We start from the raw sequence: 230686 nt of genomic DNA on the forward strand, positions 1-230686 counted from the left end.
GCGCGCTTGCAAAATCAAATACTTGAAGACAGGCTGGGAAGTGCTAAAGTGGGCAGGTTTTTAGAAGATACCAAATTAAGAAGGCATTTGACCTATATTTTTGCAGCTATTATTTTTCTTTGGTTAGCAGCTGTAGTATCTATTTTATATTTTAACGGCAGTGTATTGCACTTAAATCTTTCAGAAAACGTATTAATTACATTATTGACGACTTCATCTGTAAATGTAATAGGCATGATGCTTATTATTCTGAAAAATTTATTTCCGGTACATAAAGACGAGGAATAGTAATTTTAAAGCTCTTCTTCTTTTTTATTTTCACTGGTTTCTTCAGAATCTTTCTTGTGGTTTTCCTTAAAAGTTTCATACCATCCTTCAATCGAAGGATAAACAAAAGCAGCTACTTTTTTAATCGGATTATAGAAAATAGATTCGTCCAGAGTTTCTTTTTTGGCAAAAGTATTATCAAAGTTTATTTTCTCAAAAAGGGCAATAATAATACTTAAAATTAAGATCGTTTTCAGAATTCTAAAAAATCCTCCGCCCAGTTTATTAAGCCATCCCAACTGAGCAAAATCAGCAATTCCCGTTAAAAGTTTAGCCAATAAATAAACGCCGATAACGACCAATATAAAAGTCAGGAAAAAAGCAGTAACCTGAATCGTATTTGGATTCCAGGAAACATGTTTCATGATGACTTCTTTCATAAAAGAAGAGAATTTAATCGCTAGATAAATTCCCAACAGCAAAGAAATAAAAGAAGCAATTTCTACAAAAAGGCCGTTTTTTATCCCTTTGTATAAGCTGTAAAGTAAAAGCGCCCCCAAAATCATATCTAAAAAACTCATATTCTGCCTTGTTTTATTGAGTCGCAAATATAAAAGAAATATCTGCTTTTTAAGGTGCAGAGATTCATAGATGCAAAGGTTCAGAGGCTTTTTTTTAAATAATCCTTTTTATAAAGTTAAATCTATGTTTCTATGTGTTTAATTTTTTAAGGTCTTTGGATTTGAAGTCCGTATCTTTGCAAAATCAAATTTTAGAATTCAGATTGCAGATTTTAGATTTAAAGTATCCAAAAATCAGCAATCAACAATCTAAAATCAACAATCTAAAATAACATTAATGTCCAGAGATACACAATTAAAAGAGCGTTGGGAAAAGCTCGTCGATATACTTTCAAATCAATTTTCGCAAGGCGAAGACTTAGATCTGGATGCCATAATTTACCTAATTGGAGTTCAGGAACTCGGGAAACTGCATCGCGAATTCAAAAAAGACGAAAAATTAAACTTAATGCACATTGCCATTTGCCGATTATTGGAACCTTACGGATTCTATGAATTCGAATATTTTGATGAAGATGGCTGGCCGCATTACAAAGTAAAAGAAGAATTGCCGTCACTAAAAGCAGGTGAACAATCGGTTTTGATGAAAGAAGCCATTGTAAATTATTTTTTAGAAAGAAAACTTATAGAGTAGTTTTAGTCTCAGTCTCAGTTTTTAGTTAAGTATATTCTGAAAACTGCGACTGCGACTGTACACTTTAAACTAAAAACACTAAATTTGTATTCTCAATTATTGAAGGAAAATGATAGACAAGATAAAACAACATATAGAGGAAGCGAAAGCCTTTAATGATAAAAATAAAGCATCTTTAGAGCAATTCCGTGTAAAATATCTAGGTAGTAAAGGTTTGGTAAAAGAACTTTTTACAGAGTTCAAAAATATTCCGAACGACCAGAAAAAAGACTTTGGACAAGTAATGAATACTTTAAAAGCTGTTGCTGAAGAAAAAGTAAGAGCGATTCAGGAAGAACTTGAAAGTAAAGAAGAAGTAAAAGGAGTTTTTGGTGATTTATCAAGATCTTCAGAACCTGTAATTATTGGTTCTCGTCATCCTATTTCTATCGTAAAAAATCAGATTATAGATATTTTTGCCAACATCGGATTCAATGTTTCTGAAGGACCCGAAATCGAAGACGACTGGCATAACTTTACCGCATTGAATTTACCAGAATATCATCCGGCTAGAGATATGCAGGATACATTTTTCATTCAGACAAATCCTGACGTGTTGTTGCGTACGCATACATCATCTGTTCAGGTGCGTTATATGGAAAATCACAAACCGCCAATTCGTACTATTTCTCCGGGACGTGTATTTCGTAACGAAGCTATTTCGTCTCGTTCGCACTGTATTTTCCATCAGGTTGAAGGATTGTATATCGACAAAAACGTTTCGTTTGCAGATTTGAAACAAACATTACTTTATTTTACAAAAGAAATGTTCGGAAAATCGAAGATTCGTTTACGTCCGTCATACTTTCCGTTTACAGAACCAAGTGCCGAAATTGATATTTATTGGGGACTAAAAACAGAAACTGATTACCGTATTACAAAAGGAACAGGTTGGTTAGAAATTGGAGGTTGCGGAATGGTTGATCCGAATGTTCTTAAAAATTGCGATATCAATCCTGATGAATACAATGGTTTTGCTTTCGGAATGGGAGTAGAACGTATTGCGATGTTATTATACCAAATTGGTGATATCCGTATGTTTTACGAAAACGACGTTCGCTTCTTAGAGCAATTCAAAGCAAATATATAATTTAAGTCTAAAAGTCATAAAGTCGAAAGTCGAAAGTCTCATAGTAATGACTTTATGACTTTCGACTTTATGACTTTCGATTTTTAAACTTTTGACACATATGAAAGCAGATATAAAAATCCCCGAAGTAGAAAACGTATTTCTTGCCGCTGTTCAGGAATGGAGCGACGATTTTATGGAAAAAGTATGGTACGCTTATCTTGTAAACGATAGCGACTTTAATTTAGACAGCGTTATGGTCGTTTCAAAAGCATTTGGAACTATAGATGGCGAAATGAAAAAAACATCTGTTTTACGCCACGCTTTTGTTGAAGTTCCGGCCGTTTCGGTAGTAAAAATCGAAATGATCGAAAAAAGCCTTTTGGTTTTAAACAACGAATTCATGGTAACGTTTTTCATCGGAAATACTTTGTACGACAAGAAATTCATCTTCAAATCAAACTTAATCAACGAAAAAAATACGGAAGAAGTGCCGATTTTATTTGTTGAAGGAGTGATGGTGAAGTAAGAGTTAAGAAGCAAGAGAATAGAAGCAAGAAAATAGACTTTCTTTCTCATGCATGAACATAAAAAAGAGTCAAGACGAAATTTAATTAGTCTTGACTCTTTTTTATTCTCAAAGTATAGAAATCTATTTTCTTGCTTCTATTCTCTTGCCTCTAAAAAACTTAATCCAAAGACTCCGTTAATTTCTTAAATACAGACTTAGCATCTTTTCCTTCATATAAAATACTATAAACGGCATCGATAATAGGCGTTTTGGCTCCGTAACCCTGATTTAGTTTGTAGGCACTTTTTGTTGCGTAATAACCTTCGGCAACCATGCTCATTTCCATCATGGCGCTTTTTACCGTGTAACCTTTTCCAATCATGTTTCCGAACATTCTGTTTCTTGAGAATACGGAATATCCTGTAACTAATAAATCGCCCAAATAAGCGGAATCATTAATGTTACGTTTCATTTTATGCACTTTTCTGATGAATTTTTTCATCTCACGAATTCCGTTACTCATCATAACCGACTGGAAGTTATCACCATAACCTAAACCATGCGCGATTCCGGCAGCAATAGCATAAATGTTTTTAAGCATCGCTGCATATTCAGTACCAATAATATCATCTGAAATTTTTGCTTTGATATAATTTCCTGAAAGCGATTTTGCTACGTTTTTCGCTTTATCCGGATCACCACAAGCGATTGTTAAATACGAAAGTCTTTCTAAAGCCACTTCTTCAGCGTGACAAGGACCTGTAATAACACCAATATTGTAATATGGAATATCGTATTGAATATGGAAATGTTCTCCAACAATTAAACTTGTTTCAGGAACAATTCCTTTAATAGCCGAAAAGATAATTTTATCTGCTAGGGAAACCGTCAGATTTTTTAATTCAGCATCTAAAAAAGCAGATGGAATAGCAAAAATCACATAATCTGCAAATTCAACGGCTTCGTTTATATTGTTGGTTAATCTAAGTTTATTGGTGTCAAATTCGACTGAACTTAAATAATTTGGATTGTGTTTGTATTTTTGAATGTGCTCTATCGCAGCATCATTACGCATGTACCAAGCTATTTCTGAAAGATTCACGCATAACATCTTTGCAATTGCCGTCGCCCAGCTTCCTCCTCCAATTACTGCAAACTTTAATTTTTCGCTCATTATTTTAATAATTTAAAGCAAAAGTACTTAATAATGTAGTAATAATACAAAATCTGATTTAAGAAATTTAAAAATCACCTCTATAAACAATGGTTTTCAGGTAGTTCTAAAAAATAATCAAATTATTTTCTGCTTTATACAATAATAATACGATTGCTACGTTGTAACTACTTATAAATTAGAATTTTAATGAGTTTATCAAAAATTGAGTTAGTTAGTTTTGTTTTAGTATTTTAAAAAGGCGTTCCTAAACTTGTTAAGAACGCCTTTTTTTGTTTGCAGTTTACAGTCGCAGTTTTACAACTTGAACTGTGATTGAATACTACACTTCTAAAATTCTATCCCATTTAAATATAACCGCGGTTTCAACCGTGGGAAACGAATCAGGATAATTTATTTCAATACTATTTAGTAACTCATTTCAACGATAGATTTTACCTTATCTAAAGTTACCAATTGATTTTCTCCTAAACCTTTCCAGCCTCTTTCATCAAAACGATTTACGATAAAATCTGCAGTATTGCTATAGTTTTCTGTGTATTGCGAAAGTTTAGTATCCATTCCCATTGTATGGAAAAATTCAACAGTTTTATTGATTGCTTCTTTAGCAACTTCATCTTCTGAACCAGTTAGGTTAAAAATCCTTCTTCCGTATTGTGCCAGTTTTCCTTTTTTAGTTTCAAACATAACAGTATATAAACTTGGGCCAATAATCGCTAAAGTTCTCGCATGGTCAATTTCATACAAAGCTGTTAATTCGTGACCAATCATGTGGGTTGCCCAATCAGAAGGAACTCCTTTTTGAATCAGTCCGTTTAATGCCATTGTACAGCTCCACATAAAGTTCGAAGCCAAAGCATAATCTGCCGGATTTTCTACCACTTTTGGACCAACTTCAATTAACGTTTGTAAAATACCTTCAGCAATTCTGTCTTGTAAATAACCTTCATGCGGATACGTTAAATATTGTTCCATTACGTGTGTAAAAGCATCAACAACACCATTTTGCAATTGTCTTTTTGGCAAAGATGTAATTACGGTCGGATCACAAATAGAGAATTTCGGAAACAAAGCGCTTCCGCCAAAAGCCAGTTTTTCCTGAGTCGATTTAATTGTAACTACAGAACCTGAATTCATTTCACTTCCTGTCGCAGGCAAAGTCAAAACAGTTCCAAAAGGCACCGCGTTTTCTTTAATCAGAATTCGTTTTTGTAAAATATCAATCGGATTTCCGTCAAAATTTACTGCAGCCGAAATAAATTTCACACCATCAATAACAGATCCGCCACCAACAGCCAGAATAAAATCTATTTTCTCTGCTTTAATAACTTCAACAGCTTTCATTAAAGTTTCAAAATGCGGATTTGGCTCAATTCCACCAAATTCAACAATATCAAAACCTTTTAAGTTATTGATAACTTGTTCATGAACTCCATTTTTAAAAATACTTCCACCACCATAAGCCAATAATATTTTGGCGCCTTTAGGCACTAAAGTAGAAAGTTTTTCAATTTGTCCTTTTCCGAAAATTAAATTCGTCGGATTGTATAATTCAAAGTTTAGCATTTTTTTTGAGTTTCTAAGATGCTATCCCGAAGCTTCGGGACTAAGGGACTAAGTTTTTTTTCTTTGAACTTATCCAGTAAACTTAGCATCATTATTTATTTAAATTTTTATTAATTAAAGAAAATAAGAGATTGAGTTTTTAAGCTGCTAAGTAAAAACCTTAGAACCTTAGCAACTCAGTACCTTTATTTTAATTTTTCTAGTAATTTACCAGCCACCAATTTAGATGAAGCAGGATTTTGTCCAGTAATTAAAAGTCCGTCTTCAACAGCATAAGGTTGCCAGTTTTCCCCTTTTGAGAATTTAGCACCATTTTGAGTTAAAGCATCTTCTAGTAAAAAAGGAACCACTTTAGTTAAACCTACGGCTTCTTCTTCTGTATTGGTAAAACCAGTTACTTTTTTATCTTTCACTAAAAATTCTCCATTCACTTTTACGTTTTTCAAAACAGCCGGAGCGTGACAAACGAAAGCTACCGGTTTTTTATGCGTGTAAAAAGATTCAATTAAAGCAATCGAATTTTTATCTTCAACTAAATCCCAAAGTGGTCCGTGGCCTCCAGGATAAAAAACAGCATCGTAATCTTTTTGGTTAACAGTCGAAAGTTTATGAGTGTGTTTTAATTTTTCCTGTAATGTTTTATCAGCGTCAAAACGTTTAGTGTCTTCGGTTGCAGATGCAGGATCAGAACTTTTAGGATCAATTGGCGGCTGACCTCCAAGCGGAGATGCAATCGTAATTTCAACTCCCTGATCTAATAATTCATAATAAGGCGCAGCCAATTCTTCTGACCAGAATCCTGTTTTTTCTCCGGTATTGCCCAGTTTATCATTACTGGTCACAACAAATAATACTTTTTTCATACCTTTTTTTGATTTTTGAGCTGTAGCAGAAATGCTAAAAGCTGCGAATGCTATAATCGATAGTAATGCTATTTTTTTCATAGGGTTTAAAATTTTTAACAAAATTAATGTTTAAGTGATATTTGTAAAAATAAAATAAACTATGTTTGTTATAAATATATTTATGTCATGGTAAATCTCGAGTGGTACAGAACATTTAAAGCGGTTTATAAAAACGGAAATTTTTCTGTGGCCGCAAAAGAATTATTTATGAGTCAGCCTGCTGTAAGTCAGCAGATTTCTATGTTAGAAGCTCATGTTGGAAATAAATTATTTAATCGGAAATCAAAAGGAGTAGAGCCAACTGAATACGCTAAGTTACTGAATAATTTAATTATTGATGCGCTTGATCGTCTCGAAAATGTTGAGAATACTTTTAGGGCTAAAGCAGAAGATGCAAACCGGTTAATTTCTGTTGGAATTTCGCAACATCTTTTTGACTGCGTTGGCCATCTTTTAATCTCGAAATTTGATTTAATCGATTTTACTTTTGCCGAAAATGATGCTCTTTTTGAATTGGTCAATTCTAAAAAACTTGATTTTGCAATTACCACAAAAAGGTTTGATACTTTTGATACTAGTTATGAAGTAGTTGGAAAAATTAAGCTCATAATGGTTGCACCAACAAGTTTAGACATAACAGAATTTCGCCAGAGATTAAAAGCAGACAATTATACAGAAATAGAACAATGGCTTAATCTTCAAAAGTGGTATAGTCATGATGCGCGAATTCCGCACATAAAATTATTCTGGCTGCATGCTTTTAATAAAAAAAGACCATCTATGGTGCCTAATTATATAATTCCTTCAGAAGCAGAAATGCTAAGACTTTTAGCTAAAAATGAAGGAATGGCAGTAACCTGGAATTGTAATGCCAGACATTATATTAAAGAAAACAAATTGCAGTTAGTATGGAACAGTTTTCATGTTCCGGAAGAATTTGTGTATTTATTAGTTCCCAAAAACAATAATCTGAATTCTTTTTTTGATATTATTTCTAAAGAATTAAAGTTGTTTTTTGGAAATAGACTGTAACCATTAATTCTAAATTTACTTTCCAATAAATATATTTAGTCAACCAAATCCCTTAAACCTAAAAATGAAAACAATCGCAAAAATTTTATTACTATTAACCGTGTTTTTTATTATCAATTCCTGCACTGAAGAACAAATAATAGATTCTGTAACAGATTGTTGGGGGCAATCATCTAAGCTTGAGATACAATATTCTTTAGATCCACTCAATTCTAAAAGAGTTAACTATGTATTAAAATATGATGGAAGTGGAAGTTTAAGCTCTATAAAATGGACATTCGGTGATGGAAAAACAGAGACCGTAAATGGCTTAAAAGTAACACATACTTATGAGAACGTTGGAAGCTATGAAGTTAAAGCTGACATAACAGTTACAAAAGATCAGGAGAAATGTCCTGTAACTGAAAGTAAAACGGTACAAATAAATTAATATATTGATTATCAATGTTTAATAAGAAATTAGTGTTTTAAAATTATATGAAAATTCTTCTTTTTTTTGTTTGAGTTAATCTTTTAAAAGAATATTTTTGGTAAACAAACCACTAAATATTTTTAATTATGAAAAAGATAATTACAATTTTAATGCTTGCAACGGTGTTTTTTTCTACAAATTCCTGCAGTAAACACGACGATGAAGTTGTATTTGATTGTACAACACAATCCATTTTTCTAAAAACACATAATTCTACAGATACTAATAATCCTAAATTGATGAATTATTCAGTTGAATATGAAGGAAGCGGAACTTTAAGTGCTGTAAAATGGACATTTGGAGACGGAACTACAGGAACTGGTATGGTGGTTACGCATACTTATGCAGTTGCTGGTACTTATGAAGCCAAGGCAGAAGCTACTGTAAAAATAGATGGTTCAGAATGTACAACAACCCTGAAAAGAACTGTAACGGTGAATTAGAAAAGCGAAAAGAAAAGAAATAATAATGAAAGCCAATTTTATAATTTATGCCTGGGCAATAAATCATAAAATTGGCTTTCATTCGTTATATTTGTTCGATATGAATTTTAATTATGGAAAATTTTCAAAATATTAGAATCGCTGTTGATGCCATTGTTTTTGGATATAAAAACAATAGTTTATATGTGCTTTTAATAGAGCAAAAATTTGGTTCTGCTGATAAATATTGGGCTCTTCCCGGCGGTTTGGTAAAAGAGGACGAATCATTAAAAGATGCAGTAATTCGCGAGTTGCATGAAGAAACCAATGTCCAGTTGAATTTTATGGAACAATTGTACACCTTTGGCGATGATATTTTTAGAGATTCCAGAAACCGCGTTATTTCAGTAGCTTATTTTGCTTTGGTTGATGCTTCAGATCTGAAGATAAAAGCAGATACAGATGCAGATAAAGTACAATGGTACAAAATAGATGAAATACCACCTTTAGCATTCGATCATAACTTAATTATCGAAAAAGCGATTTCAAGATTAAAAGCAAAACTCACTTACGAACCAATTGGTTTTGATTTACTTCCCGAAGAATTCTTGTTTTCGGATCTTGAAAATCTTTATTGCACCATTTTAGAAAAAGAAATTGACCGACGAAATTTCAGAAAAAAAATACTCAGCTACGGATTTTTAGAACAAACCGAACATTTTTCGCCAATAAAAAGTGGTCGTCCCGCAAAATTATTTAAGTTTAATAGTTTAAAATATAATGACTTGATTGAAAAGGGCTTTCACTTTGAAATAAAATTTGCTTAACCTACTTATCATGATTAAACCATTTCCATTCCATTCTGATTTAAGAGATTATTTTAAAAAGCAAGACAAAACCTGGTCTTGGTTTTCTGAAGAAAAAGTAAAAGCAGAACAGCAAGAAGCCTTTAAAACCGATTTATTAAAGAATTCTTATCGAATAGATCCGGAAACGGAGCCGAAAGTTTATGAAATTTTAAATGTTGCAAAAGATAAACTGGGAATCATTGTCCCAATCACGATTTATCAATCGCAAAGTATGGATGGCAACAATGCCGGAGTTGTTTTTTTTGAAAACGAAGCCCATATTATTTTATCGGGAACGATTTTAAAATTATTAAACGAAGACGAATTACTGGTTTTATTCGGACATGAATTATCGCATATTTTGCTGTTTAATCTTGAAAATGGCGATTTCGAAATCACAAACAGAATCATCAATACGATTGCGAGCGACGGCAGCAGCGAATTGTTTTATTATGAAACTGCAAGATTATATCAGCTTTATACGGAATTATATTGTGATTTAGGCGCTTTAAAAGTTAGCGGAAGCCTGGAAACTACGATTCAGACTTTGGTCAAATTAAATACAGGTTTAGAAAAAGTTTCAGCAGAAAGTTATCTTAAACAAGCCAACGAAATTCTGGCAAGAATAGAAAAAGGTTCTGACGGAGAAACGCATCCGGAGAATTTTATTCGTGCAAAAGCATTGGAGATTTTTGAAAAAGATAATGCTAATTATTATTCAAAAACAGAAAAAATAATTTCCGGAAAAAGCGATTTGCATCAATTAAACTTATTTACTAAAAAATTGGTTTTTGATATTACGAAAGAATTAATCTCGATTATTCTGAAACCAAAATGGACACAATCTGAATATTGTACGACACTTTATAAACAATATTTCTCTAATTCAGATAAAAAAATCGATGCTTTTATTGATGATACTTTCAAACTGAAAATCGAAAACAGCAAGAAAAACCTAAAAGAATATTACACGTATGTAATGCTCGATTTTGCCTTGTGCGATCCGGATTTGAAAGAAGCATTTATTGGACATATTTTAGATATTTCGGAACAATTAGGTTTGGAAGATGAAATGAAAACAATTCTGAAAAAAGAATTGAATCTAACAGAGAAAACATATAAAGCATTTGCTCAAAATTGCACTTCTACCTTAAATACTATTTTAGAATCAGACTTAGAAAACACTTATTAAGATGATTAAACCTATCAAGGAATCCGCTTTTTATCAATTTATTACCGAAAATTTTCAGAAAGGACCTTTTGCCAACGATGACATTGTTGCGATAATAATGCCTTTGTTAAAAACAGTTTCGGCTATTCATAATCAGGGAAAAGTAGCATCGCTTCAGGATATTTCGACTATTTATATCGAAAACCAGCATTTTCATATTACCGATGATGCATTCGAAGTAAAAGACAATACAAAAGTAATTTCGGCATTTTTTAAAAGCAGAAGTAAAGCGTTTGAAATTTCGGGCGAACATTTTAATACAACCGAAATTGGAGAAGGCGTAAACCGGGAATATGGTGACAAAAGTGTTTCTGAAACAGATGCTGAAAATTCGAAAAAACCAGTTTATGTAAAAGATTACAGCTCTTATGAATTTGAGTTTGATCATCATGATCCGTTGACAGATATTTTTGTTTTGGGAATGATTTTGGCGAGTATCGCTTTGCAATTTGATTTTACGGATATTGAAGACGTGAAACGTTTTGTAGAATATCGCAAGAAAATGTACTTTTTAAACAGCAAAATAAATCCTGCAATTGCCAATATTATTTTGGGAATGACAGAATTGAATCGTGAAAATCGTTGGAAAGATTTAAATGAAATTGTAGAAAAACTGCAAAATTACAGAGATTATAATCCGGAAACAGAATATGATTTATCGAGTTTAATTGATGCAAAAGTTCAGAATAAAAATCAATTTATACACGAAAAACTTCGAAACAGATTATTTGATAATAGTAAACGCAACAGGCTTTTATATTTTCAACCCAACTTAAAATTCCTGAATCTTACGGTTTCTTCCGTTCCACAGGTTTTGAATTACGAGAATATCGATCCAAATTCTCTTTTTTACTGGAATGCTGAGATCTCCAAAAAAATAAGCAATACAAGCACCATTTCTTTAAATAAATATTTAGAATTTGGAGACAATACTTATATCGTTCCAACGCTTGATAAAATTCGTTTAGAAGCCAATAAAGACATTAATGAATATGGTTTTAGTCAGTTAAAATTAGTTTTATGCAATCTTAATTGGTTCAATACGAAAGAAAATAGTTCAGAGAAAATAGTTTCGCCTTTGCTTTTGGCATCCGTTACCTTAACGAAGAAAAAAGGCGTAAAAGATGATTATACTTTGGAATTTCTGGATTCAGAAGTCGAAATAAATCCTGTTTTGGCAAACATGCTAAAAGATTTATATGACATTCGATTGCCGGAAACCATTCAGCTTTCTGAAACCAAAATCGAATCTATTTATGAATTATTGCGCGTACAAGTCGAAAAAAACAGTTCAGGAATTGTTTTGGATTATATCGATAAACCCAAAATAAAACTGATTCATTCGCAGGCCAAACAAATCCTGACACAATTTAATAAACGTTCTAAAAAAAGAGAAGCAATTCAGGATAAACGAAGCCTGAATTATTCGTATCAACAAGAAAATTTTCAGCCTTACGGTTTAGAATTGTTCAGGAATTATGTTTTTACGCAAGCTTCGTCTTTAGAATATTTGATCAACAGCGATATCAAGCAAAATACACAGTTTTTTAATGAAAATAAAACCATCGAAAGAGAATTTTATCAGCTTGATGAAGGCGACGTAAATCCTTTCCGTTGGGAATTTGATACTTGTAACTTAATCTTAGGCAATTTTAATTATAAAAAAATGTCTTTGGTTCGCGATTACAATCAGGTTATAGAAAACGATGTTGAAAGTAATGTTTTTAAAAGCCTCTTCAATTCATTGGCACAAAAAGACTTTAAAAATGAATTAGAATCCGGTAATAGTTTTACCAAAACGTTTAATGTTGTGGCGAGCGATCCTACTCAAAACAATGCCGTAAAATATTCAGAATCGGGCGAAAGTTATATTATACAAGGTCCGCCGGGAACCGGAAAATCGCAAACTATTGCCAATTTGATCGCAAACTATGTAGCAAACGATAAAAAAGTTTTGTTCGTTTGCGAGAAACGTGCGGCGCTGGATGTTGTTTTTTACCGACTTAAAAATCAAGGTTTAGACGATTTATGCTGTTTGATTCATGATTCGCAAGCCGATAAAAAAGAATTTATTTTTGACCTGAAACAAACTTTTAAAGACTTTACAGCATCCAAAAATAATTTTCAGTCAATCGCAAAAAGCAGAAATAATCTCGTAGAGAAAATTGATGCAGAAATTAATAAAGTAGCGGTTTTTCATGATTTTATGAATGCCAAAATCGACTCAGAAACCGATCTTACCATCAAATCTCTTTTTGATGTTTTGGTTTCTAACTCACATAAAGCTTTATTAGACAGTTTAAATATTCTAGACGATAAAGCAGGTTTGCAGGATTGGAATACACATCACGAATTATTCGAAAAATTATTTGAAATAAATCAGGAAACCAATCAATCTGAGTTTTTCTCCGTGCATCCGTTCCGTTTTTTAAAAATGGATGCCTTTCGAAAATACCAGCATATTTCAGATTTAAAAAAGGATTTGGAAAACAGTCAGGAAATACTGGAAAACATTTCAGAACGATTAGATTTTGTTTCCATTCCAACAGAAATCGATACCTTTTTTGAGATTCAGAAATTCCTGCGAAAAGCAATGTCAACTTTTATTTATTTTGATACCAATCAATCAGAATTATTAGAGCCAAACAGCAGTCTTTTCAGAGCGCTTGAAAAAGATGTTCAAACATTGTTGAAATTGAGAAGCGATATCGAAAAATCAGCCAAACAATATCCGTATTGGTCTAGTACAATGTCTGAAACTGATGCCAGAACCGCTTTGGAAATTATCAGAAAAAATGAAAGCAGCTTTTTTAATTTCATAAACTCTGATTATAAAAAGACAAAAGCAGAAATTCTTGCCGTTTACGATATCAATAAACATACTGTAAAACCAAGTTTAATTGTTGTTTTAGAGAATTATGTGGCTCAATTTGAACAAGAAGAAAAATTCAATACTTTAAAAAGTGATTTCGAAAGCAAGTATAATCTAGGAGATATATTCGAATTAAAATACCATACAGAAACGCTTAAAAAAGAACTTGATCCGACGATTTTAGAATTTGCAGAAAACCTAAATGCATCAGAACGCAAAGAAGTTGCAGAGGTCAAAAATTTATTCTTAAAAGTAAATTCTTCTTTAGTTGACAGCATCGAGAATTATGAAAACATAAGTCTTACGGAGATCGAAAATCGAATTACGGCGATTAATACAAAGAAAATGTACTTTGATTTGTACGCTTCGTTCTTTGATGAAATTCAGGATCTGAATCCATCTGTAATTCAATTATTAAAATCGAAGAAAATCCCGCTCGAACATCTTAAAATTACTTTGGCAGAAAGATCTTTAGAGAAATATTATGCGATCAATTATACGCATAAAAAATTCAATATGGATTTGCTGCATACATCCATAGAAAAAGTAAAAAGAATGGTTGCCGATTTATTAGAACTAAACGGGAAATACATTATTGCAAAACAAGTCAGTAATCTGAAAGAATTGATTTTAACTTCAGAAATGTCCGTTTCCGGAATGACATCGGAACAAAAAGAAAGTAAAAGATCGATTACAGAAGGAAGAAAAATTCTGGAAAACGAATTCAGCAAAAGCATTCGATTTAAATCGATTCGTGAATTAGCTTCTTCAGATTCAGGACAAATTATCCGTGAAATAAAACCCGTTTGGTTAATGAGTCCGTTGAGTGTTTCAGATACTTTACCGGTTGATGAAAACTATTTTGACGTTGTAATTTTTGACGAAGCGAGTCAGATTACACTCGAAGAAGGATTGGTGCCGATTTACAGAGCGAAACAAACCATTATTGTGGGCGACGAAATGCAAATGCCGCCAAGTAATTTCTTTGGAAGTTCGTCCGGAAACCAAGACGATTTATGGACAGATGCAACAGAAGAAGATGATGATTATTTCTCTTTAGATGCCGATAGTTTCCTAACGCAGGGCGCGCGCAAATTTCCGTCAATAATGTTGGGCTGGCACTATCGAAGCAAACACGAAGCTTTGATTGGTTTCTCAAACGCTTCATTTTATGACAGTAAATTATTGACGATTCCGGATTTAAAAGATCACAGCAAAGTGGGTGAAGCCATAATTGTTGAAAATGTAAAAGAAGCGAAGAAGAATTTAGATCATTTATTCTCGAAACCAATCTCGTATCATTATATTCAGAAAGGCGTTTATAATGCGCGATCCAATACAAAAGAAGCAGAATATATAGCCAATATGGTTCGCGAACTTTTAGTGCAAAATAAAGAACAAAGTATCGGAATCGTTGCTTTTTCGATGGAACAGCAAAACGAAATCGAAACGGCAATAGAAGCACTTTGTATTGATGATAAAGTTTTTGAAAACCTGATTGAAGAAGAATACAAACGTATTGAAAACAATCAGTTTGTTGGGCTTTTTGTAAAGAATTTGGAAAACGTGCAAGGAGACGAACGCGACATTATCATTATGAGTACGTGTTATGGATATAATCCGCAGGGAAAAATGTTGATGAATTTTGGCCCGATTAACAAACGCGGCGGCGAAAAACGACTGAACGTAATTTTCTCCAGAGCTAAAAGAAGTATGTGCGTCGTAAGTTCGATAAAATATACAGACATTAAAAACGAATATAACGAAGGCGCGAATTACTTTAGAAAATACCTTCAATATGCGGAGTTGATTAGTTTGGGACAATTAGAAGCGGCTAATAATGTTCTGAATTCGATAAACAGTAAAAACAAAATTGAAACTTCAAACATAATCGCAGATCAGGTTCAGGCAGAAGTTGAGAAAATGGGTTATTTTGTCACCAAAAATATCGGACAAAGTAAGTTTAAATGCCATTTAGGAATCAAAAAGTCGGCAGAAGACGAAGAGTTTGTTTTGGGAATTATGATCGATGACGATTTACATTATGCCAATAACGATATTCTGGAACAATATCTTTTAAGACCGGAAATTCTAAAAGCCAACGGATGGACAGTTTGTCAAATCTATTCGAAAGACTGGATTGAAAACAAACCAAGAGTCTTAAAAATGATTGCCGCAGCATTAAAGAACGAATCGTTTTTTGATGAAGTAGAAATGGAAGAAAGTCACATTGAAATTGAAAATGAAACTCAAAATAATACTATTGAAGGAGAATCTAACAGCAATATTGTTTTCGAAAGATACCTAAACACATCAAACGGAAGTAATAAATTCTGGGAAATTAGTTCAGAAGGAAAAAATATTACCGTTCAATACGGCAGAGTAGGAACCAAAGGTCAAAGAATGGTGAAAGCCTTTGATAGTGAGGATCAGGCAACAAAAGAAAAGCGAAAACTAATTGCCCAAAAGGTCGCTAAAGACTATTTTAAAGAATAGTGGGTAATTGTTTTAACACATAGATAAATAGCTTAGTTTGCGTTTAAAAGGCGTTTCATTTGCATTAACAAACATAACTATGTGTAGAAACGAGTTTCTTTTTTGCTCTTTTTTGGACAACAAAATTCTATGTTTCTATGTGTTTAATAATTTAATTCAGCGTGTTTAAAAAATAAAAATACAAGTTTGCGTAAATTTTACACAAAATAAATTGTTTAATAAAAATATTAATCTATATTTGCGTATAATTAACGCAAACTAAAAAACTATGATACTTAACCTAGACCCAAAATTCACTCCTGTAACGAATCAGGAAGAAATCAAATTTCAAAGTTTTACATTTTCTGGTGGCGAACCTCACATTAAAATCAATCCTGATTTTGATCATAATCAGAAAGTAACCATCACACACCGATTAAATTCATTCAACGATTTAGGTTTATTGTGTATTACAGTAGATGCTTTGCGCAGAATGGACGTTAAAATAATCGATTTGTTTATTCCATATTTTCCGGCTGCAAGACAAGATCGTGTCATGATAAAAGGAGAATCTTTATCTGTAAAAGTGTATGCAGATATTATAAACGGACTTCAATTGAATAAAGTTTTTGTTTTTGATGCACATTCTGAAGTAACTCCGGCATTGGTAAACAATTGCGAAGTGATTCCGAATCATACTTTTATCGCAGCAGTTTTAAAAGTAATTGGCGAAAACGTAAAATTAATTTCTCCTGACGGCGGCGCTTTGAAAAAAATCTACAAAGTTTCTGAATTTTTAGGCGGAGTTCCTGTTGTAGAATGCAGTAAAAGCCGTGATGTAAAAACCGGAAAATTATCTGGTTTCAAGGTTTATGAAGATGATCTAAACGGAATTGATTGTTTAATTGTAGATGATATTTGCGACGGCGGCGGAACTTTTGTTGGCTTAGCCGAAGAATTAAAAAAGAAAAACGCAGGAAAATTATACTTAGCCGTAAGCCACGGAATCTTCAATAAAGGTTTTGAAGTTTTAGATTGTTTTGACAAAATATTTACAACCAATTCAGTAAAAGACTTCGAAGGCGAAAGCGTAGAAGTAATCGGACTTGATAAGTTAGTTTAAAAAGTTTCAAGTTGCTGTAGAGAACGTGAAACCTGAAACAAAGAAAACCTGAAACAAAAAAAATGCTATTAACCATTTCGAGTTTACGTTGCAAGGTTAAGTTCTGTGAATAACTTGAAACCTGAAACAAAGAAAACTTGAAACTAAACCACAAAAAAATGAGCGATTTAAAACCAAGATTTATTGAATCTTTAAAAAGAAACAATGATCAGATTAGAGAAGACAGAGCCAAAACAATTGGTGAAGATTCTGAACTAATTTACAGACGAAGAGTTGAAGATATTGAACTAAAAATTAAAAGATTAGAAAGAGAACAAGAAGGACTTATAGATATTAGTCCGCTGGATAAAAACAGTTTGACTTTTGCTGACTTTCAACCGGAAGCATTTGTACAAAAAGATATGGAATTATCATTAACAATCAGAAATTTAAATATTCAGTTTGAAGTGACAAAAAAGAGATTCGAATATTTATTTGGTAAAACATTTTAGTTATGGGAGGTACAAGATATGATTTAGGCGCTCGTTCAAGCAGAGCAGCGGCAGCAGGTTACGGATTTAAATCTGCAAGCGAAATTTTTGTTCAAAATCAAATAGGATTAGCACATGAATCGATGAATCCAAATGGCATTACTTTTAGAGAAGCCAGAGATTCTGAAGTTCATCCAAATACAGTTCCAATTATTTTAGGATTGGATGTTACAGGAAGTATGGGACACGTTCCGCATGAATTGATCAAAGAAGGACTTCCAAAATTAATGGGCGGAATTATTCAGGGCGGCGTTCCGGATCCGGCACTTTTGTTTTTAGGAATTGGAGATCATGAATGCGACAGATTTCCACTTCAGGTTGGACAATTTGAATCTGGCGATGAAGAACTCGATATGTGGTTAACAAGAACTTATATTGAAGGCGGAGGTGGAGGAAATGCCGGAGAAAGTTATCTTTTAGCCTGGTATTTTGCAGCCTTTCATACCAAAACCGATGCGTTCGAAAAAAGAGGTCAAAAAGGATTGTTGTTTACCGTTGGCGATGAACCAGGTTTAAAAACACTTCCGGCATCTGCAATTAAAGAAATTATGGGGGCTGGACAACAGACTTACACGCATACTGAATTATTGAAGGAAGCCCAAAAACGTTACGATGTTTATCACATTAGTTTGTTGCATTCAGACCAGGCCGTAAGAGCCGATGTAGAGTGGAAAGAATTGCTGGGACACAATTGTTTGTCTATTCAGGATCATAAAGAAATTCCAAATCTAATTAAAAAGATCATTTGCGATAAACATAAAAGTTCAGGATCAGGATTAGGAACAATTCCGCTTGACGGATTGGATAATATTGAAATGCTATAAATGTTTAACACATAGATTCATAGATTTTTGTTAGTTATTAAAAGAAAATAAAAAAGAAACTAGTTTCTCACACATAGAAACTATGTTTGTTTAAACTAGTGAAACGCCTTTTTAAGTTTCCAAAAATCTATGAATCTATGTGTTTAAATAATATTTAAAATAATGAAAACAGCACAAATAGTTATAGGTTTAGGATTTGGAGATGAAGGAAAAGGAATTACAACAGATTTTCTGGCGAAACAAAATCCTGAATCTATAGTTATTCGGTTTTCAGGAGGACAACAAGCGGCGCATACCGTAATGATTGATGATAAAAAACACGTTCATTCGAGTTTTGCGAGCGGAGCGCTTCGCGGTTTGCCTTCTTATTATAGTGAACATTGCACGATTCATCCTGTTTTTCTATTCAATGAACAAGAAGAATTAAAGGAAAAAGGTGGAAATATTGAACTTCATATTCATCCTTTAGCAAAAGTTACAACACCTTTTGATGTTTGGCAAAACAGAAATAACGTTAGAAATTTAGATCACGGAACTTGTGGAAAAGGAGTTGGAGCCACCATGAAGCGTAATGAAGGTCCCTACAAATTATTCGCAATAGATTTGATTGCACCGAGACAAATGCTTTTAGAAAAGTTAGAAAAGATAGCCTATTATTATGGTTTTCTAAATGAAAGTGAAATCGATGAAGAAGTAAACCATTACCTCGAAGTTATTGATAAAATGCAGTGGAATATCAATGATTATAGTTTTTTAGAAAAGTATCCTAATCTTATTTTTGAAGGAAGCCAGGGTGTTTTACTCGATATGGATCACGGCGTTTTTCCGAATGTAACGTATGCGAATACAACCTCAAAGAATGCATTTGAAATCTGTAAAAAATTAGAAATTACAGCTATCGAAATGTATTATGTGACCAGAAGTTATTCAACCCGACACGGAAGCGGCTGGATGAGTAATGAAAGAGAATTAAAATTAAAAAATAACGAAGAAGAAACCTGTGTTTACAATGATTTTCAAAGAGAATTTCGAACAGGCGATTTAGATTATAATCTTTTAAATTACAGCTTAAAATTAGATGCCGCTTATAGTCTGAATGCGAAAAGAAATCTGGTTGTAACTTGTATGGATCAGATTGAAATTGATTACGAATTTGAAAAACTAACAACTGAGTTTACAGAAATCTACGGATCATTTTCACCCGATTCTAAAGATTTTAAACAAATAACTTCTTTGTTTCAATAAAGGAAAAAAATGAGATACAATATAGAAAATATAGCTCCGGAAAGTAAGTTTTTATTTTTCTGGGGACATCAGCCAAGCAAAGACGGAACGATAACCAAAACTTGTTTTAGCCAATGGTGGTTAAGCTCTTTTCAAGTCGATAAAGTCATTTATAAAACGGCAGAACACTGGATGATGGCCAAAAAAGCCGAATTGTTTAATGACAATGAAGTTTTAGCAAAAATCATTAAAGCCAATTCTCCAGCCGAAGTGAAAAAGTTAGGTCGTGAGGTCAAAAATTACGATGATAAACTTTGGTTATCGAATCGATACGAAATCGTGAAACAAGGGAATTATCATAAATTCAATCAGAATAAAGACTTAAAAACGTTTTTATTAAATACCAAAGATAGAGTTATAGTTGAAGCAAGTCCAGTTGACCCAATTTGGGGAATTGGTATGGCGAGTGATCATAAAGATGTTTTGAATCCGGAGAAATGGAGGGGGTTGAATCTTTTGGGTTTTGCTTTGATGGAAGTTAGGGATGAATTGAAATAAATTTGAGTTATGGAAACAACAAGATTATATCGTCCGGTAGGATTGAAAGAAATGGAGTTAATTGCGGAGACGGATTATAAATTATTTCCTCCGAGATTAGAGTGGCAACCTATTTTTTATCCGGTAACGAACCAAGCATACGCTGAGCAGATTGCTTTTGAATGGAATACTGTTGATGAATTTTCAGGATTTATTGGAATCGTTACTGCTTTTGAAGTTAAAACTGCTTTTCTTGAAAAATACGAAGTTCAAAATGTTGGAGACAAAAACCACAATGAACTTTGGATTCCATCTGAAGATTTAGCTGCTTTTAATGCTAATATAGTTGAAGGAATAGAAGTAGTAAATGTACATTTTACAGATCGTTCTTTTGTAACTGAAAATAGCGAACTGAGAGACAAATTAAATAGTTTTAAAAAGTGATTGTAGAACTTCTCAAAGCCGACATAACAGAAATTCAAGTTGATGCAATTGTCAATGCTGCCAATACTTCTTTGTTAGGAGGCGGTGGAGTTGATGGTGCTATTCATAGAAAAGGAGGAAAAGCTATTTTAGACGAATGTATCCAAATTCGAAACAGACAAGGAGGATGTAACGTTGGAGAAGCTGTAATTACAACGGCTGGTAATTTGCCTGCGAAATATGTGATTCATACCGTTGGTCCGGTTTGGAATGGCGATAAAAATGAAAAATCTAAATTGCTGTCAGCTTGTTATCAAAATAGTTTAAAATTAGCTGTTCAGAATAAGATCAAAACGATTGCTTTTCCTGGTATTAGCACAGGAATTTATAGATTTCCAAAAGATAAAGCGGCAGAAATTGCAGTAAATATTGTGAAGCATTTTGATGAAATTTCAGAAATAGATAAAGTAATATTTGTTTGTTTTGATGATGAGAGTTATGAGGTTTATAATGATTTATTGGAACGTAAATAAATTAAAAACAAAATCAGATTATAAAGATTAAATCTGATCTAATTAAAATAAAACAACACAATGAAGCTATTGTGTACAAAATAAAATGAAAATAGAATTAAAAAAATATGATGAGCAAATAAAAGAATGGCCAAAATCAGGCTATCATATTATGGCTCAATATGACGATGAAGAAATAATTGTTTACCAATCATATCGAAAAGATATTGGTGAATTTGCTGCAAAAAATCAGTTTTTTGGAGGAGAATTTAGCCTTACCAGAATGACTTGGATAAAACCAAATTTCCTTTGGATGATGTATAGAAACGGATGGGGAACGAAAGAAGGACAAGAAGTTGTGCTGGCTATTCATCTTAAAATCTCAGCATTCAACGAATATTTGCAAAATGCAGTTTATTCATCTTATGATGTGTCACTCGGAATGAGCCAGGAAGAATGGCAAACCCAAGTAAAAACATCATCAGTGAGATTGCAATGGGATCCAGATCATGATCCTTACGGAAATAAATTAGAAAGAAGAGCGATTCAGATTGGTTTAAGAGATGATTTTATAAACTCTTTTGCGAAAGAAGATATAGTGCTAATTGAAGATATTTCAGATTTTGTAAAAGAGCAATATTTTTTTGTTCAGAATAAAGAATTAGAAAATCTGATAGTTCCTGCCGAAAAACCATTCCTTTTTAAGGATAAAGAACTGAATAAGAAACTTAAAATCTCTGGAAATCATGAATGAAAAAGCAGCAAAAAGCGTAAGCAAGTTCCTGAGCTTGGTTCTCAGACATTCGCCAGAAACTATCGAATTAAAATTAGACGAAAATGGTTGGGCAGATGTTGATGAATTAATTTTAAAATGTAATAACAGAGGAAGTCAAAATCAAATGACTGCAGAACTTCTGGATTACGTGGTAGAAAATAATGATAAAAAACGTTTTACTTTTAACGAGGATAGAACTAAAATCAGAGCAAGTCAGGGACATTCGATTTCGGTTGAATTAGATTTGAAGGAAGCTGAACCTTCGGAGTTTTTATATCACGGAACAGTTGAAAAGTTTTTAGAAAGCATTAAAAAAGAAGGACTCCAAAAAATGAGTCGTCAGCATGTGCATCTTTCTAAAGATAAAGAAACTGCAATAAAAGTAGGTGGAAGAAGGGGAGTCCCTCAAATTCTAACCATCAAAAGCAGAGAAATGTTTAAAGATGGATTTAAGTTTTATTTGTCAGAGAATAATGTTTGGCTGACAGATGAGGTTCCGGCGAAATATATCGAATTTAAATGATGAAAAGAACTTTAGTTATTGGAGATATTCATGGCGGTTTAAAAGCATTGATTCAATTGTTGAAACGAACAGAAATTTCTGAAAATGACAGACTTGTTTTCTTGGGAGATTATGTTGATGGCTGGAGCGAATCCCGACAAGTTATTGATTTTCTTATTGAATTATCTCAAAAACAAGAATGCATTTTTATAAGAGGAAATCATGACGTTTGGTGCCAAGAATGGTTGAAGAACGATGTTATAAATGATATTTGGTTTTTGCATGGAGGAAAATCTACGATAGAAAGTTATTCTAACATTGATCCGGTAGAAAAAGAGAAGCACCTTGATTTTTTTGCGAATATGAAAGATTATTTTGTAGATGAGCATAATAATTTGTTTATTCACGCTGGTTTTTCATCGATGCATGGTCCGGAAAAAGAACATTATGCTAGCAATTTTTCTTGGGACAGAACCCTTTGGGAAATGGCTTTAACAATGGATAAAAGAATTAAAAAAAATTCACTTTCGTATCCGAAGAGATTATTGCTATATAATGAAATTTACATTGGTCATACACCAACACTTCATTATAATATCGATATTCCAATGCAAGGTTGTAATGTCTGGAATATAGATACTGGTGCAGGTTTTTACGGAAAATTAACTTGTATTAATGTTGAAACAAAAACATTTTGGCAAAGTGATGTTGTACAGACATTTTATCCAACTGAAAAAGGAAGAAATAAATAATTTATAAATTAATGAATAAAAGCCTATGAACCCATTACTATTAACCGACGGTTACAAAGTTGACCACAGACGACAATACCCGGACAAAACTACTTTAGTATATTCTAACTGGACACCAAGAAAATCAAGAATTGAAGGTCTTGATGAGGTTGTGTTTTTCGGATTGCAATATTTCATTAAAAAATATATAATTCATGATTTTGATGCTGATTTTTTCAAACAGCCAAAAGAAGAAGTAGTAAAAAAATATGCTCGCCGAATCAATAATTATTTAGGAGAAAATCAAGTTGGAACAAAACATATCGAAGATTTACACGATTTAGGATATATTCCGATGGTTTTTAAAGCTTTGCCGGAAGGAGCAAGTGTTCCTTTGAGAGTTCCAATGTTTACCATGTATAATACGATTCCAGAATTTTTCTGGTTGACAAATTATTTTGAAACATTACTTTCTGCTGTAGTTTGGTTGCCTTGTAACTCTGCTACAATTGCAAAAGAATATAGAAAAGTATTAGACAAATATGCTGATGAAACTTCATCTGTACCAGAATTTGTAGATTGGCAGGCGCATGATTTCTCTATGAGAGGAATGGGCGGAATCGAAGCGGCGATAACTTCTGCTGCAGGACATTTATTAAGTTTTACAGGTTCTGATACGATTCCGGTAATTGATTTCTTCGAAGATTATTACAACGCAAATTCTGACAAGGAATTAATCGCAGGTTCAGTTGCTGCAACGGAGCATTCTGTAATGTGTATGGGAACGACTGAAGGCGAATATGAAACTTTCAAAAGATTAATTACAGAAGTATATCCAAAAGGAATTGTTTCTATCGTTTCTGATACTTGGGATTTGTGGAAAGTTCTAACGGACTATTTGCCTCGTTTAAAAGAAGAAATTGTAGGCAGAGAAGGCAAAGTAGTAATTCGTCCTGATAGTGGTGATCCGGTTGACATTATCTGCGGAAATCCAAACGGAAAAACAGAACAGGAAAAGAAAGGTGTTATTGAGCTGCTTTGGGATGTTTTTGGAGGATCAGTTAATGCAAAAGGATATAAAGAGCTTGTGCCTCAAATTGGAGCCATTTACGGCGATAGTATTACGGTAGCAAGAGCAACTCAAATTTGCGAAAGACTAAAAGAAAAAGGATTTGCTTCTACAAATGTTGTTTTAGGAATTGGTTCGTTTACATATCAATACAATACCAGAGATACTTTTGGTTTTGCCATGAAAGCAACTTACGGTGAAGTTGATGGTGAAGGAAGAGCTATTTTTAAAGATCCAATTACAGATGACGGAACTAAAAAATCTGCGAAAGGATTAATGAAAATTGATTTAGTTGATGGTGTATATCATTTAACCGATAATGTTTCATGGGAAGAAGAAAAACAAGGTGAATTGAAAGAAGTTTTCAGAGACGGAAAACTTGTCGTAGATCAATCATTAAATGATATCAGATCCCGAGTTAAAAGTCAAATAAGCATTACGCTATAAAACTTAAAAGCCTGAATTTTAAATTCAGGCTTTTTTTATACTAGCTTGTCATTTCGAGGAACGAGAAATCACATAAAGTGAAGACACACAGTGCGTCGCTCTCTGGATGTGATTTCTCGTTCCTCGAATGACAAAATTGCGTTTTATTTCTTGTAAAAATTATTGTGATCAATATATTCCCAAACTTTTGAAGGCAATAAAGGCTGGATATTTTTGCCTTCTTTAATGCTATTTCGAATAAAAGTAGAAGAAATCTCTACAATTGGCGCATCAATAATATGAACTCTTGGATGTGATTTTAATTCGATGTTTTCCTCTTCTTCAGAAATGCGAGGATACACATAAACATCATAATGATCTAAAATTACTTCGTAGTTTTTCCATTTATGAAGCGTTTTCAAATTGTCTTCTCCCATAATTAAAGAGAAATCATGCGTTGGATATTTCTCGTGCAAATGAACCAAAGTATTTACGGTATAATTAGGCTGAGGTAATTTGAACTCAATATCCGAAGGTTTAATTTTTGGATAATCCTCAGTAGCCAAAAAAACCATTTCCAAACGTTGATGGTCGTCCAGTAAAGTAGCTTTCTTTTTTAACGGATTGTGAGGCGTAACCACCATCCAAACTTGATCTAAGTCAGCAAACTCTGCCATGTGATTGGCAATGATTAAATGCCCGACATGAATGGGATTATACGTTCCGAAATAAAGACCTATTTTCATTTATTTTGATTAAAAGATTAAAAAATTAAAGGATTTAAAGATGGAAATAATAATTTTTCAATATTTAAATCCTTCAATTTTTCAATTTCTACTTGTTTACAAAATCCTTCACCAATTGATAAGCTTCTTCTTTAGCTGTATCTAAATCGTAATTTTTAATAATTGTATCAAATTGAGGAGCAGTTGCTAATTCAACCGAAGCTTTTGCAATTCGCATATTGATTTTATCGTCAGTTTCGGTAGAACGTTCTTTTAAGCGACGTTTTAATTCATCAACACTTGGAGGTTTTACGAAAACGGCTAAAGTTTGATCGGGAAATTTATGTTTAATACGTAATCCGCCCGCAACATCAATATCAAAAATCACATTTTTTCCTAAAGCCCAAATACGTTCAATTTCGGCTTTTAAAGTACCGTAAAAATTATCACGATAGACTTCTTCCCATTCCAGGAAATCTTCGGCTTTAATGTGTTTTTTGAATTCTTCTAACGAAATAAAATAATAATCTTTTCCGTGTTCTTCTTCTCCACGTGGGTCGCGAGAAGCCGCTGAGATCGAAAATTCTAAATTTAAATCTTCTTTCCCAAGTAAATGTCTTACTATAGTTGTTTTTCCTGATCCCGAAGGTGCCGAGAAAACAATTAATTTTCCTTTGTTCATTAATGTATGCTTTAGGCTTTAAGCAATATGCTTTAAACTTTTTATTTATGCTTTAAGCTTCTGTTTCGTTTTGTTTTTTTGCTTATAGCCTATAGCTTAAAGCTTACTGCTTTTTAAAGCACATTCAAAACCTGTTCTTTAATCTTCTCTAATTCATCTTTCATCATCACAACCAGCTTTTGCATTTGTGCATGATTCGATTTTGATCCCATTGTATTGATCTCACGACCCATTTCCTGAGTAATAAAACCAAGTTTTCTACCATTAGCTTCGGTCCCTTTTATAGTTTCTAAGAAATAATCTAAGTGATTTGTTAAACGAACTTTTTCCTCGGTAATATCCAGTTTTTCTAAGTAATAGATCAATTCCTGTTCGAAACGATTTTCATCAACATTTACCTGCAATTCTGCAATAGCAGTCTGCAAACGATCTTTGATCGCCTGAACGCGTTCCGGATCAAGAGCCAGAGCATCGTTCATATATTGACGGATATTTCCAATTCTAAGATTGAACTCTTTTTCAAGAGATTCTCCTTCGTCTCTTCTAAAATTTAAGATATTTTGAAGCGCTTCTTCAATGATAACCTGAATTTGCTCCCAGTCGTTTTCATCAATTTCTTCACGTTCTGTTTTTAATGTATCCGGCATACGAATCGCCATTTTCATTAATTCAGTTTCATCTGCAGCAGGATATACTTCTCTCAATTGAGCAATATAATTTTTTACAACAGGAACATTTACTTTAGTCGAAGTTTGTTCAGCAGTACTTTCAATGTAAATTGCAAAATCAATTTTTCCTCTTTCAAGTTTTGTAGAAATTTGAGTTCTTAAACCTAATTCCATTTCGCGGTAAAGCGACGGCATTCTTACGTTTAAATCTAAACCTTTACTATTTAAGGATTTTACTTCGACGGTAATTTTTTTTGTAGGCAATTGCAAAGAAGCTTTGCCAAACCCTGTCATAGATTGTATCATATAATTGAGTATAAAGGCGCAAAGATAATTAAAAGTTTGCAGTGTTGGGTTGTAAATCAGTAATCTGTTAAAAGCAACATGACTTAAAGGTTTTTTGCCACGAATTGCACAAATTTACACAAATTTCAAGGGCGTAAATTTTAAGATTATTTAAATAAAAATTCGTGCAGATTCGTGCAATTCGTGGCAAACTTTTTTCTTTACTTTTAAGATAAAGCTTTCATTACCTGCAAAATATTTTGTTGGCTGTTGCCGATATAAATTTGATTGTCAATAATAAAGACAGGACGACTTATAAAAGTATAATGTTCTAAGATATATTTTTTAAAATCAGCTTCAGTTAAAGACTTGTTTTTCAAATCCATCGATTTGTATAATTGTGCTTTTTTACTGAACAACGCTTCGTAACTTCCTGAAAGTTTATACATTTCTTCCAATTCGGCCTCAGTAATTGGGTTTTGCTTAATATCATGAAAAACCAAATTATTGTCTTTTGGTAAACCTTTGATTATTTTTCGACAAGTATCGCAAGAAGCTAAGTAATATATTTTGTTCATGATTTTTGTTTTAATTGACTACAAAGAAAATTCATTTGAAAGCAAAAATGTCTAATTTTATAAAAAAAATAGCAATATGAGTTCAGTTTTTAAAGTACAAAAAACCATTAGAGAAATTTTCCTGAAGATTTTGGATAATCATTCATTAGAGCAATTGAATAAAATTCCTGAAGGATTCAAAAATAATGTGATCTGGAATGTGGCACATTGCATATCCTCACAACAAGTTTTAGTATATAAATTATCGGGTTTGCCAACATTAGTTTCTGATGAATTTATTGATAAATACAAAAAAGGCACTAAACCTGAAGCAGATGTTTCACAAGCAGAATTAGATGAGATTAAAAGATTGCTTTTTGCAACCTTAGAGCAAACTGAAAAAGATTATGCGGAGAATGTTTTCAATCATTACACCTTCTATAAAACAAGTATGGGATTTGATCTCGAAAATGTTCAGGATGCATTAGACTTCGTTAGTTATCACGAAGGAATTCATACCGGAATCATAATGAGTCTGCAAAAGTTCATTTAATAAAAAAGTCCCGCTATTAACGGGACTTTTTTTATTCTATTATTCTTTCTATTGTCACTTTCATAGCGCCTGCACCTTTGCTTTTGGTTATTTCCATAAAAGCTCTTTTTGAAAGGTCTAATTCGCGTGTTTTTACAAATGGACCACGATCTGTAATTTTTACAATTACAAATTTTCCGTTTGCTTCATTAGTTACCTTTATTCGGGTACCAAACGGAAGCTTTTTATGTGCGGCGGTATATTTGTTGTTGTCGAACCTGCTTCCGTTTGCTGTTTTTCTTCCTGTAAATTTATCAGCATAATAGGATGCGTGTGCATTTTTTTTGTAAGCTTTTAGTTTTAATCCATTATCAGTAAATATAGAATCAGAATTCATAGGTGGTACTGATAATTTACCAATTTTTACAGTGTCCTGAATAATTTTTGGAGTTTCTACTGCTTGTTTGTTCTGACTCATGATTGGAGTAAAACAACCTAAAAATGTAATTGCAAATAGAGAGAGGGTAATGTTTTTTTTAATTCTCATGGGTTATTGTTTTCAGACTTGGGGAGTGTGTTCAAATAATATGCCGAGATAAAAAAAGCCCTGTTGCAGGGCTTTAGTTGCTGGTTCTTAAAACCAGAGATTCCATGGGATCCTACTTAAAATAAGTAATAATCCTAAACCGTAAAAAATAGCAAATGTTCTAAATTTTGCTTCGCTGTTAATTAGTTTTTTATGTTTAGACCATCCAATTGTGATTAGGATGATTGCTATAATATTAATTAATGGGTGTTCTAATGAAGTTAATCTAAGTTCTGCATTAGACATTTGTCCGAAAGCTGCTTTTCCTAACGGAGATACAAAATAAAGGATTAAGCCAATCAGTAATTGAGTATGTGTTCCGATCAAAGCAAAAAGGGCAATTTTGCGATCCTTAGCTGTAAAATCTTTTTTTGATGTTAAACCAACAATCGAATTTACGACTGCAATTAGTAAAAGTACTAAAGCTAAATAAGCCCAGCCAGAATGAAATTTTTGTAGAAAATAATACATAAACTGTTTTTTTGTGTAAAACAAATATAGCAAAAAAGGGTATAAAAAAACGGCATCGAACTTAAAAGTCAATGCCGTTTATATTATTTATTTTGGTTCTTATTTATTATTAAATAATAAATTAGTTTCCAAATATGTATCTAAGTGTAAACTGCGCTTGCCAAACATCTGATGTTGAAGAGTTTTTTTGGAAAGTATCTTTAATCAAATATCTGTTTCCATTAGGATCAGTTTGTGTAGCAAGGGTATAAACAGGAACGTTACCAGCTGTTGTAGATGAGTAAGCTAAAACACTAGGATTTGTTGCTCTTTGTGAAATTCCCCAATCTTTATTGATCATGTTTGTAAAGTTTAAGATATCAGCTCTAAATTGGAAACTGTTCTTTTTACCACCTATTTTGATATATATATCTTGAGTAATAGATAAATCTAATCTGTGTAGCATTGGTAAAGTAGACTCATTTCTTTGAGCATATTGGCCTCTTCTTGTACGTAGGTAACTATCTTGATTGATATAAGCATCAAATGCAGCTCTTTGCTCATCTTGCGAGTAAATTTTTGTAGTTGCAACTCCAGCAACAGTACTAACTACAGTAAGAGGAGCGAAAGTAAGTTCATTTGCACTGTTTGGTACATAAAGTAAATCATTACCACTAATTCTGTCTCCATTCATATCACCACTATAAGTGTAAGTAAATGGACTAGCTTGCTCTCCAATATAACCTAAGTTAATAGAAGTTGCACCTCCAAGACCTTTACCGTATTCAATTCTGTAACCAATAACTCCAACTAAACGATTTGGTGTATTGTTGTTTGAGTTAGAAACATCTAAATCATTATTTCCATTTACAGATCTTGCACCTGTCCATGAACCTGAAGCAACTGATCCAGGAGACATTAAGTCTGTAGCATTAGAATGAGTGTATGCGAATGATCCCCAAAGTCCTTTTTGGTAAGGATATTCTAATTTAAATGTTGTAGAGTAAAAATATCCTTCATCAGAGTTCGCTAAAACGATACCATTTGCAACATTATCATTTACACGTGTTCCGGCATCATTACGAGAATATCTTGGTCTGTTGTCAGCACCACTAAATGTTCCAACCGGAGCATCAAAGTTAGCATTGTAATAGTTGATTGCATTGATATTCTTTTGAAGTATTCCTTCAACTGTACCTGTAAATCCAAAAAGAAGTTTTTGGTCAACAGCCATTGTAGTTTTCCAAACCTGAGGAGATTTGAAATTTTTCTTATTAAATGACAAGTCATAAGTTGATGGAGCTGTAGGTGTAGTTGGAGTAAAATATTGTGCTGGATTTGCTGTAAAACCATATCCTTTTGTATATACATCAGTACCACTAACATCTACGACACCAGTAAGAACACCGTTGTTTCCAATTTGGTTTGATAAATATACACCTGGAGATCTACCAGTAAATACTCCTGAACCTCCTCGAACAATTGTTGAAGCATCACCATTTAAGTCAAGGTTGAAACCAACTCTAGGTTCGAATAAGATTGCTGCATCCGGCATTGTACCAGTGTTAAATTTTTCGCCATTAGCAAAAGTCATAGCAGTAACTGTTGGGTTTTCTAATGCTGTATCGGCATACCATATTCTTGAAGCTCTTAAACCAACAGTTAATTTAAATTTGTCGCTCAATTTCATTTCATCCTGAGCATATAAATCTAATTTGTTAGATTTTAGTATTTGCATCGGTTCAGCACCTCCAGGTAAAGCAGAATATTTAAATTGAACTTTATTAGGCATAGTACTAATTGTAGTTGATGGAGCACCACCATTTGCTACAGACTCATTTGCAGCAGCATAAAAATCAGCTAAAGAGTTAAAAACGTAAACTCCGTTTGATCCTGAAAAGAATAAGTTACTAGATTTGAAATATTCAAAATTCGCACCAAATACTAAAGAGTGTTTTCCAATAGTTTTAGTCAAATTATCTGTAAAGTGTAGTGTTGAGTAAGAAAGCTTGTTTCCTTGAGTAAAAGGATCTAAACCAACTGAAATATAGGTAGCAGCACCTTGCTTAATATCAATTGTTGGGAATAAACCACCACCAATTAAACCTCTGTCTTCAATTTGTTTGTCATAACCTCCAATGAAGTTATTGTACCAAGAATTACTTAATTTACTATTCAATTCTAATACAATAGATCTTGTATTATCTAAAATTGTATATCCACTATTTTGGAAAGACATTGCTAATCCACTATTTGTTCTGTTACCAAAACCTAATGAGTTTGAATTAGAAGTTAACTGATCTGAAGATGAATTATGGAATACATAACGAGCAGTAAGTTTATGATTGTCATTGATATTCCAGTCAATTCTTGTTAAGAATTTTTTTGATTCTTTTGAAGAGTCATAATTTTCCCATGGACCTGTAGTGTAACCAAATTTGTCTTTCATGAAGTTAGAAAGAGTCTGCATTTCAGTATACGTTGGAAGAGAAACCTGACCACTTGGTTGTGGAGAACCTGTAGATGTAAAGTTTGTAGCAGGGCTTGTATTATCAATAGTTTCAAAATTCCCGAAAAAGAATAATTTATCTTTGATAATTGGCGCTCCAATACGAGCTCCCCATATTTTTTCTTCGAATTTACCTGGTGTAATTGTTACATCTCCAGCATGAGTACCAATAAAGTCTTTTTTATTACTTCTTGTAGAAGTATAAACAGATCCTTCGATTTCGTTTGTTCCACTTCTTGTTACCGCATTAATTCCTGATCCTAAGAATCCAGATTGACGGATATCATAAGGAGCAATATTTACTTGTAACTGCTCAATTGCATCTAATGAAATTGCAGTAGAACCAGTTCTACCTCCTGCTTGTGAATCTGATCCAAGACCAAATCCATTGTTGAATACAGAACCGTCAATTGTAAAGTTGTTTAATCTTGAATCCTGACCACCAAATGTTCCGTTTGCACCAGCATTTGCATTATATTTAGTAACAGAGTTAATTGAACGAGCTCCTAATACCGGAACAGCAGCTATTTCTCTATTTGAAAACTGTTGTGAAGCACCAGTTCTTCCTTTATTAAAATTTCCTTTTGATTTTGTTGAAACTACAACTTCCTGAAGAGCATTTGGTTCTTCATCAATTGTAATATTTACAGTTAGGTTATTACCTAAACCAACGTTAATATCTGTAATTTCTGTTGTTTTATAACCAATGTAAGTTACTTTAACTGTATATGGACCTCCTGGTCTAAGACCTTGTGCGGCATACCCACCATCAAAATCAGATGTAGAGAAGTATTTTGTTCCTGTTGGTTTGTGAACAATTTCTACTGTTGCACCAGGAAGCACTTCCCCTTTGTTTGATCTAACAGTTCCTGACATGGCCGAACTCGTGACCTGAGCATGACCTAAGGCTGATAGAAAAATAATTAAAATAAAAATAATTTTTTTCATTTTTGTTGTTTATTTAGTTTACTTGTTTTTGGCAAAATTATAACAATTAAATCGGATAATGTTATCAAAATGTTAAGAAAAAACAGTTTTGCTTAATCCGTTGCGCATTAAAATGATTTATTCTTTTTCTATTATGAGAAATAACTTTTTTTTGAATTTAAGGCTCTGTTTTTTGTTAAAATCATAATAATTACAATCATTATGTAGCTTTAAACTTTCAAAAATGATTTTTTTTTGGGTTAAAATGGCCTATTTATATGAAAAAACGCCTTAATTTTGGTTAAATTAAGGCGTCTCAGTTTATTATGTATTTATTAAGTTACTTATTCCTTAAAAAATGATTCAATAAAAACGAAGTTGAACTATCGTGATTCTTAACAGTTTTAGTATTTATTTCTTCTAAAATAGAATTGGCTAATTGTTTTCCTAATTCAACTCCCCATTGATCATAACTGAAAATATTCCAGATAATTCCCTGAACAAAGATTTTATGTTCGTATAAAGCAATTAGTGAACCTAAAGATTTAGGTGTTAATTTCTGAATCAGAATGGTGTTCGTCGGTTTGTTTCCGGTGAAAACCTTAAAAGGTAATAAATAAGAAGCTTTTTCTGCTGCAAGGCCTTGTTTGTCAAATTCAGCCTGAACTTGTGATGCCGTTTTTCCGTTCATTAAAGCTTCGGTTTGTGCAAAAAAGTTCGACATTAATTTGTCGTGATGATCTTCGTTACCATATAATGGTTTTACGAATCCGATAAAATCGGTTGGGATTAATTTTGTTCCCTGGTGAATCAATTGAAAAAAGGCATGTTGAGAATTTGTTCCCGGTTCTCCCCAAATAATAGTTCCTGTTTGGTAGTTTACAGGTTTTCCGTCACGGCCAACACTTTTTCCGTTACTTTCCATAGTTGCTTGTTGCAAATAAGGAGCCAATTTTTGTAAATATTGTGTGTACGGAATCAAAGCTTCGCTCTCAGCTCCAAAGAAATTATTATACCAAATGCTTAATAAGGCTAAAGTTACAGGAATGTTTTTATCAAAATCGGCCGTTTTAAAATGCTCATCCATTTCGTTTGCTCCGCTCAATAATTCATTGTAATTATCAAAGCCAATTGCTAAACTAATGCTTAAACCAACAGCACTCCATAAAGAAAATCTTCCTCCAACCCAATCCCACATCGGGAAAACATTGTCTGGATTAATTCCGAATTCAGTTACTTTTTGAATATTAGTAGAAACAGCAACAAAATGTTTTGCAATATCTTGCTGAGTTGCGGATTTTAAAAACCATTCTTTTATAGTTTCAGAATTCGTTAAAGTTTCCTGAGTTGTAAACGTTTTAGAAACGATTAAGAACAACGTTGTTTCAGGATTCAATTTTTTAATAACCTCGTTTACGTGATCGCCGTCAACATTCGAAACAAAATGAACATTTAAGTGATTTTTGTAAAACTGTAAAGCTTCAACAGCCATAACTGGTCCAAGATCAGATCCTCCAATTCCAATATTTACAATATCAGTAAACGCTTTTCCGGTAAAACCTTTTCTTGCTCCCGAAACAACTTCGTTTGTAAAGTTTTTAATTTTATTTTTTACTTCATAAACTTCCGGAATTACATTTTCTCCGTCAACGTTTATTACTGCAGATTGCGGTGCGCGCAAAGCAGTATGCAAAACAGCACGATTTTCTGTTTGATTAATAATTTCTCCACCAAAATAATCAGCGATTGCATTTTTTAATCCAATAGAATTTGCCAATTCCAGCAAAAGCGAAATAGTTTCCTGACTGATATTGTTTTTAGAATAATCTACCAGAAAATCATTCCATTGTAAATTGAATTTTTCAACACGGGCATTATCTTGTTGAAACAATTCTTGTATCGTAGTGTTTTGAATTGCGTTATAGTGATTTTGCAGATTTTTCCACGCCTCAGTCCCAGTTGGGTTTGTTGTGTTTAAAGCCATTTTTAGTTTTATTGAAAGTTTGTTTATTGAAACACAAAAATACTGAAATAACTTTTAATAGCTCAAAGGTTCATAATTATATAACAATTAGTTGCGAAAACGTTTTATGAATTTTCATCACAATTTTTTCCAGACAACTTCTGCCGTAACCGATTTTCCTCCTTGTGTAGTATTGGTTACAACATATTTTAGTTCATTATTCATATAAGTATAAAATCTATTTTGTTCTGTGTTTTCCCAATTTGGAAAAGAAGCGGTTTCTATTTTAAAAGTAATTGTCTTGCTGGTTTCATCAATTTTAAATTTTCCAAAATGCGAATTAGAACCTTGTACAATTGCAGCATTTTCTTCAGGAGTACATTTATTTTTATCACCCGAAACTATTTTAGCTCTTTCATTTTTATAAATCTGAATCGCATAATTTCCTTTTTCATCAAAAAACAAACTACCTTTTGGGTTTGTTCCGTAAGGAAATGTTTTTGTTCCGTCAGAGTCTGTGTTTTCAACAGAAACCAAGGTCCATAATCCTTTTATTTTAGTTGATATTAGTTTATCTGATTTTTGTGCAACAGCAAAAGTTGTAATAAGCAATGCTATCAAAAGTGTTTTTAGATTTTTCATTTTAAGAAGTTTAATAGTTTACTTTAATAGTTTCTCCATTGATAGAAGTTTCGACACTTTTTAAATAAGCGTTAACCAAATCATTTACCGGAATGTCTGCAACTTTTCCCGGACTAATTGCGTTTATCCGAATTCCTCTTTCTAATTCAAGTGAAGCTGCCAGAACAAAACTGTGAATTCCGCCATTTACAATTGCTTTGCTAATATTGTTTTTCACCGGTTTATCAGCCATTTTTCCTGATGTTAAAGTAAATGAACCATTATCATTTAAATATTTGTGACCAATTAAAACCAGATTAACTTGTCCTAATAATTTGTTTTTAATACCAATATTTAATTTTTCTTCGTCAAGCGAAAGTAAATCTCCCGTGTAACAATCGCCCGCAACACATATACACGCATCGATGTTTTTAATTTCTTTAAATAATTTTTCGATAGAATTGATGTCCGATAAATCGATTCGGAAATCGCCACTGTTTCTTCCAGCCGAAATAATTTCATGATTTTTAGCGAATTCAGGTTTTAGTATTTTACCAATTTCGCCGTTTCCTCCAATTAATAGTATTTTCATTTTGTATTTTTTTAATTTGTTATTGATACAAAATTAGAGTCTTAACCCTCGTTGAAAATTGTACTAATTGGTACTAAAATTGTATTTTAGCAGGATGACAGGCAAAAACTTATATCTTCCTTTTGAAGTTGATTTTAAAGAGTTGGAACAGTTTCCGAAAACAATTCGAAAGAACAATTTTTTTGAATTAATATATGTTGTTGACGGAACCGGAATTCAGATTATTAACGACAATACATTTCAATATCAAAAAGGAAATTTGTTTCTTATTACGCCGCAAGACGTTTATTCGTTTGAAATTTTAACGCCAACGAAATTCTTCTTTCTTCGTTTTAATGAATATTATATCAAAACAAATTCTCAAAACGGACAAATGGAAACGGTTCTTCGAATGGAATATATTCTGCAAAATGCAAGTCATCGTCCGGGATGTATATTGAAAAACCATATCGATAAACCTTTAATAGCGTCGCTTATTGAAAGTATAATAAACGAACAAACGAATCAGCAAATTTATCATCAGAAGGTTACGGAACAAATCGTAAATACAATAATTACGGTTGTTGCCCGAAATATAGCTTTAAAATTACCCAAGAATATTAAGGAAACTACAGGAGAAATGGTGCTGGAAATATTGCATTATATCCAGGAAAACATTTATGATCCGAAACAATTAAAGGCTGAAATAATAAGTGAACATTTCAATATTTCACTTCATTATTTGGGGAAGTATTTTAAAAAACAAACCGGCGAAACGTTACAAGAATATATCTCGAATTATAAATTAAGATTAATCGAAGCCAGACTTTTAAATAGTGATATGCGTATTAATGAAATTGCAGATGAACTTCATTTTTCAGATGAAAGTCATCTCAATAAAGTTTTTAGAAAGCATAGAGGAATGAATCCTTCTGAGTTTAGGAAAAAGCGCAGTAACTAATTTTTTAGAATTGTTTATTCCCAAATTTTCCACCAGGGTTTTTTCGCTTCGGTTGTTTTTCCTAATTGATTAACTTCTATTCTTTTCAGAGATTCCAGTTTTATTTTAGAATCGTCAAAAAACATTTCGCCATTTTCACTCATTCCAATTGGCGCTTTTGTTCTTTCTTTCCAATCTTCCGTTTGCAGTTCGGGAATTAAAGCCAAGTCGATTTTTTCGTGAAAGCGTTTTTGTGCTTTTTTTATTATTTCTTCTTCAATATTAGAAGTTGAATTTTTAAAAAGCGGAATTGAATTCTCTGGAATATGAAGCAGAAAAACCTGTGTTTTGTTTTCGTTGTTTTGAATGTCTAAAACTTTGAAAAAAATATCTGAAGATAAAAGATAATGTCCGGTCTTTACCGAATCAGGATTGAAAAGCGATAAATCTCTCCCGTCTGAACTTGCAATTAAATATCTCAAATTGCCCGAAAGTCCACCACCGATATAAGACATATCCGTAAAACCTCTTTCTTTAATTATTTGACCAACTTTATAATTTAAAATCAGGTTTTGAGGCAACGTCGTATCTCTGTAAAATAATTTTAAATCAGAAAAAGTGTCATTAAAAATAGTTTCAATTCTTGAATTTTCCATATTTGTTTCGTTTGATAAAAATTAGATTATCTATAAAAACTTTTTGAAAATGAATTACAAATTACCAATACTATCCAATTCTCTTTTCAAAGGTTCCATTTGTTTTAAGAAACGGGTTTTATCATTTCCGGTTAAAGATTCTCCCGTTGGAAGATTTAATCGAAGCGCATCAACCTGAACGCCATTTTTCCAGAAACGATAACAAACGTGTGGTCCCGAAGCAAGTCCGGTACTTCCGACTAAACCAATTTTTTGCCCTTGAGTTACACGTTGTCCGCGTTTTACCAAAATTCTCGACATGTGTAAATATTGAGTAGAGTAGGTTCCGTTGTGTTTTACTTTTACAAAATTTCCGTTTCCTGCCGTATATCCCGTAGCTTCAACAACTCCAGAAGCCGTTGTAGAAATTGGAGTTCCTGTTGGAGCAGCATAATCAGTTCCTTTATGTGCTTTCCAGGTATGTTGTACAGGATGAAATCTGTTCATTGTAAAGCGTGAAGTGATTCTGCTAAATTTAATTGGCGTTTTTAAGAAGAAGTTTTTAAGCGTTTTTCCTTCGTCGTCATAATATTCTACTTTTCCTGAAAGTGTATCTTTTTCAAAAGGGAAAGCATATATGATTTTTCCTTTATATTCAAAAAATGCCGCCTGAAGATCTTCAACGCCGTCATAAACTTTTCCGTTTATAAAACGCTCCGTAAAAATTAACCCATAGCGATCTCCTTTTTTTAATTTAAAAAAGTCAATAGACCAGGAAAATACTTTGGTAATTCTGCTGGCAAGTGCTGTTTCAACATCTTCATCTCCTAAAGTTTCAGATAATGAAGTTTTTAAAACGCCACCGATTATTTTTCGTTTAAAAGTTACAGGTTTAATTTTTTTATAAGCTTTTGCGATACTGTCTCTAAAATCGACAATATAATACGTCAAAGCATCAGGCTGATAAATAAAAACTTCTAAATTGTTGGTTTTATTTTTAGAGCGAAGAATTGTATAAGGTTTATTGTAGCGAATGGTTCTAACATCAAAAGAATCTTTTACCTGTTCAACAATATCATATACTTTTTTGTCGCCAATATTTTGGTCTTGAATAATAGATCCAAAAGAATCACCTTTTTTAATAGTATCCTGAACAACATTATAGTCCCCGTAATTAAAACCGAATTCTACTTTTTTGATTTTTGGTTTGTTAATTTTAGTTTCTACTTTTTCAGCGGTTTTATTACATGAAAATATAGAAAATAATACTATTATAAGTACGAATGCTTTTTTCAAACTTTTAAAATTTTTTGAGAAATTAAACAGTAGCTTCATTTCCCCAATTGGACAATTCTTCTTCGGTCCACAATTTAGGAAAAAAGATGCGTCTTTGGTATTTTGGATGCATATATTTTTGCCAGTCGCTTCCGCCTGTGGCTTCACCATTACCTTTTCCGCTTTCTAAAATGTATTTTCTTGCCGTATTTAAATGCTGCATTACCCAAGTGATATTTACCGTTTTATCATAATGGCGCATTGCATTAATTAGTTCAGTATTTTGCTGATCTTCAATTGGTAATTGAGTAAATTTTTTCCAAATGTTCTTTGTTTTAAAAGTTGACATCTGGCGTAAAAACTGATCTTTATATTTGTTTTCGAATTCCTGAAGTAAGTAGGATTTCTGTCCGGTTTGATAATCTTTTCCTGCCGCTTGCCAATACAAATGTTCAAAACTAGTTTCTAAATCTGTGTTTTCATCAAAAGTGTCTTTGTATCTGCGATCTGTTAAATTGATAACATCCGTAGAAGCAAATTCAATTAATCGGTATTGGGCACTCTGAAAACCACTTGCGGGAGTCAGCGTATTTCTGAATTTCATGTATTGATCGATCTCCATTCCGTTTTCCATAATGCTGAACGAATTCGTAAGCATATCAAAATAACGGGTTATTCTCGATAATCTTTCGCTGAAAAAATCAACCTGAATATTCTGAGTTTCGGCAATCTGATCAATTTCCCACAAAATCATTTTAAAAATCAATTCATTTACCTGATGATACATGATAAAAACCATTTCGTCAGGAAGTGTAGTGCGCTGAATTTGCAGATTTAAAAGCGCATCGGTTTGGATATAATCCCAATACGTAATTGGTTTTGACCAAAGTAAACCTTCAAGTTGTACATCTGTTTTCTGATTTATAGCTTGAAATTTAAGGTCGATTTCTTTTAAAAGTGATTCAGAATGATCTGTGGTATTCATTATTTTTTTACTTTAAATGGACTTTTTAATCCTTTATATTCGTCAAGGTCCGCTTTTAGAGATCCTACTGCAAGATCTGCTTTTATTCGAACCGGAACTTTATTGTCGTCGTCTGTTATCCAGATTGTTAAACTTTCTTTTTCTTTAAAAACCCTTCCTGTTTGTACCAGTGGTTTAAATACCATTGTAGAAACGGTTCCAAATTTAGTTGTAATATCCTGAAGACCTATATATTTTAACTTAAATTTTGTGATTTCTTCGTCAAAAAACATGTCAATTGTAATCGATTCTCCAGATTTTAATTTGTCAATATTTGGATGATTTCTTAAATAATAAAATGAAGAAACAATATCCTGTACATTATCTGTAAGAACAATTGTTTTTTCTGTTTTTCGTTTATAATCTTTAACTAAAACTCTATTTTCATCCGGGTTAAAAATTCCTTCCTGATCTTTCGTATAGCCGCCTTCGTCAATTTTTCGAATATAACGATAAGGATTTCCGTTTTGTTTGTCAAAGTAGCTTTCGTAAATGTCTTCTACTTTGAAGAAAAATTTAGACATACCTGTTGTATAACCTTTGCCAATAGCATGAAATACTTTTTTATTATTTATTGTGGCATCTTTAACTTCGAGTGTGGCGTAACCCGCGTTGACTATACCGTAATGAATTCTGAATTTAAAATATTCTCCCACTCCGTAAGCGTCTTCTTTTTGAGTATCGAAGGCAAGTGTGGTCAGAATTAATATGATGAGGACTAATTTTTTCATAGTACATTTTTTACATTTCATTATAAAGATAATTAAATGCAAATTCTATTCCAAATGTACCAAAACAAAAAAACTCCGTCAAGAAATGACGGAGTTTTTATGCTATTAACTAACCAAAAAACTATAAATTATGAAATTTATATCAATTAGAAGGAAACCACCCCTTCCGATTTGCGAGTGCAAAGATAGATAGAAAGTTCAAAAAACAAATAGCAAAAGGCAAGTTTAACATAACATTTGCATAAAAACCATCGTTTTATCGAGAATTCTTCGATTTAATGCAAAAATAATGCGTTTTTACAATGTTCCTCTCAATTCTTGCTCTCTTTCAATTGACTCAAAAAGGGCTTTAAAGTTACCTGCACCAAATCCTTTTGCACCCATTCTTTGTATAATTTCAAAAAATAAGGTAGGTCTGTCCTGAACTGGTTTAGTAAATATTTGTAATAAATAACCATCTTCATCGGCATCGACCATAATGGCTAATTTTTCAATTTCATTAATATCTTCTTTCATCATATCCATGTGAACTCCTAATCTTTCCGGAATTGCCTGATAATAGGTATGAGGAGGAGCAGATAAAAATTCAACACCACGTGCTTTTAATTCTGATACGGTTTTGATAATATCATCTGTAGCAATTGCAATATGCTGAATTCCGGGTCCGCCATAAAAGTCTAAGTATTCTTCGATTTGAGATTTTTTCTTTCCTTCAGCCGGTTCGTTTATAGGAAATTTAATTCTTCCGTTTCCGTTAGACATTACTTTACTCATCAAAGCTGAATATTCTGTATTGATTTGTTTGTCATCAAAAGATAAGAAATTTACAAATCCCATAACATCTTCGTAGAACTTAACCCACGTATTCATTTCGTTCCAGCCTACATTTCCAACCATGTGATCAATATATTTTAATCCCGTTGGAGCAGGGTTGTAATCTGATTTCCATTCTTTATAACCCGGTAAGAAAACACCATTATAGTTTTTTCTTTCTACAAAAATATGAACGGTTTCTCCATACGTATAAATTCCTGAACGAACTACTTCTCCAAATTCATCTGATTCTACAGTTGGTTCCATAAAAGAACGGGCGCCGCGTTTCATTGTTTCTTCATACGCGCTTCTTGCGTCTTCAACCCAAAGTGCTGCAACTTTTACTCCATCACCGTGTTTTTTTAAGTGATCGTTTATTGGAGAATCTCCATTTAATGGCGTAGTTAAAACAATTCTGATTTTGTCTTGTTTTAAAACATAAGATGCTTTGTCTTTTACTCCGGTTTCTAATCCTGCGTAGGCTAATGACTGATATCCAAAAGCAGTTTTATAATAATGTGCTGATTGTTTTGCGTTTCCTACGTAGAATTCTACATAATCTGTTCCTAATAATGGAAGGAAATCTTGTGCTCCTTCGAAGATTTTTTCTAATCCGTATTCTACTGATTTGATTTCTTTGCTCATGATATTTTAATTGAAATGTGTGTAAACTAGAAAATTAGAAAATGTGTTTAAAATGAAATTCATCCGGTTGCACATTAAATAATTATCTCATTTTCTCATTTTGTTGTTGCTATAGTTTTGTTTAAAATATTTATTATTTCAGCCAATTCGTTTAGTAAGTCGTTGCATTTTGGATAATCCTTGCGGGTATTACAAAAGGACAACCAATGTTGTGTCTCTGTTGCTTCTTTAATTGCAGTTTCTAATTTGCTAATAAAAACAGCTTCAGTTTCGGCATTCTCAGATTCTTTGGTATTTGCTCCAATTGCAGTTCCACATTTTAATAATTGATTTCCAATTACAAATTTGTTTTGTTCTTGCAGTTCACCGGTATAATTAATAATGTTTACTGCGAAATCGAAAGTTTTACTTAACAGATCACTATCTGTGTGTTTGGCTTGTAAATTCATTGTCGGCTAATTAGATAATTATAGAATGTTTCAAGATAGTCCTTTTGCGTTTAAAGATAAAAAAATCTAAAAACTACAAAAAAATTGGCGTATAAATTATTAAAATGGCGTATATAAAATTGATTCATTCTGCATTAACTAATTATTCACACCAGGACTTATAATACTGGCCATCATCGAGTCCCATTGCTTCTTCTGTAACCATTAGTGGTCTGAAAGTATCGACCATAACGGCCAATTCGTGGGTTTCTTTGTGGCCTATACTGCGCTCCATTGCACCCGGCGCAGGGCCATGTGGAATTCCTTTTGGGTGTAATGTAATATGACCTTGTTCTATATTGTTTCGGCTCATAAAATCGCCATCAACATAATATAAAACTTCGTCAGAATCTATATTGCTATGGTTGTAAGGTGCTGGAATTGCTTTTGGATGATAATCGTAAAGTCTTGGACAAAACGAACAAACTACAAAAGTTGCCGTTTCAAAAGTTTGGTGAACTGGTGGCGGTTGGTGAACGCGGCCTGTAATAGGTTCAAAATTATGAATAGAAAATCCGTAAGGGAAATTATATCCGTCCCAACCCACAACATCAAAAGGGTGCGTTGCATAAACCACTTCGTGAAGCATGCCTTCTTTTTTAATCTTAATTAAAAAATCACCTTTTTCGTCGTGCGTTTCCAATTCATTTGGCAAAATAAAATCACGCTCACAAAAAGGAGAATGTTCTAAATGTTGACCAGATTGATTTTTGTAGCGTTTTGGGGTATAAAATGGAGCAAAAGATTCTACATAAAAAAGTCGGTTTTCTTCTGTCTCAAATTCTATTTGATAAATTATGCCACGCGGAATAATTAAATAATCACCATATTCAAAAGGAATATTTCCTAACATGGTTCTTAATTTTCCTTTTCCTTTATGGATGAAAAGCATTTCATCAGCATCGGCATTTTTGTAAAAATAATTTCGAAGCGATTCTTTTGGAGCTGCTAATCCTATTATACAATCTTTATTGACCAACATTGCTTTGCGGCTGTCCAGAAAGTCGTTTTCCGGTTTTAATTCGAAACCTTTAAAAAGTAATGATTTTATGTTTTTTCCGATTGCAATTTTTGGTTCAACGGAATATGATTTTAAAATTTCTTTAACCTGCGTTGGTCTGTGAACATGATAAGACAATGAAGAATGTCCGTGAAAACCTTCAGTTCCAAACAATTGTTCATAGTAAAAACCTCCATCAGGTTTTTCGAATTGGGTGTGTCTTTTTTGAGGAAAATCTCCAAGTTTATGATATAATGGCATGTCTTTTCAATTAGATAATTTGTAAATTAGATAATTCGAAAAATTTGAATTGAACACACAAACAATCAGCTCAGTTTTATAGCTGAATAATGAGTTTCAATTCGTCGGTTTTATTCAGGATTTCTCTTGATGAGGAATTGAAGATACTCTAATAAACCTGTCCATTTTGTTTTCATTACAACAAATATCGTAATTTTTATTTATTTAAATTACAAATTATATCATTTATAAACGTAAAAAATAGGCAGAAGGTTTTTATAATGCCAATATACTGTAATAAACATTCAAATTTATGAGATAAATTCTGAATATAAATTTTGTTAAAACAAGAATCCGATGCTAAACCAGGTAAAACTTTTTGACATTTCAGGAGACCATGAATGTTTAACTTCGATTGGGCCAATAATAGTTTCTAAACCATAACCTACGGCATAACCAGAATATTTAGGCATTGAAATCCAGTCTACAGTTGTAAAAATATCATCACCTAAATTGGCGTAATTGGCTGAAATATTGACGTGATTTTTTTTAAATATTTCATAGTCAAGTGTTAAAGCCGTTTTGATGTAGCTGTTTCCTGAAATACTTAGAAAATCATATCCATAAAAATAATTGAAATTGTTGATTTTGCTATAACCGTAACCACCAAATATATAATCGAAAAACGGAACGCTATCGCTGCCAATATTAAATCCTGCATCGGCCTCAATTTTCATAGTTGCCTTTTTGAATAAAGTATTGGCAAATGCAATTTCAGCTTTTGCTGTCGAAAAAGGTTTAAATTGATGTGTATAATCAGATGAAGCTAAATAGGTTTGTACATCTGAAGAAAAATATAAACCGGAATGCGGGAACGTTTTCTTATCAAAAGAGTCATATTTTAAATAACCAAATACACTAAAATAATTGCTTTTTTCAATGATGTTGTCAGTGTTTGAAAGCGTTGGTGAATTTATTTTTAAGTATTTATATTCAAATCCACCGCCCATTAAAAATTTTTGAACAAAAATGGTTTGAAAATAAGCCTGATTTGTCAAGTCTAAAAAGTCAACATTAATCAAATTTCCGGTAGGATTCTCTGTAAGCAAACTGCTAAAGCTGTTCGTTACATTTCGATTAAACTGATTCAGTCTCGAGCGAAATCCAAAACTAATATTAAAACCATTTTCCACATAATAATTCAGATCATATCTAAAATTATCACCAAGAATAATATCCAAAGAAGTAACATCATTCTTTAAGAATGTTTTTTTATGCGTAAGGTTTAATAAAATAGCACTTTTATAAAGCCCATCATAATGCAAGCCTAGTTTTAAATAAGTTTGTGTAGGATTTTCTGTTAAAACCAAATCTAAATTATCCTGATCTCCATCTGGCTGTAAACAATATGAAATAGCGCTAAAATTTTGAGTGGCATCAAGATTATTCATTCCCGCTTTAAGATCTTTGTACGTTATTGTACTTCCGGGTTTAAAACGAAGTTTTCCACGAATATATTCCCTGGTGTAATTGTCTAACGGATCGCTGTTTATTTTGTTAATATGAAGTGTATCACTGTTGATTTTTAATTTTGGTTTTTTGTAAAACGTAGTCTCGTTTGTCAGCGATTTTATTTTTTCATAAACAGCAAAACCAGCTTCTTCACCTTTTCGGATTATTTCTTCACCTTTATCAAATGAAATAACGCCATAGTCACGAATGTCCGGTTTTATATAAACATCAGTGTTTTTAATTTTGTTTTTCATTTTATCAATCGACTGAAGATTGGTAATCTGAACTAATATTCTCGTTGCGTTTTTCAGGTTTTTTCGTTTCATCAAATCATCCTGAACATCGACTCCAATAATAATATCGGCGCCAAGATCACGAACTTCTTTTATAGGATAATTATTGACAACGCCACCATCTACCAATAATTTTCCATCAATTTCTACAGGAGTAAATAAGGATGGAAAAGCTGCACTGGCCATCATTGCCTGAACAAGGTTTCCTTTGTTTAATAAGACTTCTTCGCCAGTTTCGATATTGGTACCAATACATAAAAACGGAGTTGGTAATTTATTAAAGTCACGAACATGTCGCACATTTCGGGTAAGACTGCTTAATAAATTATAATTATACATTCCTTTAGAAAGTGCTTCGGGAATACCAACTCTGAAATTACTAAATGGCAAAACGATAGCATATAATTCATCATTTTTTTTACCGTAAAAGTTTTTAGACGAACGTGGTATATAATCATTTATAAGATCATCAAAATTGGTTTGTTTAAAAATAGAATCAATTTGTGAGGCATTATAACCAGAAGCATAAAGTCCGCCAATGATAGAACCCATACTGGTTCCGCCAATATAATCGATTTTAATTCCGGCTTCTTCCAAAACTTTAAGAACGCCAATATGTGCAAATCCTTTTGCACCGCCACCACTTAAAACCAAACCAATTTTTGGTCTTTTTACACTATCTTGTTTTTGTTCTTGTTCTTGAGAAAAAGTATGTTGCGAACTAAAAATCAAAAGCGCAAAAAGCAATATCTGCACGCCCGATATAGAATTAGAAAACTGAGATAAAAAATAAAAAGGCTTTTCCTGCAAAAAAAGAGATGTTGTAGAAACTCTTTTTTTGAAATTCAGAAATAAACGATTATATCGATTATTCGAAACGGACGGCTGAATTAGGCGCATAAAAATTTGCTAGTTGGTTTTGTAAAAGTCGACAATTTTTTTGGCTTTTGATACTCCCACAACATCAGATATTTCTTTTTCTGTAGCCAATTTTAATCTTTTAACACTTTTAAAATGTTGTATTAATGCAAGCATTGTTTTTTCGCCAATGCCAGGTATGCTTTCTACGGATGAATTAAGTGCTGCTTTGCTGCGTTTATCCCTATGGAAAGTAATACCAAATCGATGCGCTTCATTTCGTAATTGCTGAATTACTTTTAGCGTTTCAGATTTTTTATCCAGATATAACGGAATAGAATCTCCGGGATAAAATAACTCTTCAAGACGTTTTGCAATCCCGATAATGGCAATTTTACCACGTAATTCTAAAGCGTCAATACTTTTTAAGGCCGCAGATAATTGCCCTTTTCCACCATCAATAATAATTAATTGCGGCAATGGCTCATTTTCATCCAGTAATCTTTTGTAACGACGGTAGACAATTTCGGTCATCGAAGCAAAATCGTCGGGACCTTCAACCGTTTTTATATTAAAATGACGATAATCTCTTTTGCTTGGTTTTCCATCTTTAAAAACTACGCAGGCCGCAACAGGATTTGTTCCCTGAATATTCGAGTTATCAAAACATTCTATATGACGTGGCTCAACCGGCAAACGTAAATCTTTTTGCATTTGAGCCATGATTCGGTTTACATGTCTGTCCGGATCAACAATTTGTAATTGTTTAAGCTGTTCAATTCTGTAAAACTTCGCATTTCGAATCGATAAATCCAGGATTTGCTTTTTGTCGCCCAATTGCGGAACTGTAACTTTAATGTTTTCGCCTAAATCAACTTCAAACGGAACAATAATTTCTTTTGATAATAAATGGAAACGTTCGCGAAGTTCAATAATCGCTAATTCTAATAATTCCTCGTCAGTTTCGTCAAGTTTTTTCTTGATTTCTAAAGTATGCGAACGAATAATCGATCCGTGTGATATTTGCAAAAAGTTGACATAAGCTGCACTTTCATCAGAAACAATCGAAAAGACATCGATGTTCGTGATTTTCGGATTTACAATAGTTGATCTCGATTGATAATTTTCGAGTATTTCTATTTTTTCTTTGATTTTTTGAGCTTCTTCAAATTGCAAATTCTGCGCATATTGATTCATCAAACGCTTAAAATCTTTCATGCTTTCTTTAAAATTTCCTTTCAGAATTTCGCGGATAGCATCAACTTGTCTCTGATAATCTTCAAGAGATTCAAAACCTTCGCAAGGACCTTTGCAATTGCCAATATGATATTCCAGACAAACTTTAAATTTTCCTGATCTAATGTTTGATTCGCTTAAATCGTAATTGCAGGTTCTTAAAGGATATAATTCTTTGATTAAATCGAGAATGGTATAAACCATTTTGAAATTGGTATACGGACCAAAATATTCAGATCCGTCTTTGATCATTCTTCTGGTTAGGAATATTCTCGAAAAAGGTTCTTTTTTAATGCAAATCCACGGATAACTTTTGTCATCACGAAGCAACACATTATAACGCGGTTGCAAGGTTTTGATTAAGTTGTTTTCCAGTAAAAGGGCATCTGTTTCAGTTGGAACAACAATATGTTTTATGGTTACGATTTTTCTAACCAGCACATTTGTTTTTCGTGTATCGTGAATTTTATTGAAGTAGGAAGAGACTCTTTTTTTTAAATTTTTCGCCTTTCCAACGTACAATATTTTGTCGTCTTTATCGTAATATTGATACACGCCGGGATTGTCCGGCAAGGTTTGAATTTGGAGTTCTAAAGACGGTTTTTGCATTCTGTTTTGTTTCTGAAAATCTAGATAAAAAGTATCTCCAAAAACTATTCCGATTTTGAATTGAAGCTTTACACTGATTTAGCTTCAAATTTACGAAATCAAAAGAATAATTTCTATATTTAGATTTTATAATTCTATATGAAAAATAACAAACCCATGATTATTTTTGGCGAATCGATTTTGCCAGGAGAAAATAGAACAATAAACGTTGAAATTGCCCGATTACACACTACAACAAAACTTAATATTCCGGTTATTGTGCGTCGTTCTAAGCTTGATGGACCTGTTGTTTTATTTTCGGCAGGAATTCACGGAGATGAAATAAACGGAATTGAGATTGTACGTCAGATCATTAGCAAAAAAATAAATCGTCCGGTTCGCGGAACCATTATTTGTATCCCGATTATCAATATTTATGGCTTTGTAAATAAATCCCGGGAGTTTCCTGATGGCCGCGATTTAAATCGGGTTTTTCCGGGAAGTAAAAAAGGTTCTTTGGCAAGTCGTTTTGCTTTTCATATTGTTGCCGAAATTTTACCGATTTTAGATTACGCAGTCGATTTTCACGCTGGTGGAGCAAGCCGTTTTAATGCGCCACAAATTCGGATTACTCAAAATAATCCCGAATTGAAACTTTTAGCAGATGTTTTTAATGCGCCATTTACATTATATTCTAAAAACATTAACGGTTCTTTCAGGAATACATCTGAAAAAGCAAATGTAAAAATGTTACTTTTTGAAGGTGGAAAATCATTAGATATAAATAATGAAATTGCCAACGAAGCTGTAATGGGAGTGAAGCGTTTGCTGCATTATTTAAATATGCTTGACCCAAAACAAATCGTTGAAGAAGCAGAAGATCCATCAATTTATATCAAAAACTCCGTTTGGCTGCGCGCTAAATGTTCCGGTTTATTACACGATTATAATATGATTAGCCGTTTTGTAACCAAAGGAACTATTTTGGCTATTATTACAGACCCGTTTGGTAAGTTCGAGCAAAAAGTAAAAGCGCCTCACGACGGATTTGTCATCAACGCCAATCATTCTCCAATTGTTTACGAAGGCGATGCCATTTATCATATGTCTAAAAATAATCCCGAAGATGAATAAGAAAGAATTACGATTGCATTATAAAAATCTTCGCAAAGAACTTTCATTAGATGCTGTCGAAGAAAAGAGTTTGGCCATAGCCAATAATGTAATCGAATTGCCTGTTTGGGATAAAACGTATTATCATGTTTTTCTTCCGATAGAAGAACAAAAAGAAGTGAATACAGAATATGTTTTGCATTTGCTTTCGGGAAAAGATAAAGAAATTGTAATCTCAAAAAGTGATTTTGAAACCCGAAAAATGTCACACTTTTTATTGACAGATAATACAAAAATCAAAAAAAACGAATACAATATTCCGGAACCAGTAAACGGTTTGCCAGTTCCGTCAGAAACTATAGATGTCGTTTTTATTCCACTTTTAGCATTTGATGATTTTGGAAATCGAGTAGGATACGGAAAAGGTTTTTATGATAAATTTTTATCAGAATGTAAACCTGAAACTATCAAAATTGGACTTTCTTTTTTTGAATCAGAAAATAAAATCGATGATATCTTCGAATTGGATATAAAATTAGATTATTGTGTTACACCCAATAAAATCTACACGTTTTGATTTTTTACCATATAAGTGATATAAGAAAAATTAAGTTCTTAACCAATACAAGCTTATAATATCTTATATCACTTATATGGTGAAATCTATGCGGCAAAAAAATAAAAATTTCTTGGCATCAAATTTGGATTGACGAAAATCGCAGATAATATCAACTAGTACATCCGGAATGCTAGCCGTTATTTGAAAAACATTTCACTAATCCTTAAATTTATTTTAAATGAAAAATAAACATTTTTATTTGATGGCATTCCTGGTTCTTATTTTAGTTGGTTGTAAAAAAATGGATTACGCTGCCGAATCAGAAGATATGACGGTTGTTGCCACCACCGATGAAATTCCCGAAGAAAACATTTCAGAACCTAATACTGAAAGCTACGCCGGACTTGAAGAAAATCCTTTTGAGTCTCCAAAAAAATCACCACTTTCTACTTTTTCTATAGATGTTGATAATGCATCTTATACCAATATCAGACGTTTTATAAACGAAGGTCAAAAAGTACCTAAAGATGCCGTTCGTGTAGAGGAAATGATGAACTTCTTTAAATATAATTATCCGCAACCAGAAGGACAACATCCATTTTCTATCAATACAGAATTAAGCGATAGTCCGTGGAATAAAAATTCTCAATTACTAAAAATTGGTTTACAGGGAAAAAATATTCCAATGACTAATTTGCCAAATTCAAATCTTGTTTTCTTAATTGATGTTTCAGGATCGATGGATGAAGCCAACAAATTGCCATTACTTAAAGAATCCATGAAAATTTTGGTAAAAGAACTTCGTCCTCAAGATAAAGTTTCGATTGTGGTTTACGCAGGTTCGGCCGGAGTTGTATTAGAGCCAACTTCGGGAGATCAAAAAGACGAGATTTTAGACGCATTTGATAATTTAAGCGCGGGTGGAAGCACAGCTGGTGGCGAAGGAATTGAATTGGCTTATAAATTAGCAGAACAAAATTTTATAAAAGAAGGAAATAATAGAGTTATTATCGCAACCGATGGTGATTTTAATGTTGGTGCTTCAACAGATGCCGATATGGAAAAACTGATTGAAGAAAAAAGAAAATCGGGTGTGTTTTTAACTGTTCTTGGTTATGGAATGGGAAATGGTAATTACGCTTATATCGATAATATTCAGGAAGCCAATCGCTTTTTAGGAAAGGAATTTAAAGGTTCTATGTTTGCGATTGCTAAAGATGTAAAAATTCAAATTGAGTTTAATCCCAAACATGTTCAGGCTTACCGATTAATTGGGTATGAGAACCGCAGGCTTAAAGATGAAGATTTTAAAAATGATGCGGTTGATGCCGGAGAACTAGGAAGCGGACATACTGTTACGGCTTTGTACGAAATTATTCCGACTGGTGTTGAAAGTGATTATGTTTCTTCAGATTTAAAATACACGAAAGTAAAAACAGATGAAACAAATTATAGCGATGAATTGGCAACTATTAAATTTAGATACAAAAAACCGGATGGAGATAGAAGCATTGAAATGGTTAATGTAATTGCTAATAACAAAATAGCTTTAGAGCAAAGTTCTTCTGATTTTAAATTTACAAGTGCTGTTGCCTGGTTTGGATTAAAATTAAGAGATTCGAAGTTTATATCGAATAGTTCCGGTTCTGATATAAAAAGGCTTGCAAAATCAGGATTATCAAATGATGATGAAGGTTACAGAGCTGAATTTATTAGATTGGTTGATGCTGTGAATTAGAGAAAACACAAAATTGAAAATCCCAAACTCCAATTATATCTTGGAATTTGGGATTTTTTTATTTGATATTTTTAAAACTTTATTTTACTTCTTTAATTGTTGCTCCATCAATCCAACCTTCAGTTCCGTCAGTTAATTCGATTTTTTTCCAGTTTGCTAAAGTTTCAGTAACATAAACTTTTGCGCCTTCATGCAGTAAGAAAATTGCTGAACCTGCTTTTTGAGGTTCGCTTCGAACTTCGCTTATTTCTGAAAAAACAATTGCCGGACGATCATTATCGTAATGATCTTTCTCTGATATTCCGGCTGCAATACTTAAAGACAATGCAACCAAAAGAACAAACATTCCGATGAAATAAATTCTTTTTGAAAGTGTAAGCTGAGAAAAATAATAACCAATAAAACTCAGTAAAAAGACAAAAGCGATTGCAACAGAAATTTTTGCCCAGGTATTATAATTAAAAATACCGGTAAAACTCTGAATTAGTTTTGCAAAACCAACTTTAGGAACTTCTTTAATTTCATCAATCGTTAGTTTTTTGGCAAATTTTAAGTTGTTTAAAGTCTCTGTATCATGTGGTTTTAAAACCAAAGCTTTCTCATAATTATAGATAGAAGGTGCGACTTTATTAAGCTTATAATAACAATTAGCTAAATTAAAATACAACTCAGCCGATTGTTGTTTGTCTTCTTTAATAACACTTTCGTATTCTTCAATGGCTTGCTGGTATTGCGCCTTTTGATACAAAGCATTCCCTTTTTCAAAGCCGCTTTGGGCAAAGAAAACCTGAGAGATTAATAAAAAAAGATATAATATATTTTTCATTTTATTTTCTTTAAACGATTTGCTTTTCTAATTCTGAAATAATCAAAACAGCTTTATCATAATCTTGCTGAATCGAAGCACTCGATGCCGGAGCATAACGCGCAAATTCGCAGTTTTCTGTCAAACTAATAAAACTTTGCACAGATTCAGGATTTGCATTTCTCGAAAGCAATAATTCTCTAATATTATCTTTGCTCATTTCTGAAGTTTCAATATGTAATTTGGCTTTCAGGAAATTATGCATTGCTTTTTCTAGCGCAATATAAAATGGCTCTTTGTTGTTAAGCTGTTTCTTGGCTTCAGATAAATATTTCTTCGCCAGTTTGTTGTTCATTTTAATTCGGTTACCCGTGACATCGCTGTCAATTGCTTCTTTTTTCTTCTTAGCCAAAATAATAATTGGCAGAATTATGAAAGGTAAAAACAGCAAACCGTAATACAAATTCGAACCATAAAAATCGTTTTTAGCGATTGAAGCCAAAGTCGTTTTTGATTTTATATATTTAAATTGTTCTGTTTTTGCAATTACATTTTTAGATGCATTTGCTGTGGTATTAGCTTCCGCCTGCATTGGTCCGTCTAGAACATCAACCATAATTTCAGGAGAAGTTATCGTTTTATAACTGCCTGAAGTTAAATCAAAATAAGAAAACTGCATTGGTTTAATAGCATATTTTCCTTTGTATTGCGGGATAATAGTGTACTTATCTGTAATTTTTCCGGACATTCCTCCAGATAGTGAAGTTGTTACTTTTTCATCATGAACAGGATCGTACATCTCTAAAGCATTTGGCACAACCGGTTTAGGCAAAGTAAACAATTTCATGTTTCCTGAACCTGTTGCACTTACTATTAAATCGAGACTTTCGCCATTTTTTAAAGTAGTTTTTGATGGTGTAACCGTAAAATTAAATTTACCTACGGCACCGCTAAAACCTTCTGGTTTGTTACTTTCAGGAAGTGGTCTTACATTAATAGTTTTAGCCCCGGCCGAAACAATTTTGTTGTCATCTGCAACAATCATCTGGCCAAACATATCACGGCGATTTGTTGGCAATTGTACGCCAATATCTAACGAAAGAGGTTCAATAGTTAATCGTCCTGATTTTTGAGGATATAAGATCGTCTTTTTCAGCACAACATAATAACATCTTTGTCCTTGGTAAGTTCCTTGTTCGATAGCCAATTGTTTGATGTCGATGTTCTGGTTCCAGAAATCATTATATTTTGGTTTCGCCAATTCCTTAAAACCGGTAACACCAATATTGTAGAAATATAATTTGTAAACAACCGTAATCGGTTCGTTTAGATATGGATTTGTTTTAGAAATCTCTGCAACAAGATTGATCATTTCGCTTCCGGAACCTTGTTGTGGTCTCTCATTCGGATCTCTTTCTTCGGCCACTGCATTTGTAACTGTAATTTTTATTGGAGCTGTTTTATAAACCTGACCATTAAATTCTATGGTAGCTTGTTTAATTGTTACGGTTCCTTTTTGTGCAGGTTGTAAAATATAAGAATATATTTTTTGAAAAGAGCTTCTTCCGTTTATCCACGACTGACTTACTTGTTGACTTGGTCCGGCAACAACTCTAAAGCCTTCAAAATTGGGCTGATCAAAATTATCTCCATCAACATTCATGATAAAGTCAATACGAAGTCTTTCGTTTAGTCCGAGCGTGTTTTTGCTTACTTTGGCTTCAAATTGAACCTGAGCCATAAGTCCTTGAAAAGTGAATAGTAATAAAATTAAATATCTTTTCATTTAATTGTTTATCAGTTTTTGTTTAACTGTTGATTTGTTAATTTGTTTAATCGTTTTTTTTACAGTTTTATTGCTTATTCATTTTATTGTCATCAAATTAACAATTGATCGAATAAACGATTAACTCAAAATCCTACCAGTCTTTTTCTGTTTTTCTAGGATTTCCTTTTACTTTTTGAGCGTTAACTTTATCTTGGATTTTCTTTTCTTCGTTGTTTACGGCATCTAATAAATTCTGAACACGATCTTTTGAAATTCCGCCGGGCTGTGGTTTTGGTTCTCCTTTATTATCAGATTTGTCATCTTTTTTAGGATCATTTTTACCGTCTTTCTTATCCTTGTCTTTATCGCCTTTGTCGTCTTTTTTATCTTTATCCTTGTCCTTATCTTTATTTTTGTCCTTATCCTTGTCTTTATCTTTGTTTTTATCCTTGTCTTTGTCCTTATCCTTATTCTTGTCTTTGTTTTTATCGTTTTTCGGAGGATTCTCTTTTAGTTTTTGTTTCGCATAAGCATAATTGTAACGCGTTTCATCATCTGTAGGATCATTACGTAAAGCTTGTTTGTAAGCTTCAACCGCTTGCGTATAATCTTTCTCTTTCATAAAAACATTTCCTAAATTATGATATGCTTTATGTTTGTCCGGTTTCGATTTTGCGTTTTTTATCGCTTTTGCATAAGCCAGCTTCGCTTCAGAAACTTGATTTTGTCTGTAAATCGTATTTCCTAAGTTATAAGAAGCAACTCCGCGTTTTGCAAATTTAGATTCCGAAATTCTATAATTAGCCTCGGCATCAACAAATTTATTCTGCTTATATTCTTCATTACCTTCAGGCAATGTTTTGTCTTTCTCCTGAGCCGAAACCGCCAGAGAAACCGTTAGTAAAATATAAAGAAGTAAATTTTTCATTCTAATTTTTTTATTTTTTTGTTCCGAATCTTTATAGGAAACAATTATTTCTTTTCGTTAAATAAATTCAACTCCTTAATCCAGTTTGTTTTTCTTTCTAATAAGAAAATGTCAATAAACAACAATAAGAAAGCAAAGCCAATAAACCATTGAAACTGTGATTGAAAATCGGCCATTTGCGTAGCTTCAAATTCTGTTTTCTGAATGTTGTTTAATGCGTTTTTTATGTATTCTAAAACCTCTTTCGTGTTTCCACCATATACATAACCGCCTTTAGTCGCTTTTGCAATCGTTTTTAACCCTTCCTGATTTAGTTTCGTAATAACAGTTTGTCCGTTTTGATCTTTTTGATAGCTTTTTACAACTCCATTTTCTTTTAATGGAATAGTACCGCCTTTTTCAGTTCCGATACCAATCGTGATGATTTTCATTCCAATTTTATTGGCTTCTTCTGCCGCAACAGAAGCTCCTTCAGAATGATCTTCTCCATCAGAAATCAAAATCAATAATTTGCTTGTTTTACTTTTTTCATCAAAATAAGTCGATGATAATCTAATCGCTTCATCCAGAGAAGTTCCTTGCGATGAAACCATATCCGGACTCATACTTTGCAGGAACATTTTGGCAACGCTATAATCTGTAGTAATTGGCAAAACCGGGAAAGCACTTCCGGCGTACGCTACAATTCCAATTCTGTCACTTCCTAAATTATTAATGATTTGCGAAACCAATTGTTTACTTTTTTCTAAACGACTTGGTGCCACATCTTCGGCAAGCATACTTTTAGAAACGTCGACAGCAAAAACAATATCAATACCTTCGCGTTTTACCGTTTCCATTTTAGTTCCAATCTTCGGGTTTACTAATCCGATAATCAGAAAAGTAAGCGCTAAAAGAATGATGATTAATTTTAATACAGGCTTAAAAACAGAACGTTCAGGGCTCAGTTTTTTCACCATTTCCAAATCACCAAATTCGCGCTGTTTTTTTCTTTTCCAATACATATTAAAAAGAAAAATACACACCACAATTGGGAGTAAGAATAAAAGGTATAAATATTTTTTTTCGTCTAATTCCATTTTTAATTTTAGTTTTCAGATTTCAGAGACAGTTTTCAGTTGCTTACTGATTACTGAGACTGAGACTGAAATTTATATAAAGCTTCTATAAACTGTATTTCGTAAACCAACTTCTAACAATAATAAAAAGGCTGCCAGTAAAACAAGTCCTCTATATTTTTCGTCGTAATCGTAGAATTTTAATTCCTGGATTTCAGTAGTTTCTAATTTATTAATCGAGTTATATATTTCGGCTAATTTGTCATTGCTTGTAGCTCTAAAATACGTTCCATTAGTTTTACGTGCAATACTTTTCATTAATTGCTCATCAATTTCAACTTTTTGCATTTTAAATAAAAACCCGCCATTTGGTGCATAAGCGTATGGAGATTCTGCCATTCCGTTAGTTCCAAGGCCAATCGTGTATACTTTTATCCCATATTGTTTTGCAATATCAGCCGCTGTTTCAGGTTCAATAAAACCGGCATTATTCACACCATCCGTCATCAAAATAATTACTCGGCTTTTTGCTTTACTATCTTTAAGACGGTTAACGGCAGTTGCCAATCCCATTCCAATTCCTGTTCCGTCTTGCAAAGCAGTATCGTATTTGATTTCTTTAATAGCTTCCAGAATAATCGCTTTATCACTTGTAACCGGAGTTTTTGTATAAGCTTCTGATGCATAAAGTACCAAACCAACTCTGTCGTTTGGTCTTTCGTCAACAAAATCTGCTGCAACTCTTTTTAAAGCTTCCATACGGTTTGGCTTTAAATCTTTTGCCAGCATACTTCCTGAAACGTCAATTGCGATTACAATATCAATTCCTTTAGTAGTTTTAGTCTGATTGCTGATATCAACTGTTCTTGGTCTTGCCAAAGCAACAATTAATGCACTCAAAGCAATAATCCTGAAAACATACAAGCAAGGTTTTAGTCTTGTCAATAACGATTCGCTATTTTTAAAACCCTGAGTTGAACTCATTTTTAAAGTAGCCGATTGTTGGTTACGTTTCCAGAAAAACCAGGCAATTGCTACTGGAATTAACAGAAACAGCCAAAAGAATTCCGGATTTAAAAAAGTTATCTTTCCCATTAGTTAGCAGCTTTTCTAAGTTCAACAGAATTTAAAATTCGTTCAGAAATTTCATTGGCATACGTATCACCTTCTTCGTGTAAAATCATAATTTGTTGTAATCCCTGATCTTGTTTAAAAAGCAAAATTTCATAATAAGCTTTTGCACTTGTTTTAGTCTCAGGATTTAAAATAGTCATTGTTCCGTAACCTTTTAATCCCTGAACACCTTGATTCGTTTGAAAATCCTCTTGTTTTACAATAATATTCTGACCGCCTTGAGATTCAATTATTTTTAAATTTCCTTCTAAAGTTTTTGCCAGATCAAGATCAACAGGATTTTTAAATTTACTGGTCGAAACCGTAATATAAAAATTGTCAATCATACTTCCGTATGCAAAAAGCTGCATTTCCTTAATCAAAGCCATAGCCTCTTTCGGAAGTACTTTTTGAGTATCCATTCGTTTTAAAACTTTTGGAGTTTCTATTAGAACTCCTGGATTTCCGTATTCACTTTTTACCCATTCTCCCTCTAATAATTCTTTAGTCGGATGTCCAATTACATTGTCTTTTACGTATTTGAAACCTTTTGTCACAATGAAAAAAGTAGTTGTTGCAGCAAGTAAAAAAACAACAGTTCCTACTGCAATCGCAATACGTTTGTTGCGTTTTTTCTGTAATTGAACCTTGATTTGCTTTTGTCTTTGCGCTTCATTCAATAACTGATCTTCTTCTTCCTCAGGAACTTCTGTCGGAATTGCGTTATCAAGCGTTAAAATTACTCTCTGAATTTTATTTCTGTCTTCTGTAATTTCAAAATCCAACGGTTTAGATTTAGCGAATTTCACTAAATCTGCCTGACGTAAAACACGCTCTAAATTCTCAACCGTTTCAGGCGTAAGCGTCATTTTTTTCTTAGTAGAAGCAGTTCTGATTGCCTGAATTAATTCAGAAGTTGTACTTTCCATTGCTGGAATATGAATCGCTTCTTCGATGTAATTACGGGCAATATCAGTTAGTTCACTGTAGTATTCTTTAATTTCACCTTTCTGAACAAGTTCTTTTTGCTCTAAGTTGTTTAGTAAGCTTGTAGCTTTCTCAATAGGCGTTTTATAAACTTCTTCTTCGATTTTTTTCTGCTGGCGTTTTTTAACAAACCAATACACAAAAACACCAATTCCGATGATGACAATTACAATCAAAACATAAATCCACCAATCGCCAATACCGTTGTCTACAGCTGTAATGTCTTTAATGTCATACATTTTTTGCTGTAATGTATCGACTTTTATGTTTGCAACTTCTACTCGGATAGAATCGCTTAAAAAAGGTTTTTTATCAATCAAAATCTTAATACTCGGAATCGTGAATTTTCCTGTATCAAATTGAGTTAAACCATATTTTTTGATCAATTCGTAAGTATCATTTTTCTTAACCGTATCAATTGGATACGATTGAATTACTTCTAAAGGACCAATGTTTTTTAGTTTAGGAAAAACAACTTTCGATTTTGAACTCACAACCGTTTTAAGCGTTAACTTAAACTCGGCTCCAATTTTATTTTTTGTAGTATCAATGCTTGTCTCCACCTGTTTTTGCTGAGCAAAAATAGCTGAGGAAAGTAAAAATAAAAATATGTAAAACTTTAATTTCATTTGATTTTTTGATTTCAGATTTTAGTCTAAAACGAAGCTTAAAAATGGCACGCGGATGACGCGGATTTAAGCAGATTTTTATTTGTAATTCTTAAATGCAGAAAAATTATTTATCAATTTCAAAAAATCTAAAATCTAAAATCTGCACTCTAAAATTATATTTACCTTGATTTGAAATAACCTAACAACTTGGTTACATAATTTTCGTCGACTCTTGTATTAACAACGCCTGCACCGGATTTACTGAAAATATCCTTGAAATAGTTAACTCTTTCCTGATAATGTTTTTCGTAATTCATTCTCACGGTTTTTGAGCCGGTATCTACCAATTGCGTTTTACCGGTTTCGGCGTCAAGCATACTTACCATTCCTAAATTCGGGATTTTTTCTTCGCGAATATCATACACACGAACGCCTGTTATATCATGTTTTTTAGAAGCAATTTTTAATGTTTGCTCATAATTTTCAGACATGAAATCAGAAATCACAAAAACAATAGCTTTCTTTTTCTGTGTTCCTGAAAGAAATTTTAAAGCAGCTCCAACATCTGTTTTGTGGCTTTTTGGTTCAAATTCGATTAATTCACGAATGATTCTCAAAACATGTGAACGGCCTTTTTTAGGTGGAATATACAATTCGACATTATCAGAAAATAATATTAAACCAATTTTGTCATTATTTTGTGTAGCCGAAAAAGCCATCGTTGCCGCAATTTCGGTTACGATGTCTTTTTTGAATTGACTCTTCGAACCAAAACCTTCAGAACCCGAAATATCCACCATTAACATCATGGTTAATTCGCGTTCTTCTTCAAAAACTTTTACGTGGGCTTCATTATAACGTGCGGTTACATTCCAATCGATGTTACGAATATCATCGCCATATTGGTATTGACGCACCTCGCTAAAAGTCATCCCACGCCCTTTAAATGAAGAATGGTATTCACCGGAAAAGATATGATTACTCAGTCTTTTGGTTTTGATTTCTATTTTCCGTACTTTTTTTAAAAGCTCTTTTGTATCCATTTTATTTGTTTAAAGTTTAAAAGTTTCAAGTTTCAAGTTTGCTTTACAACAACCTGAAACTTGAAACATTAAACAAATTTTTAAGGTACTTCAATCTCGTTTACGATTTTGTTGATAATGTCTACAGAAGTAATGTTTTCGGCTTCAGCCTCATACGTTATTCCAACTCTGTGACGTAAAACATCATGTACAACAGCACGAACATCTTCTGGAATTACATAACCACGACGTTTGATAAAAGCGTAACATTTTGCAGCATTGGCTAAATTGATACTTCCACGTGGAGACGCTCCAAAACTAATAAGAGGTTTTAAGTCGGCTAATTTGTACTTCTCTGGATAACGAGTAGCAAAGATGATATCTAAGATGTATTTTTCGATTTTTTCATCCATATAAACTTCACGAACCGCTTCTTGCGCACGCAAAATTTGTTCTACAGAAACTACCGGATTTACTTTTTCGTAAGTTCCTTTTAAGTTTTGACGAATTACAAAACGCTCTTCATCAATTTTTGGATAATCAATTACAGTTTTCAACATAAAACGGTCAACTTGCGCTTCAGGAAGTTGGTATGTTCCTTCTTGCTCAACAGGGTTTTGAGTTGCAAGTACTAAAAACGGACGATCTAGTTTGAAAGTAGTGTCGCCAATAGTAACTTGTTTTTCCTGCATAGCCTCTAATAGTGCTGACTGAACCTTTGCCGGAGCACGGTTAATCTCATCTGCAAGTACGAAGTTGGCAAAAATTGGTCCTTTTTTAATTGAGAATTCATTTGCTTTGATGTTGTAAATCATTGTTCCAACAACATCGGCAGGTAATAAGTCAGGAGTAAACTGAATACGGCTGAAAGAACCTTGTACAGCTTGTGAAAGCGTATTTATCGCCAAAGTCTTAGCCAATCCGGGAACACCTTCTAACAAAATATGCCCTTGTCCTAAAAGCCCGATTAATAAACGCTCGACCATGTGTTTCTGGCCCACAATAACTTTGTTCATTTCCATTGTAAGAAGGTCTATAAAAGCACTTTCTCTTTCAATTTTTTCATTTATCGCTCTAATGTCTAAAGTCGTTGTATTTTCTTCCATATAAATATTTTTAAAACCTTTTTGAACCGTTGATTTCTATGCCTAACTTTTGAGAGTGCAAATTGAATATTTTTTGAGAAGTAAGATGTTAAAGAATGGTTAAAACTTCGACCAAAGACCTAATTTTAAGGACGAATTGTGAATCTATTTTTATATTTTTAAGAACTTTGGTGATTATGTTTTAGAAAAGCATATTTATTACCAGAAATAACGCAATAAAACTATGAGTAAAACAACATTATCGCCTATAATTTCGGGCACTATGAATTGGGGAGTTTGGGATAAAAACCTTACAACTAAGGAAATGGAAAACATGATACAAATTTGTATCGAGAATAAAATTACCACTTTTGACCACGCTGATATTTACGGAGGTTATACCACAGAAGCTGATTTTGGAAAAGCATTTCATAATAGTAAAATTTCCCGCGAAAAATTACAATTAATTACTAAATGCGGAATTCAGATGATTGCTGAAAGCCGTAACAACAAAATTAAACACTACGAATATTCAAAAGATTATATTATTTGGTCTGTTGAAGAATCGCTGAAAAAATTGAAAACAGATTTTGTTGATGTTTTTTTATTACACAGACCAAGTCCGTTAATGCAGGCTGATGAAATTGCTGAAGCGGTTGAAAAATTAAAAGCCGAAGGAAAAATTATCGATTTCGGACTTTCGAATTTTACAAGTTCTCAAACAGAATTGATTCGCCAGAAAACAGAAGTAAGTTACAATCAGGTACAATTTTCGGCAACTCATTTTGAAGCGATGGTTGATGGAAGTTTAGATTATATGCAAACGCACGGAATTCGTCCGTTATCATGGAATCCGCTTGGAACTGTTTTTAGAGAAGATACTAAGAAAACACGTCGTTTGAAAAAATTGTTCTCGACTTTACTTGAAAAATATCATTTGGGTGCAGATACACTTTTATTGGCATGGATTTTAAAACATCCGGCAGCAGTTATTCCAATTGCAGGAACGGTGAACGTTGCCAGAATTCAGTCTTTAGCGAAAGCGGTTGAATTAGAAATGGATAAAGAAGACTGGTTCGCAATCTGGACAGAAAGTATGGGCGACGATGTGCCTTAAAAGTTTGCAGTCTCAGTTTAAGTATTCAATAATAGTATGAAAAAATATTTGCCACAGATTAAAATGATTTTCACTAATTAAAAATCTGCTTTATCTGCAAAATCTGCGTGAAAAAATTACTCTCGCAGATTTTGCAGATAAAGCAGAAAAAAACATTTTATCTTTTAATCTGTGGTAAAAAAAATAAAAAATATAGAATGAAAAAAACAGTTTTAATTACTGGAGCTACAAGCGGAATTGGAAAAGCAACTGCACAAATATTGGCCAAAAATAACTTTAAAATTATCCTTTGCGGAAGACGTAAAGACCGTTTAGCGGAACTTGAAAAAGAGCTTTCGGTTTTTACCGAAGTATATTCTTTGTCTTTTGATGTTCGCGATAAAAATGCTGTTTTGTCAACTATTAATGCATTGCCAACAGAATTTTCAGAAATTGACGTTTTAATTAATAATGCCGGAAATGCGCATGGTTTAGATCCAATTCAAACGGGAGATTTAGACGATTGGGATGCTATGATTGACATCAATGTAAAAGGTCTTTTGTATGTTTCAAAAGCAGTAATTCCGAAAATGACAGAAAGAAAATCAGGTCATATTATTAATATCGGGTCAACGGCTGCCAAAGAAGTATATCCAAACGGAAATGTGTATTGCGGAACAAAACATGCCGTTGATGCCATTACAGCAGGAATGCGAATAGATTTAAATCCGTTCGGAATTCGAGTTGGAGCAATTCATCCTGGAATGGTCGAAACAGAATTCAGCGAAGTGCGTTTTAAAGGCGATGCCGAAAGAGCATCAAATGTATATAAAGGATTTGATCCGTTGCAGGCAGAAGATATTGCAGATATTATTCATTTTGTGGTTTCAAGACCGTATCACGTAAACATTGCTGATTTGGTTGTAATGAGTACAGCGCAAGCATCATCGACAATTGTTAAAAGAGATTAGTTTATTGTGCTTTCCTGCAAGGTTTTTTTTAACCTTGTAGGTATTATTATTATTTAAAATTAAAATCCTGCAAGGTTGAAAAAAAACTTGCAGGATATTCATAAAGTCTAAAAATCTAAGCCAGTCTAATAATCTAAAAAGAATGATCAACAAACGTCTTTTAATAAAAAACCTCCTCGCTCATAATGACGAGAGCAGTTTTTATGATAAAAAAAGACAATTGAATTTACATACGCGGGAAGGAAAAGGAAAGTTTCTGAAACACATTTGTGCGTTATCGAATTCAAATCCAACCAATAATTCTTATATCGTTGTTGGAGTAGAAGATCAGGATAATGAAATAGTTGGCGATGATTTCTTTGATGATAGCCGAATTCAGAATCTCGTAAATGCCTTTTTAGAGAATCCACCTAAAATTCAGTACGAAAATGTACCATTTCCAAATCTTCCAAAAGATAGAGTAATAGGATTGGTTACGATTAAACCCAAAAATAAAACATCTTATTTTAAAAAAGGAATTCATACTATTCTTGCAAACAGTGTTTTTGTGAGACGAGGCAGTAATTCTGTTCCTGTTGAAGGTGAAATTGAAAAAAATTATCAAAATGTAGAAACTGTAATCGGAATCGAAAATAGCTCCCGAAACAGTATTCAGTATACACTCGACGGCGTAATCGATTTTATGAATTTCAGGCACAAAGACATGTCGCCTAAATATTATGTTTTTAAAGAATTATTTGTGATTTGTTGGGCCGGAGTTCCAAAAAAATCACGCGAGACTACTTTTTTATCTCGTGTAGATATTGAGTTAATCAACGAACAAATTAAGCTTTTTTACTCTGCGCAGGATGTTGTTACGATTGTTTTTGATGAAGATAGTTTTACAATTACAGAGTATGTTCCGTTAGGCTTAAACGACAAAACAAGTTATTATCCTTTAGAAGAGCAAACTATTCATTTTTTTGATAACGGTTATTACAAAATCGATCGTAAAATGCTTTTTCAGCCTCCGGAATTCAATAAACGAATGTTGTATCACATTTATAATTCGAATATTGCACTACTTCAAAAATTGCAAAAAGGAATTGCTTTGGCTGGACGTGAAATGATTGATTTAGAAAATCTTCCGTCAACTTTTATGATTTGCCACCTTAATGGTTTTGATGATGCCAAACAAAAATTAATTGACTCGAAATTGCTCTTAAAACCTTTTCCGCAAGTGTATTTGTCTTTTAAAGAAGCTTTACGAATTCTGCGTAAAATGAAATATGATTTTCAGTAAAGGTTCAAAGGCTTATAGTCGCAAAGGTTCAAAGATTTTCTGTAGAGGCGTAAAACGGTTCGTTTAGCTCAAAAGAACTGATTTTTTTGAATAAATAAATTCTTTACTGATACAATAAATATTTAAGCACTTTATCATACGGAAAAAGTAATTCTTTTGGGCCGTCAGCATAAGAAGCAGCTTCGTATGAGTTGTAATATAAAAGCAATCCTTCTTCGGTATAAAAAATGTTTTGTGGCAACTGAAATTTGTCATTTTCGAACATTAAACCTGTTGCGTTAATATTTGATTTTTCCGGGATTTTGTATTTGGCGCGGAATTCTTTTTCGGCGAAAGCCTTAAATTCTTTCTCGCTTTTAAATAATTGATCGTTAAAAATGGTTTTTCCGGTTTTTGGATTGAATAATAAAGATCGAAAGCCCTGATAACCGTGAGCACCACCGGTAAAAGTATAATGATCGATTTTTATATTTATAATCTGATCAGACTCAAATTCCAGGTTTCCCTTAATTTTGCCCTCCCAACCGTAAGTTTCTGTTGGAAATTTTTTATGCATTTCTTCATACGAAGCAATAAAAGAATTGGTTAATGTTTCATAATCTTTTACTTTTAATGGATTTTCACCAAAATAAACGATCTCTTTTATTACTGAAAATATTTTTTTGTTGATACTATCTGCAACTACAGGAATATTTTTTGCTACAGGAATATCAATCGTAATTTGTGGGCAATCTGTTTTGCAGGGAATGTTTGATTTTTTGTTAAACGTTTCATTTCCAAATGAAAGCTCTTTGTTACAACTAGTGAATATTACAAACAAAAAGACTAAAAAAGCATACTGTTTCATATCTAAAAGTGTTAATTATATACAAAGGTAAGAAGTTGTATCAGGATTAAAATAAATTAAACGGTAAATTTGTACTCTTAATTAGAGTTTTAAAAACGTAACTATATGAAATTCAATACTAAAGTGATACACGGTGGTCAACACCATGACCCAAGTACGGGAGCGGTAATGCCTCCGGTTTATCAAACTTCAACTTATGTTCAGACAAGTCCGGGGCAGCCTTTGGGAGATTATGAATATAGCAGAGCTTCAAACCCTACACGTACGGCATTAGAAAATGCTTTGGCTAGTATTGAAAACGGTACTCGTGGATTGGCTTTTTCATCAGGATTGGCAGCAACAGATTGTATTTTAAGATCGTTTAAAGCCGGTGATGAAGTTATTGCTATGGATGATTTATACGGCGGTACTTACAGAATGTTCTCCAGAGTTTATAAAGATTCAGGAATTAAATTTCATTTTGTTGATATGACTGATATCGCAAAATTGAAAGCATTAATCAACGAAAATACAAAACTGATTTGGGTTGAAACACCAACAAATCCGTTAATGAAATTAGCTGATATTGAAGAAATTTCAAAAATTACCAAAGCACATAAAATCTGGCTTGCAGTAGATAATACTTTTGCAACGCCTTATTTACAAAAACCTTTAGATTTAGGAGCTGATATTGTTATGCACTCTGCTACAAAATATTTAGGAGGACATTCTGATGTTATTGCAGGAGCTTTAATTGTAAAAGATGAGGCTTTGGGAGAACAATTGCATTTTCAACAATTTGCAACTGGAGCAACTCTTGGACCAATGGATAGTTTTTTAGTTTTAAGAGGAATCAAAACACTTTCGTTAAGAGTACAAAGACATTGCGAAAATGGAGAAAAAGTGGTTGAATACTTAACGAAACATCCAAAAATAAAAACAGTTTATTATCCTGGCTTAGCAAGTCATCCGTTTCATGAAATTGCTAAAAAGCAAATGAAAGCTTTTGGCGGAATGGTTTCTTTTACTTTTGTATCCGGTAAAAAAGAAGATTCGATTGCATTTTTAGAAAAACTAAAAGTTTTTACTTTGGCAGAATCATTAGGCGGAGTAGAATCATTAGCAAATCACCCGGCTTTAATGACGCACGCTTCTATTCCTGCAGACAAAAGAGCAGAAGTTGGTATTACTGATGATTTAGTTCGATTAAGCGTTGGTATTGAAGATGCAGAAGATTTAATTGCTGATATAGAACAGGCATTAGCTTAAAAATTAAATTACCAAGCAAAAAAAAATCCCAAATTCCAATTTTTATTATGGAATTTGGGATTTTTTATATTTAAATTCTTTTAGAATTCTAAGTAATAAATGTATCCAACATTAAACCAGAATTGCCAATCGTTTGATTTATTTTCTTTGTAAAGATCTTTATTAGGATTTAAACCATCAACCCAATCAGATGTAAAGGCCTGAAAACGTCCTTCAACCATCAAATCACTCATTGTTGTTAATTTGTAATGTGCTCCTAATCCTGCAAGTACAGATAAAACTACACCATTTTCAGTAGAAAACCCAAACTGACGTCCGTCAGAAGGAGTTAAATATTTTGGATATGTTGTAGAAGGAAGTCCTAAAGTACCTAATGAAGAAGTAGCTTTGGTTGAATAATAACTTCCTGCAAGACCTAAACTTACATAAGGGCTTAAAGCTCCAATAGTATTTTCGAAATCATGTATTTTCATGAACGAAAATTCTAATTGAGATCCAAGGTTTATAACAGTAGAGCTACCTTTCATGCCTCTAAGTTGTAAAACATTCAATGTTGGAGGTGTTTTATCAACCCATTCTCCAAAATGTTGAAGATTGACTTTACTGAATGATAATTCTGTTCTAACTTTAAAATGTTCTGTAAAAAAACTTTCTCTGTTATTATTTGCAGAAAAATTTAAAAAGTGAACAATTCCTACACCAAAACCTGTGTTTCCAAGATTAGTGTCCATATTATGTCTTTCACCATAATCAGATTGAAAAGCAGTCGGACCGAAAATTATTCCTACTTCGTGCGCCAAATCGCTTTGTGCTACAGAGGTTGCGGAAATTCCTAAAGAGGCGAATAATGTGAGTATTATAGGTTTAAGCATAGTTTGGGGCTTAGAAAATCATGGCAAATATATAAAAAACATGTACGATTCAAAATATTAAATTAACGTATTAGAAAATAAGTAGCAAAATACTTAATTTGTTAACTTTAATTATGATGTTTTGATCTAAAGTAGAACGTGTAAAATGGTATATTTCGTATTGTTTGAAAAAAATATAATTCATCAATATAGAATGAAAAAAAATAACATTCGATTAGCATTTTGTTATATCTTTGTGTGTTAAAATATACGATCATATTTCAAAGCGAAAACGTTTTCTTAAACGTATTTTCTTATTTGAAAGAGCAAAAATTAAGATAATTTACTAGAATAATTTATTTAAAAATGGAACAAAAAATAAATGAGTTTATGGCTCTTGTAGAGTCGAAAAATCCAAACGAGCCAGAATTTCTTCAAGCCGTTAGAGAATTTGCAGAAACGGTAATTCCATTTATTGCAGAAAGAAAAAAATATGACGGAAAAAACCTACTTCTTAGGATTGCTGAGCCGGAACGTTCAATAATATTTAGAGTTCCATGGGTAGATGATAAAGGAGAAATAATCGTAAACAGAGGATTTAGAATTCAAATGAATTCAGCAATTGGTCCATACAAAGGCGGAATAAGATTCCATCACACTGTAAATTTATCTGTTTTAAAATTTCTTGCATTCGAACAAGTTTTTAAGAATAGTTTGACAACACTTCCTATGGGAGGTGGAAAAGGAGGTTCTGATTTTGATCCTGAAGGAAAATCTGATGGAGAAATCATGCGTTTCTGTCAATCGTTTATGACGGAATTATGCCGCCATATTGGTCCTGATTTAGATGTTCCTGCCGGAGATATTGGTGTTGGTGCAAGAGAAATCGGTTATTTATTTGGTCAATATAAAAGAATCAGAAATGAATTTACAGGTGTTTTAACCGGTAAAGGACTTGCATACGGAGGTTCACTTATCAGACCAGAAGCAACAGGATACGGAGTTGTTTATTTTACGGATCAAATGTTGCAGACTATCGGACATGACATTAAAGGTAAAAGAGTTGCAATTTCAGGATTTGGAAATGTTGCCTGGGGTGTTGCTTTAAAAATAAATGAACTAGGAGGAAAAGTAGTTACTATTTCTGGTCCTGATGGTTATATTTATGATGAAGAAGGAATCTCTGGAGAAAAAATTGAACACATGGTAGAAATGAGAGCGACTGGAGATAACAGAGCTGAAGTTTATACTAAAAAATATCCAAACGCGATTTTCCATAAAGGAAAAAGCCCATGGGAAGTAAAAGTTGATATTGCTATTCCGTGCGCTACTCAAAACGAATTGACAGGTGAAGATGCTAAAAAATTGATTGATAATGGCGTTTTATGTGTAACAGAAGCTGCTAATATGCCTTCGACATTAGATGCAATTAAATTATTTTTAGATAATAAAGTTTTATTCGCGCCAGGAAAAGCTGCAAATGCTGGTGGTGTTGCTGCATCCGGACTTGAAATGACACAAAACTCAATTCGTCTAAACTGGACAAGTGAAGAAGTAGATTTGAGATTGAAAGATATCATGGTTGGAATTCACAACCAATGTAAAAAATATGGTGCAGGAGAAGATGGGTATGTAAACTACGTAAAAGGAGCTAACATTGCCGGATTTGTTAAAGTTGCCGATGCTATGCTTGCACAAGGTGTAGTATAATTTTTTACCACGACTTAAAAATGCCTTCATTTATCGCAAGATAAATCGAAGGCATTTTTTTTATTTATAAAAGAACAAAATTCAAATACTTTCGTTTGTAGTATATTTGTCTATCTGAATTACATTATAAGATGAAGAAAAGGTTTCTGTATATTTTGCTTTTGCTTTTCGTGCAATTAGGTTTTACGCAAAGTAAATTGTCCTGGCAAGGATATTTTTCGTTTAACGAAATAAAAGATGTTGCAGAAGCTTCAACAACTGTTTTTGCAGCTTCAGAAAATGCGTTGTTCTCAAAAAACACGGCAACAAATAGTCTTAAAACAACCACAACGGTTGATGGACTTTCGGGCCAGACAATATCTGCTTTATATCATAGCGAAAGTTTCAAAAAAACAATAGTTGGTTACGAAAACGGGATGATTATTGTTGTTAATGAAACAGATGGAAGCATTGTTAAAAAAGTAGACATTATTAATAAACAGTTGCCCGCAAATATCAAAAAAGTCAATCATTTTATGGAACATAACGGACTGGTTTATGTTTCCTGCGATTTTGGAATTGTACAATTCAATTTAACTACTTCTCAATTTGGTGATACTTATTTTATTGGTGATAACGGAGCCGAAATCAGTGTAAAACAAACTGCTTATTTTAACGGGTTTATTTATGCAGCAACTTCAAGCGGCATTAGAAGAGCCAATAGTACAAGTCCAAATTTAATTGACTTTAGCCAGTGGGCAATCGTAAATTCCGGCAATTGGTCAAGTATTGAAACTTTAGACACTGAACTTATTGCTATAAATTCTGTTGGATATATTCATCGGTTTAACTCAAACACATTTGTTGGTTTTTTACAGCTTCCGCAAGCTTCAACAGATATGAGAGCAAAAAATCACAGACTTTATGTTACTACACCAAATTCAGTTTTTGTCTATAGTAATCAAATGGTTTTAAACAGGCAAATTACAAATTCAGAGGTTTTTGATAATAACGTAACTTTAACTTGCGCTACGGTTGTTGGCAATTTAATTTATATCGGAACAAAAGAAAAGGGATTATTTTCAGGATCTCTTTCAAGCGGATCTTTTTTTGAAAGCAGTACACCAAAAGGGCCGGCGAGAAATAATGTTTTTTCAATAGATGCTAGTGCCAATTCACTTTGGGCGGTTTATGGAGATTATGATACAAGTTATAATCCATATCCTTTAGATGATTATAGTATTGGTAAATATAACGCTTCGGGTTGGCTGGATATTCCTTATCAAGATGTTTTCGATGCAAAATCGATAACAAGAATCTTGGTTAATCCAAGTAATGAAAATCAGGTTTACGCAAGTTCATTTTTTTCAGGATTATTAAAAGTAGAAAATGATGTTCCTGTTATTTTATATAACGATAAAAACAGCAGTTTAGAAACTTTAAAAGCAGATAATTACAATCTTATCGATATCCGTATCAATGCAACTGCTTTTGATAAAACAGGAAATCTCTGGATTACGAATAGTCGTGTAAAAAACGGTTTGAAAGTTTTAAAAACAAACGAACAATGGGGAAGTTATTCAATGGCTTCAATTCTTACGAATGCAGAAAGTACTAGTTACGGAAGTCTTGTTGTTGATAAGAACAATACCAAATGGATGGCAACCAACAGAGATGGTGTTATTGCTTATAATGAAACGACGAATACATTTAAAAAAATGAACTTTGGCGCCGATGTTGGAAATCTCCCTACTTATGACGCAAGAGCTTTGGCAATCGATACTAAAAATCAGCTTTGGATTGGAACAACAAAAGGATTGAGAGTTTTGTCGAATGTAAATAGTTTTCAAACAGAAAGTCAGCTAAAAGCAAATTCAATTATAATTATAGATGATAATTTAGCGCAGGAATTATTGTATGAGCAGTTTATTACTTCGATTGTAGTAGATGGAGCGAATAATAAATGGATTGGTACCGTAGATTCGGGCGTTTTTATGGTGTCGCCGAACGGTCAGGAAACAATATATCATTTTACAATAAATAACTCGCCTTTGCCAAGTAATGTTATAAACGACATTAAGATTAATAGTGCGACAGGAGAAGTTTTTTTTGCTACAAATAAAGGATTAATTTCTTTCAAGGGACTTGCAACTGGCGCCAATGAAGACTTAAATAGTGTTTATGTTTATCCAAATCCCGTACGTCCTGAATTTTTAGGAACAGTAAAAATTGCCGGATTATTAGATAAAGCCAATATAAAAATTACCGATATAGAAGGTAATCTTGTTTATGAAACAACTTCGGCAGGAGGGACAATAGAGTGGGATACAACAGCTTTTGGCAGATATAAAGTTTCTTCAGGTGTTTATATGATATTTATTTCGGCACAAGACGGAGGAGAAACTAAAGTCAAAAAAGTGATGATTATTAGATAGTTTGAAAGTCGAAAGTCCAGTAATCCCAAAGTCTAATATCTAAGAATTTAAAAATCCAATTTTGTTAGTCAAAACTAAAGCAATTGTTATTTCTACATTGAAATTTCAGGAAAAAAGCCTGATCGTAAAATGTTTTACGCTTTCAAACGGACTGAAATCTTATTTCGTACGCGATGCTTTTTCGAGTAAAAAAAACAGCCAGAAAATTGCTTATTTTCAGCCATTTTCTATTTTAGAAATCGAAGCAGTTCATAAAAACAAAGGCACTTTAGAAAACTTCAAAGAAATAAAAACAGCAGTTCCTTTTCAGACTATTCATACTGATATTGTCAAAAGTACGATTGTAATGTTTTTGTCTGAAATGCTGCATTATTCAATTCAGGAAGAAGAAAAAAACGAATCATTGTTCATGTTTTTAGAAACGGCGCTGACTTGGTTTGATCATCATGATGAGATTTCTAATTTTCATTTGATTTTACTTTTGGAAGCAACAAAGTATTTAGGATTTTATCCGGATGTTTCTGAAATTGATTTGCCTTATTTTGAAATGAATGATGGAGTTTTTACACTTTTTCACGGATTAACGGCTTTGACCGAACATGAAACTAATTTGTTTAAAAAACTCATTGATTTAAAATTTGATAACGATCAAAAAGTTTTTCATGTAATTGAAAGACAAATACTACTTAAAATATTGATCGATTACTATAGTTATCATTTAGACGGATTCAAAAAACCAAAATCTTTAGAAGTTTTAAAAGAAGTTTTCTCTTAAATCAAACAAAAGGTTACTATTTCTTGAATATTACATTATAAATTTCGCCATATCGGTCTTTTTTCTATCATCTTTTATCTATTTTACTCAAAATTCCTTACTTTCGCACCTCGATTAAGAAAAGGATAAAATGAGCACAAAATTTACTGAATACAAAGGACTTGACTTGCCAACTGTAGCGTCAGAAGTTCTTGATTTTTGGAAGAAAGAAAATATATTTGAAAAGAGTGTAACTACTCGCGAAGGTGCAGAGCCTTACGTATTTTTTGAAGGCCCGCCTTCAGCAAACGGATTACCGGGAATTCACCACGTGATGGCGCGTGCGATTAAAGATATTTTTTGCAGATATAAAACTCAAAAAGGTTTTCAGGTAAAAAGAAAAGCCGGCTGGGATACACACGGATTACCTGTAGAATTAGGTACCGAGAAAGAACTTGGAATTACAAAAGAAGATATTGGCAAAACCATTTCTATCGAAGAATATAACGAAGCGTGTAAAAAAACCGTAATGCGTTATACCGATGTATGGAATGATTTGACCGAAAAAATGGGTTATTGGGTAGATATGGAAGATCCGTATGTAACTTATAAACCAAAATACATGGAATCTGTTTGGTGGCTTTTGAAACAAATCTACGATAAAGGTTTGTTGTACAAAGGATACACGATTCAGCCATATTCTCCAAAAGCAGGAACAGGATTGTCTTCTCACGAAGTAAATCAGCCTGGAGCTTATCGTGATGTTACAGATACTACGATTGTAGCGCAATTTAAAACTTTGCCAGAAACGCTTCCGGGCTTTTTACAAGGTTTTGGAGATATTCATATTTTGGCTTGGACGACAACTCCCTGGACATTGCCATCGAATACAGCTTTGACTGTTGGACCAAAAATCGATTACGTTTTAGTAAAAACGTTCAATCAATATACTTTTGAGCCTGTTAATGTTGTTTTGGCTAAAAATTTAGTTGGAAAACAATTCGGAAAAGGATTTTTTGCAAGTGAAGATGACGCTGATTTTGACAAAGTTAAAAATGGCGACAAACAACTTCCATACAAAATTTTAGCAGAAGCAAAAGGTGTTGATTTAGTTGAAATCAGATACGAACAATTATTACCGTACGTATTACCTTATCAAAATGCAGAAAACGCATTTAGAGTAATTGCAGGCGATTTCGTAACAACAGAAGACGGAACAGGAATTGTACATACAGCACCAACTTTTGGTGCAGATGATGCTAAAGTAGCAAAAGAAGCAAAGCCGGAAGTACCGCCAATGTTGGTTTTAGACGAAAGCGGAACAGCAGTTCCTTTGGTAGATTTGCAAGGAAAATTCACTTCACATTTAGGAGAACTTGCAGGGAAATATGTAAAAAACGAATATTACGATGCAGGACAAGCTCCGGAGAAATCTGTAGATGTTGAAATCGCTATTCGATTAAAAGAAGAAAATAAAGCCTTTAAGGTTGAAAAATACGTACATAGTTATCCACACAGTTGGAGAACTGATGAGCCGTTATTATATTATCCACTAGATTCTTGGTTCATTAAAGTAACCGATGTAAAAGATAGAATGTTCGACCTGAACGAAACTATCAATTGGAAGCCTAAGTCTACTGGTGAAGGACGTTTTGGAAATTGGTTGAAAAATGCCAACGACTGGAACTTATCTCGTTCTAGATATTGGGGAATTCCGTTGCCAATTTGGAGAACTGAAGACAAAAAAGAAGAAGTTCTTATTGGTTCTGTTGAAGAATTATACAATGCGATTGAGAAATCTATCGAAGCCGGTTTTCAAAAAGAAAACCCATTTAAAGGTTTCGAAATCGGAAATATGGATGAATCAAATTATGATATAATTGATTTGCACAAAAATGTTGTCGATCAAATAACCTTAGTTTCGGCTTCTGGCCAACCAATGAAACGCGAAAGCGATTTAATTGATGTTTGGTTCGATTCTGGAGCAATGCCTTATGCACAATGGCATTATCCTTTCGAAAACAAAGATAAAATCGACGAGAACAAAGATTTTCCTGCAGATTTTATTGCAGAAGGTGTCGATCAGACTCGTGGATGGTTTTATACGCTGCACGCTATCGGAACTTTGGTTTTTGATAAAGTAGCTTATAAAAACGTAGTTTCGAACGGTTTGGTTCTGGATAAAAATGGAATAAAAATGTCTAAGAGTAAAGGAAATACTATAGACCCTTTTAAAACCATTGAAGAATATGGTCCTGATGCCACACGTTGGTACATGATTATGAATGCAAATCCATGGGACAATTTAAAATTTGATCTTGAAGGAATTGCTGAGGTGCGCCGTAAATTCTTTGGAACTTTATACAACACTTATTCATTCTTTTCGTTATATGCGAATATAGATGGTTTTAAATACGCTGAAGCGGAAATTCCGTTAAGTGAAAGACCGGAAATTGACCAATGGATTATGTCTGAATTGCATACATTAATAAAATTTGTTGATGAATGTTATGAAGATTATGAGCCTACGAAAGCAGCAAGAGCAATTTCTGACTTCGTTCAGGAAAACCTGAGCAACTGGTACGTTCGTTTATGCCGTCGTCGCTTCTGGAAAGGAGAATACGCACATGATAAAATTGCAGCTTACCAAACGCTTTATACTTGTTTGTTAACAATCAGTAAATTAAGCGCTCCAATCGCTCCTTTTTTCATGGATAAATTGTATCGCGATTTGACAATTTCGACAGAATCTGAGCAATATAGCAGTGTTCACTTGGCTGAGTTTCCAAAATTTGTCGAAAACTTTGTTAATAAAACGTTAGAAAGCAAAATGCAGAAGGCTCAAACGATCTCATCTTTGGTTTTATCACTTCGTAAAAAGGAAATGATCAAAGTGCGTCAACCACTGCAAAAGGTAATGATTCCGGTACTTGACGAAAATCAAAGAGCTGAAATCGAAGCTATTTCCGAGCTTGTAAAAGCAGAGGTAAACGTTAAAGAAATTACACTTTTAGATGATGCTTCAGGTATATTAGTAAAACAAATTAAGCCTAATTTTAAAACATTAGGACCGCGTTTTGGTAAGGATATGGGTCTGATTTCCAAAGAAATACAGAGTTTTTCTGCAGATCAGATTAATCAATTAGATAAGCAGGGAACGTTAGATATTGTTATTGCTGGAAATAACGTAACTTTATCATTAGAAGATGTCGAAATAACATCTCAGGATATAGAAGGATGGCTGGTTGCAAATTCAAACGGAATAACAGTTGCGCTTGATATTACGATCACAGAAGAATTAAAAAATGAAGGTATTGCAAGAGAGTTGGTAAACAGAATTCAAAATATCCGTAAAGATTCTGGATTTGAAGTGACTGACAAAATTAAAGTACAAATAAAAAGAAATGGTCTTTTAGAAGAAGCCATTCTTAAAAATGAAGACTATATTAAGTCTGAGACGTTAACAGATAGTTTGGTTTTTACAGACGCTTTAGAAAGCGGCATAGAAATTGAGTTTGATGATATTAAAACAATGATATTAATTTCAAAATAAGTATAAATACCATGATAGATGAAATTACAAGGTACTCTGATGCTGATTTAGCAGAGTTCAAAGAAATAATTCAAAATAAAATACAAAAAGCACAAGCCGATCTGGATTTAATAAAAAGTGCTTACATGAACGATTTGAATAACGGGACAGATGATACATCTCCAACGTTTAAAGCTTTTGAAGAAGGTAGCGAAACAATGTCTAAAGAAGCAAACTCACAGTTGGCTATCAGACAGGAAAAGTTTATACGCGATCTTAAAAATGCATTATTCCGTGTAGAAAATAAAACGTACGGTATTTGTAAAGTAACAGGTAAATTGATCAGTAAAGAAAGACTGAAAATTGTTCCTCATGCTACAATGAGTATCGAAGCTAAAAATCTGCAACGATAATATAAAATAAAAAACGCTCCTTATTCAGGGGCGTTTTTTTGTATTTGATAAAAGATTCCTTTTGTCAAAAAAATCTTTATGTGGTCAAATTTCAAGTAAAATATAATAACTTAGAACTGTCTTGATTAAGGCCAGTTCTAGATTATTACAAATTAATTAAGCTAGATTTTTCTCTAAGTCTAATTTATGCTTTCTTAAAATAGCTCTTGTCATCCCTAAGTTTGCTTTACTGGCATCTGCGGCAAGATAAATCATAAACTTTTTGTTAGGAGAAATATCGATGATGTGAATTTGATTCGATAACGTAATCAAAATATCTTCGATGTCCTGATTTAAATTTAAAGCTTTTACGGCGCTTAATTTGGCTTTTACAACCTCAAGATTGTAAGCGGCTGCGAGTTCAGGGTCAAAGGAAGGATCTACAGTTAAATTTCCAAAGCTTAATCCTGATTCAATTTCGGTTACGGCAACAGCAATAAAGCCATTTACATTTGTTTTCATTTCATTTAAAAACACGTTTAAAAAGTCATTACTCATAGTTTTAGGTGGGTTTGTTGTTAATAGATTTATGTTATTTCAATAGGGAATTTTTGCTTAATTCTGCCGAAAGTTCATCAGTTGTTCGCATTAACAATCCAAGGTTGGTTCCGTCCTTGGTAAATGCAATTACAAAATTTGAGCTGTTAATTTTATTTCCAATAACAACGCCTTCGGTTGTTTTTAAAAATAATTGTTTGAGAGAGCCTTTTTCTAAATCGGATACAAATTTTTCGCTCATAGACAAAATTGCAGCACTCATTGCAGCAATACTATCTCCGTACTCAATATGAAGGGAAGTGATTAGCTTTCCTTTTCCGTTTAAAATAAGAGCTGACGTAGATTTAGTAGTAACCAAATAATCGTTTAAGGTGGATGTGATTTCATTCATTAGGGTAAAGTTTGAGGAGTTGTTAAAAATTACTCATATCAACATTATATTTAAAGGAAATACGTCTATTTGAATTAAACAAGTGTTAATTTTATTAACAAATATAAATTAAATTATGTATCATTGTAATACGAAACAGTTAAATAATTTTATTTTTTACTATAAAAAACCTACATTATGGCTAAAGTACTGAAATTCAAAGATGTAAACTCGGATATTGAAAGTAGAATGAAGGAATTCGAGAAAATGAGACTCAAATTAAAAGCTCAAATTGATAAAGATGCTTCTAAAAAAGCCAGTACAGGAAAAGAAGGCAAAGGATTGCTTAAATCAATTTCCGGCTTTTTTGCAGACACTCCAAAAACTGCTACTCAAACAACTACTAAAAAATAGAGTATATATTCTGTTTAACGATGTGACTTTGGTAATAAGTTTTGTTACAAAAGAATTAACGTTCCATAAGGAGCGTTTTTTTTGATTAAATTGTTACTTTTGCGCATCAAAAATTATTAAAATGTCATTACGAAAAGCGTATTTCCTTATATTTTTAGTTTTACTTGTTGATCAGATTTCAAAAATCTATGTAAAAACCAATTTTATCTTAGGTGAAGAAGTTCATATTTTTAACTGGTTCAAAATACATTTTATTGAAAATGAAGGAATGGCGTGGGGCACAAAAATTCCTGGTGAATACGGTAAATTAATTTTAACCGTTTTTAGGATTTTTGCTGTATTCGGAATTGGATATTGGTTGGCTGATGCAATAAAAAAACGTCATTCTACTTATTTGATTGTTGCGATAGCTTTAATTTTTGCCGGAGCTGCAGGAAATATTTTAGATTCTGTTTTCTACGGAGTTATTTTTGATGACAGCACACATAATCTTGCAACACTTTTTTCTCCGCATCCATACGGAACCTGGTTTCATGGTTTGGTTGTAGATATGTTTTATTTTCCTATTTGGGAAGGTAATTTACCAACTTGGATACCTTTCTTTGGAGGTAAACATTTTATGTTTTTTAATGCTATTTTTAATGTTGCCGATATGGCGATTTCTACAGGAGTTGGAATCTTGCTTGTTTTTAATAAAAGAGCATTTCCAAAACATTAAGCTTGTTTTTAAAATCTAAAATTTTAATACAAAATTCCAATAGCTGTATGTGATATCGCATCAGCTATTGGAATTTTGCATTATTGGGATTTAATGTGCTATTTTTACCATACAAAAAACCAAACTTATGCAAAGTCCGTCGTTCTCTATTTATGATGCATCTGCAGGTTCAGGAAAGACCTATACTTTGGTCAAAGAATATTTAAAAATTATTCTTTCATCTCCTAAAAACGACGCTTATCGTAATATTTTGGCGATAACTTTTACCAATAAAGCCGTTCATGAAATGAAAAGCCGTATTGTTGGGAGTTTGTCTGAATTTGCCAAAGAAGAACCTTCGGCGAAAGCCAGAGATTTAATGGAGGATTTGTCCCGGTCAACAGGACTTTCGGTAATTAAAATCAAAACAAAGTCTCAGAGTATTATTAAGCATCTTATTCATAATTATGCTGCTTTTGATATTTCGACAATCGATAAATTTACACATAAAGTTATTCGTGCCTTTGCACATGATTTAAATCTTCCGATGACTTTTGAAGTTACTTTAGATACCGAAAATTTATTGATCGAAGCAGTTGATGCCATTATTGCACAAGCAGGACAAGATGAAACTCTGACCAAATTACTGATCGATTTTACGATGGAAAAAACCGACGATGATAAAAGTTGGGATGTTTCGCGTGAAATTCTCGAAACAGGAAGATTGGTTTTAAATGAAAATAACCGAAATGAGATTTCGCATTTTCAAGATACTTCGATCGAAGAATTCGTGGCAATCAAAAAGAAAATGGCTGTTCTCTGTTCTGATTTAGAAAAAGAAAATGCAGCGTTTGCAACTGAACTACTTTCTTTGATTGATAATAACGGAATTGATTTAAAATCATTTTCAAGAGGAACATTTCCAAATCATTTAGAAAGTATTCGTGACGGAAAATATAATCCAAGAAATAAAACATTTCATGAGTTTGATGACATAGCCATCAACAAAACAGCAAAAGACAGGGCTTTAATCGAAAATCTTATTCCTGAATTTCTTCAGACATTAGAAAAAATCTATAAGAATTTCGAAAAAAGAGATTTTTACAAAGCTTTCTTGAAAAATATAACGCCACTTTCATTATTAAATACGGTAAGTAATGAATTGGCAAAGATTCAATCAGAACAAAATATTTTGTCGATTTCAGAATTCAATGCGATTATTCATCGTGAAATTCAGAATCAACCTGCGCCTTTTATTTACGAACGTTTAGGAGAAAGATATCGTCATTTTTTTATTGATGAATTTCAGGATACTTCAGAGATGCAATGGCAAAATTTAATTCCATTAATAGATAATGCGCTTTCCGGGCAGGACGATTTAGGAAATAAAGGAACGTTGATGATTGTTGGAGATCCAAAACAATCTATTTATCGCTGGCGCGGAGGAAAAGCAGAACAATTTATTGAACTAAGTAAAGATATAAATCCGTTTAATAATCCTGATAAATCAATTGAACATTTAAATACCAATTACAGAAGTTATAGCGAAGTAATTGATTTTAATAATGCTTTTTTTAAACTGATTTCAACGGAGTTTTCTAATGAAGATTATAAAGATTTATATGAAAATCATAGTTTTCAGAACACGAACTCTAAAAAAGGCGGATATGTCAATATTTCTTTTTTGCCTATAATCGAAAAAAATGATTTTGCCGATGAAGAAGAAGTTGTAGAAAAATCAGATTTATATGTTTTAGCAACTTTAAATACAATTCAAAAAGTAGTTCGTGAAGGTTTTGAATATAAAGACATCGTGATTTTGACTCGTAAAAGAGATCAGGGAATTGCTATTGCAAATTATTTAACAGAGCAAAACATTCCGCTTTTGTCTTCAGAAACTTTGATGATTCAAAACGCAACAGAAGTTCGCTTGATTATTCATTTGCTTAAATATCTCAACAATAGTATTGATCTTGAAGCAAAAGCTAATTTTCTGCATTTTTTAGCAAACACAATAGAAATTGAAATGCCAATTCATGATTTTATTGCGCAGGGAATGGCTCAACGAATTGAAAATGATTTCGAGAAATGGCTGCTAACTTTTGATGTGTCACTTTCATTTGAAAATATTCGAAAAAAATCATTGTATGAAGCGGTAGAAATTATCATTTCAAAATTTGTACTTCCATCAGAAGGAAATGCTTATGTGCAGTATTTTCTGGATATTGTTTTAGAACGCGACATTAAAAATCAGGCAGGAATAGCTGACTTTTTAGGTTATTGGGATAAAAATGCGCACAAATTCAGTATTCCGTCTCCCGAAGGAAATAATGCAGTTCGAATTATGACCATTCACAAATCGAAAGGTTTGGAATTTCCAGTTGTAATTATGCCTTTTGCAGAAGAAGATTATAGTAGAAAACCAAAAGATAAATTGTGGCTCGATACGGAAGATGCAGATTTGGGAGTTCCAAAAGCACTGATTGATAATAGCAGCGCAGTTGAAGGTTTTGGAGAAAGTGCGTCGGTGGTTTTTAATTTAAAAAAACAAGAAGAATTACTCGATAATATAAATGTTTTATATGTTGCATTAACCCGCGCCGAAGAACAATTGTATATTATTTCTCAAGCTATAAAAGAGAGAAAAGACGGTGAATTCCCAAGTAATATGGCTTCTTTTTTTATTAAATTTTTAATGAATAAAGGAGTTTATGATCCGGAAAAATTAGAATATGAGTTTGGGAATAAAGTAAAACTTTCGCCGTCTGGTGAAACTTTAGATTTGGTAAAAACAATTCCGATAGTTTCCGAAGTTTTAAATCCGAAAAATATTAAAATTGCTCAAAAAGAATCTTTGATGTGGGGAACACATCAACAAGAAGCGATTTCGTACGGAAATATAATTCATGAAATTTTGGCATTTGTAAAAGATAAATCAGATGTTGATTTGGCCATTACCAAAGCTATAGAAAATGGTTTAATTACTTTTGATCAGGTTGAAAAAGTCAAGAAAACACTTCATGAAATTGTAAATCATACAGAATTAAGTATCTGTTTTGATGGCACAAATAATATTCTGAATGAACAAACGATAGTTCAAAAAGAAGGTAAGATTCTGAAACCGGACCGAATTGTTTTGACAAAGAACAAGAAAGCTTACTTGCTCGATTATAAAACTGGTGCTATAAATTCGAAATACACACAACAAATTCAAGAATATCAAGATGCGATTGAAGATTTAGGATACAAAGTGTTAAAAAGGGCTTTGGTGTATATTGGAACCGAAATCGATGTGGTAAATTTGTGATAAAATTAATCAGATGTTAAAGGGTTATAAGTGGCTAACTTGTTAATTTTTAACATATTAAATAGATAAAAAATGTACGGTAAAATTAAAGAGTATTTGCAAAGTGAGCTGCAAACGATTGAAGAAAACGGGATTTTCAAAAAGGAACGTATTATAACTTCGGCTCAGGATGCTGAAATAACTATTTCAACAGGAGAAAAGGTTTTAAATTTTTGTGCCAATAACTATCTAGGGCTTTCGTCTCATCCTGAAGTTGTTCAGGCTGCAAAAGATGCAATGGATACGCATGGTTTCGGTATGTCATCTGTACGTTTTATTTGTGGAACACAAGATATTCATAAAACATTAGAAAAAAAGATTGCTGATTTTTACGGTACAGAAGATACTATTTTATACGCTGCAGCTTTTGATGCTAATGGTGGAGTTTTTGAACCTTTGTTAGGAGAAAATGATGCAATTATTTCTGACAGCTTAAATCACGCTTCTATTATAGATGGAGTTCGTTTGTGCAAAGCAGCACGTTATCGCTATGAAAATAGCAATATGGAAGATCTGGAGCAACAATTAATTAAGGCAAATGAAGCTGGTGCACGTTTTAAACTAATTGTTACTGACGGTGTTTTCTCAATGGATGGAGTTGTAGCGCCTTTAGATAAAATTTGCGATTTGGCTGATAAATATGATGCCATGGTAATGGTTGATGAATGTCACGCTGCAGGATTTATTGGAGCAACCGGAAAAGGTACGCTTGAAGCAAAAGGAGTTATGGGAAGAGTTGATATTATAACCGGAACCCTTGGAAAAGCTTTAGGTGGTGCAATGGGAGGTTATACAACGGCCAAAAAAGAAATTATTGAATTGTTGCGTCAGCGTTCACGTCCTTATTTGTTTTCGAATTCACTTGCGCCGGCTATTGTGGGTGCATCTATTAAAGTTTTTGAATTACTGAAAAAAGATACTTCTTTACGTGATAAATTAGAATGGAATACTAATTATTTTAAAGAAGGAATGAAAAAAGCCGGTTTTGATATAATCGATGGAGATTCAGCAATTGTGCCCGTTATGTTATATGATGCAAAACTTTCTCAACAAATGGCAAACGAGTTATTAAAGCAAGGAATTTATGTAATCGGATTTTTCTTTCCTGTTGTTCCAAAAGAGAAAGCAAGAATTAGAGTTCAATTATCAGCAGCCCATACACAAGAGCATTTAGATAAAGCTATAAGTGCTTTCGTATCAGTTGGTAAAATGTTAAAAGTTATATAATTCCCATTTAATGGAATTTTTGTAGGTTTTTTTTAACATTTCATTTTGTATTTAAAAATTTTGGTGTTACTTTTGTCTGTAATTAACTAAATTGTAATTAAAAAAATTAAGTATGAAACATCTTAACAAACTTTTAGTTGCTGTGATGATGGTGATGGGTTTAAGTTCTCACGCGCAAGACAGCAACAATCCATGGGCGATCTCTTTTGGGGTTAATGCCGTTGATACTAGAACAAGTTCTGGGTCAGGAAGTGGATTCTTTGATCAACATTTTTCTCAGCCATTCGCTGTAAAAGACAACTGGAATATTCTTCCTTCTTTATCTTACATTGGTGTGTCTAGATATGTAGGAAGTGGTTTCTCTATTGGTTTACAAGGATCTGTAAACAAAATTGATAAATTGGTAACTTTTGATCCAAGCAATCCTGCTCATGATTCAAGAGGTAATGTTGTTACTAATCCTGGTGATTTGATGTATTATGGAATTGATGCTACTATTAAATATAGCTTCAAAGAAATTATCAAATCTAAAGTAATCGATCCTTCGTTATCTGTTGGTGGTGGTTATACTTTCTTCGGAGATAACAGTTTTGGAACTGTTAACCCAGGAGCTGGTGTAACTTTCTGGTTTACTGATGCTATTGGTCTTGAATTAGCTACAAAGTACAAATGGGCTGTTGCTGCTAATGATGATAAGGCTCTTGACAGATCAGTTTTCCAACACACTGCAGGTCTTATCTTCAAATTTGGAGGTAAAGATACAGACGGAGACGGAATCTACGATAAAGATGATGCTTGTCCAGATGTTGCTGGTTTAAAACAATTCAATGGTTGTCCTGATACTGACGGAGACGGAATTGTTGATGCTTCTGATGCTTGTCCAGATGTATTTGGTTTAGCTGCATTAAACGGATGTCCTGATACAGACGGAGACGGAATTGCTGATAAAGATGATGCTTGTCCAGATGTTGCTGGTTTAGCTGCTTTAAAAGGTTGTCCAGATGCTGACGGAGACGGAATCGCTGATAAAGATGACAAATGTCCTACAGTTGCTGGTCCAAGAGAAAACGGTGGTTGTCCTTTCTTAGACGCTGATAAAGATGGTGTTTTAGATAAAGATGATGATTGTCCTACAGTTGCTGGTCCTGCTAGTAACAGAGGTTGTCCTGAAGTTACTTCTGAGGCTTTAGAAGACCTTAAAGTTCAAGCTAGAGCAATCTACTTTAACTCAGGTAAAGCTACTTTCAAAACAGGAGACAAAGAAACTCCAGCTAGATTAGAAGCAATTAAAGAAATCCTTAAAAATTATCCAAACGCGAAATTCTCTATTGAAGGACACACAGATAATACAGGTTCTGCAAAAATCAACGACAAACTTTCTCAAGATAGAGCTGACGCTGTGAAAAATGCATTAATCGAAAAAGGTGTTAACGCAGAAAATCTAGAGTCTAAAGGATTTGGATCTTCTCAACCAGTTGCAAGTAACAAAACTGCTGCAGGTAAAGCACAAAACAGAAGAACTGAAATCAAACATATTGGTTCTAAATACCAAGGTAAACTATAATTTACTTTGTAAATAATACTGAAAAGCCATTCTTAATTGAATGGCTTTTTTTATTTTTATCAAATGGTAAATACTTCTTTTCTCGAAAAAATTGCAGCTGTTATAATTCAGGATTATTTAGATAAACTGACTGAAACAACTATTATACTACCTAACAAAAGAGCTAAGGTTTTTTTGATAGAAGCTTTGAAAAAAGAGACAAAACAAACTATTCTTTCTCCTGAAATTATTAGTATTGAAGATTTTGTACAAGACGTTGCTTCAATTAGATCGATCGACTCTATAGAGCTTCTTTTTGAATTTTATGAAGTTTATCTTTCTGTTACCGAAAAACAAAATCAACAATCGTTTGAGTTGTTTGCAAATTGGGCAAAAACCCTTTTGCAGGATTTTAATGAAATAGATCGCTACTTATTAGATCCGTCTCATGTTTTATCTTATTTGAAAGATATTGAAGATATTAAGAAATGGGGGATAGAAGTAGAAAATAAAACCAGGCTTTTAGAGAATTATATTGAGTTTTGGAAACTTCTTCCATTATATTATGACTCTTTATATAATCATTTGCTAAATAAAGAAATAGGTTATCAAGGTTTAATTTACCGCGAAGCAGTTAATAATCTGAATCATTTTTCGAATACAATTTCAAATCGCACTTATGTTTTTGCTGGTTTTAATGCTTTAAATGCAGCCGAAGAAAAAATAGTGCAACATCTTTTAGCTCTTGATCAGGCTAAAATTTATTGGGATGTTGACCAGACTTTTTTGAATGATCCTTATCATGATGCGGGACTTTTTGTTCGTCGTTTTAAAGAAAGTTGGAAACACTATAAATCAAATCATTTTGAGTGGATTGTAGATGACTTTTCTCAATCTAAAAACATTCAGATAATAGGAACTCCAAAAACTATTGGTCAGGCCAAATTAGCCGGAAATATTATAGAGAATATAATAAATGAAAATCCGGAAACATCACTGGATAAAGTTGCAATTGTTCTGGGTGAAGAAAATCTATTAATGCCGGTTTTATATTCATTGCCTTCCTCAGTTGGTGCTTTGAATATTACTATGGGATATTCGAGCAAAAATAATCCATCGCAAATATTGATTGCAAAATTGTTTAAAATGCATACAAATGCACTTTCAAGAAAAGGCGAAAGCTATGTTTTTTATTATAAGGACGTTCTTGATATTTTGACGCATCCGTTAGTAGAGCCTTATGCAAAAGCAAATAATTTAGTAAAGATTATCAAAGAGAATAATTACACTTTTATTACGCATAACAGACTTATTGAATTGGGTTCTAATCCATCTAAACTATTTCAGCTGTTATTTCAAAAATGGGAAAATGGTGCAATCAACGTTTTAGAAAATATTTCTGCGCTTTTACTTTTAATAAAAGAAAATTTCAATAATGATAATGAAGAAGAAAAAATAGCAAAAGCATTTGTGTATGCCATTTTTAAAGTCATTAATAAATTGATCAATTATTATTCGCAGCATCAACATATTGACAATATTGACACACTTTATGCCATTTACAAACAAGTTATTGATGTAGCTGAAGTTTCTTTTGAAGGAGAGCCTTTGCGTGGATTGCAAATAATGGGTGTTCTTGAAAGTCGTGTTTTAGATTTTGATACCGTTATTGTAACTTCTATGAATGAAGGTAAATTTCCTGCCGGAAAATCTCAAAACTCATTCATTCCTTATGATGTGAAACGAGAATTGGGTTTGCCTACATTTAAAGAAAAAGATGCTATTTATACCTATCACTTTTATCATTTACTGCAAAGAGCTAAAAATATTTATCTAATTTACAATACTGAAAATGATGGTTTAGATGCCGGCGAACGCAGTCGTTTTATTACACAATTAGAAGTAGAAAAGCAGTCAAAACACAATCTTACTTTTGACATTTATAATCCTTCATTGCCAACTACGGCATATCAGCATATGATTGTTCCAAAATCAGAAGCTGTAATGGAAAGGTTAAAAGAAATTGCAGTGGCCGGTTTTTCTCCATCTGCATTGACGAGTTATATTCGAAATCCGATTGAATTTTATTTTCAAAAAATCCTTCGTATTCGTGAAGTCGAAGAAGTTGAAGAAAACATTGCGCTAAATACGCTTGGAACTATAATTCATGAAACTTTAAAAACATTATACGAACCTTTTATAGGTAAATTTATTTCGGAAACTGACATTTCTAACTGTTTTAAAATATTGGATGATGAAGTTTTAAAACAATTTAAATTAGTTTATAAAGAAGGCGAAATTAAAAAAGGGCGAAATCTTTTGGCTTTTGAAGTGGCTAAACGAAATGTTTCTAATTTCCTGAAAATGGAATCAGAATCAATTCGAGATGGAGATGCTATTCAGATTATTGCTTTAGAACAAACTTTTGAGCGCCAGTTTGCCCATCCAAGCTTACCATTTCCGGTTTTAATTAAAGGAAATGTTGACAGAATTGAACTTCGTAACGGGAAAATAAGAATCATTGATTATAAGACAGGAAAAGTTGAAAAGACAAACGTTGTGTTGAAATCATGGAACGGATTAACACAAGAGCTTAAAAACGATAAAATCATTCAGGTTTTAGCTTATGCATTCATGTTTGAGAATGAAGCTAAAGGCGTTCCTATTGAAGTTGGAATTATTTCGTTTAAAAATCTAAAATCAGGATTTTTGCCTTTTGGTTTTAAGGAAGATAAGGAGATGAACATTACAGTGACTTCAGAAATTCTAAAAAATTATTTAGAAGAGATTGCTTTATTATTAAATGAAATTTTTGACGCTACTATTCCATTCGAAGAAAAAATAAATTAGAATTTCTGCGGTTCTCAGACGTTTTCTTTTTTTAGGGAAAATGAAAGTATAAACAGTTTTGGTTATTTTTTTGAAATTTAAGAGGATGTAAAAAAATAAATAAAGTAAAATTTAACGGCTAAAATTCGTTATCTGAAATGAAATTTGGAGTTGTTAAATAAATTTAAAATTATTTTTATTAAAGAAATTCTGATTTCGGTAATTGCTTGTTATGACTGACCTAATTCATTCTTATGAAAATAAAACATGAATTCAGAAATACTATTTATCTCGAAGTACAATTTTAAAATGTAATCCGTTGTTTTAACGAAATTACCTTTAATAAAAATTGTTAGTGATTGTTTTACAAAAGAAAAAAGCAGAAATTTTCATTGAAAATTTCTGCTTTTTTGTAAGTAGCTTTTAACTAAATATTTTTTTAAAAAATCCTTTCTTTTCAGTTTCTTGAGTGTTAGGATTATTTAGACGACCATTTTCAAAACGAAACCTTCTGAATTTCATTAGTTTTACGTTTAAGTCAAATCTTAATTCTTCTACATTTTTCATTTGATAAAATTTTTGCAAAGTTATGAAAAACTTCTATTAAACATACTTTGTTGTAAATCTTAATTTTATAAATGAATTTTAAGGAACAAAACTATAGAATTATCAATAAATCTCTTTTTTCTGTTAATTTTCTTTGAGAATCTTATTTTAAAGATTGCTAAAAATTAAAAGATAAACAAAAGTAACTCAATAAGTTATTAGAGTTCATTTTTTAACAACTGTTTATCGGGCAAATCTGTTTATTGAAAATATCTTTGATAATTGATAAACAATAAATTACAACATGGTTAATATAAATGCACTAGTAGAAGAGACAGGAGCAGAGTCTGGATTGATTTTTAATATTGACGGAATCTTGCTTGAATCTGTTAATTTAGAATATGATGGAAATGTTGCAGCAATGATTGGTATGATATTGAAAATGAGCCTGGAAATGTCTGAAGATCTTAATAATGGAGAACTAAAGCAAATCATGATTAAAAATAATGATGGTATTGTAGTGGCAAATAAAGATGAGGATGATAATTGTGTTGCACTACTTTCTAAAGATATAAGTAAAATGGGACTTTTGCTTCGCAAAATGGATACCGTTTTCAATAATTAAATAACAGATCAAATACATATTTTAGATGTTTCTGAAGATGGTAAATATTTTATTTACTTAGCAGTAGACGCTACAAAAGCAAATCTTGGATTAACAAGAGCAACATTGTCAAAGTTCAAAAAGGATATTATTTCATTATAATTTTTGCCCCCAACAATGAAAAAAAAGGCTGTTTCAATATATTTGAACAGCCTTTTTTGATTTTAATTTGTTTCGACTTATTGAAAAAATTCAGCCAGTATAATTTTCAATTCTTCTTTGTTTTCAATGTGGCTCATATGGCCGTCATCAAATAAAACAAGTTCGGCGGTTGTGTCTTCGATTTGAGAAATACTTTCTTCGTAATTTAAAACTGGATCTTTTTTTCCTAAAATTAATAAAACCGGGAACAGATTTTTATGAAGAAGATCTTCTCGATCTTTCCTGATTTTCATTCCTTCCAGCGAAGCAACAATTCCTTGCAAAGGTGTTTTTAAAGCCTGAACTTTAATTTTTTCAATTTCGTCTACTAATCGTGTTCTGTTGTTTTCACTAAATAAATTTGCAATTGCCAGGCTTACAAAACCAACATAATTTTGTTTAACCGCTTTAATCGCGCGCGTTCGGTTTATTTTTTTTTCTGGAGTATCTTCTTTAGAAGTAGAATTTAATAAAACCAATTTGCGAATAGTTTTAGGATACAATTCGGCGAAAGCCAAACCAACATAACCTCCCATAGAATGTCCGACAACAATCGCTTTTTCAATTTGTAGATGTTCTAAAACTTCATGAACCGCATTGGCATTTTCTTCCATAGAATGAACATATCCCAAACATTCTGATTCTCCATGTCCTAATAAATCAATTGAAATTACGCGATATTTATCTGAAAACAATGTAGTATATTCGTTCCACATTTTTTTGTTTTCCAGAAAACCGTGAAGTAATACAATTGCGTTTCCTTCGCCGGAATCAGTATAGGATATTTTAGTGTTTTTATATAGAATGTTTTTCATCTGAAAATAATTTTTACAAAAATAAGCTTTTGATAATAATCAACAGTAATAAGCTTTTTGTCTTTTTGTATTAGATAGTAACAGTAAGATTTTTTAAAGCCTTAATTTGATTTTAACAAATGAAGATGGTTTGTGTTGTATAAAGTCTAAATTTTATTAGCTTTACGATATTTTTTTAATAATTAACCTGTTAATATTTATGAGGTCAACTTTACTCTATGTTTTCTTTTTACTAAATTTTCAGTTCGCTTTTTGTCAATGGGTGAAATTAGATACTGGTTTGACAGATGATTTGACTGGTGTTGTTTTTTTAGGAAATAACGGGCTGGCATCTAGCTCAAACGGTCTTTATTATACTACTGATGGCGACGCCGGAAATAATTGGCGAAAATTTGAAATAACCGATAATGCTAAGAATGCTGAGATTTATCAAAATACAAGTTTTAATCATTGTTACTCATTAAGATATAGCACATTTGATCCTAATTTCGCTTTTGCTTGCGGGTATGATAAAATTACTCATAAAGCAATAATTATTAAGATAGCTTTTCCGTCAATGGCATATGAAATTATGTACGTAGGAGAAACTAATAGTTCACTAAATAATATTACGTATTATCAAGGTGTTTATTATGCTGTTGGCGATAATGGGCTAATCGTTAAATTTAACTCATCAAATATTATAGATGTAAAAAATATTTCAACAGATAATTTTTCGTCTATTTCTATTTATAGTGACAGATGCAAAATTTCTGCCGCTGACAAAATATTATATAGCGAGAATTTCAATAGTGAATTCAATTTTGTAAATGTTTTAACTCCGGGGTCAAATAATAAGAGCGTTTATTTTTCAACAAATGGGTTTACGCATGCTGTGGGAAATGGCTATACTTATACTAAAAATGCAAAGGATGCGATGATAACCAATACCAATTATGACTTTGGATCATTAAATGGTAATGCGATTACAGAATCAGATTCAAATTTATTTATAGCAACTGATCATGGAATATTTAAAGGATCAATCGAAATAAATGTATTAGAATGGCAGCCAAGTTCGCTAAAATATAATATCACAAATTTTTTTAAAAATGGTAATGTGATATATGCTTTTGGAAAAGGTGGTGTTATACTAAAAACTACAAATTTTGGAGGGACAACGAATCCATTTATAAAATTAAATGCACAAGGAGGATGTCTTAGTACCGAAATATACATGTATGGAACATTAGGGTCAATAACTCAATGTAAATGGTTTGTTGATGATGTGCTGCTTACAACTGAAATTAGAGGTAATTTAAGACGCACTTTTACAAAAACAGGTGACTACAAAATAAAGCTTGTAGGTATAAATTCAGCAGGAGTTGAAACAAGCGACACTAAAACAATTAAAATAGTGGCTTACCCGGAAGGAGGCAAAAAAGTAACCATAAGTGATTATCTTTTGTGTAAAAATGAAAAAATAGAAGTAGAGATTGCAGATTCTCAACAAGATATTACTTATATTTTTAGAAAAAACGGTGATGGAGTTTCTTATGGCAGCGCATTAGGTAACGGCGGTACGTTGAAATTTACGACAGATTTTATTGATCTAACGGGCGATTATTACATCGAGGCTAAAAATATGTTAGGACCATGTTCTGCTGAGTTTACTCAGAAATATAAAATTGTTGTTGAAGAAACAAAGGCTGATTTTCATAAAGATTTAATAAATGCGAAACAAAACGAAACCGTTACTTTTTACCAAAAAGCAAATGAAGCAGTAAAATACAAATGGGCTTTTTCTCCAAATGCATCATTAACTACTGCGGAAGGGGCACAACAAACGCTAAGTTTTGCAAATTTAGGAGAAACAAAGGTTAATATGGATGTATGGTCGATTAATGATTGTTATGACGCGACAGAAAAAGAAGGGCCTTATATTTATAAAGATTCTGAAAACACAAGCAATTGCTGGACATTAGTTAATGATGGAGTAGATTCTCAATGGAATGGTTTTGAATATGAAGGTAATTATGGATTAACCCAAACAGACGATGGATTTTTGGTTTCTGGAGGTTTTAACGATCAGATATTTGATTCGAAAATTGGATTGAAATCTAATTTTAAAAATAAAAAAGGAAGTTTTCTAACAAAATACGATAGAAAAGGAGCTTTAAAATGGATTGTAAGCACAGAACATGACCCTACAGTTCAAGAAAGGGATATAATTTTTTCTTCTGTAGTTGATCATGATGGAAATATATATATATGCGGGACACACGAAGGGACTTTTATAGACAATAAGGGCGATAGAATCAGGGTAAGCCCATTACTTTACGGAAGTAGAAATAACGGCTACATCATGAAGATGGATAAGCAGGGAAAAATGATTTGGAGATTAAATAGTGACGAATATGACCCTTTAGCAAAAAAACTTTATATTGATAAAGACAATAATTTAGTAACAACGATAAGTTTAAATTATCAGTATTCAGACAAACACCAGTTGTATTTAAATGGTATTAAAACAACTGTGATTACTCAAACAATGGCAACTTCGCAGGCAGATAATTTAACATTGCTAAAAATATCACCTTTAGGAGCCGTTATTTGGTATGCAGGAATTACTCTTTATCATGTAAATAACGCAGGAATTGTGAATCTTGGCTTTGATAGTACTAATAATATTTATCTTGGAGGAAATTATGAATTCGATATGAATTTCTATTCTGCGGGCAATACGACTAAACCAGAGGTACTAAAAGGTTTTGAAGGATATGGTTCTAAAATGTTTTTAGTTAAATACAATAAAGACGGTATTTTGCAATGGAAAACAAGAAGTAGTACAGTAAACGGGAAAGATAACAATGTATCATTTGGTGCAATGGTTACCGATGTGAACGGTAATAACTATATCACCGGAAATAATAAGTGTGATAATGCCAATGCTGTCCATTCTTTTGAAAATGCCAATGGAACAATTACTCAAAAAAATATTGGTACCTTTTTCTTGGCGAAAGTTAATTCTGCTGGTACATGCGAATGGATAACAGGAAATAAATACGGTCATACCGGAGGACGTAAAATTATTATGGATAACGATAAATTGCATATTATTGGTGGAGGTTCCGGAACCAGCACTTTTATTACTAGTGACTTAAAAAATTATGACTTAACAATTAGTGAATATGATTTCTTTTTGGCTACTTATGATGTATCAGGTAACTTAAAAAAGATAACTGCTAACGGAGATAATCGCAATCATGCTACAGTACCTTTAATAAACATATATGATTTTTTTAAAGCAGAAGATGATTCATTTTATTTGTGCGCCAATATGAGAGTAAATAATTACACCAGTTTTGGCAGCAATATAAGTACAAATGATGTTGATGGAATCGTTTCTCACTTTGATGAAAACTGCGGAATTGTAAAATATGAAAGTACTTTATCAACAGATGATTTTGCCAAAACATCAAATGCAGCTATTTACCCTAATCCAACATCAGGTAAGATTGCTGTAGATTTGCAAAATTACAGTGGCGATGTAACAGTGCAGTTATATGATAGTAATGGCAAAAAACTAAAAGAAGAAAAAGCCTCTAATTTGACAAAGTTAGATTTAACAATTAATGGCAGTCAGGGATTGTATTTTGTAAAAGTTAAAACAGGCGAAAGCACACAAACATTTAAAGTATTAAAAAAGTAAGAGATTAAATAGTTTAAACAAAAACGGCTTTCAGAAGTGAAAGCCGTTTTGTTTTTTATGATTTTAAAAATGAATTTACTTCATGAAAATATTTTTCCTTAGCATCAAGCCATCCGTAATGCCTGCAGTTTTCAAGCAAAATAAGTTTTGAATTTGGAATTGTTTTATTCGCTAATTCTCCAATTTGATTGCTGATAACATCCTCTTTTCCCTGAATAATGAGAACAGGATTTTTGAATGTTTTTAATTTGACTGCACAATCAAAATTAATTTTTTGCATATCATCCCAAAGCAAACCGTTTATAACCGAATTTCCTTGTGTTAATCTTTCAGCAATTATCGGAACATATTTTCTATCGTATACATAAGCCGGCGCCATCGCTCTTCCGCGTCCTAAACGAGCTGCGTGCGAAGTGTCGCCTTTTTCAATTTTATCATTCCAATAATTCATCGAATCTTTTTCTACCTTGCTTAAATTTCTTTCAATAAGATTTTCTGTTTTAAGCAAAGTCAAATCAATTCCGCCAGAAGACGATAATACTATTTTATTAATACTGTTTGGATACACCGTTGCATAATACGAAGCCAGCATTCCACCAAAAGAATGGCCAAGAACGTTCCATTTCTTAATTTTAAGATGCTTTCTTAACGATTCGATATCATCAGCCATCAATTTCATAGAAATCGTCTTAGAATTCAAAGCTGCTAATTTTGATTTTCCAGTTCCTCTCTGGTCGTAAATAATAGTTTCCTGACTTTCGGCCAAAATTTTAGCCATATCTTCAAAACCATTACTATTCATTCCGGGACCGCCGTTTATAATTAAAAGCGGTTCGCCTTTTCCGAATGTTTTATAATATGTTTTGCTAGAATCGTTGTTTGTTGCATAACCTTCGGTTTGAGCAAAAGTGTTTGCGATAAATAACAAAGAGATAAACAGAAAAATATTTTTCATCTCAAAACTATAAGTTCATTAAACTTTCGATCTCGTCAACTTCAACCGGAATATTGCGCATTAAGTTAAAAGGATCTCCTTTTTCCTGAATCACAACATTATCTTCCAAACGAATTCCGAAACCTTCTGCCGGAATATAAATTCCAGGTTCAACCGTAAAAACCATATTCGCTTTCATAGGTTCGTGAAGTAGTCCGTAATCATGCGTGTCAAGTCCCATGTGGTGAGAAGTTCCGTGCATGAAATATTTTTTATAAGCTGGCCAGTCCGGGTTTTCGTTCTGAACATCGGCTTTGTCAATTAAACCTAAACCAAGCAATTCAGAAGTCATAACTCTACCAACTTCAATATGATATTGTTTCCAAAGTGTTCCCGGAATCAACATGTTTGTTGCTTCGTTTTTAACTCTCAAAACAGCATTGTAAACCGCTTTTTGACGATCAGAAAAACGTCCCGAAACTGGTATCGTTCTCGTCATGTCGCTGGAATAGTTGGCATATTCTGCCGCAACATCCAACAAAATTAAATCTCCGGCTCTACATTGTTGATTATTCTCGATATAATGCAAAACATTCGCATTATTTCCAGAAGCAATAATCGGTGTATAAGCAAAACCTCTAGAACGGTTACGAATAAATTCGTGTGCCAATTCAGCCTCGATTTCATATTCAGTAACATTTGGTTTCACGAACGAAAGTAATCTGCGGAAACCTTTTTCTGTAATATCACAAGCTTTCTGGATCAAATCGATTTCTTCGCTTTCTTTTACAGAACGAATACGTTGCAAAATCGGGTTGCTTTTCGCCACATTGTGTGCAGGATAACGTTCTTTCCACCATTTTACAAAACGCGCTTCGCGAGTTTCAGTTTCAACAGTTGCGCGGTAATGCTCATTAGTATTAATGTACATCGTATCTGCATACGTCATCATTTCGTTCAAAACTTTATGAAAATCCTGTAGCCAATAAACCGTTCTAATTCCAGAAACCTGAAAAGCACGTTCTTTACTTAATTTTTCGCCTTCCCAAACCGCAATATGATCGTTGGTTTCTTTCAGGAAAAGAATTTCTTTTTGATTTTCGTAAGGCGCATCCGGAAACAAAAGCAAAATACTTTCTTCCTGATCTACACCGCTTAGATAAAAAATATCTCTGTGTTGCGCAAACGGCAAAGTACTGTCGGCACTAATTGGGTAAATGTCATTTGAGTTGAAAACGGCAACACTATTTGGTTTCATTTCTGCCGTAAATTTTCTGCGATTTTTTACAAAAAGAGCGCTGCTTATTTGATGATATTTCATAATAACTTTGTTTTTGAACTTCGAATTTCAAAATTACTATTTTTTGCAGCAATGGCGTACGATTGATTTATTAAAGTTTTCATATTTGTTTTGAGTTTTGCCACGAAGGCGCTAAGGCGCAAAGTTTTTTTGAAATTTTTTAATTTGAAATTTAAAAAAAATGAGGTTTACCGTAAGGAACTTGTTTTAGAAATAACAATATTTGCGGCTGATAAATTAACTCAAAACTATGAAAGCAAAAATCAATCGATTTGCAATTTTTTTCTTCATTTCTGTTCTGATGATATCATGTGCATCAGAAGAAAATTTAAGTTCCGAGAATGCAATCCAATTCTTTAGTATAACAAAAGCAAGTGTTATAAAGGAATTTTCAATTAAAGACAACTCAATAACTGGTATTGTAGAAAGTACATTTGAGTTAAACGATATAAACTTAAAAGTTTTAATTCCTGAAGGAGCAACAATAAGTCCAGATCCAGCAACTATTAAATCTATTAATGGCCCTTTAGTATTTGTCGTTACGGCACAAAACGGAGAAACAAAAAGTTATACGGTAGATATAAAAAGAGAACCAAGTATAGATAATTTTATTTTAGAATTAAACATTAATACTCCAAATCTATTGCTAAAAGGAGATATTGATAGCCAAACAGGAATTATAACTAAAAGATTACCAGAAAGTAACGATCTTAAAAACTTAAATGTAGAATTAAAACTTTCAAAATACGCTACAATAACACCAGATCCTAAAACTATAAAAGATTATTCTTCGCCAGTAAGTTTTACAGTTAAGTCTGAATCTGGTGCAGAAAAGGTTTATGAAGTGAAATTACAACATATGGATGCTTACATATCGAGATCATGTTCTGAAGCAAATTCGTGGAAATGGTTTGGTGGAGATGACAGACCTAATGCTCCGGATATTTTGCCATATGATAGAAATGTAGGAACCGGACAAATAGTTATAGTCGATAAAAATTTAGTTCCTTCTTCTTTTAGTATTCATCTTAGTGATGGTTTTTCGTATTATACAACTAAGCAGCATTATAATCTGCCAGTAACACTAAAACTAATTATAAAAGATGAAAAACGTAATACTTTGGCGCAAACAACAACCGAGGTTTCAGGACAGTTTTATGGAGGTTTTATTCCGTTTGATCTGCAAAAATTAAATCTTTATCTAGAAGCTGGCAAAGTATATAGTTTCTATTGGTATTTGGTTGATGGTGAAAAATTGGGTATTGAGGCAGGTAGTTCTGCTAACAGATTCGATGGATCTGGATTTTGTTTTAACTCTGGTTATTCGGGACAATCCAGGATTAGTATTAATACTACTCTGGAAGATCTGGAAAACTCACATGTCTGGTTTGAACACGAATGGCACTTTAATATCGAATTAGAAGGTAAAGAATAATATAAAAACCCGAAGCTTAAATTATGCTTCGGGTTTTTTTGTATTTGAAAATTGTCGTTTACAAAGTTTTTGGGCGTGTCCCTCCGGGTCGGGCTTTCGGCTATATCTTTTATTCCGCTCCGCTTCATAAAAGGATACCGCCTCTATCCCTCACGCAGATCTCGGGTTTTATAAAGAATTTGTACTTTAGTATTCTGAAAACACAAATAATAAAACTTTAATTTTATTTAAAAATATAAACTATGTCAATGACTCAACTTGTTTTTTTGAAAAAAGCAGACATACCAACAAAATCAAAAATTGAAGAAAAAATTAATGAATTAGGATATGAATTTAAAATCCTAAATGATTTTGAAATATTGTATGGTCAAGAAGGAATTAATTGTGTGATAAATGGATCCGAAACTTTTTTTGAGTTATATTTTGAAAAACCATCAGAAATAATTGATGATTTAGAATGGATTAAATCTGATATAACAGATGAAGATATTGTTTTTTCATTTGTATGGGGAAATGACTTTGCTGCAGGAGCATCTGTCGGACTTATTTCTGTGGTGCTTATTGATGAGTGTAACGCTCATGTTTATTATTTAGATGATGAAATGAAATATTCAAGAGAAATGCTTCTTTCTGAAACTCCTCAATTTTTAAATGAATTAGAAAAAGAGGAAAAAAACAAAAGACAAAGATTAGAGAAATCTCATTTAGAAATAAAACAAACTGAGAAAAAGAAGGGTTTCATAGAGAAAATTAAACAACTTTTTAGTTAGAAAACACAGATTTGCAATACACACACAGTAATGATCAAATCCAAAAAAAAACCGAAGCCAATCAAGCTTCGGTTTTTCTTTAAATATCTATTTTGATTATTTCTCTTTCAACAACTTTTCTAAATAAACAGCTTTATCTTTTTCAACTTGAATCAATCTTTCATAAAGTTGTTCATTCTTTTCAATAGCTTCAATAAGTTTATCTAACGGATTAAAAGTGCAATTATAATTTTTTATAGAAGAAGAGTCGTCATTATAAGTATTTCCAATAATATTAAAAACAGCTTCTTCAGAAAAGTTTCTAATTACTTCAGCGGGAACGCCTAAAGCTTCGGCAATTGCTTTTAATTTTTCGTCATCAACACTTTCGCTTCCTTCAATAATAGAAATAGATTGTTGAGTTGTACCAATCGCAATAGCAAGCGCTTCCTGCTTCATGTCTTTCAGTTCTCTAATTCGGCTAATGTTTCGACCGATATGTTTTGGTTTTGCTGTGCTCATAGTTCAAAGATATTTAAAATTCTTTTATCTTTTTTGGTTTGTGTAGAAAACAAGTTTGTTCTTGTGCGATACAATTTGTATTTTGTTCCCTATTTATAAACTGCAATTTTTCTTATAATTGTTGATTTTGAATGCGAAATTGTGTAATCTTGGTATAATAGTAAAGATTTGACTTTTCGAGAACTTTAGAAAACTAATAAGTAGTTAATCAAAAATGAAATTAAGTACAGAAATTAAATACTTAACCATTAAACAAAGTACCATTTTTTTGTTGATTTCACTTTCACTTTTTTGGAGTTGGATGTTTATTACATTCAAAATTGACAGAGGAAATGATCGCGGACTGATGACTAGTTTTGGTGCAATAATAATTTTGACTTTTATATTGGTTCAATTCTTTGCAAAAGTGAAATCAGGACAGTTTTTGGCAACATTCTTTTTTCTCTGTTTTGGGATTTTAATAGTTTTCATACTAACAATTACAATCGGACTCATTATTTCAGCAATTACGAAATGGGATTGGGCAGGTTTTATAGTTCCACTAATAACAACTGGTTTTTTATTGTTTTTTATTCTTAGAAGATTATTTTCTTTTCCAGATAATTTTGTGGCATTTTGGGTATTATTTTCATTGCCAATCCTGACGGCTGTAACATTGAAAATATTGCCTTTTTATGATGACAGCGCTAGTTATGACTTAGGACTTGGGTTTCCAATTGCGATTTATCTAAGTTTTGTTTTTATCGCAATTGCAATACTTTGCAGAGAAAGTCAAAAAGTAATAATAGAAGAATAAAAAAATAAAATGCACAATTCAGTTTTTAAATTAATAACAATAAAAGAAGTCAAATCACAATATCCATTTCTATTGGATCATGAAGGATTTGATTATTTTGAAGAATGGAATGACGATGATTTCTTTTTTGTCGCAAACCAAGATGTGTATTTTGATGGTAATTTTCATTTAGATATTTATGAGGATAAAATAAAAAAGTGGTTTATTAATATCTTTAATTTACCCTTTAAAACTATTGAGGAATTAAGGATCGAAGGAATTCTGATAAATGGAAATATCTTTACAAATGGTTCTATAATAAATGCCGAAGGAGATTACGGGCCATATGTTTTTATTAGTGGAAATGTAACTTGTAAAAGTTTATTATTAGGAGGTTCTTATGTCGAAATAAATGGCAATGTCAATGCAAAAGAAGTGGTGATGACTTCGTACAATCACGGAAATTTTAAATGTTCAGGCGTTATCGATTCTCCGGTTTTTATAGTCGAAGATCATTATACAACTTTTGCAGAGCGAAAAAACGATTTGTTTTATTATAATGACAAAGCAAATGATTTTGACTCAAAAAATGATTCCGAATATGATGATGAAAGTGAAGAAGAAATTATCTCAAATGAATTACGAAAACATCTGAATAATCCATTAATTGAAACTTTCGAAGAATTAAAACGTGAGTTAGAAAAAGGAGAATTGGTTTTAAAACTAAGCAATCCCGCTCCTAAAACTTTTGAATATTGGCAAAATAGAGTTGCATCAAATTATAGAGATTTGAAATTAGTTCCGCATCAATTTAAAACCAAAGAATTATGCGATTTGGCTTTAAATAATACATTTCATGCATTACCATTTGTCAATCAGGAATTTATTACCCAGGAACTTTGCGAAAGATTAGTCGATAAAGATGGATTTTCGATTCAGAAAATTCCAGATGAGTTTATAACAGAAGAACTTTGCCTAAAAGCGGCCAAAAGCGGAACATTAATTTCGCTTATTCCAAAGACACTTTATTCTGAAAAATTGATTTTAACTGCATTTAAAAATGGAAAACACGAACCGAATATAACTGATGTTCCTTCAGAATTTATTACCGAGAATTTGCTCGAAGAATATGTGAAAATAAGTAAAGGATTATGGCTGGATAAAGTTTGTAAAGAAAATGGAATTGATAAACTGACCATTTTAAAACGAGTAATTGATTCTGGAATAGAAAGTTTAGATTCAGTTTTTGGAAATCATTTTAGTAAAGAAGTCGCTGATTATTCGGCTTCTGTTTATGATAATGAGAGCCAGAGAGAAAAATGGAATAATTATATTGAGAAATACAAGGTTAAATTCGAACGTCTTGGGTTGAGTGATATTAGCTAATTATAAATAGGAGAAAATTCTAGATGGAATCAAAAATCAAAATCAGAAAAATCCAAATACAAGATTTAGATTTTGTCTACAAAGCAATCTGCGAACTCGAAAATGAAGTTTTAGATTTTGAAATTTTCGAAACAATATTCAATGAAAATATTTCAAACCCCAAAAACCTTTATCTAATTGCCGAAAACGAAAATGAAGCTTTAGGCTTTATTAGTTTTCACACCCAAAATCTTTTGCATCATTGCGGATTAGTTGGCGAAATTCAGGAGTTTTTTATTCATCAAAAGTATCGAGGTCAAGGCGTTGGTAAACAATTGATCCAAAAAATAATGAATTATGCTGATCAAAATAACTTGAAAAGTATCGAAGTTACCACAAATAAAAAACGAGTAGAAAACGTATTGATTTACGAAAATCTTGGTTTTGGTTTAACGCATAATAAGTTTACGATTTATAAGTAAGTTTTCCAGCGATGTAAAATCGAACATAAAAAAAACTGCTATTGATAAGATAGCAGTTTTAATAAATTAATGGTTATGTTATTATCATGGCAGATATTCCATACAGATACTACCTGTTGCTGTTTTGTATAAATACCAACCACAGATGTTTCTTCCGTAATACGAAACTTCGTCACCGCCACATATTGGATATGGTACGCAGTTTATAGCTCCGGCATTAATTGATTTCAATTCTTCTTTTGATAATTTTTGTAAGTTTGATAAATTTTGTAAATTTTTCATAGGTAATTTGTTTTTTGGATTTTCCTACTCTATAAGTTTTTCGGATACGACTTTGATAAAAATACAAATTATTTTAAATAAATACTTACAAAAAAATCCGATTTTCTGATTTATTTTTTAAATAGCCTGTAATATTCTTATTTATTTAATATAAATACGGTGTTTTTTCCTCTTTTTTATGTTTTTGTTGATATTGAAGATAAGTGGAAAACTAGTAGATCTTACTTGAAACAAGTTGAATTAAAGTCTAATATTGTATATTAATAATTGCTTTAAGAAAAAATGAAACAACTAAACATATCCATAAAACACAATCTGATAGTAGGTTTGCTTATCGCATTATGGATTTTTGTTTTTGCTTTTATCATAAGGCCTTTTGATGACGGAACTTTAAATTTTAAATCCTGGCTTTTAATAAGTTTAGGTTTTAGTGTTTTGGCATTTTCCTGTTATTCAGTTTTAGCTTTTGTTCAAAAATGGGTTTACATAAAAACTTCAAATTGGAATGTGGAGTTGGAAATAGTTAGTTTGCTATCTTTTTATTTGATTTATTTAATTGGGATTTACTTCTATTATAAAAGTCCGATTCTAAAAGGTGGATATAATTTTACAGAATTCTTTTTGATTATATTTAGCCGCGTTGCTTTGATTTTGGCTCCGGTAATTATTCTCGCAAGAAGATATTTGATCAAATTAATTCCTTCGAATGATGATATTCTAACACTTAGAGGAGAAAACAAATTAGATATTTTAAAAATCAACAAAGCCGATTTGGTTTGTATTTCGAATGCTCAGAATTACGTTGAGATTTTTTATATCGAAAACGGTAAACTTACTTCAAAACTGCTTCGGATTTCGCTCAGAAAAGTTCAGGAAGATTTTGGTTTTTTAATGCAAATTCATCGATCGCATTTAATAAATCCAATGCATTTTAAATCCTGGAGAAATCAAAATACCGTTGTCTTGACTCAAATAGAACTTCCGGTTTCTAAAAACTACAAAGAAACTTTATTAACGTTGTGATTTTCGTACCTAAAACTATATGTTTTGTACCTAAGTCAATAAACTTGGGCTTTACGTAAGTTTTTGATTTTAGTTTTGTTTCATCAATTATAAAATTAATTATGAAAACAAAACACCTTTGCTTTATCGGATTATTATTTTTTGTCATCAGTTATTTATTCTTTTCTCACGTTTTACCAAACTATCAAAATCCGATTGATTTTGGGCATTGGTTCAACTTAATTGGAGCCTGTTTTTTGTTATCGTTTAATGATGTATTTTTCAAAAACAGATTAAATTCTATAGCTTCAGTTGTTACAACTTTAGGAGTCATTGCGCATATTGGGCTTTGTACAATCGATTTAATAATGTCGAGTTTTGGTAATAATGAGTTTGCCAAAGAAGAATTGAGTAAACACATTAGCAATACGCCAGCGATTTTGTATCCATTTATTATTATCGGACCTTCTTTGCTTTTTATAGGTTTGGCAATTCACGCGCTGAACTTCTTCAAAAAAAATACTCTAAGTTCATTAATGGTTGTTGTTGGTTCATTGGCTATTGGTTTTTCCTTTTTTGTGTTAAAAAACGGAATTTGCATGTTGCTAAGCTGTGTGGTTTTTGCTTTAGGATTAGGATTGCTTCTTTGTAAAAACGAAAGAAGAAAAGTAACAGATAAACAAAATGAATTCTGAAATTGTAGGTTTTGTTTTAATTCGTATTTTCGCTTGGTTGAAAATTTTAATAACCTGTTTAACGTCGATTGAATAAATATCTAAAATATCTAATTTCGCTCTTTCTGGCTTTTGTCGTGATTGCGAGTGATGGTACTTTAGTTTCTCAATCAAAATCGGCAGATTATTACCAATCTTCGTTTGTGATTTTAAGACGGGAATTAGATTTTTCGAGTTCTCGATTATACAAGTTTGCTCAATCAATTTCCCGAACAAAAACACTCTTTTCGATTGTTCTAAATTATCTTTCTCATAAGGATACTTTTAGTTTTCAAATTCGGGTAATTCAAAATTTGCAAATACTTCTTTTTCAGAAATTAAATTCATTTATAAAACAATCTGTTTTTGTAAATGAAATGACTCATTCCGGTAATTTCAAAACAAGTTTATACATAGCTTAATTTTTCTAAGCTTTTATGCGCTTCAACGCATACGATGATAAAATAATGTCTAATCATTTATCATTTTCAAAATGTATAAACAGAATAATAAAAAACGTTTAGAGCAATCTAAGCGACCATTTCATTGGATAAAAAGAAAAATGCTTGTTATAATTACTGCCTTTATGTTAGGAATGGCAAACGGAATGCACACCGAAGACACCCGAATTAAAGGAAATCAGAATTATACAGAACAACATAAAAAGGATTGATTACTTTTTATGCCCAGACCTTTGTTAAAGCTTTAAACTTTGACAAAGGTTTTTGGCACAATCTTGTCATATATTGGACGAATAAAGAAAACCGGAGCAGAAATGTTTCGGTTTTTTTAAAGTTAAATACGTTAAATTTTTGAATTAAATTTTTGAATTTAATCGTAAATGTTAATTTATTTTTAATAGTTTTGGGCAAATACTGCGAAACTATCAGCCCAAAATATGGACAACAAAACCAAGTTTTTTAAAAACACATTAGTACTTCAGTTTATTCTCGTTCTTTTATTAGGGATTTTAATCTCATCAAATTTCAGAGAACAAAAAACACTTAGAATTAGACAACTTCATCCTTATGAATTTAATTATGGTTATGCTATTCCGTTATTTATTTTTGGTATTGGTTTAGTACTTGCGCTTTTTAGTTTGTTTTCAAAACAGGAAGATACTCCGCAAGATGAAGCAGAGATTTTGAAAATAAAGCGCAAGCAGAATTTTTGGAAATTTGCATTTTATTGCAATGTTTTTTTTGTAATTGTTATTGCCATTTTTTCTGCAATAATTTTTCGAGAAAATCCCATTGTTATAGATCAGCCAATACTCTTTTATGGTTCAATAGTTTTAAGAGCTTTACTTGTTGTTTTGATAAGTTTGATAGCAGCTTCGTTCTTTTTCGCAGCCGGAATCAATTGGAAAACAAACAAAACTCTTACTGCAGTTATTTTAATTTTTAGCTTTTTTATTATAGGTGTTTCAATTTTTGGCGACGTTCTTTTTTTGGGAAAATTTCATGATGCATCTGAAAGTTATAAAATGGCTAAAAGCGAAAAAAAAATACCAGCAAAGGCGGAAGAACAACTTGGTGATTATGATGAATCTAATAATTATAATGAGAGTGAAGAAGGAAGTGGCGATGAACAAAACGAAGAACTTCAGATAATGGATGAGTCAATAATTATTGATTCATGGAAGTCAATGAGGGAGGATTTTTTTGTAAAGAAAAATGGCACGTCAGATGACTTTGTAGGACTTAGGATTTATGTATATGGTATTTTTGACGGACAGTTATTTGATAATGATTATCGTGTACTTAGTTTTATTTCGGATTTAAGAGATCATCCCGCGCAGATTCAAGATGGACTTGAAAGCTATAAGTTGATTCTCTATAGCACGATTTCAACAGAAGTATATCGTAGTAATCATTTCGATCAAGTAGTAGATGCATTGTTATTAGCTTATGATGATGTCGGTAAAGATGGTGAAAAACTAGATAGCATTTTCGAGATTATGCAAAATGAGATAGATGAAGATGAAAAGAATATTGGAAAATTTCTTCCGGGAATTAAAAATTATTGTTCTTCTGACGCACTAAAAAAGCTTAGTAAAAATAAAGTTTTTTTTAAGCACAATTCAGATATCGTGTGGGTTTATAGTTTTTGGGCAAGAAGAAATAAGGAAGGAAATATAGATAAGGTTTATAAGGTTTTAAGAGAAATACAAGAACATTATATTTAAAATTCACAATGATAAAATCTTATAAAATAATTTTAATAGTTCAGTTTTTTGTATTAGCTGTATTAGGTTTTGTGTTTTACACTGTAGAGTATGGTGTTGACTTTGCGCTTATTCCAAAATTGATTTTGTTGGTAATAGGTTCTTCTTTTTTGCTGGTTTTAGGAATTTCGATTCTTATTCAGCGTTTTATAGTTTCTGTTGTTCAGTCTGATTCAGAGACTGAAAATTTAGAAAACAGTACCGAAGATAAATTCTGGCGTATTTCTTTTTTTGTGAACCTGGCTTTTGGTGCGATAGTATTTCTGTGTTCTGTTATTTGTGTAGCGATGGATTTTGGAATTGGGACAAAAGGGTATTCTGGTTTCGGAATACGATTTTCTGTTTTTTTGGGAATTCTGTTTATTGCAAGCTTGGTTGCAGCTCTTTTTTTTAGAATAAAAGATTCTGTTAATGAAGTAAGTCGACTTTTGGGAGGTTTAATGATGCTTCTTTCAGCTCTTGTTTTTGGAGGTTCTTTATTTTTTGGATTGAATCAACTAATTTCTCCGCAGTATTCCTCACGTGAAATAATTGAAGCTATTCCTTTTGTTCCGGAAGTAGATGAAACCGAAGTGTCTCAGGATACTGCTTATGCAGTTATAGACAGTACTGTTGTTGATAGCACAACTACATTTGGGCAGGAAGAGATTACAGATGAACAATTTCCAGATGAAGAGGATGATTATTACGGTTTTAAAAAAATGAACCGAGCTGTTGTAAAATCAACAGGATATTTTAAAGAATATTTTGATGAAAGTTACACCGATACAAGAGTGCAAAAATTAATCCGTTATTTTCTGGCAGATTTCTTAAATTTAAAAAAAGGTGAATATTATATCGATACGAAAAACAAAAGCGAACCCGGATTTCATCCTGGTGAATATTTGCAAATAAATGATGTGGGTAGGGCATTAAGAGGTAATCCTGACGCTCTCACAAAATCATTTAAGAGTTACAGCCCTATTATTTACTCTTTGTTGTCTAAGAAAATTTACTTTGAGACGAATTTAAATCAGCTTGTAGATGTGCTGATTGCAAGCAGAGATGATATTTCTGATACTGGTGATGCCTCCAAAACATTAGATAAAATTTATAATATCATGATTTCCGGGACAAAGAAAGATATTGCATACCACTACTATAGTCAGATTGTTCCTTATGTTTCCGAAAGTAACTCGGACTTAATAAAGGAAAAAGCCTATGCAATAGGAGGAAATGATGACCACGCTGCAACGATATTGATTTATAGTTTTTTGGCCAGAAGATATCATGAAGGGAATGATCGTGTAGTGTATGATATTTTGATGGAAATTAAAAAACACTACGGTGAAAATAAATAAAAATTAAACAAAAAAACCGAAGCGATAAGCTTCGGTTTTTTTATACAATCGAATATTGGAATTTGAATTTTAAAAATGGAAATTTAATTAGTCGATCCATTTATAATATCTCGCCCCAATCAAATTAGGGATCTCTTTTTCAATTCGATCCAAAATCCATTCGTTTTTAGGAGTTCTTATGCTTTGTTTTTGTTCTTTTTTATGAAGGCTTTCATAAGTTTCAAAACCAATTTCGGTGCTTTCTTCTAAGTTTTCAAAAAGTTTGGTTTTGGCTAAAGCCGATTTCCATTCCGGTTGAATTGTTCCTTCAAAGACTTTCGATTTCGATCCGCTTCCATAAGCCAGGAAACCAAATTTAGTTCCGGAAACTTCTTGTTTTGTATCATAATAATGAGCCAAAGTCGATAATAATCCCATGAAAATAGAACCTGTATAAAGGTTTCCAATTAAAGACGAAGCCAATTCTGCAGGTTGTAATTTCTCGGTTACAAACTTTCGGTATTCATCAGATTTTCCAACTTCTTTAATTTTGTTTTGATAATCTGCCGGTTCAATATTTTCAGAAATGATTTTATCAGCGTGGTCTAAAGCATAAATCTCAGACAGCATTCTTCGGCCTTGAAAAGAATAGGGAAGATGCATGATAATACTATTCCATGTTTTGTATAAAGTCTCGGTTGTATTTTTTAATTTCTTAAATGAAAAGTAAGCATTTCGCGTACGATCCATATAACATTGATTTGAATATTGACCATCAAAAACGGGCTGATCTTTATGAATTTCGATTTCGGCTTCTAAATTGTCAAACCAGGGATCGTTGTTTTCGTTTTGTGTAATCGCTTCTTTAGAAATGCTTCTGTAAGGTTTAAAGAAATCGAAAACTCCTTTTGTACTTGTCGCCCAATTCTCATCAAAAGCAATAATTCTTGGGTTTGAAGTTACAAGCATTGCAAGAGCTCCGGCACCTTGCGTGTATTCTCCTGTTGAATTTAAATCGTATTTAGCAAAATCTGTCGTAACAACAATCGCTTTTTTAGTTGGATTCAATTTTACAAAATCAATGCAATTTTGCAAAGCGTCGACACCGCCAATACAGGCAAAAGTAAAATCGACAACATCGCATTCTGCCAAAGAATCTTCTCCGAATTTTTGCTCCATTAAACTGATTAAGAAAGAACTGATAGGTTTTGAGCTGTCAATTCCACTTTCGGTTCCAACATAAATCCGGTTAATTTCGTTTAAGTTAATTTCGTTTTCAAGAATTAGTTTTGTTAAGGCGTTTGCTCCAAAAACAACCGCATCCTGATGCACGTCCGGCAAAGTCATTTTAATTAATCCGAGACCTTTTTCTAATTTTTCGGGTTCAATATTTCTGGCAACAGCCAAAGTTTTTATAGGTAAATGTATGTTGGCTACGTCAAAAGATATAGCGTCTATTCCTGTTTTCATTCTGCTTTTTTTTGAAGCCGATAAAGGTAAAATTATGCTTCTGAAATTGCGCCGTTTTGCCCGATTAAAATTTGGTTTCTGCCTACTTTTGAGGAAAATAAATCAAAAACGCAAAAAAAATAACAATTTGGTAATTATATAAAAGTCAGGTTTTCGTTAAAATGGCTTCAGAATAAAACCTATTTTATTGTTTTTAAATAATTTGCTGAAATGTCTGCCAAAGCTCTTTAAAATCATTATAAATAACAACGAAATGGTTGTAGTTCTTTTCTATTTGAGTTATTTTTGTGTAATTTTTTAAAACAAACTACTTAAACTCTTATGGCACAATCTGCACTATTGAATGCGTCCATCTTAAAGAAAGTTGCAATGGCGCTTTCAGGACTGTTCTTAATCTCGTTTTTAGCGCTGCATGTTTCCTTAAATTTAGTTTCTATTTTTAGTGAAAACGTTTTTAACGAAGTTTCTCATTTTATGGGTTACAATCCGCTAATTCAATACGTAATGCAACCTGTTTTAGCATTTGGTGTAATTTTCCATTTTGTATTTGGATTTGTTCTGACAATACAAAACAGAAATGCACGACCAATTTCGTATGCAAAATACAACGGAGCATCAAACGCTTCATGGACTTCAAGAAATATGATTATTTCCGGAGCTGTTGTTTTGGCTTTCTTTGTATTGCACTTTTATGATTTTTGGGTTCCTGAAATTGCTTATAAATATGTAGAAGGGAACACGCCTGATGCTGCAAGATATTATGGAGAGTTAGTTCATAAGTTTCATGATCCAATTCGTACAGGATTATATTGTGTAGCGTTTGTATTATTAGGATTTCACCTTTGGCACGGATTCGGGTCTTCTCTTCAATCAATGGGAATGCACAATAAATATTCTCGTTTCTTAAGTAAAGTTGGTTACGGTTTTGCGGTTGTTGTACCTGCATTATTTGTTATCATCGCACTATTTCATCATTTCAATAATTAATATCAATTATAATGGCATTAGATTCAAAAATTCCAAATGGTCCAATATCGGACAAATGGACAAATTATAAAGATCATATTAATTTAGTAAACCCTGCTAACAAACGTAATTTAGATATTATCATTGTTGGTACAGGTTTAGCTGGAGGTTCTGCAGCAGCTACTTTAGCCGAGTTAGGATATAACGTAAAAGCATTTTGCTTTCAGGATTCACCAAGACGTGCGCACTCTATTGCAGCACAAGGTGGTATCAATGCAGCAAAAAACTATAAAGGTGATGGTGACTCAGTTTACAGATTGTTCTACGATACTGTAAAAGGTGGTGACTACCGTGCGCGTGAAGCAAACGTTCACCGTTTAGCTGAAGTTTCGGCAAATATTATTGACCAGTGTGTGGCTCAAGGGGTTCCATTGGCTCGTGAATATGGCGGACTTTTAGATAACCGTTCTTTTGGAGGAACTTTGGTTTCTCGTACTTTTTATGCACAAGGACAAACAGGACAACAATTATTGTTAGGAGCATATTCTGCAATGAACCGTCAGATTGGTCGTGGTAAAGTAAAAATGTACAACCGTCACGAAATGTTAGACATTGTAATCGTTGACGGAAAAGCGAGAGGTATTATCGCTCGTAACTTAATTACAGGAGAAATAGAAAGACATTCTGCTCACGCAGTAGTAGTTGGTTCTGGAGGATACGGAAACGTATTTTTCTTGTCGACAAACGCTATGGGAAGTAACGCAACAGCAGCTTGGAAAATTCATAAAAAAGGAGCATTTTTTGCAAATCCTTGTTACACACAAATTCACCCAACATGTATTCCGGTTTCAGGAGATCACCAGTCAAAACTGACTTTGATGTCTGAATCGTTACGTAATGACGGTCGTATTTGGGTTCCTGCAAAATTAGAAGATGCTCAGGCAATTCGCGAAGGAAAGAAAAAAGCAACAGATTTATCTGAAGCAGAAAGAGATTATTTCTTAGAAAGAAGATATCCTGCTTTTGGTAACTTAGTGCCTCGTGATGTTGCATCTCGTGCTGCAAAAGAAAGATGTGATGCTGGTTTTGGAGTTAACAAAACGGGTGAAGCAGTTTATTTAGACTTTGCTGCAGCAATTAAACGTTATGGAACTGAAGACGCTTTCGTAAAAGGTTTAGATGCTAACGATGCTGCTTTAGTAACTAAATTAGGAGCTGCGATCGTGAAAAGTAAATACGGAAACTTATTCCAGATGTATTACAAGATCGTTGATGAGGATCCTTATACAACACCAATGATGATTTACCCTGCGGTTCACTACACAATGGGTGGAACTTGGGTTGATTATAACTTAATGACTACAATTCCGGGATGTTTCTCAATTGGAGAATCTAACTTCTCTGATCACGGAGCAAACAGACTTGGAGCTTCTGCTTTGATGCAAGGTTTAGCTGATGGATATTTCGTATTGCCTTATACTATCGGAGATTATTTAGCTCCGGATATTAAAATGGGAGAAATTTCTACAGACTTACCAGAATTCGTAGCGGCAGAAAAAGAAGTAAAAGATCAAATCGACAGATTTATCAATAATAAAGGAACTCATTCTGTAGATTATTTCCATAAGAAATTAGGAAAAATCATGTGGGATAAAGTTGGTATGGCTCGTAACGCTCAAGGTTTAACTGAAGCTATCGAAGAAATTGCTGCTTTACGTGAAGAGTTTTATAAAGATGTAAAAGTGCCAGGAAGCGCTAACGAATTTAATCAGGAATTAGAGAAAGCGACACGTGTTGCCGATTTCTTAGAATTAGGAGAATTGTTCGCAAAAGATGCTTTACACCGTAACGAATCTTGTGGTGGTCACTTCCGTGAGGAATACCAAACAGAAGAAGGAGAAGCACTTCGTGACGATGAGAATTTTGCATACGTTGCAGCTTGGGAATACAAAGGAAAACCAAGTGACGCCGTATTGCACAAAGAACCTCTGGTTTATGAAAACATTAAATTAGTACAGCGTAGTTACAAATAGCAATTAGTCAAAAGACAAAAGACTTAAAGTCAATGGCAAAATGTTACGTGACTTTCGACTTTCGACTTTATGACCTTCAAACTAAAACAGTATGAAACTTACATTAAAAATATGGCGTCAAAAAAACGCCCAAGATAAAGGGGGAATCGTTGATTACCCAATCGATGGAATTGAACCAGATATGTCTTTCCTTGAAATGCTTGATGTTCTTAACGAACAATTAATCAATAAAGGAGAAGAGCCAGTTGCATTTGACCACGATTGTCGTGAAGGAATCTGCGGAATGTGTTCATTATTCATCAATGGAGAAGCACACGGACCGGACAGAGGAGTTACAACTTGTCAATTACACATGCGTATGTTTAAAGATGGTGATACGATTTTTATCGAGCCATTTAGAGCAAAAGCTTTCCCGGTAATTAAAGATTTAGTTGTAGACAGAAGTTCTTTCGACAGAATTCAGCATGCAGGAGGATTTATCTCGGTAAATACTTCAGGAAATACAATCGATGCAAATACAATTCCGATTAACAAACACGATGCAGATAAATCATTTGATGCTGCAGCTTGTATTGGTTGTGGAGCTTGTGTTGCAACTTGTAAAAACTCATCGGCAATGTTATTCGTTGGAGCAAAAGTATCTCAATATGCATTATTGCCACAAGGTAAAGTAGAAGCTGTTGATCGTGTTTTAAACATGGTACACCAAATGGATTTAGAAGGTTTTGGTAACTGTACCAATACTGGAGCTTGTGAAGTAGAATGCCCTAAAGGAATTTCTCTTGAAAATATCGCACGTTTAAACCGTGAGTATTTATCAGCAAGCTTAAAAGGATAATCTAAAAAGATTAATTATATTAAAAAACGCATTCATTTATTTGAATGCGTTTTTTGTTTTTAAAAGATGCGTTTTTATGTTTCACAATAATATTACATTAAATGCTTAAATTTGTTTAAGTAAAAAGTATTCGAATGAATGATCAGGAATTAATAAATTATACAAAAGAGGAAAGGAAAAATCACATCTTAAAAGAGATTAACCTGCATACTCGTGTAAGTTTTGAAACGCTTTCGGCTAAACTGGGTGTTTCAGAAGATACGATACGACGTGATATTAATGAACTTGAATCAGAATCTTTATTGATTAAAGTGAAAGGTGGTGCGATGACCAAGGCGTATCATTATTCATCTTCAAACCAAACATATGAAGTAGAATCAAAACAAGTCATTGCCGAGAAAACTATTAGTCTTTTGCATGATGGTATGGTTTTAATACTTGATGGAGGAACTACTATTAGAGAGTTTATTCGATTAATTCCAAATGATTTAAATCTTACCATTTTTACAATTACAGTGGTTACGGCTGTTCAGCTTTTAGATAAGCCTAATGTCAAAGTTATTATGATTGGCGGCAGTATATCATCTTACAGTCAAATGTGTGTGAGTGGAGAAGTGTATCATCAATTAGCGAATATAAAAGCAGATTTATTGATTTTAGGAACAAATGCTTTAGATATCGATGGCGGTTATTCAGATTCTGATTGGGAAACCGTACAAGTTAAAAAAGCGATGATTCAGGCTTCAAAAAAAACAGCCATCATAACAATTACAGAAAAGCTTAATACGGTGCTAAAAATGAAAATTGCGAGCTTATCTGAGGTTGATTATGTTGTTACCGAAGTTGATCCGAAGAATGAAAAATTAAAAGCTTATAAAATGGCTTTTCCAGATTTGATTATTATTTAATATCAAGCTCAAAATTCGTATAAAATGAAAATAGCACTTATACAATCAGATCTTTATTGGGAAGATATTGCCAAAAACAGAAATAATTTTGAATCGAAAATAAATCAAATCGATTCAGAAGTTAATTTGATTGTGCTTCCTGAAATGTTTTCGACCGGATTTACAATGAATGCTGTAGAAGTTGCTGAAACGATGGAAGGCGAAACAATTCTTTGGATAAAAACGCTGGCAAAACAGAAAAATGCTGCCATTACCGGAAGTCTCATTATCAAAGAAAATAATCAATATTATAATCGAATGTTGTTCATTTTTCCGTCAGGAGAAATTCAATATTATGACAAACGCCATTTGTTTACACTTGCCGGAGAAGATCAAACCTATACAAGCGGAACTGAAAAAGTAATCGTTGATTATTTAGGTTGGAAGATTTGTCTGCAAATTTGCTATGATTTAAGATTTCCTGTTTTTGCCAGAAACATCGAAAATTACGATTTGCTTATATATGTTGCCAATTGGCCAAAAGTTCGTACGAATGCGTGGGATATTTTGCTAAAAGCACGCGCCGTAGAAAACCTGAGTTATGTTGTTGGCGTAAACAGGTTAGGGCTTGATGCTAACGATTATGAGCATATAGGACATTCGCAGGCAGTCGATTATTTAGGACATTATATTTTGGAACCACAAGAAACTCAAAATATTTTTGTGGTTGAATTAGACAAAAATATAATGTTGGAAACACGTAAAAAGCTTGACTTTTTGAGTGATAAAGATGCTTTCGAAATTAAAATCTAGAAAGCCTTTCTCTTCTTCTCTTCTTCTTTTTTCTTCTTTTTCGTTTCCTTTACTTCCAGTTCTGGATTATAAGGAATACTTAAATCAATAGTTTCATCTACATCCCAATTCGTTCGAACATCGATTTCTTTTTGATAATAAAACACTTCTTCAGCATACGTTTTACTTAAGAAATTTCCGGAGTCAAATACTTTGTTTTTATTATCATCATACGTGATTCTTAACGTAAATGATTCGGGTTGCAATAAATCGAATTGAAGTTTAGTCTTGCCTTCAGAATAGTCGCTGGCAAGTACCACATCTCCTTTTTTATTGGTAATTTCCGCTATTATCGGAAAACGCTTTACATTCTTCAAATTCAATATTAAATTCCCGTAATCTTCAAATTCCCTGGTGGTTAATTTAAAAGATAACGTATCGTTAGACTTTTCGTAGAAATCAGTCAAAGCGCCTGGAAGAAAGGTAAAATTGTATTTCTGCAAAGGTTCTTTCTTAAAATCGACATATAATTTCTGCTCAAATTCATCGTATTCTGTAGTAAAATCTACTGCAGTAGAATCTTTGTTTACCAATTTGATTTTTGATTTGTCAAATTTCACCAAAGGCGTTGCAGTTTCTAAAGTAAACCTGTCTCTAAAATGAATAATACCGTTTTGTACCGCTGTTATGTTTAAAGTATCTTTTTTCAGGTCTTTAATTCTAAAAGTAAACTTTTTATCGTAACCTTCTTTGCTAATATCAAGAGATAAAGAATCTGCTTTTAGAGGTTTGTACCAAACTTGTAAAGAATCTTTTTTAGGAAATTGAGTAACAATAGTTTCCAGTATTTCAGTATTGTTTCTAAGAAAAATTTTTGGTTTAGAAAGTTTAAAATTCTGTTTTCCTTCATAAGGAAGCAATAATCTGTTTCCTGAAGCCTGAATAGGTTTAAAAGCCTTTAAAGGCAATACTTCCTTAAATAATTCTAATTCAAAAAGAGTATCATTTGGCACCGTGATAAAATGCTTAAGAAAACCAATTTTGTCGTCTTTTGGGTTAAATTTATTGTTGCCGCCTTTATCTTTCATTGCCACTAAAAGATATTTTCCGGCTTTTAAATTTTCTAATTTAAAAGTTCTCAAACTATCCAGAGTATTCGTTACATATCTTGGAAAATCTTTATAAACAACAGAATCTTTGTATTTATCATTTACTTCATACAACATTACCGAAACAAAATTGTCAACCGTTTTTTCATAAGAATCCTTAATGATTCCGCCAATAGAAAGCGAATCGATATAAGGTCCTGTAGAAAAAATATATTTAAATTGATTCATCGCATTACCTTCATTATTATCGGTAATACTTTGTCCAAAATTAAAACTGTAAGTAGTATTAGGTTGTAAAGTATCTTTAATCTTTATAGTTAAAACTTTACTCACATTCGTTGGTGTGATGATTGGCTCATGTTTCATTGGAGGTGAAATAATAAGCTGTTTGTTCAGGTTTTTAAGCTTAACATATTCATCAAAAGTTAAAATAATTTGATCTCCTTTAAAGTTAGTGCTGTAATTTTTAGGCGAACTCGATTCTAAAACAGGAGCAAGTGTATCTTTTAATCCGCCGGTAATGCTGCCTCTTTTGGCGCAACTCATCATTAAAAATACTAAAAGGAATGAAATATATTTTAAGTTGTTTTTCAACATAACAGTTTTTGAATTTGATTGCACAAAATAACGATTATATTTGCTTTAATCGAAATTTTTTATCTATTTATTAGGAATTACACCTTTTGCTTTTTGCTGTTTTTTCGAAGATAGATTCATAAACGCTGTATTATTTCTTACATTTGAATTCTTATTTAATTTAATAGGTTTTGAAAAAGAATATCTTAATGGCTTTTGTGTTTTTATTGCTTGTTTCCTGTAGCAAGACAAAAGAGCCAATTATATCTTTTTATTACTGGAAAACCATCTTTAAATTATCTCCTGCCGAAAAAGAAGTTTTGAAAGATAATAATGTCACTAAGCTTTACATTCGTTATTTTGATATTGGTTTGCATCCCAAAGCGCAAGAACCAATTCCTGTAAGTCCCATACATTTTCAGGAAAACATGAATGGTTTTGAAATTGTTCCGGTAATCTTCATCAAAAATAAAGTCATGTTGCAGAATAATCTTGATATTGATGACTTGGCTCAAAAAACGATTTTTTTAGTAGAAGAAATCAATACCAAAAATAAAATTGTTTCCACTGAAATTCAAATTGATTGCGATTGGACATTGGCGAGCAAGGGCAATTATTTAAAGTTTATCGAAAGATTTAAAAAACTATCACATAAAAAACTATCGGCAACGATTAGATTACATCAGGTTAAGTATTTTAAAAAGACCAAAATTCCAAATGTAGATTCCGGCGTTTTAATGTATTATAATATGGGATCTATTGCTCCGGATTCCTTAAATTCTATTTACAGTCAAAAAATTGCCCACAATTATCTCGAAAGTTTAAAGAAATATCCGCTGCATCTTGATTTTGCTTTGCCTATATATTCCTGGGGAGTTCATATCAGAAATAAGAAAGTGATAGGTTTGCGTTCAAAACTAAATGTGAATGAACTTAAAATAGATAAAAACTTTGAAAGAATTAGTCCAGTCTTTTTTAAAGCGAGACAATCTAATTACAAAAATGGAGTTTTTTATGAAGAAAATGATTTACTCAAAATAGAAGCAATTTCTTCAGAAGATTTAAATGAAATGGCAGAAGATTTAGATGAAAATTTAGCTCAGAAACCAAACGAAATTATTTTTTACGATTTAGACGAATTCAATATAAAAAACTATGAAAAGAATATTTTTAAACAAGTTGTTTCTTATTTCTAGCGCTTCCCTTCTTTTTGTTTACGGAATAATTTATGCTTGTGCTGGCGGAGACGACTGGGATTTTTTTAGTTATAATTCTAATTTTACGCCAGAAACATTTACAGATGAATCATATTCGCCGCTTTTTTTGTCCGGAGATATTTTTTACGGAATTGGATTTGATACGCAGCATAATTCCAGGTTTAATGATAAAATCAAATCAGATTGGAATACGTATTTGAAAACAAAAGTAGATACCGCGACGGTTAGTTATTTTTTAATTGGAGATCTAACTCCACGATATTCCAGCGAAAGTAAAATCTCAAAAAGTAAAACAGAGATTACACAGCTTCATGTTTATTTTAAAACTAAAAAAGAAAATCAGACTTCTTTAAAATGGAGTAAAAAATTGAATTTGAAAGATGATAAAGTAAAGAGTTTTATCGAATTTCTGTATTTGGCGCAAAAAGTAGAAACAGTTTCTATTGGAGAAGATTATTGGAGTTATGATCCTGTTGTGGCGAAAACTTTAAAAGATTTCAAAATGATTCAATCTATTGAAAATGTTTATAATACAATGCCGGATGCATTTTTGAAAAACAGATATTGGTTTCTTACTCTCAAAGCCTATTTTTATAGCAGCAGTAAACAAAAAGCAATTGATTTTTTTAATAAAACAGAACAATCAGTTCCTAAAAATGTATTGTATTACAGAGGACTTGCTTATGTAGCGGGAGTAAAATACAAACAGAAAAAATATGCAGAATCAAATTGCTTGTATGCACAAGTATTTGATAAATGTCCGGAAATGAGAATTGTAACCGCATATAGTTTTCATCCGCAAAATGACGCCGATTGGAACAAATCGCTATTTTTAGCTAAAAATAATACCGAAAAAGCAGCACTTTGGGCCATTCACGGATTTTATAAAGATGAAAAACAAGCCATTGAAAAGATCTACGGTTTAGATCCAAAAAGTGAACATTTAAATTACTTGTTAACCCGATTGGTAAATAGTCAGGAACAAAGCATAAATAATTCATTTGAAGAAAGCGGAAAAGATAACCAACCGGCAAAAAAGCAAACTGTTGCTGAAAACAAGGAATTCAATAAAAGTAAAATCGATCAAAAAGCATTCGACTTAGTTTCTAAAATTGCTTTGGCAGGAAATACCAATAAACCTTATTTGTGGGATATTTCAATTGGATATCTTCAAACGTTAAAAGGCGATTTTGCAGCTGCAGAAAGTAATTACGATAAAGCCGAAAAAACGATGCCTAAAACAGAGTTGGCAAAATATCAATTAAGATTGCTTCGATTTGTAAACAACATGAGTAAGATTGATAAGCTTACAGATAAAAACGAGAAAACAATTTTAACCGATTTGAACTGGTTGTATCAGGAACTTCCAAAAACATATAAAGGGCAGGAGTTTCGTTATCAAAACGCGGCTCAATGGAGTAAAAATTATTTGGCAACGCTTTACAGAGCAAAATCAAATCCGGTAATGGCAGAGTTATTTGGTGATACGCCAAACAATTATTGGGGTTCAGGAAATTCGTTTTATGATAATGAGAAGAATTTGTTGGATATGAAAGCATTTTTAGCAAAATCTGATAAAACCGAAATCGAAAAAATCGCATTTGGAATTTATGGTTTAAAGCTAAAAGACATTAGTGATTTTCAGGCAATTCAATCTACTTTCAAAAATAAAATTCCCGAAGCAATTGTCTATATGAAAGAAACAGATTCGGTACAATATTATCAGTTTTTAGGAAATCCGTTTAACGGAAATATAAAAGATTGCCATGATTGTGATCACGCAGCCTATCAAAAAAAGAAATATTCTCAAATCGATTTTCTAACGACAATAAAAGAAATGCAGGATAAACTGGCTCAAAAAGAAGATGTTTATACCAATAGTTTATTGCTTGGAAATGCATTTTATAATATTACACATTTTGGTAACGCAAGAACTTTTTATGAAGTCAATATTGTGGGTTACGGATCAAGCCCGTATTCATTTAGAGATTCAATAAAAAAAATGATTACCAATTGTGATGTTTCTAAAATGTATTATCAAAAAGCTTTTGAAGCCGCTACAACAAAAGAACAAAAAGCAAAATGCATTTATTTGCTGGCAAAATGTGAACGTAATGCATATTATAATACGAAATACAATAGCGTAAATAGTTGGTGGGAAATTCAGGATGATAAAGTTAATTTTATTGCCTGGAACGGATTTAAAACTTTAAAAAAGGACTATTCAGACACTAAATATTATCAGGATGTTATTGCAGAATGTGGTTATTTTAATACTTATGTGAGTCAGTAATTGTTTTAATAAAAAATAGAAATGGTAAATAAAATTGAACATATCGGAATTGCTGTAAAAAATATTGATGATGCAAATGTTTTGTTTGAGAAATTATTGGGAGTTTCGTCTTATAAATCTGAAACAGTAGAAAGCGAAGGAGTTGTAACATCATTTTTTCAGACAGGCGTAAATAAAATAGAGCTTTTAATGGCAACCAATCCGGAAAGTCCAATTGCGAAATTTTTGGAGAAAAAAGGAGAAGGAATTCATCATATTGCTTTTGATGTTGAAGATATCGTTGCAGAAATAGAACGCCTAAAAAAGGAAGGTTTTGTATTGATTAATGAAGTTCCTAAGAAAGGAGCCGATAATAAACTGGTCGCTTTTTTACATCCAAAAAATACAAATGGCGTTTTAGTAGAACTTTGTCAGGAAATTAAATAAAAAAATACTGATTTGACTTTTTAAATAAGGCATTGAAAATCAATTAAGTTTTTAAAATCAGTTGATGCAATTTGAAATTAAATACAAATCATCTCCCAAAATATTTGGAGTGAATGAAAAATAGTAGTAATATTGCATCCTCAAACCGGTCCTATAGCTCAGCTGGTTAGAGCACCTGACTCATAATCAGGTGGTCCCTGGTTCGAGCCCAGGTGGGACCACAAAAAGCTTCATAAAATTTATGAAGCTTTTTTTTTGCTCAAAAGATTGGATTTATGATAAAATCTTATACATTTGTCAAATAATAGAGCGTAAGATGTTGTTTTTGCGCGAATTATCATATAAGCAGATAGATTAATAGTATAGCTCCCTGGCTTTCAGTAAGTTGAGATTTATGAAGATAGCAAAAACTTTTTTTTTAGTATTATTTATAACATTGATTAATGTTTCAAGTGTTTTAGCAGGGCCAAATCCTCCAGCACCAACCGCAAGAGCAGCTGCAGGGCCGCCTCCGCCACCGGATAGTCCAATTGATCAAAATTTGATAATTTTATTAGTAGTTGCAGTATTCTTCGGAATGTATACTATATATAAATATAACTTAATAAAAAAAGCTTCAATATAATTGAAGCTTTTTTTATGACCTATTCTGAGACTTTATTTGTTAATCGAGTAAAGTCTTGAGATATATTTTCCTACTACATCAAATTCTAAATTTATTTTAGTGCCTACTTTAAAGTTTTTGAAATTAGTATTTTCAAAAGTATAAGGTATTATTGAAACACTAAATTCATTTGTTTTAGAATTTACAACCGTAAGACTTACTCCGTTTACAGTAATAGAACCTTTTTCGATAGTAATATTGTTGAGATTTTTGTCGTATTCAAAAGTATAATTCCAACTTCCGTTAGCCTCTTCAATTTTAATACAAGTTCCGGTTTGATCTACATGACCTTGAACAATATGTCCGTCAAGACGATCTCCAAGTTTCATTCCTCTTTCAAGATTTACAATGTCGTTTACCTGCCAGTCTCCAATATTGGTTTTTAAAATTGTTTCCTCAATTGCAGTTACCGTATAAAAAGTATCCTTTATAGCAACAACCGTTAAGCAAATTCCGTTATGCGAAACGCTTTGGTCAATTTTTAATTCGTTTGTAATTGATGAATCAACAGTTAAGTGAAGATTATTTTGGTCTTTTTTTATTTCGTGAATCCTACCTAGGGTTTCTATAATTCCTGTGAACATTGTTGTTTTATTTTACTAAATTTGCACATCAAAATTAGTAATAAATAATCTGAGCTCATGAATAAAAAAGCAGAAAATATAATTGTTGGAATTTCAATTGGAGATTTAAACGGTATTGGAAGCGAAGTTATACTAAAAACATTCGAAGATTCTCGTATGTTAGAACTGTGTACGCCAGTTATTTTTGCCAATGCTAAAATACTTTCTTTCGTTAAAAAAAGTTTCACATCGGCAGTTCAGTTTCACGGAGTTGATAAATTAGATCAGATAGTGCCGGGAAAATTAAATGTATTTAACCTTTGGAAAGAAGGAGTAGATATTAATTTAGGAACAAACGATGAAAAAATAGGAGAGTATGCTATAAAATCATTTGTGGCAGCAACCAAAGCTTTAAAAGAAGATTTGATTGATGTTCTGGTTACGGCTCCAATAAATAAATACAATATTCAGTCTGAAGATTTTAAATTTCCGGGACATACAGATTATTTAGATCAGGAATTAGAAGGAAATGCTTTAATGATGATGGTTCAGGATAATCTTAGAGTTGGTTTGTTGACGGATCATGTTCCTTTAAATGAAGTTTCATCTCATCTGACAGAAGAATTGATTACAAGAAAGATAGAAACAATAAGAAAATCTTTAATTCAGGACTTTAGTATAGTAAAACCAAAGATTGCCGTTTTAGGATTAAATCCACATAGTGGCGATGGTGGCGTTATTGGTAAAGAAGAAGATTTGATTTTGAAACCGGCCTTAAAGAAAATATTTGAAAGCGGAACAATGGTTTTTGGCCCTTTTTCTGCCGATGGTTTTTTTGGAAGCGGTCAATATGAAAAATATGATGCTATTGTAGCAACCTATCACGATCAGGGATTGATTCCGTTTAAAACCTTGTCTTTTGGAAAAGGAGTAAATTATACAGCGGGATTAAATAAGGTTCGAACTTCTCCGGATCACGGTACAGCTTACGATATTGCAGGAAAAGATATGGCAGATTTTAATTCGTTTAAAGAAGCCGTTTATCTTGCAATAGATGTTTTTCGCTCCCGTAATCAGTATGAGGAGATTAGCCAAAAACCTCTTAAAATAAAAGAAAAACAGTTATAAACAAAAAAAGGTGAATAAGATTATTAGTTTTATAATAATTTTATATCTTTGCACCCCAATTCGGATATCTTGTTTGAGATGTGAGAGGGGCAAATTGATGTTGAAATGAGCAAAACAAAAGAATTTTTAATTCCATTTATTGGATTAAAGCTAGGAAAACACCATTTTGAGTATCAAATAAGTAACGCGTTCTTTGAGAACTTTGATTACGACGAATTTCAAAGTTCGGATATCAAAGTGAGTTTAGTTTTAGATAAGAAAAGCAACATGTTAGAGTTGGAATTCAAACACAAAGGAACTGTAAACGTACCTTGTGATCTAACAGGCGAAGATTTTGATCTTCCTATAAAAGGAAAAATGAAATTGATTGTTCGCTTTGGAGATGAATTCAATAATGACAACGAAGAGCTGTTGATCTTACCACACGGAGAGCATGAAATAGATGTTGCACAATACATTTATGAAATGATTGCACTTTCGGTACCGCTAAAACGAGTTCATCCAGGCGTAAAAGACGGAAGTTTACAAACTGAAGCCTTAACAAAACTGAATGAATTAACAGTAAAAGAACAAAAAGAAGAGAGTAAACAAGAAGAAGATATTGACCCGCGTTGGGACAAATTAAAGAAACTATTAACGGATAAATAATATAGTAAAATGGCACATCCTAAGAGAAAAATCTCGAAAACAAGAAGAGATAAGAGAAGAACACATTATAAAGCTACTGTAGCTCAAATCGCTACATGTCCTATTACTGGAGAAGCACATTTATACCACAGAGCTTACTGGCATGAAGGTAAAATGTATTACAGAGGGCAAGTTGTTATCGATAAATCTGTAGCGGTTGCTTAATACGTTTTTGTAAATGATACTGGAACTCTCACATAGTGAGAGTTTTTTTTGTTGGTTATAATTTTCTTTTTTTAAGAAATTATCTACAAATTCATTTCGTTTTTTTTTGTAATTTTCAAGTCTTTTAAAAATTTTTCAAATGTGCCACATTTGAAAAGAAATAATAAAATATAATGAATACAATCACAGCCGCAATTACCGCTGTTGGAGCCTACGTTCCTGATTTTGTACTTTCAAATAAAGTACTGGAAACAATGGTCGACACTAATGATGAATGGATTACTACCCGTACCGGAATAAAAGAAAGAAGAATTCTTAAAGATGCTGATAAAGGAACATCGTTTCTTGCTATAAAAGCAGCACAGGATTTAATTGCCAAAGCAAATATCGATCCTTTAGAGATTGATATGGTGATAATGGCAACAGCTACAGCAGATATGCCAGTAGCCGCAACAGGAGTTTATGTTGCAACAGAAATTGGAGCTACAAATGCATTTGCATACGATTTGCAAGCAGCCTGTTCAAGTTTCTTATACGGAATGTCAACTGCTGCAGCTTACATTCAATCAGGAAGATATAAAAAAGTATTATTAATTGGTGCCGATAAAATGTCATCAATTGTAGATTATACAGATAGAGCAACTTGTATTATTTTTGGAGATGGAGCGGGTGCCGTTTTATTCGAACCAAATTATGAAGGTTTAGGTTTACAGGATGAATACTTACGAAGCGATGGTCAAGGACGCGATTATCTTAAAATTCCTGCCGGCGGTTCTCTAATACGTACTTCAGAAGAAACCGTTAAAAACAGACAACACAATATTATTCAAGACGGAAAAACCGTTTTTAAATATGCTGTAACCAATATGGCTGATGCAAGCGAATTGATCGTAAAAAGAAACAATTTGACTAATGAAGATGTAGATTGGTTAGTTCCTCACCAGGCAAACAAACGTATTATTGATGCAACTGCAAGCAGAATGAATCTTGAAGATTCTAAAGTATTAATGAATATTGAAAGATATGGTAATACAACTTCAGCTACATTGCCATTAGTATTAAGCGATTTTGAACACTTATTCAAAAAAGGAGATAATATTATTTTTGCCGCTTTTGGTGGTGGATTCACTTGGGGATCTATTTACCTAAAATGGGCTTACGATAAAAAATAAATTAAAACTAAAAACGAATCATTATGGATTTAAAAGAAATTCAAAACCTAATCAAATTTGTAGCAAATTCGGGAGTTGCAGAAGTAAAGTTGGAAATGGATGATGTAAAAATCACTATCAGAACAACTTTAGAAGGAAACGTTACTGAAACTACTTATGTACAACAATTACCAGCTCAGGCACAATTACCACAAGCAATTGCTCCTCAACAAACAGCTCCAGTAGTTGTAAACGTAAATACTGAAGCGCCAGCTGCTGCTGAAGATTCGAAATACATTACTATTAAGTCACCAATTATTGGTACTTTCTACAGAAAACCATCTCCGGATAAGCCAGTTTTCACTGAAGTTGGAAACACGATTGCTAAAGGTGATGTTCTTTGTGTAATTGAAGCAATGAAATTATTCAACGAAATCGAATCAGAAGTGTCAGGTAAAATTGTAAAAATTCTTGTTGACGATATGTCTCCTGTAGAATTTGACCAACCTTTATTTTTAGTTGATCCATCATAAATAAATTTAGATTTTAGATTTTAGATTTTAGAATGGTTCGCAATAAAATTTTGTTACCCATCTAAAATTATCTAATTATCAAATTGTCTAATTATCTAATTAAAGTAAGATGTTTAAAAAAATATTAATTGCGAATAGAGGAGAAATTGCACTTCGTGTAATTCGTACATGTAAGGAAATGGGAATTAAAACTGTAGCAGTTTACTCTACAGCTGATGCAGAGAGTTTACATGTTAAGTTTGCTGACGAAGCGGTTTGTATTGGTCCTCCTCCAAGTAACTTATCGTATTTGAAAATGTCAAATATAATAGCTGCTGCAGAAATTACTAACGCAGACGCAATACATCCAGGTTATGGATTTCTTTCTGAGAACGCTAAGTTCTCTAAAATTTGTCAGGAACACGGAATCAAATTTATTGGTGCTGCTCCTGAAATGATTGACAAAATGGGAGATAAAGCTTCTGCAAAAGCTACAATGAAAGCAGCAGGAGTTCCATGTGTACCAGGTTCAGACGGATTATTAGAATCTTTTGAACAAACACAACAATTAGCAAAAGAATTTGGTTACCCGGTTATGCTTAAAGCAACTGCCGGTGGTGGTGGAAAAGGAATGCGTGCCGTTTGGAAAGAAGACGAATTATTGAAAGCTTGGGAAAGTGCACGTCAGGAAGCTGCTGCTGCATTTGGAAATGATGGAATGTACATGGAGAAACTTATCGAAGAGCCACGTCATATCGAAATTCAGGTTGTTGGAGATTCATACGGAAAAGCATGTCACCTTTCTGAAAGAGACTGTTCAGTACAACGTCGTCACCAAAAACTTACTGAAGAAACACCTTCACCATTCATGACAGACGAATTGCGTGCTGCAATGGGAGAAGCTGCTGTAAAAGCTGCTGAATTCATTAAATACGAAGGAGCTGGAACTGTAGAGTTTTTAGTAGATAAACACAGAAACTTCTACTTCATGGAAATGAATACTCGTATTCAGGTAGAGCACCCAATTACAGAACAAGTTATCGATTATGATTTGATTCGTGAGCAAATTATGGTAGCGGCTGGAATTCCAATTTCAGGAAAAAACTATTTACCGCAATTACACGCTATCGAATGTCGTATTAATGCTGAAGATCCTTATAATGATTTTCGTCCTTCACCAGGAAAAATTACTACGCTTCATATGCCGGGAGGTCACGGAGTACGTTTAGATACTCACGTTTATTCTGGTTATACAATTCCACCAAATTACGATTCAATGATTGCTAAGTTAATTACAACTGCACAATCTCGTGAAGAAGCAATCAGCAAAATGCGCAGAGCTTTGGATGAATTTGTTATCGAAGGTGTGAAAACTACAATACCTTTCCACAGACAATTAATGGATGATCCGAGATATATTGCAGGAGATTATACAACTGCATTTATGGATACTTTTAAAATGAATCCAATAGAATAATTTAAAGGCTGTCAATTTCGACAGCCTTTTTTGTTTTTAATACTCTTTTCAACCCGACAGGTTTCTAAACCCGTCGGGTTTTCTTATTTAAAATAATGAAGTAAACACTATTTGTGTATACTTTTTACACAACATTTAAACAAATTACACACTTTTTGCAAATGCTGAATTTTGGCACATTCGTCTAAAAGCCTTTAAAATTAGGTGTTTAAGTAAAATGGAAGGTTGCGTTTTGATTGCGGCATAATAATTTCATTATCTAAAGCGTAAACAACTATTAACAATTTTAAATATATACACTATGAAAAATTTATTCTTATCAGCCGCAATCGTTTTGGGAGGTTTAACATCATTTGCTTCAACTGCTCCAATTTCAAATACAATCGTAAAATCAATTTCTATTAATGAAGATTATACTGAAATTAAAGTAGAAGAAGTTCCGGCTCCAATTAATGAAGCTTTGAAAAAAGCATATCCTGAAGCTGTAATTAACAAAGCTTACAAAAACGAAAAATCAGAGTATAAAATAGAGATTACTGTTGGTGACAAAGTAGGTTCTCTTTATGCTAATGCAGACGGATCTTGGATTAAAAAATAATCCTGTAGGTTCCTGTGAAAATTCAAATAAAGAATACAAAAATTAAATTAACTATACTAAAATACAACTATCATGAAAAATTTATTTTTATCAGCCGCAATCGTTTTGGGAGGTTTAACATCATTTGCTTCAACTTTTCCAACTACAAATACAATCGTAAAAACAATCTCAGTTCAAGATGAATATACTGAGATCAAAGTAGTAGAAGTTCCGGTTGCAGTTACAGACGCGCTTAAAAAAGCATATCCGGATGCCGTACTTACAAAAGCATATAAAAATGCAAAAAACGAATATAAATTAGAAGTTACCGTAGGAGACAAAGTAGGTTCTCTTTATGCTAACGCAGACGGATCCTGGATTAAAAAATAATCCAAATTAGATTCTCTTGCACTCATTCCAATTAATTAATACTATTAAAATATACACACTATGAAAAATTTATTTTTATCAGCCGCAATCGTTTTGGGAGGTTTAACATCATTTGCTTCAACTTCTCCAATCACAAATACAATCGTAAAAACAATTTCAATTCAAGATGAATATACTGAAATTAAATTAGAGGAAGTTCCGGCTCCAATTACAGCTGCGCTTAAAAAAGCGTATCCTGATGCAGTACTTTCAAAAGCATATAAAAATGCAAATTCACAATATAAGTTAGATGTTACCGTTGGAGATAAAGTAGGTTCTCTTTATGCTAATGCTGACGGATCGTGGATAAAAAAATAATTAGACACTAATCTTAAAAAACTATAGCTATGAAAAAGTTAATCTTATCAGTGGCAATTGTTCTGGGAACATTGTCAATGCAAGCAGGAAATACAATTGTTTCAAACGCAACGACTCAATCTGTAAAAACTCAGGACGAATATAAAGAAATCGACGCTGTTCCGGCAGCAATTAAAACAGCTTTAGATAATGCTTATCCAGGAGTAAAATTGGAAAAAGCTTATGTAAATGCTAAAAAAGAATATAAAATTGATATCAGTGTTAGAGATGTGAAATCTACTGTTTATACTGATGCTCAAGGAAATATCCTTAAAAAGTAATTATATAAATAACCACAAAAAACAATCACTATGAAAAAGTTACTATTATCTACTGCAATCGTTTTAGGAAGTTTAACTGTAAATGCGGCGACGACTCCGTTAACAACAAATTCAATAAATCAATCAGTAACTATTCAGGATGAATATACTGAAGTTAGTGCTGATGCTGTGCCAGCCGCAGTAAAATCTACGGTTGAAAAATCTTTTCCGGGAACTAAACTTGAAAAAGCGTATGTGAACGAAAAGAAGCAATATAAACTTGAAATCTCTAAAGGAGATAAAAAGTATACTGTATTCACAGATGCTGAAGGAAACATCATTAAAAAATAATTAAGATGAAAAAGATAATCTTATCAGCAGCGGTCATTTTTGGAAGTTTGTCAATTTATGCAACTACAATTTTACCTTCAGAAGAAGTAAAAACAGAAGTTGCTGCTCAAAGCGAATACACTGAAATAAGTGTTGAGACTGTTCCGGCTGCTGTAAAAACGGCTTTAGAAACAGCTTATCCAGGAGCAAAATTGGTTAAAGCTTTCGTAAACGACAAGAAAGAATACAAATTAGAAATAGCTGTCAAGGACCAAAAAGCTACTGTGTACTCAGATGTCAATGGTAATTGGTTGAAAATATAATTAGGTGAATTAGATTTATGTTTTTGGTGAAAAAGAGATTGTTCTACAACAATCTCTTTTTTTTTGCATAATTTTATGAAAATACAAGTTTAATAGTATTATTTTAGCAAAAAGTCCCAAAAAGCAAATGCCAAAGATATTAATAATAGAAGATGACATATCATTTTGCAAACTACTAGAGCGATTTCTGGTAAAAAAAGCATATGATGTAACTATTGCATTCTCAGCTGAAGAAGCAAGATTAGCAATCAAAAAAGAATCGTTTGATTTGATTTTGACAGATCTTCGTTTGCCTGATTCTGACGGTATCGGACTTATGACTGAATTCAAGAATTCAAACCCTGAAGTTCCAGTTGTGCTTATGACAGGATATTCAGATGTAAATACAGCAGTAAAAGCAATTAAAAACGGCGCTGCTGATTATATTTCAAAACCTTTTAATCCTGATGAGGTTTTATTAGTTATTACAAATGCATTGCAAACCGAGCAAGCTGAAATTCCAAAAGAAAAAAAAGCAGTAAAGAAACCCGCTGCTTCATCTGAAAATGAATTCGTAAGAGGAATTTCTGTAGCTTCAAAAAAATTACTGGATCATATTCAATTAGTAAGTCCAACGGATATGTCGGTTTTAATTATTGGAGAAAGCGGAACCGGAAAAGAAATCATTGCAAAAAGCATTCACCAGCAAAGTAATAGAAAAAACAATAATTTTATAGCAGTCGATTGTGGCGCAATTCCGAAGGAATTAGCCGCAAGTGAATTCTTCGGACATTTGAAAGGATCTTTCACAGGAGCTATTAGCGATAAAATGGGCTATTTTGAGGCCGCTAACGGAGGAACTCTTTTTTTAGATGAAATAGGGAATCTTTCATACGAAAATCAAATACAGTTGCTGAGAGCGCTTCAGGAGCGAAAAATTAAACCTGTTGGAAGTAACAAAGAAATTAACGTCGATATCAGAATCATAACGGCTACAAATGAAGATTTGCGTGAAGCCGTTAAAAATGGTGATTTTAGAGAAGACTTATACCATAGAATTAACGAATTTTCGATCTTGTCGCCTTCATTGACAGACAGGGAAGAAGATTTAATGGTTTTTGCAGATTACTTTCTTGAGAAAGCCAATCAGCAATTAAACAAAGATATTATTGGTTTTTCGCCAGAAGTAGTTACTATTTTTCAAAAATACAATTGGCCGGGAAATTTACGTGAACTTCAAAATTGCGTAAAACGTGCAACATTGTTAACACGCGGAGATTTTATAGAAAGCGATGTTTTGCCTGCCGAGTTTTTTCAGATTCAAAAACAAAGTGCGGCTAATGGTAATTTTTCATTATCACAAAATGAAAAAGAAGCGATTATTCATGCCCTTTCAAAAGCACAAAATAATAAGTCTGAAGCAGCCAAACTACTTAAAATTACCAGAAAAACACTTTATAATAAATTGAAACAATATAATATAGACTAAACTATTTCTTGTTGTAAAGAGGCAAAAAGCGTATTTGTTTTATCTTTTAAACTATCAAAAATACTTTCTAAATCCTCTTGTTTAAAGTTGTTTTTTTCTAAATCTTTTAAAATCCTGGCAATATCATTTGCCTGAATTTGCCTGAACATTGGTGCAATTCTATGCGCAATAGCATGAATTTCTGAAATGTTTTCATTGGTAATCGCTTTATCTAAAAAGACTAAATTTTCTTCTGTACTTTCTACAAACGAAACAATAACATCTCGTAAAGCTTCATTATCATTGCCTAAAAATTCCTTTAAAGTCTCTAACGAATATAAATGCGAAGTAGTAACTTCTTCTCTTTCATTGATCTCAATATTTGGAAGTGTATCATTTTCTAAAATTTGCTGAATCGTTTCTAATAAAACTTTTGGCGAATAAGGTTTTCTGATAACCGTTGTAAATCCGGCTTTGGTATAAACCGAAAAATCCAAATCAGTTCTTCCTGTAAGGGCAACGACAGGTTGGTTTTTATATGTTGAATTTTCAGCATTTCGTAATTTTTCAACAAACATAAAACCATCCATTTCCGGCATTTGAATATCAGTAATAATAAAATCAAATTTGGTATGCGAAATCGCTTCCAGTGCTTTGTTTGCCCTGTCAAAAGAAAAAACCTGATGATTTTCCTGTTTTAAAACACCGCTCGTTAAATTCAATAAATTAATATCGTCGTCAATAACTATAAAAGTGTATTTCTTATTATTGAGAACAACTGGTTTTTTAATTTCAGGAACGAAATTTTCGCCGCTGCTGTCAATTAATAACGGAAGTTTGATTTCAAAAACACTTCCTTTCCCAAAAGTACTTTCCAGGTTTAAAGTACCGCCCAAAATCGAAATTATTTTTTGGCAAATGGACAATCCTAAACCAGTTCCGCCATATTTTTTTTCGATACCTTCGTTCGCCTGCGCAAACTCTTCAAAAACCAATTCCTGATTTGATTTTTCAATTCCAATTCCCGTATCTTCAATGGTAATAATAAAAAATGGCTCGTCGATAGCGGCAAATGCACTAATTTTTATAAAACCTTTTTCGGTAAATTTATAAGCATTTCCAATAATATTACTCAAAATTTGTTTCAGACGAAAAGGATCTCCCACTACTTTGGCATTCAGTTTTTCATCAACATTAATAATAAGATCGATACTTTTTTGTTTGTAAACCGTTTGGATATTTTTGGCAACATCATCAATAATTTCAGGTAAATAAAACGGTACTTTTTCAATCGTAATTTTTCCGGCTTCGATTTGAGAAAAATCCAATAAATCCTGAACCAACTGCGAAATATATTCAGATGAATTTTTAATATTCTTGACGAAATAAGATTGTTTCGTATTCACATCAGAATTACCCAAAAGCTCTGTATAACCTACAATCGTGCTCAAAGGTGTTTTTAAATCATGACTTACGGTAGAAATTAATTGTTCCCGACTTTTAAGCAGGTTCTTGGTTTTGAAATTCGCAATTTCAAGCTGTTTTTTATACACTTGAGATTTTGAATAATCACTTACAATTAAAACAGAGAAAAACAAGGTCAATATTAAACCTATGATTGCCGAAGCCGTAACAATTTCGTTAACCTTTTTTAATGATTTTTCTTTTAGTGAATTGTTTTTTATCGAGTTGATGATAATTTCTCGTTCAATAATTCGAAGCACTTTTCGAAGTTGTTCAGAAATAGCAATTTCATTTTTCAAGAGTTTATTCTCTTCAAAATTCAATGATTCTTTTTTCTTTTCCGCTTTCAGTTTTACGTTGCTTAATAGCTTTTTCGAATTAGCTAAAATAGAATCCGAAGCTTGTTTACTTAACGTATTTGTGCTGTCATCCGGGATATTCTGATTAAGATAATCAACATATTTTTGAAGTACATTTCGTTGATAATTTCCCAGATCATTAGGGTTTTTGGTAAAATCCTGCAATTCCAGTTTTCGAAGTTTAAATTCCATTTTGGTAATTTCGTCGATAGCAGTATTTACAGAAACCTCGTCTTCGGCTTTATTCTTTATCGTTTTTAATTGCCTGATATTATCTGTTTTTTCAGAAAGCAGATAAGTCACACTATCCAATAAAACCTTTTGATAATCTGTTGTAACGATTTGTTTTAAAGTATCAATTCTACATCTTAAAGAATCGGTTTCAATAAGATAACTGTTGAAATCAGATTCAGAGTTGGTTTGAATCGTTTTTCGGGCTAAACTTTCTGTTTTGTAAACATTCGAAAAAAGCTTGCTAACTCTTAAGATTTTGGTTTTCTCAAAAGCAATTTTATCTTCAAGTTTGTTGTAAACGACATTTTCAGAATACAAAAACCATCCTACAGTAACAACTAATCCTAATAAGGCAATATAACTGAAGAGCACTTTTATTGCTGTGTAACTTTTTTTACTCTCCATAGATTATAATTGCTGGGGTTTAGCTTCATTATTAATTTGCAATTTATTTAAAATTTTCTGATTTAAGAAAATAAAAGGCATTGAAAATGTTATATAATTGTAATGAGCGTTTACAAAAAAGCCATCTATTTTTTTAGATTATAAAATTGAATCTGAAAAAATAGATGGCTAAATTTTTTATTTATTTAAATGAATTATAGCGTTTCGCTTAACCATTTGAAAAATTCTCCTTGCCAAACCTGAGCATTTTGAGGTTTCAAAACCCAGTGATTTTCTTCTGGGAAATACAACAAACGGCTTTTAATTCCGCGTAATTGTGCCGCCTGAAAAGCTTCTTGTCCCTGGCCAATTGGCACACGGAAATCTTTTCCTCCCTGAATAATTAAAATTGGTTTATTCCAGTTTTGAACCATAGTTGCAGGATTAAAAGTCGTGTATGCTTTTTGTGCTACAGCATTATCTTTTTCCCAATAAGCACCACCAAAATCCCAGTTGTTAAAGAAAACCTCTTCGGTAGTTCCTAACATACTAACCGTGTTGAAAACGCCATCGTGAGCAATAAAAGTTTTGAAACGGTTTTTATGAATTCCTGCTAAATAAAACACAGAATATCCTCCGTAACTCGCGCCAACACAACCTAAACGAGATTTGTCTACATAGTTTTCTTTAGAAACATCATCAATTGCAGAAAGGTAATCATCCATAACCTGTCCGCCCCAATCCTTACTAATTTGTTCGTTCCATTCAACACCGTGTCCTGGCATTCCACGACGATTTGGCGCTACAACAATATATCCTTTAGCAGCCATTAATGAAAAATTCCAACGGAAAGAATACGCCTGAGTTAAAGCAGATTGTGGTCCACCTTGACAAAATAATAAAGTTGGATATTTTTTAGTAGCATCAAAATTTGGAGGAAGAACGACCCAAACCAACATTTTTTTGCCATCGGTTGTAGTAACATAACGTTTTTCGATTTTGCCTAATGACAATGTTTTGTACGTTTCGGTATTAACGTTTGATAATTGTTTCCAGCTTTTTTTCTTCAAATTATAAGAAAAAATTTCAGAAGCATGATTCATATCAGATCTTGTTACAATAATATCATCGCCAGCAAAACCAACCAAATCATTTACATCAAAATCGCCATTTGTTAATTGCTGAACCTGAATTGCAATACGTGTTAAACCAGGAAAGTTTACAGAAAACAATTGTTTTGTACCATCAACAGGAGCTACAAAAAACACGTTTTTACCATCTTTGCTCCAGATAAAATTATCTACAGTTCCGTCCCAATTTGCCGTTAAGTTCGTTTTGATTCCTTTAAACTCAACAATAATATCATTTTTGTCAGCTTCGTAACCATCACGTTTCATTTGCAGCCAAGTCAAATTTCCTGTTGGAGAAAATTGTGGTGCCGTGTCGTAACCTAAATTATCTTCGGTTCTGTTTGTTGTTTTTTGAGTCTCTAAATTATACTCATAAATGTTCGTATTGGTAGAAATAGCATATTCAGTTCCTGCTTTTTTCTTGCACACATAAAAAATGCTTTTCCCGTCAGGAGACCAGATATAATCTTCGTCGCCGCCAAAAGGTTTTTGTGGAGAATCAAAAGTTTCACCTTTCAAAATATCAATTCCGGTTGAACCTTCTTTGTTTTCTTTATAAAAAACGTGATTAAATTTACCTTCATTCCAGGTATCCCAATGGCGATAATCTAAACCATTATAAATTTGAACATCTGATTTTTGAAGGTTTGGATAATAATCTTTACCTAAAACCTTATCGATTTTCACCTCTTCATTATACACTAAAAATTTTCCGTCAGGCGAAATGTTTTTGTCTTTCAAAACATCTTTCGTATCTTTAATTTCAGTTGCGTTTCCGCCATTTACCGGCAAAATATAATATTTAGAAGATGACTTGTTTTCTTCTACAGAAGGAGTCGAAACCTTAAAAACAACATTTTTTTCATCTTTCGAAAGTCCAAGCGCAGATACTCTTCCTAATTTCCATAACAATTCCGGTGACATTACATTTTGTCCGATAGCGTTTAAACTCATCATTATTAAGGTTGTAAATAAAACTTTTTTCATAATAAACTTGTAATTTTTGTGGAGCTAAAAGTACAACTATATTTTAGCAAGTAAATGTTAAAAGAATGGAACCATGTAAGTAATATAAGCTCATTTAAAATTAAGGAACATTATATCTTAATCTCTTAATGGTAAAAAATGAAACACTCAAATGTTTCATATAGAATCTGTGTTCATCTGTAAAATCTGTGCCGAAAAAAAATAAATTTAAATGAACTTAGAATACTTATATGGTTCGAAAAAATCATTATTTTTATAAAAATTTGCCAAATGGATTTAAGTTACTGGGAACTCAAAAATTGGTTCACGAATGTTGATTACACAATAGTGGGCAGCGGCATTGTAGGTTTGCATGCAGCATTGCGCTTGCGCGAAAGATTTCCGGCAGCTAAAATTCTGGTGTTAGAAAAAGGAATGCTGCCACAAGGTGCGAGTACCAAAAATGCCGGTTTTGCCTGTTTCGGAAGTCTTTCTGAAATTCTGGAAGATTTAAAAACACATACAGAAGAAGATGTTGTGCAGCTTATCGAAAAACGCTGGCAAGGTTTGCAATTGCTTCGAAAAAGGTTAGGAGATAATGCAATTGATTTTAAACCTTACGGCGGATACGAATTATTTCTAAAAGATGATGAAAGAGGATTTAATGAATGTGTTGCCAGATTGCCTTTTATCAATGAAATTCTGAAACCTATTTTTAAAGCCGATGTTTTTGCCAAAGAAGTTGACCGATTTGGTTTTGAAAACACGCATGAATATTTAATCTTTAATCCGTTTGAAGCTCAGATTGATACCGGAAATATGATGCAGGAATTGCTGAAACAAGCTGTTGCTGCAGATATTTTAATTTTGAATCAACAAACCGTAACATCTTATTCAGATTTAGGAAATCAGGTCGAAGTTGTTCTTGGCGATTTTAGTTTTAAAACAAATAAAATACTTTTTGCGACGAATGGTTTTGCGAATGAGTTAACCAACGGAGCTGTACAACCGGCACGAGCGCAGGTTTTAATTACAGAACCCATCAAAAATTTAGATATAAAAGGAACTTTTCATCTGGATCGCGGTTATTATTATTTCAGAAATATCGGCGACAGAATTTTACTTGGCGGAGGACGAAATCTCGATTTTGAAACCGAAACCACAACAGAATTTGGACAAACCAAAATTGTACAAAATAAGTTGGAAGATTTACTTAAAAATGTAATTTTACCAAACCAGGAATTCCAGATTGCCCATCGTTGGAGCGGCATTATGGGAATTGGAAACAGTAAAAAACCTGTTGTGTCTCAACTATCTGAAAACGTGTTTTGTGGAGTGCGTTTAGGAGGAATGGGTGTCGCAATAGGAAGTTTAATAGGAACAGAATTAGCAGATTTAATATAATGGCAGCAACCAAAAAACCAGCACCAAAAAAGACAACCGCAAGCAAATCTAAACCAACAGCTAAAAAGAAAAACCGTTCTTTGGGTCAAAAAGTAAAATGGTTTTTTATCAAATTAATGTTATGGTTTTTCGGCCTTTCGATTGGGTCTGTAATATTTTTTAAATTTGTTCCCGTGCCTTTTACGCCTTTAATGATAATTCGTGCTATCGAAAATAAAGTAGGAGGCAAAGAGGTGTATTTTGATCACGATTGGGAACCGATTGATAAAATTTCGATGAATTTGCAAAAAGCCGTAATCGCCAGCGAAGACGGAACTTTTTTGATACACAACGGTTTCGATTTTAAAGCACTTCAAAAAGCATATAAAAGCAACGAACGCGGACGCCGAATTCGTGGCGGAAGTACGATCTCGCAACAAACAGCCAAAAATGTATTTTTATGGCAGGGAAAAAGTTATTTGCGTAAAGGTCTTGAAGCTTATTTTACAGTTTTAATAGAGATTATTTGGGGCAAAGAGCGCATCATGGAAGTGTACTTAAACAGTATCGAAATGGGCGACGGTGTTTATGGCGCTTATGCCGCAACGGAACATTGGTATCGCCGTGACGCTTCGAGTTTAACACCAATGCAAGCAGCGGGAATTGCCGCTATTTTGCCAAATCCAAGAAAATTTAAAGCTACAGGTTCGTCAAGTTATATCAACAGAAGAAAAGAACGAATCGTTCGTGAGATGCGTTACGTTGGAAAAATAAATTATAATGGAAAGTAAAAAAGCATTTTTTGCTTTTCTGATATTGACAACAACGTTGGCTTTTGGACAAGGAAAAACTACAGAAATAGGTTTTATAACCGATAATGATTTGTACACATCGTCTAAAAATGATATGTATTATACGAATGGTTTAGAACTTTTTTACCGATTTTTATCCAAGAATAACAACGAGAAAATCAATAAAAAAATAACAGAGTTTCGTGTCGGACAATATATTTATAATCCGAGATATATCAATAAAGAAGCAGCAGATGATAACAATCGCCCATTTACGGGATATCTTTTTGCCGAAGTGGGAAGAAGCTTTTTTTATCAATCAGAATCAGCTTTAAAAACCGATTTTCAAATTGGATATATGGGTCCAAATGCTTTTGGGCGCGAAACACAAGAAAGTTTTCATCATCTTATTGGTTATAAAACTGTCTACGGTTGGGAAAACCAACTTCATAATGCGTTAGGTATTCAGGCGCATGTTTTGTATTCGAAAAAATTGTTTAAAAGCAATCCCAAAGAATTTATAGATCTTAATTTTCAGTCTGAAGCAAATCTGGGTACTATTTTTACCGGAGTTTCAGCAGGATTTTTGACCCGAATTGGTTTTAAAAAATTACTCCCAATTTACGATTCGAATTTGCACGATGCTGCTGTAAATGCTCAACCACAATTTAATATTAGGGAATTTTATTTTTATGCAATTCCAAGCATCAATTATCAATTTTATGATGCAACAATCGAAGGAAGCATGTTTAGCAACACAAGTCCGGTAACTTTCGACTTGATTCCGTGGCGCTTTAATGCCGAGTTTGGCTTAAAATACCGACACAATAATTTCAATTTATCTTACTCTTTTATTTATCACGGAAAAGAATTGGAAAGCCATGATATGACAGGATCTTTTTATGGAAGTATTCGATTGGGGTATTTGTTGAGGTAGGGATTTTTAGCTCGTAAAATACATGTGGAATTAAATCGTCCGATTCTCTTGCTGGAATAATTTCAAATCTTATTTGTCTTTTTTTGTAAGAATATATCTGTATATTTGTAGCTTATATACAAAATTTTTGCCTGTGAAAATACTTATAGATACAAATATATTTCTAGATTTCTATCGCTCCAATGGCGCATCGATACATATTTTTAGTACTCTAATTGAGAATATAGATAAATTTATTTTGACAGATCAAATAATACAAGAATTTGAAAGAAGTAGAGAAGGGGTTATAAAAAGTGTACAGGAAAGATTTCAAATAGAATCTAAGTTAGATAATTTTTCAAGTTCATATCTTCAGAACTTGCCAGAATTTAAAAAATTAATTGAGATTCAAAAACAGTACAGTTCACAACAAAAGATTGTAAGTTTGAGTATTTCAGAGATTTTAAAAGACTCAGCAAAAGACCCTATTGCAAATTATTTTAAAGAATTCGTAAATGAATCTCTAAAAGGAGATAAGGTATATTTTACTACCGATGAAATTATCGGTAAGGCAGTTAAAAGAAAAAATATTGGTAATCCTCCAACTTCAAGTAAGTTTTCATTGGGCGATGAAATTAACTGGGAAATAATTTTAGCAAATATTCAGGAGGATATAATTTTAGTTGGACGTGATAATACTTATACAAATAATCTTGCATTTCTACAAAAGGATTATCATAAACAAACTGGTTATGATATTATAGATTTGACAGATAGAATATCGGTTGCTCTGGATATAGCAGGAATTAAAACATCAGAAGCCTTAATAAAAGAGGAAAATAAAGTTATTGAGGATTTAAAGCATTATGAGGAATTTTGGAAGTATAAAGCTCAGTGAGAATAATTATCTTTGTCTTGAAATACCTTAATAAAATATAATTGTTTAAATAAATGGGAAAATTTGTAATTACAAAAAGATCTAATGGAGAATTTCAATTTAGTTTAAAAGCAGCTAATGGTCAAACTATTCTTGTAAGTGAAGGTTATTCTACTAAAGCAGCTTGTTTAAATGGAATTGAATCTGTAAAAATGAATTCACAAGATGAATCTAGATTTGACAAAAGAGAGTCATCAAATGGAAAGCCATATTTTAATTTGAAGGCATCAAATGGTCAAGTTATTGGATCAAGTGAAATGTACGAAAGTAATTCTGCTAGAGATAATGGCATTTCTTCTGTTAAAAATAATACTTCAAATGCTGTAATAGAAGATCAATTTTAATTTTCTGCCCTACTAAGCGTTATTTAATACTCCACGAAGCAAGAAAGTTCCCTATAAAATCAGAAAAGCCATTCAGGTTTATAAGAATGGCTTTTTAAATATTATTTCAAATAGTAAGAAAAACTATTTATCCTTCAATAATTTCTCTAAATATTCAACTTTTTCTTTTTCAGCAAGAACCAAACGTTCGTAAAGTTCAACTACTTTATCAAGTGGATTGAAAGTACAATAATTGCTTTGAAAGTTTCCTTGACTATCATTAAATGTATTGAAATAATTAATCACATTTTCATCAGAAAAACTTTTTATTGCTTCTGCAGATACACCAAGTGCTTTTGCTATTTCGACAAGTTTTTCTTCATCAATCGTTTCGCTGTTTTCTATTGCAGAAATAGCTTGTTGGTTTGTACCTAAAGCTTGTGCCAAAGCTTCTTGTTTCATATCTCGAAGTTCACGAATACGGCTGATTTTTCGCCCTATATGATTTGGTTTTGTTGCTGTGCTCATAATTCAAAGATATTTAAAATTCTTTTTACAGAATAGCTTTTAGTAAAAAACAGGTTGTTTCGGTAAGAAACCATTTTTGAAACAGTTTACTTTTGATGGTTTTATTTAATAAGTAAAAATACAATTTTTCAGACAAAAATTTAGGAAAACTGTTTTAGATATTCTTATGAAAACCGAAAGAGATTAATCCTGTATAGTTTCTATTCTTTCAATTTTATATTTTTCCATGTGTTAATAGCCCAGTCAAGATATTCTTTTTCATCAAAATAAAATGTAGCCTGAAGCACTTCTTTGTCAATTATAGAAAAACCAAAAAGTACTTGATATGTTCTATGTTCATCATGTTCCTCGATCAAATATCCTATTTTTGAAATTTCGTTATCAGAAAATTCAAATTTGTCTAGTGTTTTAGATTTTGTCTCATCTCGATTATCTGTTTCCTGTTTATATTCTTCATATAGTTGTTCTTTATTTTCTTCAGAATTCCATATGATTAATCTAATAGATTTGTCTCCTGTCGTATAATACAAAGTTCCATCTTTTTCAATACTTCGCTCAAAGAGATTATTAATTTCAAATGTCCAATTTCCCGTTAGTTTATGCGTGGTTATAAAATCATCTTCAAATTCGAAATCAGTAACTTTATACCAATCAGAATCGTCTTTTTCTCTCTCATAAACAGAACCAACTCCTTTTAATAAAATATCCTTAAGTGAAGGATCAATTTTTAGAATAGTCGAAGGATTATATATTCCAATATTGTCTGGATTATCATTGTATTCTTCAGACTCAAATCCTGTAAAAACCCTCCAGCCGCTATCTTCGGGACGAGTTCTTTTTTCGCGGTATAAAAATCCGGGTTTCATATTTTGGTCAACAACCATTTTAGAAACCAAGAGCGCTCCAATTGGCGGAAAGTTGTCAAAATTATTCTCGTTTTTGATCTGTGTCTTTTTGAAAAATTTCATTTGTGGTTTTTAAATTTCAGGTAACAATTTGATTTTATGTTCGAAATGGAAATAGATGTTTGAAATTAGTACGGATATTATAAATGCCAATTCTAAACTAAAAGCCACTTCATTATCTTGAAATCGCTATTAAAAAATTTACAATCGCCACAATCAAAAGAACCAATCCGATAATAAGGAGTACATTATCTTCGGTTGTACTGATGCTTTTTTTGGCGAGATAATAACGATCAATTAATAGTCCGATTTCGTAGAAAAACAGAAAACCAATTACTGTTAGCAAACCGTATACTTTTTCTAATCCGCCGCTTCCGCTAAATGCGCCTTCGTGAGCAAACCAGCCAACAATAAGAGCCAGCGGAACAATTAATAATGTAGATTTTATAAGCAGCGGACTGCCTTTCCAGAACAATAACCCAATGAGAAATAATATTGGTATTAATAGCCAACGGAGTAATACTGTCATTTTTTAAACTTTAGTTGAATTATAAAATTACGTAATTATAAAACATCTTCTGAAAACAAACTCCCTGAAAATAAAAAAACCGTATCACAATAAAGTAATACGGTTTTTTGTGGAGAATATCGTCCCGAAACTTCGGGAGAACCGATCACCCTCCCAATACATCGGGATACTCTATCCCTTTTTCGATAAGATTTTCGATATATTTTCTACTTTTCATTTTTTTGATTTGCAATTCTCTTTGACAGGCTTCACTTCGGGTTGGGAAAGTTTCAAAATATTTTAATTCCCAATCTTTAGCAACTTTGGTAAACTTACTTCTGCTATTCAAATGATCTTGTAAACGTTGTTCAATGTTTTCACAAGATCCAGTATAATACTTATTGAGCGTAATTGAATATAGAATGTAAGTATAAAACATAATTGTTATAAATGAAAATACCCAAACATATTTTTATGTTTGGGTATTTGTTTGTAAAATAATTTGTGGAGAATACCGGATTCGAACCGGTCACCCCTTGCCTGCCAGGCAAGTACTCTAGCCAAATGAGCTAATCCCCCTTTTTTATGACTTATGAATTTGCATTCGAACCGTTACCCTCCCGATTAGATCGGGATACTCTAGCCAAATGAGCTAATCCCCCAATTGTCTAGCAAATAAAGTCAATTAATTTTCAAAAAACAAATTTCAAATCGGCTTCGGTCGAAAATATTTACCAAAACCGTAACTTTACCATAAAAACTATTTTTATGAGTTTAGAAATTCAAAAGGGTTCTTTAGAAACTACTTTTCAAAATAATATTGCAACCATTCAATTTGGTCATCCGGCGAGTAATTCATTTCCACGTGAATTGTTGGATCGTTTAACTGCCGAAATTAATTCTTTAAGTCGAAATGAAACTGTTTCAGTTATTATTTTGCAAAGCGAAGGATCGAAAGCCTTTTGTTCAGGCGCTTCGTTTGATGAACTTCTGACAGTAGAAAATGAGGAGCAGGGAAAAGAGTTTTTCTCTGGTTTTGCACATTTGCTAAATGCCATGCGAAACTGTTCTAAACTAATTATTGGTCGTGCGCAGGGAAAATCTGTTGGAGGAGGAGTTGGTATTCTTGCAGCTTGTGATTATGTTTTGGCTACAACGGAAAGTGCTATAAAATTATCTGAATTAGCGATTGGTATTGGTCCGTTTGTGATTGAACCGGCCGTTTCGCGTAAAATTGGAAAAGCAGCGATGGCAGAAATGACTTTGGCGGCACACGAATGGAAATCGGCACAATGGGCTTTGGAAAATAAACTTTTTTCGGAGCTTCATAAAGCGGAAGATCTTGATAATGCCGTTGCAATTTTTGCTCAAAAACTGAGTTCTTATAATCCGGAAGCATTATACGAAATGAAGAAAATTATCTGGGAAGGAACAGAGCAATGGGAATCGTTACTTATTGAAAGAGCTGCAATTACGGGTAAATTGGTTTTGTCTGATTTTAGTAGAAATGCTTTGACACAATTTAAAAAATAATCACGCTTAAATTAAATTTTACGAAACAATGTACATTATTTCATTATTGCAAAAAGTAGATGTTGCAGAGAAAATTAAAACTGCTCCGGATAGCAGTTATCAGATTGGAGTTTTGATAGGATCGTTTGTTCCTTTCGTGATTTTAATCGGAATTGCTTATTGGATGTATAACAGAGCCAAAAAAAGAGATGAAAACGGTTATTAATTTGTAAATTTGCAACCTAAAATTCAAATCGATGAGTAATATCAGAATTACAAAACAATTTAGTTTCGAAACCGGACATGCTTTATACGGTTACGACGGAAAATGCAAGAACGTTCACGGACACAGTTATAAATTGTCGGTAACGGTTATTGGTTCGCCAATAACGGATCGATCGAATGTGAAATTCGGAATGGTAATCGATTTTTCGGACCTAAAGAAAATTGTAAAAGAAGAAATCGTCGATCAGTTTGATCATGCCACTGTTTTTAACGAAACAACACCACATATCGAATTGGCCAATGAATTGAAAAATCGCGGTCATCACGTAATTTTGGTAGATTATCAGCCAACAAGTGAAAACATGGTTGTTGATTTTTCAGAAAGAATCATTGCGCGTTTGCCAAAAGAAATTTCTCTTTTCTCACTTAAACTTCAGGAAACAGAATCGTCATTCGCTGAATGGTATGCATCTGATAATTAGTTAGGCTAAAGTCCAAAGTCGGAAAGTCGAAAGTCGAAAGTCCAAAATCTAATAATCTAAGACGTCTAACATCTAAGAAGTCCAAGAATTCAAGCAGTCTAAAAATCTAATAATCTAAATGAAAAAAGTATATTTTGCTTCTGATCAGCATTTTGGAGCTCCAACTTCTGAGTTGAGTTTGCCTCGCGAACAAAAATTTGTAGCCTGGTTAGATGTGGTAAAACATGATGCCGAAGCTATTTTTTTACTAGGAGATTTGTTTGATTTTTGGTTCGAATATAAAACCGTTGTCCCAAAAGGTTTTGTGCGTGTTTTAGGTAAACTGGCCGAAATTCGTGATAGCGGAATCCCGATTTACTTTTTCGTTGGAAATCATGATTTATGGATGAACGATTATTTTCAAACCGAATTGAATATTCCGGTTTATCATGATAATAAGGAATTTACCTTTAACGGAAAAACCTTTTTAATTGGCCACGGCGACGGAAAAGGGCCTGGTGATAAAGGCTATAAACGAATGAAAAAGGTATTTACTAACCCGTTTTCAAAATGGCTTTTTCGCTGGTTGCATCCAGATGTTGGCGTTAGTTTGGCGCAATATCTATCCGTTAAAAATAAACTGATTTCGGGAGACGAAGACGTGAAATTTTTAGGAGAAGAAAACGAATGGCTGGTTTTATATGCCAAACGTAAACTCGAAACCAAACATTACAATTACTTTATTTTCGGTCATCGTCATTTACCAATGATTATTCCGGTTGGCGAAGATTCAAATTATGTAAATCTTGGCGATTGGATTGGTTATTTTACTTATGGAGTATTTGACGGCGAAACTTTTGAACTTCAAAAATTCGAACAATAATTAATTTTTATTATTCGGATAAATAGCAATTTTATGTGTTCTTAATGAATAACTTGACATTGGAGCCGTATTTGATTTTTGAAAACGAATTGCTTTTGAATCTTGTTTCGGCATATGACATTCGACACAATTATTCGCTAAAATAGCTTTTGAGGTTGTTTTTAAAGTTGTAGCGTTATGCGTTACACCCTGATGACAACTCATGCATATTTTAGAATATGTTTTTAGATTTTGAGATGCATTTTCGTGTGGATTATGGCAAGTCATACAATCCATAGTTTCGCTTTTCTTAAAACATTTGCTTTGAGAAAGTAATCCCAGTTGATTTCCGTGAACATCATAATGAATACTGTCATTAGATCCCGGAACTCCCCTGAAATAATCGGAAAGATTATCTCCCGGTTTAAACTGAAAACGGGATTTTACTTTATATTGATCATTTCCGGAATGACAAAGTGCGCACGCATCTATTTTTTGTTGTCTTTTTAAGTTTTTAAAAGAAACAATATTTTGAGCCATCTTTAAATCAGGAAATTTTAAATGCGTTTGAACATGTTTTTTTGCCGGTCCGTGGCAACGCTCACAGTCAATACCGTAGATTAGTGTTTTTTTGTTCACGAAATCTTCTACTTCCATAGTCAAAAAACTAATACTGTCAGAACTCGTGGTAATATATTTACTCGCAATATTTGAGCTGTGACAGCCGTAGCATTCTTTTTCTACTTTTCTTTCGAAATTAGTAGTAGTTGCAGAATAACCGGGACTTGTAGCCCATGCATTTATCGATTTATAGTAAGAAATTGGAAGTTCGTAAGTATAATGATTTTTCCAGTATGCGCTGGTTTGTGCATGTTTGGTTCCAAATAAAACTTCGAAAGGATACGCTTTAACCTCTTTGTTATTTTTATATAAAACCTGATACATCGTATCGTTGCGTTCTTCCATCACTAATTTAGTGTCTTTATCGTAGACAAAGATATTTCGGCCATCTTTAAAATGTCCCAGAATACTTTCTTTAGTTGCCGGAGAAGTAGCTTTGAAATGAGAAGTATGAAAAGCCGATTCTGATTGTGTTTGATGACATTGAATACAGCTTTCAGAACCGGCATAATCGGTTCCGCGAGGATCAATGTAATTGTCAGATTCATTCTTGCAGCTTGTAAAAAAAGTGGTCAAGACAGCAACGACAAAAAGAATACGTGTTTTTTTCATTGTTGTAAATATACTTTTTTTTGAAGAAAATCAAATATATTTCAATTATGAAAAAAAGCTGTTAAAATATTTAGAATAATTCTGAATTAAGGTTTAATTCATGCCGGCTCCATAAACATACTCATCAAGATCAATTCGGAATAAAGAACCTTCAACCAAATCTTTAATCGATTTTAATTCTGTCATAGAAACTGCCAAATCGATAGCAGCGCAAGGTGTTTTCAATAAAAATTTATGACATGAATATTTTAATTCGCAAGCTTCGCAACATGCATTTTCGATCATGCTGTCTTCTATTAAATCGCAAAAATGATTCAATTCCTGAATGCTAAAATAGAATCCGGTTTCTTTAAAAACCAATTGCACTTTGTCAGTTATGGTTTCGTTTTCCTTTTTCCAGTAAAAGGCAATTCCAAAATTGTTGTGGTATAACTGTTCTATTTCTCTCATTATAAATCCTTTTATTTCAACAAATATAAATATTATTTATATTAATTCTAAATAAAAAACTCATAAATGATTAAAAATTATTCACCATTTAAGTGATATAAGTTCATTTAAAGAGCGTGATCTTAAGTTTGTTTATAGCATCATATTTAATGACTAAATTTTACTTATACCATTTCTTAATTTGAGATAAAAATTGATTTTGTTGATCAACGAATAAATAATGCGAACAATTTTCAAATAAAGCAAAATGATTTTCTCCAGCTATACTTTTAATCGAACTAATTTGTGCGTTAGAAAAAATTCCATCCTCTTTTCCGTAAATAGCATAAATAGGAATTCCTGCTGCTTTTATCTTTTTTAAGAAAGGTCTGCTGTCGATATTGTTTTGCTTTTCGTTTTGATAAAAAAGTAAAGGAGCATTTTTGTTTCTAATGTTGGTTTTAAAAAATTCACCCGCTTCATAATCACTATATAATTTTTTTGAAGCTTCTGTTGGATTAGGCATTTTGAAATAATTATTCTCTCCGGCTAAGTCAAAACATCCTTTTCGATATTCGGCCGAGTTTTTATTTAGGTTTTCAACTGCACTTATTTTATTTAATTGATTTGAATTACTTTTATCAGTTGCTGTTTTTGTAACCGAGTTTAAAATATGATCATACGTTTCCTGTTGCGAAAATAAAGCGCCAGCCAAAATTAGAGAACTAACATTTTGCGGATATTTCTCGGCGTAAAGAGTCGCAACCAAACCGCCAAAACTATGAGCAAGAAGTATTACTTGCTGCAAATGATTTTCTTTTAAAATTGAATTTAAATCCTGAAAAGCTTCTTCATAAGTAAACTTTGCGTTGAGGTCTGTAGATCTTCCTTCGCCTCTTCGATCGTAAACAATTACATAAAAACCTGTATCAGCCAATTTTTGAGCCGTAGTTCCTTCAAATAAAGTCGAATTACCACTTGGGCCTCCGTGAACAAAAACTACGGCTTTATCTTTCGTATTTCCGTATGTTTTGATATAAAGATTTTGTCCGTTTGCAAAAAGGGATATTGTTAAAATGAAAATTAATAGTAAATGTTTCATTACTCCATATTTTGATGATCTTCCATATCTTTATTAAGATCTAAATTTCTAAATGTCGGCGATTTTAATGCCGTTACGATAACAGTCAAAAGTGTGATGCTTCCTCCAAAAACAACAGATGTTACAGTTCCCATTAATTTAGCTGTTGCACCACTTTCAAAAGCACCTAATTCATTAGAAGATCCAACAAAAATTGAATTTACGGCACCAACTCTTCCACGCATATGATCGGGAGTTTTAAGCTGTAAAATCGTTTGACGAATTACTACAGAAATTCCATCAGCAAGTCCACTCAAAAATAGAGCAAAAACAGAAAGCCAGAATGATGTAGAAATACCAAATAAGATGATAGATAATCCGAAAACAAATATGGCAACTAAAAGTTTCTTTCCTGCATTTTTATATAAAGGCACATACGCAGAAACGAGCATCGTGATGAAAGCTCCTACTGCAGGAGCAGCTCTTAATATACCAAAACCTTCAGCACCAACTTTTAAAATATCCTGGGCAAAAATAGGCAATAAGGCTACAGCGCCTCCAAAAAGTACTGCAATCATGTCAAGTGATAAGGCGCCTAAAACAATTTGGTTTTTAAACACGAAAGTTAAACCTTCCGTAAGACTGTCTTTTATTGATTCTCCAATCTTTGGATTTGTGATTGGTTTTTTACTAATTTGTGATAAGGCAATTAAGGAAAGAATTGAGAATCCAAAAACCATGCACATTGACCAGTGAACACCAATCCAGTTAATTGAGAATCCAGCCAGCGCCGGTCCCATAACGGCTCCGATTTGCCAAACTGAACTGCTCCAGGTAGCAGCATTTGGATATGCTTTTTTAGGGATAATTAGCGATAGAAGAGAAAAAATAGTTGGCCCAAGAAAAGCTCTGACTAATCCGCCCAAAAAGACTAAAGTGTAAATTGAATATAAAATAACAGTTGGAGATAAATCACCAACAATTTTGGGCCAGGTCAATAAAAACAATCCAAAACTAATTACAGAAAATCCCAGAATACATTTTACCAATAATCCTTTCTTTTCCTTTTGGTCAACAATATGTCCGGCAAATAAAGCCATACCAACGGCAGGAATAACTTCCATTAGACCAATAATTCCTAACGAAAGTGGATTTTTGGTTAAACTATAAACTTCCCATTCTATAACGATAAACTGCATAGCCCAGGCAAAAACCATAGCAAAACGCAATAATAAAAACACATTAAATTCTCTGTAACGCAATGCCTGATAAGGATCGGCTTTTTTTGTTTTATTCTTCATTTGTTCTAATATCTTTTAGCATAAGTTGAGTAGAAACAGTGCCATTCCACTCGTTTTCAGATAGGGAATAAGCCAACTGAAAAGGATTTTGATTTTTTGTAATGTCTATTTTTTTTCCGAGTCCAAAGCCAATTGCTGCAATTCCATCTGAATTATTTTGCTTAACAAATAATCTCAAATGCTCTTCATCTGCACCTAAAGTTTTGGCGTAACCGGTATCTTTTACATCTTTTGTCATAAAAACCGGCGTCATATTTTGCGGGCCAAAAGGTTCGAATTGTTTCAAAATCCGAACAAGTTTTGGAGTAATGTCAGAGAAATTAATTTCGGCATCAACTTCTATTTCCGGTGTTCGCATTTCGGGTAAAATCGTTTCTTCGACTTGTTTCTCGAAAGCAGCTTTAAAAGTTTTATAATTCTCAGCTTTCAAAGTCATTCCCGCTGCGTACATGTGACCTCCAAATTGTTCCAAATGTTCAGCGCAGGCATCTAATGCATTGTAAACATCAAATCCTTTTACAGATCGCGCAGAAGCAGCATATTTATCACCGCTTTTGGTAAAAACCAAAGTTGGACGATAATAGGTTTCGATTAATCGTGAAGCCACAATCCCGATAACACCTTTATGCCAGTCTTCCTGAAAAACAACTGTCGAAAATTTATTCTCTTCCTGATTTTCTATGATTTGCTGAAAAGCTTCTTTGGTAATTCTTTTGTCTAAATCTTTTCGGTCAGAATTGTATTGTTCTATTTCTGAAGCAAATTGTTGTGCTTGTTCAAAATTAAATTCCGTCAACAATTCAACCGCATGGTTTCCGTGTTTAATTCTTCCGGCAGCATTTATTCTCGGAGAAATTATAAAAACAACATCAGTTATGTCTAAAACTTTCTTTTTTACCTGATGTACCAAAGCTTTAATTCCGGGTCTTGGATCACTATTAATAACTTGTAATCCGAAATAAGCCAAAACTCGATTTTCGCCAGTAATAGGAACAATATCTGCGGCAATTGCCGTAGCAACTAAATCCAGATATTGAACCAAATCTTCAATAGTTTGGTTTCGGTTTTTTCCTAAAGCCTGAATCAATTTAAACCCAACGCCGCAACCGCATAATTCATCATACGGATACGAACAATCTTCTCTTTTCGGATCTAAAATAGCAACTGCATCCGGCAGCATATTTCCGGGTCTGTGGTGATCGCAAATAATAAAATCGATATTTTTTTCTTTTGCGTAGGCGATATGGTCAATAGATTTGATTCCACAATCGAGTGCAATAATTAACGAAAATCCGTTATCGTCTGCAAAGTCAATTCCTTTAAAAGAAATTCCGTAGCCTTCATCATAACGATCCGGAATATAAGTCGCAATATTTGGATAATATGATTTTAAATACGCTGAAACCAAAGAAACTGCAGTTGTTCCGTCGACATCGTAATCACCAAAAACCAAAATATTTTCCTGATTTTCAATCGCCAATTCTATTCGGGAAACCGCTTTATCCATGTCTTTCATCAAATACGGATCGTGAAGATGTTCTAACGAAGGACGAAAGAAGTTTTTGGCATCTTCAAAAGTTTCAATGCCACGCTGAATCAAAAGTGTTGCTACAAAATCTTCTACATTTAAGGCTTGCGCCAAATGTTTGATTTTATCTTCAGAAGGTTTTGGTTTTAATGTCCAACGCATGGTTGATTTTAGATTTTAGAGTGTAGATTTTAGATTGTAGATTTCTAAAATCGTTTAATCAGTAACGTAATTATTTTTTAATCGGTGATCGAAATATTCGATTTTAACTTTGACAAAGTTTTAAGAATTTATATTTCAGAGCTTAGTAGCTTTCAGAAATCTAAAATCTACACTCTAAAATCTAAAATTATTTTGCTTCCAATGCATTTCCTTCAAACTTAATTCCGTCCCAGCCCAAGTTGATGAAGTTTCTAATGTTTTGGTGATTTGTTCCGTTTGGATCTCCCAAAACTTCTTCAAAATAAAAAGCACCGAAACAGGCTAAAGTTTCTTCTTTGCTTAAGTTTTGCAATTTTGCGAAAGAAAACAATTTGCAAGAACCTGAGTTTTGTCCGGCAGCATTATGCTGTGTTCCGTTTTGAAAAGCAGTTGGTGTAAAAGTGTAATTTTCTTCGATTACCGCAATAGTTTCTGGAAATGTTATTTGAGTTGGTGTTTGTTTTACTTTTTGTAAAAAGGTTTGGATGCTCATATTGTTGGGTATTAGTTTTTTTGCCACGAATTACACTAATTTTTCACGAATTGAATTAGTGGAAATTAGTGTAATTCGTGGCAAATTTATTTTATTAATCTGTGTTAATCCTTTTAATCTGTGGCATAAATAATTTAATCTTCTTGTTCATCATCCTTAGAAAACTTACTTTTCTTAGGTTCTTTTATGATTGTTTTCCCTGCAACGACAACAACAATTTCGCCGCGTGGTGCTGTTTTTTCAAAATGAGTTAGAACTTCTCTTGCGGTTCCGCGAACATTTTCTTCGTGTAATTTTGATAATTCCCTTGAAACACAAACTTGCCTGTCTTCTCCAAAATACTGAATAAATTCAGCTAAAGTTTTTACTAATTTATGTGGAGAAACATACAGAATCATTGTTCGGGTTTCTTCGGCTAAAGCCAAAAATCGAGTCTGACGCCCTTTTTTATCAGGCAGAAAACCTTCAAAAATAAACTTGTCGTTTGGCAGTCCGCTGTTTACAAGTGCAGGAACAAAAGCTGTTGCTCCGGGTAAACATTCTACTTCAATTTTATTTTCGACACAAGCGCGTGTCAATAAAAAACCCGGATCTGAAATCGCCGGAGTTCCTGCATCTGAAATTAAGGCGATAGTTTCGCCGGCTTTCAAACGTGCAATCAGGTTTTCGGTTGTTTTATGTTCGTTGTGCATATGATGGCTGTGCATGTGCGTGCCAATTTCAAAATGCTTCAACAATTTTCCACTCGTTCTGGTGTCTTCAGCCAAGATCAAATCGACCTCTTTCAGAATCCGAATGGCACGAAAAGTCATGTCTTCTAGATTGCCAATTGGCGTTGGAACGATATATAATTTAGACATATATTTTTATATTATAACACGAATTGACACTGATTACAAGTGTTTTAAAAAATTTCAGAAAGAAAAAATTCGTGTTAATTCGTGAAATCTGTGTTTTATTTTTTTATGAGAATTTTTTCTCTACAATTCCAAGAAAACGCTCTGCGTAATCGTCTTTTCCTTCCCAATTATTATAATCCGGTTTTACCATGTTTTCGATAAATTCCTGAGCTTCACCATACGTATCAAATGTCAATAATTGATTTAAAACGCGGCTGTAATCTTCAGTACTGTTTCCGAAAAGGTTTTTAGTAAATGCAATTCGGTCATTCAAATCAATGTGAAAACCTTTTGCCAGTTTTTCATTTAACGGAACTGTTTTTGGTTTTGCAGATTCCAAAGTAGTTGTCTCAACTATTTTTTTCTCGTTGAATTCATTTATTGTTGGAGTCGGAGAAGAGGTATTTTCAATACTGTCTACTTTTACAAATTGTGTATCGGCATAATTAACGCCCAAAATATCTTCAAATGAAATATGATGAATTGGAGTTGATTTTGTATCTGTTTCAACTTTTGGTTCTTCAGTTTTTGCTTCAGTTTTTTGCTCTTCTACTTTTTCTTCTATATCTAATTCAAAAGCAGGTTTAAAATCAGGAATTGGTTTCGATTCGCTTATAGTTCTAAAATAGTGCTCTGTAGCGGTTTCTTTTTTGGTTTCTGCAACCGGTTCTTCTGTTTTTTCAATAATAGGTTCTTCAATTACTGCAACAGGTTCTGGAATTGTTTCTACAACAGCTTCCGGAATTACTTCTTCCGGAATTTCAGCAACAACTTCTTCCTTAGTTTCTTCTTTTGTTTCTTCAATAACTTCAGGTTCAGGAGTTGCTTCAACTGCAATTTCTGCAGCTGGAGCCGGAACTTCAGCTTTAACTTCTGATGGAATTATTTCTTCTTTTTCGAAAATAGTTTCAATTTGAGAAGTAATTTCACTGTGACTGATTGTTGGTTTTGCAGTGTCAAAATTTTCATCTACAAATTTTAAAATCGCTAATTTCTCGTATAATTTCTGCGTTTCAAGATATAATTGATTGATATCGGATTTATTTTTAAGCTTTAAAATTCGATGTGCAATGCTGATTAAATCGGCTTCCAATTTTTTTTTCATAACTGTTGAAATTATAGTGAATAGGGTATTTTAGTGTATTTTGTATTGAATGTCTTTATTCCTGGAGAAAATTGACGAGATGTGTTTTTATTTCTGTTAATAAGCGTTTGCGAATCTTCGATTTGATAAAAATTTTCTACTTTTGAAAAAACGTTAAAACAGTAAAATTTAGCGTCAATTTATTACCATTACAAAGTAATAAAAACTATTCATCATTAAAGGTAGAAAAATACAAAATGTTTCTCGAAAATACAGTAAATCACAAAGAACAATTTGGTTGGATTGAAGTTATTTGTGGATCAATGTTTTCGGGTAAAACCGAGGAGTTAATTCGCAGATTAAAACGCGCCCAATTTGCCAAACAAAAAATCGAAATTTTTAAACCTGCTATTGATACCCGCTATCATGACGAATTGGTGGTATCGCACGATGCCAACGAAATTCGCTCAACGCCGGTTCCGGCCGCTGCCAATATTGCTATTTTAGCACAAGGCTGCGACGTTATTGGTATTGATGAAGCACAGTTTTTTGATGATGAAATTGTTACAGTTTGTAATGATCTTGCCAATCAGGGAATTCGCGTGATAGTCGCAGGACTTGATATGGATTTTAAAGGAAATCCTTTCGGGCCAATGCCGGCACTTATGGCAACGGCAGAATATGTGACTAAAGTTCATGCTGTTTGTACCAGAACAGGAAATCTTGCGAATTATAGTTTCCGTAAAACAGATAACGATAAATTGGTAATGCTTGGCGAAACCGAAGAATATGAGCCTTTAAGCCGTGCCGCTTATTATAATGCAATGAGAAAAAACCAGGAGAAATAAGCTCTTTTTTCGAAACAAACAAATTTTAAAATGCAGCAACCATCAAAGAAAAAAAGATTAATTGTTTTAGTAATAAGTGGAATTATAGCATTATCAGCAAGTTTAATTCTTTATTATTCTCCTAAAGATCCTAATTTAAATATCGAAATAACAGAATTGGTAGCAAAGTATAATGAAAATTGTCCTTTATTAATTCAACCAGGAATTCGTTTGGATAGCGTTAGTTTGCCTAAAAAACAAGTTGTTCAGTATAATTTGACTTTAGTAAATGTTGAAAAAGAAACTGCAGAAATTGGAACGATTAAAGAAAATATTGAACAAAGTTTAATTAGTACAGCTAAAGCGAATCCCGGTATTAAAACATTTCGCGACAATAATTTTACTTTGATTTATCATTACAGTGATGTAAAAAAAGTTTATTTATTTGAAGTTACTATAGTTCCTGATCAATATAAATAATTCGAAAAAAACAAACCCCGACAGATTTCAAAATCTATCGGGGTTTGTTTTTTTAAATGAACTTCTATTTCTTATATGGTTAAAGAAAATAACCTAAATTTTCTTTCTCATTCTCGCAACGGGAATATCAAGTTGTTCGCGATATTTTGCGATAGTTCTACGAGCAATTGGATATCCTTTTTCTTTTAAGATTTCGGCCAATTGATCGTCTGGTAAAGGTTTCTTTTTATCTTCTTCTTCAATCGTATTTTTAAGAATCTTTTTGATTTCTAAAGTCGAAACATCTTCTCCCTGATCATTTTTCATGGCTTCAGAGAAAAATTCCTTAATCAGTTTTGTTCCGTATGGCGTTTCAACATATTTGCTGTTGGCAACACGCGAAATCGTCGAAATATCCAAACCAACCATGTCGGCAATGTCTTTTAAGATCATTGGTTTTAGTTTGGTTTCATCACCGTCTAAGAAAAATTCTTCCTGATAATGCATAATTGCATTCATCGTTACAAAAAGGGTTTCCTGACGTTGTCTGATTGCATCGATAAACCATTTAGCCGAGTCCAGTTTTTGTTTAATAAACTGAACCGCATCTTTTTGTGCAGTCGATTTATCACGAGAATCTTTGTATGTCTGCATCATTTCCTGATAATCTTTAGAAACGTGCAGGGAAGGAGCATTTCGTCCGTTTAAAGTCAATTCTAATTCGCCATCAACAATTCTGATCGCAAAATCTGGAACCACATTTTCAGTTACTTTATTATTTCCGGTAAAAGAACCGCCCGGTTTCGGGTTTAGTCTCTCAATTTCGTGAATCGCTTTTTTAAGCTGTTCATTCGAAACACCGTATTTCTGTAATAATTTATCGTAATGTTTTTTGGTAAAAGCATCAAACTGATTTTCGATAATATCAATCGCTAAATCAACATATTCGGTTGGCGTTTTATGTTTTAACTGAAGTAATAAACATTCCTGCAAATCACGCGCACCAACTCCCGAAGGTTCAAGTTCGTGAATAACATGCAGCATTTTTTCAACCATTACTTCATCGGTATAAATACCTTGTGTAAAAGCCATATCGTCGACCATATCAGCAACGCTTCTGCGGATATAACCCATATCATCAATACTTCCAACAAGGAATTCAGCGATTTCGCGTTCTTCATCATTCAGAATAAAAGTATTCAACTGATTGATTAAATCCTGATGGAAACTTATCGGAGAAGCAAAAGGTGTTTCGCGTTCCTCATCTTCACCATAATTATTTACCTGAGTTTTATAATCCGGAGTATCGTCGTCGCTTAAGTATTCGTCTATGTTAATGTCGTCTGCTTCGATTCTGTCAGATTCTGCATCATCATAATCGTCGTACTCTTCATTGGCGAATTCATCAGCTTCGTATTCGTCTTCTTTTCCAGCTTCAAGAGCCGGATTTTCGTTCATTTCTTCTAATAAACGTTGCTCAAAAGCTTGCGTAGGCAATTGAATTAACTTCATCAGCTGAATTTGCTGTGGAGATAATTTTTGGGATAATTTTAAATTTAAAAATTGCTTTAGCATAAAAAAAGTTGCTAAGATACTGAGGTACTAAGGTACTGAGTATCTTATGTTGACGAATTAAATTCGCGTTTTAATTATTTTTATTTCTATTTAAAAAACTTAGAACCTTAGAGTCTTAGTATCTCAGTACCTTAGAACCTCAGATTAAAATTCTGCACTTCCAGGAGTTCTTGGGAAAGGAATTACGTCTCTAATGTTTGTCATTCCGGTTACAAACAATACCAAACGCTCAAATCCTAAACCGAAACCTGCGTGAGTTGCAGAACCAAATCTTCTGGTGTCTAAATACCAGTATAATTCTTCTTCGTCGATTTCTAAAGCTTTCATTTTTTCCACTAACACGTCATAACGCTCTTCTCTTTCAGAACCTCCAACAATTTCTCCAATTCCAGGGAAAAGGATGTCCATTGCGCGAACTGTTTCTCTTCCTGGTTCTGTGTTGTCGTTTAGACGCATGTAAAACGCTTTAATATTTGCTGGGTAATCAAATAAAATTACCGGACATTTAAAGTGTTTTTCAACTAAGTAACGCTCGTGTTCTGATTGTAAATCAGCTCCCCATTCGTTAATGATATATTGAAATTTTTTCTTTTTATTTGGAGTAGATTCTCTTAAAATATCAATTGCTTCGGTATAAGAAACACGTTTGAAGTTATTCTCCAAAACGAAATTCAATTTCTCTAACAAAGGCATTTCGCTTCTTTCTGCTTGTGGTTTTGATTTTTCTTCTTCGATAAGTCTTCCTTCCAAAAAGTTCAAATCATCTTTACAATTGTCTAAAGCATATTTTATAACGTACTGAATAAAATCTTCAGCTAAATCCATGTTGTCATCAAGATCATTGAAAGCAACTTCTGGCTCGATCATCCAGAATTCTGCAAGGTGACGAGAAGTATTTGAATTCTCAGCTCTAAAAGTTGGTCCAAAAGTATAAATCTGGCCCAAAGCCATTGCAAAAGTTTCACCTTCTAATTGACCAGAAACGGTTAAGTTTGTATGTTTTCCGAAGAAATCTTTTTTGAAATCGATGTTTCCTTCTTCATTTTTCGGCAAATTATCCAAAGGCAATGAAGTTACCTGAAACATTTCTCCTGCACCTTCAGCATCAGCTCCCGTAATAATTGGCGTGTTTACATAAACAAAACCTTTTTGCTGGAAATAACTGTGAACCGCATAAGATAAAACCGAACGCACACGCATAATCGCTCCAAAAGCATTTGTACGTACACGTAAATGTGCATTTTCACGTAAAAACTCTAAAGAGTGTTTTTTAGGTTGCATTGGGAATTTCTCTGCATCAGAATCTCCAAGAATTTCAAGTTTAGAAACCTGAATTTCATATTTCTGACCGGCACCTTTACTTTCTACCAAAGTTCCAATTACAGAAACTGCAGCTCCGGTAGTAACTCTTTTTAAAGTCTCTTCCGGTGTATTTTCAAAATCAACAACACATTGTATATTATTAATGGTAGAACCGTCATTAAGCGCGATGAACTGATTATTTCTAAAAGTTCTCACCCATCCTTTTGCATTCACTTCCTGTAGCGTCGTCGTACTGTTTAATAAGTCTTTAACCTTTGTGTGTTTCATTTTTATTTTAGATTTTAGTCCCGAAGCTTCGGGACTGATTTTGGTTTAAATAAAATCAGTGTTTTTTATATCGAATTGCAAATATAAACGATAATAATTAATTTTTGAAGCTATTTCCCGCTCTCCGCTGTATCTTTTTCTTGCTAAAGAAGCAAGAAAAAGGATGCCGCTTCGATCGGGGCTAGGGCATTTGTTTATATAAGAAAGTTTTTGCTTCCCACTTTGTCATTTTTCTGCATTAAGTGTTAGAATTAAGTATTTTGTTCTTCTAGTTTTAAAATACTAATAACTCTTTTTGTTCATTCGGAATTTGATCCTTTTCCTCTATTTTTTCATAAATTTTTTGAGCCTTCTTTTTCATTTCTTCATCTTTTTTTATCTCCGAAACTTTCAGTAAGCAAAGTGAATAATGAACTCTAAAATTGAAATCTTTTTTATATGTTGATGAAACATTTTCTAGAAAAGGGAGGGCTTGTTCGTACCTTTTATTTAATGATAATAAAATTCCTTTTAAGAATAATACATCATTTTTCAATTTTGGTTTTGTAACTATATATTTCTGTATGGCAATATTTATATTTTCTAATCCTTTTTCATAATCTCCTAAAAATGGAGAGGTAACTGCAAAACCATAATATCCTTCAGGATTTTCAGGGAATAGTTCAATTATTTCAGTATATTTTTTTCGTGCAAGTTTTACGGCATCTTCATTTCCGTATCGTAAACATTCTGCAGCTAAATTAGTTTTGAATTCAATAGACTTGTTATATGAACTGTCCGCTAACATATAATAAGCCAAAGCATTTTCGTCGTCTAACAATCTTAAAGTGTAACCTGTAAAGAATAGTGCATCGCAAAATATGGTGTCTTGTTTATATGCTTTAAAAAAAATTTTAGATGTCTTTTCTAGATATTTCTTATCTAATGACCTATTTAAATAAAGCGTTTCTATACCAATATTAAATAACCTAATTGCTTCTGGATTCTCAGATTTACAATATAAATTTTTACCTTCAAAATAGTTTTGAGAAAAAATGAAACTTGTGTTTAGAATAAAAAGAATCAATGCTATTTTTCTCATATGAGATTTTCTTTTAAATTATTTGTGTATAACAGCTATCAAAATTTTTACCCTTCCAAATTCTCCAAATCCTCTCTTTTAGCCTTCTTCTTCTCAAAAGTCAAAACCAAAGCAGGTAAAACCAATAAATTCGCAAACATTGCAAATGCCAATGTACATGAAATTAATCCACCAAGCGCGATAGTTCCGCTAAAGCTTGAAAGTGTAAAAGTTGCAAATCCTAAAATTAAAACTACCGAAGTATAAAAAGTACTGATTCCGGTTTCTCTTAAAGCACTGAAAACAGATTTTTTGACTTTTCCGTTGTTTTGCATTAAATCGTGTTTGTACTTCGCCATGAACTGAATTGCGTTATCTACCGAAATTCCAAAAGCAATACTAAATACTAAAATCGTTGAAGGTTTTAGAGGAATTCCGAAATAACCCATTAATCCTGATGTAATACAAAGCGGTAAGATATTCGTAATTAACGATGCAAAAACCATTTTGAATGATCTGAATAAATACAACATCAATGCAGCAATCACTAAAATTGCAAAAATCAATGATTCAATCAAATTATCAACCAAATACGATGTTCCTTTCTGGAAAACCAATGCTTTTCCGGTAACGGTAACTTCAAAACGGTCTTTCGGGAAAATTTCATCTATTTTAGAATGTAATTTTTTCTCCACTTTTGCCATTTCATCCGTACCAATATCTTTCATGAAAGTCGTGATTCGGGCGTATTGTCCAGTCGAATCAACATAACTTTTCATTAAATTTTCTTTGCTGTTTTTGGTTGCATTTTTCGCATAACTCAATATAAAAGTTTGCTCTTGCGAAGTAGGCAATTGATAATATTCTGGATTTCCGTTATAAAAAGCCTGTTTCGAATATTTAACCAAATTTACAATCGAAACCGGTTTTGCCAATTCTGGCATTTCTTCGATTGTATTTTGCAATTCGTCCATTTTGCGAATCGTCGACGCTTTCATAACACCTTTTTTATGTTTGGTGTTAATCATGATTTCAAGCGGCATTACACCGTTAAATTCTTTTTCGTAGAAAATAATATCTTTAAAGAAGGAAGCACTTTTTGGCATTTCTCCAATCAAACTTCCTGAAACTTTCATTTGCGAAATACCAATAACACTTAGTAATAAAAGTAAGCCGTAAATCGTATAAATTACTTTACGTTTATTTTTCACCACATTTTCAACAAAATCCAATAAAGTCGAAATGTAAGTTTTAGTCAAGTGATATAAATGTTTTTCACCTGGAACAGACATAAAACTGTACACAATTGGTACAATTAAAAGCGTTAGTAAATAAACCGATATTACATTTATAGAAGTTACCAAACCAAATTCAAAAAGCAAATCGTTTCCTGTAATCATAAAGGTTGCAAAACCCATTGCAGTTGTTAGATTCGTCATTAAAGTAGCAACTCCAATTTTCGAAATAATACGTTGCAAAGCTTTTGCCTGATTGTTGTGCAGTTTAATTTCCTGTTGGTATTTATTGATCAGGAAAATACAATTTGTAATTCCAATTACAATAATTAATGGTGGAACAATAGCCGTTAGAATTGTAATTTTATAATGAAATAATCCCAATGTCCCGAACGACCAGATTACTCCAACAATCAAAATACAAATGGAAATAAACGTCGCTCTAAACGAACGGAAAAAGAAAAAGAATATCAATGAAACAATCAATAAAGCAGCACCAATAAAAAGGGCAATTTCACCTTTCATATTATCTGCATTGATTGTTCTGATGTATGGCATTCCCGAAACACGCAAATCGATTCCGGTTGTTTTTTCGAATTTAGCTATTTTCGGAACTAATTTTTCAAGTATAAAAGTCTTTCTTTCAGCCGTATTTACAATTGCTTTGTTAATGTAAATGGCAGAACGCACACTTCCACTTTTTTTATTAAACAACAATCCTTCGTAAAAAGGTAAGTTGTTGAACAAATCATGTTGTATGGTTTTTAAATAAGCCGGATCAATAGTTTTGCTTTGGTCGATAAACGGTTTCAGTACAAATTTTTCGTTAACCGTATCTTTTTCAAGTTTTTTTAAATCATTTAAAGAAACAACTAAATCAATTTCCTTAGATTTTTTCAAATCCGTCATCAATTCATTCCAGGCCGCATAGTTTTTAGGTGTAAAAAAGTTCGGATCTTTAAATCCGATAACTACAAGATTTCCTTCTTCTCCAAATTTGGACAGAAATTTTTGGTATTCTTTATTTGCAATATGATCTTTAGGAAGTAAGTTGGCTTCGGTATAAGACATGGAAAGATTTTTCCATTGATAACCAAGGAAAATCGTCAGGGCCGCGACCATTACCAATATTGTAATTCTGTTTTTAAGAATGATTCGGGCCGTTTTCTCCCAAAACCCAACTTGAATAGCGTTTTTCATAAAAATCTTTAAAATGGTTGCAAATGTAGTGAAAAGCGCTATAAATCATAAACAATCACTTGGGTTTTTACTTTATGTTAACATTAATTAACGAAGTATTTTTTAGGAAAAATCGTATATTTTATATTAGTTCTGCGATATTTTCTGATATTTGCATTTAATTTAAAAAAGGAAAAGAAAATGAATTGGATTTTACTAATTATTGCCGGGTTGTTTGAAGTTGGATTTGCATCGTGTTTGGGAAAAGCCAAAGAATCATCCGGAATTATTTCTACATATTGGATGATTGGCTTTTTTGTATGCCTTTCGATCAGTATGCTTTTGTTGTATAAAGCCACACAAATATTACCAATAGGAACTGCTTATGCCGTTTGGACAGGAATTGGAGCTGTTGGAACTGTATTAGTTGGAATATTTATTTTTAAAGAACCGGCTACTTTTTGGAGAATATTTTTTCTTTCGACTTTAATTGCTTCAATTATTGGATTGAAGTTTGTTTCTAGTCACTAAAAAATGCCACAGATTTCACAGATTTCACAGATTTTCTGATAATTTGAGAAATCAGGAAATCTTTAAAATCTGTGGTAAAAAAAATAGCTACTTTTACAGATAAATTTTCAATGATAATTTATTAAAGTATGCAAGAAAACAATACCATTACTTTTATATTCCTAGCGATTATTTTTCTGCTTATTGTCATCATTTGTTATGTGGTGTACCAGTTAATGCAATCTAAAAAATCACAAGACGATGCCGAAAAGAGCTTTTATGCGCTCGAAGCAAAGGTGAATGATTTGCAGTTAGAGAATTTAGAATCAAAACTGAATCCACATCTTTTTAAGAATATTTTAAATTCGATTCAGTCGCACGCTTATCAGACTTATTTTGCTTTGGATAAACTGGCGAACGTTTTAGATTATATTTTATACGAAAGCAAAAAGAAATTTGTCACAGCTAAAGAAGAAATTGATTTTGCACTGAATTTAATCGAAATCAATAAAATCAAAATTAGCCCGCTTTTCGAATTAAAGATCAAAACCAACATCAATAAAGACGATAAACTATACGAACAGCCATTGCTTGCGCCTTTAATTTCGATAGATTTAATTGAAAATGCTTTTAAACATGCTGATTTACAAAGTGCCGATGCTTTTATTTCGGTTGTTTTTGAGTTTAAGGACAACGCTTTTTTTATGACGGTTTCGAATAAAATATCAGATAAAAAAGTATTAAAAAAAGAACGAAGCGGTTTTGGCCACGCCACATTAGAACACCGTTTGAGAATCATTTATAAAAATAACTTCAAGCTTGATAAGTTTGTAGAAAATGATATTTATATAGCTCATCTAAAAATAGATTTACTTGAATACAAAACTGAAATGCTTGCTACTGGACGATGAGTTGCCGGGATTAACGTACCTTAAAATGCTTTGCGAACAAATTCCTGAAGTAGAAATCGTAAAAACGTTTAATAATCCTGAAAAACTATTGGCCGAAATTCCCAATCTCGATTTTGATTTATTAATTTCTGATATTGAAATGCCGGGAATGGATGGCTTGCATCTGGCCGGAATGCTGCAAGACAAATTGGTTATTTTTTGTACGGCTTATAAAGAATATGCGGCTGATGCTTTTAATATTGATGCCGTAGATTATATTACAAAACCTGTAAAACTGGATCGTTTACAAAAAGCGATCTCAAAGGCTTTTGAACGATTTCATAAACCAACTTCGGCTAAAAAATTTATGCAGTTAAATACAGATAAGGGAAAAACCTTATTGTATTTTAATCAAATTCAGTATATCAAAACCGCTGTTAGCGATAGCCGCGATAAAACAGTTCTTCTGGCTGACGGTACTTTCCTGAATTTGAAAAATATTAAATTTGATACACTTCTGAAAGAATTACCGGAAGCAGATTTTTGCCGTATAAACAAAAAAGAAATCGTAGCGGTAAAGGCAATTAAATTCTTCAATCATAACGAAATTGTTTTAAATCATTTAGAAAAAAATGACAAAAACAGCGCTTTAATTTTGAGTGAAACCTATCGTTCTGACTTTTTAGCAAAGGTCAAATTATAACTTATTACAAAATTTTTCCGACTTATTACATAGATTGAAAATTAGGTGTAAATTTACTTTTTCACCTGAAGATCAGTTCTGATATTTGCGGCAATTAATTAAAAAAGAAGTTATGAATAACATAAAAAACTCTTTGTTTTACGTAACAATTATTGGAGGTTTTGGTGCTCTGATATATTGGGTAATCTCAAAAGGTGCCTCTTTAGAAGTAGGTCGCGGAATTATTCAGAAAAAGATAGAAAGCAATCATTGGAATGACTTTCTTCATTCGATGGTTGAAAACCTGCAACATCCTTTAGCTATTTTATTAGCACAAATTGTCACAATCATTTTAGTAGCCCGTTTGTTTGGATGGGTTTTTAGAAAAATCGGACAACCATCTGTAATTGGAGAAATGATTGCCGGAATTGTTCTGGGACCCTCTTTGGTCGGGATGTATTTTCCTGAATTTTCAGCCGCTTTATTTCCAAAAGAATCTTTAGGAAACTTACAATTTTTAAGTCAGATTGGTTTAATACTATTCATGTTCGTTATCGGGATGGAACTGGATCTTAAAGTTTTAAAAAATAAAGCTCACGAATCAGTCGTTATTAGCCACGCCAGTATTGTAATTCCGTTTGCTTTAGGATTAACTTTCGCTTACTTTATATACGGTACTTTTGCCCCACAAGGAGTAGCATTTTCTTCTTTTGGTTTATTTATGGGTATTGCAATGAGTATAACGGCATTTCCGGTTTTGGCCAGAATTGTACAGGAACGTGGTTTGCAAAAAACAAAACTCGGAACCATTGCTATTACTTGTGCCGCTGCAGATGATATCACGGCTTGGTGTATTTTAGCAGTTGTAATTGCAATTGTAAAAGCAGGTTCATTCACAAGTGCTTTATATGTAATAGGTTTAGCTATTTTATACGTAATTATTATGTTGAAAATAGTTCGTCCGTTCTTAAAAAGAGTAGGGGATTTAAACTCAACTCGCGAAAGTTTGAACAAACCTGTTGTAGCAATTTTCTTTTTAACGCTTTTATTCTCTTCGTATGCTTCTGAGTTAATCGGAATTCATGCTTTATTTGGAGCGTTTTTAGCCGGAGCAATTATGCCGGAAAACAATAAATTCAGAAATATTTTTATCGAAAAAGTAGAAGACGTTTCAATTATTGTTTTATTACCATTATTCTTTGTATTTACAGGTTTACGTACACAAATAGGTTTATTGAACGATCCTTATTTATGGAAAGTTACTGCAGTAATTATTGCTGTTGCAGTAACCGGAAAATTTCTGGGAAGTGCTTTGGCTGCAAAATTTGTGGGTCAGAACTGGAAAGATAGTTTAGCCATCGGAGCTTTGATGAATACTCGTGGATTAATGGAATTGGTTGTTTTAAATATTGGATATGATTTAGGAGTTCTTTCTACTGAAATCTTTACTATGATGGTTATTATGGCTTTGGTAACTACTTTTATGACAGGACCGGCTTTAGATTTTATTGGATATATTTTTAAAGATAAAATAACAGCAATTCCCGAGGAAATCGGAAATAAAAGCAAATTCAAAATCCTGCTTTCGTTTGCAACTCCTGAAAGAGGAAAAAAGTTATTGAAAATTGCCAATAGTTTGGTTAAAAAACAACCGGACAATTCGATTGTAACAGCAATGCATTTGTCTTTAAGTACAGAAATACATTCGTTTGATATTAAAGACCACGAACGTAAAATGCTGGTGCCGGTTATTCAGGAATCAGAGCGTTTGAACCAAAATATGGTGAGTGTTTTTAAAGTAACAAATGATATCGATACTGATATTATTGATACGGCGAACCAAGGCGAATACGATTTATTGTTAGTTGGTTTAGGACAATCTATTTTTGATGGAACGTTACTTGGAAAAATCCTTGGATTTACAACCAGAATCGTAAATCCGGATCGTTTAATCGATAAGTTTACAGGTAAAGAAGGTTTGTTCGAAAATTCTCCTTTTGATGAAAGAACAAGACATATTATTGCGAAAACAAAAATGCCTGTCGGAATTTTTATCGATAAAGATTTAGAAGATGTCAGCCAGATTTTTATGCCAATTTTTACTCAGGAAGATTCTTTCTTAATTGATTACGCTAAGAAATTAATCAATAATAATGGTTCTCAAATTACGGTTCTGGATGCCAGCGGTGAAGTAAAAAACACACGCGATATTCAGGAAAGTATACGCTCAATCGAACAAATTGCCCCAAATCATATTATGATTATGCACGACAGAACTATTAAAAAAGAATTTTTAGAAAGTCAAAACTTAATGATTATAAGTTTAGACAGCTGGAAAAAATTAATAGAATCTCAAAGTACATGGTTAAATAATACACCTTCGGTATTGATTTTGAAACCATAAGAAGTTTTAAATTCTAAATAATAAAAAATCCCAGATTCCAATCTTTATAGATTTGGAGTTTGGGATTTTTGTTTTTTAATTGTTTTACTATTTCTGCACAAAGTTGTGTCATTTCGAGGAACGAGAAATCACATGCGCTGAATCCGTCTGTTTAGTCACGTTATGGATTTATGGTTCGTTGCTCTCTGTATGTGATTTCTCCTCCGTCGAAATGACACAACTTTGTCTACTACAAACCCGACAGTCCCGAAGCCTCTGGATAAAACCTGTCAGGTTTACTTACTACGCTTTGAAAACAAAAAATTCCAAACCCCAACAAGAATTGGAATTTGGAATTTGAATATTTAAAAAATTGATTTTTACCCAACAAGATTAATAATCTTTCCAGGAACAATAATCACTTTATTTGGAGTTCTTCCGTCTAATTGTTTTTGTGTTCTTTCATCTTTCATAATGATTTCTTCGATTTGTGCTGCCGTTAAATCTAAAGGCAATTCGATTGTGAAACGCATTTTTCCGTTAAAAGAAACAGGATATTCTTTATTAGTCTCCACTAAATGTTTCGCATCAAAAACCGGAAAAGGAACTTCAGAAATTGAAGTTGTATGTCCTAATTGTGACCATAATTCCTCCGCAATATGCGGTGCATAAGGCGAAACCAAAATCGCTAACGGTTCTAAGATTGCTCTTGAATGACAATTTTGAGCAGACAATTCATTTACACAAATCATAAACTGAGAAACAGACGTATTGAAAGAGAAACTCTCGATATCTTCTGCCACTTTTTTAATGGTTTTATGCAACGATTTTAAGTTGTCTTTTGTTGGTTCGTCGTTGTTTACGATTAAGCCATTATTTTCATCAAAATACAATCTCCATAATTTTTTCAAGAAACCAAATACTCCAGAAATTCCAGCGGTATTCCAAGGTTTTGCCTGCTCTAACGGACCTAAGAACATTTCGTATAAACGTAATGTATCAGCACCATATTCAGCACAAATATCATCAGGTGTTACAACATTATAGTATGATTTCGACATTTTTTCGACTTCACGACCTACAATATATTTTCCGTTTTCATCAAAAATAAATTCAGCAGTATTGAAATCTTCTCTCCAAGCTTTAAACTTTTCGATATTCAATTCATCTGAAGAATTTACAAAATGAACATCAACGCGAATTGGCTGTACATTTTGACCTTCAATTTTATTTTTAGATACAAAAGTATTTGTTCCTTCCAATCTGTAAACATAAGCCGTCGTACCCAAAATCATTCCCTGATTGATCAGTTTTTTGAATGGTTCTTCGGTTGGAGCAAAACCTTTGTCTTTTAAGAATTTATTCCAGAAACGAGAATATAGTAAATGTCCGGTTGCGTGTTCGCTTCCTCCAATATATAAATCTACATTCTCCCAATAAGCCAAGGCTTCTTTGCTTGCAAATTCCGTTTCGTTGTGTGCATCCATATAACGCATCCAATACCAAGAACTTCCTGCCCAACCTGGCATTGTATTCAATTCAAGAGGGAAAATTTCGTTATTGTCAACCAAATCAGTATTAACAACTTCATTGTTTTTTGTATCCCAAGCCCAAATTGTTGCATTTCCTAACGGAGGCAAACCATCTTCGGTTGGTAAATATTTCTCAACTTCAGGCAAAATGATTGGCAAGTGTTGTGCATCGATCATTTTTGGCAATCCGTTTACATAATAAACCGGGAAAGGTTCTCCCCAATAACGCTGGCGAGAGAAAACAGCATCACGCAAACGGTAATTTGTTTTTCCGATTCCCTGACCTATTTTTTGTAATTCTTCGATAACTTTTTGAGTTGCCGTTTTATAATTTAAACCGTTTAAGAAATCAGAATTTGCGATTTCAACATTGTCTTTCGAGCCGTAAGCTGCTTCAGAAATATCAACATTGGCGAAGATATTCTTGATTTTCTGCATTCCGTTTTGGCCCTTGAAGAAATTAGCAAATGCATAATCTCTTTCGTCTCCACAAGGAACCGCCATTACAGCACCAGTTCCGTAACCTGCCAAAACATAATCCCCAATCCAAACTGGAATTGGTTCTTTTGTAAAAGGATGTTCAGCATAAGCGCCGGTAAATACTCCCGAAATCGTTTTTACATCAGCCATACGCTCACGTTCAGAACGTTTTGCTGTTTTTTCGATATAAGCTTCAACCGCTGCTTTTTGCTCCGGAGTTGTAATTTTAGCAACCAAATCATGTTCTGGTGCCAAAGTCATAAAAGTAACTCCAAAAATAGTATCAGGCCTTGTTGTAAAAACCTCAATAAAATCTGTTTCAGGTTTCACGTTTAAAGTTTCATCACTTTGCGCATCAACCTGAGACTTGAAACTTAAAACTTGAAACTTAACTAAAGCACCAACCGATTTCCCGATCCAGTTTCTTTGAGATTCTTTAATGGACTCACTCCAGTCGATATCATTTAAACCTTGAAGCAAACGTTCGGCATAAGCAGAAATTCGCATACTCCATTGTGTCATTTTTTTTCTTATAACAGGAAAACCTCCACGCTCAGAAACACCGTTTACAATTTCGTCATTTGCCAAAACAGTTCCTAAACCGGGACACCAGTTTACTTCTGTTTCTGCCAAATATGTCAAACGATATTGCAATAGTATTTTTTCTTTCTGATCTTCAGAATACGAATTCCATTCTGCAGCAGTAAAAATGGCAACATTATCATCGCAAACTGCTTCAACCAAAACATTTCCTTCTCCTTCAAAAACTTTTACAAGATCTGAAATGTCAAATGCCTGATTTTGCTTTCTGCAATACCATGAATTGAACAATTGAATAAAAATCCATTGTGTATGTTTGTAATAGTCAGGATTTGAAGTTCGTACTTCACGGCTCCAATCAAATGAAAAACCAATTTTATCTAATTGCTTTCTGTATCCTGCAATTTGTTTTCCTTCTTTATCAACACCACCATCAATATTTACACGCGTTGTATCTTCCGGACGTTGCCCGGTTTGAATCGCATATTGTTCTGCCGGCAATCCGAAACTGTCGTAACCCATTGGGTGCAAAACATTGAAACCCTGATGTCTTTTGAAACGAGAATAAACATCTGAAGCAATGTAACCCAGCGGATGCCCAACGTGTAATCCTGCTCCTGACGGATAAGGGAACATGTCTAAAACATAATGCTTAGGTTTTTCAGCCCCGAGGCTTCGGGGGTTTTTTGCAGCAAAAGTTTGGTTTTCAGCCCAATATTTTTGCCATTTTTCTTCGATTTCGTTCGGATTGTATTTCATTTTTTTTTGAGTTGCTAAGCTACTGAGTAACTAAGGTTCTAAGTTTTAAGATCGCAAATTTACATTTATTGTCGTTTGTACCAAAGCTATTTCGTTGACAAACAAATAAAATAACGTAATACTTATTTTTTATTACGTAAAAATACTTATTTTTACATTTTGATACTTAGGGATAATATTCTTAATTGTTTATGTCAAATTAAATTATGAAAGAATACCTGTACAATATTAATGCTTATTTTTGTGAATCTTAAAAATGAATAAAATGAGTAGCGATAAAAAATACAACATTGATGTTCGCATTTGGATTCAGGAATCTGAAGGTCCATTTTTGGGAATTGGAAAAGTATGGCTGCTCGAGAATATTCGTAAAACAGGATCTATCACCAATGCTGCAAAAGAAATGAAAATGGCATATCGACAAGCCTGGCAATTAGTTGAAGAAATGAATCAACGTGCGGAAATTCCTTTAGTAGAAAAACTTCTTGGAGGAAAAGGCGGTGGAGGCGCAAGATTAACCGAGGCCGGAGAAAAAGCCATTACCGTTTTTTATGAAGTCGAAAAACGCATTAAAGATTTCGCGCTCAAAGAAACTCAAAATCTAAAATTTTAAATATTTAAACACATAGAAACATAGGTCTAACAGTACGGAAAAAGGCGCTCCACTTGCATTAACAAACATAGCAGATCTATGTTTTAGAAACTAGTTTCTTTTTATCATCTTTTTTAAAATCAATCCCGATAGCTATCGGGACTATGTGTTTAAAAAAAATGAACGTTCAAACCAAAACCAAATTTTTTTAACCATCAGTATTCATTTTAAAACATACTGAAAATTTTAGTTTAATTATGAAATTACGATTTTACATAGTACTACTTTTTATAAGCCTCAAAAGCTTTTCTCAAGTAGAAGATTCTAAAAGAAATCAGGACAGTATTAAAAAAGAAGATCTTAATGAAGTTGTCATTACAGCTTCTCGCAGATCTGAAAAAATCATGCGTTCTCCTATTAGTATCGAGCAGCTAAAATCGGCGGAAGCCAAAAAAATGGGATCGCCAAGTATTTATGAAGCACTAGAAAACGTAAAAGGTGTACAAATTATAACGCCAAGTTTAGGTTTTAAAGTCATTAATACAAGAGGTTTTGCCAACTCAACCAATGTGAGATTCGCGCAATTAGTAGACGGAATCGATAATCAGGCTCCGCATTTGGGCGCTCCAATTGCCAACGCACTCGGCGCGAATGATCTTGATATTGATAAAATTGAAATTATTCCCGGAACGGCTGCGGCTTTATACGGAATGAATGCTATAAATGGTTTGGCAAATATTCAAACCAAAAATCCATTTGAGTATCAAGGTGTAAGTATTCAGCAATTAACAGGCGTCAATCATGTTGGAAATATAGATCGGTTTTCACCGAAAATTTATTCGCAGTTTAATATGAGATTTGCTAAAGCTTTCAATGAAAAATTTGCGTTCAAAGTAAATGCATCTACAACCGGAGGAACGGATTGGGTTGCTGATGATAGAACAGATTTGGCTCCAAACCTCAATGCTTCAACCAATTTATATGGCAATGATAATCCGGCTTATGACGAAGTAAACGGTTACGGAAACGAATCGGCAAACCGAAAAACATTAAACTTAAATGGAAAAAATTATGTTGTTGCCAGAACGGGTTATCGCGAAACGGATATTACAGATTATGATATCAAAAATTATAAAGCGGATGTTGGTTTTTATTTCCGTCCCAAAAAAGATCATGAATTGGCTGTAACCTATAAAACAGCTTTAATCAATACGATTTACCAACGTTCGAACCGTTTTCGATTAGACGATTATACTTTAAATCAAGTTACAGTCGATTATCATACGCCCATTTTTCAGGTAAAAGGATATGCAACGACCGAAAATACCGGAAACTCATACAATCTTCGTTCTTTGGCCGAAAATATGGATCGCGCTTATAAATCTGATGATAAATGGTTTGCAGATTATACAACGGCTTATAAAAATGCAATAACAAATGGAGCCGCAATTGCCGATGCGCACAAAATTGCCAGAACAACTTCTGATCAAGGACGATTTGAACCGGGAACCGAAGCTTATGAACAAAAGAAAAACGAACTAATCGACATTAATAATTGGGATATTGGCGCGGCTTTACGCGTAAAATCGACTTTGATTCATGCCGAAGGTTTGTTGAATTGGGATAAAGCTTTTGTTTCTTTCTTTGAAAAAATAGATGCAAAACTTTTAAGCGGTTTCGATTACAGAACGTACATTATTGTTCCTGATGGAAACTATTTTATTAATCCTAAAAGTGATTCTGAAAATTTAACGTATCAAAAAACAGGTGGTTTTACACAAATAACCAAAGATTTGTTTGATTCGAAATTGCGATTGGGCGCAACGATACGAGTAGACAAAGCCGATTATTTTGAGGCTAAATTCACGCCTCAGTTTACAGCAGTTTATTCTCCAAAAGAAACGATCAATTTCAGGGCTTCGTACCAAAACGGATATCGTTTTCCGAGTATTTTTGAAGGTTTTTCGAATGTAAATTCCGGCGGTGTAAAACGTGTTGGCGGATTACGAATCATGTCTGATGGTATTTTTGAGAATTCGTATACCAAAGCTTCTATAGATAAATTTCAGGCACAGGTAAACAGCGATGTCAATACAAACGGTTTAACCCAGGCGCAGGCAATTGAAAAGAATAAAGGCACAATTCAAAAAAATCCGTATACGTATTTGCAGCCGGAATTTGTAAAATCTTTCGAATTTGGATTTAAAGGTGCTGCTTTAAACAGAAATCTTTTTATTGATGTTGACTTTTATTATAACTCTTATAAAAACTTTATTGCCCAGGTCGAAGCCAGTATTCCAAACACAACAGATCCAAATAGTATACCAACAGCTTTATATTCGAGAACAACACAAAGCAGATATCGTTTGTGGACAAATTCTAAAAGTAAAATTTATAATTATGGAGGAAGTTTAGGTTTAAAATATCGTTTTGACCAAACTTTTACCGCTTTAACAAATCTTACGTATACCAAACTCGATCGAACTGATGATAAAGATGGCTTGGAAGATGGTTTTAATACACCTGAATTTAACGTAAACGGAACCTTAATTGCAGAAAATATCTGGAAAAATTTCGGAGCAAGTGCAACAGCACGTTATCAAAATAAGTTTGATTATGTTTCTTTTTTAGTCAGTGGAGTAGTTCCGTCTTATTGGTCTATGGATGCTCAGGTAAATTATAATTTTCAAAAACCGGGAATCATTGCTAAACTTGGCGGGACCAATATTCTTAATAAACCTTATACTTCTATTCTTGGCGGTCCTTCTATTGGCGGTTTATATTATCTATCTTTAACTTGGGAAATTAAACAAATCTAAAACCTATTTACATGAAAACTCAACATTACATCCTGATATTTTTTATAGCATTCTCCTGCAGTATGTGTAATTCTTCTAAAAAAGAAGAGAAAATTACAATTGAAAAAACAGCTTCAACTGAAAAAGAAAGCGAACACAAAACATTAACTGCTGCTGATAGTTTAAAATTGGTAAATCATCAAATTGAAGTAAAAGGTGATGTTGAATTTCCGTTGGAATTGAGTGTAGATTCTTTAAAAAAGATGAAAGTGGCAACCATTGATAATTTTAAAATAATGGATAAAAATGGCGAAGTAAAAAAAGAAATTAAAACCTGCAAAGGTGTTCTTTTAAAAGATATTTTAGAAAAATCAAAAATTAAACAACAAGATCATAAAGACCGAAACTTTTATATTGTTGCAAGAGCTTCTGACGATTATAAAGCGACTTTTTCGTGGGCAGAAATTTTTAATAATCCGACAGGAGAAAACGTATATGTACTTTTTGAAGAAAATGGAAAACCGGTTAAAAACGGAGAAATGGTTTTAATCTGCAAAAACGATATTAAAACCGGACCACGACACGTTTATTGGCTTAAGAGCATTGAAGTTTATAAAGTTCAATAATTTTTTTTGAGGTTCAAAGACGTAAAGGTTCAAAGGTTCAAAGGTTTTTTGCTGCTCATTTTTTAACGCAAAGTTCACAAAGCTTTGCGAACTTTGCGTTTTTATAAAATAATACCTTTAAAAATAACTTTGCGTACTTTGCGGTTAAATTACCTTAACTATTCAATATCAAATTGTACATTTATAGTATAAAAGTTCGTTATTAACTTTAAATAAAGAAATTCTTTATTATTTTTACCACATAATTTAAGCATACTATGAGTTCTAACTTTGATAAATTTCAAAAGCGCAGGTTAATTTCCTCTTATTTTTCGGTTGTGTTAAGTGTTTTTCTAGTATTATTCCTTTTAGGAGTACTGGGATTATTCATTATCAATTCTAAAAAACTGGCTGATGACTTTAAAGAAAAAATCGCAATGACGGTTTTCTTTAAAAATGAAGCTAATGATAGTGTTATAAAAGCATTCAATACCGAATTGAAAAGAGCTCCGTTCGCGAGATCTTATGTTTATGTTACCAAAGAAAAAGCTGCAAAAGAACACACCGATATTATTGGAGAAGACTTTCTAACATTTTTAGGAGAAAATCCATTATTGAATTCATACGATATTCACTTAAAAGCAGATTATGTTGAAAGAGACAGTATCTTGCAAATCGAAAGTAATCTTCGTAAAAATACCATGATTGAAGATATTGTTTATGACAAACAATTGGTAAATCTGGTAAATGACAATATCAAAAAAGTAAGTATGTGGATTTTAATTATCAGCGGTTTCCTGACGGTTATTGCTGTTTTATTAATTAATAGTTCATTACGACTTTCTATACATTCTAATCGTTTTATCATTAAAACCATGCAGATGGTTGGAGCAACAAAAGCGTTTATTCGTAAACCGTTTGTAACCCGCAGTGTAAAATTAGGAATGTTGGGTGCCGGATTGGCAATTGTAGCTTTAATAGGAGTCTTGTTTTATGTAGATACTAATTTTCCGGGATTAGGAATTTTAGAAGATAAAGCATTAATCGGATTGGTTTTATTGGCCGTTTTCGGATTAGGTGTTTTAATCACTTGGGTAAGCACGCACTTTGCAACACAACGTTTCCTGAATTTAAGAACAGACGATCTTTATTAATTTTAGATTAAAAAAATAAACTCATATAAAAATAGAGGATGAGATTGCTTCGTTCCTCGCAATGACAAAATGAAAAATAATAATAACGAAGAACAACAATCACATAAACAGGAATTCCTTTTTGATACTATCAACTACAAAATCTTATTGATCGGTATTGGTGTTATCGCACTTGGATTTATCTTAATGTCTGGCGGTGGAAGTGATAATCCGAATGTTTTTAATGAAGATGTTTTTAGCTTTAGACGTATTCGTTTAGCGCCAACAACTGTTTTAATTGGTTTTGGAATCACGATTTATTCTATCTTCAAAAAAACTAAATAGTTTTATAGACTTCTTAGACATCTTAGATTATTAGATTAATCAAAGTCTGGCATCTAAAAAATCTAAAAATCTAAAAATCTAATTTAAATGAATACATTACAAGCTATCGTTCTTGCCATTATTGAAGGAATTACAGAATTTTTACCTGTTTCTTCAACTGGTCACATGATTATTGCCTCTTCTTTTTTTGGAATCGCACATGAAGATTTCACTAAACTTTTTACCATTGTTATTCAGCTTGGCGCGATACTTTCGGTTGTAATTTTATATTTCAAACGTTTCTTTCAAACATTAGATTTTTATTTTAAACTTTTGGTTGCGTTTATTCCGGCTGTAGTTTTAGGTTTGTTGTTAAGTGATTTTATTGACGGTTTACTTGAAAATCCGGTTACTGTTGCTATTTCGCTTTTAATAGGAGGATTGATTTTATTAAAAGTTGATGAATGGTTCAACAATCCAAATACTGCCGAAACTTCACAACAAATAAGCTATTTACAAGCTTTTAAAATCGGGTTATTTCAATGTTTGGCAATGATTCCGGGAGTTTCACGAAGTGGAGCAAGTATTGTGGGCGGAATGTCTCAAAAACTATCAAGAACAACGGCAGCAGAATTCTCATTCTTTTTAGCAGTACCAACAATGTTGGGTGCAACAGTAAAAAAATGCTATGATTATTATAAAGCAGGATTTGAGTTGTCTCACGATCAGGTAAATTTATTGATTATAGGAAATATTATTGCATTTATTGTAGCTCTTCTAGCGATAAAAACATTCATCGGATTTTTAACTAAAAACGGGTTTAAAGTTTTTGGTTATTACCGAATTATTGCCGGAATCGTTTTATTGCTGATTCACTTTTTCATTCACCCGCTTACCATTATATAATGACACCTGAAGAATATTTAGACGGACAAGTTTTATTGATAGATAAACCTTTAAAATGGAGTTCGTTTCAAGCTGTCAATAAATTAAAATACCTTTTAATTAATAAAGTCGGACTTCCTAAAAAGTTCAAAATTGGTCACGCAGGAACTTTAGATCCTTTAGCGTCGGGGCTTTTATTAATATGTACAGGAAAATTCACTAAAAGAATTTCTGAACTTCAAGGTCAGGCAAAAGAATATACCGGAACTTTTTACATTGGAGCCACAACTCCGTCGTATGATTTAGAAACAGAAATCGACGAGACTTTTCCAACATCGCACATTGATGAGGTTTTAATTCACGAAACAGTAAAACAGTTTTTAGGAGAAATCGATCAAAAACCACCTATTTTTTCGGCTATTAAAAAAGATGGCGTTCGATTATACGAACATGCACGCGCCGGAGAAACCATTGAAATTGAAAGCAGAAAAACTACTATTCACGAATTTGAAATTACGAGAATTGCATTGCCTGAAATAGATTTTAGAGTTGTTTGCAGCAAAGGAACTTATATTCGCTCTCTTGCTTACGATTTTGGAAAAGCAATGAATTCAGGATCTCATTTAATCGTTTTACGTCGAACTAAAATTGGTGATTACGATGTAAAAAATGCTATTGATGTTACTTTGTTTGAAGAAAGTCTGAAATAAAACCTTCTCAGCTACTGTTTTTATCGATAAAAAACATTTTATTACTACTGTACGAATTATAGTAAATTTTAAATATCTTTCACAAAATCATTTTGCGAATTGTTAATGCACCTAACTAATGATGTTTGGTAGCAAATAAACGCCTAAATCAATTTTATGAAATATTTTTTATTTGCCTTCCTCTTGTTTTTTTGCATAAACCCGAAACTTTGTGCTCAGGAAAGAAAATTTACTTATATCCAGTTTGATGTTGCGGTATCCATTACCGGGAATCCGGAAAGAAATGAAACAGAAGATTATCCAGGTCAAAAAAATAATGCTTTTTTTGTTCCGGATGGGCTGGGTTCGAAACTAGGATATGGAATTCATTACAAAAAATGGGTCACATTAGGGATTCATACCGGTATTGACTACAAATGGGATCAAAAATTTGTTGCGGTTCCTGTATATCTCAATCTCGGATTAAGCCCTAAAGTTGGAGAAGAGACACGAATTGTTTTGCAAGCCGGATACGGAAAAGGATTTGCGCTTGGACGCGGAAATTTAAGTGGAGAATATAAGAAAATCAGACTCGGAATAGGTTCTGATGATTTTACTCTTTTTGCAGAAATTGCACAATATGAAATTGCACTTCATAAAGAAAAAACCATTGGTAATATTAGTTTAGGAGTTTCTTTAATAAGTTTTGATTATTAAAAAGAAAATTAATTATTCGTTTAAAGAAAATCTTAGTTGTAATAATAACAATAGCACATTACAATAAAAGTATAGTAATGTGCCAGCTCCTAAATCAAAAATATTTTTATTTCATCATTATCTTTTTAAAGTTAATAATGAGGGATGTTTTTTCCTCCAAATAAAAATGTTGAAAATAAATCGTAAAACCTTTCGAATAACTTTTTCATAATAGTGCATGTATTAATGGTTAAATAATAGATAGACACCAGTAAAAGAGTAAATCAAAAAGTAGATAATAGAAGTGGGATTATTACTATAGCAATATACGAATAATTTACTTACAAACAAGCATTTTGAAATATTTTTTGTAACTAAATTATTTACCCTCAATGTATTACCGTATTCTAAGCTGTTTTTGAGGATTTATTGTAAAAAATTATAATCGATTATATTTAATGCCTTCCATAATCTGAATCAATTCTTCCTGAACAGATATTCCTTTATCTGCCAAATACCACAATTGCAAATCAGTTTTGATTTTTTCATCGATTACACCAAACTCTTTTTTATAATTAGCTAATAATTCTGTCGCGCCTTTTGGTCTTGGTCCCCAATCTGCACGCACAATTCCGGCTTCTTTACAAATTATAATAACTTTTGGGATTGCTCTTCCTCCATTTGTCAAATATTGGCTCATTAATTCGTCATTCTCATCTCTTAAAACAATTCGCAGATCTATTTTTTTATTTGACTCTAAAGCCATTTTATTAATAATAGGAAGTATTTGAGCCGCATCTCCGCACCAGCCTTCAGAAATAACTAGCCAGATATAATGATTGTTTAATTGTTGCAGTTTCGAAATAGCATCTTCAGAGATTTTAATGGTTTTCTCCAATCGGTTCATTCGGGCCTCATTTAAACTTGTATAATGTGTGAGACTTTCAGACTGCTGATCGCCGGTTGATTTTCCTTCGGATAATAAATCAGTAACTAATTTTCGATATTCAGAATAAGAATGACTATTGAATAATGCTTTGGCTACAATACTTTTCATATATGTTTCGTTTTGGATATGATAAATTTACAAATTTTAGAAAGACAGCCGAATGACTTTTGTCACATTCAAAAAAAATAAATCTAAAAACGATCAAAATTTAATCAGAAAAGAGTAATTAATTTTTGAAAACATTATTTTTAAAAAACAGAATATGTCTATATTTGCACAAATTAACGCAACACACAAAATGAAATATAAAAGAATTCTTCTAAAACTGAGTGGAGAAGCCTTGATGGGTGATTTACAATACGGAATTGACCCTAAAAGACTGGCTGAATATGCTGAAGAAATTAAGCAAATTCACAATAAAGGAGTTGAAATTGCTATTGTTATTGGAGGAGGAAATATTTTTAGAGGCGTTGCGGGAGCAAGTGCTGGTATGGATAGAGTACAAGGTGATTATATGGGAATGCTTGCCACTGTAATTAACGGAATGGCGTTGCAAGGTGCTCTTGAAGACATGGGAATGAAAACACGTTTGCAAACTGCTTTAAAAATGGAATCTATTGCAGAACCATATATTAAAAGAAGAGCAGACCGTCATCTTGAAAAAGGAAGAATTGTAATTTTTGGTGCCGGAACAGGAAATCCATATTTTACAACAGATACTGCAGCTGTTTTAAGAGGAATTGAAATTAATGCTGATGTTATCTTAAAAGGAACGCGTGTTGATGGTGTTTACGATTCTGATCCTGAAAAAAATGCTTCAGCAGTAAAATTTGATTTCATTTCGTTTGAAGATGTTCTTAAAAAAGGATTAAACGTAATGGACACAACTGCTTTCACATTAAGCCAGGAAAATAAATTGCCAATTGTTGTTTTTGATATGAACAAAATCGGGAACTTATTGAAAATCTGTGAAGGAGAAAACGTAGGAACGGTAGTTAATATTTAAACTGCTTAGGTCTTTAGATATTAGGTTATTAGACTTTTGAAAATCTTAATAATCTTTTAAATCAATCGTAAAAAAATAAAAATTATATTAGTTAGTAAATTAGACGTAAACATTTTTAAAAATCGAATCGTCTAAAAATCTAAAAATCGAGAGAAAAAATGAATGAAGAAATAGACTTTATATTAGAAAGTACTGAAGAATCAATGAATGGTTCGATTGCCCACTTAGAAAAAGAATTTCTAAATATTCGTGCAGGAAAAGCTTCTCCGGCAATGCTTGGAAGCGTTTTTGTAGATTATTACGGCTCAGCAACACCGCTTTCGCAAGTTTCGAAAATTAGTGTACCTGATGCAAGAACAATTACATTGCAGCCTTTTGAAAAAAATATGTTGCAAACCATCGAAAAAGCAATTATGATTGCTAACATTGGTTTTAATCCAATGAATAATGGTGATGTTATCATTATCAGCGTTCCGCCTTTGACAGAAGAGCGTCGTAAAGATTTGGCAAAACAAGCAAAATCTGAAGCTGAAGATGCAAAAATTGGTGTTCGTAACGTTCGTAAAGATGCTAACACAGATATTAAAAAATTAGAAAAAGAAGGAACTTCTGAAGACGTTTGCAAATCTGCAGAAGAAGAAGTTCAGAACTTAACAAATACTTATATTAAAAAAATTGATGAATTATTGGCCGCAAAAGAAGCCGAAATCATGAAAGTATAAGATTATTCAACACAAATAAAAAATCCGTTTAGTTAAAGTTATACTAAGCGGATTTTTTTATTCTTATTTTTGCGTGCAAAATTTAATATTTTTGTTTCTGAACTATAATCCTCTCTATGAAGCTATTTTGTTTACTGACTTTGTTTTTCACGCTGAATATTCATGCGCAATTTCAAATAAACGGAATTGTGAACGATTCCAAAAACAAACCGCTTCCTTTTGCTACGATTACAACCTCAGACAACAACAATACAATTACAGATGTTGATGGAAAATTTATTCTTTCATCTTCTGTAAAAATCACCTCTTTTAAAGTTTCTTATATAGGTTTCAATACCAAAGTTATTACCGTATTAGACAATAAGAAATTTTATCCTGTTTCACTTTCTCAAAAAACAGATGATTTAAAAGAAGTTATTATTTCAAATGAAAATCCGGCTTTAGTAATTATCAGAAAGGTAATTGCGAATAAAAACAACAACAATCCTCAAAAAAAGCTGAGCAGTTTTGATTATAAAACATACAATAAACTTATTGTTACGGCCAATCCGGATTCTATCGATGGCAGAATTGATTCATCAGCAGCTTATAAAGACTTCAATAAAAAACGAATCAATATAGATTCATCTGATTTTAAATTTAAAGAGATAATCAGCAGACAGCATTTATTTCAAACAGAAAAATTATCACAATATCAGTTTGGGAATAACAAGCTTAAAGAAACTATTCTGGGTACCAAAATGGCAGGTTTTAAGCAACCGGTTTATGAAATTATAGCATTCAATTTGCAATCTATTTCAATTTACGATTCTAATTATGAATTGTTCGAAACGAGACATCAAAGCCCAATTGCAAACAACGCACTTTCTGATTATAACTATAAACTGCTTGATACTGTAGCGATCAAAGGCAGGAATACGTATATGATTTACTTCAAAAACAAAAAAAGAAGAAAATCAAATAGTCTTGAAGGTGTTCTGTATATAGATCAGGAAAGTTTTGCTGTTGCAAAAGCCGTAATGCGTACAAAAGCCGTTTTAGATATTAGCGGTATTCATGAATTTGAATATGTTCCGAGTGAAAAATTATGGTTTCAAAGCAACACTACTTTCAAAATCGTAAAAGGAAAAAATAAGGAAGATATTAAAATTTTAGGCGGAACAATTCAGTTTGATGCAGATGCAGAAGAAAATTTTGAACCGAGAAAAAAAGTAGCTTCGGATTTTACCTATTTACTTTCTGAAAGCAATAATTTTGATATTCATTACAATACAAATACGCCAATAAAAAATCCGTCTCTTTATATTGAAATTAAAGATGATGCCAGTAATAAGCCCGAGACTTTTTGGAATAAATTCAGAAAAGACAGTCTTGATTTAAAGAGTCAAAAAACATATCTTTTATTGGATAGTCTTTCTTTGAATAGAAGAATAGAAAAACGATTAGGATCCGGTCGAAAAATCATTAATGGATTTTTCCCAATTGGACCTGTTGATCTTGATTTAAAAAAGATAGTCAGCTACAATAATTATGAAGGTTTTAGATTAGGGCTTGGCGGAGTTACAAATGACCGTTTTTCTAAAAATTTCAGAATTGAAGGCTATGGAGCTTACGGTACAAAAGACGGCGTTACAAAATACAGTATTGGTTCAGGAGTTTTGCTTGATAAATACAGTAATACCTGGCTAAATGGATATTATACCGATGATATTCGCGAAATTGCAAGTACAGTTTTTGCTGTCGACAAACGTGTTTTTAAAATTTACGATCCGCGACCAATTAATATTAGTACTTTTTATGAATATATAAGCTGGAGAGCGAATATTCAAACTAAAATCATTCCTAAAACCGAAGCTGTCTTGGAGTTGTCAACTAGTGACATTACACCAAAATTTGATTATCTTTTTAATCTGGATGGAAGATTATATTCCAGTTATATTATGACAACGGCAATGCTGTCAATCGTTTGGGCACCATTTAGTGATTTCATGCAAACACCAACAGGCAGAACCGAATCTGATAAAAGGTTTCCGAGATTCACATTTCAGTATACGCAATCGTTGCCAAATGTATTAGGAAACGATTTTACTTTTGGTAAAATAGATTTTAAAACAGAGTATGAAAAAAAATATCTGAACGGACAAAAAACAAGTTTGTTATTGCAGGGAGGTTATGCAATGGGCGACGTTCCTATAACACATTTATACAATACGGCACCTAATAACCTAACTAAGGAAACTGTTGTGCAGCGTATTACTTTTTCAGGCAGAAACAGTTTTGAAACCATGTATTTTAATGAGTTCTTCTCGAGCCAATATATTATGTTTCAAATTAAACATGGTTTTGACCGAATTAAATTATTAAGAAAAGTACGTCCGTCATTAGTATTGGTTACCAGAATGGCATGGGGAGATTTAAAAAAGCCCGAACAGCACGTAGGTCCAACATATAAAACTTTAGAAAGAGGTTTTTTTGAATCCGGTATCGAATTAAACAAAATTTACAAAGGTTTAGGTTTGGGCGGATTTTATCGTTATGGACCAAATCAGCTACTTAAATTTGAGGATAATATCGCGGTCAAAATTTCTTATGTTATTGATTTAGGATTGTAGATGCTTCTTATTTGTGATTTCGACAAAAGAATAATTCTACACATTAAATAGTGAATTTATTCATCTGGCTTCTTTATTAAACTACTTTGAAAAAACTTTTTCCGTATTAATTATCTCCTAAATGCCAAAATGACATTTTTTGAAATTGGTTCATAAATTGATGTTTGTTTTGTAACTTTAAATTTCAATCAAAAAAAACTAAGTTATGGGAATGGGATATTTAATTATTGCTGGAGCAATTATGTTATTCAGCTGGTTAGTCAGTTCAAAACTAAAAAGTAAATTCGAATTATATTCAAAACTGCAATTAAGAAACGGAATGAGCGGTGCTGAAATTGCTGAGAAAATGTTGGCTGATAACGGGATTACAGATGTTCGTGTTATTTCGACTCCTGGCCAGTTAACAGATCATTATAATCCATCAGATAAAACAGTAAATTTAAGCGAAGCAGTTTACAATCATCGTAATGCGGCTGCAGCTGCTGTTGCGGCACACGAATGTGGGCATGCTGTGCAACATTCTATTGGTTACGAATGGTTAACAATGCGTTCTAAATTAGTACCAATTGTAAGCGTTGCGTCTAATTATGTACAATGGATTTTATTAGCCGGAATTTTGATGATTCAGGTTTTTCCTCCACTATTATTAATTGGAATTGTCATTTTTGCGGCAACAACTTTGTTTTCTATTATTACTTTACCAGTAGAATACGATGCGAGCAACAGAGCGCTGGCGTGGTTAGAAAATAAACACATGCTGACACAAGAAGAGCAGGCAGGGGCAAAAGATGCCTTAAAATGGGCCGCAAGAACTTATGTAGTTGCAGCAATAGGATCAATAGCAACATTGTTGTACTATATTTCAATTTATTCAGGAAGTAATAGAAGAGATTGATACTTTTATTTTTAATTTAAAGAAATTCTAGATTTTGAATTACAAACCCGACAGGTTCTAAAAATCTGTCGGGTTTTTGATTTTAAAAACTTACTTTCTAATTGTAATTTGGAATTTCTACAATTGTATTTGCCTGTCAATTTGCTGATCTAATGATATAAAGGTTTCTGTTCTTGAAACGCCTTCTATAGCCTGAATTTTGGTGTTTAAAAGTTGCATCAAGTGTTCGTTATCGCGACAAATGATTTTTATTAAAACAGACCAGTTTCCTGTTGTGTAATGGCATTCTAAAACTTCAGGAATTTTTTTTAAATCTTTTACTGCTTCAGAGTTTCGAGAAGCTTTATCGAGATAAACACCAACGAAAGCCATCGTATTATAGCCTAAAACTTTGGGATTTACAGTGAATTTAGATCCTGAAATTACGCCTGATTGTTCCAGTTTTTTTAAGCGCTGATGAATCGCAGCTCCTGAAATACCTATTTTATTGGCAATTTGTAAAATGGGTTTTCGGGCATCATCCATTAAATAACGAAGTATTTCTTTGTCGATACCGTCAATTTCGATTAAAAGAGAGTTGATTTTCATAACTTAAAATTTGAAACTGTTTCTAGTGATTTAGGTTTGGAATAGAAATCAAATGTAGTTATAATGCTGTAAAAAAGAAAATGCCAATATAGAACTTCTTTATAAATCTCAAATTCAAAAAATATAGCCTATGGTTTAAATCACAGGATCGGAAAGAGATAAAAGAATTGATTAAAAAGAAAAATTCCAAATCCCAAGTGATTAATTTGGAATTTGGAATTTAAATATTGTTATTTCTTAAGGTTTTATTTTCCTTTGTTTGCTTCGTTGATGTATTTTTCTAAAGCCATTGTCATCGAAGGAGTTTCTGGAGTTGGAGCAAGAATATCAATTCTTAAACCATGATCCAGAGCTTCTTTTTGAGTTGTGCTTCCAAAAACAGCAATTCTGGTATCGTTTTGTTTAAAATCAGGGAAGTTTTTAAACAATGATTTAATTCCGGTTGGACTAAAAAATGCTAAAACATCATAATAAACGTCAGCTAAATCAGATAAGTCGCTCATTACAGTTCTGTAAAAAATGGCTTGTGCCCAATCTACTTTCAAATTATTTAAAGTGATAGGTGCGTCAGCATTTAATTGATCAGATGCCGGCAGCAAGAACTTTTCGTCTTTGTATTTTTTAATTAGTGGAGATAAATCAGCAAAATCTTTTGCACCTACATAAATTTTTCGCTTTCTGTACACTACATATTTCTGCAAGTAAAATGCAACGGCTTCAGATTGACAAAAATATTTCAATCCTTCAGGAACTTTGTAGCGCATTTCATCTGCTACTCTGAAAAAATGATCTACTGCATTTCTGCTTGTCAAAATAATCGCAGTGTAATGATTAAGGTCGATTTTTTGTAATCGAATCTCTTTTGCATTAACCCCTTCCACATGAATAAATGGTCTGAAATCAATTTTTATTTTGTGTTTTTGTTGGAGCTCAAAGTAAGGAGAATTTTCCACTTTAGGTTCAGGCTGTGACACCAAAATTGTTTTCACTTTCATATTATAAACATTTACCAAGCCACCTCTTTTGTTATCCAATAATACATGAAATAATAAGGGGCTATTTCAAGAGCGCAAAGATATAAAATAAAATAAAATAATTTACTGATTATTACGTTTTGATACGTTTTAATTGAAATAAAATATGAGAATAGACTTATACATAGCGAAATGCCTATTATTACTAGGGGTACGCTTTTCGGAATATGATCAGAATAGAACAAAATAGCGTTAATTGGAAGGATTAAAACACCAATGTAAGTCCTGTAAGTTGCTTTTTGTAAGTTGAAAAGACTTACAAGTTCATCAATATTAAAAGAAGTTGCTACAATTTTTTCGATTAAAAACTTTCCTAAAATAAAATATAATAGAAATGTAGCTATCTGAACGTACAAAACCCAATCCGTTTTTGAGGCATATCCAAAAATGTCTAAAGTAAGCTGAATGAAAAAGGAAAATGAAAGAACTTGTACGAAAAACAATCCAACAATAAAACTGCCTTTTAGGTTGCTCGTATCTCGATAAATTTTTGCGTATTTATCTGAAAAAATAAGTTTACTAAACTCACTAAACCTATTTTCATAAGTTGATTTAGTAATGGCCACAAGAGCAAAGGCTACTACAAATAAAAATGTAGCCCAATCTTTGTTTTCGATAATTCTGGGATGAAGGTGTTCAGTCATAGCGCTACAAAATTAGTAATTTTTTGTCTCAATACTTTTATTATACATTTATTATGAATGAAATGGCATAAAAAGTTTACTTTTGCGATGAAATTACGCAGAAAAATGAACGATTGCATTGTCATAATCCCAACTTATAACGAAATTGAAAACATAGAAAGTATAGTTCGAGCTGTACTTTCGCAACATAAACCTTTTCATCTTTTAATTATTGATGATAATTCTCCGGATTTTACTGCAAATAAAGTAATTGCATTACAGGAAGAATATCCGGGAAGATTATTTTTAGAAAAAAGAGCCAAAAAATCAGGTCTTGGAACGGCTTATGTTCATGGTTTTAAATGGGCATTGGAACGTAAATATGATTTCATTTTTGAAATGGACGCCGATTTTTCTCATAACCCTAACGATCTTGAAAAATTATTTGACGCCTGTCATTTTGGTGGAGCAGATTTAGCGATTGGTTCTCGTTATGTAACAGGAGTAAATGTGGTAAACTGGCCATTAAGCCGCGTACTAATGTCATATTTTGCTTCGGTATATGTGAAATTTATTACCGGAATGAAAATTCATGATGCTACAGCCGGTTTTGTTTGTTATAAAAGAGAGGTTTTAGAAAAGATAAATCTTAACAAAATAAAATTTGTTGGTTACGCGTTTCAAATTGAAATGAAATACAGAACCTACTGCGCAAAATTTGAAATTACCGAAGTCCCGATTATTTTTACAGACAGAACAAAAGGAGTTTCAAAAATGAGCAACGCCATTATTAAAGAAGCTATTCTTGGTGTAATTTCTCTTAGATTAAAAAAATTAGTCAATACATTATAAACCCATTAACGATGAATAGGATTTTAATAAAAAATGCTAAAATTGTAAACGAAGGATCTATTTTTGAAGGTGATGTTTTGATTGAAAACGACTTAATTGTCGAAGTAGCAGACAGCATAAGTTTAAAAACTTCCGATTGTATAGTAATAGATGCCGAAGGAAATTATTTAATGCCGGGCGCTATTGATGATCAGGTTCATTTTAGAGAACCGGGATTAACTCATAAAGGTGATATTGAATCTGAATCCAGAGCAGCAGTTGCAGGCGGAATTACTTCTTTTATAGAACAACCAAATACAGTTCCAAATGCCGTTACTCAGGAAATACTTGAAGATAAATATCAAATTGCAGCCGTAAAATCATTTGCGAATTATTCGTTTATGATGGGAGCAACCAATGACAATTTAGATGAAGTTTTAAAAACAAACCCTAGAAACGTTGCAGGAATCAAGATTTTCTTAGGTTCTTCAACGGGAAATATGTTGGTAGATAATGAAGCGACTTTAGAAAGAATATTTTCAAGTACGCCAATGTTGATTGCAGTTCACTGTGAAGATGAAACTACCATTCAAAATAATCTTGCCATTTTTAAAGAACAATATGGAGAAGATATTCCGGTAACGGCACATCATTTAATTCGTAGTGCCGAAGCTTGTTATATTTCGTCTTCAAAAGCAGTGGCGCTGGCAAAGAAAACCGGAGCACGTTTGCATATCTTTCATCTTTCAACAGCGAAAGAAATGGAATTGTTTACAAATAAAATTCCGTTAGAAGATAAAAAAATAACCGCAGAGGTTTGTGTACACCATCTTTGGTTTACCGATGAAGATTATAAAACAAAAGGAAATTTCATTAAATGGAATCCTGCCGTAAAAACTGCAGAAGACAGAAAAGAACTTTGGAAAGCTTTAAATGACGGTCGTATTGATGTTATTGCAACAGATCATGCGCCACATACAAAAGAAGAAAAAAGCCAATCGTATTTAAAAGCTCCTTCTGGAGGACCATTGGTTCAACATGCTGTTGTTGCCATGTTTGAAGCACACCATCAAGGAAAAATTACCATTGAAAAAATCGTGGAGAAAATGTGCCATAATCCGGCAAAAATTTTCAAAATCGAAAAAAGAGGATTTATAAAAGAAGGCTATTTTGCTGACTTAGTTATTGTAAATCCGAGTTTGCCATGGAGCGTAAAACCTGAAAATATTTTAGCAAAATGTGGTTGGTCTCCATTTGAAAATTATACTTTTAAATCGAGAATTACACACACTTTTGTGAATGGTGAGTTGGTCTACAACAACTTTAAAGTAAAGGATGTTCGCGCAGGAAAAAGATTATTGTTTGATAGATAAAAAGCAAATATGAAGAATTTTGTATTAATAATATTGGTTTTGTTTCTTTCTGTAAGTTGTAAAAAAGAGTTGACAAAAGAACCAAAAAGACTTATTGAGAAAGGAAAGATGGTTGATATTATGTATGATTTATCTATTTTAGATGCGATAAAATATCAAAATCCCTTATCATTAGATTCTACAGATTCAAGTCCTAAGAAATTCATCTTTCAAAAATATAAAGTAGATAGTTTGCAATTTGCTCAAAGTAATATGTATTACGCGACAGATTACGAAAGTTACAAAGATATGTTTGACGAAGTTGCTAAGCGATTAGAAAAAAACCAGAAAAAGGTTGATTCTTTAGTAAAAATAGAAGAGAAAAAAGCTGAGAAGGCAGCAAAGGAAAAGAAAAAGAAAGAGGCAAAATCAGTTCTAAAACCAGAAGAGGTAAAACCTTTGAAAAAAAGCAACCTCGATTCGATAAGAAAGACCATAAAATTGAATAAAACGAATTCTAAAAAATAATTTACAATTTCGATACTTCTTTTATGTATTGATGTACATCTAAAAAAACCGTTCCCAGAGCGGTTTTTATTTTTTCATTAGAATACAGATTTTTAGAATATGAAGCTTTTGCTGTTGCTTTTGTCAGTCTTCTTTTCTGGAAAAATAAAGCTGAAAATATTCTATCTGCAATCCAAAGAAAATTCATAAATAACGGATTGGCATGAATGCTAGGTCTTTTTACTTTTAAAACATCTGCAATAGTGTTCAAAATATCACGGAAAACAATATTGTCAGTAATTAAAGTAAAACGTTCGTTTTTGATGTCGCTTTTCATTAATTGATATGAAATTTTTACAACATCAGTTATGGCGATGAAACCAGTGTTTCCAAGCGTATAAAACGGAAGCCCATTCGCTACTTTCACATAAAGTTCAGCACTTCCTTGCTCGCAGTTTTTTGTTTTCGGAATCGGGCCTAAGATTACGCCGGGATTTACAATAACAATATCTAAACCTTCCTGAACACCACGCCAAACTTCCATTTCGGCACCATATTTAGAAATTGCATAATCGCTATGAGGTTTTTCCGGATTCCAGTCTGTTTCTTCAGTTATGTAAGTTTCGTGTGAAGCCAAATCTCCTAAAGCTGCAATCGAGCTGACAAAACAAAATTTTCTGATTCCTTTAGCAATCGAAAAATTAACCATATTCGCAGTTCCTTCGATATTTGTTTTTCGAAGTGCATCTTCATCTTTTGGATCAAATGAAATTAAAGCAGCGCAATGATAAACGTAATCAATGTCGATAAAAGCAATTTCTAATGAAGGAACGTCTAAAATATCGGCTTCAAGCCAGTTAATCTTTTCAAATAAATCAGCTTTTTTATAAAATTCAAAAACCAATTTTGTTTTTTGAATTTTATCTTGATTTCGGTAAATAGCCCTGACATTTTCCCCATTTTCAATTAAATGAAGCAATAAATGCGAGCCGACTAAACCTGTTCCTCCTGTTACTAATATCATAGCGTAAAGATAGCATTTTTGATAAATCAATTAATAATGTGATTCATTCTTAATATCTAATTTACTATTAATTGAAAAAACCCTAAAACAATGGATAAATATTTATCCATTGTTTTAGGGTTTTAAGAAAGTTTATTTTAAAATTTCTTTTTACATATTAGAAAATAGAATATGCGAAAACGAAATCAATTGCTTTATATTCAGCAGAAAAGCTTTGGTAATCACGCAATAATTCTTTTTTTGTGTTTGTTCTGATTTCAGCACTAAATTTATTTCTGAAATTATATCCTAATCCAAAAACAAAATTAGATCCTGAATTACTTTCATTTTTAACATTTTGATCAAATGATATGCTTGCTTTTCCTCTTACATCAAATGAATAAGCGGTATTTATGAAAATTTTCGAACTTTTGTTTAGAAGGAAATAATAACGTAATCCTATCGGAATCTGAATACTTGTATATTTAATTTCTGCATTACGAGTTGTTAAAGGAGAAGTTAAGAAAGGGCCTGGTCTTCTGTAATCTTTAGTGTTTTCATATTTCTGATACATTGGATTCAAAAAGAGACTCCATTTATTTTTATTAAAAGGAAGTACATATTCTGCTTCTAAACCTATTTTGAAACTAGTTTTGTTATCTAATTTTACATCTGTTGATGGCATATCACCATCATTCATTGTTAGCGAGACAAAACTAATTCCCGGAGTTATTTTTAGTAAAAAATGATCTTCACTTGTTTTTGACAATTCACGGCTCGGGGTTTTATTGTCGTTATTATTGTATTTTAAAAAGTATTTTGTAAGATCAGCTTTTTTATACTGTAGGTTTTTAATTTCTCTATCATTCGTATTAGACAATCTCACATTATTATTTAATTGTTGTTTGTAGTAATTGTTTTCTTTTAATTCTCCAGTAGATTTACCATCTTCTAACAAAATATATTTTAAGTGAACAAGTTGCTCCAAAGGGACTGTTTTTGTTTCATAAAAATATCTGATAAGATTTTCATCTTTATACGAATATAGTGTTGCCTCTCCCTGAACCAATAATCTTAAGAAAAGAGTATTTTCTTCCCATACCGGCTTTCCGGTTTGAGATACTTTGGTTAAATCTTCACTAGAGCGATCTATTTTTATGTTAGCTCTTTTGAAGGTTGTAGTATTATCGATGCCAAATTCCTGAACATTAGCAATAGTTTCTGTTTTATAATCGTTGTCATTAATCTGGATCTTAAATTTAAAATCTATTGGATTATTTCCCCAGTCTAAATTTTTTATAAAGCATTCTGTTCTTTTTCCGTCATTGGAGATAAAATATCCTTTCTCAAATGAAATTTGAGCATTCATAATCGAGAAATAAAATAAAAAGGCAAATAGTAAGGTTTTTTTCATTTTGGTTTTTTTAATTGCGTCGAAAGTAGAGAAAAAAAAATGGAGTTTTTTACGGCTTTCCACATTTTTAATTTTTTTCTGGAGTTATTTTGTGTAATGTGTTGAATTTTAATTTTAAAAAATCGATTTAAAAATCTTATGGTTTAAAAATTGAATTATCATTTAGTGCGATGATTTATATGGACACACTAACGGAATTAATTATATTTGCGCAAAATATTTAAAAAAATGAAGAATCTAGTTGAAGAATTAAAGTGGCGCGGTTTATACCATGATAGCATGCCAGGAACGGAAGAACAATTGCTAAAAGAGGTAACGGCGGCATATATTGGTTTTGACCCAACGGCAGATTCACTACATATTGGTAGTATGGTTCAGATTATTTTATTGGTTCATTTAAAGAATTTCGGACATCAGCCTATTGCTTTGGTAGGAGGCGCAACCGGAATGATTGGTGATCCATCTGGAAAATCTGACGAAAGAAATTTGTTAAACGAAGAAACCCTGGCTAAAAACGTTGCCGGAATCAAAAGTGTTTTGTCTCGTTTCTTAGATTTTAATTCAAAAGATGCAAATGCACCAATTATGGTTAATAACTATGATTGGATGAAAGAATTCTCGTTTATTGATTTTGCCCGTGAAGTTGGAAAACGTATCACGGTAAATTATATGATGGCGAAGGATTCTGTTAAAAAGAGATTGAGTGGAGAAGGCGAAGGAATGTCTTTTACAGAATTTACGTACCAATTAATTCAGGGATACGATTTTTATCATTTATATAAAAACAACAACTGCCTTTTGCAAATGGGAGGTTCTGACCAATGGGGAAATATTACCACAGGTACAGAATTAGTCCGCAGAATGGGTGGAGAGAGTGCAAAAGCTTTCGCATTAACAACGCCTTTGATTACAAAAGCTGATGGATCTAAATTCGGAAAATCTGAAGGAGGAAATGTTTGGTTAGATGCTGATAAAACTTCGGTATATAAATTTTACCAATTTTGGGTAAATGCAACTGATGTTGATGCTGAGAAATATATTAAAATCTTTACTTTCTTAGATAAAGAAACAATTGATGCTTTAATTGAAGAACATAAAGAAGCTCCGCATTTAAGAGTTTTGCAAAAGAAACTAGCAGAAGAAATTACAATCTTTGTTCATAGTAAAGAAGAATTGGAGAAAGCAATTCAGGCTTCGAATATTTTATTTTTAAATTCAACTGCAGAAGATTTGAAGGAATTAGATGAAACAACTTTTTTAGAAGTTTTTGATGGTGTTCCACAAGCTGAAATCGCAAAAGCTGATCTAGAAAGCGGATTGGATATTGTTACTGTTTTAAATGAAAAAACGGGTTTCTTTAAATCTAACGGAGAAGCAAGACGTGCTTTAACAGCAAATTCAATTTCGGTAAACAGAGAAAAAATTAAAGAAGATTTTGTTTTGACTGCAAATGATTTAATTAATAATCAATTTGTTTTATTACAAAGCGGAAAGAAAAACTACTTTGTGATTCGTGTGGTTTAACTGTTTAATTGGTTAATTGTTTAATCGAATGTAAAACCGATTAACCGATTCAACAAATCAACGATTAACCGTTTACAATACCATCAAGTTACAACCACGAATATCAGAATTATCAAAACGTCCCAATACCTCGAAAGAGTTGTTGGGATTTTTTTTGCCTAAATCCTGCGTAGCAATAAACGAACAAGAATTGATATTAGCTAAATCAATAACATTTATTCCGCCTGTTTTTCCGTCTTTTACATAAGTGAGAGCATCTTCGGGATCACGAACCAAAATGTGCATCCATGACGGACATTCGAACACGCCTTCGCCTAAAGAATAGGCTTGTGCCAGAAGTTCGGTCATTCCGTATTCAGAATGAATTGCATTTACGCCAAAACCTTTGCAGAGTTGTTCATGCAATTCTTCACGAATCATTTCTTTGCGTTTGCCTTTCATTCCCCCAGTTTCCATAATAATGGTATTCTGAAGTTGGAATTGATGTTTTTCGATCAAATCCAGTAAAGCGTAAGTAACACCAATTAAAATCACATTTTGCCCTGATTCATCTAAAGCAGTTAGTTTTTTTATTAAGTCGTCGTGGTTGTGTAAATAAAACCCGCTTTCAGGCTGATTGGATAGTTTTATTAAATCTTCGACCATATAAATTAGCGAAGATCCATCGCGTTCGAGATAAGACGGCAAAAGCGCTAAAACAACGTAATCTTCGATATTGCCATAAAATTGAGAAAATCCATTGCGGTAACTTTCCTCATATAGGGAAACATCGGTCACTAAATGTCTGCTCGTAATCATTCCTGTAGTTCCGCTGCTGGTAAAAGTAACCTGAGCAGGAGTAGTATTTGAAACAACTTCGTGGCTTTTAAAAAACTGAATAGGTAAAAACGGAATTTGCTCCAGTGATTTTATCTGTTGTGGATTTACTTTTAAAAAATCGCAGAAATCACTATATACCTGATTATTCTCGTGCTGAAAACGAAACACTTTTAATGCTATTTTTTCAAATTGTTTCTGACTAGAAATCGTAAATATATCGTTGGCTGTGATCAAAACTTTTTTTGCAAAGATAATTATAATTGCAGGAATTTAAGACAATAAAAAAGCCCCAATGTTATTTGGAGCTTTGAGTTTATTTTATGTTTTCTTATCGGATGATGAGCTTTCGGGTTGCAGAAGCATTTTCTTCGCTAATTTTTATGATATAAACGCCAGGCGCTAAATCAGCAACATTCAATTCTCTTGAAGATAAATGTGTCTGGATTACTTTTTTTCCTAAAACATCAAAAACAACAACTTCTTTTTCTAAGTCATTTTTAGATGAAATATATACTTTTCCGTTTGTAACCGGGTTAGGATACAAGCTTAGTCCCTCAATAGTCGTACTTGCGTCCTGAGGTTTTGGTAATTGCTTACTATCTTGAGCAGAAGCGCTCAGAGTAAAGAAAAATGCCAATAAGAATGTAATATAAAAGTAGTTTTTTGCCATCGCATTGTTTTGATTAATGTAAATATACAAAAAAAATTACAAAAATTACGCCAAAAAAAAACATCCTAAATATTTAGGATGTTTTTAACATTTTATATTTTATTTCGAAGTAAATTATTTGATCAAGTTAACTCCGTCAACAGTTGCCCATGCTCCAGCAGTTAATGTAGCTCCAGTAGCAGTAGTACTAGTTGACCAGTTTGCAGCAGGAAGAAAGCTATCAGCAGATAATGTAAAAGTAGCCTGTCCTGAAATGAAGATAATAGGAGAGTTAGTAATTTTTACATTGTTTAATTTGATTTTTCCACCAGCAACTTGATGATCATAAGTTACTTTATCTAGTATTTGTAACACACCACCATTAAATGCTGTAGGTGTAGTTTGACTAACATAACCATCGATTACGATATTACTGTAGTCTCCATTTCCTTCTTTTTTAAATTGAATAGCATCCAATTGAATTTCTTTTTGTTCTTCTGTAACCGTACCTGCAGCTCTTTTTAGAGTGATATTAGTTACTTTTGGAAAAAATGCATTGTCATTTGAAGAAGCTTCGATTTCCATACCATAGTTTCCTTTATCAACTTGGTAAGCATACCAGTTTGAATTTGCTTGACCTTGCCATCCATCTTGCCAGTCAAATGAATCATCATAGTTACCATAAGAGATAGCATTAGTCATACTTACAGTTCCTCCAAAAAATTCGAATCCGTCATCAGCACCTTTGTAAGATACTAAGTGATCTAAAGTTGTTCCTGAACCTACTGAGTAAAAAGTAAAACCATTGTTTTCTTTTGCACCGTCAGCTAATTTTGAACCAGCGTATTCCACTCTTGTGAAAACTAATGAACCACCATTGTGAGTAGCATTTGTACCTCCGTAAGAGATGTTATTACCGTCTTCAGATGTTGAAGTTGTTCCTCCGCCAGCTACTTTTGCAGGAGCATCACCATACATAATGATTCCTCCCCAAGATCCTGGAACCTTAGATTTTTCTGTAAATACTACTGGTTGGTCAGCAGTACCTTTTGTAATTAATTTTCCGTCTTTCAAAACAACTAGAGCATTGTCGCCTGTAGCTTTGTCAATCGTGATTGTAGATCCTGCTTCAAAAGTTACAGTTACACCAGCATTGATTTTTACGATACCTTTTAAAGTGTAGTTACCATAAGCGTAAGTTTTGTTTGCAGTGATTGTACCTGTGATTTCGCCTGTTGCAGGTGTCGGTGCAGGAGTTGGATCATCACTACTTGAGCAAGAATTTAAAAATAATCCTGTAGCAAGTGCTAAAGCAAAAAGTTTAGTTTTCATAGTTGTGTTATTATGTGTTTTTATTTTTGTCAAAATTAGAACGATAATCTTTTTAAGGTGTTATCTCAATATTACTTTACAGTTACCAAAATATAAGTTTAATGTGAAGATAATGTTATGTGTTTTTTGTTGTTTTAATTTTAAACTCAATTCGATTGTGTATAAAAAAAGCTCCAAAAAATGGAGCTTTTAATAATTGTTTTTTTGTTGAGTTCTAAAAAGTATATCCAAGTTTTAATGAAAACCCGACTCCTTTTTTATAACTATTAGCCAATAATGATTCTTCTGCTACTTTTATAGTTCCCTCGTTTCCAAATTCACGTTTTCTCCATGAATTTAAAATGTTATCGGCAGTGAATTTTACATCAAAGTGCTCAGAAAGTTTGCTTCCCCATACAAAATCCAATTGCTGTACAGGCAACTCATAGATATGGTCTTGTCCATTGGTTCCTACAGCATATATTCTTTTTCCAAAAACACCATAAACTAATGAAACAGTGTTCGACCACTCATTGCTGAAATTAAATTCATATTTTAAATCTGAATTTACTAACCAGTTTGATGCTCCCTGCAGTGATCTTGATTGATGCGTTTCAATAGAAGGTTTTACGGTAATTATTCCGTCCTCATCGATAGATTCAAAAGTTGGGCTTACAGTAACTTTTGATGACATCAAAGTAGCATTTAATCCCCATGAAAAATTATCTAAGTTTTCGCTGATTCTTTCTAAACCAACAAGTAATTCAGCTTCTACTCCAAATATGTTGGCACTTTCAGAATTTAGAAAAGTGGTAACTGTTCCTGTTGTTGCGTTTGAGATGAAAGTTTTTTCAATTGGATTGATAATGTGTTTTCCAAATACTCCAACAGCAATCATTTCTTTAGCCGTTGGGAACAACTCATATTTTAAATCAGCATTGTAATTGTCGCTGTTTTTCAAAATTGGATTTCCTTGAGTTGAAGTTCCGTCAGCATTGATGAAAGATATTGGGAAAGCCTCCATGATAACTGGTTTGGTGTATGTTTTACTTGCTGCAAAACGAATGTTAGCAGTGTCAGTCAACAAATACTTCAGATTTAATGAAGGTAAAAAATAAGCGTTATCATATTTCAATATTTTGAAGGGAGCATCAAAAGAACCCAATGGTCTGAAATGTGTTTCTTTAAGAGTACTTTCAAATCGAATTCCTGCGTTTACTTCAAGTTTCTCTCCAAATTTTAAAAACAAATTAGCGTACCCTGCATTAGCCATTTCATCAAGTTTAACTTTGTAAGTAGCATTAGAGTTTTCGCTAAAAGACATTTTATTAGCTAAAATGTCGCTGGTTATCTGAGTATCTATATTATTTATGCTTGTAGAAAAACCATCAGTACCTGTACTTGAAACAAAACGGTATGAAGATTCCATCTTAGATCCGTTGCCATTATATCCAACGGTTAATTTGTTTTGTTTGTCATTTTTTCCGAACTTCAAATTATACTCTACTAATGCTGAATAAAAAGAATTACCATCGACAGTTAAATATTGACGCAGAAAATTATTTGCTCCATAAGAAGTGCTTATCATATCATCGCCTGTTTTAAGACCAGAGAAATACTTTCTGTCTGGCTGCTCATATTTTGTAGTAGCAAATGAGCCTCCAGCTTTGATAGTCTGGTTTTTGTCTTTGGTTAATGCATATTCACCCAATAATTGGGCATTCAAATAATCACTTTTGTCTAATTGATTGGTACGGATAAATCCATTTTCAGCAGCTGTTCCACCTGATGGTCCCTGCTGATCTTTTATAGAGTTTAAGTTAGTTCTGATGTATAATGTGTTGAACGATAACTTAAGCCTGTCATTGCTGTAATTTAAACCAACTAATGCTGAGTTTGTGGTTTTGAAACGATAATCAGTGGTGATAAAGTTGTTTACATACTTAGATCCGGAAGACTGTAAATCGATAGTTCTGTCAACTCCTTGTCTTATTGAATAATTATTGTCGTAATTAATAGAAAGCATGTACGAGAAAACTTGATTATTATTCAAATTGAATTTCTCGGCATGTAAAAGGTTGATACTTGTGTTTAAAGGACTTTTAGATTCATTTACACTAAAACCTTTGTTGTTGCTTACTGAGTTTAGAGCCTGGTCAGTTGTGAATGTTTGTCTTGTTGCGGTTGATCCTAAAAAGCCAGGAATAGCTCTTTCACTTCCGTTGAAACCCCAAAATCCTTTTGCAGTTTCAGCATCTTGTGAAAGTAAGAAATCTTTAAAGCTGTTTCCGGTTGTATAACCTGCTCCAACACTTATTTTCGTAATGCTTTTTGTTGGCTTTGAAGTTTGAATATTAAAAGTACCTCCGGCAAAATCGCCATATATATTTGGATTAAATGTTTTGTACACATCAATTACTCCAACAATATTCGTTGGAAACAAATCCAAAGCAACAATTTTAGTGAATGGGCTGTTTGTTGGTGCAGCCAAATCATTAATCAATAAATTATTATATCGGTCTTCCAGTCCACGTACAAATATTCCACGAGAATCTACTTTTGTGATTCCGGTAATTTTTGTCAAACCTTCTTCAACATCATTAACACCTTTTCTTGACATTTCTTGTGCGCCAATACTTTGTTTAATAACAACAGCGTTTTTTTGATCTAACAACAAAGCAGTTTCTTTTTCTTTGTTTACAGAAGATGATTTTACAACAACATCTTTTAAAGTATAACCAGCTCCTGAAGAAAGGGCTTTGTTTATAGTTACAGTTTCATTTGCAACAACAGTTACAGGAACTTCTACAGTTTCATAGCCTAAAAAGCTAAGGATTATAGTATATTTTCCAGGGTTTACAGAAATTGAATATTTTCCGTCAATGTCAGTGTTGGCACTAATGTTTGTTCCTTTTATTAATACATTTGCAAAAGGAAGTGCAGCATTATTCATTTCTTTGTCAGTTAATACGCCAGAAATTGTACCTTTGGTTTGTGCGATCGAAATCGTGCAGATAAATAGTGTGAATAATAGAAATTTTAGATTGAATTTCATCTTAGGTTGTGTTTAATTTATTTTTTTGCAAAGAAAGAACCGCCCTGTAAAGTTCATGTTACGCACTTGTTATGTTTTTGTGTTCTGTAGATTATCAAATTGTTACGAGATTAAATTACCGTTAACGGCGGTTTTTAACCGTCGATTTATTATTATATTTACCATCGCAATTAAAAACCATCAGATTTAGCACCATAAAATTTGATGAGAAAACTCAATTTTTGCTACTTTATGAAAAAAACACAAACAAAGATTTTATTAGTTGATGATGAGCCGGATATTCTGGAAATTGTGGGTTATAACCTAGCTCAGGAAGGCTACCAGATTGTAACAGCTTCTAACGGAAAAGATGCAATTGCAAAAGCTCAAAAAGAATTACCGGACCTTATTATTATGGATGTGATGATGGCAGAAATGGACGGTATGGAAGCTTGTGAACACATCAGAAAAATACCAGAATTAAATAACGTTATTATAACATTTTTAACAGCAAGAAGTGAGGATTATTCTCAAGTAGCTGGTTTTGATGCCGGTGCTGACGATTATATTACCAAACCAATAAAACCAAAATTATTGGTAAGCAAAGTAAAGGCTTTGTTAAGAAGGTTAAAAGAACAAGAGGTAGTTAGCGATACTTTAAATGTTGGAGGAATCGAGATTAACCGTGAAGAATACAAGATCATAAAAGGCAATGTCGAAATCGCGTTACCAAGAAAAGAATTCGAATTGTTTTACCTTTTAGCTTCAAAACCCGGAAAAGTTTTTAAAAGAGACGAAATCCTTGATAAAGTTTGGGGAAATGAAGTTGTAGTTGGAGGAAGAACAATCGATGTTCACATCAGAAAACTACGTGAAAAGATAGGAGAAGATCTTTTTAAAACAATAAAAGGAGTAGGTTATAAATTTGAAGTTTAAGAATCCTATAAAAAAAGGATGAACCAATATAAGTAATATAAGTTCATTTAAATTATAGCATAATAATTTTAAAATCAATGTTTATCTTTGTCAAAGTTCAAAACTTTGGCAAAGATTTACTTTTTTATATTCGTATGTAATCCATACAATTAAGCTTTGCTTTTAAAAGAACTTATATTACTTAGATGGTAAAAAAAATCACTTAATGGTTAAACAATTTCAATGAAAATTAATTTTAAAAAAACATACAAATTTGCTGTAAAGTCGGCATTATACATAAGCCTTTTCGCAACAGGATTTGTGATGATATTAATGTCTTTATTTTATAAAAACCAATTAAAACATCAAATTGCGTTTGCATTAATTTTTATAATATCAATTTATATTTTCTCTTTTTTGGTTTTACAATATCGTGTAGAACGTTTTATTTATAGAAGAGTCAAAAAAATATATGATGAGGTTTCCTTGTTAGAATCTACAACGCTCATCAATCAGCCCATAACAACTGATATGGAAACACTTTCTCGCGAAGTGAAAAAGTTTGCCACTGATAAAAAACTCGAAATCGAAATGCTTGAAATTAGAGAGCAATACCGCAGAGAGTTTTTAGGAAACGTTTCGCACGAACTTAAAACACCTTTGTTTACGGTTCAGGGCTATGTTTCGACTTTGCTTGACGGTGCAATGGACGATAAAAATATCAGAAAGAAATATTTAAAACGTGCCGAAAAAGGAGTAGAACGTTTGATTTATATTGTTGAAGATCTAGATATGATTACCAAACTGGAATCTGGTGATTTAGATTTGAATATGACAGATTTTGATATTGTCGAACTGATTCAGAATGTTTTCGATTTATTAGAAATGAAAGCTGAGAAAAAGAGAATTAAATTGGCTTTTGAAAGCAGAAATGTAAAATCAGTTATCGTTCGTGGTGATCAGGACAGAATTCAGCAAGTTTTGGAAAATCTTATTGTCAATTCAATTAAATATGGAAAAGATGACGGTTTAACCGAAGTTGGCGTAGTAAACTTAACCAAGAAAAAAGTCTTAATCCGTATTAGCGATAATGGAGAAGGAGTTGAAAAACAAAACATTCCAAGGCTTTTTGAGCGTTTTTACCGAGTTGATAAAAGCGGAACCCGTTCTGAAGGCGGTTCTGGTTTAGGATTGGCGATCGTAAAACATATTATCGAAGCACATAAAGAAAAAGTATATGTAGAAAGTGAATTCGGAATTGGTTCTGAGTTCTCATTTACACTAGAAAAAACTTATAAAGTACAAAAACCTGAAGTTAAAAAATTGTAATCTCCAGTTTTGTGCAGTACTTTAAAACGTAGTGTTTCAATTCGAATAATATTTGCATAACTATTTCGAAACAATTATTCTTATTTTGGTAACATCTTGTTAATGATTTCTTAACATAGGTGGATACATCTTTGCACTTTGAATTTTAGTGCATTAGAGAAAAATGATAAAAAGAAAAATAGTTGCAATTTTATTGCTGATTACTTGTGGGGTAAATGCACAAGAACTAAGTAAAGAAGATGTCAAAAAAGAAGTAATTCGACTTCTTGATTCAATCAACAAAGCAAAACTTCCTGACACTAAATCGGGAGTTGCTGATGAACATTGGTACGACAGAATCTCTTTAAGAGGATATGCACAAATTCGATACAATGGTTTGTTCTCTACAAACGATAAAGTTTCGTGCGAACAATGTGATAAATCCTGGGGAACAACTTCTACAGCTCCAGATGCACAAGCAAACAACGGACTTTTTATCAGACGTGCACGTTTAGTATTTTCAGGGCAAGTTCATCCAAATGTGTTTTTCTATTTTCAACCCGATTTTGCCAGTTCACCAAGTACAGGAATTCAAAACTTTGTACAAATTCGCGATTTATATTTTGATCTTTCTTTTGATAAGAAAAAAGAATATCGTGTGCGTGTAGGTCAAAGTAAAATCCCGTATGGATTTGAAAACATGCAGTCAAGTTCACAACGTTTGACTTTAGACCGCGCCGACGCCATAAACAGTTCGATAGCAAACGAACGTGATTTAGGAATATTCTTTTATTGGGCGCCAGCTGAAATCAGAGAGCGTTTTGCCATGTTGGTTAAAGACGGATACAAAGGTTCAGGTGATTTTGGTGTATTTGCATTTGGAGTTTACAACGGACAGATCGCCAATAAAATAGACGGAAACAGAGATTTAAATGTAGTTGCAAGAGTAACATATCCGTTTGTTATCGGAAACCAGATCATCGAACCCGGAATTCAGGCTTATACAGGAAAATGGGCATTTACCGGAGAAATTTCATCTGGTGTTATAGTCGATGATCCTCAATATATAAAAGATCAGCGAGTAGGAGCAACCTTTGTTTTATACCCAAAACCTTTCGGAATTCAGACTGAATATAATATTGGTACAGGACCGCGTTATAATACGTTAACGAATACTGTTGATGAAACAGATCTAAACGGAGGTTACGTTTTACTGAATTATAAATTAGATTTTAAAAAGCAACATATCTATCCTTTCGCCAAATTTCAATATTATGACGGAGGAAAAAAATACGAAAAAGATGCCAGAAGTTATGTCGTAAGAGATTATGAACTTGGTATAGAATGGCAGCCAATTAAGGCTTTTGAACTTACAGCAGAATACGTAATTGCCGACAGAACTTTTGAAGACAGCGCGCTTCCAATCAACAGGCAACAAGGAAATTTATTGCGATTGCAAGCGCAGTTTAACTTCTAAAATTATTCTTCAAAAACTTTAAATAACGAATCCCAGTCTATTTCTTCATTAAATTGGGATAAACCCTTAAACGATTTTACCTTTGAAAGATCTTCAATCGTAAAATCGTCTTGCATTGCATAAGGTACAAGATTTTCATCCTGAAGTTTTATCGCCAGATATTCCTGTTCGTATTGTCCCGGAGTTGGAATAAAAAAAGCTTTTTTGCCCAATTTCGCCAAATCCATAACCGTTGTATATCCAGAACGGCATAAAACCAGTTCACTTTCGTTAAAAGTTTGTTCCAGTTGTTTCGAATTCATGAAATTATAATGCGTAACATTTCCTGATTCCAGCTTCGTCTGTTCTTTCTCCACAACACCTTTTACAAAAACAACTTTACCTTCATAACGAACAATTTCTTCCTTTAACTTTTCTTCCAGATAAGTACGTTGAGGTTCAGGCCCCGAAAGAATAATCATTAAATCATAAAGTTTTGGAGTTTCCTTTTTGCGCATTCTGCTCAAAGGACCAATATATTTTAAGTTTAACTCATTCGTTTTTAAATGGCCTAATTCACCGGTTAAATTTACTTCGTCATTAGTGTCTGGAACCCAGCATTCTGAATATTTTTTAATAACATGTTGATGACATTTACTGGTAAACCATGTCGTATTTCCAGTCATGACATTCAATTGATGCGTCATAAATACAGATGGAATTTTTCTGCTGAAAACCCCCAGTCTGTTATCTGAAATAATACCATCGATTCCATGTTTTTTAATCCATGAATTCACCATTTTTTTCTCATCTAAAATAGCCGTAATCATTTTAGGCAAGTTTTTGATCAGTTTCCATTTAAAATTTTTACCATTTTTAGCATATTCAATATGATAAGAAGGCAATTCTAAAGTTTGTATATACGGAAATTCTTTTCGCAGCAAAGCCAATGCAATACCATCAGAAGCGATAATCGGAATATAATTATTTTCCTGAAGCGCTTTTATTATCGGGATACATCTTGTGGCGTGGCCAAGTCCCCAGTTTAACGGAGCAATTAATATAGTTTTATTCGCAGAATATTCAATGCTCATAGTGTAACGCTTTTTGAAACGAAGATAGAGAAATATGTTTTTGGTGTTATTTCGGACATATTACTAAATTATTAACTCTATATTCAATGTTAAGGCTCATTATTCAGTTAAAACTTCTAAATAACATTAGAATTTATCAAGCAAAGTTATTTGTATGTTAACTACTAAACCGCATTTGAGAGGCCTTTACACAAAAAAAGGAACTATTACTAGCTCCTTTTCTATAATGATTTGTTCTATTTTAATCCTGAATATAAGTTTTATTTCCGTTTTTATTGATGTAATACTTTCCGCCTTTTGGTCCCGTATACACTTTTTTTCCGTTGTATTCTCCAGTAACTTTATCAGCTACTTTTGGAGCTTTTTCTGTTGTTTCCTTCAAAGATTTTGCCGTTGATTTTTTAGTTGAAGTACCATCTTTCACTGCTTTTGCTTTTGTATCAGCAGTTTTAGCCTCTGTTTTTTTTACGTCAGCTTTTGTACTTTCAGCTTTAGCTTCTTTTTTGGCTTTAGCAGCATCGCTCTTCTTTTTTGCAGCTTCAGTTGTAGCTTTTCCTGATGCGTCAGTAGCATCTTTTGCTGCTTTTTTAGCTTTTGTTGCTTCTTTTTTTGCGTCGGTGACCTCCTTATCAGCAGCAGTTTTTTTCTTTTTAGCCGCAGTTTCAGTTTTTGATTTCGTTGTTTTTGTTGTTTCCTGCGCGTAAAAATTACTTGATAAAACAACCATAAAGCAAAGCAATAATAATTTTTTCATAGTTTTCGAGGTTAAAATTTCAACTAAAAATAATCAATTTATTGTAATGTTTTTCGCAAAGTGTTAAAAATAAGCACGAAGCTGAACATTTCCTGTGTGAACCGTACTTCCGGTCTCACTTTTTCTTCCCTGATAATTTAAATTCACATCTAAAAACTGCGTGATGTTTTTCTGCAAAAGCAACTTCCAAACTAAGTTTTGTCCCGCCTGAAGCCCTTCTAACATCTGAAAACCTACAGATGAAAACTCATTTCCGACAAACTTATTTTCATAAAAAGAAAATTCACCGTTCACCGTTACCTTTTTTTCTCCCGCATACGAGAATGAAGTTCCGAGTCGGTTTTGAGATAAAGTTTCAAAATTTCCAATCTGGTTTTTCTTGTTTTGCAATTCATAAAAGAAATCCAAACTCGTATTCTTTGAAAACAAATAACTAATTTTTGGTGCAATTTGATAGCCTTCCAAATCATAATTCTTCTCTGTAAAATCTTCAGAAACCAAATTTGTTTTTATCGTTTTGGTAAATAAGTTAAACAACCAGCTTTTTTGATACAAATGCGTATACTGTAATTGATGCGAATTATTAGTGACATTTTGAGAGCCAATCGAAAGCAGGTTTTTTCCTTTATTAATAAGGTAAGAATACGTTACAGAATGTTTCTGTTTTCCGCGATTGTAATACAAACTGTTTCTGAAACTCGAATTCAGTCCCAAAACATTTTCCTCAGATGAACTAAATGGATTTAGCTCTAAACGATCTCCAACAGTTTTCACCTTTCGATCCATAATAAAAGACGTCTGGTTATAAAAATAAGAAGCCAGTTTTTTAAAACCAGTTTCGTTTTGCCATTGCAGCGGATTCAAAGTAACCGATTGTGAAAATTTATTTTGATTGGTTTTGATGTAAATCTGATTCGGTAAAAATATTCGGATAAACTTTGCCTGATCCGGAAAAGGAGCAATCTCAAACTCTTCCAATTCCTGAATTCCGTTGCCGTTATAATCATTCCACGTATAAACACCTTGTCCAGTTGGAACTTCAATATAGGTAAATTCCTGTTGTGCTATAGTTCCTGAACTCGTTTCATAAACCGTTCCTATTTGCATAAACTGATTAAAAAATCGATCATTGTACAGGATTCTCGAATTTAATGAAGGTTCATTTTTTCGGGAAGGCTCTGTAAAATTTAAAGTTCGATAACTCGCATAAACCGCTAAATCTGTTTTTTTATTCTGAATTAATTTCGATTTCAAAACATACATTTTAGAATCATTTACATGTTGCAGCAAACCATTTTGCAAACTATCATTGCGACGTTGCAAGTAGCCCAATTCTACAAAAACTTTTGTGCTGTCGCCGCGGCCAACAAAAACGCCATATTCTGAAAATCTCTGGCTCAAGGCCGAAAACTGATTCGTAACTTTATCTTTTTCCTGATTATCTTCGATCTGAATACTTCCGCCAACCCAGTTTTTACCAAAATGATATTTGGTTTTAGTTAAATTCCGAATGAATTTTGAAGTCGAGTTTGTTGCATCCGTATTCAAAAAACTGCCCTGATTTTGAATCGTCCATTTATTCAATTTAAAAAAAGCATTTGCCGTATGTCTCGATCCCGAATAACTTTCGGTAAAATCTAATTTTTCAAATTGATACGTAAACAAACCAATATTCGAAGTTTCCTTTTTAGAAAATAAATCAAAATTCAATCCCGTAACCAACAAACTCTGATTGCCTAAAAGTGTCGTATTTAAATTCCAATCCCGATTAAATTCAATATTATACAAACGTTCTACAGATCTAAAATCTTTCTGAACAAATTGATAATTGGCAAAACCGTCTAAAGTCCAGTCTCTTGTAAAAAGACGTTTTTTAATATTCGTTTTAAAAGCAATTCCTTCATTATTAGAATCATCAATATTCGAAAATAAATTCAAGTCATTGTTGCTCATTGCGATTTCAAAATCGACCAGTGTTTTTTCATTAGGATTGTATTTTCCTAAAAATGTAGCAACCTGAATTTTCATTGGCGCAACCAATTTTACAATCGGTTCATAATTTCCCTGTAAAAAACCATTTACAGGAGCAACATATTCGTAAATACGCTCGACAGAATTATTGTTTTGAATAATATAATTTCCAAGATTATTACCAACAAGACTAAACTTTACATTATATAAAACATCAGTAGATACATTTGAATATTCATAAACTTCAACTGAATTAATAATCGTTTTTTTATACAAAATCTTGGTTTCGGCATAAGCATCTTCATAAGCAGAAGGCGCAACCATTAAATTTTGATCATCGCCCGCCTGACTTAAAATCTGAACCTGATCTTTAGAAAGATTTTGTTGTAAAGGCTGGTTTTTTAAATCATTTTCAGAATATATATAACCGCCAAAACTCCAGTTTTTATTCTCATGCGTTGCGCCCGCATACGTTACCATTCGGTTATAATTTCGTTCAGAATATTGATATTCAATATTAATACGCATTTCAGAAGTAATCGTAAAAAGCGATGTAAAAACAATTTCACCCGCATTATAATCAATTACATAATCGTTGTTTTCGCCACGTTTCAGCAAAACACCGTTTACATAAACGCGCTCAGAACCTGAAATAACCAAAACATACAATTCGCCATTTTGTCCTTTCAATTTATACGGACCCTGATTTCCTTCCTGACCCGTAAAAGTACTTTTGGCATATTGTCCTTTTACAAAAGCAACCGATGCAAAAACATTAGTTTTACTCTCTTCAGTATCAAAATCAACACTTGCCGAGAGACCTTGTACTTTTTTATTAAAATTTAGAAATTGCGTTTTCCGGTTTTCTAAAAAAACATCGCCTGCGCGGATGTTCCAGTCATCGCTAAAAAGTTCCATAAAAATATTATCGAACTGATCCAGTTTTTGCGAATAACCACCATCCTGCAACGGAATATTACTGTCCTGCAATGAAGCCCTTAAACTCACTTTGTCGGATATTTTTCCTGTAATCTGAAGATCTAAATTGGAGTTTAAAACCGTATTCTGATTATTTCCAATAGTGACGCCACGCGTAATGCTTCCGGAAGTATTTAAACCATCAAACGGAGTCACTTTTTTGGCATTGGCATTTTCGAGTTTGTATAATTTCTCTGTTCCAACATCGTTACTAACAACCTGGCTGTCATTATAAATTCCGTATTCCTTCGTTAGAAAATCAGGATATCTTAAATAGTTAACGATTAAAGTATCTGAAGCAAAGTTGAATTTTTCGTTTAAAAGCAAAGTTCCTTTTTGAAAATCGATTCGATAAAAAGTAGAATCAATAGGTTCTTTTTTTGAATTTAAAAGTTCAAAAAAGCTGGAATTAATGCTGAATTTTTCAAGATGAATCGTATCCCGCGTCGCAATTACTTTTTTGGTTTGATACGATGATTCCGTTTCCTGCGCCTGAAGACCAGAAAACCAAATAAGCACCGTTAAAAACAGTAATTTTTTCAACATAAGAATTGTAACTCTAAAAAGCCAAAAGTAGTATTTATAATTGGTAAAATTTGAGGCTTTTATTCGTTGATTTTATTGTCAATTAGGTTATTATTATATGATTTTGAAATAGTAGTAGCATCATAAATCAATCTTTTTTTTAGCTTTGTCTGCATCTAACGAACTTCAATTATGGATACCGGTAAAGAACTTTTATTCTTTTTTAGTGCTTTGGGCGCTTTCAACGGAATAATTCTGGGCGTGTATTTCTTTTTCTTTACCAAGAAAAAATACCTGACCAATTATTTCCTGGGCGCACTTTTGTTTGCATTAAGTATCCGAATCGGAAAATCGGTATTTGTATATTTTGATCCTGCTTTGCCTAAAATGTATTTGCAGTTTGGGCTTACCGCTTGTTTTTTTATAGGTCCGTGTTTATATTATTTTCTTAGATCTGCGGTTGAAGAAATTCAGGTAATGCCAAAATCATGGAAACTCATACTTTTATTCTGGGGAATTGTTATTGTAAGTGTGGGATTAGTATTTCCGTATGAAAATTATCCGGAATTGTGGACGCATTATTTTATAAAAGCAATTTATTTTCAATGGGCTGTTTATATTGTTTTTTCAGGTTTTGCAAGCAGACGAGTGCTGAAAAAAATCATAAGTAGAAAAGACAAAACAACGCCGGCCGAAATGTGGTTCGGAATGCTTTTTCTGGGAAATTTTCTATTATTTCTTTTTTATTTTCTTGCCATAATGGGTGCTTCCGGAGCAACATACATAAGCGGAGCAGTAGTTTTTTCTTTTATTTTATATCTGATTATTTCGATTCTTTTATACAGAAAAAAAACAGACGATTTGTTTTTATTAAATGCACAGAAAAATTCAGGTAAAAAAATAGAGGAAAATGAAGCTGTTATTTTATTCGGAAAACTGAAAAGTATAATGAACGAAAAGGGTTTATATAAAAATCCAAACTTGAGTTTACAGGATTTGGCTCAGGAAATTAATATATCAAGCCATCAATTATCGCAGTTTTTGAACAATAATCTTGGAAAGAATTTCACCAGTTTTGTCAACGAATTCAGGATAAATGAAGCGTGCAGAATCATAACATCAAACGATAAACTTACGTTAGAATCTATAGGTTATGATGTTGGTTTTAATTCTAAATCGACATTTTTTGTAGCCTTTAAAAAACATACGGGAACAACGCCATTAAATTATCAACTACAGGCTTTACAAACTTAGATTATGAATCTCGGGAAAGAAATTTTATTCTTTTTTGGTGCTTTGGGCGCATTCAACGGAATTATTCTGAGTATTTACTTTTTCTTTTTTACGAAGAAAAAATACCTCACGAATCTTTTTTTGGGTGCAATGTTACTGGCTTTGAGTGTACGAATTACCGTTACGGTTTTTGTTTATTTTAATAACGCATTGCCAAAAACATATCTTCAAATTGGGCTTTCCGCTTGTTTGTTAATTGGTCCGTTTTTGTATTTTTTTATAAAATCCGGAATTCAGGGAATCAATACTATTTCTAAAGCCTGGAAATGGAATCTGATTTTCTGGTTGATTACTATTTTGAGTATCGGTTTTTTGCTTCCTTATGAAAATTATCCTGTTTTATGGAATAACTATTTTGTTGAAGTCATCTTTCTTCAATGGTTTATGTATATCTTTTTATCAGGTTTTGAAAGTAGAACTTTGCTTCAAAAAATAGTAAACAAAAATGAAAAAGCCAGCGCTGCAGAAGTATGGTTTGGAGCTGTTTTTCTTGGCAACGCTATTGTTTTTATATTTTATTTTCTGGGATTAGCCCGAATTCCTTTCATTTCCTGCATTACCGGCGCCGTATCTTTTACCTTCATTTTATATTTAATTGTTTCTGTTCTTTTATACCGAAAAAAAACAGACGATTTATTTTTGTTGCATATTCAAAAAGGCAAAAAAATAGATGAAAGTGAAGCAGCAATTTTATCTGAAAAGCTTAAAAATATAATGAGCGGGAAAGAATTGTTTAAAAATCCAAACCTGTCTTTACAGGATTTGGCTCAGGAACTGAACATTTCGAACCATCAATTATCTCAGTTTTTAAATAATAATCTGGGTAAGAACTTTACAAGTTTTGTAAACGAATTTAGAATCAACGAAGCTTGTAAAATTATTACTTCAAATGGTAAACTTACGCTCGAATCTATAGGTTATGATGTTGGTTTTAATTCTAAATCGACATTTTTTGCTGCCTTTAAAAAACATACAGGAACGACACCTTTAAACTATCAATTGCAGATTTTACAGGCTTAAACAGAGTATTGATTTATAAATTCGTACTCCTGATTTCTCATTCCGTTACCTCATTTTGCGATTTACAACTGACTTTTGTCACAACCAAAAGTCTAATCTTAATCGTTAAAATTTATGAGATTCTTAATTTCAGTTTTCATTTTTATTTACTTGTTTTTATCGTCTGTCGCGATAAAAGCACAAACTACAAAAACAACTCCGGAGAAAGTTACAGATCAAAATAATGAGTTAAATGAAGTTGTCATCAAAAGACAAGCTTCATTAGTAAAATATTCGGCAAACGGAACAATAGATGTAAATGTTGCCAATACAGTACTTTCGACAAGCAGTTCTGTAAATGAATTATTAAGCAGAGTTCCGAATGTTGTCGTTGCCGAAGGACAAATTAGCGTTCTTGGAAAAGGTGAAGCGATAATTTATCTCAACGGAATATTGATTAATTATGAACGTTTTGCAGCGATTCCGGTTTCTCAAATTTTAAAGATTGAAGTTATTTCAAATCCTTCTTCAAAATATGATGCCGAAGGAAAAGCGGTTATCAATATTATCACTAAACCAAATATAGAAAACGGAATAATGGGAACGGCAAGTCAGCAAGTTACGGTTTCGAAATTTGCAGGAACAAGTACCAATACACTTCTTGATTTTAATTATACAAAAGGAAAATTTTCTTTTATAACCAATTACGGACTGCAATTAGGAAAAGGAAGAGAATTGTTATACACAACAAGAACGCGACCAAATCCTGATGAATTTGTGCGATCAGAATTGACAACGGATTGGAAAAGACAGTTTAATAATTATTCGAATTTCGGAATTGGTTTGCAATATACTTTTTCTCCAAAAAATTATATTTCATTAGCCTATAGCGGTAATATAGAAGATTTGGGCGGAGTAGTAGAAAGTAGAAATTCGATCACAAACAATACCGGGAAAAGTTTTTATGCAACTGATATTGCTAAAAATGACGTTTTGCTCAATCAGTTCATTAATCTAAATTATAATGCCATAACCGATAGCAAAGGTTCTTCGTTGTTTATAGGAACCCAATATTCAAATTACAACGGTACTGTAAATGATTTTATTAATGAAAATAGTGTTGTTGATGAAACTGATGGAGAAAGATATCTCAAAAATAAAGTTGGTAACACTATAAATATCATAAGCTTGCAAGCTGATTATTCAAGAAAAATTGGCGAAAACACAAAACTTGAAACCGGAGCTAAATTTAGTAATGCGACTATAAAATCGGGAACAGATTTTTTAATTGCCGATGCAAGCGATATGAATTTTGAGTTTGATGATGAACTTTCGAGTGATTTTAAATACGAAGAAAAAATTAGTGCCGCTTATTTTAATTACGGAAGTTCGATTGGCGAAAAGTTCAATTTTTCAGTTGGCGCCCGAGGCGAATTTACAAAGTATGATTTATATACAAGCGCAAACGGAATTCAGAAATTCGACAAAAGTTACGGCACTTTTTTCCCAAATATGCTCTTGAATATGGATTTTTCAGAAGATCTAAAAACGCATTTTTCATTTGTTTCCAGAATAACACGCCCAAGATATCAGGCACTAAATCCGTTTGTAGTATATCAGGATCCGTTTACGACTATAGAAGGAAATCCGAATTTACTGCCCGAAAAAGTATATGCTTTTGAAATAGGAGCAATGTATAAAAAGTTTGATTTTAAAGTGGGTTATACCCATAAAACAGACCCTATTTCTGCAGCTGCTTTAAGAGGTAATACACCAAATAGTTATATTTTGAGATCTTTAAATCTGGAAAAAGAACATACTTTTTTTACGTCGCTTTCAAAATCGTTTAATGTTAAATGGTGGAATTCTACCAATACGGTAAGTATGAATTTAACCAAATCGATTGATAATGCTTATTCTTATGCATTAGGCGCGGTAAAACCTCAAATATATTTGTATTCTAATAATACATTTACGATTCCCGATCTTTTCAAAATTCAATTGCTTGCGTGGTATTTGGGAGAAAAAAGTTATGGTTTACGACATGATAATAGCCGCTCAATTGTAACTTTAGGAATTGAAAGAAACTTTTTTAAAGATGCCTTAAAGCTGAATTTTACCGCGAATGATATCTTTCACGATTTTATGGTTTCAGGAGATTATGAAGTCGGACAAACCGAAATATATTATCATAGAACTTATACCACAAATTACTTTAAATTGATTGCGACGTATAATTTCGGTAATTCTAAAAAATCAAATTATAAGAAAACTGAAATTGAGCAAAGTGAGAATAATAGGGCGAGGTAGAAACAAAAAAGGTTTCACATATTGTGAAACCTTTTTAATATATTTTGAATTAAATAATTAACTTTTATAGTAAAATTAATTAAGTTCTTTAGTCACAATTTGCATTGTTTCGCGGCTTACTTGTTTTAGTAAAACCTCTTTATTTTCTTCAACCGTTTGAGCAGCATTTTCTGTAAAGTGACGAATCGTATATAAAGTTACATTTTCGCTATAATCAACTTTGAATTTTTTCGAAAGAATGGCATTCAATTCATTAAAGTTTTCAAATTTATCTTCTACACAAACAGAAAAACTAATTGCAGAGTTCTGAATCAGATTCACTTTTAGTTTAAATTCATGAAACAATCCAAAAATCTCACTAATATTTTCCTCCATAATAAAAGAGAAATCTATTGATGAAAGCGAAATCAACAACTGATTTCTTTTTACAATAAAACAAGGATATTGTGGTTCAAGATCAACACCTTTAGAAACACAAGTTCCTTTTAATAACGGGTTGATAAACGATTTTACGTATAACGGAATTTCTTTTTTCTGTAATGGCTGTAATGTTTTTGGGTGAATAACCGTTGCGCCGTAAAAAGCCAATTCGATAGCTTCACGATACGAAATTTGGTTTAGCAAACTCGCATTTTCAAAATAACGCGGATCTGCATTCATAACTCCCGGAACATCTTTCCAGATCGTTACACTTTCAGCATTTAAGCAATAAGCAAAAATTCCCGCCGTATAATCAGAACCTTCACGACCTAAAGTTGTAGTAAAATTATTTTCATCAGCGCCTAAAAATCCCTGCGTAATATTTAATGTTTTTCTCGGTACATTTTTACTAATAAGTTGTTGCGTTGTTTCCCAATCAACTTCAGCATCTCTGTAATTTGCATTCGTTTTGATGAAATTACGAACATCAAGCCATTGCGTTTTAATACCGCTGAAATTCATGAAATGACTCAAAATAGTAGTCGAAATCAATTCTCCAAAACTTACAATCTGATCGTAAACAAAATTATAATTTGGAGATTTATTATGTGCCAGAAAATATTCTAATTCTGAAAACTGCTCATTTACCGCAGTAAAAACAGCATGTTTTTCATCATCAAATAAATCTAATAATATTTGATTGTGGTATTTTTTAATTTCCTGTACAGATGAATTTAACTCTCCCGATTTATCAAAATAATTCTTGATCACAACCTCAAGAGCATTTGTGGTTTTTCCCATTGCCGAAACGACTAAAATCACATCTTCATAACCCACTTTTTGCAAAACGTCGTATACGTTTCTAATTCCTTCAGCATCTTTTACCGATGCACCACCAAATTTAAATACTCTCATTTTTAATTTTAGATTTTTAATTTTAGATTTCAAATTGAATGAAATCAAGTATTTCTTTATGTTTTTTTGCCACAGATTATAGAATTAAAATGATTTTATAATCTGTGTCGGACGAATATTTTTATAATTTTTCTAAAAACGCATTAATTCCCGCTTCATCCATCTGAACCACTTGCCATCCATCTAGGATTTTTGCTCCGGAGTTCTCGTAAAATTTAACTGCTGGTGTATTCCAGTCCAGAACATTCCATTCGACTCTTCGAACATTATCTCGTTTTCCCTGTTTCATTATTTCAGCATAAAGCGCAGATCCTAAACCTGTACCGCGCATTTTTTCTTTCACGATTAAATCTTCAAGATGAATTGTTTTTCCTTTCCAGGTAGAATAGCGGTAATAGTACAATGCAATTCCAACAATTTCCTTTTCAAGTTCAGCAACAAATACGTGAAACAAAGGTTTTTCGCCAAAACCATCACGTACTAAATCGTCAACTGTAATAACAACAGCTTCAGGTTCTTTTTCGAATATTGCCAACTCTTGTATTAATCCCAAAACGGCTTTCATGTCTTCAGGATTTCCTTTTCTAATATTCATATATATGATAGTTTTTTTAAAATTATATCTTGGCTCTTTTGTTTGCAATGTGTCTGTTTAACACAGAAGATTTAAAAAAAGACAATTTCCTATATTCTTATTATTAATCACTTATTAGCTAAATATGTATTTTTTTATACGGTATTTTCAGCTTTAATTAGCAAATATACAATAGTGGCAAACTAACGAAATAATTTTTAAACCATTCTCACAAAAAAAACGATATTTGTGACTTAAAATTAAAACTACAACGATATAGTAATGGAAGAACGCAATAAAACACTGGGAGAGTTTATTATTGAGAACCAAAAAGCATTTCAGTATTCGTCGGGAGAGCTTTCCCGAATTATCAACTCTATTCGTTTGGCAGCCAAGGTTGTCAATCATAAAGTAAACCAAGCCGGATTAGTGGATATTATTGGCGCTGCAGGCGAGCAAAATATTCAGGGAGAAGATCAGCAAAAATTAGATGTCTATGCAAACGAAGTATTTATCCAGACGTTAATAAACCGTGAGATTGTCTGTGGTATTGCTTCAGAAGAAAACGACGATTTTATTACAGTTCAGGGGAGCGACAACTGTCATAATAATAAGTACGTGATCTTAATGGATCCGCTTGACGGATCTTCAAACATTGATGTAAATGTTTCTGTAGGGACTATTTTTTCTGTTTTTAGAAGAATAACTCCAATAGGAACTCCGGTAACAAGCGAGGATTTTTTACAACCGGGAATCAATCAGGTGGCAGCAGGCTATGTAATTTACGGAACTTCGACAATGCTGGTTTATACAACGGGTTATGGCGTAAATGGTTTTACATTAAACCCCGCAATCGGAACGTTTTATCTTTCACATCCAAACATGAAATTTCCTAAAGACGGAAATATCTATTCAGTAAACGAAGGAAATTATGTTCATTTTCCGCAAGGAGTAAAAAATTATATCAAATATTGTCAGCGTGAAGAAGAAGACAGACCTTATACTTCAAGATACATTGGAAGTTTAGTGGCTGATTTTCATAGAAACATGATCAAAGGCGGAATTTATTTATATCCAACAAGTTCAAAAGCACCAAAAGGAAAACTACGTTTATTATATGAATGTAATCCAATGGCATTTCTTGCAGAACAAGCAGGAGGAAAAGCAACAGATGGTTTTGGTAGAATTATGGAAATCCAGCCAACAGAACTGCACGAAAGAGTTCCTTTTTTCTGCGGAAGTTATAATATGGTAGAAAAAGCGGAGGAATTTATGGCGGAGGCGCTTTAGGTTACAGTATTCAGTTTTTAGTGTTCAGGCTCAATTTAAAATAAATAGAAAACCCGACAGATTTTTAAACTTGTCGGGTTTGTATTTTTATATTATTATAAGTTTTTATCTTCAGTTTAAAAACTGAACACTAAATACTATTTATGCATATGTTGCATTTCGTAAACAAAAGTGTCTGCATCTACTTTTTTATCTACTAGTGATAATGCTTTTGCTATGATATAATTTACGTTGCTTGGTGTAAAACCCAAAGCAATTCCTAATTTTCTCAACATTACTTCTTGTTGGTCTTCCAAATGATGATCTACATGCACCATTCTAGTTAAATCGTATAAACGCTCTAAACGCTGAACGTGTAAATAAGGCGGGTTGATTGGATATTTTAAAGGATCGTTAAGAATTTCTTCGTATTCAGTCTCTGAAATTTCTAAACGTGAAGCTAATTTATCCAAGAAACTCTTTTCTTCAGGAAGTACTATTCCGTCTGCTAATGCTACACGAACAATTGCTGAAAAGTGACCTTTGTTTCTTTGTTTGAATTCGCTATCGAATAAATCTGAAAATGACATAATTATAGAGTTTTTTATCACGCAAATATAAATCTTATTTTAAATTATTAATTTTAATTTTCTCATAAAATTTAACTTATTTTTCTGCGTTGAATTAATGTCGGGCTTTATTTACTTTTCAAAATTAATCGTAAGTTTACAGCCCCTTAATCAATTAATACCATTTTACCTATGTCAGAATTTTGGATTTATTTTCAGATAGGATTAAAGCACGTTTTAGATATTCACGCTTATGATCACGTTCTTTTTTTAATCGCATTAACCGTTCCGTATACCTTTAAAGACTGGAAACGCATTTTACTTTTGGTTTCTGTTTTTACAGTTGGGCACACATTGGCCTTGTTGCTTTCGGTTTTTGGAATCGTTGCTGTAAAAGTAAGTCTTGTTGAGTTTTTAATTCCCATTACAATATTAATAACCGCCTTTTATCATCTTTTTACAGCAGGAAAAGCAGCTAAAAATGATGGATTGAATTTGATATTTTTTGTGACCTTGTTTTTTGGGATAATTCACGGACTTGGATTCTCTAATTATTTTAAAACAATTTTAGGAGGTACACCAACGTCAAAATTAGTACCTTTAGGGGAATTTGCATTAGGGATAGAAGCTGCGCAACTTGTTGTTGTTTTTGTAGTTTTGATATTGTCATATATAGTACAAACCGTATTTCGTTTTTCAAAACGCGATTGGGCACTTGTAATGTCGGCTTTTATTATTGGAGTTGTGGTTCCGATGATTATTGATAGCCCTATTTGGAACAGATAAAATTAAATGGAAGTAAAAAAATTAAATAAATACGATAAAGCGTATCTTCGAATTGCAAAAGAATGGAGTTTGCTATCGTATTGCAAACGTAAACAAGTGGGCGCCATTATCGTAAAAGACAGAATGATTATTTCTGACGGATACAACGGCACACCATCCGGATTTGAAAATTGCTGCGAAGACGAAGAAGGATTAACACGTTGGGATGTTTTGCATGCAGAAGCCAATGCAATACTAAAAGTAGCAAGATCAACACAATCCTGCGAAGGAGCAACATTGTACATTACGCTTTCGCCATGCAAGGAATGCAGTAAATTAATACATCAGTCCGGGATAAAAAGAGTAGTTTATCAGGATGGTTATCGTGACGACTCAGGAATTCAATTTTTAATAAAAGCAGGTATTGAAGTCGAGCATATTCCTGTTTTAGAAGAATAATGAAATTTAATTCAAAATATTTACCCATCGTTATAGGAGCAACTTTTGCTCTTGGCACCGTTCTCGGAAGCATTATGAATGCTCCTGCAGATGATCAGCTTTTGGCTAAAAACAGTTCGAAAACCAAACTAAATAAACTCATCGATTTTATCAATAATGAATATGTTGATAATGTCAATACAGATTCTATTGTAAATCTTACCGTAGATAATATCCTTTCAAAATTAGATCCGCATTCTGTTTATATTCCGCCAAGCGAACAAGCAGAAGTTGCCGAAAGCATGAAAGGAGATTTCGTGGGAATTGGAATCAATTTTTATATGTACCGAGATTCTGTGGCAATTATCAGACCTGTTGAAAATGGCCCTTCGGCGAAAGCAGGATTAAAATCTGGAGACCGAATTTTATTTGCCGGAAAAACGAAATTGTTTGGCCGAAAATTGCCTTCTGATAGTTTATTTTCGAAATTAAAAGGGATAAAAGGTTCTGAAATCGAGTTGACGGTTTTTAGAAAATCAGAACAAAAGAAGCTTAAGTTTAAAATTAAAAGAGATGTTATTCCGCTAAAAAGTGTTGATGCCTCTTTATTAATTGATAATAAAACCGGTTACATCAAAATAAACCGTTTTGCCGAAACAACTTTTAAAGAATTTAAAACAGGTTTAACAAGATTAAAACAAAACGGAATTCAATCATTAGTTGTCGACCTTCGCGATAATGGCGGTGGTTATATGGAAGAAGCTATAGCAATTGCCGATGAATTTCTAAAGGATAAACAACTGATTGTTTTTACGAAAAATAAAAACGGAACAACTGATAAAACCTACGCAACTAAAAGCGGCAGTTTTGAAACGGGAAAATTATACGTTTTAATTAATGAAAATAGTGCCTCAGCAAGTGAGATTTTAGCCGGAGCTATTCAGGATAATGATCGCGGAATTATTGTTGGGCGCCGTTCTTTTGGAAAAGGTTTGGTACAACGCGAAATGGATTTTAATGATGGTTCTGCTGTGAGACTTACAGTTGCAAGGTATTACACACCAACCGGAAGATCAATTCAAAAACCATATACAAAAGGCAACGAAGAATATTTTAAAGAATCTGAAGATCGCATTAAATCAGGTGAACTTTATGCGAAAGACAGTATAAAAGTAGCCGATTCTTTGAAATTTAAAACACCAAAAGGAAGAATCGTTTACGGTGGCGGCGGAATTGTTCCGGATATTTTTGTACCAATGGAAGCTGAACACGGAAATGAAAATGTTGGGTATTTGCTGCAAACCGGAATTGTTGGGCATTTTGTTTTTGAAGAATTAGATAAAAACAGAAATGCTTTTGCGGGACTTCATTTTAATGAATTTTTAGCCAAGATGAAAAATTCAGACGCTTACTTTAAAAAATTCAAAAATTATATTTTATTAACCGGTTTAGATTTAAAATTAGATCACACAAAAGCTTTGGTTAATAGATATATTACTGCAGAATTTGCCCGTCAGTTATATGGCGAATTGTATTATTATGATGTTATTCTTAAGGATGACGCTATGGTTAAAGCAGTTACAAATTCAAAGAAATAATAATAATTTTTTAAAATATAATGTAACTAATCTTGCGAAAAATAGAGCGAGATTTACATTCAAATAATACTATATATGAAAAATTTAAAAAGAATAAGTCTTCTTGCAATTTTGATGGCTTTTGTAATTTCCTGCGCAAGTATGAAAGATAATAATAATGCAGTTACAGGTAAAGTTGATTCGATCGAATCAGGAAAAGATGGTTATACGGCTAAAGTTACTACGGATGCTAAAGAAGTTTATTTTGCAACAGTCAGTATTGTAAATGTTGGCGGACCTGAAAATTACAAACAATTAAAAATTGGAGATGTAGTTTCGTTAAAAGGAGAAATCTGGAAAACGGATGATGAAAAACATATCAAAGTAACTCAGATTGTTTCGGTTAAATAAAAACCAAACAAAATAAAAATAAACCATATAAGTTATATAAGTTCATTTAATACTTAACGTATAGATTAGATGAACTTATATAACTTATATGGTTTAATAATTTTATCGAATACTGTCGTGAGAGTGAGTCTGTGTTCCGTTATTCCATAATGTTAGAATATCTGTGGCGACAGCGGCACCACTTCCGGCAGCGATAGCCAATTGACTTCTCCAGCCGGCTAAAGTTCCAACAACATAAATGCCGTCAGCTACTTTATGATCGTCGTTTTTAAGCTGAATACGTTGTTTTTCCGGTAATGCTTTTTTGTGAGGTTCAATATATTGTATCAAACCTTCGATATCAAAAGTATTGGCAGAACCAATTCCGACAACAATACTTTTAGTCTTGTATGAGTTTTTATTAGTTGTAACTGTAAATTCAGGATATTCTCCCTCAACTTTAATTACCTTCTCATTTGGAATCTGAGTTATGTGCGGATAAGTAATGGCTAAATCCTGCGTACTTTCTATTAGTAAATCAGATCCTAATTTACCTGGCGTTACACCATAAGCATTGTAGAAAATTGCCTCTTGTAAAGAAGAATTTTTTTGATGTGTAAAAACCCCGATTTTTTTATCGGCGACAAAAGCTTTGTTTTTAGCAGATCCTAATACGAGTGCACAAGACATGCCTGAAACGCCTCCGCCAATAATTAAAACGTCATACATATATTAACGACCGTTTGTTTTTTCTTCGATTCTTTTTGAAATTCTAAAGATCAAAAGAATTAAAACGGCACAAAATGAAGCTGCGATTCCAATAAAAGCAACTACACTGTCTCCTTGAAAAGGATTTTTGAAGTCTAGCAACGTAATATTAAAAATAATTAAAGCTAATGCTAGAAGCACTAAGATTGAAGTGAAAATTTTCATATGGCTGTTTGTTTGTCTAAAATAGTACTTTAAAGTTTTTCTGTGAAAAACACAGTGAAACGTTACAATTCAAATTTTATTGGGGGTAAATTTATAAAAATAAATTTTAGACGAACAAACCTTTAACATTAGCAGCAAATAATTTAACAGCAATTGCTAAAAGTATTACTCCAAATGTCTTGCGAACCACGCCAAGTCCGTTTTCTCCTAATAAATTTTCGATTTTTTTAGACGATTTCAAAACAATATAAACTAGAATAATATTAAGAAGAATAGCAATTATGATATTAATAGTATGAAATTGAGATCGAAGAGAAAGTAAAGTTGTCATTGTTCCTGCTCCGGCAATTAGCGGAAAAGCCAACGGAACAATAGATGCAGATCCCGGTTCTTCATCGCGATAAATTCTAATTCCTAAAATCATCTCCAAAGCCAGAAAAAATAATACAAAAGAACCCGCAACAGCAAACGAATGTACATCGATACCTATAAGGTTAAGCAAACCTTCTCCAACAAACAGAAAAACAATCATAATCATTCCGGCTACAATCGAAGCTTTCTCAGATTCGATATGTCCCACTTTAGCTCGTAAATTGACAATGATCGGAATTGATCCTACAATATCAATTACAGCAAAAAGTACCATTCCAACCGTGATAATTTCTTTAAAATCAATCTCTAACATGTTTTTTTAATTTATGGATTAAAAGATGTGCAAAAGTAGATAATAAAGTTAGGGCTTTTTTATAATATATAGGTCTCAGAGTATTTTTGTTATAAAAACACGTTTTTTGGTTTAAAATAATGATTTTTATAACAAACAATTGTTTTTACCACAGAGATTCGCAAAGTTCTTTTACAGAGTTGCACAAAGTTTTTAATCAGTTTTAGGAATGTTAGATCTCAAAGCTTTCTGAACTTAAAAAAAAACATACAATGAAGTTGAACTCTACGGATCTTTGCGAAAAAACTTTGTGTAACTCTGCGGTAAAATCTCGCTAATCTGTGTAGTAAAATTTAATCTCATTTCATCTGTTTTCTTTGACTATCTTTGCATTTTATAAATTTCAGTATTTTATTATCATGTTTCAATTAGGTAAAACCATTATTTCAGAGGATATTCTTGAAAAAGAATTTGTGTGCAACTTGTCAGCTTGTAAAGGAGCTTGCTGTGTTGATGGAGATGCCGGTGCGCCTTTGAGCGAAGCAGAGACTAAAATCATGGAAGAAATTTACCCAAAAGTAAAACCATTTTTACGTAAAGAAGGAATTGCTGCAATTGAAGCGCAAGGAACCTGGGTAAAAGGAACTGATGGCGATCTTGAAACGCCATTAATCGACGAGAAAGATTGTGCTTATGTTATTTTTGACGGAAAAACAGCTCTTTGTGGAATCGAACAAGCATACAATCAAGGAATAATAGATTGGAAAAAACCGGTTTCTTGTCATTTATATCCAATTCGTGTAAAAGATTTTACAGAGTTCGCTGCGGTTAATTATGACAAATGGGATATTTGTGATGACGCCTGTTCTTTAGGTAAGGAATTAGAAGTTCCGGTTTATAAATTTGTCAAAGAAGCCTTAATTCGTCGCTTTGGCGAAGACTGGTATTTGGAACTTGAAAAAGTTGCCGAAGAGCTAAAAAAATCATAAAAATTCGGTAGCCATTACTGTGGCTGGAAAGTGTAAAAAATCCACTTAAAAAAAATCAAAAACACACTCAAAAAAACTTTTAAAAACAATTCATTTTTTCTTGCTTTTGTTTTAAAAAGTGCCTATTTTATAGTAGTGTTATGGTATTAATGACAATATTAAATTGCTCATTTACAATAATTTAATTATTTTACAGAAAATATCCCTATTTTGCTGCGTTGTTAAAAACTACGTCAAATTGTGAATAAGTTTGGCTTTCATTTTTAGCGATAATTGACAATCTTTGTACTCCATTGAATGAGTAAAAATTCAATACAAAAATTAAACATAAAAGCCATGTCGCAAGTCGAACCAATTTTACAAGAAAACAAGAATCGTTTCGTTATTTTTCCTATCAAACATCATGATATTTGGGAATGGTATAAGAAGATGGAAGCTAGTTTTTGGACTGCTGAAGAAATCGATTTGCACCAAGACCTGACTGATTGGAATAATAAGTTAAGTGACGACGAAAGATATTTCATTAAACATATCTTAGCATTTTTTGCTGCGTCTGATGGAATCGTAAATGAAAACCTTGCTGAGAACTTTGTTAATGAAGTTCAATATGCTGAGGCAAAATTTTTCTATGGTTTTCAAATCATGATGGAAAATATTCATAGTGAAACTTATTCTCTATTAATTGATACCTATGTGAAAGATGAAGCAGAAAAAGCAGAATTATTTAATGCTTTGGAAGTTTTCCCTGCAATTGGTAAAAAAGCAGAATGGGCTTTAAAATGGATCGACTCTGATTCGTTTGCTGAAAGACTTATTGCTTTTGCTGCTGTTGAAGGAATTTTCTTTTCTGGTGCTTTTTGTTCTATTTATTGGTTGAAAAAACGTGGATTAATGCCAGGTTTAACTTTCTCTAACGAATTGATTTCGCGTGACGAAGGTGTACATTGTGATTTTGCAGTACACTTGCATAATCATCATTTAGTAAACAAAGTACCAAAAGACAGAATTAAAGAAATCATTGTTGATGCTTTAAATATTGAAAGAGAGTTTGTAACAGAATCTCTTCCGGTAAGTTTAATTGGAATGAATGCTACTTTAATGACGCAATACTTAGAATTTGTTGCCGATAGATTATTAGTAGAATTAGGTTGCGATCGTGTTTATGGATCAGCGAATCCGTTTGATTTCATGGATATGATTTCTCTTCAGGGAAAAACTAATTTCTTTGAAAAACGTGTTGCCGAGTATCAAAAATCTGGTGTAATGAACACAGACAGTGATGCTCAGAAAATTTCATTTGATGCAGATTTTTAGACAACAACATACTTAGTGTTTTACCCCAAATAAACACTAAAAAAAGATTAAGATTTTACAATAAAACATTTTACGAATCTCTTTTCCCAAATCGTAGATTCAATAATTTTTGACACATTTTCGATCTGATTTCAGATTTGAACAGGGTAGCTATTGAGAATGCTGTAATTCTCAAAAAATAATTTAAAAACACACAATGTTTAAGTACTGGAATTCGTTTTCTAGAGACTTTCATTTTTTCAATAACTTAAAAAAGTAAGCTTATGTATGTAGTAAAAAGAGATGGCCACAAAGAGCCGGTAATGTTTGATAAGATTACAGAAAGAATCAAAAAATTGTGTTACGGGCTTAATGAGCTTGTAGATCCTGTTAAGGTAGCGATGAGAGTTATCGAAGGATTGTATGATGGGGTTTCAACTTCTGAACTTGATAATCTTGCAGCAGAAACGGCGGCATCTATGACTATTGCACATCCAGATTATGCGCAATTGGCAGCTCGTGTGGCGATTTCAAACCTACATTCAAATACTAAAAAGTCGTTTTCAGAAACGATGAAAGATATGTACAATTACGTAAATCCAAGAAACGGGCAAGATGCACCATTGCTTTCGGATGAAGTATTTAAAGTAATTCAGGAAAACTCAGCTTTCCTTGATTCTCATATCATTTATACAAGAGATTTCAATTATGATTACTTTGGTTTCAAAACTTTAGAGCGTTCATATTTGTTGAAAATAAACGGAAAAATCGTAGAAAGACCACAACATATGTTGATGCGTGTTTCAGTTGGTATTCACTTAGATGATTTAAAATCAGTTATTGAAACTTACGACTTAATGTCTAAAAAGTTCTTTACGCATGCAACACCAACGTTGTTCAATGCCGGAACTCCAAAACCACAAATGTCTTCTTGTTTCCTTTTGGCAATGCAGGATGATAGTATTGATGGTATTTACGATACATTAAAACAAACGGCTAAAATTTCGCAATCAGCGGGAGGAATTGGTCTTTCTATTCATAACGTTCGTGCGACAGGATCTTATATTCGTGGTACAAACGGAACTTCAAACGGAATTGTTCCGATGTTGAGAGTATTCAACGATACCGCTCGTTATGTAGATCAAGGAGGCGGAAAACGTAAAGGAAGTTTTGCGATTTATATCGAAACATGGCATGCTGATATCTTCGAATTTTTGGATTTAAAGAAAAATACAGGAAAAGAAGAAATGCGTGCGCGTGATTTATTTTTCGCTATGTGGACATCTGATTTATTCATGAAACGTGTACAGGAAGATGCATCTTGGACTTTAATGTGTCCAAACGAATGTCCTGGATTATACGATGTTTACGGAGAAGAATTCGAAACAATGTATTTGGATTATGAATTTAGAGGAAAAGGTAGAAAAACGATTCGTGCACGTGAATTATGGGAGAAAATCCTTGAATCACAAATCGAAACAGGAACGCCTTATATGTTGTATAAAGATGCAGCAAACCGTAAATCGAACCACAAGAATTTAGGAACAATTCGTTCATCTAACTTGTGTACAGAGATTATGGAGTACACATCTAAAGATGAAATTGCAGTTTGTAACTTAGCTTCTATTTCATTGCCAATGTTTATTGAAAACGGACAATTTGATCACCAGGCACTTTACAATGTTACAAAACGTGTAACGCGTAACCTGAATAAAGTAATCGACAGAAACTACTATCCTGTAAAAGAAGCTGAAAATTCTAACTTACGTCACCGTCCGGTTGGGTTAGGTGTACAAGGTTTGGCTGATGCTTTTATCATGTTGCGTATGCCTTTTACAAGTGATGAGGCTAAAACATTAAATCAGGAAATTTTCGAAACTTTATACTTTGCAGCCGTAACCGCTTCTATGGAAATGGCACAAGAAGAAGGACCATATTCTACATTTGAAGGTTCTCCGATGTCAAAAGGAGAATTCCAATACAATATGTGGGGAATGAAAGATGAAGAATTATCTGGTCGTTGGGACTGGGCTTCATTAAGAAAAGAAGTAATGGAACATGGAGTTCGTAACTCATTATTAGTTGCGCCAATGCCAACAGCTTCTACTTCTCAAATTTTAGGAAATAACGAAGCTTTCGAACCATATACATCAAACATTTACACACGTCGTGTATTGTCTGGAGAATTTATCGTAGTAAACAAACATTTACTAGAAGACCTAGTAAAATTAGGTTTATGGAACGAAGATTTGAAACAAGAAATTATGCGTCATAACGGATCAGTTCAAAATATTGATATTATCCCGCAAGACCTTAAAGAACTATATAAAACAGTTTGGGAAATGTCGATGAAAGATATTATCGATATGTCTCGTCAAAGAGGTTATTTCATTGACCAATCACAATCATTGAATTTGTTCATGCAAGATGCAAACTATTCTAAACTAACGTCAATGCACTTCTATGCTTGGCAATCAGGTTTAAAAACAGGAATGTATTACTTAAGAACAAAATCAGCAGTAGATGCGATTAAATTCACCTTAAACAACGACAAAAAAGAAGAAGTTCCAACTTTGGTTGCAGAAACAGAATCTATTAGCGTTGAAGATTATAAAGCAATGCTTTTAAAAGCACAAGCCGCAGATCCTGAGGATTGTGAAATGTGTGGTTCTTAATTTTTTTTAGAAGAAAGAAAATAGAATAAAGAGAAAAGATTATTCTTAATTAATAGAAAGCAGTTATTGTAATGATAGCTGCTTTTTTTAATATAATAAATGTTTTATGGCAAAAATAATCATGGAAAGTTGGAGATATGGATTGCAAAAAGTATCCTTGACTAAATTGCAATATGAAAAACTTGGTTTGTCTTTGCTTGAATCTAAAACTAATACAGATATGCTTTTAGAAGATCAGATAATAATTTTAGAAATTGAAGATGAAAATGTGGCTCGAGAGTTTTTGGAAGAAGCAGATAGATATGGCGTAAATTGTAGAATTATAGAATAAAAAATGGATCTGAATAAATTTATAAGCGGAGATATAAGCGAATATTATAATCTCGCAATTAGATATTTTAATAATATAAGTATCAAAGATTATGAATATGATGAATTCAATACGATTGTTCCAAAATCTATTTCGATGTTAATCGATCATAATTTCATTCCTACTCCCTGCGTGGAAGTTAAATTGGTATTTCTTCAAGATCAAAAAGAAGTTGGAGCTTATTTTTTATATATAGATGAGCAAAAAGAATTTATTGATGAGTTTCTTATAATTGATTAAAATACTTTATTCATCTTTTCTAAAACGACAATATCCCTAAAAAATCCCCGTTTAAATTATTACAAAGACTTTTCAAAACTTAGAGCCTTAGCAACTAAGGACCTCAGAACCTTTCCTCCAATTAAACCTTTCCAAAAAAACAAAGTCTTATTTCTAAACAAATTCCTGCGTTATGAAAAAAAGCAATCTTTGGTCGTTACGATTGGGTTTTTCCGGAAAAGAATCTGATAAAATTGAAAAATTAGGATTAGAAAAATTTCTAAAGCATTCCTATCAATCAAAATTTGAGAAGCAACTTCCTGCTTTTTTAGAAGACGATCCAAAAACTATTATTGAACTCAAAGAACTAAAGGAATCTATAAAAACAGCAGATTCAGAAGCGAAAAAGAAACTTCTTAAAAGAGAAATTTATTCTGCAGTTGAATTCAAAAAATGGTGGATTGCCAAAATGCGGAATGACGAATTTCCGTTACGCGAAAACATGGTGTGTTTCTGGCACAATCATTTCGTTTCGACTTCCCAAAAAGTAAAAGTCAATTATTGGATTTACCAGCATAATATGATTTTGCGTGAACATGCTTTCGGAAACTTCAAAGAGCTGACCAAACAGGTTTTGAAATCGAATGCAATGGTGAAATATCTGGATAATGGTGATAATAAAAAAGGAAAAATCAACGAGAATTTAAGCCGTGAATTATTAGAATTATTCACCATCGGAATTGGAAATTATACCGAAAGCGATATCAAAGAAGGCGCAAAAGCTTTAGCCGGATTAAATGTTGGAGACGATGGTGCGATTTACAGACGATTTGGCGAAGATAACAGCGATAAAACCTACTTTGGAAAAACCGGAAACTGGAAAGCAGATGATTTGGTTGATATTATTTTCGAACAGAAGAACATTCCATATTTAATTACCAGAAAAATCCTGAAATGGTTTGTTTATGATAATCCACCCGAAGATTTGGTGGTTTATTATGGAGATTATTTCAGAAAAGTAAAGTTTGAAATGGAACCATTGTTAACCAAAATTTTTACTGAAGAATATGCTAAAGACACATCAGGAACTAAAATCAAAGATCCGTTAGTATATATTTTACAGCTTATTGATGAATTGCAAATTGTGACTGTTGATAATGCCATGATTCTATATTTTCTGAAACAGCAAGGAATGGATTTATACAATCAAATAAATGTGAAAGGTTGGGATGGTGGAAATTCCTGGCTGACTTCTCAGATTTACTTACAGCGCAATAATACTTCAGATTTGCTTTGCAGCGGAAGAAGTATTACAAAGAAAGTAATCAATAATATGACTGGTGATACTGAAAAGCCAAAATCAGAATTTGAGAAAATCGAAGTAAAAATAGATTTTGATTCAGACGGGAATAATAAAACCATAATTAGCGATTTGTCCAATACTTTATTATTCAAAGTAAATGATTCGATCCAGAAAGACATGGAAAACTTGCTTAAATATGATTTTGACCCGAAAGATTCTCACGCCAATTTTGCCGTAATAAGACTCTTTAATTATATTACAAAACTGCCCGAATATCAATTAATTTAGAAAGCTACAACTATGAACAGAAGAAATTTTCTAACCTTAACAGGAACTTTTACAGGCGGATTGCTTGTGCTTCCTGATTTTTTACATGCCTTTGGCTCACAAAATAATTTGGTAACAGGCGAACAATGTATTGTATTTGTTCAGCTAAATGGCGGTAATGACGGATTGAATACTTTTATTCCGTATGAAGATCCGTTATATTATGACTTGAGAACAAAAATTGCTCTGAATAAAGATGTAGTTGTCGGAAAAAATAAAGGAATGGCTTTTCATCCTTCTTTAAAAGATTTTGCTCAAATGCAGCAAAATGGAGATTTAACTGTAATTCAAAATGTTGGATATCCGGAACCAATTCGGTCGCATTTTCGAAGTCAGGAAATTTGGCAAACCGCAACAGACTCAAATAAATATATAAACGAAGGCTGGTTAGGGCGTTATTTAGATTTGCAATGCAATGGACATCAGGCAACGGCAGGAATAAATTTGGATTCGATTGATAATTTGGCGTTAAAAGGATTAGAACCAAATTCAATAACCGTAAAAGATCCAAACCGATTTAAAATAAAATCGGAGAGAGAAGAAAATGTAAAGCTCTCTGATAATCCACAATTAGATTTTGTTCGAAAAATCGCTAATTCTGTTACAGAAGGATCAGATGAAATTCAGAAAGCTTTGACGAAATCAAAATCAGAAATTAGTTATCCAAAAACCGAACTATCCAAAAATCTGGAATGGATTGGCCGATTGATAAAAGGAAATCTGAATTCGAAAGTATACTATACTTCACTCGGAGGATTTGATACACACGATAATCAACTTGCGATTCATGAAAGAAAATTGACTGATTTAAATGATGCACTATTTAGCTTTTATCAGGATTTAAAGCAAGCGCAATTACTTCAAAATGTTACTATTGTTGTGTTTTCTGAATTTGGAAGACGAGTAAAAGACAACGGAAACGGAACGGATCACGGAACAGCTGCGCCCATGTTTGTTATTGGAGGAAATAACAAAGGAACAATTTTGGGCAATAATCCAAATTTATCAGATTTAGATAATGGCGATTTAAAATATGAAATAGATTTTAGAAGCGTGTATGCATCATTATTACAGCAAAAAATGAATTTCGATTATTCTAAAATAGGAATTAAGAATAAGCCGGTTTCTGGGTTGTTTTAAATAGTTTGCCACGAATTTCACCAATTTGTAGATGTTAATAACGAACTTGAGAATCGAATTTTTGAATTCATAATAATTTGTGCTAATTCGTGAAATTCGTGGCAGAAAAATAAAAAATCTCAATTCCAAAAACGTCAGGATAGCAACTAAGTAACTTAGAACCTTTTCTGAAAAACAAATTTTAAGCTACATTTTTTATAATATCATACAAAACTGAGGGAATTTGTTAAGAAATCCCTTTTTGTTTCATAAAATGCAATATTTTTTTTGGTGAGGTGAAAATAATTTATACATTCGCAGAGAATTTATTGAAAAACACAAAACAAAATGTCTAATAACCGTTTTTATTTTAGCAACTCTTTTTATTTCTTCTTTAGTAGAAGTGAGGATTGTGCTATGGTTATTTGAGAAAATTAAAAAGACAAATAAAACTAATATACAATCCTGATGAAAATCAGGATTTTTTTTTGAATATATGACAACTAAAATTGCAATACAAGGTATAAAAGGTTCTTTTCATCATCAGGTAGTGAAAGAGTATTTCTCTGAAAATGTGGAAATTGATGAATGTTTGTCTTTTGAAGAATTAATTGACAGCCTGCTTTCAGGAAAAACAGATCAGGCAGTTATGGCAATTGAAAATTCGATTGCAGGACCAATTATTCCGAATTATGCTTTGATTGACAAAAATAATTTACACATAATTGGAGAGCATTATTTGAATATTAGTCAAAATTTAATGACGTTGAAAGGTCAGAAAATTGAAGATATAAAAGAAGTTCACTCACACCCAATGGCAATTTTACAATGTATGGATTTCTTAAAACAATATCCGAACATTAAGTTGGTTGAAGACAAAGATACCGCTGAAACTGCAAGAAGAATTCAGGAAAAACAATTAACCGGAATTGCGGCAATTGCAAGCAAAACGGCTTCTGAAATGTATGATCTTGATATTATTGCACCGGAAATTCAAACGATCAAAAATAATATGACTCGTTTTGTGATTATCAAAAAGCAAAATTCATTTTTGCCTGAAAGTGAAATCAACAGAGCATCAATCAAATTTGAATTAGATCACAAAAGAGGAAGCTTAGCAGCGGTTTTGAATGTGATGAGTGATTGTAAATTGAATTTAACAAAGATTCAATCGCTTCCAAAAATTGAAACACCCTGGAAGTATTCATTTTTCGTAGATGTAACATTCGAAAAATATGAAGATTTTGCAAAAGCTAAATCGTTATTAAATATAATGGCAGAGTATTTCAAAGTATTAGGAGAATATAAAAACACAAAACCACTTAGTGAGTCATAAAGTTGGAAAGTCGAAAGTCTTAAAGTCCAAAAAAGCAGAAAGCAAATTAAAAAGTTTAAAAGAGTCTAAAGCCTAAAGCTTACGGCCTAAAACAATAAAAAAAATGATTACAACAGCAAAAAGATTAGATACAGTTGAAGAGTACTACTTCTCATCAAAATTGAGAGAAGTTCGTCAGCTGCAGTCTGAAGGAAAATCGATCATCAATATGGGAATCGGAAGCCCTGATTTGAGTCCGTCAAAAGCAGTAATTGAAGCGGTTGCCGCAGCAATTCAAGACGAAAACGGGCATGGTTATCAAAGCTATCAGGGATTACCGGAATTGAGAAAAGGGATGGCAGATTTTTATCAGAATCAGTTTGGTGTTGAGTTGAATCCGAATAATGAGATTTTACCTTTAATGGGTTCAAAAGAAGGAATTATGCACATTTCGTTAGCCTTTTTGAATGAAGGTGATCACGTCTTGATTCCGAATCCGGGTTATCCAACGTATACTTCGGTAACCAATTTGGTTGGAGCAGTTCCGGTTTATTATGATTTAAAAGAAGCAAATGCCTGGGAACCGGATTTTGAAGCTCTTGAAAAATTAGAGCTGGAGAAAGTAAAAATTATGTGGCTGGGATATCCTCACATGCCAACAGGAGCGAGAGGAAGTTTAGCGTTATTTGAAAAATTGGTTGCTTTTGCTAAAAAACACAATATATTATTGATCAACGACAATCCGTATAGTTTTGTTTTGAATGATAATCCGATGAGTTTATTGCAGGTTGAAGGCGCAAAAGATGTGGCTTTAGAATTGAATTCATTAAGTAAAACGTTCAATATGGCCGGCTGGAGAGTAGGAATGGTTTTAGGAAATCCTGAAATTATCGACGCAGTCCTAAAAGTAAAAAGCAATATGGACAGCGGAATGTTCTACGGAATTCAGAAAGGTGCAATCGCTGCTTTAAATTGTGATAAATCATGGTTCGAAGATCAAAACAAAATTTACAGACGCCGTAGAGAATTAACAGAAAAACTGGCAGAAAAATTAGGCTGCAAAGTTTATAAAGAAGGAGTTGGGCTTTTTGTCTGGGCAAAACTTCCGGAAGGAATCGAATCTGCAGAGAAGTTCATTGACGAAATATTATACGAGAAACATATTTTCATAACGCCGGGAACAATCTTCGGAAGTAATGGTGAAGGTTATATCAGATTCTCATTGTGTGTAAAAGAGGAAAAAGTACAAGAAGCGATAGATAGATTTTAAGTATTAAGATTTTAGAAGCAAGACATTAGATTTTAGAATGTAGATTTTGAAGATTCTCAGGCTGAGCGAAGTCGAAGCCCATCGCAGTTAGAATTTGGAATTTTAAAAATTGAAGTTTGAAACCTTTGCTTCAAATAAAAAAGAATATGAAAGTATACGTAATAGGAATAGGATTAATAGGTGGTTCGATGGTGTTAGACATCAAAGAAAAACATCCGAACGCAACTGTTTTTGGAATTGACAATAACGAAAAGCATTTGCAGGAAGCAATTGATTTAGGTGTTGTCGATCATGCAGGAAGTTTTGAAGATTTAGCTGAAGCCGATTTTGTAATTGTTTCGGTTCCGGTGGATGTTGCACTAACAGTTTTGCCTAAAGTTCTTGATTTGGTTGGAGACAAAACAATTGTTTTTGAAGTAGGGTCGACGAAAAAACCAATTTGCGAAGCGGTGGCAAGTCATCCAAAAAGAAGAAACTTTATCGCAACGCATCCAATTGCAGGAACGGAGTTTTCAGGACCTTCAGCAGCGATAAAAGGATTGTTTCAGGGAAAAACGAATATTATTTGTGAGGTGGAAAAAACCACTTTTAAATTGCAGGAAAAGGCGTTAAAGCTTTTCGCAGAAATAGGAATGAGGATTCGATATATGGACCCGATTTCGCACGACAAACACATTGCTTACGTTTCGCATTTGTCGCACATAAGTTCATTTATGCTAGGTAAAACGGTAATGAATAAAGAAAAAGACGAACAGGATATTTTTGATATGGCGGGAAGTGGATTTGAAAGTACAGTTCGTTTGGCAAAAAGTTCGCCGGCAATGTGGACACCAATTTTTAAGCAGAACAAAGAACATGTTATTGAAACATTAGAAGAATATATTTCAAACCTGAGTCGGTTTAGAGATTTGTTAAAAGAAGAAGATTACAATGCCATTTTTGAAGAAATGGAAAGCACAAATAAAATAAAAGAAATACTAAACGGATTAACAACAACTAAAAAGTAAATTAGAATTAAGATGGAAAATAAGAAAGAAATGAGAAAGTGGTTAGAAGATTTCAATTTAAATCACCCACTTGTGATAGCTGGACCATGTAGTGCAGAAACAGAAGATCAAGTATTGAAAATTGCTCACGAATTGAAAGATTCAAAAGTTAGTGTATTCAGAGCTGGAATCTGGAAACCAAGAACGCGTCCGGGAGGATTTGAAGGTGTTGGAGAAATTGGATTAAAATGGTTGCAAAAAGCTAAAAAAGAAACTGGTTTATTAATGGGAACTGAAGTTGCAACTGCGGCTCACTGTAAACTAGCTTTAGAACATGATATCGACGTTTTATGGGTTGGTGCACGTACAACTGCAAACCCTTTTGCTGTTCAGGAAATTGCTGATACTTTAAAAGGAACTGATAAAATCGTTTTGGTTAAAAACCCTGTAAACCCGGATTTAGCTTTATGGTTAGGTGGTGTTGAGCGTTTACACATGGCTGGAATCGAGAAATTAGGAGTTATTCACAGAGGTTTTTCTACTTACGAGAAAACTAAATACAGAAACATTCCAGAATGGCAAATTGCTATCGAATTACAAAATAAATTCCCTGATTTACCATTAATCATCGATCCATCTCACATTACCGGAGATCGTAAAATGATTTTTGAAGTAACGCAAGAGGCTTTAGATTTGAACTACGATGGTATGATTATCGAAACGCACTACGATCCGGACAACGCTTGGTCTGATGCTGCTCAACAAGTTACTCCAGACGCTTTGAAACAAATCATTAAAGATTTGACGATTAGAAAAACAGATGATACTACAGATGAGTACAGTTCAAAAATGACAAAACTAAGAGCTAACATCGATGTTCTTGATGCTAACTTATTAGAATTGTTAGGAAAACGTATGAAAGTGGCTGACGAAATTGGTCAGGTGAAAAAAGATGCAAACGTTGCGATTCTACAAAACAATCGTTGGAATGAAATCTTAGGGAAAATGATTCTTGAAGGTGAGAAAAAAGGTCTTACTGAAGAGTTTGTTTTAAGAATGTTTAAAGCAATTCACCAGGAAAGTATTGGTCACCAAGAGAAAATTTTCAACGCATAATTGAATTTTAAACCATATAAGTTATATAAGTGGTATAAGTTTTATTTGATTTTTACAAATGCATAACTTAAGTTTTCTTATATCACTTATATGGTGAAATTTTTTAAATCTCCACTGCTACAAGGCTTTGGAGATTTTTTTTGAAATTAATTCAACTTGTTCCCAACCTTTTTATGTTTTTTGTGCTCTATATCAATATACAACCTTAACTTTCGTGTTATGAAATCAAAAACCGATGTTTCTATGCCAAAAATCTTTCAGGTCAACTTGAAATTTTTATTTTACGTTTTATTGTTTTTAGGAGCAAAAACCTTTGCACAAAGTCCGGAATTAAATATTAAAGGAGACGATGCTGAAAAAGTCAGAATGAGTCAGCTTATTGTTAGTGTAAAAGTAGTGGGCAATATTGCTTACACCACTGCCGAAATGCATTTCTTTAATTCAGGTACTCGCCAGATGGAAGCAGAACTTATTTTTCCGTTACCGGAAAATGTTTCGGTTTCGAGATATGCAATTGAT

General features: G+C 32.7%; 210 protein-coding genes, 2 tRNA genes and 1 pseudogene (2 of these 213 only partly in view). 130 read left to right on the forward strand and 83 right to left on the reverse strand.

Annotation, left to right across the window (positions count from 1 at the left end):
* On the forward strand, window positions 1–288 hold the 3' portion of the coding sequence (locus GKZ86_RS14940) for a hypothetical protein (RefSeq protein ID WP_154783884.1). The gene continues 78 nt to the left of window position 1, outside the view; the window shows 288 of its 366 coding nt (coding positions 79–366); the start codon falls outside the window, past its left edge; its stop codon occupies window positions 286–288.
* 5 nt (window positions 289–293) lie between these two features.
* Here GKZ86_RS14940 and GKZ86_RS14945 read toward each other — a convergent pair whose 3' ends face one another.
* Window positions 294–848 carry a CvpA family protein gene (locus tag GKZ86_RS14945; protein WP_154783885.1) on the reverse strand — a complete coding sequence of 185 codons (555 nt, stop codon included), beginning with the start codon at window positions 846–848 and terminating at the stop codon, window positions 294–296.
* A 277-nt stretch (window positions 849–1125) separates the two neighbouring features.
* Between GKZ86_RS14945 and GKZ86_RS14950 the strand changes: the two genes are divergently transcribed.
* The 3 genes from GKZ86_RS14950 to GKZ86_RS14960 all read left to right on the forward strand — a co-directional run bounded on the left by GKZ86_RS14950 (window position 1126) and on the right by GKZ86_RS14960 (window position 3119).
* The gene (locus GKZ86_RS14950; RefSeq protein ID WP_154783886.1) at window positions 1126–1482 is read left to right on the forward strand and encodes a hypothetical protein; all 357 of its coding nucleotides are present in this window, start codon (window positions 1126–1128) and stop codon (window positions 1480–1482) included.
* A 109-nt stretch (window positions 1483–1591) separates the two neighbouring features.
* Window positions 1592–2611: a phenylalanine--tRNA ligase subunit alpha gene (pheS, locus tag GKZ86_RS14955; protein WP_154783887.1), complete on the forward strand. Its 1020-nt coding sequence runs from the start codon at window positions 1592–1594 to the stop codon at window positions 2609–2611.
* Window positions 2612–2711: 100 nt separating this feature from the next.
* Entirely contained in the window at window positions 2712–3119 is a 408-nt protein-coding gene (locus GKZ86_RS14960) for a hypothetical protein (protein ID WP_154783888.1), read from the forward strand.
* Window positions 3120–3279: 160 nt separating this feature from the next.
* Here the strand turns inward: GKZ86_RS14960 and GKZ86_RS14965 are convergent, their stop codons facing one another.
* From GKZ86_RS14965 to GKZ86_RS14975, 3 genes are all read right to left on the reverse strand, one after another.
* Complete coding sequence (locus GKZ86_RS14965) at window positions 3280–4275, reverse strand: NAD(P)H-dependent glycerol-3-phosphate dehydrogenase (protein WP_154783889.1); 996 nt, start codon at window positions 4273–4275, stop codon at window positions 3280–3282.
* 408 nt (window positions 4276–4683) lie between these two features.
* Window positions 4684–5841, reverse strand: a complete 1158-nt coding sequence (locus GKZ86_RS14970) for an iron-containing alcohol dehydrogenase (protein ID WP_154783890.1) — start codon at window positions 5839–5841, stop codon at window positions 4684–4686.
* Window positions 5842–6026: 185 nt separating this feature from the next.
* Window positions 6027–6785 (reverse strand): type 1 glutamine amidotransferase domain-containing protein, encoded by a 759-nt coding sequence (locus tag GKZ86_RS14975; protein WP_194632519.1) that lies wholly within the window; start codon window positions 6783–6785, stop codon window positions 6027–6029.
* An 87-nt stretch (window positions 6786–6872) separates the two neighbouring features.
* Here GKZ86_RS14975 and GKZ86_RS14980 point away from each other — a divergent pair, with 87 nt between their 5' ends.
* From GKZ86_RS14980 to GKZ86_RS15060, 17 genes are all read left to right on the forward strand, one after another.
* On the forward strand, window positions 6873–7778 hold the full coding sequence (locus GKZ86_RS14980; RefSeq protein ID WP_154783891.1) for a LysR family transcriptional regulator: 906 nt from the start codon (window positions 6873–6875) through the stop codon (window positions 7776–7778).
* 64 nt (window positions 7779–7842) lie between these two features.
* Window positions 7843–8208 carry a PKD domain-containing protein gene (locus GKZ86_RS14985; RefSeq protein ID WP_154783892.1) on the forward strand — a complete coding sequence of 122 codons (366 nt, stop codon included), beginning with the start codon at window positions 7843–7845 and terminating at the stop codon, window positions 8206–8208.
* Window positions 8209–8336: 128 nt separating this feature from the next.
* The gene (locus GKZ86_RS14990; RefSeq protein WP_154783893.1) at window positions 8337–8693 is read left to right on the forward strand and encodes a PKD domain-containing protein; all 357 of its coding nucleotides are present in this window, start codon (window positions 8337–8339) and stop codon (window positions 8691–8693) included.
* 113 nt (window positions 8694–8806) lie between these two features.
* The gene (locus tag GKZ86_RS14995; RefSeq protein WP_154783894.1) at window positions 8807–9499 is read left to right on the forward strand and encodes an NUDIX domain-containing protein; all 693 of its coding nucleotides are present in this window, start codon (window positions 8807–8809) and stop codon (window positions 9497–9499) included.
* A gap of 10 nt (window positions 9500–9509) precedes the next feature.
* Window positions 9510–10712 (forward strand): M48 family metalloprotease, encoded by a 1203-nt coding sequence (locus tag GKZ86_RS15000; protein WP_154783895.1) that lies wholly within the window; start codon window positions 9510–9512, stop codon window positions 10710–10712.
* 1 nt (window position 10713) lies between these two features.
* Window positions 10714–16119, forward strand: coding sequence for an AAA domain-containing protein (locus GKZ86_RS15005; RefSeq protein ID WP_154783896.1), 5406 nt, complete (start codon window positions 10714–10716; stop codon window positions 16117–16119).
* Window positions 16120–16387: 268 nt separating this feature from the next.
* Complete coding sequence (gene prs, locus GKZ86_RS15010) at window positions 16388–17221, forward strand: ribose-phosphate diphosphokinase (RefSeq protein WP_154783897.1); 834 nt, start codon at window positions 16388–16390, stop codon at window positions 17219–17221.
* A 158-nt stretch (window positions 17222–17379) separates the two neighbouring features.
* The gene (locus GKZ86_RS15015) at window positions 17380–17712 is read left to right on the forward strand and encodes a hypothetical protein (RefSeq protein ID WP_057115248.1); all 333 of its coding nucleotides are present in this window, start codon (window positions 17380–17382) and stop codon (window positions 17710–17712) included.
* A gap of 2 nt (window positions 17713–17714) precedes the next feature.
* On the forward strand, window positions 17715–18575 hold the full coding sequence (locus GKZ86_RS15020) for a hypothetical protein (protein ID WP_154783898.1): 861 nt from the start codon (window positions 17715–17717) through the stop codon (window positions 18573–18575).
* A 162-nt stretch (window positions 18576–18737) separates the two neighbouring features.
* The gene (locus GKZ86_RS15025; protein WP_154783899.1) at window positions 18738–19820 is read left to right on the forward strand and encodes an adenylosuccinate synthetase; all 1083 of its coding nucleotides are present in this window, start codon (window positions 18738–18740) and stop codon (window positions 19818–19820) included.
* Window positions 19821–19829: 9 nt separating this feature from the next.
* Window positions 19830–20357, forward strand: coding sequence for an NADAR family protein (locus tag GKZ86_RS15030; RefSeq protein ID WP_154783900.1), 528 nt, complete (start codon window positions 19830–19832; stop codon window positions 20355–20357).
* 9 nt (window positions 20358–20366) lie between these two features.
* Window positions 20367–20780, forward strand: a complete 414-nt coding sequence (locus GKZ86_RS15035; RefSeq protein ID WP_154783901.1) for an ADP-ribosylation/crystallin J1 — start codon at window positions 20367–20369, stop codon at window positions 20778–20780.
* Window positions 20777–21292: an O-acetyl-ADP-ribose deacetylase gene (locus GKZ86_RS15040; protein ID WP_317173596.1), complete on the forward strand. Its 516-nt coding sequence runs from the start codon at window positions 20777–20779 to the stop codon at window positions 21290–21292. Before GKZ86_RS15035 ends, GKZ86_RS15040 begins: the two co-directional genes overlap by 4 nt.
* 85 nt (window positions 21293–21377) lie before the next feature.
* On the forward strand, window positions 21378–22025 hold the full coding sequence (locus tag GKZ86_RS15045; protein ID WP_154783902.1) for a DUF4291 domain-containing protein: 648 nt from the start codon (window positions 21378–21380) through the stop codon (window positions 22023–22025).
* Window positions 22018–22569, forward strand: coding sequence for an RNA 2'-phosphotransferase (locus GKZ86_RS15050; protein ID WP_154783903.1), 552 nt, complete (start codon window positions 22018–22020; stop codon window positions 22567–22569). The genes GKZ86_RS15045 and GKZ86_RS15050 overlap by 8 nt, the downstream gene beginning before the upstream one ends.
* Window positions 22569–23300 (forward strand): metallophosphoesterase family protein, encoded by a 732-nt coding sequence (locus GKZ86_RS15055; RefSeq protein ID WP_154783904.1) that lies wholly within the window; start codon window positions 22569–22571, stop codon window positions 23298–23300. The genes GKZ86_RS15050 and GKZ86_RS15055 overlap by 1 nt, the downstream gene beginning before the upstream one ends.
* A 25-nt stretch (window positions 23301–23325) precedes the next feature.
* A complete protein-coding gene (locus GKZ86_RS15060) occupies window positions 23326–24795 on the forward strand; it encodes a nicotinate phosphoribosyltransferase (protein ID WP_154783905.1) in 1470 nt (489 codons plus the stop codon).
* Between the two features lie 143 nt (window positions 24796–24938).
* On the opposite strand, the gene nadD is transcribed toward GKZ86_RS15060, so the two are convergent.
* The 4 genes from nadD to GKZ86_RS15080 form a co-directional block, all read right to left on the reverse strand.
* Window positions 24939–25520, reverse strand: coding sequence for a nicotinate (nicotinamide) nucleotide adenylyltransferase (gene nadD / locus GKZ86_RS15065; protein ID WP_154783906.1), 582 nt, complete (start codon window positions 25518–25520; stop codon window positions 24939–24941).
* A gap of 88 nt (window positions 25521–25608) precedes the next feature.
* Window positions 25609–26181: a guanylate kinase gene (gmk, locus tag GKZ86_RS15070; protein WP_154783907.1), complete on the reverse strand. Its 573-nt coding sequence runs from the start codon at window positions 26179–26181 to the stop codon at window positions 25609–25611.
* 113 nt (window positions 26182–26294) lie between these two features.
* Window positions 26295–27155 carry a YicC/YloC family endoribonuclease gene (locus GKZ86_RS15075; protein ID WP_154783908.1) on the reverse strand — a complete coding sequence of 287 codons (861 nt, stop codon included), beginning with the start codon at window positions 27153–27155 and terminating at the stop codon, window positions 26295–26297.
* 206 nt (window positions 27156–27361) lie between these two features.
* Window positions 27362–27712 (reverse strand): arsenate reductase family protein, encoded by a 351-nt coding sequence (locus GKZ86_RS15080; protein WP_154783909.1) that lies wholly within the window; start codon window positions 27710–27712, stop codon window positions 27362–27364.
* A gap of 76 nt (window positions 27713–27788) precedes the next feature.
* Here GKZ86_RS15080 and GKZ86_RS15085 point away from each other — a divergent pair, with 76 nt between their 5' ends.
* Window positions 27789–28244 (forward strand): DinB family protein, encoded by a 456-nt coding sequence (locus tag GKZ86_RS15085; RefSeq protein WP_154783910.1) that lies wholly within the window; start codon window positions 27789–27791, stop codon window positions 28242–28244.
* Between the two features lie 31 nt (window positions 28245–28275).
* Here GKZ86_RS15085 and GKZ86_RS15090 read toward each other — a convergent pair whose 3' ends face one another.
* From GKZ86_RS15090 to GKZ86_RS15115, 6 genes are all read right to left on the reverse strand, one after another.
* The gene (locus GKZ86_RS15090) at window positions 28276–28770 is read right to left on the reverse strand and encodes a septal ring lytic transglycosylase RlpA family protein (RefSeq protein WP_154783911.1); all 495 of its coding nucleotides are present in this window, start codon (window positions 28768–28770) and stop codon (window positions 28276–28278) included.
* 87 nt (window positions 28771–28857) lie between these two features.
* Complete coding sequence (locus GKZ86_RS15095; protein WP_154783912.1) at window positions 28858–29280, reverse strand: hypothetical protein; 423 nt, start codon at window positions 29278–29280, stop codon at window positions 28858–28860.
* Window positions 29281–29401: 121 nt separating this feature from the next.
* Complete coding sequence (locus tag GKZ86_RS15100; protein ID WP_154783913.1) at window positions 29402–32716, reverse strand: TonB-dependent receptor; 3315 nt, start codon at window positions 32714–32716, stop codon at window positions 29402–29404.
* A gap of 319 nt (window positions 32717–33035) precedes the next feature.
* Window positions 33036–34679: a glucose-6-phosphate isomerase gene (gene pgi, locus GKZ86_RS15105; RefSeq protein WP_154783914.1), complete on the reverse strand. Its 1644-nt coding sequence runs from the start codon at window positions 34677–34679 to the stop codon at window positions 33036–33038.
* A gap of 117 nt (window positions 34680–34796) precedes the next feature.
* Complete coding sequence (locus GKZ86_RS15110; RefSeq protein WP_154783915.1) at window positions 34797–35300, reverse strand: lipocalin-like domain-containing protein; 504 nt, start codon at window positions 35298–35300, stop codon at window positions 34797–34799.
* Window positions 35301–35310: 10 nt separating this feature from the next.
* Window positions 35311–35871: a short chain dehydrogenase gene (locus GKZ86_RS15115; protein ID WP_154783916.1), complete on the reverse strand. Its 561-nt coding sequence runs from the start codon at window positions 35869–35871 to the stop codon at window positions 35311–35313.
* Window positions 35872–35965: 94 nt separating this feature from the next.
* On the opposite strand from GKZ86_RS15115, the gene GKZ86_RS15120 reads away from it, so the two are divergent.
* Window positions 35966–36811, forward strand: a complete 846-nt coding sequence (locus GKZ86_RS15120) for an AraC family transcriptional regulator (RefSeq protein WP_154783917.1) — start codon at window positions 35966–35968, stop codon at window positions 36809–36811.
* A 14-nt stretch (window positions 36812–36825) separates the two neighbouring features.
* Here the strand turns inward: GKZ86_RS15120 and GKZ86_RS15125 are convergent, their stop codons facing one another.
* The 9 genes from GKZ86_RS15125 to uvrC form a co-directional block, all read right to left on the reverse strand.
* Window positions 36826–37446 carry a hypothetical protein gene (locus GKZ86_RS15125; RefSeq protein ID WP_154783918.1) on the reverse strand — a complete coding sequence of 207 codons (621 nt, stop codon included), beginning with the start codon at window positions 37444–37446 and terminating at the stop codon, window positions 36826–36828.
* Window positions 37447–37500: 54 nt separating this feature from the next.
* Window positions 37501–38721 (reverse strand): peptidoglycan DD-metalloendopeptidase family protein, encoded by a 1221-nt coding sequence (locus GKZ86_RS15130; RefSeq protein WP_154783919.1) that lies wholly within the window; start codon window positions 38719–38721, stop codon window positions 37501–37503.
* A gap of 22 nt (window positions 38722–38743) precedes the next feature.
* Entirely contained in the window at window positions 38744–39685 is a 942-nt protein-coding gene (locus GKZ86_RS15135; protein ID WP_154783920.1) for a tryptophan 2,3-dioxygenase family protein, read from the reverse strand.
* Window positions 39685–40455: a DUF3108 domain-containing protein gene (locus GKZ86_RS15140; protein ID WP_154783921.1), complete on the reverse strand. Its 771-nt coding sequence runs from the start codon at window positions 40453–40455 to the stop codon at window positions 39685–39687. Before GKZ86_RS15140 ends, GKZ86_RS15135 begins: the two co-directional genes overlap by 1 nt.
* A 297-nt stretch (window positions 40456–40752) precedes the next feature.
* Window positions 40753–41913: a 4-hydroxyphenylpyruvate dioxygenase gene (hppD, locus tag GKZ86_RS15145; protein WP_154783922.1), complete on the reverse strand. Its 1161-nt coding sequence runs from the start codon at window positions 41911–41913 to the stop codon at window positions 40753–40755.
* A 95-nt stretch (window positions 41914–42008) separates the two neighbouring features.
* Complete coding sequence (locus tag GKZ86_RS15150; protein ID WP_154783923.1) at window positions 42009–42362, reverse strand: four helix bundle protein; 354 nt, start codon at window positions 42360–42362, stop codon at window positions 42009–42011.
* A 142-nt stretch (window positions 42363–42504) separates the two neighbouring features.
* Window positions 42505–43662 (reverse strand): homogentisate 1,2-dioxygenase, encoded by a 1158-nt coding sequence (locus tag GKZ86_RS15155; protein ID WP_154783924.1) that lies wholly within the window; start codon window positions 43660–43662, stop codon window positions 42505–42507.
* Window positions 43663–43982: 320 nt separating this feature from the next.
* On the reverse strand, window positions 43983–46346 hold the full coding sequence (locus GKZ86_RS15160; protein WP_228526583.1) for a patatin-like phospholipase family protein: 2364 nt from the start codon (window positions 46344–46346) through the stop codon (window positions 43983–43985).
* A 9-nt stretch (window positions 46347–46355) separates the two neighbouring features.
* Window positions 46356–48149, reverse strand: a complete 1794-nt coding sequence (gene uvrC, locus GKZ86_RS15165; RefSeq protein ID WP_154783925.1) for an excinuclease ABC subunit UvrC — start codon at window positions 48147–48149, stop codon at window positions 46356–46358.
* Between the two features lie 138 nt (window positions 48150–48287).
* Between uvrC and GKZ86_RS15170 the strand changes: the two genes are divergently transcribed.
* From GKZ86_RS15170 to GKZ86_RS15180, 3 genes and pseudogenes are all read left to right on the forward strand, one after another.
* Window positions 48288–49262 (forward strand): succinylglutamate desuccinylase/aspartoacylase family protein, encoded by a 975-nt coding sequence (locus GKZ86_RS15170; protein WP_154783926.1) that lies wholly within the window; start codon window positions 48288–48290, stop codon window positions 49260–49262.
* The gene (locus GKZ86_RS15175; protein ID WP_154783927.1) at window positions 49255–49818 is read left to right on the forward strand and encodes a 5-formyltetrahydrofolate cyclo-ligase; all 564 of its coding nucleotides are present in this window, start codon (window positions 49255–49257) and stop codon (window positions 49816–49818) included. The genes GKZ86_RS15170 and GKZ86_RS15175 overlap by 8 nt, the downstream gene beginning before the upstream one ends.
* Window positions 49819–50179: 361 nt before the next feature.
* Window positions 50180–51538, forward strand: a pseudogene (locus GKZ86_RS15180) (von Willebrand factor type A domain-containing protein); the annotation flags it as partial.
* Between the two features lie 79 nt (window positions 51539–51617).
* Here GKZ86_RS15180 and GKZ86_RS15185 read toward each other — a convergent pair.
* The 8 genes from GKZ86_RS15185 to GKZ86_RS15220 all read right to left on the reverse strand — a co-directional run bounded on the left by GKZ86_RS15185 (window position 51618) and on the right by GKZ86_RS15220 (window position 60936).
* Entirely contained in the window at window positions 51618–52364 is a 747-nt protein-coding gene (locus GKZ86_RS15185) for a tetratricopeptide repeat protein (RefSeq protein WP_154783929.1), read from the reverse strand.
* A 10-nt stretch (window positions 52365–52374) separates the two neighbouring features.
* On the reverse strand, window positions 52375–54129 hold the full coding sequence (locus tag GKZ86_RS15190) for a BatD family protein (protein ID WP_154783930.1): 1755 nt from the start codon (window positions 54127–54129) through the stop codon (window positions 52375–52377).
* A 133-nt stretch (window positions 54130–54262) separates the two neighbouring features.
* Window positions 54263–55039, reverse strand: coding sequence for a tetratricopeptide repeat protein (locus GKZ86_RS15195; RefSeq protein ID WP_154783931.1), 777 nt, complete (start codon window positions 55037–55039; stop codon window positions 54263–54265).
* 44 nt (window positions 55040–55083) lie between these two features.
* Window positions 55084–56118, reverse strand: a complete 1035-nt coding sequence (locus tag GKZ86_RS15200; protein WP_154783932.1) for a VWA domain-containing protein — start codon at window positions 56116–56118, stop codon at window positions 55084–55086.
* A 72-nt stretch (window positions 56119–56190) separates the two neighbouring features.
* Window positions 56191–57192 carry a VWA domain-containing protein gene (locus GKZ86_RS15205; protein ID WP_154783933.1) on the reverse strand — a complete coding sequence of 334 codons (1002 nt, stop codon included), beginning with the start codon at window positions 57190–57192 and terminating at the stop codon, window positions 56191–56193.
* Window positions 57192–58826, reverse strand: a complete 1635-nt coding sequence (locus GKZ86_RS15210) for a hypothetical protein (RefSeq protein ID WP_154783934.1) — start codon at window positions 58824–58826, stop codon at window positions 57192–57194. The genes GKZ86_RS15205 and GKZ86_RS15210 overlap by 1 nt, the downstream gene beginning before the upstream one ends.
* A 161-nt stretch (window positions 58827–58987) precedes the next feature.
* A complete protein-coding gene (locus GKZ86_RS15215) occupies window positions 58988–59851 on the reverse strand; it encodes a DUF58 domain-containing protein (protein ID WP_154783935.1) in 864 nt (287 codons plus the stop codon).
* A gap of 80 nt (window positions 59852–59931) precedes the next feature.
* The gene (locus tag GKZ86_RS15220; protein ID WP_134151343.1) at window positions 59932–60936 is read right to left on the reverse strand and encodes a MoxR family ATPase; all 1005 of its coding nucleotides are present in this window, start codon (window positions 60934–60936) and stop codon (window positions 59932–59934) included.
* A 223-nt stretch (window positions 60937–61159) separates the two neighbouring features.
* Here GKZ86_RS15220 and GKZ86_RS15225 point away from each other — a divergent pair, with 223 nt between their 5' ends.
* From GKZ86_RS15225 to GKZ86_RS15235, 3 genes are all read left to right on the forward strand, one after another.
* Window positions 61160–62032 carry an aldo/keto reductase family oxidoreductase gene (locus GKZ86_RS15225; protein ID WP_154783936.1) on the forward strand — a complete coding sequence of 291 codons (873 nt, stop codon included), beginning with the start codon at window positions 61160–61162 and terminating at the stop codon, window positions 62030–62032.
* 197 nt (window positions 62033–62229) lie between these two features.
* Window positions 62230–62982 carry an SDR family NAD(P)-dependent oxidoreductase gene (locus GKZ86_RS15230; RefSeq protein ID WP_154783937.1) on the forward strand — a complete coding sequence of 251 codons (753 nt, stop codon included), beginning with the start codon at window positions 62230–62232 and terminating at the stop codon, window positions 62980–62982.
* Window positions 62983–63124: 142 nt separating this feature from the next.
* Window positions 63125–64264, forward strand: coding sequence for an ATP-binding protein (locus GKZ86_RS15235; RefSeq protein WP_154783938.1), 1140 nt, complete (start codon window positions 63125–63127; stop codon window positions 64262–64264).
* 103 nt (window positions 64265–64367) lie between these two features.
* Here the strand turns inward: GKZ86_RS15235 and GKZ86_RS15240 are convergent, their stop codons facing one another.
* Window positions 64368–65111, reverse strand: coding sequence for a DUF3298 and DUF4163 domain-containing protein (locus GKZ86_RS15240; protein WP_154783939.1), 744 nt, complete (start codon window positions 65109–65111; stop codon window positions 64368–64370).
* A 105-nt stretch (window positions 65112–65216) separates the two neighbouring features.
* Between GKZ86_RS15240 and GKZ86_RS15245 the strand changes: the two genes are divergently transcribed.
* Window positions 65217–66359, forward strand: a complete 1143-nt coding sequence (locus GKZ86_RS15245) for a cystathionine gamma-synthase (protein WP_154783940.1) — start codon at window positions 65217–65219, stop codon at window positions 66357–66359.
* A gap of 80 nt (window positions 66360–66439) precedes the next feature.
* Here GKZ86_RS15245 and GKZ86_RS15250 read toward each other — a convergent pair whose 3' ends face one another.
* The gene (locus tag GKZ86_RS15250; RefSeq protein WP_154783941.1) at window positions 66440–67231 is read right to left on the reverse strand and encodes a glutamate dehydrogenase; all 792 of its coding nucleotides are present in this window, start codon (window positions 67229–67231) and stop codon (window positions 66440–66442) included.
* Window positions 67232–67576: 345 nt separating this feature from the next.
* On the opposite strand from GKZ86_RS15250, the gene gdhA reads away from it, so the two are divergent.
* The 5 genes from gdhA to GKZ86_RS15275 all read left to right on the forward strand — a co-directional run bounded on the left by gdhA (window position 67577) and on the right by GKZ86_RS15275 (window position 76033).
* Window positions 67577–68920 carry an NADP-specific glutamate dehydrogenase gene (gene gdhA, locus GKZ86_RS15255; RefSeq protein WP_154783942.1) on the forward strand — a complete coding sequence of 448 codons (1344 nt, stop codon included), beginning with the start codon at window positions 67577–67579 and terminating at the stop codon, window positions 68918–68920.
* Window positions 68921–69051: 131 nt separating this feature from the next.
* Window positions 69052–71334: a T9SS type A sorting domain-containing protein gene (locus GKZ86_RS15260; RefSeq protein ID WP_154783943.1), complete on the forward strand. Its 2283-nt coding sequence runs from the start codon at window positions 69052–69054 to the stop codon at window positions 71332–71334.
* Between the two features lie 61 nt (window positions 71335–71395).
* Entirely contained in the window at window positions 71396–72109 is a 714-nt protein-coding gene (gene recO, locus GKZ86_RS15265) for a DNA repair protein RecO (RefSeq protein ID WP_154783944.1), read from the forward strand.
* A gap of 130 nt (window positions 72110–72239) precedes the next feature.
* Entirely contained in the window at window positions 72240–75641 is a 3402-nt protein-coding gene (gene ileS / locus GKZ86_RS15270; RefSeq protein WP_154783945.1) for an isoleucine--tRNA ligase, read from the forward strand.
* A gap of 11 nt (window positions 75642–75652) precedes the next feature.
* Window positions 75653–76033 (forward strand): TraR/DksA C4-type zinc finger protein, encoded by a 381-nt coding sequence (locus GKZ86_RS15275; protein ID WP_026983623.1) that lies wholly within the window; start codon window positions 75653–75655, stop codon window positions 76031–76033.
* A gap of 156 nt (window positions 76034–76189) precedes the next feature.
* On the opposite strand, the gene GKZ86_RS15280 is transcribed toward GKZ86_RS15275, so the two are convergent.
* Window positions 76190–76570 carry a hypothetical protein gene (locus GKZ86_RS15280; protein ID WP_154783946.1) on the reverse strand — a complete coding sequence of 127 codons (381 nt, stop codon included), beginning with the start codon at window positions 76568–76570 and terminating at the stop codon, window positions 76190–76192.
* A 34-nt stretch (window positions 76571–76604) separates the two neighbouring features.
* Entirely contained in the window at window positions 76605–76961 is a 357-nt protein-coding gene (locus GKZ86_RS15285) for a roadblock/LC7 domain-containing protein (protein WP_154783947.1), read from the reverse strand.
* 177 nt (window positions 76962–77138) lie between these two features.
* Here GKZ86_RS15285 and GKZ86_RS15290 point away from each other — a divergent pair, with 177 nt between their 5' ends.
* The 6 genes from GKZ86_RS15290 (at window position 77139) to GKZ86_RS15315 (ending at window position 87017) form a co-directional block, all read left to right on the forward strand.
* The gene (locus tag GKZ86_RS15290; protein WP_154783948.1) at window positions 77139–77354 is read left to right on the forward strand and encodes a hypothetical protein; all 216 of its coding nucleotides are present in this window, start codon (window positions 77139–77141) and stop codon (window positions 77352–77354) included.
* 121 nt (window positions 77355–77475) lie between these two features.
* Window positions 77476–78072: a lipoprotein signal peptidase gene (locus tag GKZ86_RS15295; RefSeq protein WP_154783949.1), complete on the forward strand. Its 597-nt coding sequence runs from the start codon at window positions 77476–77478 to the stop codon at window positions 78070–78072.
* A 127-nt stretch (window positions 78073–78199) separates the two neighbouring features.
* Entirely contained in the window at window positions 78200–81358 is a 3159-nt protein-coding gene (locus GKZ86_RS15300; RefSeq protein WP_154783950.1) for an exodeoxyribonuclease V subunit beta, read from the forward strand.
* Between the two features lie 72 nt (window positions 81359–81430).
* Window positions 81431–82624, forward strand: coding sequence for a glycine C-acetyltransferase (kbl, locus tag GKZ86_RS15305; RefSeq protein ID WP_154783951.1), 1194 nt, complete (start codon window positions 81431–81433; stop codon window positions 82622–82624).
* 112 nt (window positions 82625–82736) lie between these two features.
* Window positions 82737–84188, forward strand: a complete 1452-nt coding sequence (locus tag GKZ86_RS15310) for an OmpA family protein (protein ID WP_154783952.1) — start codon at window positions 82737–82739, stop codon at window positions 84186–84188.
* A gap of 63 nt (window positions 84189–84251) precedes the next feature.
* The gene (locus GKZ86_RS15315) at window positions 84252–87017 is read left to right on the forward strand and encodes a PD-(D/E)XK nuclease family protein (RefSeq protein ID WP_154783953.1); all 2766 of its coding nucleotides are present in this window, start codon (window positions 84252–84254) and stop codon (window positions 87015–87017) included.
* Between the two features lie 402 nt (window positions 87018–87419).
* Here GKZ86_RS15315 and GKZ86_RS15320 read toward each other — a convergent pair whose 3' ends face one another.
* Complete coding sequence (locus GKZ86_RS15320) at window positions 87420–87563, reverse strand: hypothetical protein (RefSeq protein ID WP_154783954.1); 144 nt, start codon at window positions 87561–87563, stop codon at window positions 87420–87422.
* A gap of 283 nt (window positions 87564–87846) precedes the next feature.
* Between GKZ86_RS15320 and GKZ86_RS15325 the strand changes: the two genes are divergently transcribed.
* Entirely contained in the window at window positions 87847–88167 is a 321-nt protein-coding gene (locus GKZ86_RS15325; RefSeq protein WP_154783955.1) for a roadblock/LC7 domain-containing protein, read from the forward strand.
* A gap of 218 nt (window positions 88168–88385) precedes the next feature.
* Here the strand turns inward: GKZ86_RS15325 and GKZ86_RS15330 are convergent, their stop codons facing one another.
* Window positions 88386–89162 (reverse strand): alpha/beta fold hydrolase, encoded by a 777-nt coding sequence (locus GKZ86_RS15330; RefSeq protein ID WP_154783956.1) that lies wholly within the window; start codon window positions 89160–89162, stop codon window positions 88386–88388.
* Window positions 89163–89361: 199 nt separating this feature from the next.
* Here GKZ86_RS15330 and GKZ86_RS15335 point away from each other — a divergent pair, with 199 nt between their 5' ends.
* Window positions 89362–92853, forward strand: a complete 3492-nt coding sequence (locus GKZ86_RS15335; protein WP_154783957.1) for a T9SS type A sorting domain-containing protein — start codon at window positions 89362–89364, stop codon at window positions 92851–92853.
* A 55-nt stretch (window positions 92854–92908) separates the two neighbouring features.
* On the opposite strand, the gene GKZ86_RS15340 is transcribed toward GKZ86_RS15335, so the two are convergent.
* Window positions 92909–93808: an alpha/beta fold hydrolase gene (locus tag GKZ86_RS15340; RefSeq protein ID WP_154783958.1), complete on the reverse strand. Its 900-nt coding sequence runs from the start codon at window positions 93806–93808 to the stop codon at window positions 92909–92911.
* A gap of 7 nt (window positions 93809–93815) precedes the next feature.
* On the reverse strand, window positions 93816–95108 hold the full coding sequence (locus GKZ86_RS15345) for an aminopeptidase P family protein (protein ID WP_154783959.1): 1293 nt from the start codon (window positions 95106–95108) through the stop codon (window positions 93816–93818).
* Window positions 95109–95337: 229 nt separating this feature from the next.
* On the opposite strand from GKZ86_RS15345, the gene GKZ86_RS15350 reads away from it, so the two are divergent.
* A complete protein-coding gene (locus tag GKZ86_RS15350) occupies window positions 95338–96522 on the forward strand; it encodes a DUF5018 domain-containing protein (RefSeq protein ID WP_154783960.1) in 1185 nt (394 codons plus the stop codon).
* Window positions 96523–96764: 242 nt separating this feature from the next.
* Entirely contained in the window at window positions 96765–97292 is a 528-nt protein-coding gene (locus tag GKZ86_RS15355; RefSeq protein ID WP_154783961.1) for a hypothetical protein, read from the forward strand.
* A 96-nt stretch (window positions 97293–97388) separates the two neighbouring features.
* Here the strand turns inward: GKZ86_RS15355 and GKZ86_RS15360 are convergent, their stop codons facing one another.
* A complete protein-coding gene (locus GKZ86_RS15360) occupies window positions 97389–97793 on the reverse strand; it encodes a helix-turn-helix domain-containing protein (RefSeq protein WP_154783962.1) in 405 nt (134 codons plus the stop codon).
* A 214-nt stretch (window positions 97794–98007) separates the two neighbouring features.
* Here GKZ86_RS15360 and GKZ86_RS15365 point away from each other — a divergent pair, with 214 nt between their 5' ends.
* From GKZ86_RS15365 to GKZ86_RS15375, 3 genes are read left to right on the forward strand one after another with little or no spacing between them, the layout of a single operon-like run.
* Window positions 98008–98589, forward strand: coding sequence for a hypothetical protein (locus GKZ86_RS15365; protein WP_154783963.1), 582 nt, complete (start codon window positions 98008–98010; stop codon window positions 98587–98589).
* 9 nt (window positions 98590–98598) lie between these two features.
* Window positions 98599–99954, forward strand: a complete 1356-nt coding sequence (locus GKZ86_RS15370; protein WP_154783964.1) for a polymer-forming cytoskeletal protein — start codon at window positions 98599–98601, stop codon at window positions 99952–99954.
* 23 nt (window positions 99955–99977) lie between these two features.
* The gene (locus tag GKZ86_RS15375) at window positions 99978–100415 is read left to right on the forward strand and encodes a GNAT family N-acetyltransferase (RefSeq protein WP_154783965.1); all 438 of its coding nucleotides are present in this window, start codon (window positions 99978–99980) and stop codon (window positions 100413–100415) included.
* 84 nt (window positions 100416–100499) lie between these two features.
* Here the strand turns inward: GKZ86_RS15375 and GKZ86_RS15380 are convergent, their stop codons facing one another.
* Complete coding sequence (locus tag GKZ86_RS15380; RefSeq protein WP_154783966.1) at window positions 100500–100697, reverse strand: hypothetical protein; 198 nt, start codon at window positions 100695–100697, stop codon at window positions 100500–100502.
* 282 nt (window positions 100698–100979) lie between these two features.
* Here GKZ86_RS15380 and GKZ86_RS15385 point away from each other — a divergent pair, with 282 nt between their 5' ends.
* From GKZ86_RS15385 to GKZ86_RS15410, 5 genes are all read left to right on the forward strand, one after another.
* Window positions 100980–101720, forward strand: coding sequence for a LytTR family DNA-binding domain-containing protein (locus tag GKZ86_RS15385; RefSeq protein WP_154783967.1), 741 nt, complete (start codon window positions 100980–100982; stop codon window positions 101718–101720).
* 101 nt (window positions 101721–101821) lie between these two features.
* Complete coding sequence (locus GKZ86_RS15390) at window positions 101822–102394, forward strand: hypothetical protein (RefSeq protein ID WP_154783968.1); 573 nt, start codon at window positions 101822–101824, stop codon at window positions 102392–102394.
* A gap of 68 nt (window positions 102395–102462) precedes the next feature.
* Window positions 102463–102834 carry a hypothetical protein gene (locus GKZ86_RS15395; RefSeq protein ID WP_154783969.1) on the forward strand — a complete coding sequence of 124 codons (372 nt, stop codon included), beginning with the start codon at window positions 102463–102465 and terminating at the stop codon, window positions 102832–102834.
* 476 nt (window positions 102835–103310) lie between these two features.
* Entirely contained in the window at window positions 103311–104600 is a 1290-nt protein-coding gene (locus GKZ86_RS15405; protein ID WP_154783971.1) for a hypothetical protein, read from the forward strand.
* A gap of 8 nt (window positions 104601–104608) precedes the next feature.
* The gene (locus tag GKZ86_RS15410) at window positions 104609–105979 is read left to right on the forward strand and encodes a hypothetical protein (RefSeq protein ID WP_154783972.1); all 1371 of its coding nucleotides are present in this window, start codon (window positions 104609–104611) and stop codon (window positions 105977–105979) included.
* Between the two features lie 87 nt (window positions 105980–106066).
* Here GKZ86_RS15410 and GKZ86_RS15415 read toward each other — a convergent pair whose 3' ends face one another.
* A complete protein-coding gene (locus tag GKZ86_RS15415) occupies window positions 106067–107428 on the reverse strand; it encodes a hydroxymethylglutaryl-CoA synthase family protein (protein WP_154783973.1) in 1362 nt (453 codons plus the stop codon).
* A 321-nt stretch (window positions 107429–107749) separates the two neighbouring features.
* Here GKZ86_RS15415 and GKZ86_RS15420 point away from each other — a divergent pair, with 321 nt between their 5' ends.
* The 5 genes from GKZ86_RS15420 (at window position 107750) to GKZ86_RS15440 (ending at window position 112965) form a co-directional block, all read left to right on the forward strand.
* Complete coding sequence (locus tag GKZ86_RS15420) at window positions 107750–108415, forward strand: succinate dehydrogenase cytochrome b subunit (RefSeq protein WP_154783974.1); 666 nt, start codon at window positions 107750–107752, stop codon at window positions 108413–108415.
* An 11-nt stretch (window positions 108416–108426) separates the two neighbouring features.
* Entirely contained in the window at window positions 108427–110427 is a 2001-nt protein-coding gene (locus GKZ86_RS15425) for a fumarate reductase/succinate dehydrogenase flavoprotein subunit (protein ID WP_154783975.1), read from the forward strand.
* A gap of 91 nt (window positions 110428–110518) precedes the next feature.
* Entirely contained in the window at window positions 110519–111265 is a 747-nt protein-coding gene (locus GKZ86_RS15430) for a succinate dehydrogenase/fumarate reductase iron-sulfur subunit (RefSeq protein WP_154783976.1), read from the forward strand.
* Window positions 111266–111399: 134 nt separating this feature from the next.
* Window positions 111400–112173, forward strand: coding sequence for a DeoR/GlpR family DNA-binding transcription regulator (locus GKZ86_RS15435; protein WP_154783977.1), 774 nt, complete (start codon window positions 111400–111402; stop codon window positions 112171–112173).
* 24 nt (window positions 112174–112197) lie between these two features.
* Complete coding sequence (locus GKZ86_RS15440) at window positions 112198–112965, forward strand: nitrilase family protein (RefSeq protein ID WP_154783978.1); 768 nt, start codon at window positions 112198–112200, stop codon at window positions 112963–112965.
* Here the strand turns inward: GKZ86_RS15440 and GKZ86_RS15445 are convergent.
* The gene (locus tag GKZ86_RS15445) at window positions 112962–114650 is read right to left on the reverse strand and encodes an Ig-like domain-containing protein (protein ID WP_154783979.1); all 1689 of its coding nucleotides are present in this window, start codon (window positions 114648–114650) and stop codon (window positions 112962–112964) included. The two genes, GKZ86_RS15440 and GKZ86_RS15445, sit on opposite strands and share 4 nt — an antisense overlap.
* A gap of 170 nt (window positions 114651–114820) precedes the next feature.
* Between GKZ86_RS15445 and GKZ86_RS15450 the strand changes: the two genes are divergently transcribed.
* From GKZ86_RS15450 to GKZ86_RS15470, 5 genes are all read left to right on the forward strand, one after another.
* A complete protein-coding gene (locus tag GKZ86_RS15450; RefSeq protein WP_317173599.1) occupies window positions 114821–115825 on the forward strand; it encodes a hypothetical protein in 1005 nt (334 codons plus the stop codon).
* Window positions 115785–118139 (forward strand): hypothetical protein, encoded by a 2355-nt coding sequence (locus GKZ86_RS15455; protein WP_154783980.1) that lies wholly within the window; start codon window positions 115785–115787, stop codon window positions 118137–118139. Before GKZ86_RS15450 ends, GKZ86_RS15455 begins: the two co-directional genes overlap by 41 nt.
* Window positions 118140–118160: 21 nt before the next feature.
* Window positions 118161–118565 (forward strand): methylmalonyl-CoA epimerase, encoded by a 405-nt coding sequence (gene mce / locus GKZ86_RS15460; RefSeq protein WP_154783981.1) that lies wholly within the window; start codon window positions 118161–118163, stop codon window positions 118563–118565.
* A gap of 147 nt (window positions 118566–118712) precedes the next feature.
* Window positions 118713–118786: transfer RNA gene (locus tag GKZ86_RS15465), tRNA-Ile, on the forward strand.
* A 173-nt stretch (window positions 118787–118959) separates the two neighbouring features.
* Window positions 118960–119190 (forward strand): hypothetical protein, encoded by a 231-nt coding sequence (locus tag GKZ86_RS15470; RefSeq protein WP_154783982.1) that lies wholly within the window; start codon window positions 118960–118962, stop codon window positions 119188–119190.
* Between the two features lie 32 nt (window positions 119191–119222).
* On the opposite strand, the gene GKZ86_RS15475 is transcribed toward GKZ86_RS15470, so the two are convergent.
* Window positions 119223–119813 (reverse strand): riboflavin synthase, encoded by a 591-nt coding sequence (locus GKZ86_RS15475; RefSeq protein WP_154783983.1) that lies wholly within the window; start codon window positions 119811–119813, stop codon window positions 119223–119225.
* A 57-nt stretch (window positions 119814–119870) separates the two neighbouring features.
* Between GKZ86_RS15475 and pdxA the strand changes: the two genes are divergently transcribed.
* From pdxA to GKZ86_RS15540, 13 genes are all read left to right on the forward strand, one after another.
* Window positions 119871–120920, forward strand: coding sequence for a 4-hydroxythreonine-4-phosphate dehydrogenase PdxA (gene pdxA / locus GKZ86_RS15480; protein WP_154783984.1), 1050 nt, complete (start codon window positions 119871–119873; stop codon window positions 120918–120920).
* A gap of 105 nt (window positions 120921–121025) precedes the next feature.
* The gene (locus GKZ86_RS15485; protein ID WP_154783985.1) at window positions 121026–121568 is read left to right on the forward strand and encodes a DUF177 domain-containing protein; all 543 of its coding nucleotides are present in this window, start codon (window positions 121026–121028) and stop codon (window positions 121566–121568) included.
* Window positions 121569–121577: 9 nt separating this feature from the next.
* Window positions 121578–121772 (forward strand): 50S ribosomal protein L32, encoded by a 195-nt coding sequence (gene rpmF / locus GKZ86_RS15490; RefSeq protein ID WP_007137315.1) that lies wholly within the window; start codon window positions 121578–121580, stop codon window positions 121770–121772.
* 173 nt (window positions 121773–121945) lie between these two features.
* Window positions 121946–122944 carry a beta-ketoacyl-ACP synthase III gene (locus GKZ86_RS15495; protein ID WP_154783986.1) on the forward strand — a complete coding sequence of 333 codons (999 nt, stop codon included), beginning with the start codon at window positions 121946–121948 and terminating at the stop codon, window positions 122942–122944.
* A gap of 23 nt (window positions 122945–122967) precedes the next feature.
* Window positions 122968–123456: an acetyl-CoA carboxylase biotin carboxyl carrier protein gene (gene accB / locus GKZ86_RS15500; protein WP_154783987.1), complete on the forward strand. Its 489-nt coding sequence runs from the start codon at window positions 122968–122970 to the stop codon at window positions 123454–123456.
* A 109-nt stretch (window positions 123457–123565) separates the two neighbouring features.
* Window positions 123566–124912, forward strand: a complete 1347-nt coding sequence (gene accC / locus GKZ86_RS15505) for an acetyl-CoA carboxylase biotin carboxylase subunit (protein ID WP_154783988.1) — start codon at window positions 123566–123568, stop codon at window positions 124910–124912.
* A 301-nt stretch (window positions 124913–125213) separates the two neighbouring features.
* Window positions 125214–125510, forward strand: coding sequence for a hypothetical protein (locus GKZ86_RS15510; protein WP_154783989.1), 297 nt, complete (start codon window positions 125214–125216; stop codon window positions 125508–125510).
* A gap of 72 nt (window positions 125511–125582) precedes the next feature.
* Window positions 125583–125879: a hypothetical protein gene (locus GKZ86_RS15515; protein WP_154783990.1), complete on the forward strand. Its 297-nt coding sequence runs from the start codon at window positions 125583–125585 to the stop codon at window positions 125877–125879.
* A 60-nt stretch (window positions 125880–125939) separates the two neighbouring features.
* The gene (locus tag GKZ86_RS15520) at window positions 125940–126236 is read left to right on the forward strand and encodes a hypothetical protein (RefSeq protein WP_154783991.1); all 297 of its coding nucleotides are present in this window, start codon (window positions 125940–125942) and stop codon (window positions 126234–126236) included.
* A 29-nt stretch (window positions 126237–126265) separates the two neighbouring features.
* Window positions 126266–126556 (forward strand): hypothetical protein, encoded by a 291-nt coding sequence (locus GKZ86_RS15525; RefSeq protein ID WP_154783992.1) that lies wholly within the window; start codon window positions 126266–126268, stop codon window positions 126554–126556.
* 30 nt (window positions 126557–126586) lie between these two features.
* The gene (locus GKZ86_RS15530; RefSeq protein WP_154783993.1) at window positions 126587–126886 is read left to right on the forward strand and encodes a PepSY-like domain-containing protein; all 300 of its coding nucleotides are present in this window, start codon (window positions 126587–126589) and stop codon (window positions 126884–126886) included.
* Between the two features lie 5 nt (window positions 126887–126891).
* Window positions 126892–127188 carry a hypothetical protein gene (locus GKZ86_RS15535; RefSeq protein WP_154783994.1) on the forward strand — a complete coding sequence of 99 codons (297 nt, stop codon included), beginning with the start codon at window positions 126892–126894 and terminating at the stop codon, window positions 127186–127188.
* Between the two features lie 127 nt (window positions 127189–127315).
* A complete protein-coding gene (locus GKZ86_RS15540; protein ID WP_154783995.1) occupies window positions 127316–128656 on the forward strand; it encodes a sigma-54 dependent transcriptional regulator in 1341 nt (446 codons plus the stop codon).
* Here the strand turns inward: GKZ86_RS15540 and GKZ86_RS15545 are convergent.
* Both GKZ86_RS15545 and GKZ86_RS15550 read right to left on the reverse strand, forming a co-directional pair.
* Complete coding sequence (locus GKZ86_RS15545) at window positions 128653–131097, reverse strand: hybrid sensor histidine kinase/response regulator (RefSeq protein ID WP_154783996.1); 2445 nt, start codon at window positions 131095–131097, stop codon at window positions 128653–128655. The genes GKZ86_RS15540 and GKZ86_RS15545 overlap by 4 nt on opposite strands.
* Before the next feature lie 194 nt (window positions 131098–131291).
* Entirely contained in the window at window positions 131292–133193 is a 1902-nt protein-coding gene (locus GKZ86_RS15550; RefSeq protein WP_154783997.1) for a S9 family peptidase, read from the reverse strand.
* 270 nt (window positions 133194–133463) lie between these two features.
* Here GKZ86_RS15550 and GKZ86_RS15555 point away from each other — a divergent pair, with 270 nt between their 5' ends.
* The 5 genes from GKZ86_RS15555 to GKZ86_RS15575 all read left to right on the forward strand — a co-directional run bounded on the left by GKZ86_RS15555 (window position 133464) and on the right by GKZ86_RS15575 (window position 137543).
* Window positions 133464–134576: an FAD-binding oxidoreductase gene (locus GKZ86_RS15555; protein WP_154783998.1), complete on the forward strand. Its 1113-nt coding sequence runs from the start codon at window positions 133464–133466 to the stop codon at window positions 134574–134576.
* Window positions 134576–135346, forward strand: a complete 771-nt coding sequence (mtgA, locus tag GKZ86_RS15560) for a monofunctional biosynthetic peptidoglycan transglycosylase (RefSeq protein ID WP_154783999.1) — start codon at window positions 134576–134578, stop codon at window positions 135344–135346. The genes GKZ86_RS15555 and mtgA overlap by 1 nt, the downstream gene beginning before the upstream one ends.
* Window positions 135336–136283 carry a lipid A deacylase LpxR family protein gene (locus tag GKZ86_RS15565; protein ID WP_154784000.1) on the forward strand — a complete coding sequence of 316 codons (948 nt, stop codon included), beginning with the start codon at window positions 135336–135338 and terminating at the stop codon, window positions 136281–136283. Before mtgA ends, GKZ86_RS15565 begins: the two co-directional genes overlap by 11 nt.
* Window positions 136284–136416: 133 nt before the next feature.
* Window positions 136417–137160 (forward strand): PIN domain-containing protein, encoded by a 744-nt coding sequence (locus GKZ86_RS15570; protein ID WP_154784001.1) that lies wholly within the window; start codon window positions 136417–136419, stop codon window positions 137158–137160.
* Between the two features lie 53 nt (window positions 137161–137213).
* On the forward strand, window positions 137214–137543 hold the full coding sequence (locus GKZ86_RS15575; protein WP_154784002.1) for a YegP family protein: 330 nt from the start codon (window positions 137214–137216) through the stop codon (window positions 137541–137543).
* A gap of 123 nt (window positions 137544–137666) precedes the next feature.
* Here the strand turns inward: GKZ86_RS15575 and GKZ86_RS15580 are convergent, their stop codons facing one another.
* From GKZ86_RS15580 to GKZ86_RS15600, 5 genes are all read right to left on the reverse strand, one after another.
* Window positions 137667–138050, reverse strand: coding sequence for a helix-turn-helix domain-containing protein (locus GKZ86_RS15580; protein WP_154784003.1), 384 nt, complete (start codon window positions 138048–138050; stop codon window positions 137667–137669).
* Between the two features lie 200 nt (window positions 138051–138250).
* A complete protein-coding gene (locus GKZ86_RS15585; RefSeq protein ID WP_154784004.1) occupies window positions 138251–139018 on the reverse strand; it encodes a DUF2185 domain-containing protein in 768 nt (255 codons plus the stop codon).
* A 112-nt stretch (window positions 139019–139130) separates the two neighbouring features.
* Window positions 139131–139484, reverse strand: coding sequence for a hypothetical protein (locus GKZ86_RS15590; RefSeq protein ID WP_154784005.1), 354 nt, complete (start codon window positions 139482–139484; stop codon window positions 139131–139133).
* Between the two features lie 145 nt (window positions 139485–139629).
* Window positions 139630–139902 (reverse strand): GIY-YIG nuclease family protein, encoded by a 273-nt coding sequence (locus GKZ86_RS15595; protein ID WP_154784006.1) that lies wholly within the window; start codon window positions 139900–139902, stop codon window positions 139630–139632.
* Between the two features lie 66 nt (window positions 139903–139968).
* Window positions 139969–140042, reverse strand: a tRNA-Ala gene (locus GKZ86_RS15600).
* 189 nt (window positions 140043–140231) lie between these two features.
* On the opposite strand from GKZ86_RS15600, the gene GKZ86_RS15605 reads away from it, so the two are divergent.
* The 4 genes from GKZ86_RS15605 (at window position 140232) to GKZ86_RS15615 (ending at window position 142544) form a co-directional block, all read left to right on the forward strand.
* Window positions 140232–140996, forward strand: coding sequence for an enoyl-CoA hydratase/isomerase family protein (locus GKZ86_RS15605; protein WP_154784007.1), 765 nt, complete (start codon window positions 140232–140234; stop codon window positions 140994–140996).
* A gap of 28 nt (window positions 140997–141024) precedes the next feature.
* On the forward strand, window positions 141025–141201 hold the full coding sequence (locus GKZ86_RS25250; RefSeq protein WP_194632520.1) for a hypothetical protein: 177 nt from the start codon (window positions 141025–141027) through the stop codon (window positions 141199–141201).
* Between the two features lie 31 nt (window positions 141202–141232).
* Window positions 141233–141682, forward strand: a complete 450-nt coding sequence (locus tag GKZ86_RS15610; protein WP_154784008.1) for a 6-carboxytetrahydropterin synthase — start codon at window positions 141233–141235, stop codon at window positions 141680–141682.
* A 118-nt stretch (window positions 141683–141800) separates the two neighbouring features.
* The gene (locus GKZ86_RS15615) at window positions 141801–142544 is read left to right on the forward strand and encodes a UDP-2,3-diacylglucosamine diphosphatase (RefSeq protein ID WP_154784009.1); all 744 of its coding nucleotides are present in this window, start codon (window positions 141801–141803) and stop codon (window positions 142542–142544) included.
* On the opposite strand, the gene GKZ86_RS15620 is transcribed toward GKZ86_RS15615, so the two are convergent.
* The 8 genes from GKZ86_RS15620 to GKZ86_RS15655 all read right to left on the reverse strand — a co-directional run bounded on the left by GKZ86_RS15620 (window position 142545) and on the right by GKZ86_RS15655 (window position 150793).
* Window positions 142545–143756 carry a cytochrome c3 family protein gene (locus GKZ86_RS15620; RefSeq protein WP_154784010.1) on the reverse strand — a complete coding sequence of 404 codons (1212 nt, stop codon included), beginning with the start codon at window positions 143754–143756 and terminating at the stop codon, window positions 142545–142547.
* Window positions 143757–143849: 93 nt separating this feature from the next.
* The gene (locus tag GKZ86_RS15625; RefSeq protein ID WP_154784011.1) at window positions 143850–144206 is read right to left on the reverse strand and encodes a hypothetical protein; all 357 of its coding nucleotides are present in this window, start codon (window positions 144204–144206) and stop codon (window positions 143850–143852) included.
* A 160-nt stretch (window positions 144207–144366) separates the two neighbouring features.
* Window positions 144367–145287 (reverse strand): alpha/beta fold hydrolase, encoded by a 921-nt coding sequence (locus GKZ86_RS15630; protein ID WP_154784012.1) that lies wholly within the window; start codon window positions 145285–145287, stop codon window positions 144367–144369.
* The gene (locus GKZ86_RS15635) at window positions 145287–146567 is read right to left on the reverse strand and encodes an MFS transporter (protein WP_154784013.1); all 1281 of its coding nucleotides are present in this window, start codon (window positions 146565–146567) and stop codon (window positions 145287–145289) included. The genes GKZ86_RS15630 and GKZ86_RS15635 overlap by 1 nt, the downstream gene beginning before the upstream one ends.
* Complete coding sequence (gene recJ / locus GKZ86_RS15640; RefSeq protein ID WP_154784014.1) at window positions 146557–148257, reverse strand: single-stranded-DNA-specific exonuclease RecJ; 1701 nt, start codon at window positions 148255–148257, stop codon at window positions 146557–146559. The genes GKZ86_RS15635 and recJ overlap by 11 nt, the downstream gene beginning before the upstream one ends.
* A 187-nt stretch (window positions 148258–148444) precedes the next feature.
* Entirely contained in the window at window positions 148445–148789 is a 345-nt protein-coding gene (locus GKZ86_RS15645) for a HopJ type III effector protein (protein ID WP_154784015.1), read from the reverse strand.
* 134 nt (window positions 148790–148923) lie between these two features.
* Entirely contained in the window at window positions 148924–149649 is a 726-nt protein-coding gene (gene rsmI, locus GKZ86_RS15650) for a 16S rRNA (cytidine(1402)-2'-O)-methyltransferase (protein WP_154784016.1), read from the reverse strand.
* Window positions 149650–149752: 103 nt separating this feature from the next.
* Complete coding sequence (locus tag GKZ86_RS15655) at window positions 149753–150793, reverse strand: hypothetical protein (protein ID WP_154784017.1); 1041 nt, start codon at window positions 150791–150793, stop codon at window positions 149753–149755.
* Between the two features lie 236 nt (window positions 150794–151029).
* Here GKZ86_RS15655 and GKZ86_RS15660 point away from each other — a divergent pair, with 236 nt between their 5' ends.
* Window positions 151030–151620, forward strand: a complete 591-nt coding sequence (locus GKZ86_RS15660) for a thymidine kinase (RefSeq protein WP_154784018.1) — start codon at window positions 151030–151032, stop codon at window positions 151618–151620.
* 30 nt (window positions 151621–151650) lie between these two features.
* The gene (locus tag GKZ86_RS15665) at window positions 151651–152079 is read left to right on the forward strand and encodes a hypothetical protein (RefSeq protein WP_154784019.1); all 429 of its coding nucleotides are present in this window, start codon (window positions 151651–151653) and stop codon (window positions 152077–152079) included.
* A gap of 93 nt (window positions 152080–152172) precedes the next feature.
* On the opposite strand, the gene rpoN is transcribed toward GKZ86_RS15665, so the two are convergent.
* The 4 genes from rpoN to GKZ86_RS15685 form a co-directional block, all read right to left on the reverse strand.
* Window positions 152173–153633 (reverse strand): RNA polymerase factor sigma-54, encoded by a 1461-nt coding sequence (gene rpoN / locus GKZ86_RS15670; RefSeq protein ID WP_133506548.1) that lies wholly within the window; start codon window positions 153631–153633, stop codon window positions 152173–152175.
* 144 nt (window positions 153634–153777) lie between these two features.
* Window positions 153778–155223 carry an asparagine--tRNA ligase gene (asnS, locus tag GKZ86_RS15675; RefSeq protein WP_154784020.1) on the reverse strand — a complete coding sequence of 482 codons (1446 nt, stop codon included), beginning with the start codon at window positions 155221–155223 and terminating at the stop codon, window positions 153778–153780.
* Between the two features lie 274 nt (window positions 155224–155497).
* Window positions 155498–156304 carry a M48 family metallopeptidase gene (locus tag GKZ86_RS15680; RefSeq protein WP_154784021.1) on the reverse strand — a complete coding sequence of 269 codons (807 nt, stop codon included), beginning with the start codon at window positions 156302–156304 and terminating at the stop codon, window positions 155498–155500.
* Between the two features lie 47 nt (window positions 156305–156351).
* A complete protein-coding gene (locus GKZ86_RS15685) occupies window positions 156352–158718 on the reverse strand; it encodes an RND family transporter (RefSeq protein WP_154784022.1) in 2367 nt (788 codons plus the stop codon).
* 180 nt (window positions 158719–158898) lie between these two features.
* Between GKZ86_RS15685 and GKZ86_RS15690 the strand changes: the two genes are divergently transcribed.
* From GKZ86_RS15690 to GKZ86_RS15705, 4 genes are all read left to right on the forward strand, one after another.
* Window positions 158899–159228, forward strand: coding sequence for a multidrug efflux SMR transporter (locus GKZ86_RS15690; RefSeq protein WP_154784023.1), 330 nt, complete (start codon window positions 158899–158901; stop codon window positions 159226–159228).
* 128 nt (window positions 159229–159356) lie between these two features.
* Window positions 159357–160118, forward strand: coding sequence for a sensor histidine kinase (locus tag GKZ86_RS15695; protein ID WP_154784024.1), 762 nt, complete (start codon window positions 159357–159359; stop codon window positions 160116–160118).
* Entirely contained in the window at window positions 160081–160800 is a 720-nt protein-coding gene (locus GKZ86_RS15700; RefSeq protein WP_154784025.1) for a LytTR family DNA-binding domain-containing protein, read from the forward strand. Before GKZ86_RS15695 ends, GKZ86_RS15700 begins: the two co-directional genes overlap by 38 nt.
* 112 nt (window positions 160801–160912) lie before the next feature.
* Window positions 160913–163183, forward strand: coding sequence for a cation:proton antiporter (locus GKZ86_RS15705; protein WP_154784026.1), 2271 nt, complete (start codon window positions 160913–160915; stop codon window positions 163181–163183).
* 359 nt (window positions 163184–163542) lie between these two features.
* Here GKZ86_RS15705 and leuS read toward each other — a convergent pair whose 3' ends face one another.
* On the reverse strand, window positions 163543–166473 hold the full coding sequence (leuS, locus tag GKZ86_RS15710; protein ID WP_154784027.1) for a leucine--tRNA ligase: 2931 nt from the start codon (window positions 166471–166473) through the stop codon (window positions 163543–163545).
* Window positions 166474–166738: 265 nt separating this feature from the next.
* Between leuS and GKZ86_RS15715 the strand changes: the two genes are divergently transcribed.
* The 8 genes from GKZ86_RS15715 to GKZ86_RS15750 all read left to right on the forward strand — a co-directional run bounded on the left by GKZ86_RS15715 (window position 166739) and on the right by GKZ86_RS15750 (window position 174216).
* Window positions 166739–167086 (forward strand): winged helix-turn-helix domain-containing protein, encoded by a 348-nt coding sequence (locus GKZ86_RS15715; RefSeq protein WP_154784028.1) that lies wholly within the window; start codon window positions 166739–166741, stop codon window positions 167084–167086.
* 236 nt (window positions 167087–167322) lie between these two features.
* Entirely contained in the window at window positions 167323–169884 is a 2562-nt protein-coding gene (locus GKZ86_RS15720) for a TonB-dependent receptor (RefSeq protein WP_154784029.1), read from the forward strand.
* A gap of 11 nt (window positions 169885–169895) precedes the next feature.
* Window positions 169896–170489, forward strand: coding sequence for a molybdopterin-dependent oxidoreductase (locus GKZ86_RS15725; protein ID WP_194632521.1), 594 nt, complete (start codon window positions 169896–169898; stop codon window positions 170487–170489).
* 257 nt (window positions 170490–170746) lie between these two features.
* The gene (locus GKZ86_RS15730; RefSeq protein ID WP_154784030.1) at window positions 170747–171622 is read left to right on the forward strand and encodes an ABC transporter permease; all 876 of its coding nucleotides are present in this window, start codon (window positions 170747–170749) and stop codon (window positions 171620–171622) included.
* 69 nt (window positions 171623–171691) lie between these two features.
* Window positions 171692–171946, forward strand: coding sequence for a DUF3098 domain-containing protein (locus tag GKZ86_RS15735; protein ID WP_154784031.1), 255 nt, complete (start codon window positions 171692–171694; stop codon window positions 171944–171946).
* An 87-nt stretch (window positions 171947–172033) separates the two neighbouring features.
* Window positions 172034–172831, forward strand: a complete 798-nt coding sequence (locus tag GKZ86_RS15740; RefSeq protein ID WP_154784032.1) for an undecaprenyl-diphosphate phosphatase — start codon at window positions 172034–172036, stop codon at window positions 172829–172831.
* A complete protein-coding gene (gene truB / locus GKZ86_RS15745) occupies window positions 172831–173520 on the forward strand; it encodes a tRNA pseudouridine(55) synthase TruB (protein ID WP_154784033.1) in 690 nt (229 codons plus the stop codon). The genes GKZ86_RS15740 and truB overlap by 1 nt, the downstream gene beginning before the upstream one ends.
* A 156-nt stretch (window positions 173521–173676) precedes the next feature.
* The gene (locus tag GKZ86_RS15750; RefSeq protein ID WP_154784034.1) at window positions 173677–174216 is read left to right on the forward strand and encodes a hypothetical protein; all 540 of its coding nucleotides are present in this window, start codon (window positions 173677–173679) and stop codon (window positions 174214–174216) included.
* 418 nt (window positions 174217–174634) lie between these two features.
* On the opposite strand, the gene GKZ86_RS15755 is transcribed toward GKZ86_RS15750, so the two are convergent.
* Window positions 174635–175252: a thioredoxin family protein gene (locus tag GKZ86_RS15755; RefSeq protein WP_154784035.1), complete on the reverse strand. Its 618-nt coding sequence runs from the start codon at window positions 175250–175252 to the stop codon at window positions 174635–174637.
* A 190-nt stretch (window positions 175253–175442) separates the two neighbouring features.
* Between GKZ86_RS15755 and pyrH the strand changes: the two genes are divergently transcribed.
* The 4 genes from pyrH to GKZ86_RS15775 all read left to right on the forward strand — a co-directional run bounded on the left by pyrH (window position 175443) and on the right by GKZ86_RS15775 (window position 180379).
* On the forward strand, window positions 175443–176150 hold the full coding sequence (gene pyrH, locus GKZ86_RS15760; RefSeq protein WP_154784115.1) for a UMP kinase: 708 nt from the start codon (window positions 175443–175445) through the stop codon (window positions 176148–176150).
* A gap of 158 nt (window positions 176151–176308) precedes the next feature.
* Window positions 176309–176872 (forward strand): ribosome recycling factor, encoded by a 564-nt coding sequence (gene frr, locus GKZ86_RS15765; protein ID WP_154784036.1) that lies wholly within the window; start codon window positions 176309–176311, stop codon window positions 176870–176872.
* 116 nt (window positions 176873–176988) lie between these two features.
* On the forward strand, window positions 176989–179484 hold the full coding sequence (locus GKZ86_RS15770; RefSeq protein WP_154784037.1) for a DUF5686 family protein: 2496 nt from the start codon (window positions 176989–176991) through the stop codon (window positions 179482–179484).
* Window positions 179485–179689: 205 nt separating this feature from the next.
* Window positions 179690–180379 (forward strand): zinc metallopeptidase, encoded by a 690-nt coding sequence (locus GKZ86_RS15775; RefSeq protein ID WP_154784038.1) that lies wholly within the window; start codon window positions 179690–179692, stop codon window positions 180377–180379.
* 117 nt (window positions 180380–180496) lie between these two features.
* Here the strand turns inward: GKZ86_RS15775 and GKZ86_RS15780 are convergent, their stop codons facing one another.
* From GKZ86_RS15780 to GKZ86_RS15790, 3 genes are all read right to left on the reverse strand, one after another.
* Window positions 180497–180967 (reverse strand): Lrp/AsnC family transcriptional regulator, encoded by a 471-nt coding sequence (locus GKZ86_RS15780; RefSeq protein WP_035681816.1) that lies wholly within the window; start codon window positions 180965–180967, stop codon window positions 180497–180499.
* Between the two features lie 245 nt (window positions 180968–181212).
* Window positions 181213–181962, reverse strand: coding sequence for a uroporphyrinogen-III synthase (locus GKZ86_RS15785; RefSeq protein ID WP_154784039.1), 750 nt, complete (start codon window positions 181960–181962; stop codon window positions 181213–181215).
* An 11-nt stretch (window positions 181963–181973) separates the two neighbouring features.
* Window positions 181974–182645: a DUF4271 domain-containing protein gene (locus tag GKZ86_RS15790; protein WP_154784040.1), complete on the reverse strand. Its 672-nt coding sequence runs from the start codon at window positions 182643–182645 to the stop codon at window positions 181974–181976.
* A gap of 105 nt (window positions 182646–182750) precedes the next feature.
* Here GKZ86_RS15790 and GKZ86_RS15795 point away from each other — a divergent pair, with 105 nt between their 5' ends.
* Genes GKZ86_RS15795 through GKZ86_RS15805 form a run of 3 tightly spaced genes read left to right on the forward strand, consistent with a single transcriptional unit; the run spans window position 182751 to window position 185335 of the window.
* Window positions 182751–183476, forward strand: a complete 726-nt coding sequence (locus GKZ86_RS15795) for a polyprenol monophosphomannose synthase (RefSeq protein ID WP_154784116.1) — start codon at window positions 182751–182753, stop codon at window positions 183474–183476.
* Window positions 183477–183487: 11 nt separating this feature from the next.
* Entirely contained in the window at window positions 183488–184828 is a 1341-nt protein-coding gene (locus tag GKZ86_RS15800; RefSeq protein ID WP_154784041.1) for a dihydroorotase, read from the forward strand.
* Window positions 184829–184837: 9 nt separating this feature from the next.
* Window positions 184838–185335: a DUF4296 domain-containing protein gene (locus GKZ86_RS15805; RefSeq protein WP_154784042.1), complete on the forward strand. Its 498-nt coding sequence runs from the start codon at window positions 184838–184840 to the stop codon at window positions 185333–185335.
* A 1-nt stretch (window position 185336) separates the two neighbouring features.
* On the opposite strand, the gene GKZ86_RS15810 is transcribed toward GKZ86_RS15805, so the two are convergent.
* Together GKZ86_RS15810 and GKZ86_RS15815 are read right to left on the reverse strand one after the other, a co-directional pair.
* On the reverse strand, window positions 185337–186338 hold the full coding sequence (locus GKZ86_RS15810) for an NAD-dependent epimerase/dehydratase family protein (RefSeq protein WP_154784043.1): 1002 nt from the start codon (window positions 186336–186338) through the stop codon (window positions 185337–185339).
* Window positions 186339–186495: 157 nt separating this feature from the next.
* Window positions 186496–187731: an outer membrane beta-barrel protein gene (locus GKZ86_RS15815; RefSeq protein ID WP_154784044.1), complete on the reverse strand. Its 1236-nt coding sequence runs from the start codon at window positions 187729–187731 to the stop codon at window positions 186496–186498.
* A gap of 228 nt (window positions 187732–187959) precedes the next feature.
* Between GKZ86_RS15815 and tyrS the strand changes: the two genes are divergently transcribed.
* On the forward strand, window positions 187960–189255 hold the full coding sequence (tyrS, locus tag GKZ86_RS15820; protein ID WP_154784045.1) for a tyrosine--tRNA ligase: 1296 nt from the start codon (window positions 187960–187962) through the stop codon (window positions 189253–189255).
* Window positions 189256–189327: 72 nt separating this feature from the next.
* Here tyrS and GKZ86_RS15825 read toward each other — a convergent pair whose 3' ends face one another.
* The 4 genes from GKZ86_RS15825 to GKZ86_RS15840 form a co-directional block, all read right to left on the reverse strand.
* Window positions 189328–190308 carry an acyl transferase gene (locus tag GKZ86_RS15825; RefSeq protein WP_154784046.1) on the reverse strand — a complete coding sequence of 327 codons (981 nt, stop codon included), beginning with the start codon at window positions 190306–190308 and terminating at the stop codon, window positions 189328–189330.
* Between the two features lie 94 nt (window positions 190309–190402).
* Window positions 190403–190744 carry a T9SS type A sorting domain-containing protein gene (locus GKZ86_RS15830; RefSeq protein WP_059117711.1) on the reverse strand — a complete coding sequence of 114 codons (342 nt, stop codon included), beginning with the start codon at window positions 190742–190744 and terminating at the stop codon, window positions 190403–190405.
* Window positions 190745–190858: 114 nt separating this feature from the next.
* On the reverse strand, window positions 190859–192055 hold the full coding sequence (locus GKZ86_RS15835) for a hypothetical protein (RefSeq protein ID WP_154784047.1): 1197 nt from the start codon (window positions 192053–192055) through the stop codon (window positions 190859–190861).
* A gap of 214 nt (window positions 192056–192269) precedes the next feature.
* The gene (locus GKZ86_RS15840; protein WP_154784048.1) at window positions 192270–195089 is read right to left on the reverse strand and encodes a TonB-dependent receptor; all 2820 of its coding nucleotides are present in this window, start codon (window positions 195087–195089) and stop codon (window positions 192270–192272) included.
* Between the two features lie 231 nt (window positions 195090–195320).
* Here GKZ86_RS15840 and GKZ86_RS15845 point away from each other — a divergent pair, with 231 nt between their 5' ends.
* From GKZ86_RS15845 to GKZ86_RS15855, 3 genes are all read left to right on the forward strand, one after another.
* Window positions 195321–196004: a response regulator transcription factor gene (locus GKZ86_RS15845; protein WP_026983516.1), complete on the forward strand. Its 684-nt coding sequence runs from the start codon at window positions 195321–195323 to the stop codon at window positions 196002–196004.
* A 222-nt stretch (window positions 196005–196226) separates the two neighbouring features.
* On the forward strand, window positions 196227–197312 hold the full coding sequence (locus GKZ86_RS15850; protein WP_154784049.1) for a cell wall metabolism sensor histidine kinase WalK: 1086 nt from the start codon (window positions 196227–196229) through the stop codon (window positions 197310–197312).
* A gap of 163 nt (window positions 197313–197475) precedes the next feature.
* The gene (locus GKZ86_RS15855; protein WP_154784050.1) at window positions 197476–198768 is read left to right on the forward strand and encodes a porin; all 1293 of its coding nucleotides are present in this window, start codon (window positions 197476–197478) and stop codon (window positions 198766–198768) included.
* A gap of 2 nt (window positions 198769–198770) precedes the next feature.
* Here GKZ86_RS15855 and GKZ86_RS15860 read toward each other — a convergent pair whose 3' ends face one another.
* The 3 genes from GKZ86_RS15860 to GKZ86_RS15870 form a co-directional block, all read right to left on the reverse strand.
* Entirely contained in the window at window positions 198771–199841 is a 1071-nt protein-coding gene (locus GKZ86_RS15860) for a glycosyltransferase (RefSeq protein ID WP_154784051.1), read from the reverse strand.
* Between the two features lie 241 nt (window positions 199842–200082).
* Window positions 200083–200595, reverse strand: coding sequence for a hypothetical protein (locus GKZ86_RS15865; RefSeq protein ID WP_154784052.1), 513 nt, complete (start codon window positions 200593–200595; stop codon window positions 200083–200085).
* A gap of 63 nt (window positions 200596–200658) precedes the next feature.
* Window positions 200659–204090 (reverse strand): hypothetical protein, encoded by a 3432-nt coding sequence (locus GKZ86_RS15870; protein WP_154784053.1) that lies wholly within the window; start codon window positions 204088–204090, stop codon window positions 200659–200661.
* 171 nt (window positions 204091–204261) lie between these two features.
* Between GKZ86_RS15870 and GKZ86_RS15875 the strand changes: the two genes are divergently transcribed.
* The 3 genes from GKZ86_RS15875 to GKZ86_RS15885 all read left to right on the forward strand — a co-directional run bounded on the left by GKZ86_RS15875 (window position 204262) and on the right by GKZ86_RS15885 (window position 208671).
* Window positions 204262–205323, forward strand: a complete 1062-nt coding sequence (locus GKZ86_RS15875; protein ID WP_154784054.1) for an AraC family transcriptional regulator — start codon at window positions 204262–204264, stop codon at window positions 205321–205323.
* 3 nt (window positions 205324–205326) lie between these two features.
* A complete protein-coding gene (locus tag GKZ86_RS15880) occupies window positions 205327–206382 on the forward strand; it encodes an AraC family transcriptional regulator (protein ID WP_154784055.1) in 1056 nt (351 codons plus the stop codon).
* A 114-nt stretch (window positions 206383–206496) separates the two neighbouring features.
* Window positions 206497–208671 (forward strand): outer membrane beta-barrel family protein, encoded by a 2175-nt coding sequence (locus GKZ86_RS15885; protein ID WP_154784056.1) that lies wholly within the window; start codon window positions 206497–206499, stop codon window positions 208669–208671.
* A 75-nt stretch (window positions 208672–208746) separates the two neighbouring features.
* Here the strand turns inward: GKZ86_RS15885 and GKZ86_RS15890 are convergent, their stop codons facing one another.
* Both GKZ86_RS15890 and GKZ86_RS15895 read right to left on the reverse strand, forming a co-directional pair.
* Window positions 208747–210006 carry an aspartate kinase gene (locus tag GKZ86_RS15890; protein ID WP_154784057.1) on the reverse strand — a complete coding sequence of 420 codons (1260 nt, stop codon included), beginning with the start codon at window positions 210004–210006 and terminating at the stop codon, window positions 208747–208749.
* A 121-nt stretch (window positions 210007–210127) separates the two neighbouring features.
* On the reverse strand, window positions 210128–210601 hold the full coding sequence (locus GKZ86_RS15895; protein ID WP_154784058.1) for a GNAT family N-acetyltransferase: 474 nt from the start codon (window positions 210599–210601) through the stop codon (window positions 210128–210130).
* A 261-nt stretch (window positions 210602–210862) separates the two neighbouring features.
* Between GKZ86_RS15895 and fbp the strand changes: the two genes are divergently transcribed.
* Window positions 210863–211870 (forward strand): class 1 fructose-bisphosphatase, encoded by a 1008-nt coding sequence (fbp, locus tag GKZ86_RS15900; protein WP_154784059.1) that lies wholly within the window; start codon window positions 210863–210865, stop codon window positions 211868–211870.
* A gap of 137 nt (window positions 211871–212007) precedes the next feature.
* Here the strand turns inward: fbp and GKZ86_RS15905 are convergent, their stop codons facing one another.
* Complete coding sequence (locus tag GKZ86_RS15905) at window positions 212008–212439, reverse strand: TerB family tellurite resistance protein (protein ID WP_154784060.1); 432 nt, start codon at window positions 212437–212439, stop codon at window positions 212008–212010.
* A 171-nt stretch (window positions 212440–212610) separates the two neighbouring features.
* On the opposite strand from GKZ86_RS15905, the gene GKZ86_RS15910 reads away from it, so the two are divergent.
* The 4 genes from GKZ86_RS15910 to GKZ86_RS15925 all read left to right on the forward strand — a co-directional run bounded on the left by GKZ86_RS15910 (window position 212611) and on the right by GKZ86_RS15925 (window position 215609).
* The gene (locus GKZ86_RS15910; protein WP_154784061.1) at window positions 212611–213204 is read left to right on the forward strand and encodes a HupE/UreJ family protein; all 594 of its coding nucleotides are present in this window, start codon (window positions 212611–212613) and stop codon (window positions 213202–213204) included.
* Window positions 213205–213210: 6 nt separating this feature from the next.
* Window positions 213211–213642 carry a dCMP deaminase family protein gene (locus GKZ86_RS15915; protein ID WP_053472503.1) on the forward strand — a complete coding sequence of 144 codons (432 nt, stop codon included), beginning with the start codon at window positions 213211–213213 and terminating at the stop codon, window positions 213640–213642.
* On the forward strand, window positions 213642–215219 hold the full coding sequence (locus tag GKZ86_RS15920) for a S41 family peptidase (protein WP_154784062.1): 1578 nt from the start codon (window positions 213642–213644) through the stop codon (window positions 215217–215219). The genes GKZ86_RS15915 and GKZ86_RS15920 overlap by 1 nt, the downstream gene beginning before the upstream one ends.
* Before the next feature lie 75 nt (window positions 215220–215294).
* Entirely contained in the window at window positions 215295–215609 is a 315-nt protein-coding gene (locus GKZ86_RS15925) for a hypothetical protein (protein ID WP_154784063.1), read from the forward strand.
* A gap of 102 nt (window positions 215610–215711) precedes the next feature.
* On the opposite strand, the gene GKZ86_RS15930 is transcribed toward GKZ86_RS15925, so the two are convergent.
* The 3 genes from GKZ86_RS15930 to GKZ86_RS15940 all read right to left on the reverse strand — a co-directional run bounded on the left by GKZ86_RS15930 (window position 215712) and on the right by GKZ86_RS15940 (window position 217206).
* Window positions 215712–216317 (reverse strand): FAD-dependent oxidoreductase, encoded by a 606-nt coding sequence (locus GKZ86_RS15930; protein ID WP_154784064.1) that lies wholly within the window; start codon window positions 216315–216317, stop codon window positions 215712–215714.
* A gap of 3 nt (window positions 216318–216320) precedes the next feature.
* Complete coding sequence (locus GKZ86_RS15935) at window positions 216321–216521, reverse strand: hypothetical protein (protein WP_154784065.1); 201 nt, start codon at window positions 216519–216521, stop codon at window positions 216321–216323.
* Between the two features lie 106 nt (window positions 216522–216627).
* Window positions 216628–217206: a MarC family protein gene (locus tag GKZ86_RS15940; protein WP_026983494.1), complete on the reverse strand. Its 579-nt coding sequence runs from the start codon at window positions 217204–217206 to the stop codon at window positions 216628–216630.
* Window positions 217207–217604: 398 nt separating this feature from the next.
* Here GKZ86_RS15940 and GKZ86_RS15945 point away from each other — a divergent pair, with 398 nt between their 5' ends.
* The 12 genes from GKZ86_RS15945 to GKZ86_RS16000 all read left to right on the forward strand — a co-directional run.
* Window positions 217605–218174, forward strand: a complete 570-nt coding sequence (locus GKZ86_RS15945) for a DUF3109 family protein (protein ID WP_154784066.1) — start codon at window positions 217605–217607, stop codon at window positions 218172–218174.
* A 336-nt stretch (window positions 218175–218510) separates the two neighbouring features.
* Window positions 218511–219488, forward strand: a complete 978-nt coding sequence (locus GKZ86_RS15950; RefSeq protein WP_154784067.1) for a ribonucleotide-diphosphate reductase subunit beta — start codon at window positions 218511–218513, stop codon at window positions 219486–219488.
* Between the two features lie 263 nt (window positions 219489–219751).
* On the forward strand, window positions 219752–222142 hold the full coding sequence (locus GKZ86_RS15955; protein ID WP_154784068.1) for a ribonucleoside-diphosphate reductase subunit alpha: 2391 nt from the start codon (window positions 219752–219754) through the stop codon (window positions 222140–222142).
* Between the two features lie 106 nt (window positions 222143–222248).
* Window positions 222249–222473 (forward strand): hypothetical protein, encoded by a 225-nt coding sequence (locus GKZ86_RS15960; RefSeq protein ID WP_154784069.1) that lies wholly within the window; start codon window positions 222249–222251, stop codon window positions 222471–222473.
* 3 nt (window positions 222474–222476) lie between these two features.
* Complete coding sequence (locus GKZ86_RS15965; RefSeq protein ID WP_154784070.1) at window positions 222477–222752, forward strand: hypothetical protein; 276 nt, start codon at window positions 222477–222479, stop codon at window positions 222750–222752.
* Between the two features lie 172 nt (window positions 222753–222924).
* Window positions 222925–224322 carry a DUF1800 domain-containing protein gene (locus GKZ86_RS15970; RefSeq protein WP_154784071.1) on the forward strand — a complete coding sequence of 466 codons (1398 nt, stop codon included), beginning with the start codon at window positions 222925–222927 and terminating at the stop codon, window positions 224320–224322.
* Window positions 224323–224334: 12 nt separating this feature from the next.
* Window positions 224335–225501: a DUF1501 domain-containing protein gene (locus GKZ86_RS15975; RefSeq protein ID WP_154784072.1), complete on the forward strand. Its 1167-nt coding sequence runs from the start codon at window positions 224335–224337 to the stop codon at window positions 225499–225501.
* Window positions 225502–225976: 475 nt separating this feature from the next.
* Complete coding sequence (locus GKZ86_RS15980) at window positions 225977–226816, forward strand: prephenate dehydratase (RefSeq protein ID WP_154784073.1); 840 nt, start codon at window positions 225977–225979, stop codon at window positions 226814–226816.
* Between the two features lie 103 nt (window positions 226817–226919).
* Complete coding sequence (locus GKZ86_RS15985; RefSeq protein WP_154784074.1) at window positions 226920–228065, forward strand: pyridoxal phosphate-dependent aminotransferase; 1146 nt, start codon at window positions 226920–226922, stop codon at window positions 228063–228065.
* A 146-nt stretch (window positions 228066–228211) separates the two neighbouring features.
* The gene (locus GKZ86_RS15990; protein ID WP_154784075.1) at window positions 228212–229072 is read left to right on the forward strand and encodes a prephenate dehydrogenase; all 861 of its coding nucleotides are present in this window, start codon (window positions 228212–228214) and stop codon (window positions 229070–229072) included.
* A gap of 12 nt (window positions 229073–229084) precedes the next feature.
* The gene (locus tag GKZ86_RS15995; protein WP_026983484.1) at window positions 229085–230167 is read left to right on the forward strand and encodes a bifunctional 3-deoxy-7-phosphoheptulonate synthase/chorismate mutase type II; all 1083 of its coding nucleotides are present in this window, start codon (window positions 229085–229087) and stop codon (window positions 230165–230167) included.
* A gap of 219 nt (window positions 230168–230386) precedes the next feature.
* Window positions 230387–230686, forward strand: the 5' end (the start) of a protein-coding gene (locus GKZ86_RS16000; RefSeq protein WP_154784076.1) for a VIT domain-containing protein. Its footprint extends 2916 nt past the window's final position; 300 of the gene's 3216 nt are visible here — the first part of the coding sequence; the start codon lies at window positions 230387–230389; its stop codon lies off the right edge, out of view.

This window comes from Flavobacterium sp. LC2016-13 (genome assembly GCF_009707955.1).
Taxonomy (GTDB): Bacteria; Bacteroidota; Bacteroidia; order Flavobacteriales; family Flavobacteriaceae; genus Flavobacterium.

Excerpts from the sequence above, each read along its gene's own strand:
- GKZ86_RS14945 (WP_154783885.1), bottom strand. The coding sequence starts at position 848 with ATGAGTTTTTTAGATATGATTTTGGGGGCGCTTTTACTTTACAGCTTA.
- GKZ86_RS14950 (WP_154783886.1), top strand. The coding sequence starts at position 1,126 with ATGTCCAGAGATACACAATTAAAAGAGCGTTGGGAAAAGCTCGTCGAT.
- pheS (WP_154783887.1), top strand. The coding sequence starts at position 1,592 with ATGATAGACAAGATAAAACAACATATAGAGGAAGCGAAAGCCTTTAAT.
- GKZ86_RS14960 (WP_154783888.1), top strand. The coding sequence starts at position 2,712 with ATGAAAGCAGATATAAAAATCCCCGAAGTAGAAAACGTATTTCTTGCC.
- GKZ86_RS14965 (WP_154783889.1), bottom strand. The coding sequence starts at position 4,275 with ATGAGCGAAAAATTAAAGTTTGCAGTAATTGGAGGAGGAAGCTGGGCG.
- GKZ86_RS14970 (WP_154783890.1), bottom strand. The coding sequence starts at position 5,841 with ATGCTAAACTTTGAATTATACAATCCGACGAATTTAATTTTCGGAAAA.
- GKZ86_RS14975 (WP_194632519.1), bottom strand. The coding sequence starts at position 6,785 with ATGAAAAAAATAGCATTACTATCGATTATAGCATTCGCAGCTTTTAGC.
- GKZ86_RS14980 (WP_154783891.1), top strand. The coding sequence starts at position 6,873 with ATGGTAAATCTCGAGTGGTACAGAACATTTAAAGCGGTTTATAAAAAC.
- GKZ86_RS14985 (WP_154783892.1), top strand. The coding sequence starts at position 7,843 with ATGAAAACAATCGCAAAAATTTTATTACTATTAACCGTGTTTTTTATT.
- GKZ86_RS14990 (WP_154783893.1), top strand. The coding sequence starts at position 8,337 with ATGAAAAAGATAATTACAATTTTAATGCTTGCAACGGTGTTTTTTTCT.
- GKZ86_RS14995 (WP_154783894.1), top strand. The coding sequence starts at position 8,807 with ATGGAAAATTTTCAAAATATTAGAATCGCTGTTGATGCCATTGTTTTT.
- GKZ86_RS15000 (WP_154783895.1), top strand. The coding sequence starts at position 9,510 with ATGATTAAACCATTTCCATTCCATTCTGATTTAAGAGATTATTTTAAA.
- GKZ86_RS15005 (WP_154783896.1), top strand. The coding sequence starts at position 10,714 with ATGATTAAACCTATCAAGGAATCCGCTTTTTATCAATTTATTACCGAA.
- prs (WP_154783897.1), top strand. The coding sequence starts at position 16,388 with ATGATACTTAACCTAGACCCAAAATTCACTCCTGTAACGAATCAGGAA.
- GKZ86_RS15015 (WP_057115248.1), top strand. The coding sequence starts at position 17,380 with ATGAGCGATTTAAAACCAAGATTTATTGAATCTTTAAAAAGAAACAAT.
- GKZ86_RS15020 (WP_154783898.1), top strand. The coding sequence starts at position 17,715 with ATGGGAGGTACAAGATATGATTTAGGCGCTCGTTCAAGCAGAGCAGCG.
- GKZ86_RS15025 (WP_154783899.1), top strand. The coding sequence starts at position 18,738 with ATGAAAACAGCACAAATAGTTATAGGTTTAGGATTTGGAGATGAAGGA.
- GKZ86_RS15030 (WP_154783900.1), top strand. The coding sequence starts at position 19,830 with ATGAGATACAATATAGAAAATATAGCTCCGGAAAGTAAGTTTTTATTT.
- GKZ86_RS15035 (WP_154783901.1), top strand. The coding sequence starts at position 20,367 with ATGGAAACAACAAGATTATATCGTCCGGTAGGATTGAAAGAAATGGAG.
- GKZ86_RS15045 (WP_154783902.1), top strand. The coding sequence starts at position 21,378 with ATGAAAATAGAATTAAAAAAATATGATGAGCAAATAAAAGAATGGCCA.
- GKZ86_RS15050 (WP_154783903.1), top strand. The coding sequence starts at position 22,018 with ATGAATGAAAAAGCAGCAAAAAGCGTAAGCAAGTTCCTGAGCTTGGTT.
- GKZ86_RS15055 (WP_154783904.1), top strand. The coding sequence starts at position 22,569 with ATGAAAAGAACTTTAGTTATTGGAGATATTCATGGCGGTTTAAAAGCA.
- GKZ86_RS15060 (WP_154783905.1), top strand. The coding sequence starts at position 23,326 with ATGAACCCATTACTATTAACCGACGGTTACAAAGTTGACCACAGACGA.
- nadD (WP_154783906.1), bottom strand. The coding sequence starts at position 25,520 with ATGAAAATAGGTCTTTATTTCGGAACGTATAATCCCATTCATGTCGGG.
- gmk (WP_154783907.1), bottom strand. The coding sequence starts at position 26,181 with ATGAACAAAGGAAAATTAATTGTTTTCTCGGCACCTTCGGGATCAGGA.
- GKZ86_RS15075 (WP_154783908.1), bottom strand. The coding sequence starts at position 27,155 with ATGATACAATCTATGACAGGGTTTGGCAAAGCTTCTTTGCAATTGCCT.
- GKZ86_RS15080 (WP_154783909.1), bottom strand. The coding sequence starts at position 27,712 with ATGAACAAAATATATTACTTAGCTTCTTGCGATACTTGTCGAAAAATA.
- GKZ86_RS15085 (WP_154783910.1), top strand. The coding sequence starts at position 27,789 with ATGAGTTCAGTTTTTAAAGTACAAAAAACCATTAGAGAAATTTTCCTG.
- GKZ86_RS15090 (WP_154783911.1), bottom strand. The coding sequence starts at position 28,770 with ATGAGAATTAAAAAAAACATTACCCTCTCTCTATTTGCAATTACATTT.
- GKZ86_RS15095 (WP_154783912.1), bottom strand. The coding sequence starts at position 29,280 with ATGTATTATTTTCTACAAAAATTTCATTCTGGCTGGGCTTATTTAGCT.
- GKZ86_RS15100 (WP_154783913.1), bottom strand. The coding sequence starts at position 32,716 with ATGAAAAAAATTATTTTTATTTTAATTATTTTTCTATCAGCCTTAGGT.
- pgi (WP_154783914.1), bottom strand. The coding sequence starts at position 34,679 with ATGGCTTTAAACACAACAAACCCAACTGGGACTGAGGCGTGGAAAAAT.
- GKZ86_RS15110 (WP_154783915.1), bottom strand. The coding sequence starts at position 35,300 with ATGAAAAATCTAAAAACACTTTTGATAGCATTGCTTATTACAACTTTT.
- GKZ86_RS15115 (WP_154783916.1), bottom strand. The coding sequence starts at position 35,871 with ATGAAAATACTATTAATTGGAGGAAACGGCGAAATTGGTAAAATACTA.
- GKZ86_RS15120 (WP_154783917.1), top strand. The coding sequence starts at position 35,966 with ATGACAGGCAAAAACTTATATCTTCCTTTTGAAGTTGATTTTAAAGAG.
- GKZ86_RS15125 (WP_154783918.1), bottom strand. The coding sequence starts at position 37,446 with ATGGAAAATTCAAGAATTGAAACTATTTTTAATGACACTTTTTCTGAT.
- GKZ86_RS15135 (WP_154783920.1), bottom strand. The coding sequence starts at position 39,685 with ATGAATACCACAGATCATTCTGAATCACTTTTAAAAGAAATCGACCTT.
- GKZ86_RS15140 (WP_154783921.1), bottom strand. The coding sequence starts at position 40,455 with ATGAAAAAATTAGTCCTCATCATATTAATTCTGACCACACTTGCCTTC.
- hppD (WP_154783922.1), bottom strand. The coding sequence starts at position 41,913 with ATGAGCAAAGAAATCAAATCAGTAGAATACGGATTAGAAAAAATCTTC.
- GKZ86_RS15150 (WP_154783923.1), bottom strand. The coding sequence starts at position 42,362 with ATGAATTTACAAGCCAAACACACAGATAGTGATCTGTTAAGTAAAACT.
- GKZ86_RS15155 (WP_154783924.1), bottom strand. The coding sequence starts at position 43,662 with ATGCCATTATATCATAAACTTGGAGATTTTCCTCAAAAAAGACACACC.
- GKZ86_RS15160 (WP_228526583.1), bottom strand. The coding sequence starts at position 46,346 with ATGCGCCTAATTCAGCCGTCCGTTTCGAATAATCGATATAATCGTTTA.
- uvrC (WP_154783925.1), bottom strand. The coding sequence starts at position 48,149 with ATGCAAAAACCGTCTTTAGAACTCCAAATTCAAACCTTGCCGGACAAT.
- GKZ86_RS15170 (WP_154783926.1), top strand. The coding sequence starts at position 48,288 with ATGAAAAATAACAAACCCATGATTATTTTTGGCGAATCGATTTTGCCA.
- GKZ86_RS15175 (WP_154783927.1), top strand. The coding sequence starts at position 49,255 with ATGAATAAGAAAGAATTACGATTGCATTATAAAAATCTTCGCAAAGAA.
- GKZ86_RS15185 (WP_154783929.1), bottom strand. The coding sequence starts at position 52,364 with ATGAAAAATATATTATATCTTTTTTTATTAATCTCTCAGGTTTTCTTT.
- GKZ86_RS15190 (WP_154783930.1), bottom strand. The coding sequence starts at position 54,129 with ATGAAAAGATATTTAATTTTATTACTATTCACTTTTCAAGGACTTATG.
- GKZ86_RS15195 (WP_154783931.1), bottom strand. The coding sequence starts at position 55,039 with ATGAAAAATTTACTTCTTTATATTTTACTAACGGTTTCTCTGGCGGTT.
- GKZ86_RS15200 (WP_154783932.1), bottom strand. The coding sequence starts at position 56,118 with ATGGAATTAGACGAAAAAAAATATTTATACCTTTTATTCTTACTCCCA.
- GKZ86_RS15205 (WP_154783933.1), bottom strand. The coding sequence starts at position 57,192 with ATGGGAAAGATAACTTTTTTAAATCCGGAATTCTTTTGGCTGTTTCTG.
- GKZ86_RS15210 (WP_154783934.1), bottom strand. The coding sequence starts at position 58,826 with ATGAAATTAAAGTTTTACATATTTTTATTTTTACTTTCCTCAGCTATT.
- GKZ86_RS15215 (WP_154783935.1), bottom strand. The coding sequence starts at position 59,851 with ATGGATACAAAAGAGCTTTTAAAAAAAGTACGGAAAATAGAAATCAAA.
- GKZ86_RS15220 (WP_134151343.1), bottom strand. The coding sequence starts at position 60,936 with ATGGAAGAAAATACAACGACTTTAGACATTAGAGCGATAAATGAAAAA.
- GKZ86_RS15225 (WP_154783936.1), top strand. The coding sequence starts at position 61,160 with ATGAGTAAAACAACATTATCGCCTATAATTTCGGGCACTATGAATTGG.
- GKZ86_RS15230 (WP_154783937.1), top strand. The coding sequence starts at position 62,230 with ATGAAAAAAACAGTTTTAATTACTGGAGCTACAAGCGGAATTGGAAAA.
- GKZ86_RS15235 (WP_154783938.1), top strand. The coding sequence starts at position 63,125 with ATGATCAACAAACGTCTTTTAATAAAAAACCTCCTCGCTCATAATGAC.
- GKZ86_RS15240 (WP_154783939.1), bottom strand. The coding sequence starts at position 65,111 with ATGAAACAGTATGCTTTTTTAGTCTTTTTGTTTGTAATATTCACTAGT.
- GKZ86_RS15245 (WP_154783940.1), top strand. The coding sequence starts at position 65,217 with ATGAAATTCAATACTAAAGTGATACACGGTGGTCAACACCATGACCCA.
- GKZ86_RS15250 (WP_154783941.1), bottom strand. The coding sequence starts at position 67,231 with ATGCTTAAACCTATAATACTCACATTATTCGCCTCTTTAGGAATTTCC.
- gdhA (WP_154783942.1), top strand. The coding sequence starts at position 67,577 with ATGGAACAAAAAATAAATGAGTTTATGGCTCTTGTAGAGTCGAAAAAT.
- GKZ86_RS15260 (WP_154783943.1), top strand. The coding sequence starts at position 69,052 with ATGAAGAAAAGGTTTCTGTATATTTTGCTTTTGCTTTTCGTGCAATTA.
- ileS (WP_154783945.1), top strand. The coding sequence starts at position 72,240 with ATGAGCACAAAATTTACTGAATACAAAGGACTTGACTTGCCAACTGTA.
- GKZ86_RS15275 (WP_026983623.1), top strand. The coding sequence starts at position 75,653 with ATGATAGATGAAATTACAAGGTACTCTGATGCTGATTTAGCAGAGTTC.
- GKZ86_RS15280 (WP_154783946.1), bottom strand. The coding sequence starts at position 76,570 with ATGAGTAATGACTTTTTAAACGTGTTTTTAAATGAAATGAAAACAAAT.
- GKZ86_RS15285 (WP_154783947.1), bottom strand. The coding sequence starts at position 76,961 with ATGAATGAAATCACATCCACCTTAAACGATTATTTGGTTACTACTAAA.
- GKZ86_RS15290 (WP_154783948.1), top strand. The coding sequence starts at position 77,139 with ATGGCTAAAGTACTGAAATTCAAAGATGTAAACTCGGATATTGAAAGT.
- GKZ86_RS15295 (WP_154783949.1), top strand. The coding sequence starts at position 77,476 with ATGTCATTACGAAAAGCGTATTTCCTTATATTTTTAGTTTTACTTGTT.
- GKZ86_RS15300 (WP_154783950.1), top strand. The coding sequence starts at position 78,200 with ATGCAAAGTCCGTCGTTCTCTATTTATGATGCATCTGCAGGTTCAGGA.
- kbl (WP_154783951.1), top strand. The coding sequence starts at position 81,431 with ATGTACGGTAAAATTAAAGAGTATTTGCAAAGTGAGCTGCAAACGATT.
- GKZ86_RS15310 (WP_154783952.1), top strand. The coding sequence starts at position 82,737 with ATGAAACATCTTAACAAACTTTTAGTTGCTGTGATGATGGTGATGGGT.
- GKZ86_RS15315 (WP_154783953.1), top strand. The coding sequence starts at position 84,252 with ATGGTAAATACTTCTTTTCTCGAAAAAATTGCAGCTGTTATAATTCAG.
- GKZ86_RS15320 (WP_154783954.1), bottom strand. The coding sequence starts at position 87,563 with ATGAAAAATGTAGAAGAATTAAGATTTGACTTAAACGTAAAACTAATG.
- GKZ86_RS15325 (WP_154783955.1), top strand. The coding sequence starts at position 87,847 with ATGGTTAATATAAATGCACTAGTAGAAGAGACAGGAGCAGAGTCTGGA.
- GKZ86_RS15330 (WP_154783956.1), bottom strand. The coding sequence starts at position 89,162 with ATGAAAAACATTCTATATAAAAACACTAAAATATCCTATACTGATTCC.
- GKZ86_RS15335 (WP_154783957.1), top strand. The coding sequence starts at position 89,362 with ATGAGGTCAACTTTACTCTATGTTTTCTTTTTACTAAATTTTCAGTTC.
- GKZ86_RS15340 (WP_154783958.1), bottom strand. The coding sequence starts at position 93,808 with ATGAAAAATATTTTTCTGTTTATCTCTTTGTTATTTATCGCAAACACT.
- GKZ86_RS15345 (WP_154783959.1), bottom strand. The coding sequence starts at position 95,108 with ATGAAATATCATCAAATAAGCAGCGCTCTTTTTGTAAAAAATCGCAGA.
- GKZ86_RS15350 (WP_154783960.1), top strand. The coding sequence starts at position 95,338 with ATGAAAGCAAAAATCAATCGATTTGCAATTTTTTTCTTCATTTCTGTT.
- GKZ86_RS15355 (WP_154783961.1), top strand. The coding sequence starts at position 96,765 with ATGTCAATGACTCAACTTGTTTTTTTGAAAAAAGCAGACATACCAACA.
- GKZ86_RS15360 (WP_154783962.1), bottom strand. The coding sequence starts at position 97,793 with ATGAGCACAGCAAAACCAAAACATATCGGTCGAAACATTAGCCGAATT.
- GKZ86_RS15365 (WP_154783963.1), top strand. The coding sequence starts at position 98,008 with ATGAAATTAAGTACAGAAATTAAATACTTAACCATTAAACAAAGTACC.
- GKZ86_RS15370 (WP_154783964.1), top strand. The coding sequence starts at position 98,599 with ATGCACAATTCAGTTTTTAAATTAATAACAATAAAAGAAGTCAAATCA.
- GKZ86_RS15375 (WP_154783965.1), top strand. The coding sequence starts at position 99,978 with ATGGAATCAAAAATCAAAATCAGAAAAATCCAAATACAAGATTTAGAT.
- GKZ86_RS15380 (WP_154783966.1), bottom strand. The coding sequence starts at position 100,697 with ATGAAAAATTTACAAAATTTATCAAACTTACAAAAATTATCAAAAGAA.
- GKZ86_RS15385 (WP_154783967.1), top strand. The coding sequence starts at position 100,980 with ATGAAACAACTAAACATATCCATAAAACACAATCTGATAGTAGGTTTG.
- GKZ86_RS15390 (WP_154783968.1), top strand. The coding sequence starts at position 101,822 with ATGAAAACAAAACACCTTTGCTTTATCGGATTATTATTTTTTGTCATC.
- GKZ86_RS15405 (WP_154783971.1), top strand. The coding sequence starts at position 103,311 with ATGGACAACAAAACCAAGTTTTTTAAAAACACATTAGTACTTCAGTTT.
- GKZ86_RS15410 (WP_154783972.1), top strand. The coding sequence starts at position 104,609 with ATGATAAAATCTTATAAAATAATTTTAATAGTTCAGTTTTTTGTATTA.
- GKZ86_RS15415 (WP_154783973.1), bottom strand. The coding sequence starts at position 107,428 with ATGAAAACAGGAATAGACGCTATATCTTTTGACGTAGCCAACATACAT.
- GKZ86_RS15420 (WP_154783974.1), top strand. The coding sequence starts at position 107,750 with ATGGCACAATCTGCACTATTGAATGCGTCCATCTTAAAGAAAGTTGCA.
- GKZ86_RS15425 (WP_154783975.1), top strand. The coding sequence starts at position 108,427 with ATGGCATTAGATTCAAAAATTCCAAATGGTCCAATATCGGACAAATGG.
- GKZ86_RS15430 (WP_154783976.1), top strand. The coding sequence starts at position 110,519 with ATGAAACTTACATTAAAAATATGGCGTCAAAAAAACGCCCAAGATAAA.
- GKZ86_RS15435 (WP_154783977.1), top strand. The coding sequence starts at position 111,400 with ATGAATGATCAGGAATTAATAAATTATACAAAAGAGGAAAGGAAAAAT.
- GKZ86_RS15440 (WP_154783978.1), top strand. The coding sequence starts at position 112,198 with ATGAAAATAGCACTTATACAATCAGATCTTTATTGGGAAGATATTGCC.
- GKZ86_RS15445 (WP_154783979.1), bottom strand. The coding sequence starts at position 114,650 with ATGTTGAAAAACAACTTAAAATATATTTCATTCCTTTTAGTATTTTTA.
- GKZ86_RS15455 (WP_154783980.1), top strand. The coding sequence starts at position 115,785 with ATGAAAAGAATATTTTTAAACAAGTTGTTTCTTATTTCTAGCGCTTCC.
- mce (WP_154783981.1), top strand. The coding sequence starts at position 118,161 with ATGGTAAATAAAATTGAACATATCGGAATTGCTGTAAAAAATATTGAT.
- GKZ86_RS15470 (WP_154783982.1), top strand. The coding sequence starts at position 118,960 with ATGAAGATAGCAAAAACTTTTTTTTTAGTATTATTTATAACATTGATT.
- GKZ86_RS15475 (WP_154783983.1), bottom strand. The coding sequence starts at position 119,813 with ATGTTCACAGGAATTATAGAAACCCTAGGTAGGATTCACGAAATAAAA.
- pdxA (WP_154783984.1), top strand. The coding sequence starts at position 119,871 with ATGAATAAAAAAGCAGAAAATATAATTGTTGGAATTTCAATTGGAGAT.
- GKZ86_RS15485 (WP_154783985.1), top strand. The coding sequence starts at position 121,026 with ATGAGCAAAACAAAAGAATTTTTAATTCCATTTATTGGATTAAAGCTA.
- rpmF (WP_007137315.1), top strand. The coding sequence starts at position 121,578 with ATGGCACATCCTAAGAGAAAAATCTCGAAAACAAGAAGAGATAAGAGA.
- GKZ86_RS15495 (WP_154783986.1), top strand. The coding sequence starts at position 121,946 with ATGAATACAATCACAGCCGCAATTACCGCTGTTGGAGCCTACGTTCCT.
- accB (WP_154783987.1), top strand. The coding sequence starts at position 122,968 with ATGGATTTAAAAGAAATTCAAAACCTAATCAAATTTGTAGCAAATTCG.
- accC (WP_154783988.1), top strand. The coding sequence starts at position 123,566 with ATGTTTAAAAAAATATTAATTGCGAATAGAGGAGAAATTGCACTTCGT.
- GKZ86_RS15510 (WP_154783989.1), top strand. The coding sequence starts at position 125,214 with ATGAAAAATTTATTCTTATCAGCCGCAATCGTTTTGGGAGGTTTAACA.
- GKZ86_RS15515 (WP_154783990.1), top strand. The coding sequence starts at position 125,583 with ATGAAAAATTTATTTTTATCAGCCGCAATCGTTTTGGGAGGTTTAACA.
- GKZ86_RS15520 (WP_154783991.1), top strand. The coding sequence starts at position 125,940 with ATGAAAAATTTATTTTTATCAGCCGCAATCGTTTTGGGAGGTTTAACA.
- GKZ86_RS15525 (WP_154783992.1), top strand. The coding sequence starts at position 126,266 with ATGAAAAAGTTAATCTTATCAGTGGCAATTGTTCTGGGAACATTGTCA.
- GKZ86_RS15530 (WP_154783993.1), top strand. The coding sequence starts at position 126,587 with ATGAAAAAGTTACTATTATCTACTGCAATCGTTTTAGGAAGTTTAACT.
- GKZ86_RS15535 (WP_154783994.1), top strand. The coding sequence starts at position 126,892 with ATGAAAAAGATAATCTTATCAGCAGCGGTCATTTTTGGAAGTTTGTCA.
- GKZ86_RS15540 (WP_154783995.1), top strand. The coding sequence starts at position 127,316 with ATGCCAAAGATATTAATAATAGAAGATGACATATCATTTTGCAAACTA.
- GKZ86_RS15545 (WP_154783996.1), bottom strand. The coding sequence starts at position 131,097 with ATGGAGAGTAAAAAAAGTTACACAGCAATAAAAGTGCTCTTCAGTTAT.
- GKZ86_RS15550 (WP_154783997.1), bottom strand. The coding sequence starts at position 133,193 with ATGAAAAAAGTTTTATTTACAACCTTAATAATGATGAGTTTAAACGCT.
- GKZ86_RS15555 (WP_154783998.1), top strand. The coding sequence starts at position 133,464 with ATGGATTTAAGTTACTGGGAACTCAAAAATTGGTTCACGAATGTTGAT.
- mtgA (WP_154783999.1), top strand. The coding sequence starts at position 134,576 with ATGGCAGCAACCAAAAAACCAGCACCAAAAAAGACAACCGCAAGCAAA.
- GKZ86_RS15565 (WP_154784000.1), top strand. The coding sequence starts at position 135,336 with ATGGAAAGTAAAAAAGCATTTTTTGCTTTTCTGATATTGACAACAACG.
- GKZ86_RS15575 (WP_154784002.1), top strand. The coding sequence starts at position 137,214 with ATGGGAAAATTTGTAATTACAAAAAGATCTAATGGAGAATTTCAATTT.
- GKZ86_RS15580 (WP_154784003.1), bottom strand. The coding sequence starts at position 138,050 with ATGAGCACAGCAACAAAACCAAATCATATAGGGCGAAAAATCAGCCGT.
- GKZ86_RS15585 (WP_154784004.1), bottom strand. The coding sequence starts at position 139,018 with ATGAAATTTTTCAAAAAGACACAGATCAAAAACGAGAATAATTTTGAC.
- GKZ86_RS15590 (WP_154784005.1), bottom strand. The coding sequence starts at position 139,484 with ATGACAGTATTACTCCGTTGGCTATTAATACCAATATTATTTCTCATT.
- GKZ86_RS15595 (WP_154784006.1), bottom strand. The coding sequence starts at position 139,902 with ATGTTTTATACTTACATTCTATATTCAATTACGCTCAATAAGTATTAT.
- GKZ86_RS15605 (WP_154784007.1), top strand. The coding sequence starts at position 140,232 with ATGAGTTTAGAAATTCAAAAGGGTTCTTTAGAAACTACTTTTCAAAAT.
- GKZ86_RS25250 (WP_194632520.1), top strand. The coding sequence starts at position 141,025 with ATGTACATTATTTCATTATTGCAAAAAGTAGATGTTGCAGAGAAAATT.
- GKZ86_RS15610 (WP_154784008.1), top strand. The coding sequence starts at position 141,233 with ATGAGTAATATCAGAATTACAAAACAATTTAGTTTCGAAACCGGACAT.
- GKZ86_RS15615 (WP_154784009.1), top strand. The coding sequence starts at position 141,801 with ATGAAAAAAGTATATTTTGCTTCTGATCAGCATTTTGGAGCTCCAACT.
- GKZ86_RS15620 (WP_154784010.1), bottom strand. The coding sequence starts at position 143,756 with ATGAAAAAAACACGTATTCTTTTTGTCGTTGCTGTCTTGACCACTTTT.
- GKZ86_RS15625 (WP_154784011.1), bottom strand. The coding sequence starts at position 144,206 with ATGAGAGAAATAGAACAGTTATACCACAACAATTTTGGAATTGCCTTT.
- GKZ86_RS15630 (WP_154784012.1), bottom strand. The coding sequence starts at position 145,287 with ATGAAACATTTACTATTAATTTTCATTTTAACAATATCCCTTTTTGCA.
- GKZ86_RS15635 (WP_154784013.1), bottom strand. The coding sequence starts at position 146,567 with ATGAAGAATAAAACAAAAAAAGCCGATCCTTATCAGGCATTGCGTTAC.
- recJ (WP_154784014.1), bottom strand. The coding sequence starts at position 148,257 with ATGCGTTGGACATTAAAACCAAAACCTTCTGAAGATAAAATCAAACAT.
- GKZ86_RS15645 (WP_154784015.1), bottom strand. The coding sequence starts at position 148,789 with ATGAGCATCCAAACCTTTTTACAAAAAGTAAAACAAACACCAACTCAA.
- rsmI (WP_154784016.1), bottom strand. The coding sequence starts at position 149,649 with ATGTCTAAATTATATATCGTTCCAACGCCAATTGGCAATCTAGAAGAC.
- GKZ86_RS15655 (WP_154784017.1), bottom strand. The coding sequence starts at position 150,793 with ATGAAAAAAAAATTGGAAGCCGATTTAATCAGCATTGCACATCGAATT.
- GKZ86_RS15660 (WP_154784018.1), top strand. The coding sequence starts at position 151,030 with ATGTTTCTCGAAAATACAGTAAATCACAAAGAACAATTTGGTTGGATT.
- GKZ86_RS15665 (WP_154784019.1), top strand. The coding sequence starts at position 151,651 with ATGCAGCAACCATCAAAGAAAAAAAGATTAATTGTTTTAGTAATAAGT.
- rpoN (WP_133506548.1), bottom strand. The coding sequence starts at position 153,633 with ATGCTAAAGCAATTTTTAAATTTAAAATTATCCCAAAAATTATCTCCA.
- asnS (WP_154784020.1), bottom strand. The coding sequence starts at position 155,223 with ATGAAACACACAAAGGTTAAAGACTTATTAAACAGTACGACGACGCTA.
- GKZ86_RS15680 (WP_154784021.1), bottom strand. The coding sequence starts at position 156,304 with ATGAGAAAAATAGCATTGATTCTTTTTATTCTAAACACAAGTTTCATT.
- GKZ86_RS15685 (WP_154784022.1), bottom strand. The coding sequence starts at position 158,718 with ATGAAAAACGCTATTCAAGTTGGGTTTTGGGAGAAAACGGCCCGAATC.
- GKZ86_RS15690 (WP_154784023.1), top strand. The coding sequence starts at position 158,899 with ATGAATTGGATTTTACTAATTATTGCCGGGTTGTTTGAAGTTGGATTT.
- GKZ86_RS15695 (WP_154784024.1), top strand. The coding sequence starts at position 159,357 with ATGCAAGAAAACAATACCATTACTTTTATATTCCTAGCGATTATTTTT.
- GKZ86_RS15705 (WP_154784026.1), top strand. The coding sequence starts at position 160,913 with ATGAATAACATAAAAAACTCTTTGTTTTACGTAACAATTATTGGAGGT.
- leuS (WP_154784027.1), bottom strand. The coding sequence starts at position 166,473 with ATGAAATACAATCCGAACGAAATCGAAGAAAAATGGCAAAAATATTGG.
- GKZ86_RS15715 (WP_154784028.1), top strand. The coding sequence starts at position 166,739 with ATGAGTAGCGATAAAAAATACAACATTGATGTTCGCATTTGGATTCAG.
- GKZ86_RS15720 (WP_154784029.1), top strand. The coding sequence starts at position 167,323 with ATGAAATTACGATTTTACATAGTACTACTTTTTATAAGCCTCAAAAGC.
- GKZ86_RS15725 (WP_194632521.1), top strand. The coding sequence starts at position 169,896 with ATGAAAACTCAACATTACATCCTGATATTTTTTATAGCATTCTCCTGC.
- GKZ86_RS15730 (WP_154784030.1), top strand. The coding sequence starts at position 170,747 with ATGAGTTCTAACTTTGATAAATTTCAAAAGCGCAGGTTAATTTCCTCT.
- GKZ86_RS15735 (WP_154784031.1), top strand. The coding sequence starts at position 171,692 with ATGAAAAATAATAATAACGAAGAACAACAATCACATAAACAGGAATTC.
- GKZ86_RS15740 (WP_154784032.1), top strand. The coding sequence starts at position 172,034 with ATGAATACATTACAAGCTATCGTTCTTGCCATTATTGAAGGAATTACA.
- truB (WP_154784033.1), top strand. The coding sequence starts at position 172,831 with ATGACACCTGAAGAATATTTAGACGGACAAGTTTTATTGATAGATAAA.
- GKZ86_RS15750 (WP_154784034.1), top strand. The coding sequence starts at position 173,677 with ATGAAATATTTTTTATTTGCCTTCCTCTTGTTTTTTTGCATAAACCCG.
- GKZ86_RS15755 (WP_154784035.1), bottom strand. The coding sequence starts at position 175,252 with ATGAAAAGTATTGTAGCCAAAGCATTATTCAATAGTCATTCTTATTCT.
- pyrH (WP_154784115.1), top strand. The coding sequence starts at position 175,443 with ATGAAATATAAAAGAATTCTTCTAAAACTGAGTGGAGAAGCCTTGATG.
- frr (WP_154784036.1), top strand. The coding sequence starts at position 176,309 with ATGAATGAAGAAATAGACTTTATATTAGAAAGTACTGAAGAATCAATG.
- GKZ86_RS15770 (WP_154784037.1), top strand. The coding sequence starts at position 176,989 with ATGAAGCTATTTTGTTTACTGACTTTGTTTTTCACGCTGAATATTCAT.
- GKZ86_RS15775 (WP_154784038.1), top strand. The coding sequence starts at position 179,690 with ATGGGAATGGGATATTTAATTATTGCTGGAGCAATTATGTTATTCAGC.
- GKZ86_RS15780 (WP_035681816.1), bottom strand. The coding sequence starts at position 180,967 with ATGAAAATCAACTCTCTTTTAATCGAAATTGACGGTATCGACAAAGAA.
- GKZ86_RS15785 (WP_154784039.1), bottom strand. The coding sequence starts at position 181,962 with ATGAAAGTGAAAACAATTTTGGTGTCACAGCCTGAACCTAAAGTGGAA.
- GKZ86_RS15790 (WP_154784040.1), bottom strand. The coding sequence starts at position 182,645 with ATGACTGAACACCTTCATCCCAGAATTATCGAAAACAAAGATTGGGCT.
- GKZ86_RS15795 (WP_154784116.1), top strand. The coding sequence starts at position 182,751 with ATGAACGATTGCATTGTCATAATCCCAACTTATAACGAAATTGAAAAC.
- GKZ86_RS15800 (WP_154784041.1), top strand. The coding sequence starts at position 183,488 with ATGAATAGGATTTTAATAAAAAATGCTAAAATTGTAAACGAAGGATCT.
- GKZ86_RS15805 (WP_154784042.1), top strand. The coding sequence starts at position 184,838 with ATGAAGAATTTTGTATTAATAATATTGGTTTTGTTTCTTTCTGTAAGT.
- GKZ86_RS15810 (WP_154784043.1), bottom strand. The coding sequence starts at position 186,338 with ATGATATTAGTAACAGGAGGAACAGGTTTAGTCGGCTCGCATTTATTG.
- GKZ86_RS15815 (WP_154784044.1), bottom strand. The coding sequence starts at position 187,731 with ATGAAAAAAACCTTACTATTTGCCTTTTTATTTTATTTCTCGATTATG.
- tyrS (WP_154784045.1), top strand. The coding sequence starts at position 187,960 with ATGAAGAATCTAGTTGAAGAATTAAAGTGGCGCGGTTTATACCATGAT.
- GKZ86_RS15830 (WP_059117711.1), bottom strand. The coding sequence starts at position 190,744 with ATGGCAAAAAACTACTTTTATATTACATTCTTATTGGCATTTTTCTTT.
- GKZ86_RS15835 (WP_154784047.1), bottom strand. The coding sequence starts at position 192,055 with ATGAAAACTAAACTTTTTGCTTTAGCACTTGCTACAGGATTATTTTTA.
- GKZ86_RS15840 (WP_154784048.1), bottom strand. The coding sequence starts at position 195,089 with ATGAAATTCAATCTAAAATTTCTATTATTCACACTATTTATCTGCACG.
- GKZ86_RS15845 (WP_026983516.1), top strand. The coding sequence starts at position 195,321 with ATGAAAAAAACACAAACAAAGATTTTATTAGTTGATGATGAGCCGGAT.
- GKZ86_RS15850 (WP_154784049.1), top strand. The coding sequence starts at position 196,227 with ATGAAAATTAATTTTAAAAAAACATACAAATTTGCTGTAAAGTCGGCA.
- GKZ86_RS15855 (WP_154784050.1), top strand. The coding sequence starts at position 197,476 with ATGATAAAAAGAAAAATAGTTGCAATTTTATTGCTGATTACTTGTGGG.
- GKZ86_RS15860 (WP_154784051.1), bottom strand. The coding sequence starts at position 199,841 with ATGAGCATTGAATATTCTGCGAATAAAACTATATTAATTGCTCCGTTA.
- GKZ86_RS15865 (WP_154784052.1), bottom strand. The coding sequence starts at position 200,595 with ATGAAAAAATTATTATTGCTTTGCTTTATGGTTGTTTTATCAAGTAAT.
- GKZ86_RS15870 (WP_154784053.1), bottom strand. The coding sequence starts at position 204,090 with ATGTTGAAAAAATTACTGTTTTTAACGGTGCTTATTTGGTTTTCTGGT.
- GKZ86_RS15875 (WP_154784054.1), top strand. The coding sequence starts at position 204,262 with ATGGATACCGGTAAAGAACTTTTATTCTTTTTTAGTGCTTTGGGCGCT.
- GKZ86_RS15880 (WP_154784055.1), top strand. The coding sequence starts at position 205,327 with ATGAATCTCGGGAAAGAAATTTTATTCTTTTTTGGTGCTTTGGGCGCA.
- GKZ86_RS15885 (WP_154784056.1), top strand. The coding sequence starts at position 206,497 with ATGAGATTCTTAATTTCAGTTTTCATTTTTATTTACTTGTTTTTATCG.
- GKZ86_RS15890 (WP_154784057.1), bottom strand. The coding sequence starts at position 210,006 with ATGAGAGTATTTAAATTTGGTGGTGCATCGGTAAAAGATGCTGAAGGA.
- GKZ86_RS15895 (WP_154784058.1), bottom strand. The coding sequence starts at position 210,601 with ATGAATATTAGAAAAGGAAATCCTGAAGACATGAAAGCCGTTTTGGGA.
- fbp (WP_154784059.1), top strand. The coding sequence starts at position 210,863 with ATGGAAGAACGCAATAAAACACTGGGAGAGTTTATTATTGAGAACCAA.
- GKZ86_RS15905 (WP_154784060.1), bottom strand. The coding sequence starts at position 212,439 with ATGTCATTTTCAGATTTATTCGATAGCGAATTCAAACAAAGAAACAAA.
- GKZ86_RS15910 (WP_154784061.1), top strand. The coding sequence starts at position 212,611 with ATGTCAGAATTTTGGATTTATTTTCAGATAGGATTAAAGCACGTTTTA.
- GKZ86_RS15915 (WP_053472503.1), top strand. The coding sequence starts at position 213,211 with ATGGAAGTAAAAAAATTAAATAAATACGATAAAGCGTATCTTCGAATT.
- GKZ86_RS15920 (WP_154784062.1), top strand. The coding sequence starts at position 213,642 with ATGAAATTTAATTCAAAATATTTACCCATCGTTATAGGAGCAACTTTT.
- GKZ86_RS15925 (WP_154784063.1), top strand. The coding sequence starts at position 215,295 with ATGAAAAATTTAAAAAGAATAAGTCTTCTTGCAATTTTGATGGCTTTT.
- GKZ86_RS15930 (WP_154784064.1), bottom strand. The coding sequence starts at position 216,317 with ATGTATGACGTTTTAATTATTGGCGGAGGCGTTTCAGGCATGTCTTGT.
- GKZ86_RS15935 (WP_154784065.1), bottom strand. The coding sequence starts at position 216,521 with ATGAAAATTTTCACTTCAATCTTAGTGCTTCTAGCATTAGCTTTAATT.
- GKZ86_RS15940 (WP_026983494.1), bottom strand. The coding sequence starts at position 217,206 with ATGTTAGAGATTGATTTTAAAGAAATTATCACGGTTGGAATGGTACTT.
- GKZ86_RS15945 (WP_154784066.1), top strand. The coding sequence starts at position 217,605 with ATGTTTCAATTAGGTAAAACCATTATTTCAGAGGATATTCTTGAAAAA.
- GKZ86_RS15950 (WP_154784067.1), top strand. The coding sequence starts at position 218,511 with ATGTCGCAAGTCGAACCAATTTTACAAGAAAACAAGAATCGTTTCGTT.
- GKZ86_RS15955 (WP_154784068.1), top strand. The coding sequence starts at position 219,752 with ATGTATGTAGTAAAAAGAGATGGCCACAAAGAGCCGGTAATGTTTGAT.
- GKZ86_RS15960 (WP_154784069.1), top strand. The coding sequence starts at position 222,249 with ATGGCAAAAATAATCATGGAAAGTTGGAGATATGGATTGCAAAAAGTA.
- GKZ86_RS15965 (WP_154784070.1), top strand. The coding sequence starts at position 222,477 with ATGGATCTGAATAAATTTATAAGCGGAGATATAAGCGAATATTATAAT.
- GKZ86_RS15970 (WP_154784071.1), top strand. The coding sequence starts at position 222,925 with ATGAAAAAAAGCAATCTTTGGTCGTTACGATTGGGTTTTTCCGGAAAA.
- GKZ86_RS15975 (WP_154784072.1), top strand. The coding sequence starts at position 224,335 with ATGAACAGAAGAAATTTTCTAACCTTAACAGGAACTTTTACAGGCGGA.
- GKZ86_RS15980 (WP_154784073.1), top strand. The coding sequence starts at position 225,977 with ATGACAACTAAAATTGCAATACAAGGTATAAAAGGTTCTTTTCATCAT.
- GKZ86_RS15985 (WP_154784074.1), top strand. The coding sequence starts at position 226,920 with ATGATTACAACAGCAAAAAGATTAGATACAGTTGAAGAGTACTACTTC.
- GKZ86_RS15990 (WP_154784075.1), top strand. The coding sequence starts at position 228,212 with ATGAAAGTATACGTAATAGGAATAGGATTAATAGGTGGTTCGATGGTG.
- GKZ86_RS15995 (WP_026983484.1), top strand. The coding sequence starts at position 229,085 with ATGGAAAATAAGAAAGAAATGAGAAAGTGGTTAGAAGATTTCAATTTA.